This is a genomic window from Duganella fentianensis (assembly GCF_009857835.1).
Classification (GTDB): domain Bacteria; phylum Pseudomonadota; class Gammaproteobacteria; order Burkholderiales; family Burkholderiaceae_D; genus Rugamonas; species Rugamonas fentianensis.
Genome location: NZ_WWCL01000002.1, coordinates 170,388 through 399,444, shown reverse-complemented (window position 1 = coordinate 399,444; position 229,057 = coordinate 170,388). Strand labels below are relative to the sequence as shown.

General features: G+C 61.2%; 209 protein-coding genes, 11 tRNA genes and 1 riboswitch (2 of these 221 only partly in view). Of the genes, 89 read left to right on the top strand and 131 right to left on the bottom strand.

Going from position 1 to position 229,057, the window contains the following annotated elements; all coding sequences use genetic code 11:
- From GTP23_RS09690 to GTP23_RS09670, 5 genes are all read left to right on the top strand, one after another.
- On the top strand, window positions 1-528 hold the 3' portion of the coding sequence (locus GTP23_RS09690; RefSeq protein ID WP_161034970.1) for a putative metalloprotease CJM1_0395 family protein. Its footprint begins 63 nt before the window's first position; the window shows 528 of its 591 coding nt (coding positions 64-591); its start codon lies beyond the left edge, outside the window; its stop codon occupies window positions 526-528.
- 40 nt (window positions 529-568) lie between these two features.
- Window positions 569-778 (top strand): hypothetical protein, encoded by a 210-nt coding sequence (locus tag GTP23_RS09685; protein WP_161034969.1) that lies wholly within the window; start codon window positions 569-571, stop codon window positions 776-778.
- Window positions 779-854: 76 nt separating this feature from the next.
- A complete protein-coding gene (locus GTP23_RS09680; protein WP_202412114.1) occupies window positions 855-1,880 on the top strand; it encodes a hypothetical protein in 1,026 nt (341 codons plus the stop codon).
- 108 nt (window positions 1,881-1,988) lie between these two features.
- Window positions 1,989-3,158, top strand: a complete 1,170-nt coding sequence (locus GTP23_RS09675) for a methyltransferase (RefSeq protein ID WP_161034968.1) — start codon at window positions 1,989-1,991, stop codon at window positions 3,156-3,158.
- A gap of 126 nt (window positions 3,159-3,284) precedes the next feature.
- Window positions 3,285-3,361 (top strand) — tRNA-Met (locus tag GTP23_RS09670).
- A gap of 102 nt (window positions 3,362-3,463) precedes the next feature.
- On the opposite strand, the gene GTP23_RS09665 is transcribed toward GTP23_RS09670, so the two are convergent.
- Window positions 3,464-3,913: a hypothetical protein gene (locus GTP23_RS09665; protein WP_161034967.1), complete on the bottom strand. Its 450-nt coding sequence runs from the start codon at window positions 3,911-3,913 to the stop codon at window positions 3,464-3,466.
- A 159-nt stretch (window positions 3,914-4,072) separates the two neighbouring features.
- Here GTP23_RS09665 and GTP23_RS09660 point away from each other — a divergent pair, with 159 nt between their 5' ends.
- The 4 genes from GTP23_RS09660 (at window position 4,073) to dbpA (ending at window position 8,151) form a co-directional block, all read left to right on the top strand.
- Window positions 4,073-4,540 (top strand): VOC family protein, encoded by a 468-nt coding sequence (locus GTP23_RS09660; protein WP_161034966.1) that lies wholly within the window; start codon window positions 4,073-4,075, stop codon window positions 4,538-4,540.
- Between the two features lie 146 nt (window positions 4,541-4,686).
- Window positions 4,687-6,315, top strand: coding sequence for an acid phosphatase (locus GTP23_RS09655; protein WP_161035568.1), 1,629 nt, complete (start codon window positions 4,687-4,689; stop codon window positions 6,313-6,315).
- A gap of 124 nt (window positions 6,316-6,439) precedes the next feature.
- Complete coding sequence (locus tag GTP23_RS09650) at window positions 6,440-6,664, top strand: hypothetical protein (protein ID WP_155435090.1); 225 nt, start codon at window positions 6,440-6,442, stop codon at window positions 6,662-6,664.
- Between the two features lie 77 nt (window positions 6,665-6,741).
- Window positions 6,742-8,151, top strand: a complete 1,410-nt coding sequence (gene dbpA, locus GTP23_RS09645; protein WP_155435089.1) for an ATP-dependent RNA helicase DbpA — start codon at window positions 6,742-6,744, stop codon at window positions 8,149-8,151.
- Between the two features lie 12 nt (window positions 8,152-8,163).
- Here the strand turns inward: dbpA and GTP23_RS09640 are convergent, their stop codons facing one another.
- The 3 genes from GTP23_RS09640 to earP form a co-directional block, all read right to left on the bottom strand.
- Window positions 8,164-9,771, bottom strand: coding sequence for an amidase (locus GTP23_RS09640; protein WP_161034965.1), 1,608 nt, complete (start codon window positions 9,769-9,771; stop codon window positions 8,164-8,166).
- Window positions 9,772-9,997: 226 nt separating this feature from the next.
- A complete protein-coding gene (locus GTP23_RS09635) occupies window positions 9,998-10,573 on the bottom strand; it encodes an elongation factor P (protein WP_155435087.1) in 576 nt (191 codons plus the stop codon).
- Window positions 10,574-10,706: 133 nt separating this feature from the next.
- Complete coding sequence (earP, locus tag GTP23_RS09630) at window positions 10,707-11,855, bottom strand: elongation factor P maturation arginine rhamnosyltransferase EarP (protein WP_161034964.1); 1,149 nt, start codon at window positions 11,853-11,855, stop codon at window positions 10,707-10,709.
- Between the two features lie 193 nt (window positions 11,856-12,048).
- Here earP and GTP23_RS09625 point away from each other — a divergent pair, with 193 nt between their 5' ends.
- The 3 genes from GTP23_RS09625 (at window position 12,049) to GTP23_RS09615 (ending at window position 15,284) form a co-directional block, all read left to right on the top strand.
- A complete protein-coding gene (locus tag GTP23_RS09625; protein ID WP_161034963.1) occupies window positions 12,049-12,888 on the top strand; it encodes a hypothetical protein in 840 nt (279 codons plus the stop codon).
- A gap of 63 nt (window positions 12,889-12,951) precedes the next feature.
- Complete coding sequence (locus GTP23_RS09620; RefSeq protein WP_161034962.1) at window positions 12,952-13,227, top strand: hypothetical protein; 276 nt, start codon at window positions 12,952-12,954, stop codon at window positions 13,225-13,227.
- 11 nt (window positions 13,228-13,238) lie between these two features.
- On the top strand, window positions 13,239-15,284 hold the full coding sequence (locus tag GTP23_RS09615) for a S8 family serine peptidase (RefSeq protein WP_161034961.1): 2,046 nt from the start codon (window positions 13,239-13,241) through the stop codon (window positions 15,282-15,284).
- A 49-nt stretch (window positions 15,285-15,333) separates the two neighbouring features.
- On the opposite strand, the gene GTP23_RS09610 is transcribed toward GTP23_RS09615, so the two are convergent.
- The 10 genes from GTP23_RS09610 to GTP23_RS09565 all read right to left on the bottom strand — a co-directional run bounded on the left by GTP23_RS09610 (window position 15,334) and on the right by GTP23_RS09565 (window position 20,361).
- Window positions 15,334-15,409: transfer RNA gene (locus GTP23_RS09610), tRNA-Glu, on the bottom strand.
- A gap of 38 nt (window positions 15,410-15,447) precedes the next feature.
- Window positions 15,448-15,523, bottom strand: a tRNA-Glu gene (locus GTP23_RS09605).
- A 161-nt stretch (window positions 15,524-15,684) separates the two neighbouring features.
- Window positions 15,685-15,760, bottom strand: a tRNA-Glu gene (locus GTP23_RS09600).
- Window positions 15,761-15,785: 25 nt separating this feature from the next.
- A tRNA-Ala gene (locus GTP23_RS09595) sits at window positions 15,786-15,861 on the bottom strand.
- A gap of 58 nt (window positions 15,862-15,919) precedes the next feature.
- Window positions 15,920-15,995 (bottom strand) — tRNA-Glu (locus GTP23_RS09590).
- 52 nt (window positions 15,996-16,047) lie between these two features.
- Window positions 16,048-16,123, bottom strand: a tRNA-Ala gene (locus tag GTP23_RS09585).
- Between the two features lie 118 nt (window positions 16,124-16,241).
- Window positions 16,242-16,317 (bottom strand) — tRNA-Glu (locus GTP23_RS09580).
- Between the two features lie 23 nt (window positions 16,318-16,340).
- Window positions 16,341-16,416 (bottom strand) — tRNA-Ala (locus GTP23_RS09575).
- Window positions 16,417-16,501: 85 nt separating this feature from the next.
- A complete protein-coding gene (gene gltX, locus GTP23_RS09570; protein ID WP_155435082.1) occupies window positions 16,502-17,911 on the bottom strand; it encodes a glutamate--tRNA ligase in 1,410 nt (469 codons plus the stop codon).
- Window positions 17,912-18,000: 89 nt separating this feature from the next.
- Complete coding sequence (locus GTP23_RS09565) at window positions 18,001-20,361, bottom strand: beta-L-arabinofuranosidase domain-containing protein (RefSeq protein WP_161034960.1); 2,361 nt, start codon at window positions 20,359-20,361, stop codon at window positions 18,001-18,003.
- Window positions 20,362-20,610: 249 nt separating this feature from the next.
- Here GTP23_RS09565 and GTP23_RS09560 point away from each other — a divergent pair, with 249 nt between their 5' ends.
- On the top strand, window positions 20,611-21,309 hold the full coding sequence (locus tag GTP23_RS09560; protein ID WP_161034959.1) for a DsbA family protein: 699 nt from the start codon (window positions 20,611-20,613) through the stop codon (window positions 21,307-21,309).
- A gap of 29 nt (window positions 21,310-21,338) precedes the next feature.
- Here GTP23_RS09560 and GTP23_RS09555 read toward each other — a convergent pair whose 3' ends face one another.
- Together GTP23_RS09555 and apbC are read right to left on the bottom strand one after the other, a co-directional pair.
- Window positions 21,339-21,728 (bottom strand): DUF4399 domain-containing protein, encoded by a 390-nt coding sequence (locus GTP23_RS09555; RefSeq protein ID WP_161034958.1) that lies wholly within the window; start codon window positions 21,726-21,728, stop codon window positions 21,339-21,341.
- A 12-nt stretch (window positions 21,729-21,740) separates the two neighbouring features.
- Complete coding sequence (apbC, locus tag GTP23_RS09550) at window positions 21,741-22,841, bottom strand: iron-sulfur cluster carrier protein ApbC (protein ID WP_155435080.1); 1,101 nt, start codon at window positions 22,839-22,841, stop codon at window positions 21,741-21,743.
- A 132-nt stretch (window positions 22,842-22,973) separates the two neighbouring features.
- Between apbC and metG the strand changes: the two genes are divergently transcribed.
- Complete coding sequence (metG, locus tag GTP23_RS09545) at window positions 22,974-25,139, top strand: methionine--tRNA ligase (RefSeq protein ID WP_229256030.1); 2,166 nt, start codon at window positions 22,974-22,976, stop codon at window positions 25,137-25,139.
- Window positions 25,140-25,160: 21 nt separating this feature from the next.
- Window positions 25,161-25,640 (top strand): GNAT family N-acetyltransferase, encoded by a 480-nt coding sequence (locus GTP23_RS09540; protein ID WP_161034956.1) that lies wholly within the window; start codon window positions 25,161-25,163, stop codon window positions 25,638-25,640.
- Here GTP23_RS09540 and GTP23_RS09535 read toward each other — a convergent pair.
- Entirely contained in the window at window positions 25,637-26,575 is a 939-nt protein-coding gene (locus GTP23_RS09535) for a pyridoxamine 5'-phosphate oxidase family protein (RefSeq protein ID WP_161034955.1), read from the bottom strand. The genes GTP23_RS09540 and GTP23_RS09535 overlap by 4 nt on opposite strands.
- Before the next feature lie 2 nt (window positions 26,576-26,577).
- On the bottom strand, window positions 26,578-27,201 hold the full coding sequence (locus GTP23_RS09530) for a glutathione S-transferase family protein (protein ID WP_161034954.1): 624 nt from the start codon (window positions 27,199-27,201) through the stop codon (window positions 26,578-26,580).
- 121 nt (window positions 27,202-27,322) lie between these two features.
- On the opposite strand from GTP23_RS09530, the gene GTP23_RS09525 reads away from it, so the two are divergent.
- Window positions 27,323-28,225 carry a LysR family transcriptional regulator gene (locus GTP23_RS09525; protein WP_161034953.1) on the top strand — a complete coding sequence of 301 codons (903 nt, stop codon included), beginning with the start codon at window positions 27,323-27,325 and terminating at the stop codon, window positions 28,223-28,225.
- Between the two features lie 15 nt (window positions 28,226-28,240).
- Here the strand turns inward: GTP23_RS09525 and GTP23_RS09520 are convergent, their stop codons facing one another.
- Window positions 28,241-29,140, bottom strand: coding sequence for a DMT family transporter (locus tag GTP23_RS09520; RefSeq protein WP_161034952.1), 900 nt, complete (start codon window positions 29,138-29,140; stop codon window positions 28,241-28,243).
- A gap of 145 nt (window positions 29,141-29,285) precedes the next feature.
- Here GTP23_RS09520 and GTP23_RS09515 point away from each other — a divergent pair, with 145 nt between their 5' ends.
- From GTP23_RS09515 to GTP23_RS09470, 10 genes are all read left to right on the top strand, one after another.
- Window positions 29,286-29,495 carry a DUF3460 family protein gene (locus tag GTP23_RS09515; RefSeq protein ID WP_155435074.1) on the top strand — a complete coding sequence of 70 codons (210 nt, stop codon included), beginning with the start codon at window positions 29,286-29,288 and terminating at the stop codon, window positions 29,493-29,495.
- Between the two features lie 40 nt (window positions 29,496-29,535).
- Window positions 29,536-30,450, top strand: coding sequence for a segregation and condensation protein A (locus GTP23_RS09510; RefSeq protein ID WP_161034951.1), 915 nt, complete (start codon window positions 29,536-29,538; stop codon window positions 30,448-30,450).
- 42 nt (window positions 30,451-30,492) lie between these two features.
- Window positions 30,493-31,332 (top strand): pantoate--beta-alanine ligase, encoded by an 840-nt coding sequence (gene panC / locus GTP23_RS09505; protein ID WP_161034950.1) that lies wholly within the window; start codon window positions 30,493-30,495, stop codon window positions 31,330-31,332.
- 351 nt (window positions 31,333-31,683) lie between these two features.
- Entirely contained in the window at window positions 31,684-32,007 is a 324-nt protein-coding gene (locus tag GTP23_RS09500) for a MafI2 family immunity protein (RefSeq protein ID WP_503826612.1), read from the top strand.
- A gap of 47 nt (window positions 32,008-32,054) precedes the next feature.
- Window positions 32,055-32,420 carry a DUF5071 domain-containing protein gene (locus GTP23_RS09495; RefSeq protein ID WP_161034948.1) on the top strand — a complete coding sequence of 122 codons (366 nt, stop codon included), beginning with the start codon at window positions 32,055-32,057 and terminating at the stop codon, window positions 32,418-32,420.
- Between the two features lie 55 nt (window positions 32,421-32,475).
- Window positions 32,476-33,015: a hypothetical protein gene (locus GTP23_RS09490; protein ID WP_161034947.1), complete on the top strand. Its 540-nt coding sequence runs from the start codon at window positions 32,476-32,478 to the stop codon at window positions 33,013-33,015.
- 93 nt (window positions 33,016-33,108) lie between these two features.
- Complete coding sequence (locus GTP23_RS09485; RefSeq protein WP_161034946.1) at window positions 33,109-33,450, top strand: hypothetical protein; 342 nt, start codon at window positions 33,109-33,111, stop codon at window positions 33,448-33,450.
- Window positions 33,422-34,273 carry a DUF4262 domain-containing protein gene (locus tag GTP23_RS09480; protein WP_202412112.1) on the top strand — a complete coding sequence of 284 codons (852 nt, stop codon included), beginning with the start codon at window positions 33,422-33,424 and terminating at the stop codon, window positions 34,271-34,273. The genes GTP23_RS09485 and GTP23_RS09480 overlap by 29 nt, the downstream gene beginning before the upstream one ends.
- Window positions 34,274-34,616: 343 nt before the next feature.
- Window positions 34,617-35,420: a hypothetical protein gene (locus tag GTP23_RS09475; protein ID WP_161034945.1), complete on the top strand. Its 804-nt coding sequence runs from the start codon at window positions 34,617-34,619 to the stop codon at window positions 35,418-35,420.
- Between the two features lie 2 nt (window positions 35,421-35,422).
- Window positions 35,423-35,848: a hypothetical protein gene (locus GTP23_RS09470; protein WP_161034944.1), complete on the top strand. Its 426-nt coding sequence runs from the start codon at window positions 35,423-35,425 to the stop codon at window positions 35,846-35,848.
- A gap of 417 nt (window positions 35,849-36,265) precedes the next feature.
- Here the strand turns inward: GTP23_RS09470 and GTP23_RS09465 are convergent, their stop codons facing one another.
- From GTP23_RS09465 to flhD, 16 genes are all read right to left on the bottom strand, one after another.
- Window positions 36,266-37,465: an EAL and HDOD domain-containing protein gene (locus GTP23_RS09465; RefSeq protein WP_161034943.1), complete on the bottom strand. Its 1,200-nt coding sequence runs from the start codon at window positions 37,463-37,465 to the stop codon at window positions 36,266-36,268.
- Window positions 37,466-37,513: 48 nt separating this feature from the next.
- Window positions 37,514-38,158, bottom strand: coding sequence for a protein phosphatase CheZ (cheZ, locus tag GTP23_RS09460; RefSeq protein WP_161034942.1), 645 nt, complete (start codon window positions 38,156-38,158; stop codon window positions 37,514-37,516).
- A 2-nt stretch (window positions 38,159-38,160) separates the two neighbouring features.
- A complete protein-coding gene (cheY, locus tag GTP23_RS09455; protein ID WP_008450066.1) occupies window positions 38,161-38,550 on the bottom strand; it encodes a chemotaxis response regulator CheY in 390 nt (129 codons plus the stop codon).
- A gap of 123 nt (window positions 38,551-38,673) precedes the next feature.
- A complete protein-coding gene (locus GTP23_RS09450) occupies window positions 38,674-39,744 on the bottom strand; it encodes a protein-glutamate methylesterase/protein-glutamine glutaminase (RefSeq protein WP_161034941.1) in 1,071 nt (356 codons plus the stop codon).
- A 41-nt stretch (window positions 39,745-39,785) separates the two neighbouring features.
- Window positions 39,786-40,382: a chemoreceptor glutamine deamidase CheD gene (gene cheD / locus GTP23_RS09445; protein WP_161034940.1), complete on the bottom strand. Its 597-nt coding sequence runs from the start codon at window positions 40,380-40,382 to the stop codon at window positions 39,786-39,788.
- Between the two features lie 9 nt (window positions 40,383-40,391).
- Window positions 40,392-41,261, bottom strand: coding sequence for a CheR family methyltransferase (locus tag GTP23_RS09440; RefSeq protein ID WP_161034939.1), 870 nt, complete (start codon window positions 41,259-41,261; stop codon window positions 40,392-40,394).
- Between the two features lie 72 nt (window positions 41,262-41,333).
- The gene (locus tag GTP23_RS09435; protein ID WP_161034938.1) at window positions 41,334-43,070 is read right to left on the bottom strand and encodes a methyl-accepting chemotaxis protein; all 1,737 of its coding nucleotides are present in this window, start codon (window positions 43,068-43,070) and stop codon (window positions 41,334-41,336) included.
- 130 nt (window positions 43,071-43,200) lie between these two features.
- Window positions 43,201-43,689: a chemotaxis protein CheW gene (locus tag GTP23_RS09430; RefSeq protein ID WP_161034937.1), complete on the bottom strand. Its 489-nt coding sequence runs from the start codon at window positions 43,687-43,689 to the stop codon at window positions 43,201-43,203.
- A 20-nt stretch (window positions 43,690-43,709) separates the two neighbouring features.
- Window positions 43,710-45,929: a chemotaxis protein CheA gene (gene cheA, locus GTP23_RS09425; RefSeq protein ID WP_161034936.1), complete on the bottom strand. Its 2,220-nt coding sequence runs from the start codon at window positions 45,927-45,929 to the stop codon at window positions 43,710-43,712.
- Between the two features lie 45 nt (window positions 45,930-45,974).
- Window positions 45,975-46,340, bottom strand: a complete 366-nt coding sequence (locus GTP23_RS09420; RefSeq protein ID WP_161034935.1) for a response regulator — start codon at window positions 46,338-46,340, stop codon at window positions 45,975-45,977.
- 63 nt (window positions 46,341-46,403) lie between these two features.
- Window positions 46,404-46,952: a chemotaxis protein gene (locus GTP23_RS09415; RefSeq protein WP_202412111.1), complete on the bottom strand. Its 549-nt coding sequence runs from the start codon at window positions 46,950-46,952 to the stop codon at window positions 46,404-46,406.
- 33 nt (window positions 46,953-46,985) lie between these two features.
- A complete protein-coding gene (gene motB / locus GTP23_RS09410) occupies window positions 46,986-47,930 on the bottom strand; it encodes a flagellar motor protein MotB (RefSeq protein ID WP_161034934.1) in 945 nt (314 codons plus the stop codon).
- A gap of 69 nt (window positions 47,931-47,999) precedes the next feature.
- Window positions 48,000-48,860 (bottom strand): flagellar motor stator protein MotA, encoded by an 861-nt coding sequence (gene motA / locus GTP23_RS09405; RefSeq protein WP_155435054.1) that lies wholly within the window; start codon window positions 48,858-48,860, stop codon window positions 48,000-48,002.
- A 132-nt stretch (window positions 48,861-48,992) separates the two neighbouring features.
- Window positions 48,993-49,694, bottom strand: a complete 702-nt coding sequence (locus tag GTP23_RS09400) for a class I SAM-dependent methyltransferase (protein ID WP_229256029.1) — start codon at window positions 49,692-49,694, stop codon at window positions 48,993-48,995.
- Window positions 49,695-49,777: 83 nt separating this feature from the next.
- Entirely contained in the window at window positions 49,778-50,323 is a 546-nt protein-coding gene (gene flhC, locus GTP23_RS09395) for a flagellar transcriptional regulator FlhC (protein WP_155435053.1), read from the bottom strand.
- A 30-nt stretch (window positions 50,324-50,353) separates the two neighbouring features.
- Window positions 50,354-50,671, bottom strand: coding sequence for a flagellar transcriptional regulator FlhD (flhD, locus tag GTP23_RS09390; protein ID WP_155435052.1), 318 nt, complete (start codon window positions 50,669-50,671; stop codon window positions 50,354-50,356).
- A gap of 622 nt (window positions 50,672-51,293) precedes the next feature.
- Between flhD and kynU the strand changes: the two genes are divergently transcribed.
- The 3 genes from kynU (at window position 51,294) to GTP23_RS09375 (ending at window position 54,153) form a co-directional block, all read left to right on the top strand.
- Window positions 51,294-52,535 carry a kynureninase gene (gene kynU / locus GTP23_RS09385; RefSeq protein WP_161034933.1) on the top strand — a complete coding sequence of 414 codons (1,242 nt, stop codon included), beginning with the start codon at window positions 51,294-51,296 and terminating at the stop codon, window positions 52,533-52,535.
- Between the two features lie 12 nt (window positions 52,536-52,547).
- Window positions 52,548-53,438 carry a tryptophan 2,3-dioxygenase gene (gene kynA, locus GTP23_RS09380; protein ID WP_161034932.1) on the top strand — a complete coding sequence of 297 codons (891 nt, stop codon included), beginning with the start codon at window positions 52,548-52,550 and terminating at the stop codon, window positions 53,436-53,438.
- Window positions 53,439-53,523: 85 nt separating this feature from the next.
- Entirely contained in the window at window positions 53,524-54,153 is a 630-nt protein-coding gene (locus GTP23_RS09375; protein ID WP_229256028.1) for a CHRD domain-containing protein, read from the top strand.
- A 37-nt stretch (window positions 54,154-54,190) separates the two neighbouring features.
- Here the strand turns inward: GTP23_RS09375 and GTP23_RS09370 are convergent, their stop codons facing one another.
- From GTP23_RS09370 to GTP23_RS09360, 3 genes are all read right to left on the bottom strand, one after another.
- Window positions 54,191-56,173 (bottom strand): CocE/NonD family hydrolase, encoded by a 1,983-nt coding sequence (locus GTP23_RS09370; protein WP_161034931.1) that lies wholly within the window; start codon window positions 56,171-56,173, stop codon window positions 54,191-54,193.
- A 68-nt stretch (window positions 56,174-56,241) separates the two neighbouring features.
- Window positions 56,242-58,161 carry a molecular chaperone HtpG gene (gene htpG, locus GTP23_RS09365; protein WP_161034930.1) on the bottom strand — a complete coding sequence of 640 codons (1,920 nt, stop codon included), beginning with the start codon at window positions 58,159-58,161 and terminating at the stop codon, window positions 56,242-56,244.
- Window positions 58,162-58,262: 101 nt separating this feature from the next.
- Window positions 58,263-59,954 (bottom strand): aminotransferase-like domain-containing protein, encoded by a 1,692-nt coding sequence (locus tag GTP23_RS09360; protein ID WP_229256027.1) that lies wholly within the window; start codon window positions 59,952-59,954, stop codon window positions 58,263-58,265.
- Between the two features lie 305 nt (window positions 59,955-60,259).
- On the opposite strand from GTP23_RS09360, the gene GTP23_RS09355 reads away from it, so the two are divergent.
- From GTP23_RS09355 to GTP23_RS09345, 3 genes are all read left to right on the top strand, one after another.
- On the top strand, window positions 60,260-60,721 hold the full coding sequence (locus GTP23_RS09355) for a RidA family protein (RefSeq protein WP_155435048.1): 462 nt from the start codon (window positions 60,260-60,262) through the stop codon (window positions 60,719-60,721).
- 102 nt (window positions 60,722-60,823) lie between these two features.
- The gene (locus tag GTP23_RS09350; protein WP_161034929.1) at window positions 60,824-62,017 is read left to right on the top strand and encodes an aminotransferase-like domain-containing protein; all 1,194 of its coding nucleotides are present in this window, start codon (window positions 60,824-60,826) and stop codon (window positions 62,015-62,017) included.
- A 192-nt stretch (window positions 62,018-62,209) separates the two neighbouring features.
- Window positions 62,210-63,577, top strand: a complete 1,368-nt coding sequence (locus GTP23_RS09345) for a diguanylate cyclase (protein WP_229256026.1) — start codon at window positions 62,210-62,212, stop codon at window positions 63,575-63,577.
- Between the two features lie 3 nt (window positions 63,578-63,580).
- On the opposite strand, the gene GTP23_RS09340 is transcribed toward GTP23_RS09345, so the two are convergent.
- The 3 genes from GTP23_RS09340 to GTP23_RS09330 form a co-directional block, all read right to left on the bottom strand.
- Complete coding sequence (locus tag GTP23_RS09340; RefSeq protein WP_161034928.1) at window positions 63,581-65,143, bottom strand: FGGY-family carbohydrate kinase; 1,563 nt, start codon at window positions 65,141-65,143, stop codon at window positions 63,581-63,583.
- A 65-nt stretch (window positions 65,144-65,208) separates the two neighbouring features.
- Window positions 65,209-66,921 (bottom strand): glycerol-3-phosphate dehydrogenase/oxidase, encoded by a 1,713-nt coding sequence (locus tag GTP23_RS09335; RefSeq protein WP_161034927.1) that lies wholly within the window; start codon window positions 66,919-66,921, stop codon window positions 65,209-65,211.
- Window positions 66,918-68,522, bottom strand: coding sequence for an FAD-binding oxidoreductase (locus tag GTP23_RS09330; RefSeq protein WP_161034926.1), 1,605 nt, complete (start codon window positions 68,520-68,522; stop codon window positions 66,918-66,920). The genes GTP23_RS09335 and GTP23_RS09330 overlap by 4 nt, the downstream gene beginning before the upstream one ends.
- Window positions 68,523-68,644: 122 nt before the next feature.
- Here GTP23_RS09330 and GTP23_RS09325 point away from each other — a divergent pair, with 122 nt between their 5' ends.
- Window positions 68,645-69,673: an AraC family transcriptional regulator gene (locus GTP23_RS09325; protein ID WP_161034925.1), complete on the top strand. Its 1,029-nt coding sequence runs from the start codon at window positions 68,645-68,647 to the stop codon at window positions 69,671-69,673.
- Window positions 69,674-69,676: 3 nt separating this feature from the next.
- Here GTP23_RS09325 and GTP23_RS09320 read toward each other — a convergent pair whose 3' ends face one another.
- From GTP23_RS09320 to GTP23_RS09310, 3 genes are all read right to left on the bottom strand, one after another.
- Window positions 69,677-70,204, bottom strand: coding sequence for an SRPBCC family protein (locus tag GTP23_RS09320; RefSeq protein ID WP_161034924.1), 528 nt, complete (start codon window positions 70,202-70,204; stop codon window positions 69,677-69,679).
- 47 nt (window positions 70,205-70,251) lie between these two features.
- A complete protein-coding gene (locus GTP23_RS09315; RefSeq protein ID WP_161034923.1) occupies window positions 70,252-70,452 on the bottom strand; it encodes a hypothetical protein in 201 nt (66 codons plus the stop codon).
- A 70-nt stretch (window positions 70,453-70,522) separates the two neighbouring features.
- On the bottom strand, window positions 70,523-73,375 hold the full coding sequence (locus GTP23_RS09310; RefSeq protein ID WP_161034922.1) for a M16 family metallopeptidase: 2,853 nt from the start codon (window positions 73,373-73,375) through the stop codon (window positions 70,523-70,525).
- A 129-nt stretch (window positions 73,376-73,504) separates the two neighbouring features.
- Here GTP23_RS09310 and GTP23_RS09305 point away from each other — a divergent pair, with 129 nt between their 5' ends.
- Window positions 73,505-73,858 carry a translation initiation factor Sui1 gene (locus tag GTP23_RS09305; protein WP_161034921.1) on the top strand — a complete coding sequence of 118 codons (354 nt, stop codon included), beginning with the start codon at window positions 73,505-73,507 and terminating at the stop codon, window positions 73,856-73,858.
- 34 nt (window positions 73,859-73,892) lie between these two features.
- On the opposite strand, the gene GTP23_RS09300 is transcribed toward GTP23_RS09305, so the two are convergent.
- The gene (locus GTP23_RS09300) at window positions 73,893-75,155 is read right to left on the bottom strand and encodes a DEAD/DEAH box helicase (RefSeq protein WP_161034920.1); all 1,263 of its coding nucleotides are present in this window, start codon (window positions 75,153-75,155) and stop codon (window positions 73,893-73,895) included.
- A gap of 152 nt (window positions 75,156-75,307) precedes the next feature.
- Here GTP23_RS09300 and GTP23_RS09295 point away from each other — a divergent pair, with 152 nt between their 5' ends.
- Entirely contained in the window at window positions 75,308-76,279 is a 972-nt protein-coding gene (locus GTP23_RS09295) for a dipeptidase (RefSeq protein WP_161034919.1), read from the top strand.
- On the opposite strand, the gene GTP23_RS09290 is transcribed toward GTP23_RS09295, so the two are convergent.
- Window positions 76,276-78,135: a DUF4153 domain-containing protein gene (locus GTP23_RS09290; protein ID WP_161034918.1), complete on the bottom strand. Its 1,860-nt coding sequence runs from the start codon at window positions 78,133-78,135 to the stop codon at window positions 76,276-76,278. The two genes, GTP23_RS09295 and GTP23_RS09290, sit on opposite strands and share 4 nt — an antisense overlap.
- Before the next feature lie 184 nt (window positions 78,136-78,319).
- Between GTP23_RS09290 and dapC the strand changes: the two genes are divergently transcribed.
- Genes dapC through GTP23_RS09275 form a run of 3 tightly spaced genes read left to right on the top strand, consistent with a single transcriptional unit; the run spans window position 78,320 to window position 81,566 of the window.
- Window positions 78,320-79,534, top strand: a complete 1,215-nt coding sequence (gene dapC, locus GTP23_RS09285) for a succinyldiaminopimelate transaminase (RefSeq protein WP_161034917.1) — start codon at window positions 78,320-78,322, stop codon at window positions 79,532-79,534.
- A gap of 11 nt (window positions 79,535-79,545) precedes the next feature.
- Complete coding sequence (gene dapD, locus GTP23_RS09280; RefSeq protein WP_161034916.1) at window positions 79,546-80,373, top strand: 2,3,4,5-tetrahydropyridine-2,6-dicarboxylate N-succinyltransferase; 828 nt, start codon at window positions 79,546-79,548, stop codon at window positions 80,371-80,373.
- A 56-nt stretch (window positions 80,374-80,429) separates the two neighbouring features.
- On the top strand, window positions 80,430-81,566 hold the full coding sequence (locus GTP23_RS09275) for a PilT/PilU family type 4a pilus ATPase (protein ID WP_161034915.1): 1,137 nt from the start codon (window positions 80,430-80,432) through the stop codon (window positions 81,564-81,566).
- 5 nt (window positions 81,567-81,571) lie between these two features.
- Here the strand turns inward: GTP23_RS09275 and GTP23_RS09270 are convergent, their stop codons facing one another.
- The 4 genes from GTP23_RS09270 to GTP23_RS09255 all read right to left on the bottom strand — a co-directional run bounded on the left by GTP23_RS09270 (window position 81,572) and on the right by GTP23_RS09255 (window position 87,132).
- Window positions 81,572-82,087 (bottom strand): YfiR family protein, encoded by a 516-nt coding sequence (locus GTP23_RS09270; RefSeq protein ID WP_229256025.1) that lies wholly within the window; start codon window positions 82,085-82,087, stop codon window positions 81,572-81,574.
- A complete protein-coding gene (locus GTP23_RS22955; protein WP_161034914.1) occupies window positions 82,084-84,057 on the bottom strand; it encodes a TonB-dependent receptor plug domain-containing protein in 1,974 nt (657 codons plus the stop codon). Before GTP23_RS22955 ends, GTP23_RS09270 begins: the two co-directional genes overlap by 4 nt.
- The gene (locus GTP23_RS09260; RefSeq protein WP_161034913.1) at window positions 84,044-85,342 is read right to left on the bottom strand and encodes a sensor domain-containing diguanylate cyclase; all 1,299 of its coding nucleotides are present in this window, start codon (window positions 85,340-85,342) and stop codon (window positions 84,044-84,046) included. The genes GTP23_RS22955 and GTP23_RS09260 overlap by 14 nt, the downstream gene beginning before the upstream one ends.
- Before the next feature lie 149 nt (window positions 85,343-85,491).
- Window positions 85,492-87,132, bottom strand: coding sequence for a methyl-accepting chemotaxis protein (locus GTP23_RS09255; protein WP_161034912.1), 1,641 nt, complete (start codon window positions 87,130-87,132; stop codon window positions 85,492-85,494).
- Window positions 87,133-87,493: 361 nt separating this feature from the next.
- Here GTP23_RS09255 and GTP23_RS09250 point away from each other — a divergent pair, with 361 nt between their 5' ends.
- Genes GTP23_RS09250 through GTP23_RS09235 form a run of 4 tightly spaced genes read left to right on the top strand, consistent with a single transcriptional unit; the run spans window position 87,494 to window position 92,028 of the window.
- Window positions 87,494-87,847 carry an ArsC family reductase gene (locus GTP23_RS09250; RefSeq protein WP_161034911.1) on the top strand — a complete coding sequence of 118 codons (354 nt, stop codon included), beginning with the start codon at window positions 87,494-87,496 and terminating at the stop codon, window positions 87,845-87,847.
- A gap of 9 nt (window positions 87,848-87,856) precedes the next feature.
- Window positions 87,857-88,990 carry a succinyl-diaminopimelate desuccinylase gene (gene dapE, locus GTP23_RS09245; RefSeq protein ID WP_161034910.1) on the top strand — a complete coding sequence of 378 codons (1,134 nt, stop codon included), beginning with the start codon at window positions 87,857-87,859 and terminating at the stop codon, window positions 88,988-88,990.
- A gap of 51 nt (window positions 88,991-89,041) precedes the next feature.
- Window positions 89,042-89,929, top strand: a complete 888-nt coding sequence (gene prmB, locus GTP23_RS09240; RefSeq protein WP_161034909.1) for a 50S ribosomal protein L3 N(5)-glutamine methyltransferase — start codon at window positions 89,042-89,044, stop codon at window positions 89,927-89,929.
- Between the two features lie 59 nt (window positions 89,930-89,988).
- The gene (locus GTP23_RS09235) at window positions 89,989-92,028 is read left to right on the top strand and encodes an ATP-binding cassette domain-containing protein (RefSeq protein WP_161034908.1); all 2,040 of its coding nucleotides are present in this window, start codon (window positions 89,989-89,991) and stop codon (window positions 92,026-92,028) included.
- A 37-nt stretch (window positions 92,029-92,065) separates the two neighbouring features.
- Here the strand turns inward: GTP23_RS09235 and GTP23_RS09230 are convergent, their stop codons facing one another.
- Entirely contained in the window at window positions 92,066-92,548 is a 483-nt protein-coding gene (locus tag GTP23_RS09230; protein ID WP_229256024.1) for a chemotaxis protein CheW, read from the bottom strand.
- 125 nt (window positions 92,549-92,673) lie between these two features.
- Between GTP23_RS09230 and GTP23_RS09225 the strand changes: the two genes are divergently transcribed.
- Window positions 92,674-93,768 carry a CaiB/BaiF CoA transferase family protein gene (locus tag GTP23_RS09225; RefSeq protein ID WP_229256023.1) on the top strand — a complete coding sequence of 365 codons (1,095 nt, stop codon included), beginning with the start codon at window positions 92,674-92,676 and terminating at the stop codon, window positions 93,766-93,768.
- A 29-nt stretch (window positions 93,769-93,797) separates the two neighbouring features.
- Here the strand turns inward: GTP23_RS09225 and GTP23_RS09220 are convergent, their stop codons facing one another.
- The 3 genes from GTP23_RS09220 to GTP23_RS23080 all read right to left on the bottom strand — a co-directional run bounded on the left by GTP23_RS09220 (window position 93,798) and on the right by GTP23_RS23080 (window position 98,238).
- On the bottom strand, window positions 93,798-95,672 hold the full coding sequence (locus tag GTP23_RS09220) for a flagellar assembly protein A (RefSeq protein WP_161034907.1): 1,875 nt from the start codon (window positions 95,670-95,672) through the stop codon (window positions 93,798-93,800).
- Between the two features lie 72 nt (window positions 95,673-95,744).
- A complete protein-coding gene (locus GTP23_RS09215) occupies window positions 95,745-97,625 on the bottom strand; it encodes a flagellar assembly protein A (protein ID WP_371866872.1) in 1,881 nt (626 codons plus the stop codon).
- A 214-nt stretch (window positions 97,626-97,839) separates the two neighbouring features.
- Window positions 97,840-98,238, bottom strand: coding sequence for a hypothetical protein (locus tag GTP23_RS23080; protein ID WP_161034906.1), 399 nt, complete (start codon window positions 98,236-98,238; stop codon window positions 97,840-97,842).
- A gap of 172 nt (window positions 98,239-98,410) precedes the next feature.
- On the opposite strand from GTP23_RS23080, the gene ompR reads away from it, so the two are divergent.
- From ompR to GTP23_RS09195, 3 genes are read left to right on the top strand one after another with little or no spacing between them, the layout of a single operon-like run.
- On the top strand, window positions 98,411-99,178 hold the full coding sequence (ompR, locus tag GTP23_RS09205; protein ID WP_155435023.1) for an osmolarity response regulator transcription factor OmpR: 768 nt from the start codon (window positions 98,411-98,413) through the stop codon (window positions 99,176-99,178).
- A 17-nt stretch (window positions 99,179-99,195) separates the two neighbouring features.
- A complete protein-coding gene (locus GTP23_RS09200; RefSeq protein WP_371866911.1) occupies window positions 99,196-100,548 on the top strand; it encodes an ATP-binding protein in 1,353 nt (450 codons plus the stop codon).
- Window positions 100,545-101,279: a hypothetical protein gene (locus GTP23_RS09195; protein ID WP_229256022.1), complete on the top strand. Its 735-nt coding sequence runs from the start codon at window positions 100,545-100,547 to the stop codon at window positions 101,277-101,279. Before GTP23_RS09200 ends, GTP23_RS09195 begins: the two co-directional genes overlap by 4 nt.
- A gap of 8 nt (window positions 101,280-101,287) precedes the next feature.
- Here GTP23_RS09195 and GTP23_RS09190 read toward each other — a convergent pair whose 3' ends face one another.
- Window positions 101,288-101,782: an Imm26 family immunity protein gene (locus GTP23_RS09190; protein WP_161034904.1), complete on the bottom strand. Its 495-nt coding sequence runs from the start codon at window positions 101,780-101,782 to the stop codon at window positions 101,288-101,290.
- A gap of 249 nt (window positions 101,783-102,031) precedes the next feature.
- On the opposite strand from GTP23_RS09190, the gene GTP23_RS09185 reads away from it, so the two are divergent.
- The 3 genes from GTP23_RS09185 to GTP23_RS09175 all read left to right on the top strand — a co-directional run bounded on the left by GTP23_RS09185 (window position 102,032) and on the right by GTP23_RS09175 (window position 109,415).
- Window positions 102,032-102,598 (top strand): DUF642 domain-containing protein, encoded by a 567-nt coding sequence (locus GTP23_RS09185; RefSeq protein ID WP_161035556.1) that lies wholly within the window; start codon window positions 102,032-102,034, stop codon window positions 102,596-102,598.
- 17 nt (window positions 102,599-102,615) lie between these two features.
- A complete protein-coding gene (locus GTP23_RS09180; protein ID WP_161034903.1) occupies window positions 102,616-107,049 on the top strand; it encodes a cadherin-like domain-containing protein in 4,434 nt (1,477 codons plus the stop codon).
- Between the two features lie 64 nt (window positions 107,050-107,113).
- A riboswitch (TPP riboswitch) is annotated at window positions 107,114-107,212 on the top strand.
- Between the two features lie 55 nt (window positions 107,213-107,267).
- The gene (locus GTP23_RS09175; protein ID WP_161034902.1) at window positions 107,268-109,415 is read left to right on the top strand and encodes a TonB-dependent siderophore receptor; all 2,148 of its coding nucleotides are present in this window, start codon (window positions 107,268-107,270) and stop codon (window positions 109,413-109,415) included.
- Here the strand turns inward: GTP23_RS09175 and GTP23_RS09170 are convergent.
- The 8 genes from GTP23_RS09170 to GTP23_RS09135 all read right to left on the bottom strand — a co-directional run bounded on the left by GTP23_RS09170 (window position 109,412) and on the right by GTP23_RS09135 (window position 122,782).
- Complete coding sequence (locus GTP23_RS09170) at window positions 109,412-110,125, bottom strand: hypothetical protein (protein WP_229256021.1); 714 nt, start codon at window positions 110,123-110,125, stop codon at window positions 109,412-109,414. The genes GTP23_RS09175 and GTP23_RS09170 overlap by 4 nt on opposite strands.
- 20 nt (window positions 110,126-110,145) lie before the next feature.
- Complete coding sequence (locus GTP23_RS09165) at window positions 110,146-110,667, bottom strand: AAA family ATPase (protein ID WP_161034900.1); 522 nt, start codon at window positions 110,665-110,667, stop codon at window positions 110,146-110,148.
- On the bottom strand, window positions 110,664-111,299 hold the full coding sequence (pnuC, locus tag GTP23_RS09160) for a nicotinamide riboside transporter PnuC (RefSeq protein WP_229256020.1): 636 nt from the start codon (window positions 111,297-111,299) through the stop codon (window positions 110,664-110,666). Before pnuC ends, GTP23_RS09165 begins: the two co-directional genes overlap by 4 nt.
- Before the next feature lie 5 nt (window positions 111,300-111,304).
- On the bottom strand, window positions 111,305-113,443 hold the full coding sequence (locus tag GTP23_RS09155) for a S46 family peptidase (RefSeq protein WP_202412107.1): 2,139 nt from the start codon (window positions 113,441-113,443) through the stop codon (window positions 111,305-111,307).
- Window positions 113,444-113,566: 123 nt separating this feature from the next.
- A complete protein-coding gene (locus GTP23_RS09150) occupies window positions 113,567-115,003 on the bottom strand; it encodes an efflux transporter outer membrane subunit (protein ID WP_161034899.1) in 1,437 nt (478 codons plus the stop codon).
- Complete coding sequence (locus GTP23_RS09145; RefSeq protein WP_161034898.1) at window positions 115,000-118,284, bottom strand: efflux RND transporter permease subunit; 3,285 nt, start codon at window positions 118,282-118,284, stop codon at window positions 115,000-115,002. The genes GTP23_RS09150 and GTP23_RS09145 overlap by 4 nt, the downstream gene beginning before the upstream one ends.
- Entirely contained in the window at window positions 118,281-121,391 is a 3,111-nt protein-coding gene (locus GTP23_RS09140) for an efflux RND transporter permease subunit (RefSeq protein WP_161034897.1), read from the bottom strand. Before GTP23_RS09140 ends, GTP23_RS09145 begins: the two co-directional genes overlap by 4 nt.
- A complete protein-coding gene (locus GTP23_RS09135; protein ID WP_161034896.1) occupies window positions 121,391-122,782 on the bottom strand; it encodes an efflux RND transporter periplasmic adaptor subunit in 1,392 nt (463 codons plus the stop codon). The genes GTP23_RS09140 and GTP23_RS09135 overlap by 1 nt, the downstream gene beginning before the upstream one ends.
- Before the next feature lie 248 nt (window positions 122,783-123,030).
- Here GTP23_RS09135 and GTP23_RS09130 point away from each other — a divergent pair, with 248 nt between their 5' ends.
- The 3 genes from GTP23_RS09130 to GTP23_RS09120 all read left to right on the top strand — a co-directional run bounded on the left by GTP23_RS09130 (window position 123,031) and on the right by GTP23_RS09120 (window position 125,586).
- A complete protein-coding gene (locus tag GTP23_RS09130) occupies window positions 123,031-123,501 on the top strand; it encodes a Spy/CpxP family protein refolding chaperone (protein WP_161034895.1) in 471 nt (156 codons plus the stop codon).
- A gap of 88 nt (window positions 123,502-123,589) precedes the next feature.
- The gene (locus GTP23_RS09125) at window positions 123,590-124,309 is read left to right on the top strand and encodes a response regulator (protein ID WP_161035553.1); all 720 of its coding nucleotides are present in this window, start codon (window positions 123,590-123,592) and stop codon (window positions 124,307-124,309) included.
- Window positions 124,309-125,586, top strand: a complete 1,278-nt coding sequence (locus tag GTP23_RS09120) for an ATP-binding protein (protein WP_161034894.1) — start codon at window positions 124,309-124,311, stop codon at window positions 125,584-125,586. The genes GTP23_RS09125 and GTP23_RS09120 overlap by 1 nt, the downstream gene beginning before the upstream one ends.
- Before the next feature lie 52 nt (window positions 125,587-125,638).
- On the opposite strand, the gene sppA is transcribed toward GTP23_RS09120, so the two are convergent.
- Together sppA and GTP23_RS09110 are read right to left on the bottom strand one after the other, a co-directional pair.
- On the bottom strand, window positions 125,639-127,522 hold the full coding sequence (gene sppA / locus GTP23_RS09115) for a signal peptide peptidase SppA (RefSeq protein ID WP_161034893.1): 1,884 nt from the start codon (window positions 127,520-127,522) through the stop codon (window positions 125,639-125,641).
- A 51-nt stretch (window positions 127,523-127,573) separates the two neighbouring features.
- Entirely contained in the window at window positions 127,574-129,028 is a 1,455-nt protein-coding gene (locus GTP23_RS09110; protein WP_161034892.1) for a sodium:solute symporter, read from the bottom strand.
- Between the two features lie 107 nt (window positions 129,029-129,135).
- Between GTP23_RS09110 and GTP23_RS09105 the strand changes: the two genes are divergently transcribed.
- From GTP23_RS09105 to GTP23_RS09095, 3 genes are all read left to right on the top strand, one after another.
- Window positions 129,136-129,342 (top strand): DUF3820 family protein, encoded by a 207-nt coding sequence (locus tag GTP23_RS09105; protein WP_155435008.1) that lies wholly within the window; start codon window positions 129,136-129,138, stop codon window positions 129,340-129,342.
- A 163-nt stretch (window positions 129,343-129,505) separates the two neighbouring features.
- On the top strand, window positions 129,506-130,543 hold the full coding sequence (locus GTP23_RS09100) for a M4 family metallopeptidase (protein WP_161034891.1): 1,038 nt from the start codon (window positions 129,506-129,508) through the stop codon (window positions 130,541-130,543).
- A gap of 63 nt (window positions 130,544-130,606) precedes the next feature.
- Window positions 130,607-130,912: a protealysin inhibitor emfourin gene (locus GTP23_RS09095; protein ID WP_161034890.1), complete on the top strand. Its 306-nt coding sequence runs from the start codon at window positions 130,607-130,609 to the stop codon at window positions 130,910-130,912.
- A gap of 23 nt (window positions 130,913-130,935) precedes the next feature.
- On the opposite strand, the gene GTP23_RS09090 is transcribed toward GTP23_RS09095, so the two are convergent.
- The 4 genes from GTP23_RS09090 to GTP23_RS09075 form a co-directional block, all read right to left on the bottom strand.
- Window positions 130,936-131,301 (bottom strand): glutaredoxin, encoded by a 366-nt coding sequence (locus GTP23_RS09090; RefSeq protein WP_161034889.1) that lies wholly within the window; start codon window positions 131,299-131,301, stop codon window positions 130,936-130,938.
- A gap of 58 nt (window positions 131,302-131,359) precedes the next feature.
- Entirely contained in the window at window positions 131,360-133,531 is a 2,172-nt protein-coding gene (locus GTP23_RS09085; RefSeq protein ID WP_161034888.1) for a putative bifunctional diguanylate cyclase/phosphodiesterase, read from the bottom strand.
- Complete coding sequence (locus GTP23_RS09080; RefSeq protein WP_161034887.1) at window positions 133,524-134,525, bottom strand: EAL and HDOD domain-containing protein; 1,002 nt, start codon at window positions 134,523-134,525, stop codon at window positions 133,524-133,526. Before GTP23_RS09080 ends, GTP23_RS09085 begins: the two co-directional genes overlap by 8 nt.
- 102 nt (window positions 134,526-134,627) lie before the next feature.
- Entirely contained in the window at window positions 134,628-135,557 is a 930-nt protein-coding gene (locus GTP23_RS09075) for a LysR substrate-binding domain-containing protein (RefSeq protein WP_161034886.1), read from the bottom strand.
- Between the two features lie 141 nt (window positions 135,558-135,698).
- On the opposite strand from GTP23_RS09075, the gene GTP23_RS09070 reads away from it, so the two are divergent.
- From GTP23_RS09070 to GTP23_RS09055, 4 genes are all read left to right on the top strand, one after another.
- The gene (locus tag GTP23_RS09070) at window positions 135,699-136,400 is read left to right on the top strand and encodes a pirin family protein (protein ID WP_161034885.1); all 702 of its coding nucleotides are present in this window, start codon (window positions 135,699-135,701) and stop codon (window positions 136,398-136,400) included.
- Window positions 136,401-136,558: 158 nt separating this feature from the next.
- The gene (gene ribA / locus GTP23_RS09065; RefSeq protein ID WP_155434999.1) at window positions 136,559-137,212 is read left to right on the top strand and encodes a GTP cyclohydrolase II; all 654 of its coding nucleotides are present in this window, start codon (window positions 136,559-136,561) and stop codon (window positions 137,210-137,212) included.
- Between the two features lie 25 nt (window positions 137,213-137,237).
- Window positions 137,238-138,746: a S1 family peptidase gene (locus GTP23_RS09060; RefSeq protein WP_229256019.1), complete on the top strand. Its 1,509-nt coding sequence runs from the start codon at window positions 137,238-137,240 to the stop codon at window positions 138,744-138,746.
- The gene (locus GTP23_RS09055; protein ID WP_161034884.1) at window positions 138,743-139,723 is read left to right on the top strand and encodes an FHA domain-containing protein; all 981 of its coding nucleotides are present in this window, start codon (window positions 138,743-138,745) and stop codon (window positions 139,721-139,723) included. Before GTP23_RS09060 ends, GTP23_RS09055 begins: the two co-directional genes overlap by 4 nt.
- 38 nt (window positions 139,724-139,761) lie before the next feature.
- On the opposite strand, the gene GTP23_RS09050 is transcribed toward GTP23_RS09055, so the two are convergent.
- The 25 genes from GTP23_RS09050 to GTP23_RS08930 all read right to left on the bottom strand — a co-directional run bounded on the left by GTP23_RS09050 (window position 139,762) and on the right by GTP23_RS08930 (window position 161,066).
- A complete protein-coding gene (locus GTP23_RS09050) occupies window positions 139,762-140,064 on the bottom strand; it encodes a hypothetical protein (protein ID WP_161034883.1) in 303 nt (100 codons plus the stop codon).
- Window positions 140,065-140,113: 49 nt separating this feature from the next.
- Window positions 140,114-140,647, bottom strand: coding sequence for an NMCC_0638 family (lipo)protein (locus GTP23_RS09045; protein ID WP_161034882.1), 534 nt, complete (start codon window positions 140,645-140,647; stop codon window positions 140,114-140,116).
- A 64-nt stretch (window positions 140,648-140,711) separates the two neighbouring features.
- Entirely contained in the window at window positions 140,712-141,203 is a 492-nt protein-coding gene (gene ispF / locus GTP23_RS09040) for a 2-C-methyl-D-erythritol 2,4-cyclodiphosphate synthase (RefSeq protein WP_161034881.1), read from the bottom strand.
- Window positions 141,204-141,216: 13 nt separating this feature from the next.
- Entirely contained in the window at window positions 141,217-141,936 is a 720-nt protein-coding gene (ispD, locus tag GTP23_RS09035) for a 2-C-methyl-D-erythritol 4-phosphate cytidylyltransferase (RefSeq protein WP_161034880.1), read from the bottom strand.
- A 64-nt stretch (window positions 141,937-142,000) separates the two neighbouring features.
- Window positions 142,001-142,765, bottom strand: a complete 765-nt coding sequence (locus GTP23_RS09030) for a hypothetical protein (RefSeq protein WP_229256018.1) — start codon at window positions 142,763-142,765, stop codon at window positions 142,001-142,003.
- On the bottom strand, window positions 142,765-143,319 hold the full coding sequence (locus GTP23_RS09025; protein WP_161034879.1) for an NUDIX domain-containing protein: 555 nt from the start codon (window positions 143,317-143,319) through the stop codon (window positions 142,765-142,767). The genes GTP23_RS09030 and GTP23_RS09025 overlap by 1 nt, the downstream gene beginning before the upstream one ends.
- Window positions 143,320-143,352: 33 nt before the next feature.
- A complete protein-coding gene (locus GTP23_RS09020; protein ID WP_161034878.1) occupies window positions 143,353-143,658 on the bottom strand; it encodes a DUF2818 family protein in 306 nt (101 codons plus the stop codon).
- Window positions 143,658-145,163 carry an NADH-quinone oxidoreductase subunit NuoN gene (gene nuoN / locus GTP23_RS09015; protein ID WP_155434992.1) on the bottom strand — a complete coding sequence of 502 codons (1,506 nt, stop codon included), beginning with the start codon at window positions 145,161-145,163 and terminating at the stop codon, window positions 143,658-143,660. Before nuoN ends, GTP23_RS09020 begins: the two co-directional genes overlap by 1 nt.
- Window positions 145,164-145,179: 16 nt before the next feature.
- A complete protein-coding gene (locus GTP23_RS09010) occupies window positions 145,180-146,685 on the bottom strand; it encodes an NADH-quinone oxidoreductase subunit M (RefSeq protein WP_161034877.1) in 1,506 nt (501 codons plus the stop codon).
- Between the two features lie 31 nt (window positions 146,686-146,716).
- Window positions 146,717-148,810, bottom strand: a complete 2,094-nt coding sequence (gene nuoL, locus GTP23_RS09005) for an NADH-quinone oxidoreductase subunit L (RefSeq protein ID WP_161034876.1) — start codon at window positions 148,808-148,810, stop codon at window positions 146,717-146,719.
- Window positions 148,811-148,858: 48 nt separating this feature from the next.
- The gene (gene nuoK / locus GTP23_RS09000; protein WP_008450334.1) at window positions 148,859-149,167 is read right to left on the bottom strand and encodes an NADH-quinone oxidoreductase subunit NuoK; all 309 of its coding nucleotides are present in this window, start codon (window positions 149,165-149,167) and stop codon (window positions 148,859-148,861) included.
- Window positions 149,164-149,793, bottom strand: coding sequence for an NADH-quinone oxidoreductase subunit J (locus tag GTP23_RS08995; RefSeq protein WP_161034875.1), 630 nt, complete (start codon window positions 149,791-149,793; stop codon window positions 149,164-149,166). Before GTP23_RS08995 ends, nuoK begins: the two co-directional genes overlap by 4 nt.
- A 79-nt stretch (window positions 149,794-149,872) precedes the next feature.
- Window positions 149,873-150,361, bottom strand: a complete 489-nt coding sequence (gene nuoI, locus GTP23_RS08990) for an NADH-quinone oxidoreductase subunit NuoI (RefSeq protein ID WP_155434988.1) — start codon at window positions 150,359-150,361, stop codon at window positions 149,873-149,875.
- 12 nt (window positions 150,362-150,373) lie between these two features.
- The gene (nuoH, locus tag GTP23_RS08985; RefSeq protein ID WP_161034874.1) at window positions 150,374-151,459 is read right to left on the bottom strand and encodes an NADH-quinone oxidoreductase subunit NuoH; all 1,086 of its coding nucleotides are present in this window, start codon (window positions 151,457-151,459) and stop codon (window positions 150,374-150,376) included.
- On the bottom strand, window positions 151,459-153,789 hold the full coding sequence (nuoG, locus tag GTP23_RS08980; protein WP_161034873.1) for an NADH-quinone oxidoreductase subunit NuoG: 2,331 nt from the start codon (window positions 153,787-153,789) through the stop codon (window positions 151,459-151,461). Before nuoG ends, nuoH begins: the two co-directional genes overlap by 1 nt.
- 22 nt (window positions 153,790-153,811) lie before the next feature.
- Window positions 153,812-155,107 carry an NADH-quinone oxidoreductase subunit NuoF gene (gene nuoF, locus GTP23_RS08975; protein ID WP_161034872.1) on the bottom strand — a complete coding sequence of 432 codons (1,296 nt, stop codon included), beginning with the start codon at window positions 155,105-155,107 and terminating at the stop codon, window positions 153,812-153,814.
- Window positions 155,104-155,583 (bottom strand): NADH-quinone oxidoreductase subunit NuoE, encoded by a 480-nt coding sequence (gene nuoE, locus GTP23_RS08970; protein WP_155434984.1) that lies wholly within the window; start codon window positions 155,581-155,583, stop codon window positions 155,104-155,106. The genes nuoF and nuoE overlap by 4 nt, the downstream gene beginning before the upstream one ends.
- Window positions 155,584-155,602: 19 nt before the next feature.
- Window positions 155,603-156,856: an NADH-quinone oxidoreductase subunit D gene (locus GTP23_RS08965; protein WP_155434983.1), complete on the bottom strand. Its 1,254-nt coding sequence runs from the start codon at window positions 156,854-156,856 to the stop codon at window positions 155,603-155,605.
- Window positions 156,857-156,859: 3 nt separating this feature from the next.
- Complete coding sequence (locus GTP23_RS08960) at window positions 156,860-157,450, bottom strand: NADH-quinone oxidoreductase subunit C (protein WP_161034871.1); 591 nt, start codon at window positions 157,448-157,450, stop codon at window positions 156,860-156,862.
- Between the two features lies 1 nt (window position 157,451).
- Window positions 157,452-157,928: a NuoB/complex I 20 kDa subunit family protein gene (locus GTP23_RS08955; protein WP_008450353.1), complete on the bottom strand. Its 477-nt coding sequence runs from the start codon at window positions 157,926-157,928 to the stop codon at window positions 157,452-157,454.
- A gap of 3 nt (window positions 157,929-157,931) precedes the next feature.
- On the bottom strand, window positions 157,932-158,291 hold the full coding sequence (locus GTP23_RS08950; protein ID WP_161034870.1) for an NADH-quinone oxidoreductase subunit A: 360 nt from the start codon (window positions 158,289-158,291) through the stop codon (window positions 157,932-157,934).
- Window positions 158,292-158,464: 173 nt separating this feature from the next.
- Window positions 158,465-158,549, bottom strand: a tRNA-Leu gene (locus GTP23_RS08945).
- 194 nt (window positions 158,550-158,743) lie between these two features.
- Window positions 158,744-159,151: a preprotein translocase subunit SecG gene (secG, locus tag GTP23_RS08940; RefSeq protein WP_161034869.1), complete on the bottom strand. Its 408-nt coding sequence runs from the start codon at window positions 159,149-159,151 to the stop codon at window positions 158,744-158,746.
- Between the two features lie 88 nt (window positions 159,152-159,239).
- Window positions 159,240-159,986, bottom strand: coding sequence for a triose-phosphate isomerase (gene tpiA / locus GTP23_RS08935; RefSeq protein ID WP_161034868.1), 747 nt, complete (start codon window positions 159,984-159,986; stop codon window positions 159,240-159,242).
- Window positions 159,987-160,085: 99 nt separating this feature from the next.
- Window positions 160,086-161,066, bottom strand: coding sequence for an NAD(P)H-quinone oxidoreductase (locus GTP23_RS08930; RefSeq protein ID WP_161034867.1), 981 nt, complete (start codon window positions 161,064-161,066; stop codon window positions 160,086-160,088).
- A gap of 193 nt (window positions 161,067-161,259) precedes the next feature.
- On the opposite strand from GTP23_RS08930, the gene GTP23_RS08925 reads away from it, so the two are divergent.
- The 5 genes from GTP23_RS08925 to GTP23_RS08905 all read left to right on the top strand — a co-directional run bounded on the left by GTP23_RS08925 (window position 161,260) and on the right by GTP23_RS08905 (window position 166,415).
- Window positions 161,260-163,629, top strand: a complete 2,370-nt coding sequence (locus GTP23_RS08925) for a TonB-dependent receptor (protein WP_229256017.1) — start codon at window positions 161,260-161,262, stop codon at window positions 163,627-163,629.
- A gap of 157 nt (window positions 163,630-163,786) precedes the next feature.
- On the top strand, window positions 163,787-164,914 hold the full coding sequence (locus GTP23_RS08920; RefSeq protein WP_161034866.1) for an alpha-hydroxy acid oxidase: 1,128 nt from the start codon (window positions 163,787-163,789) through the stop codon (window positions 164,912-164,914).
- Entirely contained in the window at window positions 164,898-165,581 is a 684-nt protein-coding gene (locus GTP23_RS08915) for a Fe2+-dependent dioxygenase (protein WP_161034865.1), read from the top strand. The genes GTP23_RS08920 and GTP23_RS08915 overlap by 17 nt, the downstream gene beginning before the upstream one ends.
- Window positions 165,582-165,604: 23 nt before the next feature.
- Window positions 165,605-165,889, top strand: a complete 285-nt coding sequence (locus GTP23_RS08910; RefSeq protein ID WP_229256016.1) for a PepSY domain-containing protein — start codon at window positions 165,605-165,607, stop codon at window positions 165,887-165,889.
- On the top strand, window positions 165,876-166,415 hold the full coding sequence (locus tag GTP23_RS08905) for a cytochrome b/b6 domain-containing protein (RefSeq protein WP_371866869.1): 540 nt from the start codon (window positions 165,876-165,878) through the stop codon (window positions 166,413-166,415). Before GTP23_RS08910 ends, GTP23_RS08905 begins: the two co-directional genes overlap by 14 nt.
- Before the next feature lie 35 nt (window positions 166,416-166,450).
- On the opposite strand, the gene GTP23_RS08900 is transcribed toward GTP23_RS08905, so the two are convergent.
- From GTP23_RS08900 to GTP23_RS08850, 11 genes are all read right to left on the bottom strand, one after another.
- Window positions 166,451-167,059 (bottom strand): tetratricopeptide repeat protein, encoded by a 609-nt coding sequence (locus GTP23_RS08900; RefSeq protein WP_161034864.1) that lies wholly within the window; start codon window positions 167,057-167,059, stop codon window positions 166,451-166,453.
- 20 nt (window positions 167,060-167,079) lie between these two features.
- The gene (locus GTP23_RS08895) at window positions 167,080-167,847 is read right to left on the bottom strand and encodes a GIN domain-containing protein (protein ID WP_161034863.1); all 768 of its coding nucleotides are present in this window, start codon (window positions 167,845-167,847) and stop codon (window positions 167,080-167,082) included.
- 90 nt (window positions 167,848-167,937) lie between these two features.
- Entirely contained in the window at window positions 167,938-168,117 is a 180-nt protein-coding gene (locus GTP23_RS08890; RefSeq protein WP_161034862.1) for a hypothetical protein, read from the bottom strand.
- A gap of 114 nt (window positions 168,118-168,231) precedes the next feature.
- Complete coding sequence (locus tag GTP23_RS08885) at window positions 168,232-169,683, bottom strand: sensor histidine kinase (protein ID WP_229256015.1); 1,452 nt, start codon at window positions 169,681-169,683, stop codon at window positions 168,232-168,234.
- Window positions 169,676-170,383: a response regulator gene (locus GTP23_RS08880; protein ID WP_161034860.1), complete on the bottom strand. Its 708-nt coding sequence runs from the start codon at window positions 170,381-170,383 to the stop codon at window positions 169,676-169,678. Before GTP23_RS08880 ends, GTP23_RS08885 begins: the two co-directional genes overlap by 8 nt.
- Entirely contained in the window at window positions 170,355-171,707 is a 1,353-nt protein-coding gene (locus GTP23_RS08875; RefSeq protein WP_161034859.1) for an ABC transporter substrate-binding protein, read from the bottom strand. Before GTP23_RS08875 ends, GTP23_RS08880 begins: the two co-directional genes overlap by 29 nt.
- Before the next feature lie 167 nt (window positions 171,708-171,874).
- Complete coding sequence (locus GTP23_RS08870; protein ID WP_161034858.1) at window positions 171,875-174,502, bottom strand: TonB-dependent receptor; 2,628 nt, start codon at window positions 174,500-174,502, stop codon at window positions 171,875-171,877.
- A 38-nt stretch (window positions 174,503-174,540) separates the two neighbouring features.
- On the bottom strand, window positions 174,541-175,680 hold the full coding sequence (locus GTP23_RS08865; protein ID WP_161034857.1) for an ABC transporter ATP-binding protein: 1,140 nt from the start codon (window positions 175,678-175,680) through the stop codon (window positions 174,541-174,543).
- Window positions 175,681-175,695: 15 nt separating this feature from the next.
- On the bottom strand, window positions 175,696-176,499 hold the full coding sequence (locus GTP23_RS08860; RefSeq protein WP_202412173.1) for a carbohydrate ABC transporter permease: 804 nt from the start codon (window positions 176,497-176,499) through the stop codon (window positions 175,696-175,698).
- 100 nt (window positions 176,500-176,599) lie between these two features.
- Window positions 176,600-177,526, bottom strand: a complete 927-nt coding sequence (locus GTP23_RS08855; RefSeq protein WP_161034855.1) for a carbohydrate ABC transporter permease — start codon at window positions 177,524-177,526, stop codon at window positions 176,600-176,602.
- A gap of 104 nt (window positions 177,527-177,630) precedes the next feature.
- On the bottom strand, window positions 177,631-178,881 hold the full coding sequence (locus GTP23_RS08850) for an ABC transporter substrate-binding protein (RefSeq protein WP_161034854.1): 1,251 nt from the start codon (window positions 178,879-178,881) through the stop codon (window positions 177,631-177,633).
- Window positions 178,882-179,251: 370 nt separating this feature from the next.
- Between GTP23_RS08850 and GTP23_RS08845 the strand changes: the two genes are divergently transcribed.
- From GTP23_RS08845 to GTP23_RS08805, 9 genes are all read left to right on the top strand, one after another.
- The gene (locus GTP23_RS08845) at window positions 179,252-181,363 is read left to right on the top strand and encodes a TonB-dependent siderophore receptor (protein ID WP_161034853.1); all 2,112 of its coding nucleotides are present in this window, start codon (window positions 179,252-179,254) and stop codon (window positions 181,361-181,363) included.
- Between the two features lie 2 nt (window positions 181,364-181,365).
- Window positions 181,366-182,952 carry a histidine phosphatase family protein gene (locus GTP23_RS08840; protein ID WP_161034852.1) on the top strand — a complete coding sequence of 529 codons (1,587 nt, stop codon included), beginning with the start codon at window positions 181,366-181,368 and terminating at the stop codon, window positions 182,950-182,952.
- A 145-nt stretch (window positions 182,953-183,097) separates the two neighbouring features.
- On the top strand, window positions 183,098-186,169 hold the full coding sequence (fdnG, locus tag GTP23_RS08835) for a formate dehydrogenase-N subunit alpha (protein ID WP_161034851.1): 3,072 nt from the start codon (window positions 183,098-183,100) through the stop codon (window positions 186,167-186,169).
- Window positions 186,170-186,188: 19 nt separating this feature from the next.
- Window positions 186,189-187,100: a formate dehydrogenase subunit beta gene (fdxH, locus tag GTP23_RS08830; RefSeq protein ID WP_161034850.1), complete on the top strand. Its 912-nt coding sequence runs from the start codon at window positions 186,189-186,191 to the stop codon at window positions 187,098-187,100.
- On the top strand, window positions 187,100-187,753 hold the full coding sequence (locus tag GTP23_RS08825) for a formate dehydrogenase subunit gamma (protein WP_161034849.1): 654 nt from the start codon (window positions 187,100-187,102) through the stop codon (window positions 187,751-187,753). Before fdxH ends, GTP23_RS08825 begins: the two co-directional genes overlap by 1 nt.
- An 83-nt stretch (window positions 187,754-187,836) precedes the next feature.
- Window positions 187,837-188,844, top strand: a complete 1,008-nt coding sequence (fdhE, locus tag GTP23_RS08820) for a formate dehydrogenase accessory protein FdhE (protein ID WP_161034848.1) — start codon at window positions 187,837-187,839, stop codon at window positions 188,842-188,844.
- A complete protein-coding gene (gene selA / locus GTP23_RS08815; RefSeq protein WP_161034847.1) occupies window positions 188,841-190,325 on the top strand; it encodes an L-seryl-tRNA(Sec) selenium transferase in 1,485 nt (494 codons plus the stop codon). The genes fdhE and selA overlap by 4 nt, the downstream gene beginning before the upstream one ends.
- Complete coding sequence (gene selB / locus GTP23_RS08810) at window positions 190,322-192,220, top strand: selenocysteine-specific translation elongation factor (protein WP_161034846.1); 1,899 nt, start codon at window positions 190,322-190,324, stop codon at window positions 192,218-192,220. The genes selA and selB overlap by 4 nt, the downstream gene beginning before the upstream one ends.
- Window positions 192,221-192,282: 62 nt before the next feature.
- Window positions 192,283-192,378, top strand: a tRNA-Sec gene (locus GTP23_RS08805).
- A 6-nt stretch (window positions 192,379-192,384) separates the two neighbouring features.
- Here GTP23_RS08805 and GTP23_RS08800 read toward each other — a convergent pair.
- Both GTP23_RS08800 and bla read right to left on the bottom strand, forming a co-directional pair.
- Entirely contained in the window at window positions 192,385-193,080 is a 696-nt protein-coding gene (locus GTP23_RS08800) for an alpha/beta fold hydrolase (protein WP_161034845.1), read from the bottom strand.
- On the bottom strand, window positions 193,077-193,922 hold the full coding sequence (gene bla / locus GTP23_RS08795) for a subclass B3 metallo-beta-lactamase (RefSeq protein ID WP_161034844.1): 846 nt from the start codon (window positions 193,920-193,922) through the stop codon (window positions 193,077-193,079). The genes GTP23_RS08800 and bla overlap by 4 nt, the downstream gene beginning before the upstream one ends.
- Window positions 193,923-194,035: 113 nt before the next feature.
- On the opposite strand from bla, the gene GTP23_RS08790 reads away from it, so the two are divergent.
- Window positions 194,036-195,472: a PQQ-dependent sugar dehydrogenase gene (locus GTP23_RS08790; protein WP_161034843.1), complete on the top strand. Its 1,437-nt coding sequence runs from the start codon at window positions 194,036-194,038 to the stop codon at window positions 195,470-195,472.
- A gap of 60 nt (window positions 195,473-195,532) precedes the next feature.
- On the opposite strand, the gene GTP23_RS08785 is transcribed toward GTP23_RS08790, so the two are convergent.
- Window positions 195,533-196,132, bottom strand: a complete 600-nt coding sequence (locus GTP23_RS08785; RefSeq protein ID WP_371866867.1) for a TetR/AcrR family transcriptional regulator — start codon at window positions 196,130-196,132, stop codon at window positions 195,533-195,535.
- Window positions 196,133-196,271: 139 nt separating this feature from the next.
- Here GTP23_RS08785 and GTP23_RS08780 point away from each other — a divergent pair, with 139 nt between their 5' ends.
- Both GTP23_RS08780 and GTP23_RS08775 read left to right on the top strand, forming a co-directional pair.
- On the top strand, window positions 196,272-196,688 hold the full coding sequence (locus GTP23_RS08780) for a 4-oxalocrotonate tautomerase (protein ID WP_161034841.1): 417 nt from the start codon (window positions 196,272-196,274) through the stop codon (window positions 196,686-196,688).
- A complete protein-coding gene (locus GTP23_RS08775) occupies window positions 196,609-197,097 on the top strand; it encodes a VOC family protein (protein ID WP_308494797.1) in 489 nt (162 codons plus the stop codon). The genes GTP23_RS08780 and GTP23_RS08775 overlap by 80 nt, the downstream gene beginning before the upstream one ends.
- 95 nt (window positions 197,098-197,192) lie before the next feature.
- Here GTP23_RS08775 and pnp read toward each other — a convergent pair whose 3' ends face one another.
- Together pnp and rpsO are read right to left on the bottom strand one after the other, a co-directional pair.
- A complete protein-coding gene (gene pnp / locus GTP23_RS08770) occupies window positions 197,193-199,310 on the bottom strand; it encodes a polyribonucleotide nucleotidyltransferase (RefSeq protein WP_161034839.1) in 2,118 nt (705 codons plus the stop codon).
- Window positions 199,311-199,535: 225 nt separating this feature from the next.
- Window positions 199,536-199,805, bottom strand: a complete 270-nt coding sequence (gene rpsO / locus GTP23_RS08765) for a 30S ribosomal protein S15 (RefSeq protein WP_155434961.1) — start codon at window positions 199,803-199,805, stop codon at window positions 199,536-199,538.
- Window positions 199,806-199,972: 167 nt separating this feature from the next.
- On the opposite strand from rpsO, the gene GTP23_RS08760 reads away from it, so the two are divergent.
- Window positions 199,973-200,455, top strand: a complete 483-nt coding sequence (locus GTP23_RS08760; protein ID WP_161034838.1) for a hypothetical protein — start codon at window positions 199,973-199,975, stop codon at window positions 200,453-200,455.
- 25 nt (window positions 200,456-200,480) lie between these two features.
- Here GTP23_RS08760 and GTP23_RS08755 read toward each other — a convergent pair whose 3' ends face one another.
- The 3 genes from GTP23_RS08755 to GTP23_RS08745 all read right to left on the bottom strand — a co-directional run bounded on the left by GTP23_RS08755 (window position 200,481) and on the right by GTP23_RS08745 (window position 203,925).
- Window positions 200,481-202,028, bottom strand: a complete 1,548-nt coding sequence (locus GTP23_RS08755; RefSeq protein WP_161034837.1) for a 2-isopropylmalate synthase — start codon at window positions 202,026-202,028, stop codon at window positions 200,481-200,483.
- A gap of 73 nt (window positions 202,029-202,101) precedes the next feature.
- A complete protein-coding gene (gene pssA, locus GTP23_RS08750; protein WP_155434958.1) occupies window positions 202,102-202,974 on the bottom strand; it encodes a CDP-diacylglycerol--serine O-phosphatidyltransferase in 873 nt (290 codons plus the stop codon).
- A 171-nt stretch (window positions 202,975-203,145) separates the two neighbouring features.
- A complete protein-coding gene (locus GTP23_RS08745; RefSeq protein ID WP_161034836.1) occupies window positions 203,146-203,925 on the bottom strand; it encodes an SIMPL domain-containing protein in 780 nt (259 codons plus the stop codon).
- Window positions 203,926-204,097: 172 nt separating this feature from the next.
- On the opposite strand from GTP23_RS08745, the gene GTP23_RS08740 reads away from it, so the two are divergent.
- From GTP23_RS08740 to GTP23_RS22590, 3 genes are all read left to right on the top strand, one after another.
- Window positions 204,098-204,961 (top strand): prolipoprotein diacylglyceryl transferase, encoded by an 864-nt coding sequence (locus tag GTP23_RS08740; RefSeq protein WP_161034835.1) that lies wholly within the window; start codon window positions 204,098-204,100, stop codon window positions 204,959-204,961.
- Window positions 204,962-205,040: 79 nt separating this feature from the next.
- Entirely contained in the window at window positions 205,041-205,220 is a 180-nt protein-coding gene (locus GTP23_RS08735; protein ID WP_161034834.1) for a type II toxin-antitoxin system HicA family toxin, read from the top strand.
- A 9-nt stretch (window positions 205,221-205,229) separates the two neighbouring features.
- The gene (locus GTP23_RS22590; protein WP_202412104.1) at window positions 205,230-205,508 is read left to right on the top strand and encodes a type II toxin-antitoxin system HicB family antitoxin; all 279 of its coding nucleotides are present in this window, start codon (window positions 205,230-205,232) and stop codon (window positions 205,506-205,508) included.
- A gap of 74 nt (window positions 205,509-205,582) precedes the next feature.
- Here GTP23_RS22590 and ilvC read toward each other — a convergent pair whose 3' ends face one another.
- From ilvC to GTP23_RS08715, 3 genes are read right to left on the bottom strand one after another with little or no spacing between them, the layout of a single operon-like run.
- Entirely contained in the window at window positions 205,583-206,599 is a 1,017-nt protein-coding gene (ilvC, locus tag GTP23_RS08725; protein ID WP_155434954.1) for a ketol-acid reductoisomerase, read from the bottom strand.
- Window positions 206,600-206,623: 24 nt separating this feature from the next.
- Window positions 206,624-207,115, bottom strand: coding sequence for an acetolactate synthase small subunit (gene ilvN, locus GTP23_RS08720; protein ID WP_155434953.1), 492 nt, complete (start codon window positions 207,113-207,115; stop codon window positions 206,624-206,626).
- A gap of 1 nt (window position 207,116) precedes the next feature.
- Complete coding sequence (locus GTP23_RS08715) at window positions 207,117-208,853, bottom strand: acetolactate synthase 3 catalytic subunit (protein WP_161034833.1); 1,737 nt, start codon at window positions 208,851-208,853, stop codon at window positions 207,117-207,119.
- Window positions 208,854-209,356: 503 nt separating this feature from the next.
- Between GTP23_RS08715 and GTP23_RS08710 the strand changes: the two genes are divergently transcribed.
- From GTP23_RS08710 to GTP23_RS08695, 4 genes are read left to right on the top strand one after another with little or no spacing between them, the layout of a single operon-like run.
- The gene (locus tag GTP23_RS08710; RefSeq protein ID WP_161034832.1) at window positions 209,357-209,926 is read left to right on the top strand and encodes an RNA polymerase sigma factor; all 570 of its coding nucleotides are present in this window, start codon (window positions 209,357-209,359) and stop codon (window positions 209,924-209,926) included.
- Entirely contained in the window at window positions 209,923-210,327 is a 405-nt protein-coding gene (locus GTP23_RS08705) for a DUF3619 family protein (RefSeq protein WP_155434950.1), read from the top strand. Before GTP23_RS08710 ends, GTP23_RS08705 begins: the two co-directional genes overlap by 4 nt.
- Before the next feature lie 2 nt (window positions 210,328-210,329).
- Window positions 210,330-211,184: a DUF3106 domain-containing protein gene (locus GTP23_RS08700; protein ID WP_161034831.1), complete on the top strand. Its 855-nt coding sequence runs from the start codon at window positions 210,330-210,332 to the stop codon at window positions 211,182-211,184.
- Window positions 211,174-211,728, top strand: a complete 555-nt coding sequence (locus GTP23_RS08695) for an RDD family protein (RefSeq protein ID WP_229256014.1) — start codon at window positions 211,174-211,176, stop codon at window positions 211,726-211,728. The genes GTP23_RS08700 and GTP23_RS08695 overlap by 11 nt, the downstream gene beginning before the upstream one ends.
- A gap of 54 nt (window positions 211,729-211,782) precedes the next feature.
- Here GTP23_RS08695 and GTP23_RS08690 read toward each other — a convergent pair whose 3' ends face one another.
- The 12 genes from GTP23_RS08690 to GTP23_RS08635 all read right to left on the bottom strand — a co-directional run bounded on the left by GTP23_RS08690 (window position 211,783) and on the right by GTP23_RS08635 (window position 221,053).
- On the bottom strand, window positions 211,783-212,526 hold the full coding sequence (locus tag GTP23_RS08690) for an rRNA pseudouridine synthase (RefSeq protein WP_161034830.1): 744 nt from the start codon (window positions 212,524-212,526) through the stop codon (window positions 211,783-211,785).
- Window positions 212,523-213,545, bottom strand: a complete 1,023-nt coding sequence (gene ltaE / locus GTP23_RS08685) for a low-specificity L-threonine aldolase (protein ID WP_161034829.1) — start codon at window positions 213,543-213,545, stop codon at window positions 212,523-212,525. Before ltaE ends, GTP23_RS08690 begins: the two co-directional genes overlap by 4 nt.
- 16 nt (window positions 213,546-213,561) lie before the next feature.
- Window positions 213,562-214,488, bottom strand: a complete 927-nt coding sequence (locus tag GTP23_RS08680) for a class I SAM-dependent methyltransferase (protein WP_161034828.1) — start codon at window positions 214,486-214,488, stop codon at window positions 213,562-213,564.
- Entirely contained in the window at window positions 214,475-214,669 is a 195-nt protein-coding gene (gene iscX / locus GTP23_RS08675) for a Fe-S cluster assembly protein IscX (protein ID WP_161034827.1), read from the bottom strand. Before iscX ends, GTP23_RS08680 begins: the two co-directional genes overlap by 14 nt.
- Before the next feature lies 1 nt (window position 214,670).
- Window positions 214,671-215,012: an ISC system 2Fe-2S type ferredoxin gene (gene fdx, locus GTP23_RS08670; protein WP_161034826.1), complete on the bottom strand. Its 342-nt coding sequence runs from the start codon at window positions 215,010-215,012 to the stop codon at window positions 214,671-214,673.
- A 19-nt stretch (window positions 215,013-215,031) separates the two neighbouring features.
- Window positions 215,032-216,912, bottom strand: coding sequence for a Fe-S protein assembly chaperone HscA (hscA, locus tag GTP23_RS08665; protein WP_161034825.1), 1,881 nt, complete (start codon window positions 216,910-216,912; stop codon window positions 215,032-215,034).
- A gap of 133 nt (window positions 216,913-217,045) precedes the next feature.
- Window positions 217,046-217,564 carry a Fe-S protein assembly co-chaperone HscB gene (gene hscB / locus GTP23_RS08660; protein ID WP_161034824.1) on the bottom strand — a complete coding sequence of 173 codons (519 nt, stop codon included), beginning with the start codon at window positions 217,562-217,564 and terminating at the stop codon, window positions 217,046-217,048.
- Window positions 217,565-217,570: 6 nt separating this feature from the next.
- Window positions 217,571-217,894 carry an iron-sulfur cluster assembly protein IscA gene (gene iscA / locus GTP23_RS08655; RefSeq protein ID WP_155434941.1) on the bottom strand — a complete coding sequence of 108 codons (324 nt, stop codon included), beginning with the start codon at window positions 217,892-217,894 and terminating at the stop codon, window positions 217,571-217,573.
- Window positions 217,895-217,964: 70 nt separating this feature from the next.
- On the bottom strand, window positions 217,965-218,354 hold the full coding sequence (iscU, locus tag GTP23_RS08650; protein WP_155434940.1) for a Fe-S cluster assembly scaffold IscU: 390 nt from the start codon (window positions 218,352-218,354) through the stop codon (window positions 217,965-217,967).
- A gap of 33 nt (window positions 218,355-218,387) precedes the next feature.
- A complete protein-coding gene (locus GTP23_RS08645) occupies window positions 218,388-219,644 on the bottom strand; it encodes an IscS subfamily cysteine desulfurase (protein WP_161034823.1) in 1,257 nt (418 codons plus the stop codon).
- A gap of 25 nt (window positions 219,645-219,669) precedes the next feature.
- The gene (gene iscR, locus GTP23_RS08640; protein WP_155434938.1) at window positions 219,670-220,146 is read right to left on the bottom strand and encodes a Fe-S cluster assembly transcriptional regulator IscR; all 477 of its coding nucleotides are present in this window, start codon (window positions 220,144-220,146) and stop codon (window positions 219,670-219,672) included.
- A gap of 67 nt (window positions 220,147-220,213) precedes the next feature.
- Entirely contained in the window at window positions 220,214-221,053 is an 840-nt protein-coding gene (locus GTP23_RS08635; RefSeq protein ID WP_161034822.1) for a uracil-DNA glycosylase family protein, read from the bottom strand.
- 228 nt (window positions 221,054-221,281) lie between these two features.
- Here GTP23_RS08635 and GTP23_RS08630 point away from each other — a divergent pair, with 228 nt between their 5' ends.
- The 5 genes from GTP23_RS08630 (at window position 221,282) to GTP23_RS08610 (ending at window position 226,689) form a co-directional block, all read left to right on the top strand.
- Window positions 221,282-222,496, top strand: a complete 1,215-nt coding sequence (locus GTP23_RS08630) for an efflux RND transporter periplasmic adaptor subunit (RefSeq protein ID WP_161034821.1) — start codon at window positions 221,282-221,284, stop codon at window positions 222,494-222,496.
- Window positions 222,497-222,502: 6 nt separating this feature from the next.
- Window positions 222,503-223,192: an ABC transporter ATP-binding protein gene (locus GTP23_RS08625; RefSeq protein ID WP_161034820.1), complete on the top strand. Its 690-nt coding sequence runs from the start codon at window positions 222,503-222,505 to the stop codon at window positions 223,190-223,192.
- A gap of 4 nt (window positions 223,193-223,196) precedes the next feature.
- Window positions 223,197-224,354 carry an ABC transporter permease gene (locus GTP23_RS08620; RefSeq protein WP_161034819.1) on the top strand — a complete coding sequence of 386 codons (1,158 nt, stop codon included), beginning with the start codon at window positions 223,197-223,199 and terminating at the stop codon, window positions 224,352-224,354.
- Complete coding sequence (locus tag GTP23_RS08615; RefSeq protein WP_161034818.1) at window positions 224,351-225,517, top strand: ABC transporter permease; 1,167 nt, start codon at window positions 224,351-224,353, stop codon at window positions 225,515-225,517. The genes GTP23_RS08620 and GTP23_RS08615 overlap by 4 nt, the downstream gene beginning before the upstream one ends.
- 131 nt (window positions 225,518-225,648) lie before the next feature.
- On the top strand, window positions 225,649-226,689 hold the full coding sequence (locus GTP23_RS08610) for a GGDEF domain-containing protein (RefSeq protein ID WP_161034817.1): 1,041 nt from the start codon (window positions 225,649-225,651) through the stop codon (window positions 226,687-226,689).
- A 12-nt stretch (window positions 226,690-226,701) separates the two neighbouring features.
- Here GTP23_RS08610 and maiA read toward each other — a convergent pair whose 3' ends face one another.
- The 3 genes in view from maiA to GTP23_RS08595 are tightly spaced (at most 51 nt apart) and all read right to left on the bottom strand, a layout consistent with a single transcriptional unit that may run on beyond the window.
- A complete protein-coding gene (gene maiA / locus GTP23_RS08605) occupies window positions 226,702-227,346 on the bottom strand; it encodes a maleylacetoacetate isomerase (protein ID WP_161034816.1) in 645 nt (214 codons plus the stop codon).
- 29 nt (window positions 227,347-227,375) lie between these two features.
- Window positions 227,376-228,695: an MFS transporter gene (locus tag GTP23_RS08600; RefSeq protein ID WP_161034815.1), complete on the bottom strand. Its 1,320-nt coding sequence runs from the start codon at window positions 228,693-228,695 to the stop codon at window positions 227,376-227,378.
- A gap of 51 nt (window positions 228,696-228,746) precedes the next feature.
- Window positions 228,747-229,057, bottom strand: the final stretch of a protein-coding gene (locus GTP23_RS08595) for a fumarylacetoacetate hydrolase family protein (RefSeq protein ID WP_161034814.1). The gene runs 709 nt beyond the window's last position; only the last 311 of its 1,020 coding nucleotides appear in the window; its start codon lies off the right edge, out of view — the gene reads right to left on this strand; its stop codon occupies window positions 228,747-228,749.

Here is a 229,057-nt window from a genome sequence, read left to right as displayed (position 1 = left end):
CGGGTGGCTGCGTCCGCGCTGCCGGCCGGACCGGCTTCCGCCTCCACCAGCGCGGCGCCAGACACCAGCTTTACCGGCAGCGCCGCTACCACCAATCTGACCCCGGAAGCACTGGAACTGGTGGCCCAGCTCAAAGCGCGCGACACGGAAGTGCGCCAGCACGAGCAGGCCCACATGGCCACGGCCGGCGGTCTGGCTACCTCGGGCGCCTCCTACACCTACCAGCGCGGTCCCAACGGCGTCGATTACGCCATCGGCGGCGAAGTCCATATCGATACCTCGCCCGGCCGCACTGCGCAGGAAACCATAGAGCGGGCCCGCACCATTCAGGCAGCGGCGCTGGCGCCCGCCAGCCCGTCCGGCGCCGATCAGGCCGTGGCGGCCCAGGCCCAGCAGATGGAATTGCAGGCGCGCTCGGAGCTGGCCGTGCAGCAGGCGCAGGAGCTGGTAGCCAGCAACGGCAATAAAGTCAGCCAGACCTACCAGCAGCTGCCGCTGGTGCCGCCCAAACTCGATATCTATGCCTGAATGCTAGAATGCCGCCTTTGTCCGTCATTCAGAGCACAACATGTTAAAAGCACCACGCACCCTGACCTTCAAATGCGCCAAATGCGCCAAAGCCGTACAGGTACGCCTGCAGAAAGTCTCGGCCTGCTCGCACATCCAGCCGTATTTCGGCGTGTGCGCCTGCGGCGAACCGAAACACCACGCCATCGGCCAGAAAGACGCCGTGGCATCCTATCTGGCCGCACCGGAAGGCTGGACCCACCACCACTAAGCTGCTCCCGGCTCAAGATTCCGGCCTGATTACCGTTAAAAGAAACATCATCCATCGGAATCTGCTGGAATCTGCCATGTCCACCATATCTGCCCTCACATCGCGCAACCTGCCCGCCTCGCTATACGCCGGCAGCTCGCAAAATGACAGCAAAACCGGCGCGAGCCGGCAGGTCAAGGCGAGCGACACGATACCGGCCAGCGCCAACCCGGTCAGCTCGGTTGGCTCCAGCTCGGCCAGCAATGCGCTCGACCAGCATCTGGCCGCCGTCAGCAACGACACCATAGACTACGCCCAGAGCTTCCTCAGCAGCTTTGCCCAGAGCCTGTTCGGCAGCAGCGGCAAGGATGCCCAGATCAGCTTCGACAGCGCCAGTCTGGATACTTCCAGCACGGTAGCTGCCGGCGTGCGCCAGAGCAGCGGCAGTTTCGGCAGCAGCTCGGCCGCAGCCTTCCAGCTGACCGATAGCTCGCACTTCATCGGCAAGGGCACCATCACCACGGCCGACGGCCGCAAATTCGATTTCGAAGTGGAAGTCCAGTACGACGCCCAGCTCAGCGCCGCCGCCAGCCGTAGCAGCAGCGCACAGGATGACAGCGCCAAAGCCGCCGCCAGTGGCAGCACTGCCCAGCAGCTGGCCAGTCAGCCGCAGCCGCAGCAGTCAACGGCCCAAAACAACCGCAGCCTGACCACCAGCGCCAGTGACCTGCCCAAGGTACAGGTGCCGAATATCGATTTCCCTGGCACCCTGTCCGATCTGTTCAAGCTGATAGGGCTGGACCTGCAGACGGCGCTATCGACCGGCGACAATACGCCGGACCGCAGCAGCGACGGTATCGACCGCAACACCCTGCGCAGCCTGTCGCTACGCCTGCTCAATCTGGTCAACAGCAAGGACACCAATACCTACAGCGCCCCTAGCGCCGCCGACAAGGCCAAAGCCACCGCCGGCGAAGCCGAGGCAAACAAGGCACAGGCTACGCCAGCCAGCAGCGCCGACGCCAGCACTAGCGCCGCTGCGGCCAGCAATACCGTGGCCAGCGACCCCGATCAGGATGGCGACAGCGACAGCCGCAAGACAGTTGCCGACCTCGGTGCCTGAGCGCCCAGTATAATAGGCGCCGCAAGCGCATGAACCGCCAGAGATGCCTGCCATCTCCGGCGGTTTTTGTCTTGTCCCTACGCTCACACCACCTATCGATAGCCCGCCATGTCCGCACAAACTGCCTCTCCTGCCGCACCTCAACTGATCCACTGGGAGGAAAACGGCGTGCCATGCAGCGCCGTCTGGCATTCCGAGGCCGGCATGCCGCCACCCAGGCGGGTGGTGATCGCCGATGACCGCACCAATGCCGACCTGGCCTACCGCATGGCCTGCGAAGGCACGGCCATGCTGTGGCGCGGCGACTTCCAGAACGCACGCCAGCTGCTGCAGGCACTGGCACGCCGGGCCGACCACAAGGGGCGCGGCGGCAAAAAAGCCAGGCCCGCCAAACTGCCGGCCACGCCGACCGAAGCCTTCCACCTGCACCGGCAGGCCCAGTCGCAGCGCGCCCGCACGCTGGCCATGCTGCTGATACCGTTCGAAGCGGGCTACAGCATACCGCTGCGCCGCGCGCCCGACGTGCAGCTGGCCTGCAATGAAGCCTATGGCCGCTTCGATGCCCCCTTCGTCGCTTCGCTGCGCGAGCTGCTTGGTCTGATCGGCGCCCACGAATGGCGCCGCACCGGCGTGGAAATCCCGGCCCTGCAGGCACGCATCCATCCCCATTACGGCGTGTTCTCGCCCGTGCGCGGCGAGTATGTGCAGCTGGTTGCCACCGCCCCGCTGCCGAAAGACAGCTCGCTGGCGTTCGACATCGGCGCCGGTACGGGCGTGCTGTCGGCCGTGCTGGCGCAGCGCGGCATACGCAAGGTCGTGGCCACCGATATGGACCAGCGCGCGCTCAGCTGCGCGCGCGAAAATCTGGCCCGCCTCGAGCTGGACCAGCAGGTAGAACTGCAGCAGGCCGACCTGTTCCCTGCCGGACGGGCGCCGCTGGTGGTCTGCAATCCGCCATGGGTGCCGGCCCGCCCCAGCTCCTCGATCGAATATGCCGTGTACGATCCCGATAGCCGCATGCTGCGCGGCTTCCTGGCCGGGCTGGCGGCCCATCTGACGCCGGGCGGCGAAGGCTGGCTGATTCTGTCCGATCTGGCCGAGCATCTGGGCTTGCGCCCGCGCGAGCAGCTGCTGGGCTGGATCGCCGACGCCGGCCTGAAAGTGCTGGACCGGCACGACGTACGCCCGGTCCACCCCCGCGCCAGCGATGCCAGCGATCCGCTGCATGCGGCCCGTGCCGCCGAGGTGACTTCGCTGTGGCGGCTGGGCGCAGCCTGATGCCGTAACGTCGCGCTTTATGTACGAAACGCCGCAGCGGCCAACAGAAATAGGCCGCAAACCTCTGCCGGATTATCCGGCCTCTTGCATTTCAGCGGATAGCTGTATATAATACGTGCCTTCAGACGCGGGGTGGAGCAGTCTGGCAGCTCGTCGGGCTCATAACCCGAAGGTCACAGGTTCAAATCCTGTCCCCGCAACCAGATTCAAAAAACCGCTGATTTCTTATGAAGTCAGCGGTTTTTTTCATTGCCCTTCCCCAGTTCAGCGGAAGGCAGCTGGCCAGTTCCGGCCAGCTTGCAGCATCAATCGATGTAGCGGTCGAACACCAGCGACTCAAGGTTGTCGCCACCTATCAGGTCGATGCTGGCAATGTCGCAGGCCAGCTGCGCGGGCAGACTCTGGCCGGCCGGTATGCCCAGTTGCTTGCGGATGGAGGCGGGAGTGAGCTTGCGGCGCTTCAGATAGTCGCCATCGATGTAGGCCTGCGCAATCACCACGCGGTTATGCTCGCCGAGCACCACGTTCAGGTAGATCGCCGGATCGGGCGCCAGCTCGTACACCACCGTATGGTCGCGCCGCTCGATCACCTTGGCCTGCGAGCGCTTGAATTTGCGCTTGGCCATGTTATCGATGGGCCGCATCAGCCCCTGTATGAAACGGCACTGCTGGCGATCCGTTATGGGCTCCTGCGCCCACACGGTTGCGCTCAACACCAGCAACACCAGACCAGAGACTAAACGGGCTTGTTTCAATTTTTTTTCCTCAGTGTTCTAAGCACGTTCGCTGCCCTCAACACTATAAACCATCAGACACGGCAAAGTGGTGAGTTTCTACGCAATTTGGACTATCGACAAGATGATATTCTTGTCAAACTTGGCAAAGCGCCACCATCACCCACCCCACAACTCGCCATGACCACACCACCTACCCCTGCCGCCCTGCCACCCAGCCAGCGCCTGCACCTGATACTACTGGGCGTGGCCGATGTGGCCGCGTCCGTGCGCTTCTATCAGGCGCTGGGCTGGCAGCAAGCCGCCACCAGCAATGACGGCTTCGCCAAATTCGATCTGGGCGGCTACGCCTTATGCCTGCTATCGCGCGCGGCTTTCGCCGCTGATGCCCGGTCGCCCACCGCCAGCGGCAGCGGCTTTGCCGGCATAGGACTGGTCTACCTTGCCAGAACGCCGGATGAAGTAGCGCAGGTACTGGCGCGTGCCGTTGCGGCCGGCGGCACTCTGGTCAAACCGGCCACCCGCACCGACTGGGGCGTGGCCGGCTATTTCAAGGATCCGGATGGCCACCTGTTCGAAGTCGATTACGAAGACGGCTGGGTACTGGACCATGACCACCGGCTGCACGTGGACGGTATCCGCCCCTAGGCCAGTGCGCCCAGCTATAGCCAGCGGCTGATACTTCAATTTACTTATCCGGCATACCCATCCGTTCACAAAACTGTCACAATTGCCTCTTTTGTACAGCCTAGGAGTCCAGTGTGAAAGATACCGATCAGGATAAAGCGCCCGTCATGCAGGATGCGCCAGCGAACCCTTCGCGCCGGCGGATTTTTCAGGCAGCCGCCGCCACCGGCATAGCCGCCACCCTGCCCGTCGTGAGCGAAACCGCCAGCGCCAAACCGGTCAGCCATAGCTCGCTGGACGCCAAACTTAAAGCCCACGTGAAAAACGTGGTGGTGATCTATCTGGAGAACCGCAGCTTCAACAACCTGTTCGCCAACTTCCCCGGCACGGCAGCGCCGCTGTCGGGCGTCACGCCAGCCGCCTGCCTGCAGCGCGATCGCGACGGCTCGGTGCTGCCAGCCCTGCCGAAAATCTGGGGCGGCATGGTGCCGAATACGCAGGACATCGGCGGCAAGAAGTACGCCATCAAGGAAGACGATATCAAGGGTCTGCCGAACGCGCCCTTCAAACTGGTCGATACAGCGGGCCAGCCGCTGCCGGAAGCCGTCATCACGCGCGACCTGTGGCATCTGTTCTACCAGAACCAGATGCAGATTAACGGCGGCACGAACGACGGCTTTGCCGCCTGGGGCAATACGGGTGGCATGGTGATGGGCTACTACGGCGAGACCAGCAAGAATCTGGGCCTGTGGAAGATCGCCGAACAGTACACCCTGTGCGATAACTTCTTCATGGCGGCCTTCGGCGGCTCCTACCTGAACCACCAGTTCCTGATTACCGGCCGCACGCCGGAATACTTCAACGCGCCGCAGACGGCGGCACGCAAGAAGATCGCCGTGCTGGACGACGGCCCTACCGGCTTCCGCCTCAGCGTCACCAAGACCAGCCCGGCTTCGGCCATGGACGGCCATCCGGACTTCGTCAACAACGGCGCCATCACACCGGACGGCTATGCCGTCAACACCATGGCACCGCCCTACCAGCCTAGCTACATCCGTCCCGCACCGGGCGGCGATACCATGCTGGCCAATCCGGACGACGCCAGCACCCTGCCACCGCAGACCTACGATACCATCGGCGATCTGCTGTCGGCCAAGAAGGTCAGCTGGGCGTGGTATGGCGGCGCATGGCAGGCCGCGCTCGATGCACGCGGCGGCGGCGAGAAGCCCAACTTCCAGTACCACCATCAGCCATTCAACTACTTCAGGCAGTTTGCCCCGGGTACCGCCGCACGCGCCGAACACCTGCGCGACGGCGGTCTGGGTGACAGCCCGATCTCGAACAAATTCCTCGCCGACGCCATTGCCGGCAAACTGCCGGCCGTGACCTTCTACAAGCCGCAAGGCAATCTGAATCTGCACGCCGGCTATTCGGACATCGAATCGGGCGATGCCCACATCACCAACGTGATCGAGCACCTGAAGAAATCGCCGCAGTGGAAAGACATGGTCATCGTCGTCACCTTCGACGAAAACGGCGGCTGGTGGGATCACGTGGCGCCACCGAAAGGCGACCGCTGGGGTCCCGGCTCGCGCATACCGGCCATGGTGATTTCGCCGTACGCCAAGAAGGGTCAGGTCGATCACAGCTTCTACGACACCACCTCCATCCTGCGCTTCATCACCCGCCTGCACGGCCTGCCGCTGCTGGAAGGCCTGAAGACCCGCAACGAAGCCTTCGCGGCGCGCAAAGCCCTGCCGCCGGGCGATCTCACCGGCGCCCTCAGCTTCCGCTGAGGTTAGGCGACGCAGTGGCTTTGTGATACACTGCGTCCCTGTATTTCACTGAGCCCGACTGCTGCAGCCGGGCTTTTGTTTTGAGCGGCGCATTTTTTCTCGCGCCGTGGGCAAGAGATGGATCATGAGAGATAAAAAAGATAACGCCACGTTCGACCTGCCCGGTTTCAGCCCGGCCGCGCCGCTCGAACCCGAAGCCAAGCGTCCGCCGCCACCGCGCGCCAAACGCAGCACACAGAAACAGGTGCAGCTGGAGCTGCTGGAGCCGACCGATACCACCGGTCTGCCGCTCTGGGTGCGCGACGACAAGCTAGACCTCACCGGCCTGCCGGTGTGGGCACCAAACTAAGTATTTTTTCCACAGCATCGGGCTGTCTCAGAGCCTGTTAGACTGTGCTGACGTCCTTTTTATACAGGTCTGACACCATGACATCCACCGCTTTCAACAGCCTGCCGCTGGCGCCTGCCCTGCTGGCCAATCTCGACACTCTGGGCTACAAGGAAATGACCGCCATACAGGCACAAAGTCTGCCTTCCGTGCTGGAGGGGCGCGATCTGATCGCCCAGGCCAAGACGGGCAGCGGCAAGACCGCAGCTTTCGGCATCGGCATACTGGCCAAACTGAATCCGGCCTGGTTTGCCGTGCAGGCACTGGTGCTGTGCCCGACGCGCGAACTGGCCGACCAGGTGGCCAACGAGTTGCGCCGTCTGGCACGCGCCACCGGCAACGTGAAAGTGCTGGTGCTGACCGGTGGTTCGCCCATGCGTCCGCAGATCGCCTCGCTCGAACATGGCGCCCACATCATCGTCGGCACGCCGGGCCGCGTACGCGACCATCTGGGCCGCCAGACGCTGGACCTGTCGAAAGTGGAAACGCTGGTGCTCGACGAAGCAGACCGCATGACGGACATGGGCTTCTACGACGAAATCGCCAACATCGTCAGCGCCTGCCCGAAACGTCGCCAGACCCTGCTGTTCTCGGCCACCTACCCTGACGATATCCGCCGCGCCACCGATTCCTTCCTGGCCGATCCCGTCGAAGTGACGGTGGAAGCGCAGCACGACAACAGCCAGATCGAACAGCTGTTCTTCGAGATCGGTTTCGACCAGCGCAACAGCGCCGTGGCGCGTTTGCTGGCACACTACAAACCCGTATCGGCCATCGCCTTCTGCAATACCAAAGTGCAGTGCCGCGAACTGGTGGACGAACTGCGCGCCAAAGGCTTCTCGGCTCTGGCCCTGTACGGCGAACTGGAACAGCGCGAGCGCGATGAAATCCTCGTGCTGTTCGCCAACCGCAGCTGCTCCGTGCTGGTGGCCACCGACGTCGCTGCGCGCGGTCTGGACATCCAGAATCTGGAAGCCGTGATCAACGTCGACGTATCCAAGGATACGGAAGTACACATCCACCGCATCGGCCGCACGGGCCGTGGCGGCGAACAGGGTCTGGCCCTGTCGCTGTGCGCACCGAACGAAAAGAAATGGGTCAAGCTGATCGAAGAATACCAGCAGGCACCCGTCGCATGGTATGACCTCGACAGTCTGGACGAAGGCGAATACGGCGTCGATGCGGCACCGATGATGACGCTGGTGATCGCGGGCGGCAAGAAGGACAAGCTGCGTCCAGGTGATGTGCTGGGTGCACTGACGGGTGATGCCGGTCTGGCCAAGGAACAGGTAGGCAAGATCAACGTCACCGAGTTCCAGACCTATGTGGCGATCGACCGCCGCGTGGCCTACGATGCCTACGAACGTCTGAGCCGCGGCAACCCGCTGGGCGGCGACTTCGGCGCCTTCAAAGGCCGCAACTTCAAGATGCGGTTTATCGAAATCTAAAAAGGATTACGCTCAGCGCACGCTGAGCGACACGCTGGCGGGGAATTGCGGCGCACGCCGGTGGCGCGTAGCCTGTTCGTAGGAGTAGGCCATGCGGATCAGCAGCGCTTCGCTATAGGCCGCGCCGACAAACGACAGCCCCACCGGCAAGCCCTGTACCTGCCCGGCCGGCACCGTAATGTGCGGATAGCCGGCCACTGCGGCCGGCGACGAGAAGCTGCCACCATAATGGTCGCCGTTGATGAAGTCCGTCAGCCATGCAGGGCCACCGGTAGGTGCCACCAGCGCATCGAGCTGGTGCTGCTGCATCACCTGATCGATGCCTTCGGCGCGCGCATAGCGGCGGTTGTTCAATAGCGCATCGCGATAGGCCGGGGTTTCCAGATCGCCCTTGTTCTGGGCCTGTTCCAGATATTCCTGCCCAAAGTATTTGAGTTCGCGCTCGTGGTTTTTCTTGTTGAAGGCAATCACGTCGGCCATATTGGCTACCGGTGCATGGGGCGCGTACTTTTTCAGGTAGGCTTCCAGATCGGCCTTGAATTCGTACAGCAGCACTTCCGTTTCCGTCTCGCCGTACTTGGCAGAGTTGGGCACTTCCGTATCGACCAGGGTAGCGCCCTGCGCCACCAGATCCTGCAGCGCGCGCTCGATCACCATATCCACTTCCGGATTACTGCCGAAGAAATTGCGCGCCACGCCTATGCGTTTGCCCTGCAAACCGCCCTTCTCCAGCGCGGCGCTGTAGTCGGCCATTTTGCCGCGGCTTTCTGCCGTGGCTTCATCGTCCGCATCCACGCCCACCATGGCCGTCAGCATCAACGCTGCATCGGCCACGCTGCGCGCCATCGGCCCTGCCGTGTCCTGCGAATGGGCGATAGGAATTATGCCGCTGCGGCTCACCAGCCCCAGCGTGGGCTTAATGCCGACCAGACCGCAAATGGATGCCGGCGAAACGATGGAACCATCCGTCTCCGTACCCACGGCCAGCGTGGCCAGATTGGCGGCGATAGCTGCGCCCGAGCCGGAGCTGGAGCCGCTGCAGTTGCGGTCCAGCGAATACGGGTTCAGGGTCAGGCCGCCGCGCGCACTCCAGCCGCTGACGGAATGGGTGGAGCGCATATTGGCCCACTCGCTCAGATTGGTCTTGCCAATGATGACGGCACCGGCAGCACGCAACTGCGCCACCACATGGGCGTCACGCGCAGCGCGCACGCCGTTCAGCGCCAGCGAACCAGCCGTGGTGCTCATGCGGTCGCCCGTAGCGATATTGTCCTTGAGTAGAACGGGGATGCCGTGCAGCGGGCCGCGCAGACGCTTGAGCATGCGCTCGCGATCCATTTCCAGCGCAATCTTCAGGGCTTCGGGATTGATCTCGATGATCGAATTCAGGCGCGGGCCGGATTTATCGATGTTGCGGATGCGGGCCAGATACTGCGAGGTCAGCGAATGGGAAGTCAGCTTGCCCGCCTCCATCATCTGCTGCTGCTCGCGCACGCCCGCTTCGAGTATGCCGCCCGCACCGAACTTGAAGGCCGCTGCCGACGGTGCAGCAAGCACCCGGCTGCTGCCCGCGGCAGCACCTGCCGTCAAGCCGATCCGTACGAATTCCCTGCGATCCATGCCATCCCCACCGATAAAAGAAACAGAATTAACGCCCGCGCAACTTGTTGCATCCTATAAATATAGCAGCGTGTTGCCAGCAATACCATAAAAATCATTACGGTCCGGCAAATAATTTCTGATTTTCAATGAAAAAAGCACGCTAGCGGGATGCTAGCGTGCTTTTTAGGGGCAAAAAGGCCGAATTTACGGCCTTTTTGACGCAGTCTTACAACAGACTGACAGATTAGTCGCGAACGATACGCTTGTATTCGTTGGTGCGGGTATCGATTTCGATCACGTCGTCCTGGCTCACGAACAGTGGAACCTGTACGGTGAAGCAGTGAGCTTCGATGGCGTTTTCGATTTTGGCTTCTTTCAGAACGTTGCCCGAAGTATTGCCCTTGACTGCAGGTTCCGAGTACACCACTTTACGTGCGATGGTGGTTGGCAGTTCGACCGAGATCGCTTTGCCATCGTAGAACACGGCTTCGCATTCCATACCGTCTTTCAGGTAGTTCAGTGCTTCGCCCAGGTTTTCTTCTTCGATTTCGTACTGTTCGTAGTCAGCGTCCATGAACACGTACAGCGGGTCAGCGAAGTACGAGTAGGTCACTGGCTTCTTGTCCAGAACAACTACGTCGAATTTGTCGTCGCCACGGAATACGTTTTCCATCGGAGCGTTGGTCAGAAGATTTTTCATCTTCCATTTGTAGGTGAAGCCCGTGCGGCTCGAACCGTTGACGTCGGAACGCAGAACGATCATAGGCTTGCTGTCAACCATGATGATGTTGCCAACACGAATTTCTTTTGCAGGTTTCATAGTAAATATTCGATTCTAAGTAGGTTGCGTAAAAATCATCTGTTGCTCGGCATAGCGCCTGAAGCTCACGGTTGATCAGGTAAAAATGTGCAATAGATTAACCCAGCATTATACCCTGCTTTTACCGTCTCGCCTATCTCGGCGTGGCGGCGAAACGCAGCAGATTGCTGGCCAGATCGCCCAGTGCCAGCATTTGCTGCTGCCATGCTTCGGCACGCTGCTGCATGGCTGGCATCTGCGTGCGGAACCCGGCCCATAATGCCGGCCAGTCGGCTGCGCTGCTGCCCGCGCCATTCCATTGCAGGCTCAGTGCACTCAGGTCCGGTAGCCCGGCGGCGTAGCGCTGCAGGAAGGCGCGCAGCTTCTTGTGATGCAGCTGCTCGTCCTGCGGGTAGATGTGCCAGACGAAGGGGCGGCCAGCCCATTGCGCGCGCACGAAGGAATCCTCGCCGCGCACGAAGTTCAGGTCGCAGGACCACAGCAGGCGGTCGTAATCCTCCTGCGGCACAAACGGCAGCACGCGCAGCGTCAGCGCGCCGCGCGTGGCGCAGGCGCCGGCCACGGCAGGCGTGCCGAGGAAGGCTTGCACGGCATCGGCCGCCACGCCTTCCGGCACCAGACAGGTAGTCGGCGTGGTATCGAGCTGCCATGCGGCCAGCAGCTCGGCCACAGGCGCATGGGGATAGCAGAACAGGCTGACCAGACGGGCCGCCATTTGTTCGGGCCCCAGTCCCAGTTGTGCGAGGAAGGCCGTACGCGCCGCCGCATCGGACTGGAAGGCGCGGCGCTGTTCGGCCAGTCCGGCTTCCACCAGCAGGCCACCGGTCTTTTCCGTGAAGCCGGGGAAGAAGAAGTGCTTGATCAGGCCCAGTTGCGGATGGGTGGAACTCAGGCCGTGGCAGCCTTCTACCCACTCTTCCGCTGTCAGCCCTTCCAGATTGAACCACACGGGGCGCGGCTGGCACTGCGCCATCGCGGCGATGTAGCCGGGCGGGATGTCGACGGCAAAAAATTCGATGACGATGTCGGCCACATCGTCGACGCTGAACACGCCGTCCATGCTGCACCAGTGGCGCACCGTGACACCAGCCTGCATCTGCGTATCGGCCTGCACGTCGATGCCGGGACAGATACGGCGGAAGCTGGCCAGATCATCCACCCACAGCGTGACAGCGATGGCGTGCTCGCGCTGCAGCTGGCGCGCCAGCCGCCAGCAGATACCGATATCGCCGTAGTTATCGACTACGCGGCAGAACAGATCGAGGCGGGTCAGGCTAGTCATGGCAGAACAGAAAATGAACGAGGCTGGATGATACCTGATCCGCTGGCAGCGCCGCAGAAAACACCAGTGCACGCAGCTTGAACTTCCGCGCCGGCGCGCAGTCAAAACTGCTCCGGTGCGCAGCGCCCCATGCCGCATGAGCGCCCACACCGGCCTGCATTGCGATCACATCCCCACCATGAAAGGAAGAGCCATGAATGAGCTTCAACAGTACTACGCAAACGCGATGCTGCCGCAGCCGGGCGGCCTCGCACCACAAGGTTTTCTCGGCGGCCTGATAGGCGCACCGCTGGGCGGCCTGATAGGCCGCGGAATCGGTGGCCTGTTCGGTAATTCCCAGCTCGGCCATCAGATCGGACAGGCGGCCGGCGGCATCGGCGGCGCCTTCCTGCCGCTAGCGGTCGATCCCGTTACGGCGGCCTATGCCCAACAGGCGCAGCAACAGCAACTGCTGCAACAGGCCCAGCTCGCGCCGCAGGGCTGGTTCGGCAATATCGTGAAAAGCGTGGCGCAGCCGCTGGGCCAGACCATAGGCAATGTGTTCGGCCACGGCCAGCTCGGTAGCACCATAGGCGGCTATGCCGCGCAGCTGGGCGGCATGCTGCCGTTTGCCGTCGATCCCGTGCAGCAGGCTTACGCCCAGCAGGCCGCACAGCAGCAACAGCTGCAGCAGCTCCAGCAGCTCCAGCAGCTGCAACAGCTACAGCAATTGCAGCAGATACAGCAGATGCAGCAGATGCAGCAGGCACAGGGCATCGCACCGCAAGGCTGGTTCGGCAACATCATCAAATCCGTCGGCCAGCCACTGGGGCAAGCCATAGGCAATGTGTTCGGCCACGGCCAGCTGGGCGGCACCATAGGCGGCTATGCCGGTCAGCTAGGCGGCATGCTGCCGTTTGCAGTCGATCCCGTGACGGCAGCCTATGCCCAGCAACAGCAGCAACAGGCCCAGCTGGCGCAACTGGCACAGCAGGCGCAATTGGCCAACGTGGGCAATAGCGCCCTGTATGGCGGCCAGCAAACCCTGCACTGATCGCGCACCTGTTCCCTCCCCTCCGCCAGTTGGCGGAGGGACCGCACCGCAAAGGAGGCATCCATGTTAGACACGCAAACAGCGCCAGCACACTACCTGATCCACGCCAGCGCGCATGCGGCCATGCAGGACTTTCTTAGCCACGCAGAACTGGACCCGGAAATCCGCATCCTCGATCGCATCGGCCCGCCCGACGCACCCCATACGCTGGTGGTCGAAATCAGCAGCGCCAAGGCCCGCGCACTGTCCCAGCAGTTCCGCAACACCACCCCTCAACTGACGATAGAACCGGATCAGCCCCTGACCATGTTCGACATGCTCTCGGCGGGTCCGCTGTGAAAGGAAGATTCATGGCCAAGTCCAATCCCAATGACGGCGCCAGTGTCGCGCCGGAATCCCGCGCCGGCACGGAAGGCGAAAGCCCGACGATGGCCAGCGACAGCAGCCCGCGCAGCGGCCGTAGCAGCAGCACTGGCAGTGCGGCCAGCGGCAGCGAGGACAGCGGCGGCGGCACGCACGCTAGCGACATAAGCGGTACGCGTAGCAGCCCGTCCGGCAGTGCAGCACGCAGCACCATAGGCGCCCGCAAGAAGCAGTATGTGATCGCACCGCGCCAGAGCGACGGCCTGCAGACGCTGGGCCTGCAGGCACTGCAGTTCTCGGCGCTGGAACAGGCACTGCGCAATAGCGCCGATATCGAAGTGGTCGACAAGGTCGGCCCCAAATCCGTGCTGGGCGCACTGGCCGACGGCATGGGCGGCGCACAGGGCGTGCTGGTGGCACGCATGACGGAGCAGAAAGCCAGCATCCTGCATCAGCAGGGACAGGGCCGCCTGCTGGTCGAACCGGACCAGCACCTGAATCTGCTCGATACCCAGCCGCGCCAGCCGGCCATGGTCACCGGCGTCCTGCCTGCGGGTGCCGGCCCCGTGTTCAATGTAGCGCTGCGGGTAACGGGAGCGGATGGCGCGCCCGTTGCGGAAGCGGAGGTTACACTGTTCGGCAGCATGCTGCCCGCCACCGGCGTGAGCGATGCAAACGGCGAAGTAAGCCTTTCCCTGTATGGCGAAACGGCGCAATCGGTGCGCGGCCTGTACGTCAAGCCGCGCGCCGACTACTGGAGTTTCTACCAGCGCGATCCCGACATCCAGAGCGAACAGGTGAACGAAGTGGCGCTCAAGACCATCGCCGACTGGCCGGCACTGAGCGGCTTCCCGCGCCAGCGCTGCTACTGCTGGGGACAGAAAGCCATGCGGCTGGATCAGCTGCCCGGCAATTATCGCGGCCAGGGCATCAAGATCGCCATCATCGATTCCGGCGCCGCTACCACCCACGACAATCTGCACGGCATAAAGGCCGGTTTCGATGTGCTCAACAAGAAGACCAATCCCGATGGCTGGGAGCAGGATACGCTGGGCCATGGCACCCACTGCGCCGGCATCATCGCAGCGGCCGATATCGCCTCCGGCATACGGGGCTTTGCGCCCGATGCGGAAGTCCATGCCTGCAAGCTGTTCCCCGGCGGCCAGATCAGCCAGCTGATCGATGCGCTCGAATACTGCATCGACAAACAGATCGACGTGGTCAATCTGAGCCTGGGCGGCACGGAAGTGTCGGAAGCGCTGGAGCAGCAGATCATCCGCGCCAAGCGGGCCGGCATCGCCTGCATCGTCGCTGCCGGCAATTCGGGCGGCCCCGTGCAGTATCCGGCTTCCTCGCCAAATGTGCTGGCCGTGGCTGCCGTCGGCAAGCTCGATGAATTCCCCGCCGATAGCTACCACGCCCAGACCCTGTCGCAGAACGTCGATGCCTACGGCTATTTCACGGCCAGCTTCAGCTGCTTCGGTCCGCAGGTCAGCGTGTGTGCGCCCGGTGTCGCCATCCTGTCCTGCGTACCGCCGAACAATTTCGCTGTGTGGGATGGCACCTCCATGGCCACGCCCCATGTGACGGGGCTGGCCGCGCTGACACTGGCCCATCACCCCGATTTCCAGACGGCGCCCTATCTGGGCCGCGGTGCCGAACGAGTGGAGCGGCTGTTCCAGCTGATCCGCGCCAGCGCACGGCGCGTCAGCCAGGCCGACCAGAGCCACACCGGCTATGGCATGCCCGATGTGCTGCTGGCCGTGGGCCTGCAGACGCCGGCACTGGCGCAGGCTGTGGCGCCGCAGCAGGCGGGCGTGATCACGCCGCTGGTCAGCAATGCCGGGGGACTGATGGGCAATCCGGCGGCCGCGCTAGCCTATCTGAGTAGCAATCCGGTACTGGGGAGCGGCATGAATACGGGCTTGTACGATCCGCTGGCGCGCGAAGCGGCGCGTGCAGCACTGGCGGCCTACCACGGCAGCTGGTTCCACCCGCCGGGCACTCCGCCCTACAACCCCATCATGTGGTGAAGGCGGGCCGAAAAGCAAAAAGCCGCACTAGGCGGCTTTTTGCTTGATCTGGCGTCCCCAGGGGGATTCGAACCCCCGTACTCACCGTGAAAGGGTGATGTCCTAGGCCTCTAGACGATGGGGACAGAAAACTGTCCGTACTGCTGACCTGTTAGAAAAATCCTGGCGTCCCCAGGGGGATTCGAACCCCCGTACTCACCGTGAAAGGGTGATGTCCTAGGCCTCTAGACGATGGGGACTTTTCTAAGGCGCGAATCATATCAGCGTTCGCCCTGCCACGCAAGAGAATCCCGCTCACCGGCACAAAAAACCGCTAAAACACGCTGCAATATTGGCGGCTTCACCACAAACGGGCGCCGGACGTAAAAAAAGCCGCTCCAGGCGGCTTTTCTACATATCTTGGCGTCCCCAGGGGGATTCGAACCCCCGTACTCACCGTGAAAGGGTGATGTCCTAGGCCTCTAGACGATGGGGACATGTCGGTGCTTCCCGCGCATTTAGTGGTGGAGGTAAGCGGGATCGAACCGCTGACCTCTTGCATGCCATGCAAGCGCTCTCCCAGCTGAGCTATACCCCCCGGGCGCAGAAAGTCTTCTGTGTACTACGGTTTTACTACTCATCAGCTCTGGCAAAGCTGGCGTCCCCAGGGGGATTCGAACCCCCGTACTCACCGTGAAAGGGTGATGTCCTAGGCCTCTAGACGATGGGGACCTTGGAACTACGGCACTTCTACTACTTTGCTACGTTATCACTTCTACGCTGTTGGTGGAGGTAAGCGGGATCGAACCGCTGACCTCTTGCATGCCATGCAAGCGCTCTCCCAGCTGAGCTATACCCCCCGGGCGCAGAAATAATAAAAGCCGCTTGCGCGACTTTTGTTTTCACTACTTGTATCTCTATCGGGCCTAAGCCTAATGTCAAACAATCAGTACAAACAACGTCAACTACAAAACTACTTGGCGTCCCCAGGGGGATTCGAACCCCCGTACTCACCGTGAAAGGGTGATGTCCTAGGCCTCTAGACGATGGGGACTGCGAACAACCAATTCTGCAACGTGGTGGAGGTAAGCGGGATCGAACCGCTGACCTCTTGCATGCCATGCAAGCGCTCTCCCAGCTGAGCTATACCCCCGTTTGCTGCAGAAACAAGAGTATAGCAAAGAAGCTGCGCTCTGCAAATACCCTTTTGCAACTTTGCACTGAATTCAATCCGGAAATCAGCCCAGTGCCGCCAGACGGGCCAGCACGGTGTCGCGACCGAAGATCTGCAGCACGGCATCGATGGCTGGCGTCTGCAACTGGCCCGTGATCAGCAAACGCAGTGGCATGGCCATCTGCGGCATTTTCAGGCCATTCGCCGCCAGCACTTCCTTCATCATGGCGGACAGCGCTTCCTTGCTCCACTCTACCGTTTTGCAGCGCTCGGCAAATTGCGTCAGTGCCGGTTTGACGGCATCCGTCAGGTGCTGGGCCAGCAATGCAGCATCCGGCTGCGGCGTACGGAAGAACAGCATGGCCGCATCAGCCAGCTCGTTGACGGTGTTGACGCGCTCCTTCATCAGCGCCAGCACGGCCGGCAGTGCCGGTGCGCCTTCCAATACAGCGCCGTTAGCCTGCATACGCGGCAGCGCCAGCGCAGCCAGACGTTCATTGTCGGCCTGCTTGATATAGTGGTTATTCAGCCAGTTGAGTTTTTCGATGTTGAACTGGGCGGCCGAATTCGACAGGTGGGTACCGTCGAACCATGCGCACACCTGCTCCATAGTGAACACTTCGTCGTCGCCATGGCTCCAGCCCAGACGGGCCAGATAGTTGAGGATGGCTTCCGGCAGATAGCCCTCGGCCGGATACTGCATCACGTTCACGGCATCCTTACGCTTGGACATTTTCTGGCCATCGGAACCGAGGATCATCGGCAGGTGGCCGTATTCCGGCAGCGGCGCACCGATGGCGCGCAGGATGTTGATCTGGCGTGGCGTGTTGTTCACGTGGTCGTCGCCGCGCAGTACGTGGCTGATTTCCATATCCAGATCGTCGATCGCCACGCAGAAGTTATAGGTCGGCGTGCCGTCCGGACGGGCGATCACCAGATCGTCCAGTTCTTTATTGCCGATGGTGATGGTGCCTTTGACGAAATCGTTCCAGCTCACTTCACCGTCCAGCGGGTTCTTGAAGCGCACCACCGGCTTGCGGCCCTCCGGAATGGCTGGCAGCACTTTACCTTCTTCCGGACGCCAGGTACCGTCGTAACGTGGTTTCTCGCCGGCGGCGGTTGCACGGTCGCGCATGGCCTGCACTTCTTCCGGCGACGAATAGCAGTGGTAGGCCGTGCCGGCTTCCAGCATCTGCGCGATCACTTCGCGATAGCGGTCCATGCGCTTCATCTGGTAGAACGGGCCTTCGTCATGGGTCAGACCCAGCCATGCCATGCCGTCGATAATCGCCTGCACGGCTTCCGGGGTGGAACGCTCCAGATCAGTGTCTTCAATCCGCAGCACGAAGGTGCCGCCGAAGTGACGGGCGAAAGCCCACGAATACAGCGCGGTACGGGCGCCGCCCAGATGGAGGTAGCCGGTCGGGCTAGGGGCAAAACGGGTGCGGACTGGCTTGGCTGGTGCGTTGGTCATCGGAATAATAAAGCTGAGATATAAAGACCGCTATTTTACCGCGTCAGCGCAGCCATGGCGCATATCGAGTCGGCTCCCCGCCAGGATAGTCAGGACGCGACGGCCGCGCGCTGGGTGAACAGCCGCACACCGAACACCGGTCCCGCCGTGTGACCCGGCTCAGGATCGAAACGTACCACCACGCTGGACTTGCCACGGGTGAGATGCTCGGGCACCGGATACTCCTGCTCGATAAACACGCCGGGATGGCTGCCATCGAGCACCACGTGGGCAATGCGCTGGCCGTCGACGCTGATGTAGAAATCGCGGTTGCGCTCCTCACCCCAGTAACTCGCCTGCAACAGCAAGGGGCCATCCGCGCACTTCATACTGAAGCTGAAGTAGCCGCCCGTGCGCGCATCGCGGCCGTTACGGCCACGGTAGGCCACGGGATAGGAGATCTCCGCTTGCAGAGCGTGATCACGCTCGGGCTGCATCTCGCCCAGATGCATGACATCGACCGAACGCTCGGCCAGATCCTTGAGACGGGCTTCCTGCTGGCGGAAGGTAACTTCCGCCGCCGCCCACTCGCTGTCCGTATAGAGGTTGAAATATACTGCCGAGCGCCTGTCGTACTGCGCAAAGAACGGAGTGAACTTCATGTCCGCCGGACGCCCCGTGCCGACGCTGCGATACACCGCCTGCGCCTTATCGGTCGGCGCAAACGCGGCTAGTACATTGGCGCCCACCAGTGCTGGCGCCAGGCCGCTGTATGGCCGGTCGGCCGCGCCCAGATCGGCCGCCAGCACCATCGGGCCGCGCAGCAGTGCCACCACGTGTTCGTTGCCGGGCGCCCGTTCCAGCCGCAAGGCTAGGGGCAATGACAGGCGCACAGTGTCGCCAGCGCGCCAGCGCCGGCGTATCAGCAGATAACCCTTCTGCTGACTGGCGGCGTGCGCCTTGCCATTGACCAGCACCGTGTGGCTGCTGGCCCATGCAGGCAAACGCAGCGCCAGCGTGAACTGGCGCGGGCCCGGCAAACGGCGCACAGTCAGGTCGATATCCTCTTCAAACGGATAGCGCGTATTCAGTTCCAGTCTGGCGTTGTGCCAGTCCACCGTCGACGGGATGTACAGATTGACGAACAGCGTGTCGCCCTGCTCCCAGTAGATCGAATCGCCATGTTTGGCGTGGCTCTCCATGCCGGACAGGACGCAGCACCAGAAGTCGTTATCCTCGCTCGAATATTCACGCGCCGTTCCCGACATCAGCGGCGTCATGTAGGTGAACATGCCGGTACGGGGGTTCTGGTGGGCCAGAATATGATTCAGGTGGGTGCGTTCGTAGTAGTCGAAGTAAGCGGCATCCGGCGCCCAGCTATACAGATGGCGGGTCAGCTTGAGCATGTTGTAGCTGGCGCAGGCTTCGCAGGTCTGCTCGGTGATGTGGTCGGCGATGCTGTCGGGAGCAAAGAAATATTCGCGATCGCCATTCCCGCCGATGACGTAACTATGGTGCTGGGTGACGCGGCGCCAGAAAAACTCCGCCGCTTCACCATCGCTACGGCGACCGTCCAGTTCGCGCAGACGTGCAAGGCCTATCAGTTTGGGAATCTGGGTGTTGGAATGCAGATTGGCCAGTTCATCGCGGCCCTGCGCGAGCGGCAGCATAACCTTATCGTGATGCAGGCGCCGCGCCAGCGCCAGCCAGCGCTGATCGTGGCTACGGGCATAGAGTTCGGCAAAACTCTCGTTGATGCCGCCATGCTCGCAGGCCAGCACCTGCTGCACCTGATCATCGCTGAGGGCGGCGAACACCCGCTCGATATAGCCCGCCAGCCCCAGAGCGACGGACAGGGACTGGGTATTGCCCGCATGCGTCTGCGCGTCGAACAGTCCGGCGAACAGCTTATGCCAGTTATACAGGGGCACCCAGCAACCATTCAGATCGAAGCCGGCCGACTTGATCTCGCCGCGCATAATTTCAGGGAAGATCTCGCGGCCATCGACCAGCGAGCCATCTGCGCGCTTGCGCATGAAGCCAGCAACATAGCCATCGCCATGCGCCTGCTGCACCCGTGCCAGTTCGGCCACGATGTAATCTATGCGTGGCTTGAGCGCCGCATTGCCGGTCTGCGCATACATCAGCGACAGCGCGGACAGATAGTGGCCCAGCCCTTCGCCAGCGATGGTGTCAGACTCCCAGCCGCCGTAGATGGCGCCTTTGGTCGGCAAGCCGGCGAAACGGTGATAGTTGTGCAGGAAACGGTCGGCGTTCAGACGCAGCAGATACGCCTGATTGGCCTGCAAAGCCTGCGCGTAGATCGACGGCGTCAAGCGGACCGCCGACAGCGGCAGCGCCCGGGCGGCAGATGGAAAATCCGTGCCAGCCGGGCGCGCATGGGCTGCGCCATGCCAGCCCGCCATCAGCCCCAGACCGGCGGCGCCCTGCAGTAGCTGTCGACGTTGCATACTGACTCCATCAGAGATATCGAGCCTCTAATGTACGTGCAGGCGCCCGGGGCGTCTTGTTGGGACTGCGCTAAAAAGATGACGAAATGTGCACAATCAGCGGAGCTTAGACCTAGTCGCGCCAGCCAATTGCATCGATTTATGCAATTAGCCATTTCAAAATAGGCGGTTTATTTACTCAAATGATGAGAATAAAGTAGCGTCCATCAGCGGGCCTTCACCGCACCCCATCTACAGAGAACCCACACTATGGACACCAGCAAACTACACTATATTTACGATCCCCTTTGCGGGTGGTGCTACGGCGCCGCCGAACTAGTCAAGGCTGCGCGTGACGTGCTGCCAGTACAGGCGCACGGCGGCGGGATGATGACGGGCGCACGACGCCAGCCTGTCAGCGCACAATTACGCGACTATGTGATGCCGCATGACCACCGCATTGCGCAACTGACTGGCCAGCCATTCGGCACTGCTTACTTCGAGGGACTATTACGGGACAATACAGCGGTGTTTGATTCCGCCCCACCAACGGCAGCGATACTGGCAACGGAAACGCTGGCCCAGCGCGGTCTGGACATGCTGGCCCTGCTGCAGACAGCACACTATGTAGAGGGGCAGCGCATTGCCGACCACGCCGTGCTGCTCAAGCTGGCCGGCACGCTAGGGCTGGATACTGCGGCCTTCGCTCAGGCACTGGAACAAGCCGAAGGAGCCGCGCTGGATGCCCACATCGCCGATACGCGCCGCCTGATGGCAAGCCTCGGTGCGCAAGGTTTCCCCAGCTTCGCGCTGGAGCACAAGGGGCAGTTCACCGTGCTCGACGTCAGCAGGTTTCTGGGGGAGCCGCAAAAATTGCGCAGCTGGCTGATATCGCAGCTGCCCGCCCCAGAGGCAGCATCCGCCAGTGGGGCACAGTTCGGCTGCGGGCCGGACAGCTGCGCAATTTAGGCACCAGCCCTCGCTATGGAGGGCGCAGCCTATTTGACGGTAATGGTGATGTCCTTGCTCATGCCGGGGCCATAGGACTGGTGCATGCCGTTGGCAAACTGCAAGGACAGTTTGTAGGTACCCGGTGCCAGTTTGACTTCCGTTTCTGTCTGGCCCTTGCCGAAGTGGATATGGGTTTCATCGGTAGGCACTACCTCGCCCGCTTTCACGGGCGCTGCGTTGATCAGCAGATGGTGGTGGCCGGTATTGGCCGTCATATCCCCTGCCGGCTTGATGTCCATGCCGGAAACTGCAAATTTCACTTTGACCGGGCTGCTGACGGTGGCGCCATCAGCCGGTTCCACAAACGCTACGGATTGCTGGGCAAATGCAGTGCTACCTACCAGCATCAGGCTGGCGGCAAGGATTAGACGTTTCATGAGGTTCTCCGGTTAGTCGTTTTTGATCACAATACTAGGGAACTTACTGGTCATATCTTTGGCCTTCTCCGAGACCTGTACTGCAATTTTGCGTGCGATATCCTTGTAGATGCCGGCCACCTTGCCATCCGGCTCGGCCACCACGGTAGGCTTGCCGGAATCGGCCTGCTGGCGGATCGCCATGGTCAGCGGCAGCGAGCCGAGGAAGTCTACCTTGAAGTCGGCGCACATTTTGGCACCGCCGCCCTCGCCGAAGATGTGTTCCACGTGGCCGCAATTCGAGCACACGTGGGTGCTCATGTTTTCCACGATGCCCAAAATCGGAATGCCGACCTTCTCGAACATCTTCAGGCCTTTGCGTGCGTCCAGCAGCGCGATATCCTGCGGCGTGGTGACGATCACAGCGCCCGTGACGGGCACTTTCTGCGACAGCGTCAGCTGGATGTCGCCCGTACCCGGCGGCATATCCACCACCAGATAGTCGAGATCGCGCCAGTTGGTCTGCTCCAGCAGCTGCTGCAGCGCCTGCGTAACCATAGGACCGCGCCACACCATAGGCTCGTCCGGATCGATCAGGAAGCCGATCGACGATACCTGCACGCCGTAGTTCTCCAGCGGCTCCATGGATTTGCCGTCCAGCGTTTCGGGGCGGCCGGATACGCCCAGCATCATCGGCTGCGACGGGCCGTAGATATCGGCATCCAGCAGTCCGACAGACGCACCTTCGGCGGCCAGCGCCAGCGCCAGATTGACGGCCGTGGTGGATTTACCCACGCCGCCCTTGCCGGATGCCACGGCGATGATATTTTTCACATTCGGCATCAATTTGAGACCACGCTGCACCGTGTGGGCGATGATCTTGCTGCTGACCTGTACCGTCACGCTATTCACACCGGGCACGCCGCGTACGCCGTCCGTCACCAGTGCGCGAATCGCGTCAAACTGGCTGCGCGCCGGATAACCAAGCTCGATATCGAAGCTGACGTTGCCGCCATCGGCTTTCAGATTCTTCACGGCCTTGCCGCTGACAAAATCCTTCCCCGTGTTCGGATCGATAATGCGGGCCAGTGCGGCCTTTACCTGGTCAATAAGCTGCTCAACTGTGTTGCTCATGTAAATCTCCGTGAAATGTGCCCACATTCTAGCGCATCGTGGCGGAAATCCGCTGGCAGCGGCCGCGGAAGATGACCTGCGGCCGCTTCCGCTGTTAAAATGCTCCTTTTCCACCCACAAAGTGCAACAACCATGACTCGCAAGCTGTTCGTCACCACTGCCCTGCCCTACGCTAACGCCGCTTTCCACATTGGCCACATGATGGAGTACATCCAGGCCGACATCTGGGTCCGGTTCCAGCGAATGCAGCGCGACGGCGACGCCCAGCGCGTGGTGCACTTTGTCGGCGCCGACGATACCCACGGCACGCCGATTATGATTGCCGCAGAGAAAGAAGGCATCACGCCTCAGGAATTCGTGGCCAAGATCGCTGCGGGCCGCGCCCAGTATCTGGACGGCTTCCATATCGCTTTTGACAACTGGTACTCGACCGATTCGCCGGAAAACGTGGAACTGTCGCAAGGCATCTACCGCAAGCTGCGCGATGCGGGCCTGATCCAGACCAAGACGGTGGACCGCTTCTTCGACCCCGTCAAAGGCATGTTCCTGGCCGACCGTAACATCAAGGGCGAATGCCCGAAATGCGGCGCCAAGGATCAATACGGCGACAACTGCGAAGTGTGCGGCGCAGCCTACCAGCCTACCGATCTGGTCAACCCGTTCTCAGTGTTCACCAACGCCACGCCCGTGCTCAAGCCTTCGGAGCAGTATTTCTTCAAACTGTCCGACAAGCGCTGCTACGAATTCCTGCGCGACTGGCTCAACACGCCGGGCCGTTTGCAACCAGAGATGGTCAACAAGGTGTCGGAATGGCTGGGCGAAGCCGGTGAAAAACTGGCCGACTGGGATATCTCGCGCGACGCGCCTTACTTCGGCATCCCGATTCCTGACGCACCGGGCAAATACTTCTACGTCTGGCTGGACGCGCCAGTGGGCTATCTGGCTTCGCTGAAAAACTACTGCGCCAAACAGAACATCGACTTTGATGCCCTGCTGGCCGATCCGCAGACGGAACAGATCCACTTCATCGGCAAGGACATCGTCTCCTTCCACCTGCTGTTCTGGCCAGCCATGCTGAAGTTCGCCGACCATCCGACGATCGAGCGTATGCGCGTGGCCGTGCACGGCCACCTGACCGTCAACAACGAAAAAATGTCCAAATCGCGCGGCACCGGCATTTCGCCGCTGCGCTACCTGAATCTGGGCATGAATCCGGAATGGCTGCGCTACTACATCGCCTTCAAGCTGAACTCCAAAGTAGAAGATCTGGACTTCACGGGTGAAGACTTCGTGGCCCGCGTGAACTCGGACCTGATCGGTAAATACGTCAACATCGCTTCGCGCTGCGCCGGCTTCATCGCCAAGAAATTCGACGGCAAGCTGGCTAGCAGCCTGTCCGACAATGCACAGGCATGGATCAAGCGTGCACTGGTCACGGCCGACGGCGTGGAGCGTCAGGCCAACATCGCCGCCAACTTCGAAACCCGCGAGTTCGGCAAAGCCCTGCGCGAAATCATGGAGATCGCCGACTTCGCCAACCAGTACGTGGACGAAAACAAGCCGTGGATACTCGCCAAAGACGAGAGCAAACTGGCCGAGCTGCACGACGTCTGCACCACCGCGCTGATTCTGTTCCGCCAGCTGTCGATCCTGCTGTCGCCAGTGCTGCCGGGCGTGGCTGCCAACGTAGCCAAGTTCCTCAACGACGAGAAATTCGACTGGGCCCAGACCGACGTGGCCAGCGGCGTGGTTGCCAGCGCCATGCTGGGCCGCACCATCGGCGCCTACGCCCACCTGATGACGCGCGTGGATCCGAAGATGATCGAAGACCTGTTCGACGCACCGCAGGCAGCTGCCGCCCCTGCAGCTGCGCCGGCAGCCAAAGCCGAGAAGCCAGCCAAAGCCAAGGCTGCGCCAGCCGTGCAGGTGACGGAAACGGGCATCGAAGTGATCGCGCCGGAAATCTCGGTGGACGACTTCTTCAAGGTCGATCTGCGTATCGCCAAGATCGTCAACTGCGAACACGTGGAAGGCTCGGACAAGCTGCTGCGCCTGACGCTGGACGCAGGCGAAGGCCGTCTGCGTAACGTCTTCTCGGGCATCAAATCGATGTACCAGCCCGAAGACCTGATCGGCAAGCTCACCGTGCTGGTGGCCAATCTGGCGCCGCGCAAGATGAAGTTCGGCGTATCCGAAGGCATGGTGATGGCTGCTTCGGCCGTCGATGAAAAAGCCAAGCCGGGCATCTACATCCTCAACCCGTGGCCGGGCGCCGAGCCGGGCATGCGCATCAGCTAAGGCAGCGACCGGGGATAGCGCATGAACATCGTGGTACGCGAAGCGACACTGGACGATGCCTCTCTGATTGCCGAGCTCACGCGCGCCGCGTGGGCCGGCAAAGTGAATGTCACTTCCAGCGGCCACCGCGAAACCGCCGTACTGGTCGCGGAACATCTGCGCTCAGGCGGCGGTTTTGTTTTACTGGTCGATGAAACACCCGTAGGTTCGGTGCGCTGGCTGCCGCTCGATGATGATGCGGACGTGTGGGAAATCTGCCGCATGGGCGTGCTGCCCGATTATCGCGGCCAGAATATCTCCCAGCACTTGCTGGAAGCCGTGATCCACCACGGGCTGGCCGTGGGCATAGAAGAAATGCGGCTAGCCGTGCGCAGCGATCAGCCGCAGCTGATCGACTTCTACACGGCTTTCGAATTCGAACTGGCGGAAGAACTCGAATACTCCCATGCCAATCCGCTGGAGCCGCCACCGCTGGTGATGCGGCGCCTGCTGGACAATTAGGCTACTGGCCAGCTGCCGGTGCGCTCCAGCTGGCGTGCCTGCTCGGGCGCGCTCCAGCGTAAAGGCAGAGCACCGACATTGCGCACCACTTCGCGCACATGGAAGCGCAACAGGCGCTCGGCCCCGACGAACGCCTGCAGCTGCGGGCCTTCCCAGATAATCTCTGCCTCGACAGCCAGATGCAGCAGATCGCCGCTGGCGAAATCGATGAACAGCAAGCCCGCTCTGGCATCCTTGGCCAGATTGCCCAGCGTGTTGAAGAAGAAGTTCCCCACAAACTCGGGCGCCAGCAGCGTGCGCTCATCTTCTACCAGCACAAAGCCGGGCCGCCCGCCTCGGTGCGACATATCGACGCCGCGCCCTTGCCCCGCATCGTCCGCCATATGGGCGCTGGCGATGAAATAAGTATCGGCAGCGGCAATCAGCGAACGATCGGCCGCGCTCAGCGCCGTGGCACGCAGCACCTGCGCTGCCGCAGCGCCCCGCTGTGCCGGATAGTGCTGCCGGCTCTGGATATACTTGGGGCAGTTGCCGAAACTCTGGCTTACGGCGATCTGCAGGCTGGCCTGATCGCGCTGCACGATCTCGCCATTGAGGCGATTGCGCCGCCGCGTGGTCGGCTCCAGTCCCAGCCCGCCCACATGGGCGCCCACCTGTAACAGACCTTCCAGCGGATCACCGGCCAGCAGGCCACCATCGATCTGCAGTGTCGCTTCATCGGGCGTACTGATGAAGCCCGCCTGCGCGGCCAGCAGCGTCGCCCAAGGCTGGCCGCCAGCATCGAGCGCTGCCAGATAGAAGAACGGCAGACCGGCGAAGAAATCGCGGTGCTGCTGCGGCATGAAGGGGCGGATGAACTCCGCTGCACCAGCGATGCGCTCGCGCATACCCACGCGCTCCTGCATGGCCAGCTCACCCGCATGGAAGGTCGTCATGATTACATCTCCTCGGTAGCAAGGCCTACTGGTGTCACCGGCATAGGCACAAAGCCGGGCAAGGCACGGATGGCGGCCAGCCATGCGCACAGTTTAGGATAAGGCTTGAGCGAAATGCCGCCTTCCGGCGCATGGGCGATATAGCTGTAGCAGGCTATGTCGGCAATGGTGGGGTGCTCGCCGGCCAGCCAGCTGCGCTGCTGCAGTTCCTGTTCCATCACGGTGAACAGCTGGGCCCCCATGGTCTGGGCTGCGGCCAGATTGCGCTGGGCGCCAAACACATTGACCAGACGCGCCGTAGCCGGCCCGCCAGCGATCTTGCCGGCAGCGATAGACAGCCAGCGCTGCACCTGCGCCGCCGCCACGGCATCACGCGGCAGCCACAGGCCGCTCACATCGTAGCGCGTAGCCAGATAGACGAGAATGGCATTGGAATCGGCCAGCGTTACGTCGCCATCTTCCAGCACGGGGATTTCACCGAAGGCGTTCTTGGCCAGAAAGGCGGCCTGTTTGTGTTCGCCGTTCGCCAGATCCACCTGCACGTATTCGTGCGGCAGTTGCAGCAACTGAAGGAACAGCTCGACACGGTGGGTGTGGCCGGAAAGGGGAATGCCGTACAACTTCATAAAAACTCCTGATTCAAAGAGGGTGTACCGCGAGTATAGGCAGGCTGGGTCGTCGCGATAAGCCGTACAAAGCAGGAATCAGAGTCCACTTAAAGTGGACAATGGAGGGTACAATGGCTGCATGATAGACCTGCACAACATCAATCTGAACCGCCTCACCACCTTTGTCTCCGTAGTCGAAGCGGGATCGCTGACGGCCGCAGCGCAGCGGCTGGGGCTGGCCAAATCCATGGTCAGCAAGCATATGCAGTTGCTGGAAGCAGAGATAGGCGTGGGTTTGATCATCCGTTCCACCCGCAAGCTGAGCCTGACGGAAGCGGGCCGCAGTTTCTACGAAGCCAGCCGCCAGCTGCTGCGCGCAGCCGAGACGGCCATCGAACAGGCACGCAGCGGCCGATTGACGCCGCAAGGCACGCTGCGCGTCGCCTCGCCCATCGATTACGGCGTGATGGTGCTCTCGCCCGTGCTGACGCAGCTCCGGGCCGACTATCCGGCCCTGAAGATCGAACTGGTGTGCGGCGACCACCGCATCGACCTGATCGCCGAAGGCATCGACGTCACAGTCAGGCTGGGCAAGCTCGATGATTCCGGCCACATGGCCACCCGCATAGCCCCGCTGCGCCGCTGGCTAGTGGCCAGCCCCGCTTTCCTCGCGCGGCACGGCACGCCACGCACACCGGCCGATCTGCCTGCCCTGCCCCATATCGCACTGACAGTGATCGCCCAGCCTACCCAGTTCACCCTGCATGCGGCCGATGGCAGCAGCAGTGCCGTGCACATGCAGAACACGGTGTTTTCCTCGAATACGGCGTATGCCACCCGCGCAGCCGCGCTGGCAGGCGACGGCATCCTGCGCGCCACAGAGTTCTCTGTGAAGGACGATGTCGCGGCCGGACGGCTGATCCGCATGCTGCCCGACTGGACGCTGCCCGTCAGTGAAATCCACGCTGTCTATCCGGCCACGCCCCATCTGCCGCAGAAAGTGCGCGTGCTGATCGACGCCCTGAAAGCGGCCAGCCGCTGATCCAGGTTGCAAGCGCTAGCGGCGCGCCGAAATCACGATGCCGCCCACGATCAAGGCAAAGGCTGCGGCATGGTAGGTATGCGGGGTTTCGCCGAGGATGGCGGACGACAGCACGGCCGTGAACAGCGGCGTGAGGTTGACAAAGAACGAGCCTATCGCAGGACCGGCCGCGCGCACACCGGCGCCCCAGCAGCCAAACGCAACGATGGCCGGCCCGGTCGCCACATACAGCAGGCCCGCCGCCAGCGCCCAGCTCCAGTGCACGGGCATGGCGCCTACCGCCTGCTCTGCCAGCGCGAAGCCGCCCGACCACAGCACGCCGAACGCTACCTGCGCCAGCATGAAGCTGGCCCAGTTCGCACGAATGGCGGCCGGTTCTTTCACCCGCAGCAGCAGCCAGCTATACAGCGACCAGGCGATGGTAGCCAGTATCATGAACAAGTCGCCCGCCACCAGCCGCAGTTCCAGCACATGGCGCCACTCGCCGCGCGCCAGCACCAGCACCACGCCAGCGATCGACAGCACGGCGCCTGCCACCTGCTTGCGGCTGACAGGCACGCCGAAGAACAACCAGCCCGTCAGCATCATCCACACCGGCATGCCGGAAGCCACCAGCGTCACGTTGATGGGCGTCGAGCTTTGCAGTGCCATGTATTGCAGGGCGTTATACATGCCGATACCGAGCAGGCCCAGCGCCGCATACTGGCGCCAGTAGCGCCATAACCCCGTTTCACGGCGGAACACGGAACCGGCCAGCGGCAGCAGGAAGCAGAAGGCCAGGGCCCAGCGCAGAAAATTCAGCAACACGGGCGGCAGCATATCGTGCAACAGGCGCCCGACGACGGCATTTCCTGCCCACAGCAGCGGTGGCAGGGTCAACAGCAGGATGGTGCGGGGAGTAAGGCGCTCGGTCATCAGGGAGTTTCGTGAAAATCATGCAACAATCAGCCATGAAGCATACCTGATTCATGCATTTCGCGCTGTCAGGCCCTCATCAAATTCGCCCGCTGACGCTGCGGCGCGGTAAAATACGTCTTGCTGATCCAACCACAGAGACTATATGAAACTGTCCAAACAACATTCGATGTACGAATCCGAGCACACCCTGTTCATCAAGGCCCTGAAAGAAAAGAATCCGGGCATGGATGAGCGCCAGCAGCAAGGCCGCGCCCTGCTGTGGGACCGTCCGCCGATCTCCCTCGATGAACAGCAACGCCAGCTGGCTTCGGCCGTCAAGCAACAGGCTTACGTTTATCAGAACAAAGTCTAAGTCTTACCCCACCCTAGCGACTGCCGCTACCTGAGCAGCAATGACGTTGCCAGACCAAACGCTGGAGCAGCAAGTGCCTGCGGCCGACCTCGATGCGGCGGCAGGCCTGGCTGCATCCGGCGAGCTTGCCGTCAGCCCTGAAGCGGTGGCCGAAGCGGCCGCCGTTACGAATGAAGTGGCCGCCCTCGCCCGCCTGTATGGCGAACCGCTGCTCAAGCTGCCCAACGATCTCTACATTCCGCCGGACGCGCTGGAAATCTTCCTCGATGCTTTCGAGGGTCCGCTGGACTTGCTGCTCTACCTGATCCGCAAACAGAATTTCAATATTCTCGATATTCCGATGGCGCAGCTAACGCTGCAATATCTGAAATACGTGGACCAGATCCGCCTGTCCAATCTGGAACTGGCGGCAGAATATCTGCTGATGGCGGCCATGCTGATCGAAATTAAGTCACGCATGCTGCTGCCCCAGCGCCAGACGGAACTCGATGCCGAGATGGACGACCCGCGTGCCGAACTGGTACGCCGTCTGCTCGAATACGAACAGATCAAGCTGGCCGCCTATGATCTCAACGCCGTGCCGCAAGTGGGACGCGATTTCATCCGCACCCAGATCTTCATCGAGCAGAGCCTGGTCACCAGCTGGCCGGACGTTACGCCCGTCGATCTGCAGCAGGCCTGGCTGGATGTGATGAAGCGGGCCAAGCTGGTCCAGCATCACAAGATCAGCCGCGAAGAACTGTCCGTGCGCGAGCACATGACGGGCATCTTGCGGCGCCTGCAAAGCAGCCGCTTCGTCGAGTTCGCCGACCTGTTCGACATCGCCGGCGGCGTGCCCGTGGTGGTAGTCAACTTCGTGGCCCTGCTGGAGCTGGCCAAGGAAACGCTGGTGGAAATTACCCAGGCCGAGCCGTTTGCACCGATCTATGTGCGGCTGGCCTATTCGCCCGCCTGACCGGCGCGGCCTTACCGACTTTTTTTACGTTAGAACTACGTTATGAAAATCATTACCTCGATTGAAGAACTGCGCGACCAGCTGAGCGGCCAGTTGCGTACGGCATTCGTTCCCACCATGGGCAATCTGCATGAAGGCCATCTGTCGCTGATGCGTCTGGCGCGCAAGCATGGCGACCCGGTGGTGGCCTCGATCTTCGTCAACCGCCTGCAGTTCGGCCCGAACGAGGACTTCGACAAATACCCGCGCACCTTCCAGGCTGACGTGGAAAAGCTGGAAAAAGAAGGCGTCTACGTGCTGTTCGCACCGACCGAGAAAGACCTGTATCCGGAGCCGCAGGAATACCGCGTACAGCCGCCCGATGGTCTGGGCAACACGCTGGAAGGCGAGTTCCGTCCGGGCTTCTTCAACGGCGTCTGCACCGTCGTCACCAAGCTGTTCTCGTGCGTACAGCCGCGCGTGGCCGTGTTCGGCAAGAAGGATTACCAGCAGCTCATGATCATCCGTAACATGGCGCGCCAGTTCGCCATGCCGACCGAAATCGTGGCAGCCGAGACCTACCGTGCCGACGATGGCCTGGCCCTGTCCTCGCGCAATATGTACCTGTCGGAAGCGGAACGGGCAGAAGCTCCGGCCCTGTTCCAGAGCCTCAACTTCGTCGCCGAAGAAATGCGCAACGGCCATCTGGACGTATTCCAGCTCGAACACCGCGCCATGGACGATCTGGCCAAGCGCGGCTGGAAGCCGGACTACATCTCCATCCGCAAGCGCAACGATCTGCAACCGCCTAATGCTGGCGATCTGGCACAGGGGGCGCCGCTGGTGGTGCTGGCCGCTGCCAAGCTGGGCTCCACCCGCCTGATCGACAATCTGGAAATCTAAGGCCATTGGCGGCGCGCAATGCGCCGCGCAGCCTCTACACCTGGGGTACAGCCGGCGCGTTCATGCGACCGCACAGTTCTGCCGGCTGTACTCATTCAAAACTTCCCCCTTCCCCGCTCCCCAAGCGGCACATCGGTAATCGCGATTCAGTCTGTTAGCTGAGTAGTCTCTACCTATACGCTCGCGAGCACAACCTCTCCAAGCTTTGGAACAAGCCGCCTAGCGATGGCGAAAATTCGCGCCTGCCGTGGGAATTCGTGAACTTTACCAATTGGCAAGCTGCTATCCTTTATGCCATCGGCAGAATTCGGCCAATAGCAGCCGGACGTCAATTATGAAATTTCCGAAATTATGAGCACCGAAATACTTCAATTACGGGCGATTGCGCAAATGGCGCTTACGACTCACATAACACCTCGCGTCAGAAGTATTTCGATGAGCCTGGATGCTTCAGGTCGTGAAATTGGATTTCGTGTTTACACCGATGGCACATTGCCAGAATCTGCAGCAGAAGCGCTAAACTGTGCTTTGACGGAGATCCATGCCGAATATCCTTTAGGGCAGATTGTACGCATTAACGAAGAATTTATTGTTGCGCCTGAACCGGAGCCGATGCACCATCTTCCAATAGTTGTCTATGTTCGTTGCGAAGACCCATGGGTTGACCGAACCTGACCGTGTTCGGCCAGAAGCGGAAGTTCCTGATTTAGCCCAATACTGTTATGCCAAATTCTACGAAGTTAACTGATAAATCCGATACCCGCGCCGCCGAAGCTATCGTCGCTGCGGGGGGCGCTGCGGCCCCTGAGTTACTTGAATGGGTGCAGGACATTAATTGGCCGGTCGCAAAAATATTGGCTCCGTTTCTTGCAAGTGCAGGGAGCAACGTCGTTCCTGAGATTCGTCAGATATTCGCCTCGAACGATGACACCTGGAAATGGAGTGTAGTTGTCGGCGTGGTCGCAAAGTCGTCAGAATTGATTGCACTTCTTCGCCCAGAACTCGAGCGTATCGTACATGCGCCAACGGTAGGCGAGCGCTCGGAGGGGCTAGAGCAATTTGTGGCGAAACTCTTGGAATCAGCATGACCGCATCGCGTATCGGCCACTAGCAGCTACCAACAACACTCGAAAAGGAAGTGCCATGTCTCTGCGATTTCATTATGTCGCTCCAGGCGACATGCTTAAAAAATTGGAGCGTGAGGCGGCAAGACTTTTTGATGCCGCGACCAGTTCGCAAAAAGAGTCAATGTGCGACCACTTTTTCAATTTTTGCGTCACCGCCCACTCTATTCGCGATTGGGTTATTAAATCGGAAGGATTAACGAACAAGCAGAATTTTCACGACCGATGCAATGAATTCCAAGAACTGGCTGCTTGTCGAGATATTGCCAACGCAAATAAGCACTTTGAGTTGGAAGAAAAACGTAACTTGGTAGCCAAAGGGGCAGTAGTATCGAGGTCATCCGTGCTTGATGTATTCGAGGATGCTAATGGTCGATTGTTTACTTCCGAACCACGCGAAACGATTGAACTCTCAGTGGTCATCGATGGTCGTCCGCCGCAAGAATCAAGCCAATTTTCCCGATTGGTTATCGATGCGTGGGAGGAAATTTTCAAGGAGTACGACATTTCTTTCCAATCGATTTATCAGTCCATTCACGATACACCATCAAATATTTAGGCTACTCTGGACTAAATAAAATCGTGTGAAGGTTCGCAACGGGGAGAATTGAGCTCGTGACAATTAGAGAGCATTGCGCTCCTTCGAGTCGCTATGATGACGGCAGTATTGCTGCCCGCGTTCGGCCAGGAGCCGCCGGTCAGCATCAGGGGTGAAGAAAACATGAAACAGGTTTTGCCCTATATCCAAATTGGGATGCACAATGATGAGCATGTCGTCGTCGTTGTGGACGATTATGAGTTGGCTGACTTCATTGAGGACTATCTCGGAGATGACTGCAACTTGCCTTTCGATTACCGGACTAGAGTCGAACGACAAGGCGGTGAAGTAATCACCTTACACTTCCCTACATCTTCTAGATTGCAAGAAATAGAGGATAGCCTTAAAAAGCTATCTTCGGGCGAGGTTGAAGACATCTATCGCCTCAACAATTAATTTACGCCGACGCGTATCGGCCATCAACGGCCATTCAGGGATTCTTCCTTTTAAAAATTTAAGAAATATTCTGATGCCCAATCATACTCATGACTTTAAGGTCTGGCCCTTTTCGGATGCAGTGAATACGGCTACATACTGCACCTCGAAAGTCGCGCACCTTAGATTTCCTGTTCTCCAAGTTTCGCACGATTGTGATGGTGATTGGCAGTTTTTGGATGCAACGACTGAAACTCCGTCTGAATGTGTTCTTCTCTGCTTAGGTTGTATTTACGAGCGTGACGCCACCTTGGCGGAAATCAGTGACCTCCCACGTGGTTGGGGGGCATATCGAAGTGCCGTGGGGGCTCCATGGGAACGATGGGAAGATTTGCCGGAAGAGGACGAACAGGAGCAAAAAGCACTTTCTGATATCGAGAGCTACGGGCTTCACGTTATAAGCGTAAGCGAGTCTGACGAACTACCGCCTTTCTCCTATTCCATCGGCATCGGTAGGTCGCTTGGCTTGCCGGAACTAATTGTCATTGGACTGAAATATGAAGTAGCCCAGGCTGCTATTAACGAGTGCTACAGCCAAATGAAGTCTGGCATTCAGGTTACACCGGGAACGAGTGTCGCAGGACTCCTCGGTGGTGACTTTGAGTGCCTGATAGGCGAGGTTTCATCTGCAAATTTACGAGAATACATGGGCTGGGCTACATGGTTATATGGGAAGGATGGCTTCAAGGCATATCAGATAATTTTTCCTAGCACTACAGGGGCATTCCCATGGGAGTCAGAAGCAAGTGAATGGTTCAAGAAGTGGCAGCCTCTACTCGCATAATGTGTGCCCCGACGATTGGCGCTAATAAGGTCTGAGATGGCGGCCGGATTCGGCCAAAAGCTGCCGATGACTATAGGAATTTATTGAAAAGATTTATGCTGATTTTTGTAACATTTGCGCTTTCTGCGTTAATAGTCTACTTAATGACTAACTTTGTTGGTTCTAACCTTCCTTTTTGCTCAGTAGGTTGTTGCTTATGCCAATAACATTTGTATTTGACACAAATTATCTTCGTGGCCTCGGTTGCTCAGAATTTCTTTCCGGAAAATTGCCTGCTCGATTGCAGGGCCAGGTTAATTCTTCCTTCGACAGGGGTGATCTTTTTCTTTTCCCAAAAACAGTCATGATTGAAATGAACGCATGGCTCGAAGATGAGGCAAAGAAACGCCACTCTTCACTAGTTAATGCAGCGCAGTTATTGCAAGACTCGGGTTACACGATCTCTGCTGAATTGCCACAGTTACCTGCGAAGGTAGATATTTGTGATGTATTGAAGGCATCAATAAAAAACTACGATGTTCTTGAGCCTGAGATTGAAGATTATTGTGAGGCTGAGCGTAGAACCTCCTATCGCCTTCCACCACATCCGAAAAATCCAGAGCATGAGGAAATGAGGGATAGGCTAATATGGTGTCGAATTTTAAGATATTCGGTAACAACGAAAAATAGTATCGTGATTGTTTCGCATGATCAAATTTTTAAGAATGGCGCCGCTTCAGACGAAGGACGAAATGCAAGAATTAGTATTGCATCTTCCCCAGAGGACCTTGATCAGCGGCTTGGAGAGCGCCCTGCGCATATTCAAACATTAATCAATGAATTGCTTACGTTTTCCAAACAATTTAAGGCCAACAACTTGAGTATCTCAGATAGTGATATTTCAAGTATCGATAATGTTAAAAATAGAAGAAATGTTGATGGAGTAGTAGATAAAAGCTTCGACATTTTTATAACTGGAAATGATAAACCGATCCAGGGAGTTATGTCTCTGTTGGGAGGCAAACCCTTGGTATTGTCCTTAAATAATAAAAAACACGTTTTTTATGCAGAAGAAAATGAGCGCGGCGCAGAGGCAATTTTGCAAAATCTAATGAGTGAGCGCCCTGATGTCGCGCTTTCTGAGCTACGCCATCTTATTGGAGATTGAAGATGAATGTGTCATTCGGAGGTCAAATTTTTAGACAAGTCCAAGTTCCCCTGTTATGGGGAAGTCGTGCAGTAATCGGCCACCCGGGTGGTGAATTTTCCGTGATAGACTTGTCCGGTGTTGTTGCACGAATTGAAATTGTTAAAAACATTCCTGCGCCAAATATTGACTATACTGAGCGAGAGGATGGTGTCGTTATTTTCAAAGACTTAGCTGAATCTTTTTTCTTTTCGGCTCCAAGAGGTGTTTTTAAGGATATTTCAGGAGTTTTGCCTGATTGTGAAGTTTACGGGGACCACATTCGTGTGGGAAATAGCAACATTCGTTCTGCTATGATTTCCGGTTTTCCAGTGGGAATAGGTGTAACCGAAAGTGGATTGTTTCTGGGCGGCCCTTTGCCACAAAATTTAGCTGCGCTAACAGTATAAGTTAGGTTCAGTCTAGCTTGCGGTTATCTTATCTTGGGTCAATGAATGCTCATGTTTAGCTCCAGCATTCAATCAATGTTCTAATCGAAAAAGCTGAGTATTGAAGCTGACCACATAGTGTTCATTTTTAATCTTCTGGTTAAGTAAGAGTTTCAAGCAGAAACGGAGTGTGCTCCTCCGGCTAACATGCAATGTTAAGAGAAGGTCCGCAACGGGGTGGAAGCCGACGCTCATTTACGCGGCACCATTCCCAATTCACTTGATAACTTCTGATATCTGCATTGAGGCAGAATGGATGCTCCGGTCCGGAGTAGAATCACTGGCTAGTGTCTCGCAAGGATACGTAACTGGCGTTGAGCTACGGAGACTATTCAGTTTTCCCCAGAAAAGGCAGCCGATACAGCACGCGCACCTTCTTTAGGCCGCCACATTCTGTGCCCAGGCCAGCGCAGCCAGATGGGCCGTGTTCACGTCGAGCGGCGTCAGCCTGAGCGCTGCCGCCATCGAGGACACCAGATTCGAATTGAGTTCGCAGGCTTCGGCCAGTGCCAGATACGGGCCGTACTTGCCGTCGCGGTTGCGCAAGGCCGTGACCACGTCTTCCGGCAGCTGGATATTCGCCAGCACCTCGTCCATGCTGATGCCCAGCAGCCGGTCCAGCAGCGAGAACATGCCCGCCACAAACACCTGCTCCGCTTCGCTCTTGCCCAGCGCCTGCTGGGCCAGCAGTTCGGCCAGCCGGCCACGCACCACGGCCGTTTCCAGCAGCACGGGCGAATAGCCGGTGGTGCTGGCCGTGGCCAGCAGCAGCGTCAGCCAGCGGTACAGCGGCGCATAGCCGAGCAGCGCCAGTGCCTGCCGCAGCGACTGGATTTCGCGGCCTGCACCGAAGCCGGCCGAATTGATGAAGCGCAGCAGCTTGTAGGACAAGGTGGCATCGCGCTTGAGCAGCGCTTCGATCTGGCCCACATCGGCATTCTGGCGCACCATCTGCATCAGCTGCATGATGATGGTCTGGGCCGGATTCAGGCCCTTCTGGTCATTGCTGGGGCGCGGTGTCAGGTGCAGCTTGCCGACAAAGGCACTCAGCCCCAGCAGCGCACACGCATCGAAATCGGCCCAGCTGGAAACCGGACGCGCCACCATGCCCACGGCAGCATGCCGCAACGCCGCGTAATTACGCGCCTGATCGGCTACGTCGGCGCCGGAAAAACGCACTTCCACATAGCTGGCAATGGTAGGCAGGCGATTGCCGATGCGCAGCAGGTCGGCATCGCGCAGCAGGATGCCCACGCCGCCCGCGCGCAGGGCCTGCACGGCCGCCATGGTATCGGGATGGGATAGCGTGGGCGCTTTCAGGGCCAGCACCGTATGCTGCGGCGGCAGCTGGTGCAAGGCATCGGCCGACAGCATGGACGGCACGGCTTCAAGGAACAGCGCCTTGTCGCGCAGCAGCCAGTCGCCGTCAGGACTGACCAACTGCTCGGCCACAAAAGCCAGCAGCAGCTCCTGCTCGGCTGGCGTGGCCGCAGCGGCCGACCAGCACAGCTCGTAACCGAGCACGCGCTGTTGCGCATCGAGCAGCGGTTCACGCACTAGGAAATCAGTCTGATGCATGCTGTAGGGCCCAATGAGAGAGGCCCGCACTGGGCGGGCCGGAACTGGTCAGAAACCGAGACTGTCGAGCAGGTCATCCACCTGCCCTTGATCGGCCACCACATTTTCGCGCGTCGGGTCGATCTGCGGTCCGTTGAGCAAACCGTTATCGAGCTCCTTTTTCATCTGGTCCGGCGCAAAATCCACCAGCATCTGTACCAGCTGCTGCTCCAGATTCTGGGCGATGGCCGTGACCTTTTTGATCACCTGCCCCGTCAGATCCTGAAAATCCTGCGCCATCATGATATCCATCAGATGGGCTTTGGTCTGGCTGGTACCCGTTGCGGCCTGATCCAGTGCCGCTATCGTCTGTTCCGCCAGCGCCCGCCATGCCGCGTTATCGGCCTGCTCGCCGGCAGCCAGCAAACCATGCCATTCTGCCTTCAGCGTACGGGCGTCGCCGCCTATCTGGTCCTGCAAAGGGCTGGCCGCATCCGTCGCGTTCAACACCTTCTGTGCTGCATTTTCACTCAGTCGCGCCACATAATCGAGCCGGTCACGTGCATCCGGTATGTCGGAAGCGGCCTTCTCGATCAGTTTATCCAGCCCCAGACCACGCAAACTATCATGCAGTGTGCGGGTCATGTGGCCTATACGCGACAGAAACTCCTCATTCGGCACCATTGCACCGGCGCCGCTGTGCTGCTCCACCATCCTCAAGCTCCGAGTTTCTCGAAGATCTTGTTCAGTTTTTCATCCAGCGTAGCTGCCGTGAACGGCTTCACTACGTAGCCATTGGCGCCAGCTTGTGCGGCGGCAATGATGTTTTCCTTCTTGGCTTCCGCGGTCACCATCAGCACGGGCAATTTGGCCAGAGCGGGATCGGCACGGATGTTTTGCAGCATGGTCAGACCGTCCATGTTAGGCATGTTCCAGTCCGACACGACGAAATCGAACGATTCAGCGCGCAGTTTGGCCAGCGCCATTACACCATCTTCGGCTTCGTCGACATTGGCATAACCCAGTTCTTTCAACAGATTCCGGACGATGCGGCGCATCGTCGAAAAATCGTCTACGACTAAAAATTTCATCTTTGGATCAGCCATGAATTACTCCGTTGTTTCTCTACGCGGTTGTTAATAGTGTCTGCAATTGCCAGCAAGTTGTAGGATAGCATTTTCGTTGCCTGAAGGCGAACAAAGTCGCACTAAAACGTCACACTTGACATTTTATACGCGCAATGCGCGCATTCCGTGCGCGGCCAGATGGCCCAGCACCATGCCCGGCAGGGCCGACAGCGCCCCTACTTCATGGGCGGCGCCGATGGCGATGGCCTCGCGCGGCATGCCGAATACCACGCAACTTGCTTCATCCTGGGCAAAATTATGCGCCCCGGCCTGCCTCATTTCCAGCATCCCGGCGGCACCATCCTTGCCCATGCCCGTCAGGATCACACCTACGGCATTCTTACCGGCATGCTGGGCCGCCGAGCGGAACAGCACATCCACCGACGGGCGGTGACGGTTGACGGGGTCGGCCTGATCGATGCGGGTCATGTAGTTGGCGCCGCTACGGGCCAGATACAGGTGGGAATGGCCCGGCGCGATATAGGCGTGGCCGGGCAGAATACGTTCGTTACCGGCCGCCTCCTGCACCGAAATCTTGCACAGCGAATCGAGCCGCTGGGCAAACGAGCGGGTAAAGCCTTCCGGCATGTGCTGGGTAATCAGGATGCCGGGGCAGTCCGACGGCATCTGCATGAGGAATTCGCGGATGGCTTCCGTACCGCCCGTGGAAGCGCCGATGATGATCAGCTTTTCCGACGAGGTCAGCGGATTGCGCAGCTGCGGCAGCTGGCCATGGGCTTCACTGCCGGCCGTCGGCAGCGTGCGGGCGCGCACGCGCGCCTTGGCGGCAGCCCGGATCTTGTCGGTAATCAGGTCGGTGTATTCGCGCATGCCGGCCTGGATCGAAATCTTGGGCTTGGTGACGAAATCGACCGCGCCCAGTTCCAGCGCACGCATGGTGATCTCGGAACCGCGCTCGGTCAGCGAGGACACCATCACCACCGGCATGGGGCGCAGACGCATCAGCTTTTCAAGGAAATCCAGCCCATCCATCTTGGGCATTTCCACGTCCAGCGTCAGCACATCGGGATTGGTTTGCTTGATCAGCTCGCGCGCCACCAGCGGGTCCGGCGCCGTGGCCACCACCTGCATATCGGGCTGGCTGTTGATGATCTCGCTCATGACGCTACGGATCAGCGCCGAGTCGTCTACGATTAATACTTTGGTCTTCATTCCATACTACTTTCCGGGCAAAAAGGCCCTTGTTCCACAGATCAGAACAGATCGATCTCACCAGCCACTGGCGCCACTTTGAGGCGGCTAGCGTACTCGATTTCGCGTTTAACCAGCGTATCGTTATGAGTCTGCATCAGTTTCTTGACCAATACCTTACCCGTGCGGGGGAAGAAATACACCTTGCGCGGGTGCACATCGTTGAGGTCTTCCGCCACGACACGGATTTTCTCCACCTTGAGGAAATTCAGCACAAAGGCGGCGTTGCGTTCGCCCACATTGATCGCCGTAAAACCTTTGAGTACGGCGCCGCCACCGAAGCACTTGGCTTCCAGATTTTCGCGCCGGGCGCCGGCTTTCAGCAAATCATTGATCAGCACCTCCATCGCATACGTGCCGTAGCGGGCCGAGGCCGATACTGGGCTGTTCGGCTCACCGCCATCGGGCAGCATGAAGTGGTTCATGCCACCCAGCCCCGTCACGCGGTCGCGGATGCAGGCCGAAACGCAGGAACCCAGCACCGTCACAATCAGCATATCCTTGTTGGTGTAATAATACTCGCCCGGCAGGATTTTGGCGGCCTGACAGTCGAAAGTGCGATCGTAATAAACGTTGGTGGCAAATTGTTCGAGGTCCATGATTTCCTCTCACAGCCGGGCAGCGGTTTTTTGCGCCGCGCCACGATGCTGATCATCCAGTTCATACACGGTCTTGCCGCGCAGCTTGAGCGCATCGGACACGTACAGGAAATTCTCCGAATGGCCGGCAAATAGCAGCGCATCCGGTTTCATCAGCGGTACAAAGCGGGACAGGATCTTGCGCTGGGTCGCCTTGTCAAAATAAATCATCACGTTACGGCAGAAAATCACATCGAACTGGCCGCTGATGGGCCAGCTTTCAGCCAGCAGGTTGAGCTGCTTGAAGGTGATCAGATTACGCAGTTCCGGCCGCACGCGGGCATAGCCGGCCTTGTCGCCCTTGCCACGCAAGAAGAAACGGCGCGCCCGTTCCGGCGCCATCTTGTCCAGCCTGTCCATGGTATAGACGCCGTTGGCGGCATGGGCCAGCACATTGGTGTCGATATCGGTGGCGATGATGTTGCAATTGGGCGTGAGCGTATTGAATGCCTCGCACACGGTCATGGCGATCGAATACGGCTCTTCGCCGGTGGAACTGGCCGAGCACCAGATATTGATGGTCTCGCGCTTGTTGCGCACATGTTCTGCCAGCAGGGGGAAGTGATGCGCTTCGCGGAAGAACGAAGTCAGGTTGGTGGTCAGCGCATTGGTGAAGGCTTCCCATTCGTCCTCCCCCAGCCGCCCTGCTTCCAGATCGTCGAGGTATTTGCCGAACGATTCGATGCCGGTCGCGCGCAGGCGGCGCGCCAGCCGGCTGTACACCATTTCCTGCTTGCTGTCGGCCAGCGAGATGCCGGCGCGCTTGTAGATCAGCCCGCGTACACGCTCGAAGTCCTTGGCGTGAAATTCAAATTCTTTGCTGCCTTTGGTATGCGGCATATTCTTAAATCCTTAACTCTGTCGCGAAGATGCCGTGCCAGCCGCACGCCGGTGGGCGTGCGGCCTTAGTGCTTAAAACTCTTCCCACTCGTCGCTCGAGGTTGCAGCCGGGGTGCTGAGTTTCTTCGGTGCGGCGGCGCGCGCAGGCGCGGCAGCAGGACGTGGTGCTGCGACGGCAGGCGCAGGAGCCGGGGCCGGTGCGGGTGCAGGTGCAGCGGCCGGACGTGGCAGCACGCGGGCGGCCGGACGACGCGCGTCCTGGTCGTACGACAGCTTGAAGATGCTGACCGCCTGGGCCAGCATCTGGGCCTGTTCTTCCATGCTTTCGGCAGCGGCAGCAGCCTCTTCCACCAGCGCAGCATTTTGCTGGGTCATTTCGTCCATCTGGGTGATGGCCTGGTTGACTTCTTCGATGCCGTTGCTCTGTTCCTGGGTTGCGGCCGTGATTTCGCCCATGATGTCGGCCACCTGACGGATCGAGGTCACCACCAGATCCATGGTCTGGCCAGCTTCGTCCACCAGCTTGCTGCCGGCATCGACTTTCTCTACCGAGTCGCTGATCAGTTCCTTGATTTCCTTGGCAGCGCCAGCGGAACGCTGGGCCAGATTACGCACTTCCGAGGCTACCACGGCGAAGCCGCGGCCCTGTTCACCGGCACGCGCTGCTTCCACCGCGGCATTCAGCGCCAGAATATTGGTCTGAAAAGCGATGCCGTCGATCACGCCGATAATGTCCACGATCTTACTCGAGGATGCCTTGATGGAACCCATGGTATCCACCACCTGCGACACCACCTGACCGCCTTTTTCCGCAACCGAGGAAGCGGTCACGGCCAGCTGGTTGGCCTGACGGGCATTGTCGGCATTCTGTTTCACGGTGCTGGTCAGCTCTTCCATCGAGGAAGCGGTTTCTTCCAGCGAGCTGGCCTGGGCTTCGGTACGGGCCGACAGGTCGGCATTACCGGAAGCGATTTCCTGCGAAGCCGTCGAGATCAGCTCGGTACCGGTACGCACATCGCCCACCGTCTTGGCCAGGCTTTCGTTCATGTCTTTCAGAGCCTGCAGCAGTTCGCTGGTTTCGTCATGGCCTTCGACATGTACGTGCGAGGTCAGCTCACCGGCTGCCACCTTCTGTGCTACGGCTACGGCACCAGCCAGCGGCACGGTAATCGAACGGGTGGTGATGGCAGCACAGAACACCCCCAGGGCCACGGCCGCACCGCCGATCACGAACAGCAGTATCATCAGGCCACGGTCGGCCGTCACGGAACCGGCCATCACTTCAGCCGCATTGGCCTGCTGCATCTCCACCAGTTTATTGATCTGGCTCAGAGTCTGCTGGTTGAGCGGATCGATACGGCCCGAAATCACTTTGGCCGCGCCTTCGCTGTTAAAGGCCAGCACCTGGCCGATGGCTTCCTTGAACGCCTTGTCCACGTCGGCGTCGAGCGCAGCAATTTCGGACAGGGTTTTCTTTTCCGCGTCATTCAGACCCAGGGCTTTCAGATCGCTCACCGCTTTTTCGTAGCGGGCGCGCTGGTCTTTCACCTTCTGTTCTTCTTTCTGCATCAGGCTGACGTCCGATTGCAGACCGATATTACGCATGGCAATCCCGGTTTCCAGCATCGCACTTTTCATCGCGCCGGCCAGCAGGTTCTTGCTGGTGCTCAGTTCCAGCCCCTTGGTCAGCTTGCTCTTATTACTGTAGTTCAGGTAGTTGGTCATCAGGACCATGGCTACCAGTATCAGCAATATGGCACCGAAGCCCAGACGCAGCCGTGCACCTATCTTGAAATCGCGTAAATTCATCTTGTTTCTCCCCTAGCTATCTATGCAGGCAGGCCGCAGTGCATGACCGGTGCCTCCCCTAATTATGAAACCTTTGCGGCGCACTCTTTTGGGCGCTTGGTGTACTCACGAACAGCAGTGACGGCGCGGTTTAGGCCGCCAGCTGTTCCATTAATCCCATTTCTTCACTAGCCATTAACTTGTCGATGTTTACCAATATCAGCATACGCTCATCAATGGTGCCCAGTCCAACCATATACTCGCTGCTGAAGGCTGTGCCCATCTCTGGCGCCGGCTTGACCTGCTCGGGCGTGAGCGTGGTAACGTCGGAGACCGAGTCCACCACCATGCCCACTACCCGTCCACTGATGTTGAGGATAATTACCACAGTGAACTGGTCATACACGGGTTCGCCAAGTTGAAACTTGATCCGCATGTCAACCACAGGGATGATGATGCCGCGCAGATTGATCACGCCCTTGATGAATTCCGGCGCGTTGGCGATCCGCGTGACCGCTTCATAGCCACGGATTTCCTGCACCTTCAGAATATCGATGCCGTATTCTTCTTTCCCCAGCGTGAAGGCCAGATACTCGTGTCCGGCGATCTCCTCTGCTGCATTGCTCAGTATGTCTGCCATGTCGAAGTCCTTGACGAGAGTTAGCTAAAAATCTGTTCATCGGCCAGCTGGCGCGACGAGCGGATCAGCGCTGCCACATCGAGAATCAGTGCCACACCGCCATCGCCGAGGATGGTGGCGCCCGATATGCCCGCGACCTTGCGATAATTCGATTCCAGATTCTTCACCACTACCTGCTGCTGGCCTACCAGCTCATCGATGAACAGACAGGCTTTGCGGCCTTCCGTTTCGATGATGACGACGATGCCCTGGCAAGGATCGGTAAACCGCGGCGTGATGTCGAACATCTGGTACAGCGGCACCAGCGGCAGGTACTCGCCGCGCACCTTGATGACACGGCCCTTGCCACTGATTTCCTTGACGTCTTCCGGCACCGGCTGCAGCGATTCCACCACGAAGCCCAGCGGCAGGATATAGACTTCCTCGCCCACCCGGATCGACATGCCGTCCAGTATCGCCAGCGTCAGCGGCAGCGAAATCGAGATGGTGGTGCCGAAACCGCGGGCCGAACGGATGTCCACCACCCCGCCCATGGCGCTGATATTACGTTTCACCACGTCCATGCCCACGCCGCGGCCCGATACGTCGGTAACCTGCTCGGCAGTGGAGAAGCCGGGCGCGAAGATCAGCTGCCAGACATCGGCATCGCTCATGTTCTCGCTCAGCGGCACACCGTTCTGCTCGGCCTTGGCCAGAATCTTCTCGCGGTTCAAACCGCCACCGTCATCCGATACTTCGATGATGATGTTGCCGCCCTGATGGGCTGCGGACAGGAACAGCCGGCCCGCATCGCTCTTGCCGGCAGCGCGCCGCACGGCCGGCATTTCGATGCCGTGGTCGATCGAGTTACGTACCAGGTGAGTCAGCGGATCGACGATGCGTTCGATCAGGCCTTTATCGAGTTCCGTGGCCGCACCGTTGGTGATGAAGTCGACTTTCTTGCCCAGCTTGGCCGCGAGATCGCGCACCATGCGCGGGAAGCGCGAGAACACGAAGTCCATCGGCATCATGCGGATCGACATCACGGCTTCCTGCAGATCGCGCGTGTTGCGCGTCAGCTGGCTCACGCCATTGAGCAGGCGCTCGTGCTTCATCGGGTCGAGGATGCCGACGCGCTGCTCTATCATGGCCTGGGTGATCACCAGTTCGCCCACCAGATTGATCAGCTGGTCGACTTTTTCGATCGACACGCGGATCGAGGACGATTCGGCGCCCGCACCATGGGGCACGGGATGGGCTTTCTCGTCCTTCTTGGCAGCGGCTTTCTTTTCTTCTTCGGCGATCTGCTGCGGCGTCGGGCCGCTATCGACGATGCCGGCATTGGCGCGGATCTGTTCGACGGGCTGGAAGAAACCGTAGCCACGCGCATCTTCGCTGCTGGCTTCCGCATTTGCGCGGATTTCGTCCAGCGGCTGGAAGAAGCCATAGCCTTCGCCATCCTTGGCGGCGGCGCCGGCAGCGCCCTGCGGCTGCAGTTCCGTGCTATCGAAGAAACCATAGCCCAGTGCATTTTCCACCTTGGCGCGTTCAGCCCCTTCCAGTCTGGACTGGGCCTCGTCGAGCGGCGGCAGCTCCGTCACCTTCATGTCGTCGGGATTGAGCACGAAGGAGCAGATGGCGATCAGGTCGTCCAGGCTTTCATGGGTGGTGACCAGCATGGCGTTGCGGTCTTTATCGAGCGGCGTGATCGACACATGGCCCATCAGGCCCAGCTCGGCACCGAGTGCCTGCACTTCGCGGTGCGCCATGGCGGGCAGCTCCAGCCGGTAGCGTTTGCCGCCGCTGTGGTCCACTGCATGCGTTTCCGCCGTATGGAAGGACGGCGCGATGGGCGCCATGGCCGTCACCGGCACATCCTGCGCCAGCGACTGCAGCATCATGCGCACATTGCCCACGGCATCCTGATCCACGCTGCTGCCATGGCGGTGGCCATCGAGCTGCATCTTCAGAATATCCTTGGCCGCCAGGAAGGCATCCACATGTTCGGCCGTCAGCGGCATTTCGCCCTTGCGCACACGGTCCAGCAGGGTTTCCAGAATATGGGTCACTTCGGTCATGTCGGTGATGCCGAAGGTCGACGCGCCACCCTTGACGGAGTGGGCGGTCCGGAACACCGCATTCAGGTCTTCCGGGTCCGGATGGTCGACATCGACGGCCAGCAACAGCCGTTCCATTTCAGCCAGCAATTCTTCGGCTTCATCGAAGAAGACCTGGAAGAACTGGCTAATATCGATGGTCATGGTGATACTCCCTTGGTTACACTCAGCATGATTGCCTGCGCGGGATCAGCCTATGACCTTCTTCACTACCTCGATCAGCCGTTGCGGGTCGAACGGCTTGACCAGCCAGCCGTTGGCACCGGCCGCACGGCCTTTGGATTTCATTTCATCCGACGATTCCGTGGTCAGCATCAGAATCGGGGTTTTCTGGTAAGCAGGCAGCTCGCGCAGCAGCTTGATCAGCTGCAGGCCGTCCATGCGCGGCATGTTCTGGTCAGTCAGCACCAGATCCACGGTTTGCTGCTTGGCCTTGTCCAGTCCGTCCTGGCCGTCCACGGCTTCCACCACCTGATAGCCAGCCGCCTTCAGGCTGAAGGCCACCATCTGGCGCAGGGAACTGGAATCATCAACTGCAAGTATCGTCTTGGCCATTTCTCTTCTCACTCATTAAGGTTCGGACCCGTAGTCCGGTTGATTCATATTCAGGGGCGGCGTTCAGAACAGTTCGATGTCGCCGCTCTCCAGATGCTGCTGGCTGACCGCCTTGCGCAGCACGCTGCGCAGTTCCAGACTCTGGACGGCCAGCGCCATGCTGACTTTGCCGAGCAGGTCGACGATCTCTTCGTTATCGCTATCGGGCAGCATTTCGGCACCGTGCGCACTCATGGTACTCAGGAATTCGCGCAAGCCCGTAACACGTTTGAGGGTACGGTCTAGCAGCTGGCTGGTCATATCCTGGAACTGCAAGCTGGTAATGGCGGCATTCACATAGCCGCCTACCTGTCCCTGCAACGCCGCCAGCTGGGTGCGTTGCTCTGCGCTGATCTCGCCGCCCGCCAGCAGCTGGGCGATGGTGGCCTGTTCCGCTTCGACCGCTTTGTGGATGGCCATGAAATTGAAGGACAATTTTTCGATGGCTTCTTCCAGCAGCAGGCCGGTCTGGATCAGATCCGTCTCCACTTCCGTCAAATGCTGGCGCCCATGGTCAGCAACGCCCGACATGAGGCGTTTGACATGCGAACCCAGTATCTTTTTTCTCGTCATAACTGTCTCTTTGATGCGCTATCCCGGCGGCGCCTATTTGCGTACCGGGGGAACACCGCGCGCTGGTGGCGCTGCAGCGGCCGCTTCTTCCTCCGCCCCGACTTCGATCTGGCGCACGCCATCGCGTAGCACGCTTTCCTCGGTACGTTTATTCATCACCAGTATGCTGATCCGGCGGTTGATCGGATTGAACGGATCAGCTTTATCGAGATTGTTGGCTGAAGCCAGTCCGACGACGCGCAACACCTTGCTATCGGCCATGCCACCGGCGATCAGCTCGCGACGCGAGGCATTCGCCCGGTCAGAGGAGAGTTCCCAGTTACTATAACCGTTGACACTCAGAAATGGTGTCGAATCCGTATGACCGGACAGGCCAATCTTGTTCGGAACATCATTGAGTACGAAGCCAATTTCGTGCAGGATCTCGCGCGTGTACGGCTGCAGATCGGCCTTGGCCGAGGCAAACATGGGCCGGTTCTGCTCGTCGACGATCTGGATGCGCAAACCTTCGCTGGTAATATCGAGCAGCAGCTGATCCTTGTACTTCTTCAGCAGCGGATTGGCTTCGATCTTGTTCTCGATCTTTTCCTTCAGCGACTGCAACCGGGTGCTCTCTTCCGCTTCCAGCGCCGCCTTGGCCTGCTGCAGGCTAACCTTCTTGGTCGCGTCCTGATCGTTGCTGGCTTTTACCTGACCATCCTGCCGCGTAATATCCTTGCCGCCGCCCTTGATGACGGAAGAACTGTCACCGGCCGCGCTACCGCCCGACATCGCCACCTTCAATGGCTGCTTGAAATACTCGGAAATCCCGGCCAGATCGCCCTTGGCAGTCGAGCCAAGCAGCCACATCAGCAGGAAGAAGGCCATCATCGCCGTCACGAAGTCGGCATAGGCAATCTTCCAGGCGCCGCCATGGTGGCCGCCCGCATGCTTCTTGATACGCTTGATAACAATGGGCCGTAAGCCTTCTTCAGCCATGACAGCTCCTCACCCCGTAAGCACCCATTACATCCAGTACGCCAGTCCCAGCCATGCTCAAGCCGCCACTCACTTGGATTTCGATTTCTTGATGTGATCCTCCAGCTCGGCGAAGGTCGGACGCTCGGTCGAATACAGCACTTTACGGCCGAATTCCACTGCCAGCGCAGGCGCATAGCCATTCAGGCTGGCCAGCAGCGTCACTTTGACGCACTGGAACATCTTGCTCGATTCGTCCAGCTTCTGCTCCAGCAGGCCGGACAGCGGACCGACGAAACCGTAAGCCAGCAGAATACCGAGGAAGGTACCGACCAGCGCGTGGGCAATCAGAATACCCAGTTCGGCCGGCGGCATACCCACCGATTCCATGGTGTGCACCACCCCCATCACCGCCGCCACGATACCGAACGCCGGCATACCGTCGCCCAGTTTGGCAATCGCATGGGCCGGCACCGCACCTTCGTGGTGGTGGGTTTCCAGTTCCATGTCCATCAGATTTTCGATCTGCATGGCGTCCATATTGCCCGACACCATAAGGCGCAGGTAGTCCGTCATGAATTCGACGATGTGGTGATCCGCCAGCACGCTGGGGTATTTGCTGAAGACCGGGCTCTGCTCGGGATTTTCGATATCGCCCTCGATCGACATCAGGCCTTCTTTACGAACTTTGGACAGGACGTCGAACAGCAGCGACATCAGCTCCATATACAGGTCTTTAGTATAAGGCGAGCCTTTGAGGACGGTCGGCAGTGCTGCCACCGTGGCTTTCAGAGCCTTGGGCGTGTTACCGACCATGAATGCACCGACGGCACCGCCGCCGATCATGACCAGTTCCAGTGGCTGGAACAGCGCAGCAAGGTGACCGCCGGACATGGCATAGCCACCGAACACGCCCACGCATACCACTACATAACCAATAATGACTAACAAGTGCCCCGCCTCCCTAGAGTGAAACCGGCAGTGTGCGCAGCAATGTGGCGGCCGATTTCAGAAAAATTTACATATAGAACTACAATAACTCGTCTCTAGGGGCGCGGGCAAGAGAATAACGCTAAATGATGCTTAAAAGTACCATATGTAAAGTGGCTTGCCGGTCTCTGTGGCGTAGATGGTCTGATCGGCTGGCTGACCGTCGATAGCAAATTCGTAGCTAAGCAGCATACTGCCCGGCTGCATCTCAGCCGAGCACTTGCGCCACAGGGCCGTCATGGCGGCCGGCGACAGATAGGCGAATACCAGCTGAAATTGTGCAAAATCAAGTTTCTCGTAATCGCCTAATATAAAGCGTGCGCGACTGCCGCTCAGCAAGGCGCGCAGCCGGCTGTACAGCCATGGCAGCGGTGCCAGCTCTATGCCCACGCACTCGACTTGCGGACGCTGGCGGGCCAGATACATGACCAGCCCGCCCAGGCCGCTACCTATGTCTATCATGCGCAAAGGCTGATCGGCCGGTAAAACTTGACGTACAGCATCCCAGATTTCAGGCGTGGAAGGATAGTAAGGCACTTGCGTGCGAAAGGTGGACCAGTACCAGCCCAGCGACAGCAGAAATGCCAGCAAGAATAGCCAGGATGGCAACTGCAGGGCCAGCGCCAGCATCAGCGCGGCAGGAAACAGTAGCTGTATCCAGCGCCACCAGCGCGCCAGGCCCAGCCGCCAGGTCAGCAGACCGGCCCAGCCGCCCTGCAGCAGGACGGCACTGTATTCGTTCAGGGGAAAATGCAGGCGTGCCAATAAATAGATGGTCAGCAGAGTCAGCGGCATGCTGACGCACTGAATAAGCAAAGCGCGTATGGCGGGAGCCCGCCCTACGCGCTGCAGATAGGAAGTCGGAGGTGTGGCGGGCGTCACGCGGCCAGCTGGTCGGCGTCGCGGGCTTTCTTGGTCTTGCCGGCACGCGAAGGCATGTGGCACAGGCCGCAGACATAGCTGCCGTGCAGATCCATGCTGTTGACCACGAATTTACCCTGGCATTTGCCACAAGGGGCCAGTTCCAGCATTTTGCTGCTGAAGAAACGGACCAGCGTCCAGGCGCGCGTCAGCGACAGCAGCGGCTCTTCGCCCGGTTCCGGCGGCATCTGTTCCAGATACAGCTTGTAGGCTTTCATCACGGCTTCGATGCCGGTGGCGCCTGCATGTTCGGTCAGGAACTTGTGGATGTTCATGAACAGCGAGGAATGGATATTCGGCTGCCAGGTCAGGAACCAGTCCGTCGAGAAAGGCAGCATGCCTTTCGGTGGCGATACACCACGCAGTTCTTTATACAGCTTGAGCAGGCGTTCGCGCGACAGCGACACTTCCGACTCCAGCAATTGCAGACGTGCACCCAGTTGGATCAGTTCGATGGCCAGCTGAATTTCCTGGGCTTCCGATACGACGCTTTTCTTGCTCATGATCTGGGCTCCGCTGCAAAAAGTCTGTAATTACGCGATTTCTTCAACTGGCTGGCCGGCCATCAGGATGGCGGCGTGCGACTGGGCCAGTACGCGGTCTTTATTGTAATTGGTCAGCATCGACAGGATGGCGCTGTCATCGAAGCGGAAGCGGGCCAGCATCATGTTGCCGCCTGCCAGTTTCAGAATCTGTGCGTTGCTCATGCCTTCGATCAGGTCGGCGATCTCGGCAGCGATACCCAGGCGGAAGATTGCGGTGACTTTATCAGCGCGGATCATTTGCTGGGCCAGCATCAGGTAGCTCAGGTTGGCGTCGCGAATTTCAGCCATCATATCGTTAGCGGTCATTTCCTTCTCCTCGTCCGTTATCTGCACTGCGGAAACACATTTGCGTTTCCAGTGAGATACATTCTGCGTGAGCAACAAAAAACGGAGTAGTGGACAAACTCCGTATTTTTTTCCAGGAAATGACGAACGCGACCAGTCGGTGTTTGTCTTACAAACACTCGCCGATCACTCATCTACGCCCTTGCAGCGTAGGAAAATTGCGGTTTTCGATCTTCAAAAAAAGTCCTGCCCTGAAATAAAAACTACGTTTCTAGCGACTCTTTTTTGCTACATCTAACCCTGTTACGGCAGCTTTTTTGGGAACTTTAGGGTTTTCGCGAAAAATTTTTAAATTTTTTTCGTTTCTTTTTACCTACTCGCTCCAGCTGCCTGATGACCCATTTCTGCTCATCATGAAAAGGGTAACGGCAGGGTTTGGGGGAACTTTAGGGTTTTTTTGAAAAAAATCGAAAAATTTTTAAAAAAATTTTCGAAGCTAGGAAACATGCGGGTTCCAGCCCGTTTCTGGCCTCGATCCAGCCTATGCGGAGGGCATAAAAAAGCACTTTTAACCTGTTACACTGGCATCCTTGGCAATTTATTGAAGCCTAAAGTATCGTCCTCATCGCAAGAAAGTTACAAAATGACAACTCGCAATGCTTGCCTCGAACGCGACGCGCAGGATCCGCTCGCGCCATTACGGGCCCAGTTCGATCTGCCTGAAGGAGTAATTTATCTGGATGGCAACTCTCTCGGCGCCCGCCCGCGCGCTGCCCTGCCCCGTGCCCAGCAGGTGATCGCCCGGGAATGGGGCCATGATCTGATCCGCAGCTGGAATACGGCAGGCTGGTTCGACCTGCCCAAGCGGCTGGGCAACCGGCTGGCCCCCCTGATCGGCGCGCGCGACGGCGAAGTGGTGGTGACCGATACCACCTCCGTCAATCTGTTCAAGGCGCTGGCCGCCGCCGTGCAGATGCAGGCAGGCCAGCCGCAGCGCCGCGTGATTATCACGGAACGCTCCAACTTCCCTACCGACATCTATATGGCCGAAGGGCTGAGCCGCTGGCTGGAGCGGGGCTACCGCCTGCACCTGATCGACGATGTGGCCGAGCTGGCTGGCGCCATCAATCAGGAAACCGCCGTCGTCATGCTGACCCATGTGAACTACCGCACGGGCTACCAGCACGATATGCGTGCCACCAGCGCCCTCGCCCATGCAGCTGGCGCCCTGATCATCTGGGATCTGGCCCACTCGGCCGGCGCCGTACCCGTTGATCTGCATGCCGATGGCGCCGATCTGGCCGTCGGCTGCACCTATAAGTATCTGAATGGCGGCCCCGGTGCGCCCGCCTTCATCTGGGTGCCCGAGCGCCATCAGGCCCAGTTCCAGCAGCCGCTGTCGGGCTGGTGGGGCCATGCGGCACCGTTCGCCATGGCGCCCGCCTTTGCGCCGGCCGAGGGCATCGCCCGTGCCCTGTGCGGCACCCAGCCCATCGTCTCGCTGGCACTGGTGGAATGCGGGCTGGATATCTATGACCAGACCAGCATGGCCGCCCTGCGCGCCAAATCGCTGGCCCTGACCGACCTGTTCATCGCGCTGGTGGAGCAGCGCTGCGCCGCCCATCCGCTGGGGCTGGTCACGCCGCGCGAGCATGCGCGCCGCGGCAGCCAGGTCAGCTTCACCCACCCGCACGGTTATGCCGTGATGGCAGCCCTGATCGCCCGTGGCGTGATCGGCGACTACCGCGAACCGGCCATCATGCGTTTCGGCTTTACGCCGCTGTACACCAGCTTTACCGATGTCTGGGATGCGGTCGACATCCTGTGCGACATTCTGGATAAACAGGCCTACGATATCCATGCCCGACGCGACGCCGTCACCTGAAACGAGAACACTATGACCGACAATAAAGCAGCAGCCAGCGGCTGCCCTATGCATGCAGCGCCTGCCGCTGCACCGGCTGGCGACGCCCAGTGGCACGGCGCCCAGATGGATTTCAGCAAGGATATGAGCTACGGCGACTATCTGGGCCTGAACCAGATTCTCACGGCCCAGCACCCGCTTTCGCCCAACCATAACGAAATGCTGTTCATCGTGCAGCACCAGACCAGCGAACTGTGGATGAAGCTGATGCTGCACGAAATGCATGCCGTGCGCACCCACCTGCAAGCCGACGATCTGCCGCCGGCCTTCAAGATGCTGGCCCGCGTGGCCCGCATAATGGACCAGCTGGTGCATGCCTGGGATGTGCTGGCCACCATGACGCCGCCTGAATACACGGCCATCCGTCCATATCTGGGCGCCTCCTCGGGCTTCCAGTCCTACCAGTACCGCGAGATCGAGTTCATCCTGGGGAACAAGAACCCTGCCCTGCTCAGCGTCCACGCCAGCCACAGCGACACCTACGCCGTGCTGGAACAGGCATTGCACGCACCTTCCGTGTACGACGAAGCCATCAAACTGCTGGCACGTAACGGCCTGCCTATCGCGCCGGAACGCCTGAACGGCGACTGGACCCAGCCTACCCGTGCCGACGAGTCGGTCAAACAGGCCTGGCTGACCGTGTACGGCGACACCCAGCGCTACTGGGCGCTGTACGAACTGGCCGAGAAGCTGGTGGATCTGGAAACGGCGTTCCGTTTCTGGCGCTTCCGCCACCTCAATACGGTGGAACGCATCATCGGCTTCAAGACGGGCACGGGCGGCACGGCCGGCGCCAGCTATCTGCGCAAGATGCTCGATGTGGTGCTGTTCCCCGAACTGTTCGCCCTGCGCACGGAGCTGTAAGTCTTCATTTCGGCTGCAGCGGGAACTCGCCCGCTGTGCCCTACTCTAAGCTAGACCTTTAACCCGTCACGCGAGGAGGAACAAGATGAAGCCTATATTGCACTACCGCTGGGCCCAGCTGGCGGCAGCTGCCGGCCTGCTCATCGGACTGGCTGCCGCCATGCCGGCAGCGCAGGCCGCTGCCAGCAACTACACAGCCATCCTGACGGGAGCGCAGGAAGCGCCGCCCAATGCCTCCACCGCCATAGGCGCTACCGTGGTGCGCTTCGATGCCTCTACCCATATGCTGGAAATCGATACGGCTTTCGGCGGCCTGCTGGGCGACAGCACTGCGGCCCACATCCATTGCTGCACCAGCATGGCCGGCAGCGGTACCGCACCCGTGATGACGGAACTGCCTACACTACCCGGCTTCCCGCTCGGTGAACATTCGGGCGCCTACAGCCATGTGTTCGACACCTCGCTCAGCAGCACATGGAATCCCGCCTTCATTGCCAGCCACGGCGGCACCACTGCCGGCGCGGAATCGGCCTTCGCCATGGGGCTCGATAGCGGTACGGCCTATTTCAATATCCATAGCACGCTCTATCCGCAAGGGGAAATCCGCGGCTTCCTGCAGCAGGCGCCAGCCGTGCCGGAGCCTGCCAGCATTGCCATGCTGGGGCTGGGCCTACCGGCCGTCTTGCTGGTGGCACGCCGGCGCCGGCGCGCCTGAGCCGAGTGCCGCCAGTGACGGGCAGCGGGCGGCCAGCCTAGCGCTTGCTGGTAATTAGCGGCAGCTCGATATAGCTGTCGTGGTAGATGCGCTGGGTGGCTTTACGATAATCCGCAGGCTGGGCGAAGAAGATATTCGGCACAAACGTTTGCGGATTACGGTCGTACAGGGGGAACCAGCTGGACTGGATCTGCACCATGATGCGGTGCCCCGGCAGGAACACGTGGTTAGCTGCAGGCAGCGCAAAGCGGTAGGCCAGCGGCGTATCGGGCAGCAGCGCTCTGGCCTGCGCCAGCGATTCGCGGTAGCGGCCACGGAAGATGTCGGCGGCAACCATCAGCTGGTAGCCGCCCATCTCCGGCTGCGCCGCCACCTGATCAGGATAGACGTCGATCAGCTTCACCACCCAGTCCGCATCCGTGCCGCTAGTCGCAGCCAGCAGATGGGCGATCGGTTCGCCGCTGATCTTGACGGGTGCCGTCAGCACTTCGCTGGTGTAGCTGAGCACATCGGGCCTACCCGATGCTTCGCGCTGGTCGTCCACCAGCCAGCGCGGCCACGTCTGCCCTTTCGCTTCATCGTAGCCCACCGCCATGATGGGACGGGCGCGGTATGGCACGGGCTTGGCAGGGTCGGACACATATTCGTCGTAGGCTGAGGACGCAGCCGGCGTAGTGGGCACTACGCCGGCTGCGCGGCTCAGGGTCAGCTTGCTGCCGGCCCCCAGCCTGAGCGCGCCCGGCGTGCTGCTGCAGCCGCTATTGCAGCCGCTGGGCCAGCGGTTCAGTGCGCGCCACTTGTTACTGCCAGTCTCGAACGCCGAGACGGCAGCGATAGTCAGCGCGGGCGCTTCGTCCTTGAGGTAATGATCGAGGAAGGGCCGCAATATCTCCTGCCGGAAGTGCAGTGCCGTGTCGCTGCCGAAGTGCAGCGCACCGAGCTTGCTGCCGTCATCGATGGCGCCGCCATGGTTCCACGGTCCCATCACCAGATACACCTGATTATCGCGGTCCAGCGGCTTGACGGCTTTGTACACGGCCAGCGCGCCATAGATATCTTCCGCATCCCACCAGCTATGCACCAGCATGGTCGGCACTTTCACGGGCTGGCGCGCCAGTAGCTGGTCCATCGCCTGCCCGCTCCAGAAATTATCGTAGGCCGGATGGCTGCTCAGCTTGCGCCAGAAGCCCACCTGCTCCATGCCGCGCTGGCGCGCCAGCTCACCCGCCGAGCCGGCGCGCAGAAAAGTATCGTAATCGTCGTAATGGCTGCTATACCACTTGGCCTCGCTGCGGCGCGTGGCCACCTGTTCGAGGATGTAGGCCAGATTCACCTGACGGAAGGCGCCGTTGTGGAACCAGTCATCGCCGCGCCAGCCATCCACCATGGGATTCATGGGCACGGCCGCCTTCAGCGCCGGATGGGGTTGGACCAGCGCCATCAGCGGCAGATAGCCATCGTAGGAAATGCCGATGATGCCTACCTTGCCGTTACTTTCCGGGACGTTTTGCGTGAGCCACTCTATGGTGTCCCAGGTATCGGTGGAATGATCGACCGGGGTCGGGTTGAAGGTCGAACCAGCCAGCGGCCGGTTCATCACATAATCGCCTTCCGAGCCATGCTTGCCGCGCACATCCTGCATCACGCGGATATAGCCGCCCTGCACCACCACATCGGCTGCATTGTCATAGCCCTGCAGGATGTTTTCCAGTTGCGAGCTTTCCGCATGGGCGGTCAGTTCGGCAGCGTTATACGGCGTGCGGGTCAGCAGCATGGGCGCACGGCTGGCGCCACGGGGCACGATGATGACGGTATGGAGTTTGACGCCATCGCGCATGGGGATCATCACGGCGCGTTTGACGTAGTCGAAACCGTCAACAGGCGCGTGGAATTCTTCCGGCGTTTCGCTAGGCAGTGCGGGATACAGGGGGGCTGTGGCAGCAGCCGGTGCGAGCTGCGCCTGTACCACAGGCGCAAGCAGTATCAGGGCGCTGGCCAGCGCCACTGTGTATCGAGACATGGTTCCCCCGGAGGTATGCTTGCAGATGCGCAAACATAGCACACTCCGGCAGGAACCAATGCATGCTGTTACTTGGCAGCGCCGTTCAGCAGCATTTCATTGAGGCGCTTGACGAAGGTGGCCGGATCGCTGAGCGAACCGCCTTCGGCCAGCAAGGCCTGATCGAACAGGATGTTGGCCCAGTCGTTAAAGGCCGTACCGGCATCCTGATACTTCAGACGCGTCACCAGCGGGTGGTTAGGGTTGATTTCCAGAATAGGCTTGGACTCCGGTGCATTCTGGCCCGCTGCTTTCAGCATGCGCAGCAGGTTGCCCGACAGTTCATGCTCGTCCGCCACCAGACAGGCTGGCGAATCGGTCAGACGGAAAGTCACGCGCACGTCTTTGGCCTTGTCGCTCAGAGCTTCTTTCATCTTGCCGACCAGATCCTTGTACGAGCTTTCCGTTTCCTCGTGTTCCTTCTTCTCCGCCTCGTCTTCCAGCGCGCCCAGATCCAGACCGCCCTTGGCCACGGAAACCAGTTCCTTGCCTTCGAACTCGGTCAGGAAGGACAGCATCCATTCATCCACGCGGTCGGTCAGCAGCAGCACTTCCACGCCTTTCTTGCGGAAGATTTCCAGATGCGGGCTGTTTTTCGCCGCCACATAGTTATCGGCCGTGACGTAGTAGATCTTGTCCTGACCTTCTTTGGCGCGGGCGAGGTACTGCTCGAACGAGACATTCTGTTCGTCGCCCTCATTGGCGGTCGAAGCAAAGCGCAGCAGCTTGGCCAGACGGTCCTTGTTGGTGGCGTCTTCGCCGATACCTTCTTTCAGCACCTGACCGAACTCGGTCCAGAAGGTGGTGTATTTGTCCTTCTTCTCCTGCTCGTCGGCATTGGCCAGTTCTTCCAGCATGCCGATCACGCGCTTGGTCGAGCCATCGCGGATCACTTTCACGTCGCGCGATTCCTGCAGAATTTCACGCGATACGTTGAGCGGCAGGTCGGCCGAGTCGATCACGCCTTTGACCATGCGCAGATAGGTCGGCATCAGCTGTTCGGCATCGTCCATGATGAACACGCGCTTGACATACAGCTTGATGCCGCCACGCTTGTTGCGGTCCCACAGGTCGAACGGAGCCTTGGCCGGAATGTACAGCAGCTGGGTGTATTCGCTGCGGCCTTCCACGCGGTTGTGGGTATGGGTCAGCGGGGCCTGGAAGTCGTGCGAAACGTGCTTGTAGAACTCGTCGTACTGTTCCGGCGTGATGTCGGACTTGCTGCGGGCCCACAGGGCGCTGGCCTGATTGACGGTTTCCAGTTCGTCCTTGAGAACGGTTTCTTTCTTCTCTTCGTCCCACTCTTCCTTCTGCATCACGATAGGCAGGGAGATGTGGTCGGAGTATTTACGGATGATGGATTTGAGCTTCCACGACGACAGCAGCTCGTCCTCGCCTTCGCGCAGGTGCAGGATGATGTCGGTGCCACGGCCGGTCTTCTCGATCTGCTCGACCGAGTAGTCGCCCTGACCTTCCGATTCCCAGCGCACGCCTTCGCTGGCAGCCGCGCCGGCACGGCGGGTTTCCACGGTGATCTTGTCGGCCACGATGAAGCCCGAGTAGAAGCCCACGCCGAACTGGCCGATCAGGGCCGCGTCCTGCTGCTGGTCGCCGGACAGCTTGCCGAAGAATTCCTTGGTGCCCGATTTGGCGATGGTGCCCAGATGGGAGATCGCTTCGTCACGGCTCATGCCGATGCCGTTATCGGAAATGGTAATGGTACGTGCCGCCTTGTCAAAAGCGACCTTGATTTTCAGTTCGTGGTCATTGCCGTACAGCGCATCATTGTTGATCGCTTCGAAGCGCAGTTTGTCCGATGCGTCGGAAGCGTTGGAAATCAGCTCGCGCAGGAAAATCTCTTTGTTCGAGTACAGCGAGTGGATCATCAGCTGCAGCAGCTGCTTTACTTCTGCCTGAAAACCTAGGGTCTGCTTTTCGGTATCTGCCATTTTTGTAAGCCTCTAATAGTCTTGTGAATAGTCTTATGTCGGAGTGTATTGCATTGCGTTTAATGCACCGTTGCCCCTAAATGGGGGTGCTCTGCGCCTTTTCAAGAGCGTGCCAGCTCGCTTTCGAGGAAGCGCCACACTTGCGGGTCCTGCATGGCGGCCACGTTCAGGCGCATGCGGGTAGACGGCAGCTGGGCCGGCGAAAACAGGCTGCCCGGTGCCAGCAAGAGGTTCTGCGCCATGGCCCGCTCGGCCAGCACATTGGTGTCGCGCCCCGCATCGACCCAGACGAACATGCCGGCCGGCGCCGCCACATCCACCTTCAGCCCTACCCTTTCCATCTGGCGGATAGTCTTGGCGCGCAGGCCGTCGAGGCGGGCACGCATGCGGTCGGTGTGCTTGCGGAAGGTGCCATCCGACAGCACCTTGTACACCACCCGCTCGCCGATATCGCTGGTAGTCAGCATGGTCAGCATCTTGCGGTCGGCCAGCCTTTCGGCCCGCTCGGGCGACGCGGCAATAAAGCCCACACGCAGATTGGCGGCCATGGTCTTGGAGAAGCCGCCCAGATAGATCACGCGCTGCAGCTGGTCCAGCGCGGCCAGCCGCGTGGCCGGCTGCACTGCGCTGCCCGGGTGCAGATCGCAGTAGATATCGTCTTCCACGATGACGAAATCATGCTCTTCCGCCAGCCGCAGTACCTGAAACGCCTTGGCCGCCGACAGCGAAGTGGAACTGGGGTTGTGCAGCACCGAGTTGATGATGAAGAGCTTGGGCTTGTGCAGCGCCGCCAGTTCGGCCAGTTTGGCAATGTCCGGGCCATCGGCAAGGCGCGGAATACCCACCACCTTGGCGCCCAGCGCGGCAAACGAGCCAAACATCAGGAACCATGCAGGATCGTCGACAAAAATCGTATCGCCGGGCTGGGCGAATTCACGTGCTACCAGATCCAGCGCCTGCGTCACACCGGCCGTAGTCACCAGCTGTTCCGGTGCGGCGGCAATTTCCAGCTCGGCCAGCTTGTGCTGCAGCTGCTGGCGCAGCGGCAGAAAGCCTTGCGGCACGCCGTAGCTGAGCAGCACACCGGCATTCTGCCGGCTTACTGCCTTGAGCGCATTCGAGATGGCTGCCCCATCGAGCCAGTCGGACGGCAGCACGCCGCTGCCCGGCATCTGCGCATGGGGCATCTGGCGGAACATATTCCGCACCAGCCAGACCACATCGATAGGCTTGACTTCAAAGCCGCCACCGCTGTGACGCGACGGGCTGGCTGCCGTGCCATGGCGGGCCATGCCGCCCCGCTCGCGCACGAAGAAACCGGCGCCACGGCGCGATTCCAGATAGCCGGTCGCCACCAGCCGGTCATAACTGGCCACCACCGTGAACGGCGACACCCCATGGGCTGCAGCAAAGGCGCGGATCGAAGGCATGCGCGCGCCGCCGCGCAGCAGCCGGTCATCGATACGGGCCGCGACAGAGCGCACGATCTGGTCGATCAGGGTTTCGCCCGACTCGCGCGACAGCAAGCCCAGCAAAGCACCGGCCGGTGCCGCGCGGCGCGCGCGCAACACGCTGGCAGGTACGGCCACGCTGGCCGTAGCGGCCGCCGTGTGGCTGGCCGCCGCCATCGCCGCCCGCCCTGCGCCAGCTTCAGCGCCGGACAGCTTGTGCGTGGGGGCACTGGCCGCTTGTGCCGCACGGGCTTCGGCGGCCGCCAGCGCTTCCGCCACGGCAGCGGCAGCATTGGCAGCGGCATCGCCCAGCAGCGAGCGGCGGCTACGTGTATTGGTCATTTTGCCATCACAGTACAGAAATTAACTATGCAAGTGTACTTGTACTGTACTGGTTTTGTCACGTAGCATAAAGACCATGGAAAGCCGTCCATATGGCGTGGCGCGCTGCTGTCGGCAGGAGCGGGAGACGGAATTCTGCAACTGGCAGCGCCACCAGTGGCAGCTCGGGGCGAGAAATGCAGGTAAAACCGCAGGAAAACCGTAGACTATCTTGATTTTGCCTCAATTGTGGGCAGCGCCTGCTACAACACGTACAATAACGGTCTTGAATCTGTCCCACCCACTTTAATTGATCTGGAACTCACATGTCTGTCTACGAAAAACTGAAAGCACTCGACATCACCCTGGCTGCCCCTGCTACCCCGGCTGCGGCCTATGTTATGTATGCTCAAACGGGCAATCTGGTGTTCCTGTCCGGTCACATCGCCAAGCGCGCTGACGGCAGCGTGTGGGTAGGCCAGCTCGGCAAGAACATCGACACGGCCGAAGGCAAGGCTGCAGCGCGCGCCATCGCCATCGACCTGATCGGCACGCTGCAGGCTGCCGTCGGCGGCGACCTGACCCGCGTCAAGCGCATCGTTAAAGTTATGAGTCTGGTGAACTCCACGGCGGATTTCACCGAACAGCATCTGGTCACCAACGGCGCCTCCGAGCTGCTGGGCGAAGTGTTCGGCGATGCCGGCAAACACGCCCGTTCGGCCTTCGGCGTTGCACAAATCCCGCTGGGCGCCTGCGTCGAAATCGAATTGATCGCGGAAGTCGCGTAAGCGGGCGGCTGCTTACCCGCAGCTGTTCCTATTAAAGAAAGCACGCCACAAGCGCGCTGATGGCATCACCGGCCCTGCCGGTTTTACTCTAGTGAGACAAGTATGAAAATCGAAAACCCTGCACCGATCCAGTGGCGCTTCTCGGAACGCGCCGAACAGCTGCAATCGTCCTTCATTCGCGAAATCCTGAAGATCACCCAGCAGCCGGAGATCATTTCCTTCGCTGGCGGCCTGCCTTCGCCACAGACCTTCCCGGTCGAGACCATGAAAGCGGCCTTCGACAAGGTGCTGAGCGAAAACGGTAAAGTGGCCCTGCAATACGGCCCGACCGACGGCTACCTGCCGCTGCGCCAGTGGATCGCCGATTCGCTGTCCGCCAATGGCGCGAAAATCGTGCCGGAACAGGTGCTGATGACCTCCGGCTCGCAACAGGCGCTGGACCTGCTGGGCAAAGTGCTGATCGACGAAGGCAGCCGCGTGCTGGTGGAAACCCCGTCCTATCTGGGCGCCCTGCAGGCCTTCTCGGTCTACCGTCCTGAATTCAAATCGGTGGAAACCGACGAACACGGTCTGGTACCGGCCTCGCTCGACAAAGTGGCGGCCGGCGCGCGCCTGCTGTACGCCCTGCCTAACTTCCAGAACCCGACCGGCCGCTCGCTGTCGGTGGAACGCCGCGTGGAACTGGTAGAAACCTGCGCCCGTCTGGGCCTGCCGCTGATCGAGGACGATCCTTACGGTGCTCTGAGCTACAAGGGCGCACCGGCACCGAAGATGGTGGCGATGAATCCCGATGGCGTGATCTACATGGGCTCCTTCTCCAAGGTACTGACTCCCGGCATCCGTCTGGGCTACGTGGTGGCACCGCTGCCGCTGGTCCGCCGTCTGGAACTGGCCAAACAGGCCGCCGACCTGCACACCTCGCAGCTGACCCAGATGGTGGTCTACGACGTGATCAAGGACGGCTTCCTCGACCAGCACATCCCGAAAATCCGTACCCTGTATGGCGATCAGTGCCAGGTCATGCTGGACGCCATGGCGCAGCACTTCCCGTCCGCCGTGCAGTGGACCAAGCCGGAAGGCGGCATGTTCATCTGGGTCACCCTGCCTAAGCATATCGACGCGATGAAACTGCTGGACGAAGCCATCGCCCAGAAAGTGGCCTTCGTACCGGGTTCGCCGTTCTACGCCAACGAACCGGAAACCAATACCCTGCGCCTGTCCTTCGTGACGGTGCCGCCAGAGCGTATCCGGGCCGGTATCGAGATCCTCGGCAAGCTGATTGCCGCCAAGCTGTAATCCAGCCAGCCATCGGCCAGCAAACGAAAGAGCGACTCCGGTCGCTCTTTTTTTTAAAAAAACAACAGCTTGAAAACGTCTTCAGAGTGACAGAAGTTTATTTCCCCAAAAAAACTTAATTATTTGTCCCATAAGCGCTGGGCTAGGCGTTATGATTTTGCACGTATCCCCTATTCGATAGCAGGACAGCCCTTGGTCACCCCAGTCACCCCACTGCAGCACGCTAGCCGACGTGACGCCGCGATCCTCATCGTGGACGACGCGCCGGAGAATCTGAGCGCCTTGCGGAGCATGATGGTGCAACAGGGATATCAGACATTTGTGGCCAACAACGGCGAACGTGCACTCAAAATTGCCCGCCGCGTCCACCCCGACCTGATCCTGCTCGATGTGCTGATGCCCGGCATGGATGGTCTGGAAACCTGCCGCCAGCTGAAAAGCCATGCGTCCACCCAGCGCATCCCCGTGATCTTCATGAGCGCCAAAACGGAGACGGAAGATGTGGTGGCCGGCTTCGATATCGGCGCAGTGGACTACATCCGCAAACCGCTGCGCATGGCCGAAGTATGCGCCCGCGTGCGCACCCAGCTGCAGATCCGCAGCCGCAGCGAAACCCAGGAAGAACAGGCCGAGCGCCTGCGCGCCATCGTCAACAGCATGGCCGAAGGTCTCTTGATCATCGAAGCCGATGGCCGCATCCAGTTCGCCAATCCGGCCTGCGTCAATTATCTGGGCTATACGGAACAGGAACTGGCGGGACGGAATATCTCGGAACTGCTCAACCCCATGGTGGCGCAGGAATACCTCGATTACTTCAAACGCTACTCGGCCGAGCCGGAAGCAGCGCACAGCCATGGCACGCGCGAAGTGATCATCCGCCACCGCAACGGCAGCTCGGTCTGCATGGACCTGACGCTCACTCCCATGGTGCTGCGCCAGCCCCTGTTTGTCGGCCTGCTGCACGACATCACCCACCACAAGCAGTCGGAAGACGCGCTGCAGCGGGCCGCCATGATAGACCCGCTGACCAAGATCGCCAACCGGCGCCACTTCGACGGCTTCATCGAGAAGGAATGGCAGCGCGCCATGCGCAGCGGCCTGCCGCTCTCGCTGGTGGTGCTCGATGTGGACCACTTCAAACTGTATAACGACACGCTGGGCCATCCGGCCGGCGACGCCTGTTTGCAGCAGGTGGCGCAGGCAATTGCTGCGCACGCGCTGCGCCAGACCGATCTGGCGGCCCGCTACGGCGGCGAGGAATTCGTGCTGCTGTTTGCGGAAACGGACGGCAGCACTGCCCTGCAGATGGCCGAGGCCATACGCTCACGCATCGAAGGCCTGCAGATTCCGCACCCGCGCTCCGCCACCTCGCCATGGCTGACGGTGAGCATAGGCGTGGCCACCACCCACCCGCGCCATCTGGACAGCATAGAATCGCTATTCGTTGCGGCCGACCGTGCCATGTACGTGGCCAAGGAGCACGGCCGCAATCAGGTGCAGGCCACCCAGTGCGGCAACAGCAGCGCCATGGATGCCATCAAAGCGCTGGCGCTGCGCTAATCCTCACACCTGCTCCGGGTAGCCGGTGATATCGGCGATCTGCTGGTACATGGGCTGCAGCCGCTGGTACATATGCAGGTAGACGCGCTTGTACAGCCGGTCGTAGATCTGCCGGTTGGCGGCAATCGGCTGAAACACGCGACCGGGACGGGTCATGGCCCGCGTGGCCGTATCGAAGTCCTTGTGCAGTCCCAGCCCCGCCGCGATGGCGATCGCTGCCCCCAGCCCAGAAGTCTCATAGATGTGCGCCCGCGCCGCCGGCAGGCCGAAGATATCGGCCGTCAGCTGCATCGCTGCATCGCTCTGCGAGCCGCCGCCCGCCACGCGCAGCTCCGTCACGGGCACGCCGCTGCGCTTCTCGATGCGCTCCTTGCCTTCGCGCAGAGCATAGGCCAGCCCTTCCAGTATGGCGCGGTACATGTGCGCGCGCGTATGCACATCGCCGAAACCTATCATCGCGCCCTTGGCTTCCGGCCCCGGGGTCTTGATGCCGGGGCTCCAGTAAGGCTGCAGCATCAGGCCCATGGAACCGGGCGGCACTTCGTTCACCAGCTGGTCGAACATGAATTCCGGCGCCAGCCCCTGCTCGGCCCCCGTCAGCTGTTCCAGATGGCCGAACTGCTCCTTGAACCAGTTCACCATCCAGTAGCCGCGGAAGATCTGCACTTCCGTGCTGTAGGCGCCGGGGATGGCGGCCGGATACGGCGGAATCAGCGGCGTCACTTCCACATACTTGCGGCTGGTGGTGTTGATGGTGGCCGTAGTGCCGTAACTGAGGCAGGCAACGTGCGGCTCGAGCGCACCCGCACCTATCACTTCGCAGGCCTTGTCGGCCGCTGCCGCCACCAGCGGCGTGCCTTCGGGGATGCCGGTAAAAGCGGCGGCATCGGCCGTGATGGCGCCGATGATGGTGCCCGGCGCGACCAGTTCCGGCAGCATGTCGGGACGGATTTTCAGCGCCTCCCATTTCCAGTCGCGCGCACCGGCCCACTTGTGTCCCTTGTAGTCGAACGGCAGATAGGCCACCTGCGAACCGATGGAATCGACATGGCGGCCGCACAGGCGGAGGTTCAGAAAGCCCGACAGCAGCAGGTATTTATAGGTCTGCTGCCAGACCTCGGGCTGGTACTGGGCGATCCAGTTGATCTCCGCTTCGCGGCGGAAGTATTCGATGGTGCCGGACAGGCCAGTGAGCTTGAAGGCCGTGCGCCACAGCAGGCTTAATGGCGGCTGAAGGCCCACGCGGCGCTGGTCCAGCCACGTAATGGCGGGCCGCAGTACCTTGCCGTCGCGGTCCACATTCACCACCGTGCCGCGCTGGGTAGTCACCGCCACGCCTTTGATGGCAGTGCGCGGCACGCTGCAGTTCTGCCACAGCTGCTGGCAGGCCTGCCCTACGGCGCGCCAGTAGCCGTCGGCGTCATGCTCGGCCCAGCCCGGGTGCTCCGAATAATAGGCCTGCAAATGCACTTGCGCCTTCGCCACCAGCTTGCCCTGCAGATCGAACAGCAAGGCGCGCACGCTCTGCGTGCCATTGTCGATAGAAAGTAGGTATTGCTCTGCCATGGTGCTCTGTCTCGCTCTTCCCGTTTTTATTGTCGTTCTTCTGCTTTTTTTTGACCGGCCCGTGCTTATGCGGGCAGGCTGTAGTGCTTGTTCCATAATGCCACATAGGCGGCCTGTTCGGCATCCCAGCGCTGGTCGCTCCAGCCCAGTTCCGGCTGGCAGATGGCGCGGATGCGCGCCATGATGGCCAGCCCGCCCTGACGCAACTGCAGGCCGATGCGGCTACGGCGCAACAGCAGGTCTTCCAGCCGCTGCACCGCTTCGCAACGCGCGGCCCAGCGCAGCTGCACCCAGCAGGTTTCCGTGCCGCCTATCAGTTCCAGTTCACCTTCCTGCGCGGCCGCCAGCACCTGCGCCGTCAGCGCGCCATAACGCCCCTGCAGCTTGTGCGCCATCCCGGCCGGCAGTTGCGGCGCATGCGCTAGCGGAGCCGGCGCGGCATCAAACACGGGGCGCGGCGCGAGATCGGCCTGCCAGTCCGGCAGCAGGCTGGCAGCGCGGCGCAAGGCATCGAGCGCGATCACGCGGAAAGTAGTCAGCTTGCCGCCCGTGACCGTCAGCAGGCCATGCTCCAGCCACAGCGCGTGGTCGCGGCCTTCCTTGGACGGATCGGCCTTGCCCGTATCGATCACGGGCCGCACGCCCGCATAGGTCGCGATCACATCGCGTTCGCTCAGCGCCAGCTGGGGGAACTGGTCGTGCAGCACGGCCATCAGATAGGCCACTTCGTCACGCGTGATGCTGGCGTCGTGCGCCATGTCGTCCTTGTGATCGACGTCGGTGGTGCCCACCAGCGTTACGCCTTCCCATGGAAAGGCAAACACGGGGCGACCATCATACGGGTGCATCAGGCTGATGGCCTGTGCCAGCGGCAGCCGCCATGCCGGCAGCACCAGATGGCTGCCACGCAAGGGCCGCAGTCTGGGCTTGAGCGGTGCCAGCCCCGCCATTGCGGCAGTACCAGCCTGCGGCCCCGCCGCGACGGGATGTGCGGCCGCCTTGCCGGCCTGCAGACGCAGGCCATCCGCCCAGGCACCCGTTGCGCTGATGACCACACGGGCGCGCACAGCATACGGCGCCGCCTGCGGCACATCGCTCTGCATATCGCACACCTGCACGCCGCCTATTTTTCCGCCTATTTGTCCATTGCTCTGCCCTTCACCGTGCCCGCTGCCTGACTCGCCATCGCGCAGCAGCCCCTGCACCGCCATGTAATTGAGCGCCACCCCGCCATGCGCCTGCGCTTCCTGCAGCACGCGCAGCACCAGCCGTGCATCGTCCGTCTTGGCATCGGTGTAGACCATGCCGCCCAGCAGTCCCTGGGTCGAAACATTGGGTGCCAGCGCGGAAAACTCCGCACGGCTGTAGTAGTGGCGGCTACGCTGGCCAGCCAGCCGGTCATACATGGCCAGCCCTAGCAGGAACATCAGCTTGCCCGGCTTGCGCCCCGCATAATGGCCGAAGGCGAAGCTCTGCGGCTCCACCAGCCCCGCAGCCTGCTGCAGCAGATGTTCGCGTTCATGCACGGATTCGCGCGTCAGGCCTAACTGGCCTTCCTTCAGATAGCGCAGGCCACCGTGCACCAGCTTGGAGGAGCGGCTGGAAGTGCCCCAGGCGAAATCGCGCTGCTCCAGCAGCAGTGCCTTGAGTCCGCGCCGCGCCGCCTCCAGCAGAATGCCGGCGCCGGTAATGCCGCCGCCAATCACGATCACATCCCATGGCTGCGCCAGCAAGGCAGGCACTGCTGCCCGTCCGTCCCGGCTCCAGACGGCGCTCATGGCAGCAGCTTCCCGGGATTCATGATCTGCTGCGGATCGAAGTGACTGAACAGCGCCTGCATGGCCGACAATCCCAGCTCGCCCTTCTCGGCTGCCAGATAAGGCGCATGGTCGGTGCCCACGCCATGCTGGTGACTAATGGTGCCGCCTTGCGACACGATGGCAGTGCTGACGGCATGCTTGAGCGTGCGCCAGCGTGCCAGATCCTGCTCATAGTTGCCCGCCAGCCGGAACACGAAGGTGGTGTACACGCTGGCGCCCTGCGCATACAGATGCGACAGATGGGTGTAGGTATGTACCCGTTCGCCATACTGGGCCAGTGCCGCCGTCGCTGCCGCCTCCACTGTCCGCATCATGCTGCCCACGCGCGTCCAGTCCACCGCCGTTTCCACCGTATCGATGGCATAGCCGTGCTGCCACGCAGCGTTGCGCAGATAAACGTTGCGGAAGCGGTTCTGCTTCCATTTCTCGCCCATGTAACGGCCGATATGCACGCCGCCCAGCGGCGCGGTGATTTCCAGCGCTGCCCGCAAAGCCGTTTTGGCAGTCCGCTTCTGTCCGCTCACGCCCAGCATCAGCATGCACTTCTGCTGCTTGCAGCCGCGCAGGGCCAGATAGTTCTCCAGCATGCCGATCAGGCGCTTGTGGCCCGCCAGCGCCAGCATGGTGGTAGTCTCCAGCGGGTTGGACAGGCGCAGCATGGAGAGGCTCAGCCCCGCCTGTGCCAGCAAGCGCACGGCCGTTTCGGCTGCCTGCCAGTCGGGGAAGAACACGGCATGGAAGGCTTCGTATTCAGGCAGCGCCGTCACCCGCACGGTGGCTTCCGTCAGCACGCCCATGCGTCCTTCCGAACCGAGTACCAGTTCACGCAGGTCGGTGCCGGCGGCCGATGCAGGGAAAGTCTGTACCCGCAGCGTGCCGGCCGGCGTCTCCACCACGCCACCACGGAACAGCTGCTCGATACGGCCATAGCGCAGCGATTGCTGGCCGGACGAACGCGTCACCACCCAGCCGCCCAGCGAGGAGTATTCGAACGACTGGGGGAAGTGGCCCAGCGTGTAGCCGCGCGCACGCAACTGCGCTTCCAGATCGGGCCCCAGCACGCCGGCGCCGAAGGTGGCCAGCTGGGCTTCCGTGTCGAGATAGTGTAGCTGGCGCAAGCGGCTCAGGTTCACCGTCAGCACGGGCTGGGCTCCGGCCTGCGCCGTCAGATGACCGACCACGCTGGTACCGCCGCCCTGTGGTATCAGCGCCACGTTGTGGCGCTGCGCGTAGGCCAGCAAGGTGCGCACCTCGTCGCCGCTTTCGGGATAGGCCACGCCATCAGGCGCCGTCTCGATCACGCCATAGCGCAGGCGCAGCCAGTCCGGCAGGCTCTGGCCCAGCGCATTGCGCAGGCGGACTTCCGCCTCCGTCTGTATCAGGCCAGCGACACTGGCGTCAGGCGGCAGGCGGCTGGGCGCGATGCGGGCGCAGGCCTGCTCCAGCGTGGCATCCTGTACCGGCGTTCCGGCACCGATGCGCTGCGCCAGAAATGCCAGCGCCTCATCATTCAGCGCAAACTCTACTGCCTCGTCTCCCCATCCGTTCCAGCGTCTCATTGTTTTCCTGTCAGCGTAGCGGCGCGCTTGCTATACTGGGGCGCGCCTAGTTTGAATGACACGAGAATAAAAGAAGCCGGAATACCGGTATTGCGCTTTCATGACAACCACCTTGTTCGATTATGCCAAGCCCGCACCCTGAGCACGCCCGGCGCGTGGCAGGCTCCTATCTGCAACCCCTGCTCGATGCCGCCGCAACCCGTGGCGTGACGCCGGCCGCGCTGGAACAGGCCGCCGGTCTGGATGCGGGCAGTCTGGCGCCGCTGCCGGACAGCCTGCCCGCCGACCTGTATGTGCGGCTGCTGGAGCTGGGCGCACAATTGGCGCAGGATCCGCACTTCGGCCTGCATGTGGGTGAATGCGTCAAGCTGGGAACGTATAGCGTGTACGGGCTGATTCTGCTCAGCTGCCGCGATTTCGGCATGGCGCTGGAACAGACCATGCGCTACGAACAGCTAGCCCACGATCTGGGTCGCTCGGCCATTACCGTGCAGGATGGTGTGGCCAGCTACCACTGGCATAGCAACTATGCGGCCACGCAGCGCCATCTGGCCGATAGCGTGTTCGCCGGCATACGGGTGTTCGGCAACTGGCTGGCTGGCAGTGCGCTGCCAGCGGCGCAGCTCAGCCTGACCCATGATGGCGGGCCGCCGGAACTACGCGAGGAATACGTGCGGGTATTGGGTGCCATGCCCAGTTTTAATGCGGGCGCCAACTGCGCCAGCTTCGATGCGGCCATGCTGGACTGGCCCGTGCCGAATGCCGATGTGAGCCTCTACCCCGTGCTAGAGCAGCACGCGGAACAGCTGCTGCGCCAGCGTGCCGCACAGACGCCGGCCATCAGCCAGCAGGTGCATGCGGCCATCGTGCGCAGTCTGGCGCACGGACAGGTCAGGCTGGCGACCATCGCCGAGGAACTGGCGCTATCGCCGCGTACCCTGCAGCGCAAACTGAGCGAAGCGGGATCGTCGTTCCAGCAGGTGCTGGATCAGGCCCGCTTTGCACTGGCGCGCGATTATCTGCGCCGGCCGGAACTGAGTCTGGTCGATATCGCCTTCCTGCTCGGTTATCAGGAGCAGAGCGCCTTCAACCACGCCTTCCGCGAATGGGCCGGCGTGAATCCGGGCGCCTACCGGCTGGAGCAGCCGTAGCGCCTATTTCTCCGCCACTTCCTTGAGATTGGCGAGACCGGCCTCGAAGTCCTTGCCTATCATCTTGTCCATGCTGACGAATAGGCCCATCAGGCGGGTAGTGAAATCAGCCGGCCCTGTCATGGTCCACACCACGCTGGTCATCTCGCCTTTGCTGGCCAGCGTAAATTCCGTCTGGCAGGCCGAGGCAAACGGCTTGATGAAATCGAGTTTGATCTGCACCAGTTCGGGCGCTTTCAGCCCCGTGATCTCCATGCGGCCAGCGCCCACCTTGTCGTCGCCTTCCCACGCATACACGGCGCCCAGATCTTCGGTGGCACCGCTGTAGGTACGCTTCATGGCAGGATCGAGCTTTTCCCACGGCGACCACTGAGTCCAGTGGTGGAAGTCGCTAATCAGCGGCTGGATACGCTCGGCCGGCGCCTTGATATCGATCTGGCGCTGCACGCGGAATGTGGTCGGTTGTACGGTCGCCATGCCCAGTATGATGGCGATCAGCAGCAGCACACCCAGCCCTATCTTCTTCAGCATAAGTCCTCCCTCCCATGGATATCAGGGCGCGACCGCGCCCGGCTCACTCAGGCCAGTGCTTCCTTGGCCGCTTCTTCGGGCGACAGGCCATCGTAGAACAGATCAGTGAACCACTCCACCTGCTCTTCGATATGCTCCTGTGCCTGCGCCTGCGTAGCGCCGCCCTGCACCAGAAAACCTTCCACCTCGATACACCATTGAATCAGTTCCAGCGTTTCCGGATCCAGTTCTTCCTTCTTCTTTGCCATGCTCATCCTCCGTTACGCTGTGGGTAATGCCTAAATAAAGTGCCAGTGTAACAGGCCACCGGCCGCCCCCCTACTTCTGCGGATACAGCACCACCTGCACATAGTTCTGCGGGTTCAGATAGCTGCGCGCACTGTCCTTCAGTTCGGCCGCCGTCAAAGCCTCCACCCGCTGCGGATAGGTCAGCACATCGGCCGGATCGCCCTGATTGAAATAGGCGTTCATCAGCACGGCCATCCAGTAGCCGTTCTCGCGCAGGCCTTTGCGGTAGTTCTTCATCCACGCTGCTTTGACCTTCTGCAGGTCGGCTTCTTCTACGCCCTTATCCGCGATGGTGGCAATTTCCGCAAACACGGCCGCCAGCACCTTGTCGACATTTTCCGGCGCACAGGGCAGCGTCGCCGTCACCGTGAAATGGGGATAAGGCAGCCGTTCCATATTGCCGCGCAAGCCGCCGCTATACATCACGCCCATTTTTTCGCGCAGCACTTCGATCAGCTTGATATTCATGACTTCGATCAGCGCCTGCAGCCGCATGCGCTCGCGCAGCGAAAACTGCGCCTCGCCCGTAAAGGTCAGCGAGATCGTGCTTTTCGGTTCGCTACCGGCATACACCTCCCGCTTGACCACGCCCCGCACGGGCCGCACGCCATCGTCGCGGAACGCCACCGCTATCTCGTCCACCGGCAGGCTGGCCAGATAGGTCGCCAGCAGCGGCCTGACCTGCTCGACAGTGAAACTGCCCGTCATGAAAAAGGTGAAATCGCGTGCGCTCGACATGCGGCTGTGGTACAGGCCCAGCACCTTATCGAGCTGCAGCTGATCGAAGTCGGCCGGCTTGGGCGCACGCGGCACACGCGGCTGCTGCGGATACAAGGTAGCCGTCACGGCATCTTCCAGCACGGCTTCCGGCCGCGCCAGATTATTGCGCGCCAGTTCGCGCTGTCTGGCCACAAAGGACTCGAAGATGGTCGCATCCTTGCGTGGTGCCGTCAGATTCAGGTGCACCAGCTGCAGCATGCTTTCGATATCGGCGCTGCCGGAACCACCGTTTACGCTTTCATTGACACCGCCTATGCTGGCGCCCGCGCCTGCCGTTTTACCGGCCAGTACTTTCACGATATCGGCCGGGGTGAATTCCTGCACGCCCATCTGGCTGACGATGCTGCTGGCATAGCGAGCGCTGAACAGATCGTCGTCCGCAAACAGCGACCAGCCGCCAAAGCGCAGCCCCGTCAGGATCACCTGATCGTTATTGAAGTCGGTCGGTTTGAGCACCACCTTGACGCCATTACTCAGCTCCAGCCGCGTCAGACCCAGCACGTCGTCGCGGCTTTCACTGACGATGCTGCCCGCCTTGGGCGGCTGCGCCATCAGCTGGCGCGCCAGCGGCTTTTCCTCCTGTGCTGCCACGTCACGCTTTTCGGCCGCCGCGGCCAGCGCCAGCAGCTCGCCCGCCTTGGGCGCCGTGCTGCCGCTACCTGCGCTGCCCGTGTACACCATCAGTTTGCTGCCACCATCAGGCAGCTGGGTGCGCGCTACGGCGTTCAGGTCGGCCAGCGTGATTTCGGGTATCAGGGCCTGGGCGTAACGGTATTCGGCGGCGATGCCAGGTATGGTTTCCTGTTCGAGGAAATTGCGGATCAGCTCAGCCGCGTACACGGCGGAATCGGATTTATCACGCTCGTTATACAGGCGCTCGTAATTACGCAGCATGCCTTTCTTGACGCGTTCCAGCTCCGCTTCGCTAAAGCCGAACTGGCGCGCGCGCCGGCTTTCCTGCAGCATGGCCTGAATGGCCGGCTGCACGCCGTCCTTGCCCAGCAAGGCACCGGCGCTGAACGAGCGGTAGCCATGCACGATACCGTTCATGCCCGCCCCCGCCTGCAGATACGGCGGATTGGCCTGCTGGGTCAGCTCGTACAGACGCATATTCAGCAGCGTCGTCACCATATTCTCCAGCAGTTTCTGGCGGTAGTCGCCCACCGTACGGCCTTGCGGCGCCGGCACCACGGGATAGCGGATCAGCACCGAGTTGTTGGCAATCTCCTTATCCGTGTACACCACTTCTTCCGGCTTCACGCGGGCCGCAATCTTGGCGTACTGGTGCGGCCGTGCATGGGGCGGATTTTTGAGCATGCCGAAATGCTGCTCTATCAGTGCCCGTGCGCGCGCCGGTTCGATATCGCCCACCACCACCACGGCCATCAGGTCGGGCCGGTACCAGTCGCGGTAGAAGCGGCGGATCGCTTCGTACTTGAAGTTCTTCAGCACCGCCTCCTGACCTATGGGCAGGCGCTGGGCATACAAGGAGCCGTTGAACAGCTTGGGCAGCAGCACCTTGTTCACGCGGTCATCCACACCTTTGCCCATGCGTAGCTCTTCCAGCACGATGCCGCGTTCGCTGTCGATATCGGCATCATTGAGCGACAGGCCGTGGGCCCAGTCTTCCAGCACCTGAAAGCCCTGCTGCACCACTTCCGGCTTATCGCTGGGCAGCGGCAGGATGTAGATGGTTTCGTTGAAACTGGTCGAGGCGTTCAGATCGGCACCGAACTTCACGCCCACCGACTGCAGATAGGACACCAGCTCGTTGCGCTTGAAATGGGTGGAGCCGTTAAACGCCATGTGTTCGAGGAAGTGGGCCAGCCCCTGCTGGTCTTCGTCTTCCTGCATCGAACCGGCTTTCACGATCAGCCGCAATTCCAGCCGGTTTTCCGGTCTGGCGTTTTTCTGCACATAATAAGTCAGGCCATTCGGCAGTTTGCCCAGCATGACTTGCGGGCCAACGGGGATGGGATCGGACAGCTTGAACGCAGCAGTAGCAGGAACGGCAGCAGTGGCGGCAAGCGCCAGCGAACTGGCAGTAAACAGCGCGGCCAGCACCGCGCGACGGAACAGAGCTACTGACAGACCTGACTTCATACCTGACGCATCCGGAAAAAGCGAAAGACTTACCTTACACCGAAACGTCGCGCTTGGGAGGAAATCGTCATTGCAGGTAAGGGAAAACCTTACACCGGATCACAACAGGGCTTCTGCTAGAATGCGGCGATGAATAGTTCCCGCCTTGTCTACTCCACCGAAACCGGCCGTATCTGTCCCGCTTGCGGCCAGCCTGTCGCGCATTGCCGCTGCAAGGCCGCCGCCCAGGCCCGCCCTCAGGGCGATGGCAATATCAAAGTATCACGCGAGAGCAAAGGCCGTGGCGGCAAGACCGTCACACTGGTCAGAGGCATGGCGCTTGATGCAGATGCCCTGAGCGCGCTGGGCAAGCAGTTACGCAGCGCCTGCGGCTCGGGCGGCACGGTCAAGGATGGCGTAATCGAAATTCAGGGCGACCACTGCGAACGGGTGATGGAGGCGCTGCAGAAACAGGGCTACCAGCCCAAGCGTGTAGGCGGCTAGGCCCTACACCACTGGCCGCGCGGGTGCCGCAGTTTCAGCTCTGCTGGCTGGCCGCCAGCGCAGCTGCCTCGCGCAGCTTGTCCTTCTTGCTCTTGCGCTTGCCCTTGATACCGCCGTTCACCGTATCCGTCACCGAATTTGCCGCTGGCGGCGGCACGGTTTCCACTGGCTCGAAGCCGCGCACCTGCTCGCGTTCTAGCCGCACTTCCTGACGCTTTTCGATCAGCCGCATATGCTGCTCCGTCTCTGCGCTGACGAAACTGATCGCCACGCCGCTCTCGCCGGCACGTCCCGTGCGGCCGATGCGGTGGGTGTAGTCGACGGCGGAACGGGGCAGATCGTAATTCACCACGGCCGGCAGGCGGGCGATATCGATACCGCGCGCCGCCACATCGGTCGCCACCATCACCTGCAGGCGGCAGGCCTTGAAGTCGGCCAGCACTTCGCTGCGCGCGCCCTGACTGAATTCGCCATGGAAGGCGGCAGCACGGATGCCGTTGCGGTTGAGCTTATCCGCCACATGCTCGGCCGCATATTTGGTGGCGACAAAGACCAGTACGCGGCTCCACTGGTTTTCCTTGATCAGATGCTTGAGCAGCATGGTACGGCGCGGCACATCGACCATGATGGCGCGCTGCACGATATCGGGCTTGCTGACCGGTTCGGACAGCACTTCCACCCGCTGCGGCTGGTGCAGCATGCGCTCGGCCAGCGCCTGCACCAGCGGCGGGAAGGTGGCCGAGAAGAACAGGTTCTGCCGCTGCGGCGGCAACAGCGACAGGATGCGGTTCAGCTCTTCGCTAAAGCCCAGGTCCAGCAGGCGGTCCGCCTCGTCCAGCACGAACATGGCGGTGCGGCCGATTTTCAGGGCATTGTGATCGATCAGATCAAGCAGGCGCCCGGGCGTGGCCACCACGATGTCGGCACCGCCGCGCAAGGCCATCATCTGCGGATTGATCGACACCCCGCCAAACACGATGGCCACCTTGATCTGCATGGGCAGATGGGCCACCAGTTTGCGGATCGATTCGCCCACCTGCACCGCCAGCTCGCGCGTCGGCACCAGCACCAGCCCGTGCAGCTGGCGCGGGCCGCTGCGGTTGTCCAGCAGCGACTGCAGCAGCGGCAGCGCAAACGCTGCGGTCTTGCCGGAGCCGGTCTGCGCTGCGCCCAGCACATCGCCGCCACGCAGGATTACGGGGATGGCAGCGCGCTGAATCGCGGTGGGGTGCTGATAGCCGATTTCGGTTACGGCGTTGACGAGCGGGGGAACCAGGCCCAGTGAAGAGAAAGACATGTCGGCCTTAGGGTGTACGGTAAGTAAGCAAAAAAATGAAGATTCCGGTGAATACTGCGCAAGTATAAAGCATGTGGCCAGCTCCGCTGCAGCCCGATTTGCCCTGGCCCCGCATTCGTGGGAACATAAGGTTTTCGACTAAGCGGACGAATATGATCAACTGGGATGCCCACGCCTGCCTGCCACAGCACCCGCAGGCTGATTTTACGCCGGTACAGCGGCTGCATGCCGCAGGCGTCAATTATGTATCGCTCAACGTGGGTGCCGACATGAACCCGCTCACGCAGATCATGTCCGTCATTGCCGGCTATCGCGCCACCATCGCCGCCAACCCGGACCGCTATGCGCTGGTGGCTAGCGTGGACGACATCATCCAGGCCGCTGCCGACGGCAGGATCGCCATCAGCTTCGATCTGGAAGGCGCGCTGCCGCTGCTGGAGCAGCCGGAAATGATACCGCTCTACGCCCAGCTGGGCGTGCGCCAGATCCACTTCGCCTACAACCGCAACAACAGCGTGGCCGATGGCTGCCACGACCTGCCGCGCGGCCTCACCCCGCTCGGTCACAGCATGGTGGCCGCGGTCAACGATGCCGGCATCCTGATGGACTGTTCGCACACGGGCCGGCTGTGCAGCCTCGACATCATGTCGGCCTCGGCGCAGCCTGTCATCTTCAGCCACGCCAATCCCTACACGCTGGTGCCGCATGGCCGCAACATCACCGATGAACAGATCCGCGCCTGCGCGGCAACGGGCGGTGTGGTCTGCGTGTCCGGTCTGTCGTGGTTCCTCGGTCAGGAACACCCCACGGCCGACGACGTGGCGCGCCATGTGGCCTATGTGGCCGATCTGGTGGGCGTCTCGCACGCCGGCATCGGTCTGGACATCTGCTTTACCCAGCCGGAACTGGACGATACGCCGCCCGGCGACTTCGACCCGACCTACTGGTGGCCGGCTTCTGCCGGCTACAGCGCCGAGCGCGCCCCCACCTTCACCCCGCCCGAAGTGTGGCGCCAGCTACCGGCCGCCTTGCGCAAAGTGGGTCTGAGCGAAAGCGAAGCGGAACTGGTATTGGGCCGCAACATGATGCGCGTGGCCCAGCAGGTCTGGAGCGCTGTCCCCTAAGGCGATGACGCGGCCGGCGCTGCAGCGGGCGCCGGCACCATAGCACTGGCCGGCGTCAGCGCCTTGCAATCATCCTGATCGAAGGCGCTCTGGAACTGCAGCACCTGCGCGCCCAGCTGCAGCGCCCTGATGGGCGGTGCCACCAGCTGGAACTGGCCCAGTTTCAGCCTTTCCACCAGTGCCGGACAAGCACTGCCCTGCAAGGCCAGCCGCCCATGCAGGCTCCACTCGCCGTCGCTGTCGCGCCGGTACAGGGCCGGCCCCGGATAACCTGCGCCGCTAAACAGCAGCACTTCCGGCTGGCCATCGCCATCCATATCGAGTATCAGCGCATCGCATTTCATCCCCGCCATGGTCAGGCAGCCGGGCACCGAACCATCGCGTCCCTGCCAGCGCTGGGCGGCAAAACTGTCCGGCAGGCGTGCACCCTGCGGCCACAGGGTCAGATTGTCGCGCACGGAGACCAGCGTGCCCGGCCTGGCCGGCGCCCAGGGCTGCACTTCCTTCAGCGCCTTGCTGGCCTGCTCGCGTATCCACGCTGCCTCTGGCCCGCTGCTCTGCTGCGCCAGCTGTTCCAGCGCCTGCTGGCCATAGCGCTGTCCTTCGAAGCGCAGATAATGGAAATCGAACAGGGCCGGCTTGGTCTTGCCCTTGGCCAGCCGCGCCATCTGGTTGTTGACCGACAGCCGGGCCGGATCAGCTATCGGCGTCAGCAGCGCCATCAGCACGGCCAGCACCACCATCGATGTCGCCACGTTGACGATGGCGATCGGCACCAGCCAGCTTTCATAGCGCTGCGCCGCCCACGCATAGCCGAAGGCATAGCAGCTGGCCACGACCAGCGCCGCGGCCGCAATCACCCGGTCCGAAGTCCAGCCGTAATCATGCACACGCAGGCCCAGCGCATACACGGCGATGGCGGTCAGCGGCAGGACCAGCAGCGCCGCTACGCGCGCACTCACGCGCACGGCCAGCGCTGCCTTGACATGGCCGTTCTGGAAAGCTGCATTAATCAGCACGATCAGCACGGCATCGGCCGCCAGCAGCAAAGCCGTTGCATGGCCCGTGCTCCACAGCGCGGCCAGCCCCGTGAACGGCAAGGTACACAGAAAGCCCGTGATGATCACGGCGGCCACCAGCAGCAGCCATGACAGCAGCACCAGCAGCAGGCTGCGGATACCGCGCACAATGGCTGGCCGCACGTCGGTGATATGCATGGCGCAGGACCAGGCAAAACAGATCACCGGCACATTGAACCAGGCTTCCGTCAGCATCTTCTTGAAGAAGTCCAGCTTGACCATGGCGAACAGGCCGCTGCCCATCAGCAGCACCAGCCACAGCGCCCCGACAAATACGGCCGAGAACAGCAGCTGCACTACCAGCTTCCACGACAGGTCGAAATAGCGGTCGTAGCTGGCGATGCGGCGCTGGTCCAGCGCACCGGCCAGCACCAGCGTATGGGCAATGAACAGGAATACGGCGCCGCAAGGCAGCACGGGGCCGGCCAGCACGCGCCAGGCCGGATTGCCGCCCGCCCCGGACGCCAGCAGCAGGCCCACATCGCGCTGTACGGCATGCAGGGCGATGGCCAGCACCGCACCTGCCGCCAGCAGCATCCATAGCGCCAGCTTCTTCGGCGCCATATAGCCCATGGCCGAAATCAGCATGGCCGGCAGCAGCAGCCCTGCCATCAGCAGCGGCGCCATCACGGCCGGCGTGCTGGCCAGCCAGCCGCCCTGCTGGGCCGAACGGTAAATCCAGTACAGCAAAGCGCCCTGCACCAGCCCTGTCAGCAGGCGCAAGCCCATCACCCGGGTGCTCACCTGCACCGACGGCAGCAATTCATCCTGCTCCATGCTCATCCTTCCTGATCGCGATAGCCCGCAGTATGGCATAGCTGCCTGACCGACTGGCGCCCGATGTTTATTATTTGGCATGACAGACACAGCATGCGATGTGCCGGCGCCATAGACGCTATAATGCCTGTCCTGCTGTTATGCATTCTGCTCTTTTTACAACGATCCGCCTCTGGTCCGTCACGTGAACCCACATCTCGACAAGCTGCAATCCTATCCGTTCGAAAAGCTGCGCCAGTTATTCTCGCAGGTCAGCCCCAATCCGCACTATAGCGCCATCAGTCTGGGCATGGGCGAACCCAAGCACCCCACGCCGAAATTCATCCAGCAGGCCCTGATCGACCATATCGACGGTCTGGCCAACTACCCCACCACGGTAGGTTCGGACGCCCTGCGCGGCGCCATCGCCGGCTGGCTGGAGCGCCGCTACGGCATCCCCAAACTGAATCCGGCCACCCAGGTCCTGCCCGTCAACGGCTCACGCGAAGCGCTGTTTGCCCTGACCCAGACGGTGGTCGATCCGGCCGCCAAGTCGCTGGTGGTGAGCCCGAATCCGTTCTACCAGATCTACGAAGGCGCGGCCTATCTGGCCGGTGCCGAGCCGTACTTCGTGAATTCCGACCCCAGCCGCAACTTCGGCTGCGATTACGACAGCATTCCGGCCGAAGTCTGGCAGCGCGTGGCGCTGCTGTTCCTGTGCTCGCCCGGCAATCCGACCGGCGCGGTGCTCAGCCTGACGGACTGGGAAAACCTGTTCGCCCTGTCCGAGCGCTACAACTTCATCATCGCCGCCGACGAGTGCTATTCCGAGATCTATCACGGCAGCGAGGCGCCGCTGGGCGCCATGCAGGCGGCCCACATGCTGGGTCTGTCCACGGTGGAGCGTCCGTACGCGCGGCTGGTGGTGTTCTCCAGCCTGTCCAAGCGCTCGAATGTGCCGGGCATGCGCTCGGGCTTCGTGGCGGGCGACGCCGAAGTGCTGAAAAAATTCCTGTTGTACCGCACCTATCACGGCGGCGCCATGAGCCCTGCCGTGCAAGCTGCGTCTGTCGCGGCCTGGAACGACGAAACCCACGTCGAGCAGAACCGCGAAAAATACCGGGCGAAGTTCGCCGCCATCACCCCGCTGCTGCAGCCGCACCTGCAGGTGGAACTGCCGGACGCCGGCTTCTACCTGTGGGCCGATGTCAGCCAGACGGGCCTGAGCGACACCGAATTCGCCCAGCGTCTGTACGCCGAATATAATGTCACGGTTCTGCCGGGCAGCTATCTGGCGCGCGACGCCCACGGCATCAATCCGGGCCGTAACCGCATCCGCATGGCGCTGGTCGCCGAAACGGAAGAAGGCCTGGAAGCTGCCCAGCGCATCGTTCAATTCTGTAAATCCCTCACTCAATAAGACCGCACATCATGAGCCAACAACTCCAGCAAATCATCGACCAGGCATGGGAAGACCGCGCCAACATCAACCCGGCCAATGGCAGCGCCGAGCTGCGTGACGCCGTGTCGCACGTGATCGCCGGTCTGGACGCCGGCACCATCCGCGTCGCCGAAAAAACCGGCGCTGACTGGGTGGTCAACCAGTGGGTCAAGAAAGCCGTGCTGCTGTCGTTCCGCCTCGAGAACAACGTGGCCATGCCATCGGACGGCACCATGCAGTTCTACGACAAGGTACCGACCAAGTTCGCCAACTACACGCCGGAAGATTTCGCCAAAGGCGGTTTCCGCGTGGTGCCGCCTGCCGTGGCACGCCGTGGCTCCTTCATCGCCAAGAACGTGGTGCTGATGCCTTCCTACGTCAACATCGGCGCCTACGTCGATGAAGGCGCCATGATCGACACCTGGGCCACCGTGGGCTCCTGCGCCCAGATCGGCAAGAACGTGCACCTGTCCGGCGGCGTCGGCATCGGCGGCGTGCTGGAACCGATGCAGGCCAATCCGACCATCATCGAAGACAACTGCTTCATCGGCGCCCGTTCGGAAATCGTCGAAGGCGTGATCGTGGAAGAGAACTCGGTGATCTCGATGGGCGTGTACATCGGCCAGTCGACCAAGATCTACGACCGTGCTACCGGCGAAGTGACCTACGGCCGCGTACCGGCCGGCTCGGTGGTGGTATCGGGCAGCCTGCCTTCGGACGACGGCAAGTACTCGCTGTACTGCGCCGTGATCGTCAAGCGCGTGGATGCCAAAACCCGCGCCAAAACCGGCATCAACGAACTGCTGCGCGGTATCTAAGCCAGCGTACTATGGCGGGGATCTGATCCCCGCCTTTTTTTTGCAGGGAGACGGTAATGGCCATGCAGCGCTTGTTCCAGCTGATGCAGGAGCAGAATGCTTCGGATATGTTTTTCGCCGTGCAGACGCCGGTGCACCTGAAGATCAATGGCGAGCTGGTTCCCGTCAACCAGCAGCCCCTCAGCGCCGACAACATCCACGCCCTGCTGGCCGAAATCGCCACGCCGGAGCAGTTGGCCGAACTGGCGCGCAGCAATGAGCTTAACATCGGTGTCAGTGCGCCCGGCCTGGGCCGCTTCCGCCTCTCGGCCTTCCGCCAGCGCGGCCAGATTTCCGCCGTGTTCCGCTATGTCCCGGCCAGCATCCCCGGCCTCGCCGAGCTCAGACTGCCGCCCGTTCTGGCCCAGCTGATCATGGAAAAGCGCGGCCTGCTGCTGATGGTGGGCGCTACCGGCTCCGGCAAATCCACCACCATTGCCGCCATGCTGGACCAGCGCAATGCGGAGCGTAGCGGCCATATCCTGACGCTGGAAGACCCGATCGAATACCTGTTCCAGAACCGTAAGTCCATCGTCAACCAGCGCGAAATCGGCAGCGATGCCAGCGACTTTGCCACCGCCCTGCGCAACGCCATGCGGCAGGCGCCCGACTGCATCGTGATCGGCGAAATCCGCGACCGCGAGGCGATGGCGGCGGCACTGGCGTATGCCCAGTCCGGCCATCTGGTGATCGCCACGCTGCATGCCAACAATGCCTACAATGCGCTGCACCGCATCCTCAGCTTCTACCCCATCGAGAACCGCCCGGCCCTGCTGCAGGATCTGGCCTCGACCCTGAAGGCCATCGTCAGCCAGCGCCTGCTGCAATCGGCCAGCGGCGGCCAGCGCACGGCCGCGGTGGAAGTGATGCTGAATACCCGCCACATTTCGGAACTGATAGAACAGGGCGAAATCGTACAAATCCGCGATGCCATGGAACAGAGCCTGTCGCCCGGTTCGCAGACTTTCGAACAGGCTTTGCTCAAGCTGCTGCAGCAAGGCCTGATCAGCCGCGACGAAGCACTGGCCCATGCGGATTCCGCCACCAATCTGCTGTGGCTACTGAATAATGGCCCCGATAGCCGCACCGCCGCCAGCCCGGCGCAGGCGGAGCCGCCAGCCGCCTCCTTTAGCGGCTTCCAGCTGAACGGCTAGGGCGGCTATTTGACTTCGCGCGCCAGTTTCAGCATCTGGTAGCTGATGGCCAGACCGCGCCGGCGCGATTCGGTCTGGTTGATGCGGAAGGCCAGCCCGTTGGGTTCCATCACCAGCCCGATCACGGCGCCGTTACGGAAAGACTCGGGATTTTCCCCCACCACCAGCACTGGCTCGTCGCCGAGTACCTCGAGCCAGCGGCGCAGATCGCCGCGTACGCCATTGCCCAGCACCAGTAGCTGGCACTGGCTGGCCCGCGATGGCTCGCTGAGGGCGACGATGCGGGTGCCGCCCGCCAGATTCTGGGTCAGCGCCCGCAAGGCTTCCTGCAGTTCGGCGTCGCCCGCCACGCAATAGGTGAATTCCCGTGCCGGTGGCGGCGGCCACTGGGTCAGCTGGGCAAAGCGGTAGATAAAGGCTGCCTTGAGCTGCAGCAGGTCGGCCGCCGGCGCCGCAGCGGCGCCCAGCATCAGTGCCAGCGCCATACTGCAGCGTATCAGGCCGGCCCTGAGCGTATTCATAGACCGAAACGGCGGCTAATGGACAGGCGCACGGTACGCCCTTCCTGCAGTAGTGGGACGCCCAGGCCGAGCGGGCGCGCAAAATAGCGCACATCGGTCAGATTGTAGGCCGACAGCGCCAGCTCGAAGTCCGCCGGCCGCCACAGCAGCGTGGTGTTCAGCAGCGCATAGCCGGGCAGCTGCAGGCCGCGGCTGCTGGTGCGGCTTTCGCTTTGCAGCTGCCATGACCAGCGCAGCCGCTCGCCTGCCAGCGGCTGGCTGTAGGAAGTTTTCACCATCACATGCGGCGAGTTATCCAGCGAGGCGCCGGCCGTATCGGTAGTACGCTGCAGCGACACGCCCAGCTGCAGCTGCTGGCCGCCAGCCCAGCGCCGCTCCAGTCCCAGTTCGGCGCCAACGTTGTGTATCGCGCCGCTGTTTTCGAACACATCGAGTTCGTGGTTGATGCTGATCAGGTCACGCATGCGCGAGCCATACAAGGATGCACGGTATTGCAGCTGCGGCGTCAGGCGCTGCTCCCATGCCAGTTCCAGCGTACGGATCCGCTCCGGCGTGGGTATCGGTGCTTCCATCGGCGCATTCACATGGTACTCGTACAGATTGGCGGCGCGGAAGGCGCTACCGTACATCAGCTTGAGCGTGGCATCGGGCCGGCCATTCCAGGTCCAGGCCAGGCGCGGATTGGTACTGGCGCCACCGGCGCGCGCTTCGTCATAGCGCAAACCCAGCGTCAGCTGCTGGCTCTCGCTCAGGGTCCAGGCATCCTGTACGAACAGGCCGTGGCGCCGGTTGACGCCATAGAAATAGTCGAACAGTGTGCCATCGCTGAGACCATAGGTGATGGACTGCTTGCGGTCGTACTGATATTCGAAACCCGCCATCAGATTATGGTCGCGCCAGCGCTGGGTACTCAGGCGCAGATCGGCATTCCACCAGCTGCCCAGCGCACGGCTGCTGTATTCATTCCAGCGCTGCTCGGGATCGATGAAGGGATACAGCGAGCGGTAATCCGTGTGCTTGGCCGAGATGGCAGCGTACAGCTGCCAGTCCTGCCCTAGCTGGTGCTGGTATTCCAGCACCGCAAAATGATTATCCGAGATGCGCCGGTCCTGCATCACGGCCACGGGCGAATCCGGCCCCTTGTATTCCGGTATGGCGTGTTCGCGCTGGCTGACACCACTACGCAGCGTCCAGTCGCCGAATTTGAACATCCCCAGCGCACGCTGGCCGCGCTCCCAGCTGAACTGGTTAAAGGCCTGCTGCAGGTCCGGCTGCACCATGAACGGCATGCCGATGGCATCCTGCTGGTAAGCGCTCAGGGCCAGCCAGCTTTCCCAGCCCTGTTCGGCACGGTGGCCCACGCTGACGCGCGCTTCATGCCGGTGCTGGCTATCGGTATTGACCCGCAGCTGCAGGCCATGCAGCTTGTCGACGCCCTTGGTGATGATATTGACCACTCCGAAAAAGGCATTATTGCCATACAGGGCGGAGCCGGGACCGGGTGCATATTCGACCCGGTCTATCAGATCCACGTCAACGAAAAACTCCGGCCCCAGCAGCCCGGCATCATAGATGTTCTCGTTGACGCGCATGCCGTCGACCAGAAACAGCAGGCGTGCGTTGAAGTCGCCCGGGCGGCCCAGCCCGCGCGCACCGACGTAGAAGAACTCGCCGTCATCGGCCACATACAGGCCGGGCATGGTACGCAGGATGTCGGCCATATTGCGCAAACCCTGGCGGGCAATTTCCACATCCGTCACCACATAGGTTACCGACGGTGCCTGCGCTGCGCTGCGGGCGAAGCGCGAGGAAGTCGATTCTTCGATATCGCGCGTCACTTCGCTAGGCGCCTGCCGCAGCAGTTCCTCCAGCGAGGGCGGATCCTGCGCCGTCTGCTGCGCCTGCGCCGGCAGCAGTGCCAGTGCCGGCAGCAAGCCGGCCGCCAGCGCGCGGAGCTTAGGCCATGCCATGCTGCGCTCTCCGGTAGGTATTCTTGCCAGCCCGCTTGGCCGCATACATGGCATGGTCGGAAGCGTTCAGCAGCGCGGTGGCCTCGCTCGCATCGAGCGGCGCAAAGGCCAGTCCCACAGTGGCGCCGATAGGCATCACGGCGCCGCTGATGGTCATGGTGACGCGCACCGCATCGATCAGGCGCTGGGCCAGCTGTTCCGCCACGGCTTCGTCGGGCAGTTCCGGCAGGATCAGGGCGAACTCGTCGCCCCCGAGGCGGCACAGCACATCGCGCGAACGCACAGCGGCCGACATGCGGCGCGAGACTTCGCACAGCACTTCGTCGCCGACTTCGTGGCCATACTGGTCGTTGACCTTCTTGAAGTTATCGAGATCGATGAACATCAGCGCCATCAGCTCGCCATGGTCGACGCACAAAGCCAGATGGCGCTGCAGTTCGCCCTGAAAGTACAGGCGGTTGGGCAAGCCCGTCAGGGCATCTTTGTGCGCCAGACGCTGGAATTTCTGACCCGCCTCGTGTTCCTGCTCCAGCTGGTGGCGCAGGTCGGCCTGCCAGATTTCTATCCGCTTGAGCATTTCGTTAAAGCGTTCGCTCAAGCGCCCTACTTCGTCGCGCCGGTAGATGGTGGCACGTTTGCTGTAGTCACGCTCCTGGGCGATATGTTCGGCCAGATGCGACAGCTCCACCAGCGGACGCAAGGCACTGCGCTGCACCAGCACCAGCCCGCGCCAGGCCACCAGTATCATCAGCACCATCAGCGCTATCGCCACCGTACTTAACAGCAGCACTGACAGGTGCAGGCTGGCCAGGCTTTCGCGCAGCACCAGCACACCGACCAGTTCATCCTTGAGGCGCACGGGCGCCCACACTTCCAGCGCACTCCAGCCCACCGAACTCCGGATGCCCGTACGCGCCAGCCCGGCCGGCGCCAGCGCGTGCAAGGGCGCAGCCTGACCCTCGGCCTGCCAGTGGGCGAACACCGTACCATCAGGCAGCTGCACCTGCACCTGCAGCAGATCGCTACGACGCGAGAATGCCTCCAGCTCGACCTGGGCAGCAATCCGGTCGGCAAATACCAGCATGGGAGAAACGCTATTGGCCAGCAGGCGCGCACTGAGTTCGGCACTATGCAGCTGGCGCTCGCGCGCCACATACCACGTCACCGTGGCCAGCAGCAGAAAGGTCAGCAGCATGGTCATGCTGAGCAGACGCAGATTCAACCGGGTCAGACGCTTGACCAGTGAATCGGCAGGTGGCAGCACGGCGGCATTAACTAGGTTCATGGGCGCTTGCAACGGACTAGGCGCGCAACTGTGGCGCAGCCGGGGAAATCGTTTTTTCCGTGAGGAATCTTCTTTCCGGAATTGTAAGCGCAATACGGGGAAAAGTCGCGGTTAAGCGGCGCCAGCGTGGCGGCGCCGCCACCCCGCTATCAGGAGGCCAGTTGCAGCGTGCGACGGGCAGCCTGGCGCTGCAGAACCTTAGGCTGGCGTTCGACTACCGCGCTACGCTGGGTCGAGATATTCACCAGCTTGAACTGGTTGACCAGCTGGCCCAGATGCAGCGCATGGTCGCGCATATCGCTGGCCACGGCGGCAGCCTGCTCCGTCACGGCGGCATTCTGCTGGGTGATTTCATCGAGGTGCATCACGGCTTCATTGACCTGCTCGATACCGCCGTGCTGGTCATTGCTGGCCTGGCTGATATCGGCCACGTGGGTATGCACTTCCGCTACCGAGCTGACGATGGTCTGCATGATGCGGCCGGCATCGGCCACCGACTGGCTGCCGCTGGCCACAGCCTGCGACGATGCTTCGATCACGCCCTTGATTTCCTTGGCGGCAGCGGCCGAACGCTGGGCCAGCGTACGCACTTCGGAAGCCACCACGGCAAAGCCGCGTCCCTGCTCGCCAGCACGGGCGGCTTCGACGGCAGCATTGAGTGCCAGAATATTGGTCTGGAAGGCGATGCCGTCGATCACGCTGATGATTTCCGTGATGCGGCGCGAACCGGCCGTAATCTCTTCCATATTGGCCACCACCTTGCGCACCACTTCGCCGCCTTTGGCAGCGACATCGGCCGCCGTATCGACCAGCACATTGGCCTTGTTGGCGTGTTCGGCGTTGTCGCGTACCGCCTGGGTCAGCTCTTCCATCGAGGCGGCCGTCTGTTCCAGCGAACTGGCCTGGGCTTCCGTGCGAGCCGACAGTTCCTGATTACCTTCTGCCATTTCCACCGCGCCGCGGCTGACCACGTCGCTCGACTCCTTGATCTGGCCGATCAGCAGTTTCACATTGATCTGCAGGATGCGCAGGGCCTGCAGGGCATCTTTGGCTTCCTTGCAGCCGCGCGCCTCGATATGGTGCGTCAGATCGCCATCACTCATCTGTTCGATATCGTGGCGGATCTGGTTCAGCGGCTCGACTGCGCTGTTATACGCCACCCCCCACAGCAGGCCGATCAGCAGTACCGACAGTACAGCGCCGCAACTAGCCCACAGCAGCATGCCCTGGGAGATGAACAGCGCCGTCGCCAGTGCGGCCAGGATCGCCACGCCACCCGCAGCGGCCAGACGGCTGCGCAGGCTGCTGATACGGCGCAGGCTGAATTTGCTCTTGTGGCGGGCCGGCACGACCTGGCCGTGGCGCACATGGATATGGGTAGCGCCTTCGCGCAGCAGTTTGTAGGCCGCTTCTGCCGCCTTGACTTTTTCACGGCTAGGTTTGATCCGGATCGAGGCATAGCCTATGATGCGGCCATGTTCTACCACCGGAGCGGCATTCGCCTCTACCCAGTAGTGATCGCCGTTCTTGCTGCGATTTTTGACCACGCCGTTCCAGGCTTTGCCGCCCTGCAGGCAGTGCCACATATCGGCAAAGGCGGCTGCCGGCATATCGGGGTGGCGCAGGATGTTCTGCGGCGCGCCCATCAGTTCCTGTTCGGAGTAGCCGCTGATTCTGACGAAGTCCTGATTGACGTAGGTGATATTCCCTTTCAAATCAGTCTTGGAGACGATGGTTTCTTCGTCCTTGAGCACGTATTCGACGTTGGTAACTGGTCCGTTGTTGCGCATGGCATTCCCCGAAAATCAAACGCGGCATGTCTCGTGAACATTCCGCAATATTTGTAAAGTGCAAATATTCTGGCGCGTTAAATCGGGCAGACCTAGCCAAGGGAACAGCACAAGCGGGTGTAGGGCTTGCATTTATGGCAGGCAACTAATTGTTGCTGAATGGAACTTTAACACCTCAAATTTGATGAAGCAACTCAAAAATTAATAAATTTGATTAATTAGAGAAAACTTGATCAAGGGGGTTCTCAAACCGGCAGAAGTCATGTAGGAAACGTCCAACAACTGCCGCATGCTGGCCGCGCGTGCTATCCTAGCGCCGCCTCGCCCCTTATCCAACCTATATTAAAGCCTTTGTTCGCCCATGCATATCACCCTCTACGGCATTCCGAACTGCGACACTGTCAAGAAAGCCCGCGTCTGGCTTGCAGAACGCCACCCTGAAACCGTGTTCCATGACTTTAAAAAACACGGTCTGAACGCCGAAACTGTTGCTACGTGGCTACAACAGCTCCCCCGCGATGTATTGATAAACAAGAAAGGTTTGACCTGGCGCAACTTATCCGAGCAGCGCAAAGCGGCCATCGTCGATGATGCCAGCGCCATCGCGCTGATGCTCGAGCAGCCGTCCGTGATCAAACGCCCCGTGCTGGACAAGGATGGCCAGATCTCCGTGGGCTACTCCGCCGACCAGTACCAACAAATCTTTTCCGCCTGAACCATGACCATGACTCCCTCCCGCACCCTGGCCCTGACTGAAAAACTGATATCGCTGTCCTCCGTAACGCCCGACGATCAGGGTTGCCAGAAACATCTGATCAGCCTGCTCGAGCCACTGGGCTTCGTCTGCGAAACCATAGAATCCAACGGCGTCACCAATCTGTGGGCACGCAAGGGCACGACGGCGCCGCTGCTGGTGTTTGCCGGCCATACCGACGTAGTGCCTACCGGCCCGGTGGAACAATGGCGCTCCGAACCGTTCAGCCCTACCCACCGCGATGGCAAGCTGTATGGCCGCGGCGCGGCCGACATGAAAACCTCCATCGCCGGCATGGTGGTGGCCTGCGAAGAATTCATCGCCGCCCATCCCGAGCACCGCGGTTCGATCGGCTTCCTGATCACCAGCGATGAAGAAGGTCCGGCCACGGATGGCACGGTAGTGGTGTGCAATATGCTCAAGGAACGGGGCGAAGTGCTGGATTACTGCATCGTCGGCGAACCGACCTCGGACGAGACGCTGGGCGACATGATCAAGAATGGCCGCCGCGGCTCGCTCTCGGGCAAACTCACCATCAAGGGTGTGCAGGGCCACATCGCCTACCCCCAGCTGGCGCGCAACCCTATCCATCTGGCGGCACCGGCCCTGGCCGAACTGGTGGCCGAACGCTGGGACGAAGGCAATGAATACTACCTGCCTACCTCGTGGCAGATGTCCAACATCAATGCCGGCACGGGCGCCAACAACGTGATTCCGGGCCAGATGGTGATCGACTTTAACTTCCGCTTCTCCACCGCCAGCACGCACGAAGAGCTGAAACGCCGCGTCCACGCCATCCTCGACAAACACGGCCTGCACTACGACCTGAAATGGGCTTTGAGCGGCCTGCCTTTCCTGACGCCGCGCGGCACCCTGAGCGATGCCCTGTCCGCCGCCATCCGCAGCGAGACGGGTGTCGAGACGGAACTGTCGACCACGGGAGGCACCTCGGATGGCCGCTTTATCGCGCAGATCTGCCCTCAGGTGATAGAATTCGGGCCTCCCAATGCCAGCATCCACAAGATCGACGAACATATCGAACTGCGTTTTGTCGATCCGCTGAAGAATATCTACCGCCGCACGCTGGAAAACCTGCTGGCCTGATCTGCCGCTGCGCGGCGTGCGCGACCTGTTGACCGTTATACCGAGAGAGCTATGAACACCACTCCATTCACCACGCCGCGCGACCTGCTGCGCTATGCCGTCACCCGCTTCAATGCTGCCGGCCTGTTTTTCGGCCATGGCAGCACGGAGGCTTTCGATGAAGCGGCCTACCTGATCCTGCATACCCTCAAGCTGCCGCTGGACCGGCTCGAGCCCTTCCTCGATGCCAAGCTGCTGGCCGAAGAAATCGCTGCCGTGCTGGCCGTGATCGGCCGCCGCACCAACGAGCGTGTGCCGGCTGCCTACATCACCAACGAAGCATGGCTGGGCAGCTACCGCTTCTACGTGGACGAGCGCACCATCGTGCCGCGCTCCTTCATCGCCGAGCTGATTCCGCAATACTTCGCCCCGTGGGTGACGGAACCGGAAAACGTGCGCAACGTGCTGGAACTGTGCACCGGCTCCGGCTGTCTGGCCATCATGCTGGCCGACGCCTTCCCTGATGCTGAAGTGGATGCCGTGGACATCTCGGCCGATGCGCTGGAAGTGGCGAAGAAAAACGTCGCCACCTACGAACTGCAGGACCGCCTGACGCTGATCCAGTCCGACCTGTACACCAATGTACCGGACAAGAAATACGACCTGATCATCACCAATCCGCCGTATGTGAATTCGGCCTCGATGAGCAAGCTGCCGATGGAATACCGCGCCGAGCCGGAACTGGCGCTCGATGGCGGCAAGGACGGCATGGATCTGGTGCGCAAGATCGTTGCCGGTGCAGCCGAACGCCTGACCGACGATGGCCTGTTGATCGTCGAAATCGGCAACGAGCGCGATTTCGCCGAAGCCGCTTTCGGTGAACTGGGTCTGACCTGGCTCACCACCAGCAATGGCGACGACATGGTGTTCCTGCTCACCGCCGACCAGCTCAAGCTGTAACCCGTCGCGACGCCACACGCTACCCGCTGCCACCCTAGCCCCGATAAGAAGAACCACCGATGATCCGTTTTATCCAAGTAAGCCTGATGCGCGGCGTGAAGCCGCTGCTGGAACAGGTCGATGTCACTCTCAACCCCGGCGACAAGATAGGCCTGATCGGCGCTAACGGCGCCGGCAAATCCAGCCTGTTCGCCATGATGCGCAACGAGCTGCATCCGGATCAGGGCGAGATCGACTTCCCGGCCAAATGGCGCGTCGCTTACGTGGCACAGGAAACCCCGCCGCTGGAACGGGCGGCACTCGATTACGCCATCGATGGCGACGTCAATCTGCGCAAGCTGGAAGCGGAACTGGCGCGGCTGGAAGCGGAACCGGAATCGACCGAGAACGGCCTCGCCATCGGCGAAGTGTATAGCGCGCTGGCCGATGCCGACGCCTACACCGTGCAGTCGCGCGGCGAACAGCTGCTGCTGGGTCTGGGCTTCACGCTGGAGCAGATGAAGCAGCCCGTCTCGAGTTTCTCGGGCGGCTGGCGTATGCGTCTGAATCTGGCGCAGGCGCTGATGTGCCCTTCCGACCTGCTGCTGCTCGATGAACCGACCAACCACCTGGATCTGGACGCCATCATCTGGCTGGAAGACTGGCTGAAACGCTACACCGGCACGCTCTTGATCATCTCGCACGATCGCGACTTCCTCGACGAAATCGTCAACGTCATCGTGCACATCGACGAGCGCAAGCTCAAGCGCTACTCGGGCAATTACTCCTCGTTCGAACGCCAGCGCGCCGCGCAGATGATACTGGCCGCCGGTGCCATGGAAAAGCAGCAGCGCAAGCGTGCCCACCTCGAATCCTTCATCAACCGCTTCAAGGCCAAGGCTTCCAAAGCGCGTCAGGCCCAGAGCCGTATGAAGGCGCTGGCCAAGATGGAAGAACTGGCGCCGCTGCGCGCCGCCGCCGAATTCTCCTTCGAATTCCGCGAGCCGCTCAACGCACCGAACCCGCTGCTGGTGATGGAGGACGTGGATGCCGGCTACCGCAGCGAAAACGAGAAGACGGGCGAGATCACCAGCAAGACCATCGTCAACCACATCAACTTCTCGCTGCAGATCGGCCAGCGTATCGGCCTGCTCGGTGTGAACGGTGCCGGTAAATCGACCCTGATCAAGACCATCGCCGGCGAACTGGCACCGCTGACCGGTACTGCCACTGTGGGCAAAGGCCTCAACATCGGCTACTTCGCCCAGCATCAGGTGGAAATGCTGCGTCACGACGAATCGCCGCTGTGGCATCTGGCCAAGATCGCGCCTACCGTGCGCGAACAGGAACTGCGCAACTTCCTCGGCGGCTTCAACTTCCCCGGCACCATGGTGACCAGCCCGATCGCACCATTCTCGGGCGGCGAGAAAGCCCGTCTGGCGCTGGCCCTGATCGTCTGGCAGCGCCCTAACCTGCTGCTGCTCGATGAACCGACCAACCACCTGGATCTGGAAACCCGCGAAGCGCTGACGGAAGCGCTGGCCCAGTTCGAAGGCACGCTGGTAGTGGTCTCGCACGATAGACACCTGCTGCGCGCCACCACCGACCAGTTCATCATCGTTGCCGACGGCAAGCTGCAACCGTTCGACGGCGACCTCGATGACTACAAGGACTGGATGATGCAGACCAAGCTGGGTAAAGGCACGGATGTGCTGCCCGCTGCGGGCAAAGCCAACCAGACCGATTACCCGGTGACGTCGCCCGTCGCTGCTGCGCCCGCGCCTGCGCCGGCAGCCCCGGCAGCCAGCACTGCTGCCGCGCCAGCCGCTACCTTCCAGACCAAGGAACAGAAGCGGCAGGCAGCGGAAGACCGTCAGCGCCTGTCGGCCCAGCGCAAGCCGCTGGAGCAGAAGCTGAAAAAGGTCGACGAACAGATGGCCAAACGCAGCACCCAGAAAAGCCAGATCGAAGCACAGCTGGCCGAGCCGGACATCTACGACGCCGCCAACAAGCCGCGCCTGATCAAGCTGCTGGCCGAGCAGACCGACGTCACGCGCGAACTGGGCGAGCTGGAATCCGAATGGCTGTCGCTGCACGAACAGCTGGAAGCGCTGGCCTAGAGTAACAGCTACTGCGGCCGGCAGCGCCGGCCGGCACTCACGCTGCCTGCCGCACGCCGACCGGCGCTTTGCGCACCGACATCAGCTTCTCGATATCGACCACAATCAGGCGGCGGCCATCGACCTCGCCCCGCCCCAGCAGGTAATCGACACTGGCGGCACCGGCGATGGGCTGCACCTGCTCCAGCGACAGCGTCACCACATCGGTAATGCCATCCACCACGATGCCCACCACGGCATCGGACAGCTGCAGAATGATCACGTCCGTGCGCGGATCATGCTGCGGCGGACGGGGACCGAACGCCACGCGCATATCCACAATGGGCATGATGACTCCGTGCGATACCGCCACACCAGCCACGATTTCGCCGGCCGAAGCAAAGCGCTCCAGTGCCTGCAAGGGGCGCAGCTCCCTGACCTTGGCAAAATCGAGCGCGTAATCAAGCCCGCCTAGGCGGAATACCAGATACTGGCCAGCGCCGGCGGCAGCGTCCTGAGTGTGCATAGTCAAACCAGACATGATCATCCTTTCGTCCACGAAGCGGGATAACAAGCATGTCTCATCCTAGCCTCGGCAGGCCCGCAAAGCGTTGAGCAGCGTCAACTTTTGCCGGTCCCCGCCCTGTGCGCTGCTACAATCCTTGCATGAAACCCGACCAGCCAGTCATGCCGCCCGAGCAGCCACTACGTGGCATACGGGTGCTCGATCTGACCCGTCTGCTGCCCGGCCCCGTCGCCACCATGCATCTGGCCGACATGGGCGCCGAAGTCATCAAGATCGAAGACCCCGGTCCCGGCGACTATGCACGCAGCATGGGGCCCGTGCGCAATCAGGTGTCGCAGTTCTTCGTGGCCGTCAACCGCGGCAAGCAGCTGCAGCGGCTGGACCTGAAAGATGCAGCCCAGCGTGAGCAGCTGCTGGCCATGGTGGAACAGGCGGATGTGCTGGTGGAGAGCTTCCGGCCCGGCGTGATGGACAAGCTGGGGCTGGGCTGGAGCGTGCTGAAACAGCGCAATCCGCGCCTCGTCATGTGCGCCATTTCCGGCTACGGCCAGCAAGGCCCGCTGGCACAGCAGGCCGGCCACGATATCAACTACATCGGCTATGCCGGCATGCTGGCGCAGAACTGCGCCAGCGATGGTGTGCCGGTGCTGCCCAATCTGCAGATCGGCGATCTGCTGGGCGGAGCGCAGGCAGCGCTGCAAGGCATACTGGCGGCACTGGTCGCCGTCAAGATGGGCGGCGCCGGAAGGCTGGTGGATATTTCGATGACGGCCACGGTCATGGCACATAACATCATGCCGCTGGTGGCCGTGAACAATGGTGCGCCAGCCGTCGCCGGCGCCGATCTGCTGACCGGCGGTGTGCCCTGCTACAGCGTGTACCGCACGGCCGACGGACGCTACATGGCCGTGGGCGCACTGGAACTGAAATTCTGGCAGACCTGCTGCGAAGTGCTGCAGCGGCCGGACCTCAAGCAGCACCACTGGCAACTGGGCCAGCAGGTAGGCGGTGCCGATGCCATGGCCGTCAAGGCGGAACTGGCCGAACTGTTCGCCCGCCGTACGCTGGCCGAGTGGAGCGCCCGCTTTGCTGCCGCCGATTGCTGTGTCACGCCCGTGCTCACCACGGAAGAAGCCTTGCAGCACCCGCTATTCGCCACGCTGGTCAGCCAGCGCGAGCATCCCAGCGAAGGCCTGTACTGGAGCGTAGGCCAGCCCGTGCAATTCCACTACTAGCCGGCAGATCCGGCGACCGGCGCTAGCGCTCAGGCGTCCGGTTCCAGCGGCGGAGTCCAGTCCAGCGGGCCGTGGCTGCCGGAGAACACCACATGCATGCCGGGCACGGTGGTGCGCACCTTGGCCTTCAGGTCTTTGGCAGGCCTGTCATACGGCGGATTGCCGTCGGGCGCGAAACTCATGGTCCGCAGCAGCACATCGCCCGTCAGCTGCTCCACCTTGCAGTGGGAACCGCGCATGATAGTCAGCTTCTGCCGCTCGATCAGATTGACTTCTTCCTGCGCCTGCTCGTGCTGCACTTCGGCTGCCTTCAGCAGCAGCGACAACTTGGAGATGGCTCGCAGCGAAGGCCCCACATTGGCAGCCATCTTGTGGAACAGCTGTTCCTGATCGGGTGTCAGCACCACCTCGCGCTTGCGCACGCGCGTGGCCAGCGACAGATAGGTGCGCACTTCCGTCTGTCCGGACAGCGCTTCGATTTCATTGCGCCGTATGCGCGCTTCGTGCGCCGTCTGCTGCACGCGCGGCTGCAGCTCCATGATCTTCTTGTTGAACTTGGACAGATCGGGCACCAGCGTGTACAGCAGCATTTCGTGCTGGCGGCGCGGGCCCGCGCTCTGGATTTCGATCTTGCGGGCACCGATGGCGCAGCCCTCGGCCACCTTGATGTGCACTTCCTCGGCCAGAATTTCGCAGTTGCTGGCTTCGTCGATATACACCCTGGAGCCGGAAATGATGCAGCTTTCGGCCCGCGTCAGATGCACCTCGCCCTTGCGGGTCTGCAGCACGGCACCAGAAGCCACGCCCCGTACCAGAATATCGCCTTCCTGATTGGTAGTGGTGCCGCCCATCAGATTGCGGCTCAGCGTAATGGTGCCGCCGCGCGAACTGATGTTGCCGAATACATCACCATGGATGGTGATATTGCCGCCATCGACTACGCGCTGTTCCTGCACGTCGCCGAATTCCTCGTACTCGCCTGTCAGTTGCAGATTGCCCGTAGTGCGCGCACTCACGCCTTCGCGGCTGATAATCTTGGGGCCGATCGACAAACGCTTGGTAGTTGCGTCGATGCTGAGGAAGCCTTCCACCGCGGACACCAGAAACTCGCCATCGGGGCTGTTCTCGATCACCGTGCCTTCGCCCGCCATATCGCTCAGTTCCAGATCGCGTGGCACAGGCGGCTCCAGCACGATGCCGGACAATTCATAGCCGCGCGCACCCATCACGCGCGGCACTTTGCGCAGCAGGCGGACATTGGCCTTGACCTGCGGGAAGCGGTTCTGGAAAGCCTGCAGATCGAGCTTGCCATCTTTTTTCTCGCGCGGCGCATCGCTGCGGTGGATATCCTGCGACACTTCCTCGATAGTAGCGTCACGTCCCGGCGCTGCGGCCAGCCGGCGCGCCGCCACAATGCGCGCTACGCGGCCGTAGGAAATCACATCGCGTATGGCTGGCGCATCGATGCCGAAGCGTACGCCCTTGACCCACATATCGGAAACGAACTCGTCGAAATTCAGCCGCGCCGGCTGGGCGGGCATATCGGGGATCTCGAAAAATACCGGCTCGAAGAAGTACTCGGCTTCGCCGTTAATCAGTTTGACGGCCTTGTACAGCGTGCGGCGGGTGGGGTGAAACGGTTCTATGCTGGCCGCAAAGCGGATCATGGGCTGGCTGGCCAGATTGGGCGGCAGATCCGGCCCGCAATTGTATAAAAGCTTGATCAGAATCGCGTAATCGAGACCAGCAAAATAGGAGCTGCTGAGGAAAACCTGACTTACCGCAGAAAGGCAGGAACGTGGCGAGGCCTCCCGCGCAAAGAAGATACCGTCGGGACGCTTGATGATTGCTGCAGGCAGATCACCCTCTACCGCCTGTCCTGGCGCCTGAGCCTCATCCGACACAATGTTCCTCACAAAACGGGGCAATTCCCGAAACTAGATTAGCATGAACGCTAGAAATTTGGCAGTGCATGGCTAGCTGGCGATCGAAGGTGCGCGCGGGTCCAGATGCCAGTCCAGCGCACCGGCACTGTCGCAGAACAGCATGCGGCCCGCGCCGCCGTTGCGCAGGCGCTGCTTGAGGTCCTTGGCCGGCTGCTGGATCAGCGCCGTGCTGGTGCTCTGGAACGGCATGGTACGCACCATGGTTTCGCCGCACACCATGCGCAGGCAGCAGCGTGCATGGCCGGTGGCAGCGAGCTTCTGCTCGATCACGCGCTGCAGCTTCTCCTGCGTCATCTTGAGCTGGGCATGGCCGGGGCGCAGTTCATCGCGCAGCGTGGAGATGGCTTGCAATTCGGTTGCCACTGCGCCGGCTATCTTGCGCAGCAGATGGCCCTGCTCGGGCGACAGCTGCAGTTCCTGATTGCGCAGCTTCTGCGCCAGCGCCAGATAGCGGCGCACATCGGGAATGGCGGCGATCGCATCGATCTTCTGCTGGACTTCGGCATTCGCCTGCTGCAGCACCGTTTCGCGCTGACCCAGCTCGCTGATCTCCTGATCGAACTGGCTGACATCGCGCACCAGCACATGCACCAGCATTTCCGTGCGCCGGCGCGGACCGGCACTGTCGATCTCCACATCGCCGCCCGCAACGGCGCAGCCTTCGGCCAGCTCGATGCGCACATGGTCGGCGATGATTTCGCAATTGGAGGCATCGGTAATCGTTACGCTGGTGCCGGAAATGACGCAGTTCTCGGCCCGGCCTATGACGATCTGGCCGCTATCCGTATGGATCACCGAACCGGAGGCCACCCCGCTGATGGTGATATTGCCGGCCGCATTGTGTACTGCGCCGCTGACCAGATTCTGCCCCAGCACCACGGTGCCGCCGCGCGAAGTGATATTGCCGTAGACATTGCCGTGCACGGTGATATCGCTACCCGTCACTTCGCGCTGTTCCTGGATATCACCGAATTCCTCGTAGGCGCCGGCCAGCTCCAGATTGCCCGTGGTCTTGCCGCTGACGCCATCGAGGCTGATGATCTTGTCGGTGATGGAGATGCGCTTGGACTTGGCATCCACATTCAGGAAGCCCTTGCGGGTCGACACCACATATTCGCCATCTTCGAACATGCGCACTTCCGTGCCCTCGCCGGCGAAGAAGCTCAGCGTCAGGTCCTGCGGTGCATCGGGCGCCGTGCGGCGTCCGCCCGTGTCGTAGCCGGGCAGGCCCGGCACGGCCGGTATCTTCTTGAGCAGTTTGACATTGGCTTCGATCTGCGGGAAGCGGTTCTGGAAGCTGCCCAGATCGACCCGGCCATCAGCCCGCTCCTTGGGCGCGTCGCTGCGGTGCAGATCGGACGAGACTTCTTCCACCCGGGCATTCTGGCCCGGCTGCGGATCCAGATCGATGGCCACAGTGATGCGGTCCGACTTGGTGGAAGCAATCGCGGCCGCCACGGCTGCCACTTCGATGCCGAACAATATGCCCTTGTTCCACATCTCGGTGACGAATTCATCTACGTTCAGGCGGGTGGGACGCTCGGGTATGATGGTGCCGTCGGACAGCTCCTGGGCTTCCAGATACAGCGTTTCGAAATAGTATTCGGCATAGCCGCGCCCCAGTTTAGGCGGCTTGTACAGGGCCACCCGCTCGGGCGCGATTTCACCGAGATCAGTGGCGATGCGTACCAGATCCTTGCTGGGCATTTCCGGCCCCACGCCATACAGGGCCTTGATCAGCACCTTGTAGTCGAGACCGGCAAAATAGCGGTGCGAGTGGAACACCTCGTTGATCGCGGCCACCAGCGTCAGTTGCGACATCGACATGTCGATGAAGATACCATCACCCTGACGCACCAGACCGACAGGCAAGCCGACGCCCGGAGCGCCAACTTCCTCCTCTGATGTCACTAGAGCAACGTCTTGAACCACTATCTCCCTCCGAACGGCATGCACGCGTTCAGACATTGCGTGCAATTAATTAATCTTACACGCTGCCTAAAAGGAAGGTTGAGTAATTCACATTGTGGGAAGCATAATTGTGAACTAATTGCTACATATCAATAATACATTGATAAGTATGCAGCAATAATGGGGAGCAAATCGAGGCGCGAATGAAGGCAAACTAGCGCCGCGGCGGATTGGCGTAAATGTCCTGCCCCGCTTCATTGATCTGGCGACGCAGATCACGCCGCTCGTCGGGCGTCAGGCGACCGGCCCGGCGATTCATTTCGGCATTGCGGCCAGCTTCCTGCATGGCGCGGCGCTGCTCTTCGGCGCGTGCTTCGTAGCTGCGCGGATCGATCTGGCGCAGATCGCTGCTCCGGCCATCCTGCCCCCGGCCCGCCGACATATCGCGTCCCGGACCACTACGGCCTTCATCACGGTGCTGGCCTTCACCCATATCGGCCGCCTGGGCCAGACCGGCACATACCACGCCGCACGCCAGCAAGGCGCTGACGGACGACCGCACGCAAAAATATGCGCTGGCTGCCGCGTTCATTTTTTTGTGAGTGATGCCCATCTTGGCGTTCCTAATGACTGAATCTATGTCCCGAGTGTATGCTGGATTACCGGACGCCGTAAGAGCAATTGGGTAAAGTTTGTAACACTTTGTAATGCCTTTAATCAGGCATTTTCGTGGAACGATTATGACGTTACCATAGCAACATGAATATGACAAATCTGGCAGGGACATGACTAGTTTATCGACTGAATCCAGCAACAGCGCCGCCAACCTGAATGGCCATCAGGCCAAAATCATGGTAGTGGACGACGACGTGCGCCTGCGCGATCTGCTGCGCCGCTATCTGACCGAACAGGGTTTCAACGTCTTCACGGCAGAAAATGCCACCGCCATGAACAAGCTCTGGCTGCGCGAGCGCTATGACCTGCTGGTGCTGGACCTGATGCTGCCCGGCGAAGACGGCCTGTCGATCTGCCGCCGCCTGCGCGGTGCGGGTGACCAGACCCCCATCATCATGCTGACCGCCAAAGGTGAAGACGTGGACCGCATCGTCGGGCTGGAAATGGGCGCCGACGACTACCTGCCCAAGCCCTTCAACCCGCGCGAACTGGTGGCCCGCATTGGCGCCGTGCTGCGCCGCCGTGGTCCGGACGAGATTCCGGGCGCACCATCGGAAACCCCGCAATCGTTCGAGTTCGGCCAGTTCGTGCTCGATCTGGGCACCCGCACGCTGAAGAAAAACGGCGAGACAGTGCCGCTGACCACGGGCGAATTCTCCGTACTCAAGGTATTTGCCCGCCACGCACGCCAGCCGCTGTCGCGCGAGAAGCTGATGGAACTGGCACGCGGCCGCGAATACGAAGTGTTCGACCGCAGTCTGGACGTGCAGATTTCGCGTCTGCGCAAGCTGATCGAACCTGATCCATCGAGCCCGCTGTACATCCAGACCGTCTGGGGTCTGGGCTATGTCTTCATACCGGAGGGTCAGCCGCGCTAAGGCGCGCCCGCGTAATGATGTCCCGTTTCTCGCTCCGGCTGGCTAGCCTGAAAAGTGGCCTGTTCTGGCGCACCTTCTTCCTGCTGGGCGCCCTCACCACGCTGAGCATGACGGCCTGGGTCGGCATGATCAGCGTGGTGCAGCACGAACCGCAAGTCCAGCAGATTTCCTCGCAGGTGATCTCGGTGGTCACCATCACCCATGCCGCCCTGACCCACTCGGCGCCCGAACTGCGGCGCGAGCTACTGTTCGATCTGGTGGCCAACGAAGGCATACGCGTGTTCGCGCTGGAGGATGACGACAAGGTCGAGCCGCCGCCCGCCAATGCCCTCATGCCCGACATCGAAAAACTGGTGCGTGCCAAACTGGGGCCGGACACCCGCTTCTCGTCCAAGGTGAATGGCACGCCGGGCTTCTGGGTCAGCTTCAAGATCGACGACGATGCCTACTGGCTGATGCTGGAACGCGAGCGCATACGCGGCCTGACAGGCATACAGTGGCTGGGCTGGGCCAGCGTGGTATCGGTAGTGTCTCTGATCGGTGCGGCCTTCATATCCAGCCTGATCAACCTGCCGCTGCGCCGCCTGACGCAGGCCACGCGGGCGTTTGCGCAAGGCCGGCGGCCGGCGCCGCTGCCGGAAAAAGGGCCGGCCGAAATCATGGAAGCCAACCGCAGCTTCAACCAGATGGTGGTACAGCTGCAGCAGGTGGAATCGGACCGCGCCGTGATTCTGGCCGGGATATCGCACGACCTGCGCACCCCGCTGGCACGCATGCAGCTGGAAGTGGAGATGGCCGACCTGTCGAAAGAAGCGCGCGAAGGCATGCAGTCCGACATCGGCCAGATGGACGACATCATCGGCCAGTTCCTCGATTACGCCAAACCGACGGAAGCTTCCAGCTTCACCAGCATCGACCTGTCGGCCCTGCTGGAAGAAACCGCGCATGAAGCGGAGCGCCTGCCCGATGTGCGCATCTGCACCGAAATCACGGCAGATGCCCACGCCATGGGCAATGCCACCGATCTGAAACGCGTCATCAACAACCTGATCGAAAACGCGCGCCGCTACGGCAAGACGCCGGGCAGCGATGTCACCGAGATCGATATCCGCTGCAGCTTCAAAGGTAGCCATGCAGCGCGCCGCATCCTGATCGAAGTGCAGGACCACGGCACGGGTGTGCCGGACGAGCAGATCGAGCAATTGCTGAAACCCTTCACCCGCCTCGACACGGCACGCGGACAGGCCAACGGCGCCGGCCTCGGTCTGGCCATCGTCGAACGGGTGATCCAGCGCCATGGCGCCGAACTGCAGGTGCGCAACCGCGAAGGCGGCGGCCTGCAGATCCAGATCAGCATGAAAGCAGTATGAGGCAGGCTATCCTTAACCAGTACGCCAGGCCCCGCCGCGTCCTGACGCTATGCCTGTCCGCCCTGCTGCTGGCAGGCGCCAGCGCCCACGGCAAAGGCGCCGCCAGCTCCTCGCAGCAGCGCGAGCCGACCGAAGCAGAGCGCAGCAGCTTCGATGACTACTACCGCCAGCTGGCACTGAGCGAGGCAGCTGGTGCGCGCCCCGTCGCGCCGCTGTTCGCACCGGCGTTCGAGATTGCGCGCCGCCGTGGCCAGCCATGGCAGGTCATCGCCCGCGTCGACAGCGCACCGCGCCATTCGGCCGTAGACCTGTGCCGCCAGATCCGTTCCAGCTACATCTACGACGCCGGCGCCAAAGCGGGCACGCGCTGGCAACCGGCCGCCCAGCCGCCCACATGGCATGTCTGGCTGGCCCGTCCCAACACCATCTGCACGGCAGTGGCGCACACGGTACTGATGGACCCCGGCGTACCACCCGACGATGTAGTGGCCCTGCTGCGCCAGCACGGCGAACTGTTGCAGCGTGCCCGTCTGCTACTGGCCGGGAACTCGCAATGCATACGCCAGCGCGCCCTGCCCTTTACGCTGAGCGCCATCGAACCGGCAGCCGCCGCGGATGGCGCCGCCAAAATGTACGCGCTGGTCTTCGATAGCGACCGCGACACGCGCGTGCGGGTGGCAGTGCGCAAGCACCGCGGCGAATACGCGGCGTGGAATGTCAGCTGCCCCTAGCATCCGAATCAGCTTCCGCCAGCAGCGCCATGCTGCGGCACGCTGTCTGCCAGCAGCCGGGTCAGCAGCAATTCCACCGAACCATAGCCGAACAGTGAATCCGTTTCCAGCCCCGGCGTGTCATATGGCACGGCCTCTTCCCGCTCGGTGCGGGCAGGATCAGCGTCGGCATAGGTCACGCGCCACGCACGCTGCAGGCCATGGGCGCGGCGCAGGAATTGCGGCATCGGCCAGTCTGCCGCCTGCCAGTGCTGGCTCTGCCCCAGCACCGGCCAGTGGCCGCTAGCGAGTGCCATATCGCCCACCCGCAGCACCCGCAGCGCTTGCTGCGGCGCGAATAGGTCGAGCTGTTCAACCGTCAGTAGCTGCGGCAGGCGCGGCCCGAACAGATAGGCCAGCATGATCTTACTGGCCGGTGCCAGCCGCGCCACCATGCCCCAGCAATAAGCACCATCGAGTAGTGGTACAGCAAACCAGCTGCCTTCACGATAGGATGGCTTCATCCCGCCCCTTTCTTTACACCCGTTCCGGGGCTGCTGCCCCACCTGCATCGAGTGTAATCACACCGGCCCATATAAGGCGCACGCCAGTTCGCGCAGCGCAGAAATTACCCCTTGGAATTACCCCGGAGAATTACGTGGCATTTCTTCAACATTTGGCTACTGGCGTCAAAAATCTGCTGAAAAAGCGGGCAGATCGGCGCAGAATACCAGCGCTTAGTGCAATTTTTACAACTATATAGGGGTAGTAGCATGAAGACTTTTCTGCAATCTCTCTCGGGTGCTGCGCTCGTACTGGCCATGGCCAGCGTGCAGGCCACCCCCTCCGTCAGCAACGCCGGGTTCGAGACAGGCGATTTTAGTGACTGGACGCTGAGTGGCGATGCGGACCACAATCTGGTGTCCGGCGATCTGCCCTATGATGGCAGTTATAGCGCCGTGTTCGGCCAGAGCGGTAGCGCCGCCACACTGAGCCAGACACTAGCCACCGATGCCGGCCACAACTACATCGTCAGCTTCTGGCTGGCCAATCTCGGCGGCAGCGTGAACAACGACAGCACCATCAATTCCGTCGAAGTGCTGACCAACGACCACAGCATCTGGCTCTACCAGGACAAAACAGCCAGCGACTACACCAAATACTCCCTGCAGTTCACTGCGGACAGCGCCAATACCGTGCTGGCATTCAAGCTGCGGCATGACGAAACGTTCTGGCTGCTCGACAACGTCACCGTGATCCCCTCCATCCCCGAACCCGCCAGCTGGCTCATGCTGGGCGCCGGTCTGGGCCTGCTAGCCTTGCAACGCCGCCGCAGCTAACCGCACAGGAGTTCGCCATGTCCGTATCCGTCACCGTGGGCGGCACGCCGCTCGACCGTATCATCAGCCTGGGCAACGCCCCTGTCAGCCAGACCGGTGCTGGCGGCCAGTGGGTCAACGCCTGGTCCTACAGCGGCGTCACTGCCCTGCATAAAGCCGATGCAGGCAATGCAACCGAAGCCTGGAGCGTGCTCAAATATACCGACCTGCTGGCTTCCACGCTGGCCGGCGGCGACATCTACCGTGGCGATCTGGGCGTCAGCGGCGTGTCCTCGGCCACCAGCAGCATCAAGCAGGAAGTCGATGGCCGCGAAGCGCTGCGCTTCAATCTGGCCGAGGCAGCCAAAGCCGTAACACTCAACCTCGCCAGTTTCTTCGCCAACGATGAAGCGACCGGCTACGCGGAAGCGCTGCGTCTGCGCCTGTTTGATGCGCAAGGCAATCTGGTGGACGAACGCTTCATCACGGCCGACAGCCTGAGCGGCAACCAGCTGGTGCAAGTGAACAGCGAACAGAATTTCCGCAGCCTAGAACTGAGTGCCGGCGCCCAGCGTGCCGATGGCAGCTTTGCCTTTGGTGCCTATAACAATGCCGATGGCAGTTTCGGCACCAGCAGCTTCAACAAACATGGCAGCGATTTCCTGCTGCATGCTATCAGCTTCACGCTGGCCCGCCCCCATGCCGATGCCGATAGCTACACGCTGGACGAAGATGCGCCGCAGCAGAGCTATGCCAGCGTGCTGGCCAATGATCAGGATCCGAATGGCCAGTCGCTCACGGCCGTGCTGGAGCAAGGCCCCAGCCATGGCACCCTGAGCCTGAACGCGGACGGCAGCTTTGTCTACCGGCCCGATGCCGATTACAACGGCAGCGACAGCTTCAGCTACCACGCCAGCAATGGCAAAGACAATTCCGATAGCACCAGCGTCAGCCTGACCATCAAACCCGTCAACGACGCCCCCGTGGCGCTCGGCGATACGGCCAGCACCAATGAAAACACTGTCGTCAGCGGCAATGTCCTCGATGGCAGCAATGGCGGCAAGGATAGCGACAAAGATGGCGATACACTGGTGGTGAGCAATCCCGGCAGCTATACCACCACGCTGGGCGCCACAGTCACGCTCGGCAGCAATGGCGCGTTCAGCTATGATCCGCGCGCGTCGCAAGCTTTGCAGGCCCTGAACAGCGGCGAGCAGCGCACCGACGGCTTTGATTACATGGTCAGTGACGGCCATGGTGGCAGCAGCACTGCCCATGTGGCGGTGGTGGTCAATGGCGTGACCGATACCCCGCCTACCGGCAACCTGAAGGGCATCATGCCCAACGTCCAGCCGGGCACGGAGCTCACCTACTATATGCGCTATACCGATGGCAGCAACAACACCGGCTGGATGAAACTCGATGGTTTCTCTTTCGGTGCCAGTGCCGAAACAAGCTGGATAAAAGGCAGCGGTGCCGCCGTCGGCAAGCCGCAACCGGAGGCTTTCGAACTCTCGCTGGGTAGCGCTGCGGCGCAAGCGGCGTTCACCTCGGCGATCATGCGGGGCGGCCACCTGGAGCGAGTAGAAATCGAAGCCTATGCAGGCGATCCGGCACTCAGAGCGGTGGTACAGGAATTCAATTTCAGCACCGTGTATGCCACGGGCGTCCAGACCAGCGCTGGCGCCGACGGCAGCACCAGCAATCACCTCAGCTTTGTCTACCAGGCGGTCGATGAAGCACTGACACCGCTGACCAAGGATGGCGCGCCGAGTAGGACAGCCGCTGACTTTGCCTGGAACGTCGCCACCATGAACAGCGACCTGCCGGCAGGCGGTAGCGTCCATGACGGTGCCGACGCCATTCAGCGCAGCCTAGACCCGCAAATCACCAGCAGCACACCGCTGGAATATTTTATCCATGTCGATGGTGTCGATGGCTGGGTGCCGCTGAGTGGTTTCAGCTTCGGCTTCACGGCCGAGACCTCCTTCCTCAAAGGCAGTGGCGCTTCCGTAGGCAAAGCCCAGCCGGACAGCGTCAAGCTCGATCTGGGGCAAAGCGCCGCACTGGTCAAACTGATGAACGATCTGCGCAGCGGCACCAGCACCAATGTGCAGATCGAGGCCTATGCCGATGACGTGCGTGACGGTTCACCGGCCCTGGTCGATGAGTATTTCTTCAATTCGGCCTTTACCACCGCCATCGAGAACGGCGATGCAGCAAGCAATAGTGTCGATCTGGTCTACAAGTCGTTCACCCACGCCCAGCGCGGCTTCGACAAAACCGGCCAGTTGACGACGCCCACCCTGACCGGCTTTGACCTCGCCAAGCAACAGGCCGAGACGCCCCCCACCATGGCGGCGGAAGCGCTGAGCAAACCAGCTGCCCCCAGCGTCGAACCGGGCAGCGACCTCACCTACTATATGCGCTATACCGATGGCAGCAACAACACCGGCTGGATGAAAATCGATGGTTTCTCTTTCGGTGCCAGTGCCGAATCGAGCTGGCTAAAAGGCAGCGGTGCCGCCGTCGGCAAGCCGCAACCGGAGGCTTTCGAACTCTCGCTGGGTAGCGGTGCAGCACAAGCGGCATTCACCTCGGCGATCATGCGGGGTACCCACCTGGAGCGAGTAGAAATCGAAGCCTATGCCGGCGATCCGGCACGCAGGGCGGTGGTTCAGGAGTTTAATTTCAGCACCGTGTATGCCACGGCAGTCCAGACCAGCGCTGGCGCCGACGGTAGCACCAGCAATCACCTGAGCTTTGTCTACAAGGCGGTCGATGAAGCACTGACACCGCTGACCAGGGATGGCACGCCGAGTAGGACAGCCGCTGAGTTTGCCTGGAACGTCACCACCATGAACAGCGACCTGCCGGCAGGCGGCAGCGTCCATGACGGTGCCGACGCGATTCTGCGCAGCCTAGACCCGCAAATCACCAGCAGCACACCGCTCGAATATTTTATCCATGTCGATGGTGTCGATGGCTGGGTGCCGCTGAGTGGTTTCAGCTTCGGCTTCACGGCCGAGACCTCCTTCCTCAAAGGCAGTGGCGCTTCCGTAGGCAAAGCCCAACCGGACAGCGTCAAGCTCGATCTGGGACAAAGCGCCGCACTGGTCAAACTGATGAACGATCTGCGCAGCGGCGCCAGCACCAATGTGCAAATCGAGGCCTACGCCCATGACGTGCGTGACGGAACACCGGCTCTGGTTGACGAGTATTTCTTCAATTCGGCCTTTACCAGCGCCATCGAAAACGGCGAGGCAGCAAACAATAGTGTCAATCTGGTCTACAAGTCGTTCACCCACGCCCAGCGCGGCTTCGACAAAAACGGCCAGTTGACCACGCCCACCCTGACCGGCTTTGACCTCACCAAGCAACAGGCCGAGACGCCCCCCACCATGGTGGCGGAAGCGCTGAGCAAACCAGCTGCCCCCAGCGTCGAACCGGGCAGCGATCTCACCTACTATATGCGCTATACCGATGGTAGCAACAACACCGGCTGGGTGAAACTCGATGGTTTCTCTTTTGGTGCCAGTGCCGAAACAAGCTGGATAAAAGGCAGTGGCGCCGCCGTCGGCAAGCCGCAACCCGAAGCTTTCGAACTCTCGCTAGGTAGCGGTGCGGCGCAAGCGGCATTCACCAAGGCGATCATGCAGGGTACCCACCTGCAGCGAGTAGAAATCGAAGCCTATGCCGGCGATCCGGCACGCAAGGCGGTGGTTCAGGAATTCAATTTCAGCACCGTGTTTGCCACGGGCGTCCAGACCAGCGCTGGCGCCGACGGTAGCACCAGCAATCACCTGAGCTTTGTCTACCAGGCGGTCGATGAAGTACTGACACCGCTGACCAGGGATGGCTCGCCAAGTAGGACATCATTCGACTTTTCCTGGAATGTCTCCACCATGAACGACATCCTGCCGGCAGGCGGCAGCGTCCATGACGGTGCCGACGCGATTCTGCGCAGCCTCGACCCGCAAATCCCCAGCAGCACACCACTGGCATATTTTATCCATGTCGATGGTGTCGATGGCTGGGTGCCTCTGAGCGGATTCAGCTTCGGCTTCACGGCCGAGGCTTCCTTCCTCAAAGGCAGTGGCGCCTCCGTAGGCAAAGCCCAGCCGGACAGCGTCAAGCTCGATCTGGGGCAAAGCGCTGCACTGGTCAAACTGATGAACGATCTGCGCAGCGGCACCAGCACCAATGTGCAGATCGAGGCCTATGCCCATGGCGGGCGTGACGGAGCACCGGCTCTGGTCGATGAGTATTTCTTCAACTCGGCCTTTACCAGCGCCATCGAAAACGGCGAGGCAGCAAATAACAGCATCGATCTGGTGTACCGCTCCTTCACCCATGCCCACCGCGGCATCGACAGCCATGGCGGGCTAACCCCGTTCAGCTTGCTAGGCTTTGACTTATCCGCCATGAAAACGGTAGGGGTTCCCGATCCCGTGCCCGACGTGTTCGGATAAGGCCTGGCACGGGCGTCCACGCAACAGCCAGAATGTGGGCGCCCGGCCTTCTGTGTTACACTCTCGCTTTCGCTAGGGGTCCTGGGCCATTGTGTCCGGGTGAGAGATACCCTTCGTACCTGATCTGGATAATGCCAGCGAAGGAAAGCGCAAAGTAGTTCTCCCCTCCTTTGATGACTCTCCCGCACGGCATCCAGCCGAACAAGTAGAGAGTCCATATGACCACCACCAAATTTGCCGCCAGCCCGCTCGCCCTCGCGATCGCCCTTGCTTTCCCTGTCAGCGCCTACGCCGACAGCCCCGAACAGAGCATGCCTGAAGTGCTGGTTACGGCCAGCAAGGCCCAGCTCAACCGCGCCAGCGTGGCCGGCTTCAGCGACACGCCGCTGCTGGAAACTCCGGCCAGCGTCAACGTCATCAGCGCCCAGCAGATGCAGGACCTGCAGATCCACTCCACCACCGACGCCGCGCGCTACGACGCCAGCCTGAGCGACGCCTACAACGCGGTCGGCTACTCCGAACAGTTTTCCATCCGCGGCTTCAAGCTCGATAACGCCACCAGCTACCGCAAGAACGGCATGGCGATACCGGGCGATACCCAGATCCCGCTGGAAAACAAGGAACGCATCGAAGTGCTGAAAGGCCTGTCCGGCCTGCAGGCCGGCGTGTCCGCACCGGGCGGCATGATCAACTACGTCACCAAGCGCCCGACCGAACAGACGCTGCGCACTGTGATACTGGAAGAGCGCGAGCGCGGCAACCTGTATGGCAGCGTCGATCTGGGTGGCCGCTTCGAGGATGCCCGCTTCGGCTATCGCGTCAATCTGGCGGCCGAACGCCTGCGCTCCTACATCAAGGGCGCCGACGGCAACCGCAAGTTCGCCAGTGCAGCCTTCGACTGGAAAATCTCGTCGCAAGCCCTGCTGCAGATCGATGGCGACATCCAGAAGAAGGCCCAGATCACGGCTCCGGGCTTCCAGCTGCTCAACAACACCACCCTGCCCGTGGTCGCGGCCGACACCATGCTGAACAACCAGCCATGGAGCCGTCCGGTGGAAACCACCAGCAGCAATCTGGGCGCGCGCTTTGCCTACAGCTTCTCGCCAGAGTGGAATGCCAGCATCAGCGCCAACCAGCACCAGTTCAAGCGTGACGACTACACCGCCTTCCCTTACGGCTGCGGCGCACAAGGCCTGTATCCGGGCTACTGCGGCAATGGCGATTTCGACGTGTACGACTACAAGAGCCTGGGCGAGAAGAAATCGCCGTTTGCCGTACAGGCACTGCTGCAGGGCCGCTTTGTCAGCGCCGGCATCCACCATGCTGTGACGTTCGGCGCTTCGCTGGCACGTAACAGCGAAAAATGGGGCGACTACCTGTACACCCAGGCCGGCAAGGACGGCACCGGCTACAGCAATATCTACCACCCTATCGTGGTGGCACCGGCGCAAGGCAGCAGCGGCCCCGTATCGGAACGCCGCCATACGCTGGACCGCGCCGTGTTCGCACAGGATGTGGCGAGCCTGACCGAGCAGCTGAAACTGCACGCCGGCGCACGCTATGTGCAGATCAAGCGTGACGAATACGTGGGTGCTGACGACAACGGCGTGGCACTGCAGTATGCCCATACCGACACCGGCTACTGGCTGCCCAACGTGGCGCTGGTGTACGCACTGCGCAGCAATGTGTCGGTGTATAGCTCGCTGGCACAGGGTCTGGAATACGGTGGCGTAGCGCCGCTGGGCACCAGCAATCAGGGCCGCGCACTGGCGCCGAACAAATCCAGGCAGGTGGAAGTGGGCGTGAAAGCCGACGTGCATCCTGACCTGAACGCCACGCTGGCACTGTTCCAGATCCGCAAAGGTCTGGAATACACCTCGGCACAGAGCGAGTACGTGCGCAATGGCGAAGCGCAGAACCGTGGTCTGGAAATGGCGCTGCATGGCCGCGTCAGCCGCGCGCTGAGCGTGGGCGCCAGCGCCACTGCCCTCAACACCCAGCAGCACGATACGGGTCTGGCCAGCCTTGATGGCAAGCGCGTCACCAACGTGGCCGCCTTCAAATCCAGCGTGTTTGCCGACTACGCCGTGCCGCAACTGGCCGGCCTGTCGCTCAGCGCCAACTGGCAGTACTCGGGCAAGAAAGCCTTCGATAGCGAGAACAAGGTGTTCGTGCCGTCCTACCACGTGCTCAATCTGGGCGGCGCTTATGCCACCCGCGTGGGCAACACGCCAGTCACGCTGCGCGCCAGTGTCGACAACGCGCTGGACAAGTTCTACTGGCGCGATGTGACGCCGGATCTGGGCGGCTACCTGATGCCGGGCGCCAGCCGCACGCTGCGCGTGTCGGCCCAGTTCGACCTCTAAAACAGCACCTGCACGCGCAGCGTTACACTCTTCGCTGCGCGTGCCGAATTGCGTCCTATCAGATAGGCAAATTCGTATTTCACTTCCTGCTGGCCGATATCGCGGTGTCCGTACACCATAGGCCCGGCACGGTGTGACTGCTGCCGGTACGGCAGCCAGTCATTCCATTTCCCCACTTCACCGAACGCCTGCACGCCCGGCTGCAGCCATGGCAGCCAGTTGTGCCTGACCTGTAGCTGGTAAGTCAGCGCCGTTGTGGTCGGACCTGTGCCTGCCGCCGTGGCAGGCTGGCTCACGCGCACATCGCGCTGGAAAAACAGATTGGCGTTGAACTGGGTGCGGCCATATTCCGTCTGCAGCACCGGCCCCCATTCGAGGGTATAGCCATCGTCGCTGTTACGGGCACGCGCCACGCGCGTGTGCAGCGCCAGATCGACATCGTACTGCCCCTGGGTCAGCAGAAAATCGTTCTGCCAGTCGGTCTGCACCCACTGTCCGGCGCCGCCATTGAGCTTGATCCACTTGCCGTACACCTCGGTGTACCAGCGCGACGTGACGCCGTAGCCTATGCCGATTTCCGGCGCGGCCACGGTGCGGCCCCTGTAGTGGGCATTCCAGTATTTGAAATCAACCGAGAGCTGATGCTCGACGTCGTAGGTAGAAACGAGGTAGTAGCCGGTATCCGCCAGCGCCAGCGGCGATATGAACATCGATATCACCGCCAGCCGCTTCATAGATGCCGCTCCACCTGAGATAGTCGTTCGCCGGGATCGCCCGACACCAGTAGGTAGGGTATCGCACGGGCCGCCAGTTCGTCCAGCAGCATGCGGTTGATGGTCACGCTGACGTCGGGGCATTCGCGCATCAGCCCATCGGCCACCCATGGAATATCGGCCGCCGTGACCAGCGTCAGATCGTAATCCTGCTGGTGGCTGGCCGCCAGCGCAGCCAGCGGCGCATCTTCGCCGCCGAAATAGTAGCGGCTGTAGATCAGCGTCATCAGCGGCGTGGTGTCGCAAAAAAGATACTTGTGGGCGCGGCCAGCGGCCAGCTCCTCGCGTGCACGCTGGGTGCTGGCGATGTGGAACTGGTCTTCCGAGCGCGGCACCCTGCCCTGCACTTCGACGAACTCACGCAGGTATTCCGGCACCCACACGGTCTGGTAACGCCGGGCCAGCGCTGCCGACAGCGTGGACTTGCCGGAGGATGCTGCGCCCATGATGGCAATACGCAGCGGTGTGGCCGCCCTCATTCCAGCGCCATGCGGCCATCGGCCGGCACGTCGCCGCGCCATGCGCGCAGACCCAGCACCGCCATGCCGACAAACACGGCATACAGTATCGCCGTCAGCACCAGATGCTTGTGCAGATACAGCGCCACATACAGCACATCGACGATGATCCACACATGCCAGTTCTCGATCTTCTTGCGCGACAGCAGCAGCTGGCCCACCAGACTGCCGGCCGTGAGGAAGCCGTCGGAATTCGGTACATCGGTATCCGTGTACGATTTGAGGAACCACGCCAGCACGGCAAAGCCGCCCAGCCACGCTGCCGCAGCAATGTAGCGGCCACGCGTGCTCAGTTCCGTCACGGGCAGGCGTTCATGGCTATCGTCGCCATGCAGCCACTGGTACCAGCCGTAGATCGAGACGCTGATGAACACCAGCTGCAGCCCCATGTCGCCATACAGGCGCGAACCGAAGAACACCAGCCCGTAGGTGGCCGAGGAGATGATGGCAAACAGCCAGCCCCAGTGGGACTGGCGGATGTTGAACCACACCGTGGCCACGGACAGCAGGAAGGACAGCAGCTCCAGCGGGGTCGTCGCCAGCCCTGCCAGTTTCCATGGCATGTAGGCGAAACCCAGTAGAGCAGCCAGCATTTCCATCACTTCTTGACCGGATATTTGATGGTCAATTCCTTGAGCACGTTGTCAGCGTGATCGACTTCGCTCATCACCCACAGCATATAGCGGATATCCATGTGGATGGCGCGCGTAATGGCCGTGTCGAAGTACCAGTCCTTGGTAATCGATTCATAGGTCGAATCGAAGTTCAGGCCCACCAGTTCGCCCTTGCGGTTCATCACCGCCGAACCGGAATTTCCGCCCGTGGTATCGGCACTGGTCAGGAAATCGACCGGCACGGTGCCCAGCACAGCATCCTTGAACTGGCCGTAGCGCTTGGCCTTGATGGCATCGAGCAGCTTCTGTGGCGCGTTGAACGGATCTTTACCCGTGTGCTTCTCGACGATGCCTTCCACCGTAGTGAACGGGCCTTTGGTAATGCCGTCTTTCGGCGAGTATGGCGATACCGTGCCATAGGTCACGCGCAGGGTGGAATTCGCGTCTGGGTAGACCGGCTTGCCCTGCGATTTCTTCCATGCGATCACGGCCTGCATGTATTGCGGGATCACGCGTTCCAGATTGCCATCGAGTTCCTTGCGGCGCTCTTTCAGCGACTGGGTTACGCCATCAAGCTTGATCGCCAGTTGAACGAAAGCGTCATCCGCAGCGCTGATGGCGGCAGCATCCTTGCCCACCCAGGCCAGACGCTTGGCGGTATCGCCCAGTTCCGTGCGGGTGTACAGAGCCGGCACTGCATCGACCGCCGGCAGCAGGCTGTCCAGATCCGTCACGTGCATGGATTTCGGCAGCCTGGCATAGCGCTGCAGGGCCGCCGTAAAGCGGGCCTGATCCACACTGGCGACAAACGACTGTTCCAGACGGTTCAGACGGGCCTTGATGAAGCTCAGGTCACGCTGCTGGTAGCCCGATTCGCGCTCGGCATCCGGCCTGGCGCTTTCGCGTGCCAGACGGTTGAGCGTGATGGCGCTCTTCAGCAGGTCCGAAGTGGTGGCCACGCTGTAGCCGAATTCTTCATCGCTCAGGGCCAGATCGGCCGCAATCACGCTATCGAGTTCGGCCAGCAGGGTCTTCGAGACGTTAGGCTGTTTGCCATACCATGCGCGGAACTCGGCATCCTGCACGTCCTTGATGGCAGCGATGTCCTTGCGTGCGAAGCCGTCCAGCAGACCCTGGGTCTTCTTCATCACATTGTTCATGCTCTTGTCGACGCTGGCGTAGCGTACGGCAGCGGCAGGATTGCCCTTGGTGGCGGCAGCAATCACGTCCAGATCGGCCTGTATCTCGGCCACGCGGGCCGGATAGGCCGCGTCACGGGCTGCACGGATTTCCGATGGCAGCTTGTAGCGGCTGGTGCGGCCCGGATAACCGGCCAGCAGCACCGGATCACCATTCTTCAGGCCTTCCGCCGACACCACCAGAAAATCTTTCGAGTGATACGGCACGTTGTCCGGCGACGGATCAGCCGGACGGCCATCCTTGCCGACATAGGCGCGCAGGAAGGAGTAATCGCCGCCCTGACGTGGCCATTCGTAGTTGTCGATATCACCACCGAAATTACCGATCATGTCAGCCGGTGCGTACACCAGACGCACGTCGCGGATCATCATCTGGCGGATGCGGTAGTACTCGAGGCCACGGTGGAATGCCGGCACCGAGCAGCGATAGAACTTGTCGCTTTCGCATTCGGCGATCAGAGCCTTGATGGCTTTATCCACGGCTTCGTGGCGCTGCTTGCCCGACATGCCGGACTTGACGTCCTTCAGCACGCGGTCGGTCACGTTTTCTACTTTATCGGTCACGTACACCAGCGTGTTCGGACCGCCCGGCAGTTCTTCTGCACGGGTTTTGGCTAAAAAGCCATCAACGATGTAATTATGTTCAGGCGTCGCATTGCGCTGGATAGCGCCATAGGCGCAATGGTGGTTGGTCACTACCAGACCGGCGTCGGACACGAACGAGGCCGAGCAGCCGCCCAGCGAAACGATGGCGCTCATCGGGTGCCTGGACAGATCGGCCAGTTTTTCGGCTGGAATCGTGATGCCGACGCGCTTCAATTCGGATTTCAACTGTGGCAGTTGGTAGGGTTGCCACTGGCCTTCGTCGGCCTGTGCCGCAAATGCGCTTAGCAGTGCAGCGGGGAGAATGAGATGTTTTAACAAGTTTTATACCCCAGTTTGAGTTCTGGCGGGAGTATATTCCTTCTTGCGCCGAATGAGTGGTCTTTTTATGCCCGCGAAGCCTGATTTCTAGCCGCTTTGCGGCCAGAAATCCCCAGCCTGAGCCTATTGTGCCGGCACGTGCCAGCCGCCGCCAAGCGACTGGATCAGGGCGATGGCGGTCGTCTGGCGGTCGGCCTGCGCCTGTACCAGCGCACGGCGCGCCGTCAGCGCCGTATTCTGCGCCGTCACCACCTCGCTGTAGCTGACCTGCCCCGCGCGGTAGCGGTTCAGCATCTGCGCTTCCACCTGATCTGCCGCAGCCGATGCCGCCTTGCGCAAATCCTGCTGCTGCGCCAGCACACGGGTGGCGGCCAGCTGGTTCTCGACATCGGCAAACGCCGCCAGCACGCTCTGGCGATACTGGGCAATGGCGGCATCACGCTGGGCTTCGGCACCGGCCACCCGTGCCTTGGTCGCACCGGCATCGAACAGCGTCTGCGCCGCCGACAGGCCCAGCGACCACAGATTGTTGGACGCATTGAACAGCCCCGCCGAACTGGCCGCCGCATAGCCATAGCTGCCGGTCAGATTGAGCGACGGGAAATAGGCACTGCGGGCGATGCCGATCTGCGCATTGGCCGCCGCCACGCGCCGCTCGGCAGCGGCGATATCAGGGCGGCGCTGCAGCAGTGTGGATGGCACGCCGGCCGGCACATCGGGCACTACCACTTTCCATTCGGCCGCTGGCAGGCTGAAATCGCTGGCGGCCTTGCCCAGTAAAACGGCGATGGCATGTTCCAGTGTGGCGCGCTGGCGCGTCAGCGTCAGCTGGTCTATGCGGGCATTGGCCAGCTGGGTCTCTGCCTGCAGCAGATCGGAACGTGCGGCCAGCCCTGCGTCGAAGCGGTTTTTGGTAATCTGCAGAACGCGCGCATAGCCTTCCACGGTGGCGTCCAGCAGCGCTTTCTGGGCATCGGTCTGGCGCAGCGAGAAGTAGTTGGTGGCCAGTTCGCCTTGCGACGACAATCGCGCAGCCGCCAGTTCGGCGGCGCTGATCTGCAAACTGGCCTGCGCATTATCTACGCCGGCACCGAGCTTGCCCCAGATATCGGGCTCCCAGCTGGCGCCTATGCTGGCGCGGTACTGATTGGCCGTCGGGGTCTTGTCGCCACCGCCCGAGCGGGTATCGCTGGCCGTCAGGCTCACGCTGGGGAACAGGCTGGCGCGCTGCTGCTGTACCAGCGCCCTCGCCTGCGCATAGTTGGCCGCCGCTGCGGCCACGTTCTGGTTGGATACCTCGATGCTGGCAGCCAGCTGGTCCAGCACGGGATCAGCAAAGAGCTGCCACCATGGGCCGCGTTCCAGCATATCGGCCGGTGCCGCTTCGGTCCAGCCGGCAGCAGTCTTTTCCGTCGTACTGGCGGCTTCCTTGTAGGCTGCCGGTTGCGGCGTACTGGACGTGTGGTAGGCAGGTGTTACAGCGCAGCCGCTGGCCAGCAAGGCTGCCAGCACGGCCAGCGCCATCGAAGTTAAACGGAGAGTAGTAGTGTGTAGGCTCATGGTGTGCTCGGCGCCGCATCATGCACGCGGCTCAGGTGTTGTTCGGATGGGCTGCGGCGACGCAGCTTGTCCATCAGCAGATAGACCACAGGTGTGGTCAGCAGCGTCAGGATCTGGCTGGCAATCAGGCCGCCGATAATCGCCACGCCCAGCGGCTGGCGCAGTTCGGAACCTTCGCCAAAGCCGATCGCCAGCGGCAGCGCGCCCAGTGCGGCCGCCAGTGTGGTCATCAGGATAGGACGGAAGCGCAGCAGACAGGCTTCCCGTACAGCTTCCCGCGGCGTCAGTCCGCGCGAGCGCTCGGCTTCCAGTGCAAAATCGATAATCAGAATGGCGTTCTTCTTGACGATGCCGATCAGGAGGAAAATGCCGATCAGCGAAATCGTCGAGAACTCCATCTTGAAGATCAGCAGCGCCAGCACGGCCCCCACGCCGGCCGAGGGCAAGGTAGTCAGCACGGTGACCGGGTGCACCAGACTTTCGTACAGTATGCCCAGCACGATGTAGATCACCAGCACGGCGGCAAGAATCAGCAGCGGCAGCGACTTGTTGCTGTCCTGCGCCGCCTTGGCCGAGCCCTGGAAGCTGCCACGCACATTGGTCGGCATGCCGATTTCCGCTTCCGCATCCTTGATCTGCGCGGCCGCATCGGACAGGCTCTTGCCCGCCTGCAGATTGAAGGCTATCGTGGTCGCCAGTTCGCCATCCTGATGGTTGATGGCCGTCGCCGTCGAACCTTCGGCAAATGTGGCGACAGCTGACAGCGGCACCATGGTGGTCGCCTTGGTGCTCAGCGCAGAACCGGACGAAGCATCCTTGACGGCCGGTGCCGCCACATTGGCCGGCGTAGTGCTGGCGGTGGTGGTAGTCTTGCCGCCGGCACTGGTGGTCACCGTCTGTGCCACCGGTGCACCGCTAGGATTGCTGGCACTTGGTGCAGGCAGCCCTTTGGAAGGCACATATACATCCTTCAGCGCTTCCGGGCTACGGGCATATTCGCGCGGCACTTCCATGATGACGTGATACTGGTTCAGTTCACTGTAAATGGTAGCCACCTGCCGCTGGCCGAAGCTGTTGTACAGGGCATTATCGATATCCCTGGCCGACAGGCCCAGACGCGAAGCACTAGCCTTGTCGATGGTGACGAAAGTCTCCACCCCGTTTTCCGCCTGATCGGTATCCACATCCGTCAGTGCCGGCTGGGTTTTCATGGCCTCGGCCAGACGGCTAGCCCACTTCTTCAGGTCAGCCTGATTATCGCTCTTCAGCGTGTACTGGAAGTTGGCATTGGCCTGCCGTCCGCCAGCGCGCAAATCCTGCACGGGACTGAGGAACAGGCTCACACCCGTCACCTTGGCCAGCTTGGGCCGCAGGCGGGCAATCACGGCCTGCCCTGCCACAGTGCGCTGGCTGGCCGGTTTCAGGTTGATGAACATGAAGCCGCCGCCGGCGCGGCGGCCGCCCGTAAAGCCCACCACCGTGGCCACGTCGGGATCATCCTTGATGATGTTGACCAGCTGCTTGAGCTTACCCTGCATGGCCTGGAACGAGATGCTCTGGTCGGCGCGGATGCCGCCGCTGATCTGTCCCGTATCCTGCTGCGGGAAACCACCTTTGGGGATGGCAGCGAACAGGTAGAAATTCAGCCCGATCACGAACACCAGACTAAGCATCACCAGCCAGACGCTGGACAGGGCCCAGTCCAGACTGTGCTCGTAACCCTTCAGGATGGCGTTAAAACCCCGCTCGAAGAAGCGCGCTATTGGTCCCGGCGGCGCAGCATGGGCCTGGCCCGGCTTGAGCAGCCACGCGCACATCATCGGCGTGGTGGTCAGCGACACTACCAGCGAAATCATCACGGCGGCCGACAGGGTGATGGCAAACTCCTTGAACAGCGCACCGAACTGGCCGCCCATGAACAGCAGCGGAATGAACACGGCGATCAGCGACAGGCTGATGGACAGCACCGTAAAGCCCACTTCGCGTGCGCCCAGCAGCGCAGCCTTGAAGCGGTCCATGCCGGCTTCGATATGGCGGGTGGTATTTTCCAGCACCACGATTGCATCATCAACCACAAAACCGGTCGCCACGGTCAGCGCCATCAGCGACAGATTATTCAGGCTGAAGCCCAGCAGATACATCACGCCGAAAGTGCCGAGCAGGGACACCACGGTGGCGACGGCCGGCACGATGGTGGCACGCAGGCTGCGCAGGAACACGCTCACCACGAACACCACCAGCAGCACCGAGATTACCAGCGTGATTTCGATCTCATGCAGCGAGGAGCGGATCGAATTGGTGCTGTCCGATGCCACTTCGATTTTCACATCCGATGGCAGTTGCGCCTGCAGCAGCGGCAGTTGCGCACGCACGCTATCGACGGTTTCGATCACATTCGCCCCCGCCTGCGAACGCAAAATCACCACGATCGCCGGCTGGCCGTTGAACAGGCCCAGATTGTTCTGGTCCTCCACCCCATCCACCACCTGCGCCACATCCTGCAGGCGGATCGCCGTGTCATTGCGCCAGCCCACTACCAGATTGCGGTAGTCGGCCGCACTGCGCCCGCCCGTGGCATGGGCCGATTCCGTATAAATCTGCAAACGGCGGCCATTGCCCTGCAGCGCGCCACGGGGACGATTGGCGTTGGTAGCCTGTATCGCCGCCCGCACGTCTTCCATAGCCAGACCGTAACGGTTGAGCGCATACGGATTGAGTTCCACCCGCACGGCAGGCAGCGAACTGCCGCCCAGTTCCACGTCGCCTACGCCCGTTACCTGCGACAGGCGCTGCAACACCGTATTCGACACGGCGTCGAATATCTGCCCCGGCGTCTTGGTCTTGGAAGTTAGCGCCAGTATCATCACCGGCATGCCGGAGGTATTCGCCTTGCGGTAAGTAGGATTGCTGCGCAAGGTGGCTGGCAGATCGACGCGGCTGGCGTTGATCGCCGCCTGCACTTCACGCGCCACCGCATCCACGTTGCGGTTCAGATCGAACTGCAGCGTCACGCTGGACGAACCCGTATTCGATTGCGAAGTCATTTCGTTGACGCCGGCAATCACGCCCAGATGGCGCTCGAGCGGGGTCGATACGCTCGATGCCATGGTGGCCGGACTGGCGCCGGGCAGATTGGCATTCACCGAAATCACGGGGAAGTCCACCTGCGGCAGCGGCGCCACCGGCAGCACGAAGAACGCGCCTATGCCCGCCAGCGCCAGCCCGCAGGTCAGCAGGACGGTGGCGATGGGCCGTTTGACGAAGGGCGACGACAGGTTCACGAGGCACCGCCTTCAGGCAAGGCCGCCTTGCCCCGGCCGAAGCGGCGCGCCAGGCTGTCGAAGCCCAGATAGATCACCGGCGTGGTGAACAGCGTGAGCAGCTGGCTGACAATCAGGCCACCGAAGATGGCCAGGCCCAGTGGGCGGCGCAGTTCGGCGCCCTCGCCCCAGCCCAGCATCAGCGGCACGGCCGCGAACAACGCGGCCAGCGTGGTCATCAGAATCGGCCGGAAGCGCAGCAGCGCCGCCTGATGGATGGCTGCGCGCGGCGCCTTGCCTTCTTCGCGCTCGGCCTCGATGGCGAAGTCGATCATCATGATGGCGTTCTTCTTGACGATACCGATCAGCAGGATGATGCCGATGATGCCGATCACTCCCAGATCCTGACCGCTGACCAGCAGCGCCAGCAAGGCACCTACACCGGCCGAAGGCAGGGTCGAAAGTATGGTCAGCGGATGGATATAGCTTTCGTACAGCACGCCCAGCACGATGTACACGCACACCACTGCTGCCAGTATCAGCCATAGCTGGTTGGACAGCGATGCCTGATAGGCACCGGACGCACCGAGGAAGGTCAGCGTCACGGACGGCGGGAAGCCGATTTCCCGCGCCGCCTGACGGATGCTGTCGACTGCCGTGCCGAGCGAAACGCCGGCTGCCGTATCGAAGCCCAGCGTGGTGGCCGGATACTGCGCCACGTGGGTGACCTGCAGCGGCGCAGCACGTTCGCTGATGCTGGCCACGGCCGATAGCGGCGTGGCCTTGCCGGAACCCGTGCGGACCTGCAGATTGCCCAGATCGGACGGCGTGGCGATATCATCGCGCCGTGCTTCAAGAATCACGCGGTACTGGTTGGTTTCCGTGAAAATGGTGGAAACGATGCGCTGGCCGAAGGCGCTGTACAGCGCATCATCGATGGAGGCTGCCGTGATCGACATGCGCGAAGCACTGTCGCGGTCCACCGTCACATAGGCCGCATTGGCGCTGGCACCGACGTCGGACACCACATTGCGCAGCTCCGCCTTGGTGCGCATCTGCTCCGCCAGTCTGGTCGCCCACTCGTTCACAGTGGCATTGTCGGCCCCTTCCACCGATACCCGGAACTGGGTCGGCCCCGTTTCCGCATCGATGGTCAGATCCTGCGTCGGCTGCAGATACAGCGTCAGGCCCGGTATCTGCGCCACCCGCTGGCGCAGCCTGTCCATGGTCTGCTGCTGGCTGCCGCTGCGTTCATGCTTCAGGTTGATCAGCATGCTCCCCGTATGCAGCATGGTGTTATTCGCCGCATCCACACCGACCACGGAGCTGAGCGTCCCCACGTCCGGATCTTCCAGTATCAGTTTCGCAGCCTGCTGCTGCAACTCGGCCATGCGGGCATAGGAAACCGCCTTGCCCGTTTCCAGCCGTGCCTGCAACTGGCCCGTGTCCTGCGTGGGGAACAGCCCTTTCGGGATCAGCACATACAGCAGTACTGTCAGCATCAGCGTGCCCAGTGCCACCAGCAGGGTCAGGCCGCTGTGGTCCAGCACCCACACCAGCGCGCGGTCGTAATGGGCGATCACATCGTCGAAGAACTGCTGGAAACGCAGCGCAAAGCGGTTGGGCTTTTCTTCGGCATGGCTTTTCAGCCAGCGTGCCGACATCATCGGCACCAGCGTCAGCGACACCACGGCCGAGATCAGGATGGTGATGGCCAGCGAAATGGCGAACTCGCGGAACAAGCGCCCCACCACATCACCCATGAACAGCAGCGGTATCAGCACGGCGATCAGCGACACCGTCAGCGAAATGATGGTGAAGCCTATCTGCGCAGCGCCCTTGAGCGCCGCCGCCATCGGTTTCTCGCCTTCTTCGATGTAGCGCGAGATATTCTCGATCATCACGATGGCGTCATCCACCACAAAGCCGGTGGCGATGGTGAGCGCCATCAGCGACAGATTGTTCAGGCTATACCCGAGCAGATACATGATGCCGCAGGTACCGATCAGCGAAATCGGCACGGACAGACTGGCAATCACGGTGGCGCGCAGGCTGTGCAGGAAGGCGAAAATCACCAGCACCACCAGCACTACGGCCAGCAGCAGTTCCTGTTCCACATGCTCGACCGAGGCGCGGATGCCGGTGGTACGGTCGCTCAGCACTTCCACCTTCATGGCCGCTGGCAGGCCGGCCTGCAGTTCCGGCAGGCGCGCCTTGATGGCATCCACCGTCGCGATCACATTGGCGCCGGGCTGGCGCTGCACATTCAGAATAATGGCCTGTTGCAGACCGTGAGCATTACCGGACCACGCCCCCAGTTCCACGTTCTCCGCGCTGTCCTTCACCGTCGCCACGTCGGTCAGGCGCACGGGCGCACCGTTCTTGTAGGCGAGGATCAGTTCCTTGTAATCCCTGGCCGTCACTAGCTGGTCGTTGGCATTGATGCTGTAGGCACGGGTGGGGCCATCGAAGCTGCCTTTGGCACCGTTGGCATTGGCTGCCGTGATTGCCGTGCGCAGGGTATCCAGACCCAGGCCATACGATGCCAGCGCATTGGTATCGGCCTGTATGCGCACGGCCGGACGCTGGCCGCCGCTCAGCGTCACCAGCCCCACGCCCGACACCTGCGAAATTTTCAGCGCCAGACGGGTATTCACCACGTTCTGCACTTCCGTCAGCGGCATGGTGTCCGACGTAATCGCCAGCGTCAGCACAGGTGCATCGGCCGGATTGACCTTGGCATATACGGGCGGCGCCGGCAGATCGGTCGGCAGCAGCGAGGCCGCCGCATTGATGGCGGCCTGCACTTCCTGCTCGGCCACGTCCAGCGTCTGGCCCAGACCGAACTGCAGGGTGACGATGGAGACGCCGGCAGCACTGGTAGAACTCATGCGCTGCAGGCCCGCCATCTGGCCGAACTGGCGTTCCAGCGGCGCCGTGACAGTCTGGCCCATCACCTCAGGGCTACCGCCCGGATACAGGGTCTGTACCTGTATGGTGGGGAAGTCCACCTGCGGCAGCGCCGACAGAGGCAGGAATTTGAAGCCGACAAAGCCGGCCAGCACGATGGCCAGCATCAGTAGCGATGTCGCTACCGGCCGTTTGATAAAGGGGGCGGACGGGCTCATTATTGTGCTGCGCCCTGATCTTTGCGGTGACGGCGTTCACCCTGCCCCGAAGCCGCGTCGGCACCTGCCGCCGGATGGCCCGAAGCGGCTGCGGAGGCAGCAGCACTACCAGCAGCAGATGCGTGACCACCGGCGCCGCCGCGCTGGCCGCCACCTGCACCGGGCAGCGTCACTTTGGCGCCTTCCTTGAGACGGTCCGCACCTTCCGTAATCACCTGTTCGCCCACCTGCAGGCCGCTGGCGATCTGCACCTTCTCGGCGGTAGCATGGCCACGCGTAATCGGCCGCACGGTCACGGTCTTGTCAGCCTTGAGCACATACACGAAATCGCCATTCGTACCATGGCGCACAGCCGTCACCGGCACCATCACGGCCCCCTTGATGGTGCGCATTTCCAGCCGCAGGTTGACGAACTGGCTAGGGAACAGCGCCGACCTGGTATTGGCAAAGCGCGCCTTGGCTTTGACGGTACCCGTCTGCACATCCACCTGATTATCCATGGCCGAGAACTTGCCGCTTTCAAGCACGTTGGTACGGGTACGGTCGAGCGCCACGGCCGTCAGGCTGGCACCGCCATTCACCTGCTGCATCAGCGTCGGCACGCTGTCCTGCGGCACCGAGAATTCCACATCGATGGGCGACAACTGGGTAATCACGGCTATGCCGCCCGCGTCGCTCGCGCCTACCAGATTGCCCACATCGACCACACGCAGGCCCACCCGCCCCGTAATCGGCGCGACCACCTTGGTGTAGCCCAGATTCAGCTTTGCCGTGCCTTCCTGTGCGCGGTCCGTCATCACCGTGCCTTCCAGTTGCTTGACCAGCGCTGCCTGCGTATCCACGTCCTGCCGCGCGATCGAATCCTGTCCCAGCAGGGTGCGGTAGCGCTCCAGCGTCAGCCTGGCATTCTCCAGTTGCGCCTCATCGCGCTGCCGCTGGCCGGAAGCCTGCAGCAAAGCCATCTCGAACTGGCGCGGATCGATCTGCGCCAGCACCTGCCCTGCTTTCACCATCTGGCCTTCCTTGAACAGCACCTGCTGCAAGATGCCGGACACCTGCGGCCGCACGGTGGTGGTAGCCGCTGCGGTGACGGTGCCGAGTGCTTCCAGCGTCACGGGCAGATCGGCCTTTTCCGCCGTGGCTACGCCTACCGTGGTGACGGAACCACGCCGCCCGCCGGGGCCACTGGGCCCGCCCGCAGCGGCAGGACCGGCTGGCACCGCCGCTCCTGTAGCCCCCGGGGCGCCAGCAGGACTGGCGGCCGGCTGATGCGTCAGATACCACGCCAGCCCGCCCAGCCCTGCCATCGCAGCAACGGCAATAACGCTGCCCAGCAGGCGCGAACGGCGCGCTGGGGTTTCCTGAATCACGGTCTTGTTCTGGGTATCCATTGATGTCCTTAATTGACGTGCATAGCCATGGCAAAGCCGCCATGACCATCGATGCGAGGACTCTAGCACAGCAAAAATCGGCTGTGTGCCAGCAAGGCCCTGCCGATACAAACTCGCTACAAATCAAGGACTTTGCTCACAATTTACTACGTGTGCTTTACATATCTTTACCATTGCGACATGCCCGCTACACATAGCAGGCGCACACTGATCTCGTCGTTTCCCGATTATCCGAATGAGGAGAGAACATGAGTATTTTTAACCGCCAGACGCTAGCTGCCTTCCTGCTGGGGACTACCCTGACCGTCGGCCTGGGTGCTTACGCTGTCGAGCGCCACATGGGTGGCCACGGACCGGCCATGGCTGCCGGCGACCACATGGAGCGCATGCTCAAGCACCTGTATGTAGAAGTCGATGCCACCGATGCGCAGAAAGCCAAGATCGAGCCGCTGGTGAAAGCCGCCATGGATGATCTCAAGCCTATGCACGAGCAGCTGTTCCAGATCCACAAACAGGTCACCAGCCTGCTGGCTGCACCGACCATCAATCGCGCGGAGCTGGAGAAGACCCGCGCCAGTGGCATCGCCCTGGCCGACCAGGCATCGATCCGTGTAGTCAAGCTGCTGGCCGACATAGGCGACAATCTGACGCCTGCACAGCGCCAGAAACTGGCCGAACGCCTCAACCACATGCACGAGCGCCGTCACAACGGCGGCTAAGCTCTGCCGGCCTTGCGCCCCTACTGCCCCCGGACTGTTCCCGGCCGGAGGCTTGTACGGGGCGCAAGGCAAACGTAGAATGAAACGCATGAATACTGCCGACCATATCCTGCTGGTTGAAGACGATCCCCGCCTCGCCGAGATGCTCACCGAGTATCTGGCGCAGGCGGCGTTTCGCGTCACCCATGCCGCCAGCGGACGGACAGCCCTGAATGCCATGCTGGCCGGCGACGTGGATGCCGTGATACTGGACCTGATGCTGCCCGATATGGACGGGCTGGAAGTGTGCCGCCAGCTACGCACCAGTTCCGACGTGCCTGTGCTGATGCTGACCGCGCGCGGCGATGCCATCGACCGCATTATCGGGCTGGAACTGGGCGCCGACGACTACCTGCCCAAACCGTTCGAACCGCGCGAGCTGCTGGCGCGTCTGCGTGCCATCCTGCGCCGCCGCAACGAACACCGCCACCAGCCCGGCCTGCCGCCGCCCGGCAACGCCGAGCTGCTGCGCTTTGGCCGGCTCGAAATCGATCCTGCCGCCCATGCAGCCCGCATAGCCGGCCAGCCGTGCGAGCTGACGGCCTATCAGTTCGATCTGCTGCTGGTGCTGGCCCGGCACGCGGGCCGCGTGCTGTCGCGCGACAGCCTGATGGAACTGCTCAAGGGCGAGCCGCTGGAAGCCTTCGACCGTTCTATCGATGTCCACATGTCGCGCATCCGCGCGGCCGTCGAGGATGACCCGAAAAAGCCGCGCCGCATCATCACCGTGCGCGGTGCCGGCTATCTGTTCGCCAAGGTGCAGGACTGATGGCCACGCCCCGCATCACAGCACGCTGGCACTGGGGCCTGCCACGCCTGTACATCCGCTTCTATGTCGCCCTGCTGGTGACACTGATAGTTTTCGCGCTGGCCGTAATGCTGGTCTGGCACCGCAGCGGCGGCCCGCTGGAACGCTCCAACAGCACGCTGGCGCAGGTCATGCAGAATGCGCTGGCCAGCGCCGAGGCGCCGCCCGCGCAGCAGCAGGCTGCACTCGAGCACATGGCGGCCGGCCTGCATGCCAGCCTGACGCTCTACGGGCGCGACTGGCAGCTGCTGGCCGCCGTGGGCGAACCGATACCGCCGCACCGCTGGCGCCAGCGCGACCTGAGTGGCCCGCCACCGGAATCGTTTGTGCGTCTGCCGGACGGGCGGCGCCTGCTATCGAGTGTGCCGCTAGGTTTTACCCGCCCCAAAGCCATGCTGCACAACGCCCTGCTGCTGGTGGCGCTGGGCATAGGCGTCGCTGCTTTCCCGCTGGTGCGCCACCTGACCAAACGGCTGGAGCGCCTGCAGCAAGGCGTGGACTCGCTCGGTGCGGGCAATCTGACGGCGCGGGTAGCGGTGGAAGGCAAGGATGAAGTGGCCCAGCTGGCGCGCAGTTTCAACCGTGCAGCCGACCAGATCGAACAGCTGGTGGGTGCCCATAAAACCCTGCTGGCGAATGCCTCGCACGAACTGCGCACGCCACTGGCACGCATCCGGCTGGCACTGGAACTGTTGCAGGACGACGTCGACCCGAAACGACGGGCCGGGCTGGAACAGGATATCCGCGAACTCAACGCCCTGCTGGACGAAATCCTGCTGGCCAGCCGGCTCGATGCCGTCAATGCGGAAGTGAGCATGGAAGAAGTCGATCTGCTGGCACTGGCAGCGGAAGAATGCGCCCACTACGATGAAGCAGAGCTGGACGGCGTAAGTGCCGTGATGAATGGCGATGCGCGCCTGCTGCGCCGCCTGCTGCGCAATCTGCTGGAAAACGCGCGCCGCCATGGCGCAGCCCCTACCCGGCTACAGCTGCGCTGCGCCGACGGACTAGCCCTGCTGACGGTTTCCGATGGTGGCGCCGGTGTGCCCGTCTCCGAAGCGGAACGGGTATTCGAGCCTTTCTACCGCCGCCATGGCACGCGCGATAACCAGGGAGCCGGTCTGGGCCTGGCGCTGGTACGGCAGATCGCCCGCCGCCATGGTGGCGAGGCGCGCTGCACCCGTCTCGACGATGGCCGCAGCGGCTTCCTGATTACGTTGCCGTTAAAGACGGCCTGACGCCCCGCTTGGCGGCACAGCGCACTGCAGCGCCGCACCGGCCTTCACCACATCAAGGCGATTCGCACAGGCAGTGCGTCACCGCCGTGAACGGCTTATGCGCTGCCGTCAGTTCGGCCAGCCAGCCCAGATCCTGCGCTATCCCGCTGGCAGCCGTCACCGGCAGGCCGGTGCTCAGGGCTACGCTCTGCTTCCACTGCACACCCAGCGTCTGGGCGACCGATTGCGCCACCGCCTGCGCCGCCGAGCCACCCAGCAGGCCGATAATCCGGTCCACCTTGCTCACGTCGGGTTCCATATACACCACCCGGTAGTCTTCCAGCTTGGCGCGGCTGGCAGCCGCCTTGAGCGCGTCGCCATAAGTGCCGAGGCGATCCACCAGACCACGCTCCCTGGCCTGCTCACCCGTCCACACGCGGCCCTGCGCCACGGCGTCGATTTTTTCCAGCGTAGTCTTGCGGGCTTTGGCGGCGCGGCCGATAAAGTCCACATAAATGTGGCTGATCATGCCCTGGATGACCTGACCAAAACGCGGATCGAGCGGGCGCAGCGGGTTGGTGGCGTCGCCCAGCCAGGTGGTCGGTTTGCCCGCCGTGTGGATGCCCACTTTATCGATCACCTTTTCCGCCGTCGGCAGGATGGCGAACACGCCGATCGAGCCGGTAATCGTGGTCGGTGCCGCGATTACTTCGTCGGCGGCCATGGATATCCAGTAACCGCCGGAAGCGGCCACGTTGCCCATCGAGACTACCACCGGCTTGCCGGCTGCGCGCGTCAGTTCCAGTTCGCGCCGTATCACTTCCGAAGCAAACGCACTGCCACCGGGCGAATCGACGCGCAGCACCACGGCCTTGATGCTGTCGTCCTCGCGCGCGGCGCGTATCAGCTTGGAGGTCGAATCGCCGCCGATGGAACCGGCGCTGGCCGTGCCATCGCTGATTTCGCCCTGCGCCACCACTACGCCGACGGCGTCGCCCGTCAGTTTGGGATGGATGCGGGCCAGATATTCGTCGTAGCCGATCTGGCGGAAAGTCTTGCCCTTGGCATCAGGCGCGCCGCGCTTGACCATCATCTCGCGCACTTCATCCTTGGTTTTCAGACCGTCCACCAGTTTGGCGGCCAGTGTCACCTTGGCCAGATCGCCCTTCTGCTGTTCGACCAGCGCAGGCAGATCATTGATGGTCTTCATCACGCTGCCCTGCGCCAGCTTGCGGGCCTTCTCCACATCCGTGGTGTAGGCATTCCACAGGCCGTTATTCAGATAGGCATCCGCTTCGGCGGCCGCTTCCGACGGGCCATTGGCGATGAATGGCTCGGCAAAGCTCTTGTAGGTGCCGACCCGCATCAGGTTGACCGTCACGCCCAGCTTATCGAGTGCGTCGCGGTAGTAATTGCGGTAGCGGCCGAAGCCTTCCAGCATCACCATGCCCATAGGGTGCAGATACACTTCCGACGCATGCGCGGCCAGCAGATACTGGCGCTGGTCGTAGCTGGAACCCCAGGCCACCACCGGCTTGCCGCTGGCTTTGAAGCGATCCAGCGCAGCGGCTACTTCGCGCAGGATGACCTGACCACCACCATCGAGTTCATCGGTCAGCAGCACGGCGCCCGTGATATCGGGGTCCTTGGCTGCCGCTTCCAGCACGCTCAGCACATCGCGCAGCTGCAGGGTCTTGCGGCTATCGGCGCCGCTTACGCTGTTCATCAGCGCATCGCGCGCATTGCCGCTGCTCTGTTCCGCCAGATGGCCTTTCAGGTTCAGCACCAGCGTGGTCTTGGGCCCCGGCGATTTGGGGCCGCCGCCGAACAGGGCGATGGCCAGCGCAACCAGCACCAGCAAAAATAGCAGATTGAGCACGGTGCGGCGGCCCGTATCGAGCGCATTCCAGAACCATACAAAGCCACTACGCAGCCATGAAAATGGGGACTTACTCATTCAAGCTCCAGTCGATTGCGAAATTAACAAGTACATCATTGTATGCTGTCCTCAGCGCGCCGGGCGAGAAATTAGCCACAGTCCTGCAAATACCAGCAAACCGTTGACGATCAGAAGTTCCAGCCCCATGCGGTAGCTGCCGAACAGCACTGCCTGATTCAGTTCCAGCAGGTAGCACAGCACCGGTCCCGCCAGCGCTACCAGCGGCACGGCATAGCGCGCGCCATGGCGCACGTTGCGTGCCGTCAGCAGACCAAAGGCAAACAGGCCGAGAATAGGGCCATAGGTATAGCCGGTCAGCTTAAGTATCAAGCCTATCATGCTGGCGTTATCGAGCCAGCGGAACAGCAGCACCAGCGCCAGAAACAGCGCACAGAAACCCAGATGCACCCAGTGGCGCTGGCGCCGTTGCAGCGCCTCGCTCAGATCGCTGCGCCGCTGCCAGCCCAGTATGTCGAGGCAGAAGCTGGCCGTCAGTGCGGTCATGGCGCCGTCGGCGCTGGGGAACAGGGCCGACACCAGACCAAGGAAGAACAGCAGTTGCAGCGCGGCCGGCATGTGCTGCATCACCACGGCCGGGAACAGCTTGTCGCCCGTGGCGGCCAGACCGACGCCGGACGCATACAGGCTCAGCAGGCCACCCAGGAACATGAACAGCAGCAGCACCCCCGTCAGCACCACGGTCAGCACCAGCATATTCTTTTGCGCGTCGCGCAGCGTCGGCACGGAGATATTCTTCTGCATAATTTCCTGATCCATGCCCGTCATGGCCAGCACGATGAATATCCCGGCACAGAACTGTTTCCAGAAGTAGCCGGGGCTATCGCTATGCTGATTCAGCACGCGCGTATAGCCGCCCGCCTCCAGCGCCTGCCAGCCGGAGACCAGATCGAAGCCCAGCTGGGCCAGCAGCCACCACACGCAGCCGGCCAGCGCCAGCAGCATGCCCGCCGTCTGCAGGGTATCGGTCCAGACGATGGTCTTGACCCCGCCCTCGTAGGTGTACAGCAATATCATGCCGAGGATGACCAGTGTGCTGAGCCAGAAAGGTACGCCCAGACTGTCCAGCACCGTCAGTTGCAGGATATTCACCACCAGATACAGCCGCGCCGAAGCACTGAGGGTGCGCGACAGCAGGAAGAAGCTGGCCCCGCTCAGGTAGGCCTGATGCCCCAGCCGGACATCGAGATAGTGGTAGATCGAGGTGAGCTTCATGCGGTAGTACAGCGGCAGCAGCACATAGGCGACCAGCACATAGCCCACCACATAGCCCAGCATCACCTGCAGATAGGCGAAACCATCGCGCCCCACCGCGCCCGGCACGCTGATGAACGTCACCCCGCTCAGGGTAGTACCGACCATGCCGAAAGCGACCAGCAGCCAGTGGCTACGTTTGTTCCCGATAAAGAAGCTTTGATTGGTGGCATCGCGGGCCGTGCGGCGCGCCACCAGCAACAGCAACAGGAAATAGGCAGCCAGCAGGCCGAACAGGGAAACCTCAGACATGGAGCAGACTTTCACAACGACAAGTGGGCGACAATATACACCGCAATGCTATCCAGCCGCAGTGCAGGCCGCTAAAATGCCGAGGTCTATCCCAGCCCCAGCCGACCATGCAAGCCGAGAAACTAGCCCTGCTGCTGACCCGAGAAATGCCGTATGGCAAATACAAAGGAAGGGTGCTGGCCGATCTGCCCGGCCACTATCTGGGCTGGTTCGCCCGCGAAGGTTTTCCCAAAGGCGAACTGGGCGGCCTGCTGGCCCTGATGTACGAGCTGGACCACAACAATCTGCGCAGCCTGCTCGATCCGCTGCGCTAGCTGGCGCTCCACCACTTTTCGCCGGGGGCGAACATGTGCGTCGAAGATCCCGCAATGTGATCTGGGCTGGGCCTAGGTGGTCGTTTTGAGGCAAATCAAACGTGGCGCACCGGAAATGAAAACCCGTGTATAAAGCTTGCATCGCCATGCGTAGGAGCCTGTCATGTCTTCCCTGCCCTATCACTGCGTCTGCTGCATTATTCCATCGCGTATGTTGCGCCAGCTGGCCGAGGCAGCACATCTGAGCGAAGAAGAACGCGCCTGCCTGCTCGACCAGTGCGAACTCTCCGCCCACTTGCGCGGCCAGCGCTCCGTCATGCCGACGCTGGCAGCCACCCAGCGCACAGGCGAGCAGCGCCGCACCATCTACGATGCGCGCCACAAGACTACCCTGCCGGGCCGCGTGGTGCGCACGGAAGGCGCTGCCGCCGCCAAAGATGCCGCCGTGAATCAGGCTTACGACAATGCCGGTGTCACCTACGATTTTTTCCACACCGTGTTCCAGCGCAACTCGGTCGATAACAAGGGTCTGCGCCTCGATGCCAGCGTGCACTACCAGCGTAACTTCAACAACGCTTTCTGGAATGGCCAGCAGATGGTGTATGGCGACGGCGATGGCAGACTTTTCCACGGCTTTACCGCAGCCATCGATGTGGTGGCGCATGAGCTTAGCCATGGCGTGACCCAGTACGCCGTGCCGGGCGGCCTGGTGTACGAGGGCCAGAGCGGCGCCCTCAACGAATCGATTTCCGATGTGATGGGTTCGCTGGTCAAGCAATGGCGGCTACAGCAGAAGGCAGCCGATGCCGACTGGCTGATAGGCGCCGGCATCATGGCACCCAGCGTGGGCAAGGCGCTACGCTCGCTAGCCGATCCCGGCAACCGCACGCTGACGTGGTCGGGCGACGATCAACCAAAAAACATGGCAGACTATATTCAGGACGGCGATGTGCACAGTAATTCCGGCATCCCCAACCACGCCTTTTATGCCACGGCACTGGCGCTGCAAGGCCACGCATGGGAGAAGGCCGGGCCTATCTGGTACAAGGCTCTGGGTTTGCTGACACCTAACGCCAGCTTTGCCGATATGGCACGCGCCACCGCGCAGGCGGCCGTGCTACTGTATGGCAGCGACACGGCCGAACAGTATGCCGTACAGCGCGCCTGGCAGCTGGTGGGCGTGCAGCTGGAGTCGTCCTAGAGCGGGACGTGAACCCGCCCGGAGTTTTTGCATAGGCAAGCAATCGCGATCGGAGTCCGCAACATGACACGGCTGATCTTACGCTGTACTGGCGGTTTCACCGGCCCGGCCGGTGCGCAGACGCGCAGCGTGGATCTGACGCTGCTGGCGCCCGCTCAGGCACACCGGCTAGCCCAGCTGCTCGACGCCTGCCAGTTCTTCAATCTGCCCGAACAGCTGCGCAAGATCGCGCCCCAGTCGGGCGACTTCCTCTACGATCTGCACGTGGACAAAGATGGCTGGCAGCATGATGTGCACTACCATCTGGACGCCGCCCCCATCGCACTGCGCCAGCTGACGGAACAGCTCAACCACTACCCGCCCGACTAGCGGGCCCTAGGCAGCGCGCCGGTTCAGGCCAGCATGCGCGCCAGTTCGCCCTGTTCGATCAGCTTCTGCAGATCGTTGGCACCGCCTACCAGCACGCCGTTGACAAACACCATGGGGAAAGTCGACCAGCCTGTCCACATTTTCAGGGCGATACGGGGGCGCCAGGTATTGAAGTAATTGCCGTAAGACAGATAGGTGTAGGCGATGCCCTGGGCATCGAGCAGCTTACGCGCCTTGCGCGGAAAAGGATTGAGCCCCATGCCGACCACCACCACCTTGTTGCTGGCCACAGCCGCCTGCACTTCCTCCACCAGCGTGCGGTGGTAGCCGCTCACCTGGGCGCGCACGGCGGGATGAATCTGTTCTTCAGCGAGGATGTGACGGCTCATGGGTGCTTCCTTACTCTGCGGTTAAAGATGCCAGCATAACCGCAAACCGGCCGGCCTGTCAGGCTGGCGGCAGGCGCGCACCCAGGGTCAGACGCTTGCCGTCGCGCAGCATGCTGGCAAAATCCGCGGCCGGCACGGGCTGGCTGAACAGATAGCCCTGCAGCTGGTCGCAACCTAGCTCGCGCAGGAAATTCATCTGCTCCGCCGTTTCCACCCCTTCCGCCACGATTTCCTGCCGCAGTTGCTGGGCCATGGTGACGATGGCGCGCGCGATGGCGCAATCATTCTCTTCGTGCGGCAGACCGATCACGAAGGAGCGGTCGATTTTCAGCGTACTGATGGGGAATTTCTTCAGATAGGCCAGACTGGAATAGCCGGTGCCGAAGTCATCCAGCGCCAGCCCCATGCCCATGGCGCGCAGCTCGTTCATGATGGCGATCACCGCATCGGCGCCGCGCACCAGCAGGCTTTCCGTGATTTCCAGATTGATCTGCTCGGGCTGTACGCTGTAGCGCTCCAGCACGGCGGCAATGCGCTGCGGCAGCTTGCTGTCGAACTGGCGCGCCGACAGGTTGACGGCGATAGGCGGCATGATCAGATTGGCATCCTGCCATTCGCGGATCTGGCGGCAGGCTTCTTCCAGCACCCAGCTGCCCAGATCGAGGATCAGGCCGGTCTCTTCCGCCACCGGAATGAACACGCCGGGCGACACCAGCCCGCGCACGGGATGGCGCCAGCGCAGCAGCGCTTCGGCGCCGACGATGCGGCCGCTGCGCAAACTGACTTTCGGCTGGTAGTACAGCAACAGCTCCCCGTTCAGCAAAGCCTGGCGCAGCTCGCCCTCTATGCGCATATGTTCCTTGGCGCGCTGGTTCATTTCCTCGCTGTAGAACAGCAGGCCCGCTTCGATGCTGCGGGTGGCCTTGTTGAGCGCCACCTCGGCGTGGCGGATCAGGGTCGAGACATCGCTGCCATCTTCCGGATAGACGGTAATGCCGGCATGGCCACTCACCTGTAACTGATGGTGCGCGACCACAAACGGCTCGGCCAGCGTGGCCAGCAGCTTCTGCGCCACGATGCCCGCGTGCTCGCGCTTTTCGATGTGCAGCAGTGCCACGGCAAACTTGTGCCCGTCCAGCCGCGCCAGCACGTCGGCTTCGCGCAGCGCATGACGCAATCGCCGGCCGATTTCGCACAGCACTTCATTGCTCACTTCATGGCCCAAGGTGTCGCTGATGGTGCCTAGCCGGCTGATCTCAATCATCACCAGCGCGCCGTGCTCCTGCGAACGTCTGGCCTCCGTCAGTGCCTGCCCCAGCAACTGGGTCAGCAAACACAGATTGGGCAAGCCCGTCAGCGCATCGTAGTTGGCCATGCGCTGCATGCGCGCTTCCGCATCCTTGTGCACGCTGATGTCGGAAAACAGCGAGAAGGTATGACTGATGCGGCCCTGCACATCGCGCACGGCGCTGATGGTGACGGACTGGGGAAACAGCTCGCCATTCTTGCGCCGGCCGATGATTTCGCCGCGCCACGCACCGGCGCCGTGCATGGCCGCACGCACGCGGGCGCGGAATTCGGCATCGTGCACACCGGAGCGCAGCAGATCCGGCGTCTTGCCCAGCGCTTCGGCCGGCTGGTAGCCGGTGATGCGGGTGAAGGCGGAATTAATCGAAACGATGCGTTCGCGCGCATCGGTAATCAGCACGCCCTGATCGGAGTCTTCGATGATGCGCGCGTGCAGGGTCAGCTTGTCGGCCGGCGACAGCACATCGGCCAGCTTGCGCGCCCGCACTTCCATGCCCACCGCTTCGCCGCTATCATCGAGCCGCAGACGCAGATCGAGCTGCACCCAGATCAGCTCGCCGGACTTGGTACGGCGCTGCACTTCGGCCGTCGTGCTGTAGCCGCCATCGGCCTGCGCCACCAGTTCATCGAGCGCACCATCGCCATCGTCATCGGGATACAGCAGCAGCACATGCTGGCCCCGCATCTCGGCGGCGCTATAGCCGAATAACTGCTGCGCACCTTCATTCCACTCCGTCACATAGCCCACCAGATCGAGCTGCATGAGGGCGGCATCACTGGAACTGTCTGGCGCGGCCGGCATGGCATCGCGCGTGGCCCCCAGCAGGGACGCCAGCTGCTCCAGCGTGGCGCTCTGCGCCGCGCCGGATTGCTGCGCCGCCCGCTGGCTCAGGGCCAGACAGCGTTCCAGAATTTCACGCATCGTCGTTTCCTGCGTCGTTTCCTGATTTGCCGGCAGCGATAGCCTGCATCCACAGATAGGCATCGGCCTGGATCTGGTTGTAGGCCGCCACGTCGATCTGCATGGCGTGCAGGCCGCGCGTAAGCGCCATCAGGTCCGCATGTTCGGCCGCCTCCACCAGCGCCAGCAGCTGGCCCAGCGCACCGGCACGCTGCAGCAGCGCCTGCGACAATTCTTCACTGATGGTCAGCGGCTGCAGCACTTCGGCCAGCGACATGCCGAACAGCACACCCAGCAGCGAGAACATCCCGGCCATAAAAGCCTGCTCCTGCTGGGCCTTGTCGTAGCCGGCTTCGCGCGCCAGCAGCTCCATCGAACGGGCCCGCACCGCCACGCGTGCCAGCAGCATGGCCGAGCGCTGGTCCGATTCGCGCGCCGAGAACAGCATCAGATTAAGCCAGCGGCGCAACTGGGCGCGGCCCAGTATCAAAATGGCCTGGGAAAAACTGCTGACCTTGCGCGTCGTGCCCATGCCCAGTGAATTCACCAGCCGCAGCAGGTGATAGGACAGGGTCGGGTCCTGGCGCAGCAGCGCTTCGATTTCATGGGTATCGGCATCGGCCGACACCAGTTGCACCAGCTTCAGGGCCAGCGCACGCGATGCGGCCTGGCTGCCCACCGGCTTGGGTGGCGGCGCCAGAAACCACTCGCCTTCTATCCAGCTGGCCGTGCCCGGCACTTGCTTGAATTCCCGGTCGAGTGCCGTGTCGCTGTGATGGATTTCATCAGCCGGCGCGGCCAGCCAGCCGGCGTCCAGCAGCAACTGCTGGCTGGCATGGCTCAGGCCGTCGCGGAAATAGCAGGCCATGCTGCCATCCGCCAGCTGCTGCAGCAGTTCCAGCGGTGCCGTTTCAGGCTGCATGCCGCGCGCATCGAGCAACAGGGCCGACGGCACCCCGTGGCGGTCTGCCAGCGGATGGATGAAGACAGGCGGCGTAACAGGCGTAGCAGTCATGGAATTCCGGCAGAGGCAGTCAGTGATCCTGTTATGTTACTCTGAATCTATTGGCAACTGCCAACATTTAACCGTTGCTGCAACAGCTGGACAACGCCTGCTTTATATCAAGGCGGGCCGTGGCAAATGCCCTAGCAAACGGGCAAATCGTTGCGGCTGCTGCCAGCGCTCCAGCCACCACGCCAGCGCCGCCCCCATTTCCCCCGTGCGCCAGGCCAGATAAAAGGTCTCGGGCGGCTTGGGCTCGGCCACGGCTTTTTCCACCAGCAGGCCGGCCGCTATTGCCGCGCGTGCACAGGGCGCAGGCAGAAAGCCGAATCCCGTGCCGGCCAGCTGGTAGCGCAGCTTGCTCTGCATGTCGGGCACGCTCAGGCTGTCCTGCCCCAGCAGCAGGCCCACCGTGCGGGGCGGCAGCTTGCGCGCCGAATCGGCCACGCTGATGGCGCGGTAAGGCTGCAGATGGCCCCGTTCCAGCACGGCCGTCTCGGCTGCCAGCGGGTGGCTGGGTGCCACGCAGAACACAAACTCCATCTGCCCCAGCGCATGGCTGACATAGCCGCCACCGGCCGGCCCCTCGCCAGCCGCACCGATCAGCAGGTCGGCGCGCCGGTCCAGCAGCGCTTCCCAGGTGCCGGACAGGGCTTCCTGCATCAGGCGCAAGCGGGTCTGCTGGCCCAGCCCGTAGAACGCGCTGATATCGTCCTGCAGGGCGCAGGCGGCGAACATGCTGTCCATGCCCACGGTCAGCTCGGTTTCCCAGCCGGAGGCCACGCGCCGCACCCGGTGTTCCAGATCCTGCGCCGCGCGCAGCAGGTAGCGCCCTTCCTTGAGCAGCTCGGCGCCGGCTGCCGTCAGCACCACGCGCGGGCCATGGCGCTCGAACACTTGCACGCCGAGGTCATCCTCGAGCTTGTTGACAGTATAGGAAATCGTCGACGGCACGCGGTGCAATTCCTTGCCGGCAGCGGAAAACGAACCGCGCCGGTCGATGGCGTCCACAATCTGCAAGGCTTCCAGGCTTAGTCTTAACATTCGATTTTTTCGATGATTGAATTGTAAATTTTCCGTTTTTTAATCCGGAACGGGCGCTCTATACTGTCGCTCATGGATGCAGCGGTAAGAACGATGTTCAAAATTATCGCACATTAACCCGAAAAGAAATGGAGCCTTATCATGTTGCAAATTCGTCCTAGTGCAGCCCGCGGCCACGCCCAGCACGGCTGGCTCGATTCCCACCACAGCTTCTCCTTCGCCCACTACCATGACCCGCTGCACATGGGTTTCGGCCCGCTGCGCGTGATCAATGAAGACCGCGTGATGGGCGGCCAGGGTTTCGGCACCCACGGCCACCGCGACATGGAAATCATTTCCTACGTGCTCAGCGGCGCACTCGAACACAAGGACAGCATGGGCACGGGCTCGGTGCTGCACTATGGCGATGTGCAGCGCATGAGCGCCGGCACGGGGGTACGCCACAGCGAATTCAACCATTCGCGCAGCGAACAGGTGCATTTCCTGCAGATCTGGATCGAGCCGGACCGCACCGGCACGGCGCCCGGCTACGAGGAAAAGCACATCCCGCTGGAAAGCAAACAGGGCCAGTTGCGCCTGATCGCCTCGCCCGATGGCCGTGACGACTCGCTGCGCATCCAGCAGGACGCCTATCTGTACGCCACCATCATGGCCGCAGGCGACCAGCTCGAACACCCGCTGGCAGCAGGCCGGCTGGCCTATGTGCACGTGATCCGCGGCACGGTCACGGTGAACGGGGTAGCGCTGAAAGGCGGCGATGCCCTCAAGCTCAGCGATGAGAATGCCGTCACGCTGGCCGGTGCCGAGGACGCCGAAATCCTCGTATTCGACCTGCCCCGCTAAGGCCACAGACAGGCCGGCCGCTGGCAACTCCTGAAAGCTAGAGGCCGGCCTAAAAAAACTTTCCGCCAGTTTTGGTATCATGAGGGGCGCGCCGGGTCTGTTCGAACAGCCCGGCGCGCGTTTTTTACCTTGTAGATCACTATTTGAAGAGCAGAATTATGTCGCAGAGTGCAACAACCCCGGCTAACGTGGACCTGGAATACACGACTTCGTGCGCCCTGCCTACACCCTGGGCCCAGTTCACCCTGCACGCTTTCGTCGAAAAGAGCACGGGCAAAGAGCATCTGGCCATGGTGCTGGGCGATGTCGGCAACGGCGAGCCCGTGCTGGGACGCGTGCATTCCGAATGCCTGACGGGCGACGTGCTGTTCTCGCAGCGCTGCGACTGCGGCGCCCAGCTCGAAGGCGCACTGCGCAAGATCGCCGATGAAGGCCGCGGCATCCTGCTCTACCTGCGTCAGGAAGGCCGCGGCATCGGCCTGGTCAACAAGATCCGCGCCTACCGCCTGCAGGAAGCCGGCGCCGACACGGTGCAGGCCAATGTGCAGCTGGGCTTCCAGCCCGATCAGCGCAACTACAGCATGGTACAACCCATGCTGGCGCAATTCGGCGTGAAATCACTGCGCCTGATGACCAATAATCCGCGTAAGATTGATGCTGTCGGCAAGCTCGGTGTGGAAGTGGTGGAACGGGTTCCGCTGCTGGTCAACCGCAATGCCTTCAACCAGCACTATCTGGACACCAAGGCAGCCAAGCTGGGTCACATGATGACGCCACTGACCCCTGCCCCCGTGGAGGATGGCGCGCTGTAATCACCGGCCCCAGTAAAAGGAAGGCATGAATTTTCAGCGACTGATCGTTACATTGCTCCTTAGCTGCAGCGCTGGCGCTGTCTGGGCCGCATCCGGCGCTGCCGTCGGTTCCGGCACGGCAGCCAGCACGCCGGCCACCGGCCCGGCAACCGCGCCAGCCGCCAGTCCTGCCAGCGGCAAGGCCGCGCGCAAACCTGCCACGCCAGCCCCTACCGCCACACTGCCGTCCGCCCGCGTCGCCGATCCCGCTGCACAGGCGGCAGGCGAAGAAGACGAGGATGCCGACAGCACCCCGCTGCCCCCGCCTTCCAGCGCGGCCCAGCATCTGTATGGCGCCGCCCGCAACGACCTGCTGCAGGTGCGCACCCTGCTCAAAAGCGGCCGCACCCAGTCCTCGGTGGGTTCCGGCTTTTTGATTGGCACCAGCAATCTGGTCATCACCAACTACCACGTGGTTTCCCAGTTCGCGCTCGATCCCGACACCTATGTGGGCGAATGGGTCGATACCAGCGGCCAGCGCGGCAATGTGGAACTGCTGGCCGTCGATGTGCTGCACGATCTGGCCGTGCTGCGCGTGAGCCGCAACGGCACGGGCTTTTTCAAGATGCCGGAAAAGCTGGCACGCCTGTCGCAGGGCCAGTATCTGTACGCACTCGGGAATCCGCTCGATCTGGGCTTCGCCATTTCCGAAGGCGCCTACAACGGCGTGATCGCGCGCAGCTTCTACGACCAGCTGATGTTCACCGGCCCGATCAACTCCGGCATGAGTGGTGGCCCCAGCGTCACCGTCGATGGCGCCGTGGCCGGCATCAACGTCTCCAAGCGGCTCGATGGTGAACTGGTCAGCTTCCTCGTGCCGGCCCGCTATGCGCAGGACCTGCTGCGTCAGGTGGGCGAACAGGCCAAACCGCCGGCCAGCTTTACCAGCATCGTTGCGTCCCAGTTGCTACGCCACCAGAGTGCCATGATCGACCAGCTGCTGGCCACGCCCCTGAGCCTGAAGACCATGGGCCCTTATCAGGTGCCTGTGCGCGAATCGGAACAGATGCGCTGCTGGGGGCGTTCCAACGTCAAGGCCGACAAACCGTTCACGGTCGATGATGCCAGCTGCGCCATGGAGTCCGCCATCTTCGTCAGTGGCAGCCTGCAGACGGGCCAGATCGCCATCCGCCACCAGTTCCTGCGCAGCGCGGGGCTGGACCAGTACCGCTTCGCCCAGCTGGCCAGTGCCTCGTTCAAGAACGAAAACTTCGGCAACAACAAGGATAGCCGGCTGACAGCGCCCCAGTGCACGGAAGATTTCGTCAACAACAGCAAGCTGCCCTTGCGCGCCGTGCTGTGCGTGCGCGCCTACCGCAAGTTCGCCGGTCTGTACGATTTCGCCCTGCTGACGGCCAGCACCGACCATGGCCTGATGAGCTTACAGAGCCGCATCGATGCGCGCGGCGTTTCGTATGAAAATGGCTTGCGTCTGACCCGTGCCTTCCTGAGCGCACTGACGCGTGCACCGGCGCCGAAAGGGGCGGCACGATGAACGCGCCCTACTTCGTCGAAATCCTCGCCCGCAATGGCGACGTGCTGCACCGCCACCGCCTGCAGCAACTACCTATCCGCATCGGCCGCGGCTACGACAACGACGTCATCCTCGACGACGCCCACAGCGCCGCCAGCCACGCCAGCATAGACCTCGACGAGCATGGTCAGCTGCTGCTGCGCGATCTGGGCAGCGCCAATGGTAGCTACTACGGCGGCAAGCGCTGCGAGGCGATTGCGCTCGATGGTCATCGCGTGATCCGGCTTGGCCACACCCGGCTGCGCGTGCGCAGTGCCGATTTTGTGGTAGCGCCCGAACTGGCCGATACCACCATGCATAGCTGGGAAGGTGCCGCACCGGCGATCAGCGGCCTGCTGCTGGCCAGCCTGTTTGCGCTGGTCGAAACGTGGTTCAACGACATCGAGAATTTCGCGCTGGTGCGCTATGTACTGGCGCTGGCCTCCTGCCTCGGTGCCGGCCTGCTATGGAGCGGCGCATGGGCACTGGCCAACCGCCTGTTCGGCAGCCATGCACGCTTCGGCCGCCACATCTTCATCCTCGGCAGCGGCCTGTGTGTGATGGGCGTGTGGCGTCTGGTCAGCACGGCCATGGCCTATGCGTGGGATGCCACCGTACTCACCCGCTATGGCAATCTGGTGATACTGGCGATCGCCTGCAGCATGCTGTATTTCCACCTGCGCACCATCAAGCCGCACCACCCGCGCCGCTACGCCATCGGCAGCGGCATCACCTATGCGGCCAGCGCCATGCTGCTATTGCTGCTCAACCTGCAAAGTACTGGCCGTGCCGGCGACGAGCTGTATATGTCGGCCCTGCTGCCACCGCAGTGGCATCAGAGCGCTGACCGCAGCGTCGACCAGTTCGTGGCCGATGCGGCCGCACTGCGCAACGCGGCCGATGCGGCCCGCACCCGCGGTAGCAGCACCAATGACGACGAAGACGAAGACAGCGAGTGAATCTGGCTAGCCAGCCTGGGCCGGCTGGCGATGGCGCACTAGATCCGGCCGCGTTTGAATTCGGCCAGAAACGCCCGGGTCTGGGCAGGCGTCATGACCTTCACGGCATCGCCGTGCCAGGCATATAGATAAGGCGTACCGCCCTGCCGGTCGGTCAGTTTGGCATCGAGCAGGAAGCAGGTGCCCAGCGGATAAACGGCCGTATCGCACAGAGCGCGCGCGCACTGCACGCGCAGGCTGGGCGCAAACGCCTGCCCCGGCACCGGCTGTATCCACACATGGCGCCCATCCGACACCGACTGCACTGCCACCTGCCGGTAAGCATAAATATCTCGCGCCAAGCTACCCTCCCATACAGCGTCTTATTCCCGATGCAGGACTACATCCCGCTCATTGCCCCATACTGGCTGTGGCCATCGCCTGCAGATTGGCGGCCTCGCCTGTCGCCGTGGTCAGCGTGAAGATCATCTTCCGTTTAGCCTGCGGTAAGCTCCATGCATAAACAACGGTCCTGGTCCTGCCATTACGGGCACTTTGCGTAACGCCATTTTCGATCAGCTGCGACGTCAGCGGCGCCGGCGCGGTTTGTACCAGCCGCAGGAAATCCGCCTCGACTGCCTGCGCATCGGCACGGTGGGCAAAGACACTGCAAACGTCCTTGCCGTCCTGCAGTGCCAGCACAAACACCCCATGCTTGTCCGGTACCGGCCAGGCCTTGCCGGGTCGCCCCTGCAGAAATCCTTCTGCCTTTTCGGCGGGAAGGCTGGGCATGTCCTTCAGCTTAAGGCGCAACTCGTCCACCTTGGCCAGATGCTTGAGGCATAGCGAGGAATAGATCTGTGCAAACGCCGCCGACTGCGGGTCAGCTTGCGCCGGTGCGCCAATGGCCGCAGCCAGCAGGACTAACAGGGCAGGATAACGCATGACAGGCTCCTTAAAAAATCCGGGCATAGATCAGCCAGGCCAGCAAGCGGTGATGCAACCCGACTTAGTCGACTGCGAGCAGCAAGGCCACGGCTTCGGCGTTGATGCCTTCCTCGCGGCCCAGGTAGCCCATCTTCTCGTTGGTCTTGGCCTTGATGTTGACTTGACTGATATCGAGCCCCAGATCCTGCGCCAGATTGGCACACATGGCGCCGATGTGCGGCGCCATCTTGGGCCGCTGGGCGATGATGGTGGCGTCGATATTGCCGATGCGGTAACCGGTAGCCACCACGCGGCGCGCCGCTTCCTTCAGCAGCGTACGCGAATCGGCGCCCTTGAACTGCGGGTCGGTGTCAGGAAAGTGTTTGCCGATATCGCCCAGCGCCGCGGCGCCTAGCAGTGCATCGGTGATCGCGTGCAGCAGCACGTCGGCATCGGAGTGGCCCAGCAGACCCAGATGGTGGGGAATCTCGACCCCGCCGATGATCAGTTTGCGGCCTTCGACCAGTTTGTGGCAGTCGTAACCCTGGCCAATGCGGAATGGAAGTTTGAGCATAGTCTGTCCTGTGTTATTCGCCGGCAGCCAGATACATTTCCGCGATGCGGATGTCGGCTGGCAGCGTGACTTTGAGATTGCGCGGATGGCCTTCGATCAGGCGCGGCGTGAGGCCCAGCAGTTCCACCGCGCTGGCATCATCGGTAATCGCATCCGGATCGGTGGCGCGGCCCAGCGCGCGCAGCAGCAGCTGGTAGCTGAACATCTGCGGCGTCTGCGCCAGCCACATGCCGTTACGCGGTATGGTCGCGGCGGAGCACACGCCTTGCGCCGACGGCGCACTGCGCTTGACGGTATCGACCACAGGCAGCGCCAGCAGGCCGCCAGCCGCATCGTCGCCCACGCCGTCGATCAGACGTGCGATCAGCGTCGGCGTCAGGCCGGGCCGGGCGGCATCGTGCACCAGCACCATATCGCTCTCGGCCATCTCGCGCTGGATCGCGCGCAGGCCATTGAGCACACTGTCCATGCGGGTGGCACCGCCACAGCGCAGCACCGTGACACCGGCCAGTCCGGCCGGCAGCACTTCGTCGATATAGCCGTCGGCGGCGCTCACCACCACATAGGTGTGGCTGATCAGCGCACTGGCGCGGAAAGCTTCGACGGCATGGCGCAGCATGGGCTGTCCTGCCACTGTCAGGTACTGTTTGGGGCAGCCGGCCGCCATGCGCGCGCCCACACCAGCGGCAGGCAAGAGAGCGACATAGCGTCGCGTCGGATTCGTATCAGTCATGTTCTTATTGCTTGTTATTGCTTGTTATTGCTTGTTATTGCTTGTTATTGCTTGTTATTGCTTATTATTGTTTATGTAAGCGCTTCAAAATGGTGGCGGCGACTTCGCCATTGCACACCTTGCCCATGCGGGCATATTCTTCCGGCGTATCGATCTGCGCCTGTTTATCTTTGCCCTTGTCGAATTCATCGCGGATAAACGGGAACCACTTGCTGCTGATTTCGTGCTCCAGCGCCGACATGGCCGTACCCGATGGCGCATACAGCGGTCTGGCGTCGAAGCGCTTGTTCAGCGCATCGCGCACCACTTTTTCCACGCGCGCCAGATTATCCATATATGCCTGCAGGTGCCGCTGCTCATGCTCGAGTATCACCTGATAGCCGCAGGAACCGGGGGCGAACTCGTTGCTAACGTAAATCAGCACGGGCGAGTAGTTGAGTGACAGCTCCACCCGTGGCGCGATGCACTCGTAGCCGCTGGTCGCATCCTGCAAAATGGTGCCGCCCAGTTTGACCGCGTACTGGCCATTCGTTACCGTCAGGCCCAGCGTGGCCATGCCATTGGCGGCACTGCCGCTACGCGCGGTGAGCTGATTGAAGGGCAGCTGGTTGTTGATGGTATAGCCATTGCTGCGCGAGGACAGCACGGACACAGTCTTGGCGATAGTATCTTCGCAGCGTACCTGAAACGGCGTGCGGCCGGCAGCGCTATCCGTAGCCATTGCAGCCATGGCCGTCGCCGGCACACAGACGGCCATGGCAGCAGATAGTGCAGCCGCCGCAGCGCTGGCTGCCAGCTTGCTCCATGCCCGCAGCACGCGCAGTTTCATCAGAGTTTCCAGTCGCCCGCGCGCAGCTTGTCGAGCCAGAAGATGCCGATCACCGTCTTCACGTCGGTGATCGAACCATCACGCACGCCTTGCAGCAGTTCGTCGATGGTGGCCGTATAGGTTTCGAGGAATTCGCCTTCGTCCAGCTTCTGCTGGCCGGCTTTCAGGCCGCGCGCCAGATACAGGTCCAGATGCTCATCCGAATAGGCGATGGCATTATGGATGCGCGTGACGTACTGCCACTCGCTGGCCGTGTAGCCGGTTTCTTCTTCGAGTTCGCGCTTGGCGCTGGCCAGCGGGTCTTCGTTATGGTCGATTTTACCGGCGGGGAATTCGATGAATACCTGATGCAGCGGATAGCGGAACTGGCGCTCCATCAGCACCGTGCCATCATCGAGCAGCGGCAGGATCACCACCGCGCCCGGATGCAGCACGTATTCGCGCCTGGTATGCTGGCCGTCCGGCAGTTCGATAGTATCGCGCTGGATTTTGAGGAAATGGCCGTCGTAGACCAGTTCACCGTCGATACGGGTTTCTACCAGATGTTTGTCCATGCCTGCTCCACGTCGTTGAAGAACGATAGTGTATCAGTCGTGGCGCTTGCGCAGGTAACGCAGAATGAATCCGGGGAAAGCCAGCACGATGAACAGGCAGGCGGAGATGGCATAGAACTCCCACGTTTGCGGGAAGCGGTTGCCGAGGCGGCCTTCGAGAGCGAAGCCGATGACACCCACCGCAAAGAAGAGCACGACCATTTCGAACAGCCGCACGAACAGCGGCTTGCTCTCCCAGCGGCTGGGCACGAGCGCGAAGAGGCGCTCGTTGAAGAATGGCAGGTTGGCCGCCGCAATCGCGATGACGATGACCAACCAGCTTGCTACGGAAATGTCCATCAGGTGTTCAGGGTGATGGTCATGGCTTTCAGGCAGGCTGCCAGCAGCGGGCCTGGCAGTACACCCAGCAGCACGATAGCGATCGCGTTCAGGCTCAGAGCCACGCTCATGTCGGCCTTGACGACGATAGGCGACTCGTCGGCAGCTTCATCGAACCACATCACTTTCACTACGCGCAGGTAGTAGAACGCGCCGATCAGCGAGAACATCACAGCCAGTACGGTCAGCCAGATCTGGCCGGTGCCCAGCACGGCGGTCAGTACCGAGAACTTGGCAGCGAAGCCCATCATCGGTGGCACACCGGCCAGCGAGAACATCAGCGCCGACATGACGACAGCGAACCAGCCGTTACGCTTGCTCAGACCTTTCAGGTCGGCCAGATTTTCAGCTTCGAAACCGGAACGCGACAGCAGCATCAGCATGCCGAAGCTGCCGATGGTGGTCAGCACGTACGTGATCACGTAGTACATGGCAGCGCTGTAGGCAGCCGATGCACCGGTGCGGTCGGTGGTACCGGCTACGCCAGCCAGCAGACCCAGCAGAACGAAGCCCATCTGCGCAATGGTCGAGTAAGCCAGCATACGCTTCAGATTAGTCTGGGCGATCGCAGTGATGTTACCGATCGCCAGCGACAGCACGGCCAGGATCATCAGCATCTGCTGCCAGTCGAATGCCAGCGGCATCAGACCTTCCACCAGCAGGCGGATGCAGATCGCGAAGGTAGCGATTTTCGGTGCGCCGCCCAGCAGCAGGGTCACTGCCGTTGGCGAACCTTCGTACACGTCCGGTACCCACATATGGAATGGTACGGCGCCCAGTTTGAAGGCCAGACCAGCGACGAGGAATACCACGCCGAAGATCAGTACAGTCTTGTTCACGGTACCGCCAGCGACCATGGCCGAAACGCCACGGATGTCCAGCGTGCCGGTGGCGCCGTACAGCATCGAGATACCGTACAGCAGGAAGCCGGAAGCCAGCGCGCCCAGTACGAAGTACTTCATCGCAGCTTCAGTAGCTTTGTGGTTGTCACGGCGCAGAGCGACCAGTGCGTACAGCGACAGCGACATCAGCTCCACGCCCAGATATACGGACAGGAAGTTGGAACCGGAGATCATCACCATCTGGCCCAGCACGGTGAACAGGGCAAGCACGTAGAACTCGCCGCCCAGATTACCGCTCAGCATACCGCGGTCATCAGCGTACTGGCGCGAATACACGAGCGTCAGGCCTGCCGTCAGGTAGGTGAAGACCTTGAGCAGGTTAGCCATAGGGTCGGATACGAACATACCGTTGAAGGTGTAGACCGTGTGGCCGGTAACGAAGTCGTTGTAGCTCAGGACGCCGGCAACCAGCAGCGTCGCCAGCGACAGCAGATAGGTCAGCGAACGCTGTCCCTCTTTGAGGAACATGTCGATCAACAGGATCGCCGAGGCACCGATCAGCAACACCATTTCTGGGTACACCGGCACCATGTCGATAACAGCTTGTGGAATTGGAGTAGTCATTGTTTTGTTTCCGCTATCAGAACGGCAGCTTGCTCTTGGCGACGTGCGCCAGCAGGTCTGCAACCGAGGTTTGCATGGTGTCAGTGAATGGGGCTGGGTACAGGCCCATCGCCAGCACTGCAACAGCCAGGATGCCCAGCATGAAGAATTCACGACCGTTCACATCAACCAGTTCTGCTACGTGGTGGTTGGCTACTTTGCCGAAGATCACGCGCTTGGCCATCCACAGCGAGTAGGCAGCGCCGAAGATCAGCGCAGTTGCAGCCAGCAGACCGATAACGAAGTTGTACTGGGTAGCGCCGAGGATCACCATGAACTCGCCGACGAAGCCGGAAGTCGCTGGCAGGCCGCAGTTAGCCATCGAGAAGAAGATGAACAGGGCTGCGAACTTCGGCATCTTGTTGACCACACCACCGTAGTCGGCGATCTGGCGCGAGTGAGCCTGATCGTACAGCACACCGATACACAGGAACATGGCGCCCGAGATGAAGCCGTGCGAGATCATCTGCACGATAGCGCCCTGCACTGCCATTTCATTGAAGATGAAGAAGCCCAGCGTGACGAAGCCCATGTGGGCGATCGACGAGTAGGCCACCAGCTTTTTCATGTCTTTCTGTACCAGCGCCACCAGACCGATGTAGATCACGGCGATCAGCGACAGGGTGATGACGAAACCGGCCAGATATTTCGATGCGTCCGGGGTGATAGGCAGCGAGAAACGCAGGAAGCCGTAAGCACCGAGTTTCAGCATGATGGCAGCCAGCACGGCGGAACCGCCGGTAGGCGCTTCCACGTGCACGTCTGGCAGCCAGGTGTGCACCGGGAACATTGGTACTTTCACGGCGAAGGCCATGAAGAAGGCCAGGAAGATGAAGATCTGCTCTTTCATCGTCAGGGCAATCTTGTGCCACATCAGGATGTCGAAGCTACCGCCCGACACTTTGTACAGGTAGATGATGGCGACCAGCGTCAGCAGCGAACCGAAGAAGGTGTACAGGAAGAACTTGAACGAAGCGTACACGCGGTTTTCACCACCCCACACACCGATGATGATGTACATCGGGATCAGGGTCGCTTCGAAGAAGAAGTAGAACAGCAGGCCGTCCATGGCGGCGAACACGCCGATCATCAGACCCGACAGGATCAGGAAGGCGCCCATGTACTGGGCCACGCGCTTCTGGATCACCTGCCATGCCGAGATCACCACGATCACGGTGATGAAGGCGGTCAGCGGTACGAACCACAGCGACAGGCCGTCGATACCGAGCGAGTAGAAGATGTTGAAGCGTTCGATCCACGGCGAGCGCTCGACGAACTGCATGCCGTGCGCGGCGTTGTCAAAGTTGGTAATCAGCGGAATGGTGGCCGCGAAGCTCACCAGAGCGCCGATCAGCGAACCAACGCGCACCAGCGCGGCGTTGGTATCGCGACCGATGGCCAGCACGATCAGGCCGAAGATAATCGGGAGCCAGATCGCGAGGCTCAGGTACGGAGGTAAGGTAGATATAGTTGACTGCATCATGGTTATCTTTATCTCTTTGCGTATCAGCTAATTAAGCGTGCCAAAACGGCAGGAAGTAGATCAGGAACCCCAGAATGCCGAGGATCATGACAAACGCGTAGTGGTAGATATAACCAGTCTGCGCCAAACGGGTCAGCGTCGAGAACCAGCCCACCACTTTGGCGCTGCCGTTGACCAGCAGGCCGTCGATCAGGGTGCGGTCGCCCACAGTCCACAGACCATTGCCCAGCAGGCGTGCGCCGCCGGCGAACACGGTCTCGTTGAACTTGTCCATGTAGTACTTGTTCTCCAGCAGGGTGTGCAGGAACTTGAACTTCTCGTAGAACCAGGCAGGAACGCGCGGGTTGATCATGTAGCAGTAGTACGAGGTAGCCACACCGGAGATCGCCAGCCACAGAGGCAGCGAGGTCAGTGCGTGCATCGCCATGGCCACTGGGCCGTGGAACTCGTGTGCCAGTTCTTCCATCACAGGGTGGTTGGCACCGAAGGTGATCACGCCTTTGAAGAAATCGCCGTACAGCATAGGGCCGATGGCCAGATAGCCGATGATGACCGAAGGGATGGCCAGCATCGCCAGCGGGAACCACACAACGAATGGCGACTCGTGCGGTTTCTGGCCCGGAGCCAGACCGTGGTGCGCGTGGTCGTCGTGGTCATCGTGACCATGATCGTCATGGCCGTGGCCATCGTCATGTGCAGCGGCAGCAGCCGGAGCATGGGCGTGGTGGTCGTCGTGGTGAGCTTTGCCGAAGCGCTCTTCACCGTGGAACACCAGGAAGTACATACGGAACGAGTAGAACGCGGTCACGAACACGCCAGCCAGCACGGCGAAGTTAGCGAAGCCGGCGCCCCACAGGTGGCTCTCCCCTACTGCTTCGATGATCGAATCTTTCGAGTAGAAGCCGGAGAAGAACGGGGTACCGATCAGAGCCAGCGAACCCAGCAGCGAAGTGATCCAGGTGATAGGCATGTATTTACGCAGACCACCCATGTTGCGGATGTCCTGATCGTGGTGCATACCGATGATCACCGAACCGGCGCCGAGGAACAGCAGCGCTTTGAAGAAGGCGTGGGTCATCAGGTGGAACACGGCCACCGAGTAAGCCGATGCGCCCAGTGCCACGGTCATGTAGCCGAGCTGCGACAGGGTCGAGTAAGCGACCACGCGCTTGATGTCGTTCTGGATGATGCCGAGGAAGCCCATGAACAGCGCGGTAATCGAGCCGATCACGAGGATGAAGGACAGTGCCGTATCCGACAGTTCGAACAGTGGCGACATACGGGTCACCATGAAGATACCGGCGGTAACCATGGTCGCCGCGTGGATCAGTGCCGAAATCGGGGTCGGACCTTCCATCGAGTCTGGCAGCCAGACGTGCAGCGGGAACTGGGCCGATTTACCCATCGCGCCGATGAACAGGCAGATACAGGCCACGGTCAGCAGTGCCCAGTCGGTGCCCGGCAGGGTCAGCGCCGCCAGCTGCTGCTTCTTGTCAAACACTTCTTTGTAATCCATCGAACCGGCGTAAGCCAGCAGCAGACCGATACCGAGGATGAAGCCGAAGTCACCCACACGGTTGACCAGGAAGGCTTTCATGTTGGCCACGATGGCGGTCGGGCGGGTATACCAGAAGCCGATCAGCAGATACGACACCAGACCCACAGCTTCCCAGCCGAAGAACAGCTGCAGGAAGTTGTTGGACATAACCAGCATCAGCATCGAGAAGGTGAACAGCGAGATGTAGGCGAAGAAGCGGTTGTAGCCTTCATCTTCTGCCATGTAGCCGATGGTGTAGATGTGCACCATCAGCGACACGAAGGTCACTACGCACATCATCATCGCCGACAGCGCGTCGATCTGGAAGCCGACCACCAGTTTGATGGTGCCGACCGTCATCCAGTTGTACACGGTGCCGTTGTAGCTGGCACCGCCGATCACGTCGTTCAACGTCATCGCCGACAGGATGAATGCTACCAGCACGCCCAGAATGGTCGCCGTGTGCGAGACCTTGCGCCCCACCACGTTGCCGAAAAATTGTGTTCCTAACAGGCCGGCAATCGCGGAGCCGGCCAGCGGCGCCAGTGGTACGGCCAGTAGGAGATTAGGGTTAAGAGTAACCGCCATGATGAACCTTAATCGTTATTATTCGAAATTGAACTTAGCCACGAAGGATTAACCCTTCAAGCTATCCAGGTCTTCTACATTGATGGTGTCCAGATTACGGAACATCACCACCAGAATCGCGAGGCCGATTGCCGATTCGGCAGCGGCGACGGTCAGAATGAAGAACACGAAGATCTGCCCGGCCGCGTCACCCAGATAATGGGAGAACGCGATAAAGTTCATGTTCACTGCCAGCAGCATCAGTTCGATGGCCATCAGCAGGACGATGATATTTTTGCGATTGAGGAAAATACCGACGATCGAGATCGCGAACAGTATCGCGCCAAGAACGAGGTAGTGAGCCAGCGATAAAGTCATGGTGCCTCCTTAACTTCTGCTTCGGCCGCGCCGCGCGTGCTGACGGCATCGACTTTGACGATGCGCAGACGGTCGTTACGCTTGACGCGTACCGCTTCCGACGGGTCGAGATATTTGATGTCCTTGCGCTTGCGCAGGGTCAGCGCCACGGCAGCGATGATAGCCACCAGCAGCACTGCTGCAGCGACTTCGAAGCCGTAGATGTATTTGGTGTAGATCAGCAGGCCCAGTTCTTTGGTGCCGCCGATATTGCCGGCGTTAACCGGTTGCTGTTCCATCGCGTAGAACGAGCGCCACAGCACGGCAGCCATTTCCAGCACGATCAGCGCGCCGATGGCCGAGGCCAGCGGCAGATAGCTCCAGAAGCCCTGGCGCATCTTGTCGGTATCCAGATCGAGCATCATCACCACGAACAGGAACAGCACCATCACGGCGCCCACGTAGACGAGTACCAGCACGATGGCGAGGAACTCCGCTTCCAGCAGCATCCAGATGCCGGCTGCCGAGAAGAACGCCAGCACCAGGAACAGTGCTGCGTGCACCGGGTTGCGGGCCGTGATAACGCGCGTCGCAGCCAGAATCATGATGGCTGAGAAGGCGTAGAACAAAGCAGTTTTAAATTCCATAACTAACCCAAGAGACGTACATAATTGAGAATCACAGTCAAACAGCGACACTGAGATGCCGGCACAGGGCCGGCAACGATCAGCGGTAAGGAGCGTCGGCTGCGCGTGCTTCGGCGATCTCTGATTCGTAGCGATCACCAACTGCCAGCAGCATCTCTTTCGTGTAGTACAGATCGCCGCGTTTTTCGCCGTGGTATTCCAGTACATGCGTTTCAACGATGGAATCGACCGGGCAGGATTCTTCGCAGAAGCCGCAGAAGATGCACTTGGTCAGATCGATGTCGTAACGGGTGGTACGGCGCGAACCGTCAGCACGCTGTTCCGACTCGATGCTGATCGCCATCGCCGGGCACACTGCTTCGCACAGTTTGCAGGCGATGCAGCGCTCTTCACCGTTAGGATAACGACGCAGTGCATGCAGGCCACGGAAACGTGGCGACATCGGCGTCTTCTCTTCCGGGTACTGCACGGTGATTTTGCGCGAGAACATATACTTGCCCGTCAGCGCCATCCCTTTGATCAGTTCGGTCAGCATGAAGCTGCCGATGAAATCTTTTAAACGTTCCATATTCTCTAATCCTTACTTCCAGATATTCCAGGAGGTCTGCATCACGCCTGCCACCAGTACCAGATACACCAGCGTCAGAGGGATGAACACTTTCCAGCCCAGACGCATGATCTGGTCATAGCGGTAGCGTGGGAAGGTACCGCGCACCCAGATGAACACCGAGACCAGGAAGAAGACCTTAGCGAACAGCCAGAAGAAGCCACCGAAACCGCCCCAGAATTCGAGTGCAGCCAGCGGTGCCGACCAGCCACCGAGGAACATGATCGAAGCCAGCGTGGCGATCAGGATCATGTTGGCGTATTCGGCCAGCATGAACATGGCGTAGGCCATACCCGAGTATTCCACCATGTGACCTGCAACGATCTCCGACTCGCCTTCCACCACGTCGAACGGGTGACGGTTACATTCGGCCAGACCGGAAGTCAGGTACACCACGAACAGTGGCAGCAGTGGCAGCCAGTTCCACGACAGCAGATTCAGGCCTTGCGCCGCCATCATGCCGCGCTGCTGGCTGGCGACGATTTCGCCGAAGTTCAGCGAACCGGACACCATCAGAATCACTACCAGTACGAAGCCCATCGGGATTTCGTAGGAAATCATCTGTGCCGAAGCACGCATCGCGCCGAGGAAGGAGTACTTCGAGTTCGAAGCCCAGCCGGCGATGATGATGCCGTACACTTCCATCGAGGTGATCGCCATCAGCAGCAGCAGACCGGCGTTCACATTGGCCAGTACCGCTTCAGGACCGAAAGGCACCACCGACCATGCGGCCAGTGCCGGCATGATGGTCATGATAGGACCGATCACGAACAGACCAGGGTTAGCCTTGGCCGGGGTGATGATCTCTTTGAACAGCAGTTTCAGCGCGTCGGCGATAGGCTGCAGCAGACCGGCAGGACCGACACGGTTAGGACCCACACGGATCTGGATCCAGCCGATAAACTTACGTTCCCACAGGGTCAGGTAAGCCACCAGACCCATCAGCGGCAGCAGTACCACCACGATACGGATCATGGCCCAGATCAGCGGCCATGCCGGGGCCAGCACACTGTTGGCGCCCATGGCATTAATAGTCGTTACGAATTCAGGCAGAGCCATTATTTACCCTCTCCTGCTTTTTCAACAGTGATAGAACCGAACATGCTACCCAGCGCAGCGGTCGATGCATGGGCTGCAGCGACGCGCACGGTGCGGGCTGGCAGCGCTGCGTCGATGGCAGCAAGCAGCGTGGCGTTACCGGCACCCTGGGTCACTTTCACCAGATCGCCAGCAGCCACACCCAGTTGCTGGGCCAGCGCTGCCGACAGATGCGCTTTCGGCGCAGCCGCGTCGGCGGTCTGTTGCAGCGACTCGGCACGGCGCACGATGGCGTCGGCGAAGTAGATCGGTACATCGGCGATACGCTCGGTGCCACCGTTGCCGATTTGCGCGGCCACTGGAGCAGCGGCGCTGCGGTTGTTCAGCTTGGACGTTACGTCGGTCACACCGGCGCCCAGCACTTCGTCGCGGATGGCTTCCGAAGTTTCATACTCGAAGCCCGACAGGCCGAGGATGTTACCCAGAACGCGCAGCACTTTCCATGCAGGGCGGGTTTCCAGCAGCGGCTTGACGGTGCCGTTGAAGCTCTGTGCACGGCCTTCGCAGTTGACGAAGGTGCCCGAAGTTTCACTGAATGGCGACACTGGCAGCAGCACGTCGGCGTATTCCATGCCGTGCTTGTACGGCGACATGACCACCACCATGTCGGCGTTCTGCAGTGCGCTGGCAGCCACTTGCGGGTTGTGCGCGTCGAACGCTGGTTCGGCGTTGAGCAGCAGGTAAGCTTTTTTCTGTTCGCTGAATGCGGGTGCCGAGGCGCTGTTGGCGTTAGCGATGTAAGCGCCAACAGTATTAGCAGCTTCGGTCAGGTAGCCGAACTTGGCGCCGGTCTGCTCAGCGATCCACTGGGCGGCAGCGTGCAGCGCGCCGGCCTGTGGGTGCTGGGCAGCAGCGTTACCGAGGAATACACCACGGCTCAGTGCAGCGTCGCCCGACAGCAGCGAAGCAGCGATGGCCGTCGCAGCGGCATCAGCCTGTACGCCTTCGAAGCCTGCCGGAGCGGCCACGCCTTTGGCGGCAGCCACAGCGACTACGACTTGCGACAGTGCTGCCAGCCAGTCCGACGGTGCAGCGATCATCTTGTTAGCGACGTTCATCAGCAGGTCGTCGTCGGTTGCGTGCAGGATGGACAGCTTGGCGCCGCCCTTCACTGCCAGACGCAGACGCGTAGCCAGTTGCGGATGATCTTTACGCAGGAAGGAACCGATCACGAAAGCGCGGTTCAGCTGGCCGAAGTCGGCAATCGACATACCGAGCCAAGGTGCAACGCCCTGCAGCGACACGTCCGCGTTACGCAGACGGGTGTCAACACTGTCCGAACCCATGGCGCGGGTCAGTTTCTGCAGCAGGTGCAGTTCTTCCAGCGTCGAGTGCGGCGTAGCCAGCGAAGCCAGCGACTGTGCGCCGTGTTCGTGACGGATGTTTTTCAGGCCGTGCGCCACGTATTCGAGCGCGGTCTGCCAGTCGACTTCTTTCCACTCGTTGCCCTGCTTGAGCATAGGCTGGGTCAGACGGTCGGCGCTGTCCAGACCTTCGTAGGAGAAGCGGTCTTTATCGGAGATCCAGCATTCGTTGACGGCGTCGTTTTCCAGCGGCAGCACGCGCTTGACCTTGCCGGCTTTCACCTGAACGATCAGGTTGGCGCCGAGGCCGTCGTGTGGCGATACCGATTTACGACGCGACAGTTCCCACGAACGGGCACTGTAACGGAATGGCTTGGAGGTCAGTGCGCCTACCGGGCACAGGTCGATCATATTGCCCGACATTTCCGAGGTCACGGTCTGACCGACGAAAGCGGTAATTTCGGAATGTTCGCCGCGGCCGATCATGCCCAGTTCCATCACGCCGGCCACTTCCTGACCGAAACGTACGCAACGGGTGCACTGGATGCAGCGCGACATCTCCTGCATGGACACCAGCGGGCCGCCGTCTTTCGGCGCCACCACGCGCTTGTCTTCTTCGTAGCGCGAAGTGGTCTTGCCGTAACCTACGGCCAGATCCTGCAGCTGGCATTCGCCGCCCTGATCGCAGATCGGGCAGTCCAGCGGGTGGTTAATCAGCAGGAACTCCATCACCGACTTCTGAGCCTGTACGGCCTTGTCGGAAGCAGAGCGCACAATCATGCCGGCCGCAACGGGCGTAGCGCATGCTGGCAAAGGCTTAGGCGCCTTCTCTACTTCGACGAGGCACATACGGCAGTTCGCAGCGATCGACAATTTCTTGTGATAGCAGAAGTGCGGAATGTAGGTTCCCAGTTTGTTGGCGGCGTCCATCACCATGCTACCAGCAGGGACTTCGACTTTTTTGCCGTCTATTTCGATTTCAACCATGGTGATCGTTACCTGACGCAGCTTAAATGTAAGCGGGCACTAAGCAGTGCTTGTGCTCGACGTGATATTCAAATTCTTCGCGGAATTGCTTGATGAACGCGCGCATAGGCATTGCTGCCGCATCACCCAGAGCGCAGATAGTGCGGCCCTGAATGTTGTCGCAGATCGAGTTCAGCACATCCAGATCCGAAGGACGACCCTGACCGTTTTCGATCCGGTGGATCATACGGTACATCCAGCCCGTACCTTCACGGCATGGGGTGCACTGACCGCACGATTCTTCGAAGTAGAAATAAGCCAGACGTTCCATCGCCTTGACCATGCAACGCGTTTCGTCCATGACGATGACAGCGCCCGAACCCAGCATCGAACCCGCTTTGGAGATCGAATCGTAATCGAGGTCGGTGTTCATCATCACTTCGCCGCGGATCACCGGAGCGGACGAACCACCCGGGATAACGGCTTTGATCTTTTTACCGCCGCGCATACCGCCTGCCAGTTCCAGCAGTTTGGCAAACGGCGTACCCAGTGGTACTTCGTAGTTGCCCGGCAGCTCAACGTCGCCCGAGATCGAGAAGATCTTGGAACCGCCGTTGTTAGGGCGACCCATGCCCAGATATTTTTCCGGCCCCATATTCAGGATGAACGGAACGGCAGCAAAGGTCTCGGTGTTGTTAATCGTGGTTGGCTTGCCATACAGGCCGAACGACGCAGGGAAAGGCGGCTTGAAGCGCGGCTGGCCTTTTTTGCCTTCCAGCGATTCCAGCAGCGCGGTTTCTTCGCCGCAGATGTAAGCGCCATAACCATGGTGTGCGTGCAGCTGGAAGCTGAAATCGCTGCCCATGATCTTGTCACCCAGGAAGCCGGCCGCGCGGGCTTCTTCCAGCGCATCTTCGAACAGGCTGTACACCTCGAAGATTTCACCGTGGATGTAGTTGTAGCCGACCGTGATGCCCATCGCGTAAGCGCCGATGGCCATGCCTTCGATCAGTGCATGGGGGTTGTAGCGCAGAATGTCGCGGTCTTTGAACGTACCCGGTTCGCCTTCGTCCGAGTTGCAGACGAGGTATTTCTGGCCAGGGAACTGGCGTGGCATGAAGCTCCACTTCAGGCCGGTCGGGAAGCCTGCACCACCACGGCCGCGCAGCGACGACGCTTTCAGGTCGGCGATGATCTGCTCGGGGGTGATTTTCTCTTCCAGAATGCGGCGCAGCGCGCTGTAACCACCGCGCTTGACGTAGTCTTCCAGATGCCAGTTCTTGCCGTCCAGACCGGCGAGAATGACAGGGTCGATGTGACGGTTATGCAGGGAGGTCATTTCTTCAGCTCCTCCACCAGTGCGTCGATTTTCTCATTGCTCATTTTGCTGCACATGCGGTGATTGTTCACCAGCAGCACCGGTGCGTCGCCGCAGGCGCCCATGCACTCGCCCTCGATCAGGGTGAACTCGCCATCTTCCGTGGTACCACGGTAGTCGATGCCCAGCTTGTCCTTGAGGTGCTCGCCGGCGCGTACACCGCCCGACAGTGCGCAAGGCAGGTTGGTGCACACGGTGATCTTGTGCTTGCCGACCGGCTTGAGGTTGTACATATTGTAGAAAGTGGCCACTTCCTGCACGGCGATGGCCGGCATGCGGATGTAGTCAGCCAGTTCCTGCATGACTTCCGGCGAAACCCAGCCCAGTTCCACTTGCGCGTGGGCCAGCGCAGCCATCACGGCCGATTGACGCTGGTCGTCTGGATATTTAGCCAGTTCGCGGTCGATTTTTTTATAACACTGCTCAGATAACAACATACTTTTCTGCCTCTCGGACTTAGCGGTCAATACTGCCGAACACGATATCTTGCGTACCAATGATGGTCACGGCGTCGGCGATCATGTGGCCACGCGCCATTTCATCGAGCGACTGCAAGTGCGCGTAGTCAGGTGCGCGCAGCTTCATGCGGTACGGCTTGTTGGCGCCATCGGAAACCAGATAGATGCCGAATTCGCCCTTCGGATGTTCCACCGCGCTGTACACCTCGCCCGGCGGGACGTGGAAGCCTTCGGTAAACAGCTTGAAGTGGTGAATCAGCGATTCCATATTGGTCTTCATGTCGACGCGGCCCGGAGGCGCAACCTTGCGGTTGTCAGTCATGACAGGACCCGGATTATTACGCAGCCACTCCACGCACTGTTTGATGATGCGGTTGGACTGACGCAGTTCTTCCACGCGCACCAGATAGCGGTCGTAGCAATCGCCGTTGGTGCCGACTGGAATATCGAAGTCCATCAGATCGTAGACTTCGTAAGGCTGGTGCTTGCGCAAGTCCCAGGCCACGCCCGAACCGCGCAGCATGGCGCCCGTGAAGCCCATGGCTTTCGCATCTTCCGGCGAGACCACGCCGATGCCGACGGTACGCTGTTTCCAGATACGGTTGTCGGTCAGCAGGGTTTCGTATTCGTCCACATAGGTCGGGAAACGACGGGTGAAGTCTTCGATGAAGTCCAGCAGCGAACCCTGACGGTTTTCGTTGAGCTTGCTGATCGCCTTGGCCGAACGGATGATCGACGGACGGTGCTGTGGCATCGCATCGGGCAGGTCGCGGTACACGCCACCGGGACGATAGTAGGCTGCGTGCATACGCGCGCCGGACACGGCTTCGTAGCAGTCGAACAGATCTTCACGGTCGCGGAAGCAGTACAGGAACGGACCCATCGCACCGACGTCGAGCGCGTGCGCGCCCAGCCACATCAGGTGGTTCAGGATACGGGTGATTTCGTCGAACATCACGCGGATGTACTGTGCGCGCAGTGGCACTTCCACGCCCAGCAGTTTTTCGATGGCCATTACATAGGCGTGCTCGTTGCACATCATCGAAACGTAGTCCAGACGGTCCATATAAGGCACGGACTGCAGGAAGGTCTTCTGCTCGGCCAGCTTCTCGGTGCCGCGGTGCAGCAGGCCGATGTGCGGGTCGGCGCGCTGGATCACTTCGCCGTCCAGTTCCAGCACCAGACGCAGCACGCCGTGCGCTGCCGGGTGCTGCGGACCAAAGTTCAGGGTGTAATTTTTAATCTCTGCCATGTGTCACTTCCCGTAATTTTCTTCGCGGATCACGCGTGGCACGTTTTCACGTGGCTCGATGGTGACCGGCTGGTAGATCACGCGCTTCTGTTCCGGGTCGTAGCGCATTTCGACATAGCCCGATACGGGGAAGTCTTTGCGGAACGGGTGGCCGATGAAGCCGTAGTCGGTCAGGATGCGGCGCAGGTCGTTGTGGCCTTCGAACAGGATGCCCATGACGTCGAACGCTTCGCGCTCGTACCAGTTGGCAGCGCGCCACAGCGGCACGATGGAAGCCAGCACTGGCATATCGTCGTCCGGTGCGAACACGCGCACGCGCACGCGCCAGTTGTGCTTGACGGACAGCAGATGGGTCACGGCGGCGAAACGCAGACCGTCCCAGGCGCCGTCGCCGTAGGTCGAGTAGTCCACGCCGCACAGGTCGATCATGGTGTCGAAGCCCAGCGTCGCATCGTCGCGCAGGGTCTGCATCACGCCATAGTAGTCGGCCGCAGCCACTACCAGCGTAATCTCACCCAGTGCAACGGTGGTAGTAACGCGATCGCCCAGGGCAGTGCCGAGGGCGTTTTGCAGTTGTTCTAAATGTGTAGTCATATTAGCGTGCGATCGTGTTGGTACGCTTGATCTTGTTTTGCAGCTGCATGATGCCATACAGCAGCGCCTCAGCCGTAGGCGGGCAGCCCGGCACGTAGACGTCTACCGGCACGATGCGGTCGCAACCGCGCACCACAGAGTAGGAGTAGTGATAGTAGCCGCCGCCGTTTGCGCAGGAGCCCATCGAGATCACCCAGCGCGGCTCTGGCATCTGGTCGTAGACCTTGCGCAGTGCGGGGGCCATCTTGTTGCACAGCGTGCCGGCCACGATCATCACGTCGGACTGACGTGGCGAAGGACGGAACACAACGCCGAAGCGGTCCATATCGTAACGGGCCGCGCCCACATGCATCATTTCAACCGCGCAGCAGGCCAGACCGAACGTCATCGGGAACATGGAACCCGTACGCGCCCAGTTGATCAGCTTGTCGGCCGAGGTGGTGATGAAACCTTCGTTTAATACGCCTTCAATAGCCATGGCTTATTCCCAATCAAGGGCACCTTTCTTCCAGATATACCAAAAACCGACAACGAATTCAGCAATGAACACCATCATCGTGACGAAGCCGCCCCAGCCCAGTTCGCGCATGGATACGCCCCATGGGAAGAAGAATGCCGTTTCCAGGTCGAACAAAATAAACAGAATTGCGATCAGGTAGTAGCGCACGTCGAACTTCATGCGCGCATCTTCGAATGCTTCGAAACCGCACTCGTAAGGAGAAAGTTTAGCCGCATCTGGGCGTTTAGGGCCGAGCAGATGGCCGAGAACTTGCGGGAGTATGCCTACGCCGAGACCGACGAGGATGAACAGCAGGACGGGGAGATAATTTTCGAGGTTCACGATTGATGAGCTTATGTTGAACGGTCAGTTAAAAGGGCCCACTGCGATGTTTTGCGGTGCGCTTAACGTTCGCCCCAATCGTATAACTACTTAGACCAGGATCGAACGACACATCCTCGTAAAAAAGCCAGCCTAGGGTCACTTCGGTGCTCCTTATGCTGGCCTTGAATTTCTGGTGCCGACGACGAGACTCGAACTCGTACAGCTTTCGCCACTACCCCCTCAAGATAGCGTGTCTACCAATTTCACCACGTCGGCGTTAGGCCATTATTCTAACGCTTTTTCACAATCTTGTTAATGCGAATTGCGTTAAAACAAGACGAAAAACGATAAATATTTGCTGAGATACCTATTGAATTGTTTTTTTCGAGCAGAGAAACCCGCAACTGCCAAAATATTCAGCAGCCGGCTTATCAGGCCGGCAATGTCACAACTTATAACTTACGTCAGGCTTACTTCGGAATCGAAGCAGCCGGGCCGCTGGCGGCCGGTGCAGCAGGTGCCGTTGCAGGCGCAGCTGCTGGCGCGGTCGGAATTGCTGCCGTGCCGGTGACTGGTGCAGCCGGTGCCGGTGCTGCAGGCGCTGCCTTGTCCATCACACCGCCGCTGACGGTATCGCCGCGCTGGGTCGAGATATACGACAGCGCGAGGGTGGCGCTGAAGAAGATCGCGGCCGCGATGCCGGTCGATTTGGACATGAAGTTCGACGAGCCGGTGGCACCGAACAGGCTGCCCGAAGCGCCCGAACCGAAGGCGGCGCCCATGTCGGCACCCTTACCATGCTGCAGCAGCACCAGACCGATGATGGCGATGGCCGACAGAACCTGAACTACGATAACCAGATTGAACAAAGTGTTCATGCTATTCCATTCAAAAATAAAAATGTTTTTACTGCTATTTACTGCCTTACTGCTAATTCGTCGCAGCTAATACCTTGCATACGGCGGTTTAAACGGCCTGGATAATGCCGAGGAAATCCGCTGCTTTCAAAGCTGCACCGCCTATCAGGCCACCATCAATATCGGGCTGGGCCATCAGCTCCTTGGCGTTTTCCGGCTTCATGCTGCCGCCATACAGTATCTGCATGCTGGCCGCCGCTACTGCATCCCTGGCTGCCAGTTGTGCACGCAGCAGCGCATGCGCTTCCTGCGCAATCTGCGGTGTTGCAGTTTTGCCCGTGCCGATGGCCCAGACTGGCTCATAAGCCACCACAATCTTGATCAGCTCGCTGTTTTCCAGCACATCCAGCACGGCTTGCAGCTGGGCGCCGATCACGGCGGCCGTTTGCCCCGCTTCGCGCTGCTCCAGCGTTTCACCCACACACACCACCGGCGTCAGACCGGCGGCCAGTGCGGCACGGGCCTTCTGCGCCACCAGCTCATTGCTTTCATGGTGGTAGGCACGACGCTCCGAGTGACCGCACAGCACATAGCGGCAACCGAAGTCCACCAGCATGGCCGCGGCCACTTCGCCCGTGTAGGCGCCGCTGGCGTGCACGGAGAGGTCTTGCGCACCCCACGCTACCGCACTGCCCTGCAGCTGGGTTTCACATTGGGCCAGATAGGGTGCTGGTACGCATACTGCGCAGTCAGCACCGAAATCGTTCAGACCGGCCAGAATACCGGACAGCAGTGTGGAGTTGGCGGCACGGTTGCCGTTCATCTTCCAGTTGCCAATGACAAGTTTGCGTCGCATAGTAGCCTAAAATTCAATAACCCGTTATTTTAACGCGTTGCCGGAATACCGGTCAAACCACGGGCTGGCAGCGTGCCGCGATTGCCACACCGAGATTGCCTAGATTACCTGCAGCATGATCTTGCCCACATGCTGGCTGCTCTCCATCAAAGCGTGCGCTGCAGCGGCCTGCTCCAGCGGGAAAACTTCGTAGATTACCGGTTGCAGCTTACGTGTAGCCAACAGCGGCCAGACCTTTTCCAGCAGCTGGCGCGCAATCGCGCCCTTGAAAGCTGGCGAACGGGGGCGCAGGGTCGAACCGCTGATAGTCAGACGACGACGCAGCACCTGCCCCAGATCCACCGTGGCCTTGGCACCGCCCAGCGTGGCGATCAGACCGATACGGCCATCGTCGGCCAGACAGTCGATTTCGCGCGGCAGGTAGTCGCCGCCTACCATGTCGAGGATCACGTCCACACCACGGCCATCGGTGAGCGTCTTGACCACCGCAGCAAAGTCTTCGCTGCGGTAGTTGATGCCGCGCTCGGCGCCCAGTTTTACGCAGGCGGCCACCTTGTCGTCGCTGCCGGCAGTGGCAAACACGCGATGACCAAGCGCACTGGCCAACTGGATGGCCGTCACGCCGATGCCGGAACTGCCACCCTGCACCAGCAGGGTTTCACCTTGCGCCAGCCGCGCGCGGTCCCACACATTGCTCCATACCGTGAAATAGTTCTCGGGGATGGTGGCCGCTTCCAGCATGCTCCAGCCCTTGGGCACGGGCAGCACCTGCTCGATGGGCGCCACTACGTACTCGGCATAGCCGCCGCCCTGCACCAGCGCGCACACAGCATCGCCTAGATCAAATGTGGTGTAGTCCAGATCGCCATCGACGATCTCGCCCGCCACTTCCAGCCCCGGCAGATCGGAGGCGCCAGCCGGCGGGTTGTACAAGCCTTTACGCTGCAGCACGTCGGGCCGGTTGATGCCTGCCGCATGCACTTTGATCAGCACTTCGCCGGCACCGGCCACGGGCATAGGCCGCTCGCACAGCTGCAGCACCTCGGCCGCACCGGGCTGAACTATCTGTATCGCGCGCATCGCACCCTCTCCTATCAAGCTTGGTCAAACGGCAATTGTACGCCAGCGTCGCTCTGGACGCAGTGCGCACCACAAACAGAAATGAGAGCCAAGATGCTAATGAGATCAATTCCTATTTACATTCGCATTAAGTCTGCTTATACTCTTCGCCAACCTTTATTTCCGTCCCACCTACTTTTTCGAGACGACTATTTTGAACAAGCCGAAAGCCCAACACCCGCACAGCATCCGCATGGAACAGGATAGCGCCCTGCGCAGCATGCAGAAAACCAGCCTGGCCATGGGCCTATCCACCGCCATGCTGCTGCCGCTGGCCGCTGTGGCGCAGACCGCCAACACCGACAAGACCGTCGACATGCGCGAAGTGCTGGTACTGGGCAAGCGCCTCGACCCGAATCCCAATGCCGAAGCAGGCACGCCTTACAAGGCCAAGACTTCGGCCGACAGCCGCCATACCCGTCCGCTGGCCGAAACCCCGCAGACCATTTCCGTGGTCACCAAGGCCGCCATCGACGACTCCGGCCTGACCGACCTGAAACAGATCCTGGCCGCCCAGCCGGGCATCACGCTGGGTACGGGCGAAAACGGTAATGCCTTTGGCGACCGCTACATCATCCGCGGTCAGGAAGCCCGCAGCGACGTGTTTGTCGACGGTCTGCGCGACCCCGGCATGAGCACGCGCGAAAGCTTCGCCGTCGAACAGATCGAAATTTCCAAAGGCCCGAATTCGAGCTTTGCCGGTCGCGGCACGGCTGGCGGCGCAGTCAACGCCATCACCAAACAGGCCACGCTGGATCACGACTTCACCCGCTTCTCGGCTGGCGTGGGCAGCGATTCGCAGCGCCGCATCACCTCGGACGTGAACCGTGGCTACGGCGAGAACTTCGCCGTGCGCGCCAACATCCTGTGGGGGGAAGAAGACGTGCCGGGTCGCGCGCCATCGAGCCGCAGCCGCAGCGGTCTGGCCCTGTCCGGCCTGTGGGAAGCAACCGACAACTTCAGCCTGACCACCGACTACTACGGCCTGCGCACCAAGGACCACATGCCCGATCTGGGCGGCTATCTGGTCGGCACCGTGCCTAACCGCGTACCGGCCAACAATGTTCCGGTGTACGCCCAGACCAGCGACTTCCTGCAATCCGATGTCGATACCCTGACCGCGCGCATCAACTGGAAAATCGCACCGCAACTCAAGCTGACCAGCCTGACCCGCTACGGCAAGTCCAGCAACGCCTATGTCACCACGGGCGCCAATGCCGGCACCCGCTACAACGGCAGCACCAGCGTGCCCTTCACCGCAGCGGCGCTGGATGGCGGCCACACGGGCTGGCAGGAAGTCGATTACTTCGCACACCAGAGCAATCTGCGCTGGGACAAGGAACTGGCCGGCCTGAAACACGAATTCATCTTCGGCGCCGAATACACCGACCACAAAGTCCTGTCCGGCACCTACCAGATCACCAACACGGGCGCCTACAACTGCCGCACCGCCAGCAATGGCGCTGCGCCAGTCGGCCCGCTGAATGCCTATTGCCTCAGCGACGCCTACGGCCAGAACTACGCCAGCCTGAACACGCTGGCCGGCCGCAGCGCCACCCGTCTGGGCTGGAATCAGGACTGGCATGTCAAGACCGTGGCGCTGACGGCCATGGACACGGTAGACCTGACGGACAAACTGAGCGCCTTCGGCGGTATCCGCGCCGACTACTTCGACCTGAATCTGGTCCGCCGCAACAACACCACCGGCGTGATCACGGGCGACTATGCCTACAACGATACGCTGGTCAACGGCCACTTCGGCCTGAGCTACAAAGTGGCCAAGGATGCCATCATCTACGCTAGCGTAGCCAGTGCGCAGGACATCAACGGCGGCGAAGCCGATTCGGGCACCAGCAGCGGCTACGGCGGCGCCGTGCTGTACGACGGCAAGATCGCTGGCGCCAAGCCGGAAACCTCGATCAACTACGAACTGGGTACCAAATGGGATCTGTTCGACCACAAGCTGCTGGCCACCGCCGCCCTGTTCCAGACCACCAAGAAGGACGTGATGGAAGGCGCCAACTACGACACGGTAGGCACCTTCAACACGGGTAAAAACCGTGTGCGCGGTCTGGAAGTCGGCCTCGCCGGTAACTTCACCGAGCGCCTGTCGGGCCAGATCGGCGGCAGCATCATGCAGTCGGAAGTACTGGGTTCGGCCACGGCCACGAATATCGGCAAGCCGCTGTCCAACTTCGCCAAGAAGTCCTTCTCGGCCCAGCTGAAATTCCAGCAGACCGATGCCCTCAGCTATGGCGCCGTAGCGCGCCACGAGAGCGACCGTTGCGGCGGCCAGCCTGATACGGCAGCCGGCTACACCAACGGCGTATGCGCCCAGCCAGTACCGGCCTTCACCGTGTACGACGTGTTTGCCGCCTACCGCTTCAGCCGCCGCTTCGACCTGCGCCTGAATGTGCTCAACGTCGGCAACAAGGACTACTACACGGCCGTGTACCGCTCCGGCGCCTTCCTGTACAAGGGTGACGCCCGCGCCGTACGCCTGACCGTGAACTACGAACTGTAATCGAGGTCAAGTCGCTGTAAAGCTTACCCCATGCCGGATACCCCATCCGGCATTTTTTTTACTGCTAGCGCTTTGCGGCCACAAGCTTTTCACGGCAAACCCACGTAAGATGAATACTCTGCCTGAGCTGCCTTCCCTGCCCTAGCCTGAATCCGCCATGCCTGCATCCATGCCACTGAACCACATTCCGCCGGAAATCCGCTGCGCGCTCGACTACGAAACACTGGCGCCGCAATTCATCGCCGCGCCCACGCTGGCGTATATCGCCGGCGGCAGCGGCCATGACCAGACGGTAGCGGCCAACCGCGCCGCCTATGCACGCTGGGCCATCACGCCGCGCCTGCTGCGCGACGTCAGCGCAGGCCACACGGCCATCACGCTGGCTGGCATAGCCATGGCCCATCCGCTGATGCTGGGGCCTGTGGCCTTCCATAATCTGGTGCACCCCGGTGGCGAACATGAAACCGTACGCGGTGCAGCGGCGCTGGACTGCCCCATCATCGCCAGCACCCAGTCCTCCTGCACACTCGAACAGCTGGCCCGGAGCGCCGGCCCGCAGCGCTGGTTCCAGATGTATCTGCAGCCGCAGCGTGCCGATACGCTGGACCTGCTGCGCCGTGCCGAAGCCGCCGGTTACAGCGCCATCGTGCTGACGCTGGACGCACCGATACAGGTCGCCAGCCTGCGCACGCTGGCGGCGCAATTCCAGCTGCCGGCACACTGCGTTCCCGTCAATCTGGCAGGCTATACGCCGGCGCAGGAAAGCGCCGTGGCACCAGGCGCCAGCCGCATCCTGCAAGGGGTAATGGCGGCAGCACCGAACTGGGACGAATTGCGCTGGCTGCTCACGCAAACCCGCTTGCCCGTCTGGGCCAAGGGCGTGATGCATGGCGACGATGCGCTGGCATTGCAAGCTGCCGGCGTGGCCGGCATCATCGTTTCCAACCACGGCGGCCGCAGCCTCGATGGCGCGCCTGCCACGCTGGACGTACTGCCTGCCATCCGCGCTGCCGTGGGCAAGGACCTGCCCATCGTCTTCGACGGCGGCGTGCGCTCGGGCGCCGATGTCTTCAAAGCGCTGGCACTGGGCGCGAATGCCGTGGCCATAGGCCGCTTGCAGCTGTATGCGCTGGCCGTGGCCGGTGCACTGGGCGTGGCCCACATGCTCAAGCTGCTGCGCGAAGAGCTGGAAATCTGCATGGCCCTCGCCGGCTGTGCCCATATCGATCACATCCGGGCTACGGCCCTGTTCCATCAGCGAGAGCACCATGTTAATCACGATTGAAAATGTACTGAGCAAAGACGAAGTCCGCCAGTTCCGCGGCTGGCTGGCACAGGCCAGCTGGCAGGATGGCACCCTGACAGGCGGCACTCTGGCGCGCCACGTCAAACAGAATCTGCAACTGCAGGACAACGCCGAACCGGCCCAGAGTCTGGGCCAGCACATCCTGCGTGCCCTGGCAGGCCAGCCGCTGTTCGTTTCCGCCGCCCTGCCGCGCAAGATCTTTCCGCCCAAATTCAACTGCTATCAGGATGGCGGCACCTACGGCACCCATGTCGATAGCGCCGTGATGCAACTGCCCGGCAATCAGGGCAGCGTGCGCAGCGACCTGTCGGCCACGCTGTTCCTGTCCGAGCCCCATGAGTACGAAGGCGGCGTGCTGGAAGTGGAAAGTGAATTCGGCGTGCAGTCGGTTAAACTGGCAGCGGGCGATATGGTGCTCTACCCTTCGTCCAGCCTGCACCGCGTCACCCCTGTCACGGCGGGCGCCCGGCTGGCCTCGTTCTTCTGGATCGAGAGCATGGTGGCCGATGAAGGCGAACGTAGCCTGCTGTTCGATCTGGACCGCACCGTGCAGAATCTGTCGCAATCCCTGCCGCCTGACCATCATGAACTGGTCAGGCTGACGGGCATCTATCATAATCTGCTGCGGCGCTGGGCTCAGACCTGAACCGCCTTATTTTGAAAGGAATCATGATGAAACGTTCTTACTCCCGTCTGGCGCAATTTGCGCTGCCTGTGCTGCTGGCCGTATGCGCCGCCAGCGCCAGCGCGCACGGCAATGTGGTGTGCACCAAAGCGCCCAAATCGGAATGGAAATCGCACGAAGAACTGCAGAAGAAACTGGTAGCCGAAGGCTGGGTGATCCGCCGCATGGAAGCCACCAACTCCTGCTACGAAGTCTACGCCAAGGACCCGAAAGGCAAGCGCGTGGAAGCCTTCTTCGATCCCGTGACTTTCGCCCGTGTCGAAGAATAAGCCACTGACGATCTGGGATCTGCCACTGCGGCTGCTGCACTGGTCACTGGTGCTATGCGTGGCCGCCGCCTGGCTGACCAGCAGCGATACCGGCCCCCAGCATGAATACTGGGGCTATGGTGCGGCCGCCATCGTGGCCTGCCGCTTCCTGTGGGGCTATACGGGCAATTACTACGCCCGCTTCAGCCAGTTTGTGCGCAATGGCGGCGATACCCTGCACTACCTGCGTCAGGTCATCGGCGGCACGGCGCCGCGCTACCTCGGCCATAATCCGCTGGGCGGCTGGATGGTGCTGGCCCTGCTACTGTGCGTAGCCCTGCTGGGCATCACGGGCTGGGCCCTGAATACGGATCTGCTGTGGGGGTATGCCTGGCCGGTGCGCGTGCATCAGGCGCTGGGCTGGACGCTGCTAGGGCTGATCGCCCTGCATCTGGGCGGCGTGCTGTTCACCAGCTGGCAGCACCGCGAGAATCTGGTAGCCGCCATGCTCAGCGGCCGCAAGGACGCTGACGACCACCCTGGCTGAATCGGTAGCGGCGCACACGCCGCCACCCGCCCGCACTAGCTACCGCCAGTCCGGGAACGCTGCGGCAGCGGCGTATTCGGCTTCCATGCCGCCGATAATGCCTGCCCTTCTTCCAGCTGCTCCGCCGTCATGTTCTTGACCACGGCCGAACGCTGCTCGGCCGCATTGACCGAGCCATAGGCTGCTGCCAGATTCCACAGCATGTAGGCGATCACATTATCCTGCGGCAGTCCGGCCGTGTGATAGCGGTACATCAGGCCCAGCGCCTGCAGCGCTTCCGCGTGGCCCTGCTCGGCCGCCTTGCGGAACCAGGCCACGGCCTGCTTGTGATCCTGTATCACGGCATTACCCGTGTAGTACATGGCGCCCACCACATATTGCGCATCGGCCTTGCCCTGCAGGGCTGCCTTGCGGTGCCAATCGAGCGCCTGCTTGTAATCCTGTGTGACGCCGCGGCCCATGTAATACATCAGGCCCAGCAAATGCTGGGCATCGGCATTGCCGGCCTTGGCCAGTGGCGTGACTTCTTTCAGCGCCACAGTATAATTTTTAGCGTTGTAGGCAGTCGCGCCTTCTGCGAAGCCGGCTTGCGCCAGCTGCGGCAGACTGAAGGCCAGGCCTAGTGCCAGTATGATTTTTTTCATATCCCCGGTGGTCCTGTCGATTACTTCCAGCTGACTTTACCCAAACCATCCACACTCACATTACGGTTCATCGGTTTGCCGTACACCGTGACCGAACCCAGCCCGCTCAGGCTCAGGGTAGCGTTGTTGCGCGCGTTGACGGTGGCATTCCCGAGACCACTGAGGTCTACATTCACATTTTCAGCCTGCAGCTGCTGGGCATTCAGTCCACCCAGCCCGCCCAGCGAAGCTTTCAGCATCTTGCTGCGCCCACCCAGCGTGATATAGCCGGCGCCGCGCAGATCGAGATCGACGTTCTCGTTCTCGCTCACCCACAGATTCATGCTGCCCACGCCACCCAGATCAGCCTTCAGATTCTTGTAGTCGCAATTGACTTTCATGCTGCCGGCGCCATCGAGCGTCAGTTCCAGTTCCTCGCCGCTAAAGCCGCTGATATCGGTAGTGCCTACGCCTTCGGACACCACTTCGCGCAGCATGGGCAGGGTCAGTTCGGCGCGCACCATATTGCGGCCTATCTTGATGCCGCGCCCTTCCGTTTCCAGATGCAGGGTATCGCCCGTGGTGGAAGAGGTAGTCTTATCGAGGTAGCGCTTCTCGCCGATGATGATCAGCCCCGGTGCCGCACCCTGACGCACCTTGAGGTCGATCACGCCATCAAGCTTGACGCGCACCACGCGGGCATCGATGGCCACCACGCGCTTCTCGACGGGGTCTTCGGCGGCAAAGGCCGAGTTCCACAGTGCGCTACAGGTGGCCAGCAGCAGGCCGAACTGGAAAAACTTATTCATAACGATATCCTCACTGGTGTATCCCATCCGCACTGGGGGCGGCGTCGCACAATTCTAGCAGCCCTGCCGATGGCGGCGGGCGTCATGCAATCAGGCGTTGGCACTCAGGCGATGGCCTTTCACCACAACCACCTGCATGCTAGCCTGGCTCACCTGGGCGACCGGTGCCAGTTCGGCGGCTTTCTGGGCAGCGCTGCTGGTGTAAGCGAAGGTACCCAGTACCATGGTGGCAGCGAGGAAGATCACTTCCATGTTTTTTGCGATGTTCATTTTGCTCTCCTTAAAATCGTTGCGGTATGTGAGCACTATAGACATAGGCCCCGCAAGCGTCGTGCGGATTGCGACGAAACGCAAAAAACGGGTGCTGAACGACATTTAGGCGCGTCAGGCGGGCAAACGGATCACGGCATATAGCCCGCCCTGAGGGTGGTTGGAGAGCTGCAGCTGGCCGCCATGCGCTTCGATTACGCTGCGGGCGATGCCCAGCCCCAGCCCCATGCCGCCGTCATTCTGTTCGCGCCCGTGGGCCAGACGCACATAGGGATCGAACAGGCTGGCCAGCGCATCTTCCGGCACGCCTGGGCCGTGATCGCGCACGGCGATGGCCACCATGCCGTCCGCACTGGTGACGCTGATCTCGGCCCGCTTGCCGTAATACAGCGCATTATCAAGCAGATTGCCTATGGCCCGCTTCAGCGCCAGCGGCTTGGCCCGCACACTCAGGCCGGTGTCCTGATAAGCCACTTCGTGACCGGCCAGCCGCGCACTGCGCACCAGCCGCCCCAGCATGGCATCGAGCTTCACTTCGGCGGGGTTCTCGTGGATGTCGCTATCCTTCACGCACTGCAGTGCGCCTTTCACCATCATATCCAGCTCGTCCAGATCTTCTTCGAACTCGTTGCGCAAGGCCTCGTCGTCGAGTAATTCCGAGCGCAGTTTCAGCCGCGTGATGGGGGTACGCAGGTCATGGGAAATCGAAATGAACAGCCGCTCGCGGTCTTCGATATAGCGCTGGATGCGTTCGCGCATGGCGCTGAAGGCCCGTGCCGTGTTGATGAATTCGCGGCTGCCCGTTTCCGGCAAAGGCAGGGTCTTGTCGTCCTGCCCCTGCCCGAAGGCTGCCGCCGCCTCCGACAGTGCGGCCAGCGGGCGGGTAATCCAGCGCACCACCAGCAGGCACAAAAGCAGCACCACGGCCAGCGACAGGCCCTGCAGGGCCAGCCGGTCCCACGCCAGCGGATCGTTACTGCTCAGGAAGTAGGGATTCGGCATCAGCGCCGCCATGTACAGCCAGTTGCCCGGCTCGATCTCGGTCTGGATCACCAGTATCGGCGCAGGATCGGGCTTGAGTAGCAGGATGTGCTGCACCCATGCGTCGGGCAGATCATTGAGGCGCACGCCATCTTCCGACACCACCAGCTGATCGGGCCACGCAAACGCCAGATGCGACGGCGGCGAATGGGGCAGATCGCTTTTCAGCGTCGCCGCCACGCTCTGCAAAGCGCTATCGGCCAGCGGCGTCGCCTCGATGCTGTGCACCGGCACATAAGCGTGGTTGAAATTGACGAAGAAGCGCGTGCCGCCCATTTCGCGCAGCTGCTGGATCAGCAGCTGGCGGTAATTGGCCGGCAGGCTGCGGAAGAAACGGATGGCGCCGGACGCGCCGTGCGCCACATACTGCGAGGCTGACTGCACTTCCACCTGCGCCTTGGCACGCAGCTGGCTGGCCCAGATATAGCTGGCCACCAGTTGTGTCAGCAGCAGCCCAGCCACCATCACCAGACTCAGACGCCCCAGCAGCGAGGCAGGCCACAGCCGCTGCCGGAAACTAGGCATGGGAGACCACCACATCGGCCGAGAACACATAGCCGGCGCCGCGCACCGTCTTGATCAGGGCAGGCTGCTTGCCGTCGTCATTGAGGCGCAGGCGCAAACGGCTGATCTGCACATCGAGCGAGCGATCGAACGGCCCGGCATCGCGCCCGCGGGTTTCCTCGCACAGCGCGCTGCGGTCCAGCACCACACCGGGATGCTCGACAAAATATTTGAGCAGCTGGAAGTCCAGCCCCGTCAGCGCCACCAGCTGGCCATCCTGCGCGATCACCTTGCGCTCCATCAGATCCAGCGTAAAGCCGACAAAGCGGTAGTAGCGCACCGCGGGCTGTTCCTGCGCCGTGCGGCGCAGTATCGCCTTGATGCGGGCCAGCAGTTCGCGCGGGCTATACGGCTTGGCAATGTAGTCGTCGGCGCCCAGTTCCAGCCCGACGATGCGGTCGGTCTCGTCGGAGCTGGCCGTCAGCATGATGATGGGCACGTTGGAGCGCTGACGCACCTGCTTGCACAGTGCGAAGCCGTCCGTATCGGGCAGCATCACGTCCAGTATCACCAGCGAGAGCTGGTCCACATGCTGCTGCAGTTCGGCCAGAAAGCTTTCGCCGTTATGCGACAGGATTACTTCATACTGGTTCTTCTCCAGATAGGTCTTGAGCAGAACCCGGGTCTTCTGGTCATCGTCTACGATCAGGATTTTGCGCACCGACAGCTCCTTGGCTTCTCAGATTAAACAGGCGGAATAGCGCACCTAGCCGGCGCTGGGCGTCGGCCGGAGTGGCTTTATCATCCAGAAAATAGCGGTGTATCTCGGCGATGATGGCATCGCGGCTGGCTTCATCAGTCGCCATGCGGTGCACCATGCTGGGCGCCTGCACGGCAGCACCCTGGGCGAAACTGCTCCACGACGCACGTGCGCAGCTATCCATGCGGCTGGCATCGGCATCGCGCCGCACGGGCACCGAACCTTTCAGCTGGTTGTACTCGCTCTGCGCGGCCGGCGTCACCAGCAGGCGTGCCATGCGTTCCTGTGCCGGCATGTGACGGTAGTCGCCGGCAAACATGGTGAAGGTGTCGACGCTGTACAGATGGTATCGGGCCGTACCCGGCGCCGTGCCGCAGGCAAAATCTTCATCGAGCAGCATGCCCCGTTCTATCAGTTCCGGCCTGGCCCAGTCGCCCATGATCATCATGGCCGCTTCCTTGCGGGCGAACTGGCGCACCACATCGGGCCACGGTTTTTCATCGAGCTGGTTGCTGATCCAGCCCTTGATGGTACGCAGCCGCTCCAGCGCTTCCGCCGTGCGCCGGTCTGCAGCAGCGGCCGGATCACGCCGCACGAACAGATCGCGATAGAACTCGGGGCCGCTCTCGGCCAGCAGCAGGTTTTCGAACAGCGCAGCCACCTGCCACGCTTCGCTGCTTTGCGCCAGCGGCTGCACACCGGCCGCCTTGAGGCGCAGCGCCACGTTCTGGAATTCGGCCCAGCTCTGCGGCGGCGCCAGCTTGTGCTGTGCCAGCAAGGCGCGGTTGTAATACAGGGTATTGATGCGATGGATGCCTAGCGGCGCTGCCACCACATGTTTGCGGTGGCGGATCAGGTTCTGTATGGTGGGGAACAGCACGCCATTCCAGTTGGCGGCCGTGGCGACGTTATCGATTTCCAGCAGCAGCCCTAGTTCGGCCCATTCGGCGATCGAGACACCGATAATCTGCGTCACTTCCGGCGCATCGCCGGCCAGCACGCGGCTCTTGAGCACCTTGCCGGCGCCCAGCCCTGCCCCACCCGGTATCGCCGCATCGCGCCATTCCAGCCCTTCTTCGGCCATGCGCGCAGCCAGCGCATTGGCGGCCCTGCGTTCGGTACTGGAAGTCCACCAGTGCAGCACCTGCAAGGTGGCTGGCGCAGCGCCAGAGGCAGCCGATGCGGTGGCGGAACTCTGGCTGGCGGCATGGGCGTTGCCGGGACCGGAGAGCGCCAGCAGCAAGCTGGCAAATACGCCATAACGTAACCGGCAAAGCCCAGGCACGGCTACATGTTTTCTTGACGCAGTCACTCGTTATCCCGAATAAAACAGTGTCTGGATTATAACGGAGTCGGACGCTGGCGGAACCTCCGCGCAGCGTCCGTTACACCACTAAGCCGGTGGCGACGCATGGATACAACACTGCGGTATCCAATGCGCCGCCGCGCAGCTTAGAACTTGGCTTTGATACCCAGACTGTAACGTGCACCGTTTTCATACACGCCCACCGGCAGGCCATTGGTCGTGTTGGTACGAATCACTGCGTTACCGATATTTACCGCCGTCAGATACAGACTGACCTTAGGCGTAATATCCCAGCTGGCCGAAGCATCCCACTGGCCGTAGGCGCTGGTGACATCCTGACCGCCTTCGTCGAGCGCACCATAGGCTTTGGAACGGTAGTTGTAGGACAGACGGACGCTGTAGCCATCTTTTTCATAGAAGCCCGTCACGTTGGCCTGATTGCGCGAGTTACCCACCACGTTGAGTTTCTGGCCGCCTTCGTTGGCACCCGTCTTGGCATCGGTGAAGGTGTAGTTGACGATGGCGCCGAAGCCGTTGCTGAAGGCTTGCTGCCATTGCAGTTCCAGACCGTTGACGGTTTCGCCGTTGTTGGCGTTATACGGACGGGTCACCGTACGGGTCACGCCTGCCACATTCTCCTGCGCCGATTTGGTGTAGATGAAGGTGTCCAGCTTTTTGGCGAACAGCGTGGCCGACAGCAGCGAGGCATCGGCGTAATACCACTCGGCGCCTATCTCGGCCTGATTCGCATGGTAGGGCTTGAGCAGCGGATTGCCGGCCGTAGCAGCGTTGGTGGTGCCACTGACTTCGGTGCTGGCGCTCAGATCCGAATAGGTGTTGCGCGCCATCACACGCGACACGGCACCGCGCACCAGCAGGTCTTTATTCACCGAATACACGGCGTTCAGGTTGGGCAGCACGTCGGTATAGCTGCGCGTGACGCTGCCCAGCGTGTAGTTACCGTCACCCTTGAGCGCCTGATAGGCTTCCGAAGTCTGGTCGGTCTTGACGATACGGGCGCCGAAGTCGCCGCGCCACTGGCCTACGGAAAAATCGGCACGGGCATAGGTCGCGTAGATTTTTTCCTTGATGCGGTAGTACTCGTTCTTGGCTTCCGCATACACCATGCCCTTGTCGTACATGGCAAAGCCTTTGGAATAGGCCAGACCGTCATCCACCCATGCATACTGGGTCAGCGAGCCGGCATTCGCGGCTTTCTGGCTCAGTAGCGGCGAAGCGCCGGTGGACAGATCGGCCAGCGTGAACGACTGCCAGCCCGGATTGTTCGGACCATCGGTACCGATGATGCGGCGGTTCTGCACCGTGGTATCGCGGAACTTGGCGCCGAATTTCAGCGATTTCAGGAAGTCGCCATTCAGCTCCAGCGTCAGATCGGCCTGCGCATAGTTTTCCTTGGTCTCCATGCGGCGTATCCAGTCGCGCGAATTCTGCAGCACCAGCTTGGTCGGATCGAGCGGATTGATATCGAGGTATTTCACCTCGTAGGTGTCGGGCGCGATATTGAAGGTGGTGCGGGTATTCCCCACGAACCAGAAGTTGCGGTCATGATCGCTGCCGCCCGAGCCCTTGGTGGTGCCGGCCTGCCCATGCAGCTTCCAGTTGTCGCCATCGTAGGTGCCATCCAGATCGAGCACCTGCGATTTCACATACGACTGGCGGAAGATAGGTTCGAACGAAACGCCGCCGGTAGGGCCTACCGTGCCGCCCACCAGCGCCTTGGTGCCGTCGGACGTGGTGATGAATTTCGGATCGATGACTTTCAGATTATTCTTGCCATCGGCCAGACCACCGGCTTCCCACAGGTAGTTCTGGTTGCTGTTATCCATGCTCATATCCGAGTTCATGTAATTCAGCGTCAGATCTGTATTCGCATTCGGCCGCGCCTGCAGCGTGATATCGCCCGTGGTGCGCTTGCGGTCCTGACGGAAGATGGCCGAGCCGCCACCCCACGAGGCATAGGCACCGGGCGTCACGACGCCGTTCTGGTCGGTGATGTTGTACTTGGTGGTGTCGGTGAAGTTTTCCAGACCGTCGCGGCGCATGGTGCGCTGCTGGCTGCTCAGCGCTACCAGTGCACCGAAAGTCTTCTGGTCATTGGTCCAGCTCAGCAGACCCGATACTTGCGGATCGGTTTTCTTCGGCAGCTTGCTGTAGGTGGCTTCGGCCGAGACTTGCGCCACCAATGGTTTCAGCTGGAACGGCTTGCGCGTCTTGACGATCACCAGACCGCCTATGCTGCCTTCGTCCAGATCGGCCGAAGGGCTCTTGTAGACGTCGATGCTGCCGACCAGTTCGGAGGCCAGAATATCGTAGTTGAAACCGCGGCTTTGCGAGTCGTTCTTCCACCAGTAGCCGGAAGCCACGGCCTGACCATTGAGCTGGGTCAGGTTCAGATTCTTGTCGGTGCCGCGCACGAAGATGTCGCGCCCTTCGCCCCAGGTACGGTCCACCGAAATGCCGGGCACGCGCTGCAGCGAGTCGGCCACGTTCTTGTCGGGGAACTTGCCCACATCTTCTGCCGTTACGGTGTCGACCACGTTGCCGGCATCACGTTTCTCGGCCAGATTGCGTTTCAGCCGCTCGCGGATACCGCGCACTTCCACTTTCTGCTCTTCACTGCCACTTTGTGCTACCTCCGCTGCAGCCACCGCATCGGCATCTGCCGTCGCAAACACCTGCGGTGCCACCGCACTGCCCAGCGCCAGCGCGATCAGGTGAGGTAATATTTTTTTCTTGAGTACCGGCTTAGTCATTCAATTCTCCTTGTTGAAAACAGTGAACCGCGTCGATATCAGGCACTGCGCATCATACTGCGCGCCGCCGACACCATATTTCCGGGCTGCAGACGGCGTAGCGCCTGCCCCCGCTCGTCAAACACGTGGAAGGCCGTGCTATCTGCTGAAAAGACGATGCTCTGTCCTATCGCGACGTGTCTTTCTCCGTCCCCACGTATCACCACGTCTTCTCCACCTTCACGACTGACGTAGATGTAATTGGCTTCGCCCAGGTGTTCGACCACACTGACCTCGCCTTTGAATAGCTCCGAACCGGCATCCGATTCGCTGATATGTTCCGCCCGCAGCCCCAGCGTGACGGCCGCACCGGGCGCCAGCGCACTGCCATCGACGGCGGCGCGTACCGTTTCGCCGCTGGCCAGCTGCACCAGCACCCCGCCCGCGTGGGCCGTGAGCACCGTGCCGGCCAGCAGATTCATTTTGGGCGAGCCGATGAAGCCCGCCACGAACAGGTTGCGCGGCTGCTGATACAGGTCCAGCGGCGTGCCGGCCTGCTGGATATGCCCTTCGTGCATCACTACGATCTTGTCGCCCAGCGTCATGGCTTCCACCTGATCGTGCGTGACATAGACGATGGTGGCGTCGAGCTGGCGGTGCAGCTTGGCGATTTCGAGCCGGGTCTGTACCCGCAGCGCGGCATCCAGATTCGAGAGCGGCTCGTCAAACAGGAACAGACGCGGTTCGCGCACTATGGCGCGACCGATAGCCACGCGCTGGCGCTGACCGCCCGACAGCTCGCGCGGCAGACGCTCCAGCAGATGGCCGATTTTCAGCGTGGCCGCAGCGCGTTCGATACGTTCGCGGATCTGCGCCTTGTCCTTGCCCGCCACATTCAGGCCGAAGGCCATGTTCTGGTACACCGTCATGTGCGGATACAGTGCATAGCTCTGGAACACCATGGCGATGCCGCGCTCCGCCGGCGGCAGATGGTTGACCACCTGATCGCCGATCAGCATGCTGCCGCCGCTGATCTCTTCCAGGCCGCACAGCATGCGCAGCAGCGTCGATTTGCCGCAGCCGGAAGGCCCGACCAGCACGACGAATTCACCATGGGCGATGTCCAGATCGATACCGGCCAGAATATCGGTCTTGCCATCGTAGGACTTGCGTAATGCTTGAAGGCTGACACTAGCCATGTAATTCCTCTTTGATTATTTGACCGCGCCAGCCGTCAGGCCGCGGATCAGTTGACGCGAAAACAGTGCATACAGGATCAGCATGGGAATCACGGCCAGCGACAGCGCCGCCAGTACCGAGTTCCAGTCCGTGACGTACTGGCCGATGAATTGCTGCACCCCGAGCGTGACGGTGCGGGTAGGTTCCGATGGCGCCAGAATCAGCGGGAACCACAGGTCGTTCCAGGCCGGGATCATGGTGAACACGGCCACGGTGGCAATGGCTGGACGGATCAGCGGCAGGATCACCTGAAAGAAAATCCTCACTTCGCCCACGCCATCGCAGCGCGCCGCATCCTTGAGTTCCGCCGGCACCTGGCGCATGAATTCGGACAGGATCATCACAGCCAGCGGCAGGCCCTGCGCCGTGTACACCAGCACCAGCGCCGTCAGCGTGTTGACCAGCTCCAGCCTGACCATCAGCTCCAGTATCGACACCGTGCCGAGACGGATGGGAATCATGATGCCCAGCGCAAGGAATAGCGCGAGCAGCCGGCTGCCCATGAAGCGGTACTCCGACAGCGCCCACGAGGCCATGGCGCCGAACAGCACGATGCAGCCCAGCGACAGCAGTGTGACGATCAGGCTATTCCCGAAATACTGCAGGAAGTTGGTGCTCTCGATGACCTTGACGAAGCCGCTGAAGGTCAGGGTTTCCATAGTCGGCAGGGCCAGCGGATCATCGAAAATGGCAGCCCGCGTCTTGACCGAGTTAATCAGGATCAGCGCGATCGGGAACAGCGCCAGCACCGTGTAGGCCAGCAGTGCGGCATGCACCATCAGGCGGCCGGCGTCGATGCGTGCTTTGCCCGCCGTAGCAGGCAGTTGGGGCGTTACAGTATATTCAGGTTTCATGGCAATCACAGTCATGGCGCATCCTTCACAGGGCGTAGCGGGTCAGCCGGCGCTGCACGGCCACGAAGTACACGCCTACACCAGCCAGTATCACGAGGAACATCAGCGTGGCCACGGCAGAGCCCAGATAGGCATTGCCCACCTGCGCCTGATAGCCGAAGAAGGTGCGGTAGAACAGCGTGCCGAGGATGTCGGTCGAGTAGTTCGGCCCCGCCAGCGCCCCTTTGACGGAATAGATCAGATCAAAGGCATTGAAGTTGGCGACAAAGGTCAGGATGGTGACCAGGCCCAGCGTCGGGTAGATCAGCGGCAGCTTGATCTGCCAGAAGATGCGCAGCGCGCTGGCGCCTTCCACGTGGGCTGCCTCGACGATTTCATCCGGCACAGCCAGCAGTGCGGCATAGATCAGCATCATCGGCATGCCGATGTACTGCCAGACCGAGACGATGGACAGCGCGGTCAGCGCCGTCTCCTCCTGCCCCAGCCATGGTGCAAACAGCTCGGCCAGTCCGGCAAAGCCCAGCAGCTTCTCGCCCACACCCCACAGCGGCGACAGGATCAGCTGCCAGATAAAGCCGATGATCACCACCGACAGCAGCGTAGGCAGGAAGATCAGCGTGCGATAGGTACGGGCTCCGCGCAGGCCTTTGAGGCTGAACAGCGTGGCCAGCGCCAGCCCGACAGGATTCTGCAGCAGCATGTGGATGGCGAAAAAACGCGCGTTATTCACCATGGCGTTCCAGAAGCCGGCCGACCAGTCGGGATCAAGCAGGATGGTGCGGAAATTTTCCAGCCCGGCGAATACGGCCTTGCCATTCTCGTCGGCGCTGAAGAAGCCTTGCGCCAGCGTCTGCGCCAGCGGCATGGCGCTGAACAGCGTGTAGACCAGCAGGGCCGGTGCAAGAAACAGCACCAGCTGCCACGGCCTGACTGTGTGAACTGCATGTTTCAAGGAGGACTCCAGTATTCGTGTCTGTGCGGGAGAAAAAAGGGACCGGCACCGCGCCCGGCGCCGGTCTAAGAATCACACCATCATCGGGGGAGACGTATGTGATGCTACTTCTGCTGTGGTTTGTACCACTTGGCAAAACCGCTTTGCAGCTTGGCCGCAGCATCTTTCGGTGCCAGCTTGCCGTTCAAAACCTGTGCGTTGACGTTCCACAGTTCGCTCTCCATGCTGGGCTGGCCGCGGTTCAGCACCTGCGCGTTGAAGCGTATGGTGGAAGCGCAGCTATTGCGCCACTCCGCCACCTGTTTGGCGACGGGATCGCGCACGGCGATCAGGTGGTTGGATAGCGAAAAGAAGCCCGTCACGCGATTGGTGTACAGATCGGCAAACTCCTGCGAGCCCACCCAGGCGAGGAATTTGTAGGCATCGTCCTTGTTGCGCGATTTGCGGTTGATGCCTATGCCGATATCCATGTGGTCGGAGATGAAGCAGGGATCGCCGAGCTTGCGCACCGGCGGCGGGAAAGCGCCCAGTTCCAGCCCTTGCACCTGACCGAAATACGAGATGTCCCACGAACCGGCCGGATAGATGGCGGCCCGGCCCAGCGAAAACAGGTTCTGGCTATCGCCATAGGTCTGGGCGCTGGCACCCTTGGGCAGATAGCTGCCCATGCGCTGCTCGAACTGCAGCGCTTCAACAAACGGCGCATCCGTCAGACGGGCTTTGCCGGCGATCAGCGCCTTGCGGCCTTCCTCGCCACGCCAGAAATTCGGGCCGATATTGGTATAAACCATTTGGCTCGATTCCCACTGGTCGGCTGTACCCAGCGCCAGCGGCATCACGCCACCCTTCTTCAGGCCATCGAGCACAGCGAAGAACTCGTCGACCGTGCGCGGCGGCTGCAGATTGAGCTTCTTGAAGATCTTTTTGTTGTACAGGAAACCGTGGATCACGGATGCGATGGGCATGCAGAAGGTGTCTTTGCCATCGTCGGTCTGCCAGGCCACCATGGCCGAGGCAGGGAAATTCTGCATGCCGGCCTTGCCATCGAGCTTCTCCAGCTGGCCCTTTTTGTACAGCGACAGCGATACATCGAAGGGGCGGCAGGCAATCAGGTCGCCCGCTGTGCCGCCAGCCAGCCGCGCAGCGAGGCTGGAGTCGTATTCGGTGGGGGCAGTCGGCGCGAACTTCACTTCTATGCCCGGATGGTTTTTCTCGAAGGCGGGCAGCAGCACTTTCTCCCACAGGGCTTTGTCATCCACGCGCCAGCTTTCGATAATCAGCGTGCCGGCCTGCGCCGCAGGAGCCAGTATGGCAGCGGCGAGCATGGCGTTACGGAGCAAGGTGCGTACAGTCATGTATATCCTTATCTATGGCTATCTTTACAACGATGAGGCCATACTAGCACCGCTATTTATGTGACAAAACCGTCCGTGGTCTGCGACAACATAATCACTAAGTCATTGATTTCATTGGCCATTTAAAATTATGAAACCGCACTGGACTTACACTTCGTAACGCACACTGGCATAGACAAGCGAAAAACCGCGAAATCTGGCGACGTTATGCAATGCAAGGTAAGAAAACCTTACAAAACTTAACAAAACTCTTGCGCCACTGTTGTCAGTTCGCCGCATCCGCCTTTCCCGCTTACCGCAACTCGTCACACGCCGGTAACACACGGTCGCTAAGCTCTCGCGTTTTCTACTAACGCACGATCGGTCTTTTATGTACATCGCTACCCCTTACGCAAAAACCCGTTTGCATCTGGCGCTGGCCGCCGCTGGCCTGTGCGCCCTGCACGCCCCTGTTATGGCAACCGAAGATGGCAGCGAAGGTGCGCTGTCCAAAGTATTTGTCAAAGCCACGGTGGAAAAGAAGAAGCTGGGCGATAGCGTCAGCGGCGGTGCGCTGGGCCGCAAATCCGAACTTGATACGCCGTTCTCCACCAAGGCTGTCAGCAGCGACGAAATCGAAGACCGTCTGGCCACCAGTATTTCGGAAGTGCTCAAATACGATGCTTCCGTCACGGCTATCAGCCCGCCCATCAGCACCCACCCGGCCACCATACAGATGCGCGGCCTGCGCCTCGATGACCTGAACGGTTACAAGATCAACGGCCTGGCTGCCGTCAACCGCGGTACCGAAATGCCGCTGGAAATGTTCGAAAGCGTGGAAGTGCTGAAAGGCCTGAGCGGCTTTATGTACGGCTTCGGTTCGCCGGGCGGCATCGTCAATTACGTCAGCAAGCGCCCTACTACGGACAAGAGCTTTAGCGCAGCGCTGGGCTATCAGGAAGGTGGCGCGCTCAAGGAACACTTCGATATCGGCGGCCGTCTGGGCGAAGAAGGCGGCTTCGGCTACCGCCTCAACCTGCTGCATGAAGATGGCGGCGTACAGGAAGAAAGCGGCACCATCCACCGTAACGCTGCTGGCCTGAATCTGGAATGGCGCATCAGCGATGATGTCGCGCTGACCTACGAATCGCTCTACCAGCGCCGCAAGAGCGTAGGCGGCACCGACGTGGTGCTCTCCACTTCCTACGCGGTGCCACGCCCGATCGCCGGCAACAGCAAGCTCAATAGCATAGGCGCCGGCAGCGACGTGGAATTCGTCATGTACACCATGGGTATGGACGCACGCGTAGCACCGGACTGGATGATGAACCTGTCCTATCGCACTTCCGACTCCACCCGCGTCTACAAGAAGGACCAGTACTACATCACCAGTGACAAGGGCGACTATAAGGATCGCGTCACTTCGGAGCTGCACGGCTACCACTTCGACCAGATACAGGCTAGCTGGGAAGGCAAGCTGCAGAAATGGGGCGTGGCGCACGATATCGTGACCGGCTTCACGTCGCAGAACCTGACGTCCACCTCCTCGGCCGTCACGCCCAAGACCTATCTGGGCACGGGCAATCTGTACGCGCCTACCATCATCAACGTCAACAGCATCAACTGGAGCGGCGGCACCTATCAGGATGAGGCTACCCGTCAGGAAGCCGTGTTCTTCAGCGACACCGTCAAATTCAACGACAACTGGTCGGTGCTGGCCGGTGCGCGCTACAACCGCTTTAACGAAAACGCCTACAACACCAAGAACGTGGTGACGGCCAGCTATCCGGCCAACCGCACCACGCCTACCGTGGCGCTGATGTTCAAGCCGGCGGCGGACACCACTCTGTACGCCAGCTATGTGGAAGCGATGGAGATGGCCTCGAATGCGCCCGCCTCCGCCGTCAACGCCAACCAGACCTTCGCACCGATCAAGAGCAAGCAGGCGGAAGCGGGCATCAAGACGGAGCGCAGCTTCTGGAATGCCAGCGCGGCGCTGTTCCAGATCAAGCGCGGCGCGCAGTACACCAATGCGGCCAATGTCTTCGTGGCCGATGGCGAGACCAAGTATCAGGGTCTGGAAGTGAATAGCGTGGTTCAGGCCAGCAAAAACCTGTCCGTCGAAGGCGGCATCATGCTGCTCGACGCCACGCTGGAAAATGCGGCGCCCGGCTACAGCGGCAAGCGTGCTGTCGGTGCACCGCGCCGTCAGGCTTCGATACAGGCCACCTGGCGCGAAGTGCTGCCGGGCCTCGCCCTGCACGCCGGCTCGCAATATCTGGGCGAGCTGCCGCTCGATGCGGCCAATGTCCATACGCTGTCCGGCACCACGCTGTTCGATGCGGGCTTCAACTACCGTCAGCGCTACTTCGGTAAGATGGTCAGCGTGCGCGCCAACATCTCCAACATCGCCAACCGCAAGTACTGGACCTACTATCAGGAGAACTACCTGAACGTAGGCTCGCCACGCACGGTCAGCGTCAACCTGCGGGTGGACTTCTAAGCATGCCGGCCCCACGCCTTGCCCGCACTGGCACTGCCGCTGCCGCGCTGTCCCTGCTGCTGTCGTCGGCCTACGGTCAGCATTACCAGACCAAGACGCCGTATCAACCGCAGCTGGCCAGCGCCCGCAGCGAAGCTGTGCCGCAAGGCTACCGGCCTATCCATACCCAGCTGCTGGCACGCCATGGTTCGCGCGGGCTGACCAGCATGAAGTCCGATCTGGCGCTCTACAATCTGGTACAACTGGCAAAGCAGCAGCACGCGCTCACCCCGCTGGGCGCGCAGCTGGAACCGGCCATCTTCCAGATGATGGAGGCCAACGCCTTGCTGGGCTATGGCGTGGCAGGCATACGCAAACCCGGCTACGGCAACGAAACCATGCAGGGCATACGCGAACACCAGCAACTGGCACAGCGAATGTATCAACGCATGGCACCACTCTTCCAGCCAGCGGATGCCGGCAGCGGCGCAGCACCGCGCCAGATATTGCTACTCAGTTCGGGCAAAGACCGTGCGGTCGATAGCGGCGAGTACTTTGCGCAGGCACTGTTCGCTTTGCAGCCGGCGCTACAGGCACAACTGGTGCGTCCGGCCCCGCTGGCACCCCGCAGCAGCGGTAGCAGCGCAAGCATTGGTGGCGCTGGCAGCGGCAGCAGCGCTGCCGGCACCGACCGCTTCCTGCTCTACTTCCACAAACTCAATCCCAAAACGGATCTGGTCAGCGACAGCAGCGATCCGCTGTATGCCGCTTATCAGGCCAGCCTCGCCTATCAGGCATGGCTGCGCAGCGAGGCCCTGAGCCAGCGACTCGCTGCGCTGGAAGCCCGGCCAGAACTGGCACAGGCAGCGCACGCCGTACTGGCGCGCCTGTTCCGGCCGGCCTTCCTGCGTGCGCTAGGCGCCGGCCAGCATACGGCAGCCAATACCGGCAGCATGCAGTTCAGCAGCAAAGATGGCCAGTACACCAGCCGCCTGACGGGCGATGGAGAAACGGTACTGCGTACGCCGGTCGATGCCGCACTGGCTTTGTATGAGCTGTACGCTGCCGCCGCCGACATGCAGGACGAACTTCGCACCGACTTCCACCGCTTCCTGCCACAAACGCAAGCCGCCGTATTCGCCGCCCACGAAGATGCGGTGAGCTTCTACAGCAAAGGCCCCGGCCTGCAGGAAAACGGCAGCGTCAACTACGCCATGGCCCAGCCCCTGCTCGATGACTTCTTTGCAGAAGTCGAAACCGTGGCAGCGGGCGACCTGCGCCACGTCGCCAAGCTGCGCTTCGCCCATGCGGAAATCGTCATCCCCATGGCGGCCCTGCTCGGCCTGCAGGGCATGTCCGAACAGCTGACAGCGTCGACGCCTTATAGTTACAAATCCAGCCCATGGCGCGGCGAACGGGTGGCGCCCATGGCGGCCAACATCCAGTGGGATGCTTATCAAAACGATCAAGGTCAAATCGCCGTGCGCATGCTGTACAACGAACAGCCCGTCGATTTCAAAACCAGCTGTGCTTACGCAAAACTTACGGCCGCAAGCCAGTTCTACGACTTTGCCCGCCTGCGCCGCTGCTATCAACGCCCGGGCGAATGACGCGGGGTTAATTTCTTAAACGTTCTGACAAGATTGCCCGTGCTGCAGTGCATCAAAAGCAACATTTATTGCAATCGATTTCGAAACTAGCCTTTCCCTGGTGATAAACTTGGTAGGTCTTTGCCACCTATGAAAGGCTTATCCCATGAACCAGATGAACCGCCGCCAGTTCCTTCGGGTAACTGGCGCTGCCATCGCGGGTTCAAGTATCGCGTTACTCGGCTTTACCCCGGGCACGGCCTTGGCCGAAGTCCGGCAATACAAGCTAGCGCGCAGTACTGAAACCCGCAACACCTGCCCCTACTGCTCCGTCGGTTGCGGCATTCTGATGTACGGTCTGGGCGACGGCGCGAAAAACGCCAAGTCCACCATCATCCACATCGAAGGCGATGCCGACCACCCTGTCAATCGCGGCACGCTGTGCCCGAAAGGCGCCAGTCTGGTCGATTTCATCCACTCCGAAAACCGTCTGCTGGCACCGGAATACCGTGCCCCGGGCGCCACGGAATGGAGCCCCATTTCGTGGGATGACGCGCTGACCCGCATCGCCAAGCTGATGAAGGCTGACCGCGACGCGAACTTTATCGAGAAAACCCCCGAAGGCAAAACCGTCAACCGCTGGACCACCACCGGTATGCTGTGCGCCTCCGCTGCCACCAACGAGGTAGGCTACTTAACCCATAAAACCATGCGCAGTCTCGGCATGCTGGCATTCGACAATCAAGCACGTGTTTGACACGGTCCAACGGTGGCAGGTCTTGCCTCGACATTTGGACGTGGTGCGATGACGAATCACTGGGTAGACATCAAAAATGCTGATGTCATCCTGGTCATGGGCGGTAACGCAGCAGAAGCACACCCTTGCGGCTTTAAATGGGTCACGGAAGCGAAAGCGCATCGCGGCGCCAAGCTGATCGTGGTCGATCCGCGCTTTACCCGAACCGCTTCGGTGGCGGACTATTACGTCCCTACCCGTACCGGTGCGGACATCGTTTTCCTCGGCGGTATCATCAACTACCTGCTGACCAACGATAAGATCCAGCACGAGTACGTGCGCAACTACACCGACATGCCGTTCATCGTGCGCGAGGACTTCTCGTTCAAGGATGGTCTGTATTCGGGCTACGACGAAAAAGCCGGCAAGTACACCGACAAGAGCAGCTGGAACTACGAGCTGGGCGAAGATGGCTATGCCAAAGTCGATCCGACGCTGGAACACCCGCGCTGCGTGTACCAGCTGATGAAGGCGCATTATTCGCGCTACACCCCGGCCATGGTGGAGAAAGTCTGCGGCGTACCGCCGGAGAAATTCAACAAGGTCGCGGAAATGCTGGCATCGACGGCCGTACCGGGTCGTGCTGCCACCATCCTGTATGCACTGGGCTGGACCCAGCACTCGACGGGCGCGGAAACCCTGCGCACGGGCGCGATGGTGCAGCTGCTGCTGGGGAATATGGGTATCGCTGGCGGCGGCATGAATGCGCTGCGCGGTCACTCGAATATTCAGGGCCTGACTGACCTTGGTCTGCTGACCAATATGCTGCCCGGTTATCTCACCCTGCCCGGCGAAGCCGAACAGGAATGGGATGCCTATGTAGCCAAGCGGGCACTCAAGCCACTGCGTCCGAATCAGCTCAGCTACTACAGCAACTCCAAGAAATTCCTCGTCAGCTTCATGAAGTGCTGGTGGGGTGATGCAGCCACGGAGGAGAACAACTACGCCTTCGACTATCTGCCTAAACTGGATAAGCCTTACGACATGATGCAGGTGTTCGAGCTTATGCACCAGGGGAAGATGAACGGCTACATCTGCCAGGGCTTCAACATTCTGGCCTCGGCACCGGACAAGCAGAAGATTACCGAAGCACTGTCCAAGCTGAAGTATCTGGTGGTGATGGACCCGCTGGCCGTGGAAACGGCGGAATTCTGGCGTCCGTTCGGCGAGTTCCATCAGGTCGATCCGACCAAGATCATGACCGAAGTATTCCGCCTGCCGACCACCTGCTTCGCCGAAGAACGCGGCTCGCTGGTGAGTTCCTCGCGCGTGCTGCAGTGGCACTGGCAGGGCGCCGATGGTCCGGGCCAGACCCGCAGCGATCTGGAAATCATGTCCGGCCTGTTCCTGCGCATCAAAGCGATGTACAAGAAGGATGGCGGCAAATTCCCTGATCCTATCCTCAACCTGACCTGGCCTTATGCCCAGCCGTATAGCCCGCAGCCGGAAGAACTGGCGATGGAATACAACGGCAAAGCACTCAAGGAGCTGACCGATCCGAAGGACCCGACTAAAGTCATCCTGAAGAAAAACGAGCAGCTGGCCGGCTTCGCGCAACTGCGTGACGATGGCAGCACCGCCTGCGGTTGCTGGATCTTCGCCGGTAGCTGGACCGCCGCAGGCAACCAGATGGGACGGCGCGACAACAGCGATCCGAGCGGCATAGGCCAGACCCTGAACTGGGCCTGGGCATGGCCGGCCAATCGCCGCGTGCTGTACAACCGTGCTTCCTGCGACACCAAGGGCAAGCCATGGGATGCGACCCGCAAGCTGATCGCGTGGAACGGCACCAACTGGGCCGGACCGGACATCCCCGACTTCAAGGCCGACGAGCCGCCGGAAAACGGTATGGGCCCGTTCATCATGCTGGCAGAAGGTGTAGCACGCTTCTTCTCGCGCGAGGCCATGGCCGAGGGACCGTTCCCCGAGCACTACGAGCCGTTCGAAACGCCGGTGGGCCACAACCCGCTGCACCCGAACAATGCGCGCGCCACCAGCAATCCGGCTGCGCGCATGTTTGCCAACGACCGCGCCAAGCTGGGCAAAGCGGCGGAGTTCCCGCACGTGGCCACCAGCTACCGTCTGACGGAGCACTTCCACTACTGGACCAAGCATGCCAAGCTGAATGCCATCATCCAGCCGGAGCAGTTTGTGGAAATCGGCGAGGAACTGGGCAACGAGATCGGCGTGAAGCACGGCGACCGCGTCAAGGTCAGCTCCAAGCGTGGCCACATCATTGCCAAGGCAGTGGTGACCAAGCGTATCAAGGCGCTGACCATAGACGGCAAAAAGACCCATCAGGTGGGTCTGCCTATCCACTTCGGTTTCAAGGGGGTTACCAAACCTGGGTACTTAATCAACACGCTGACACCGACCGTTGGTGACGGCAATTCGCAGACACCGGAATTCAAGTCCTTCCTGGTGAAAGTGGAAAAAGCATGATGACCCAAGGAGAATAACCATGCCTTTACAATCCCTTGATATCAAGCGCAAATCCGCTACCACCGTGCAGGAGCCGATGGCTCGCACGCCCGTCATCGGTCAGGTAGCTAAACTGATCGATGTGAGCAAGTGCATAGGCTGCAAGGCCTGCCAGACCGCCTGCATGGAGTGGAACGATCTGCGTGACGAAGTCGGTGAGACCACCGGCGTGTACGACAACCCGACCGACCTGTCACCACAATCGTGGACGGTGATGCGTTTCACCGAACACGAGAAAAACGACGGCAACCTCGAATGGCTGATCCGCAAGGACGGCTGTATGCACTGCGAGGACCCGGGCTGTCTGAAAGCCTGCCCGGCACCGGGCGCCATCGTGCAGTACACCAACGGCATTGTGGATTTCCATCAGGAGAACTGCATAGGCTGCGGCTACTGCGTGGCGGGCTGCCCGTTCGACGTTCCGCGCATTTCGAAGAAGGACGACCGCGCTTACAAATGCACCCTGTGCTCGGACCGCGTGGCGGTAGGACAGGAGCCTGCCTGCGTCAAGACCTGCCCTACCGGCGCCATCGTATTCGGCTCCAAGGAGGACATGAAAGACCATGCAGCAGAGCGCATCGAAGATCTGAAGTCGCGCGGCTACGCCAATGCCGGTCTGTATGATCCGGCCGGTGTGGGCGGCACGCACGTGATGTATGTGCTGCACCATGCGGACCAGCCTGGCCTGTACCACGGTCTGAAAGCCAATCCGTCCATCAGCCCGATGGTGGGTATGTGGAAGGGTCTGACCAAGCCGCTGGCACTGGCCGGTATTGCTGCGACGGCGCTGGCGGGCTGGTTCCACTTCACGCGCGTCGGTCCTAACGAAATCAGCAAGGACGAAGAAGCCGCAGCACTCAATGAAGCCAACCGCATCCGGGAGGGCGAATAATGGAAAATCTGCACCGCGATAAAGACGGCAATCCGCTGATCGACCGTTATTCGCCGGATGAGCGCAATCACCACTGGCTCACGGCTGGCTGCTTCATTCTGCTGGCACTGTCAGGTCTGGCCATGTTCCACCCGGCCACGGCCTGGCTGGCCATGCTGTTCGGTGGCGGCCAGTGGACGCGTATCCTGCATCCCTTCATCGGGCTGGTGATGTTCGGTTCCTTCGCCATGCTAGTGAAGCGCTTCTGGCATCACAACCAGTTCGAACCGGGTGATAAGGAGTGGCTGGCCCAGATCGGTGACGTGATCAACAACCACGAAGAAAAACTGCCCAAGTCCGGCCGCTACAACGGCGGGCAGAAAATGCTGTTCTTCGTGCTGATCATCTGCATGACAGGCCTGCTGATTTCGGGTCTGCTGATCTGGCGCGCCTACTTCTCGGCCTACTTCCCTATCGATCTGGTACGGCTGGGCGCCCTGCTGCACGCCACCTTTGGCTTCATCATCATCTGCGCCATCATTGTTCACATCTACGCGGGTATCTGGGTACGGGGTTCCATCCGTGCCATGGTGCGCGGCACGGTCACCTACGGGTGGGCGCGCAAGCACCACCCGCGCTGGTTTGAAGAAGAGGCGCGTAAATCGCGTAAATAGTCAGGCTGTCTAATCCCCTAGTTTGGGATTAGAATAGTCCGGAGTCGGCGGCGCAGTCGCCGCCGGCAATCTGGGAGAGATTTTTGGTACAACGCCTGCTTGCCCCCGGCGAGATCGAGGCACTCGATCACACCGCCATTCCACGTCTGCTGCTGCCGCAGCCGAAAGCCCTGTTCACTGCCCGTGCTGCGCGTCTGCGCCAGCTGGCCAATAACGAAATCAAAGGAATCCCCGTCGGCGAAACGCTGCGCGGCTATCTACTGCTGATGGCAGCACTGGTCGATGCGCAGGCCGCCGTGGCGGACTCGCTGCCGGCCGAGGTGTTTGCCTTGCCGCCGGCCGCCGCCATCGACCTGGCTATCGAACATCATATGCCGCCGCTGCCCGTCAACGGTGAGCGCCCTGCTTCATGGCGCCTCGTATTCGACGCCCTGCTCGACCATCTGGCACCGCTGGCCGCCGGTCAGCCGCAGATGGCGACGGTGCTTAGCGAGCTGCGCGCACTCGATAACGGTCAGCTGGAAGGCTGCGCCGATGCCGTGCTGGCAGAGCTGACCGATGGTGTACACCCGCTGCATGCACCGTTTGTCGCCGCTGCGCTGCAACTGATGTGGACCATGCGCTCTGCGCAACTGGACTCACGCCGCGTACAACCGCTCATCACCAACACCCTGTGCCCCGTCTGCGGTGCCCATCCTGTGGCCAGCGTAATCCGCATCGGCGGCCAGTCGCAAGGCTACCGCTACCTGCATTGCAGCTGCTGCTCGAGCGAGTGGCATATGGTACGGGTCAAATGCTCGTGCTGCGAAGGAACGGCCAAGGTAGCCTACCAGAGTCTGGAAGCGGCCGATGCGCCCACGCCGGACGATGCGCCGGTCGCCACCGGCAAGGCCAACGATCCTAGCAAAGTGGCACGCGCCGAAACCTGCGACGAGTGCCATACCTACCGCAAGATCTTCAATCAGGAGCACGATTACAACGTCGATCCGCTGGCCGACGATCTGGCCAGTCTGGCCATCGATGTGCTGGTTGGCGAAGCGGGCTATGCGCGCGCCAGCGGTAACCCGCTGTTATGGTTCAGTGCCGAATGAGTAACGGCACTGAAAATACCGGCGCCGAAGCCGGCAACGTAGAGGCAGGCGCTATCCGCCTGCCTGCCGTCCACCTGCTGCTGTCCGATCCGGCCTGTGCCGAACTGATAGCCGAATATGGCCGGGTGCAGACGCTGGAAACGGCGCGCCTGCTGCTGGCCGAGCTGCGCAGCCTGATGCTGGCCAGCCGTCGCGATGGCGCTGCCATGCAGGCCGCACCCGATATTCCCGCCGTGCTGACACAACTCCGCGAACGCCTGCGTGCCAACAACCGTTCGCCGCTACGCCCTGTGTTCAATCTGACGGGCACCGTGCTGCACACCAATCTGGGCCGCGCCCTGCTGCCCGATGCCGCCGTGCAGGCAGTGACGGAAGCGCTACGCTGGCCCATGAATCTGGAATGGGATATCGAGACAGGCAAACGGGGCGACCGCGATAACCTGATCGAAGAACTGCTGCTGGAACTGACGGGCGCCGAAGCGGCCACCATCGTCAACAACAATGCCGCTGCCGTGCTGCTGATGCTGAACACCATCGCACAGGGCAAGGAAGTCATTGTCTCGCGCGGTGAACTGGTGGAGATCGGCGGTGCTTTCCGCATCCCCGACATCATGACGCGCGCCGGTGCCGTGCTGCGCGAAGTGGGCAGCACCAACCGCACCCACCTCAAGGATTACGCCGAAGCCGCCGGCCCGCAGACAGCGCTGATGATGAAAGTCCATTGCAGCAATTACGCGATCACGGGCTTCACCAAAAGCGTAGAACTGCCGGAACTGGCACCGCTGGCGAAGAAGGCCGGTGTGCCACTGGCCGTCGATCTGGGCAGCGGCACGCTGGTCGATCTGGAACAGTATGGCCTGCCGCACGAAACCACGGTACGCGAGACTATCGCCGGTGGCGCCGATCTGGTCACTTTCAGCGGCGACAAGCTGCTCGGCGGCCCGCAGTGCGGCATCATCGTTGGCCGTGCCGATCTGATTGCGCAGATCAAAAAGAATCCCCTCAAACGCGCCCTGCGCGTGGGCAAACTGACGCTGGCGGCATTGGAGCCTGTGCTGGCTTTGTACCGCGCACCGGATCTGCTGCCGGAACGTCTGACCACGCTGCGCCTGCTGACCCGCCCTGCCAGTGCCATGCATGCGCTGGCACAGGAGATTGCACCGCTGATGCAGGCCGCACTTGGGGCACAGTATCAGGTGCAGAGCGAAGCGATGATGAGCCAGATCGGCAGCGGCGCACTGCCGGTGGATCAATTGCCTAGCTATGGTCTGGTAATCCGCGCCAACGTAGACAAGGCAGCCGGTAAAAATGCCGGCCAGCGCACCAGCAACCCGCTGGGCGCACTGGAGCAGCGTTTGCGCGCCCTGCCCGTGCCTGTCATCGGCCGCGTGGCACAGGATGCGCTGTGGCTGGATCTGCGCTGCCTCGACGAGCACCAGCGCCAGCGCTTCATCGATCAACTGGCACTGCTGCGCGCATGATCATAGGCACGGCAGGTCACATCGACCACGGCAAGACCACGCTCACCCGCGCCCTCACGGGCGTGGACACCGACCGTCTCAAGGAAGAAAAGGCGCGCGGCATCTCCATCGAACTCGGTTATGCCTACACGCCGCTCGATGATGGCGACATCCTCGGCGTAATCGATGTACCCGGCCACGAAAAATTCATTCGCACCATGGCCGCCGGCGTCACGGGCATCGATGCCGCACTGCTGGTAATTGCTGCCGATGATGGCATCATGCCGCAGACGCTGGAACACCTGTCCATCCTGCGCATGCTGGGCGTGCGGCGCGGCGCTGTAGCCCTCGCCAAAGCCGACCGCGTCGACGCAGCGCGACTGGAACAGGTTGAGCAGGAAATCCGCAATCTGCTCGCTCCCACCGATTTTGCCGATGCCGCCATCTTCCGCACCAACGCCAGCGCTGCCGGTGACGCTGGCGTGCAGGCGCTACGCCAGCATCTGGCGCAGATGGCCAGGACTTTGCCAGCCAGCGATGAACGCCGATTGTTCCGTCTCGGCGTAGACCGCGTATTCACCCTGCAGGGACAAGGCACCGTCATCACCGGTACTGCACTGGCGGGCCGTGTGCAGATAGGTGATGTGCTGCAGCTGGCACCTAGCGGCTTGCAGGCACGCGTGCGCAGTATTCACGCTCAGAACCGCAGTGCCGAAGCTGGCCATAGCGGCCAGCGGCTCGCGTTGTGCCTGAGTGGTGTGAGCAAGGACGATATCGCCCGTGGTAGCTGGGTGGTGGCACCGGCACTGGCCGAGTGTTCCGAGCGCTTCGATGCCACCCTGACGCTGACACCCGATTGCGCCCAGCCACTCAAGCCCTGGTCGCCCGTACACGTGCATCTGGGTGCCGCCCACCACACCGCCAACGTAGTGCTGCTGGAAGGCGAATATCTGGCGCCGGGCCAGACGGCACGCGTGCAACTGGTGCTCGACGCTCCCGTCCATGCCGTCGCCGGCGATCGCTTCGTGATCCGCAATGCACAAGCCACGGCCACCATAGGCGGCGGCATGGTGCTCGATCCTTTCGGCCCTGCGCGCAAACGGCGCAACAGCGCGCGGCTGGCATGGTTGCAGGCCATGGCGGAATTCATCGACAGCGGCGACACCAGCGCTCTGCTGGCGCGCTCGCCGCTCGGTCTGCGCGCATCGGCGCTGGTGCGCTTGTCGCAACTACCCGCAGCGCAACTGGACATCCCCGCCGACACGCTGCGCCTGTCTTTGCAGGGCGGCGACGAACTGCTGCTGGCCGCGGCCGAATCCGACCGTCTGCAACAGCAGATACTCGCTGCGCTGGCAGCCTTCCACGAAAAGGCACCGGACGATGCCGGCCCCGAACTGTGGCGTCTGAAACGCATCGTCTCGCCGGAGATGGAAGAACGCCTGTGGAGCCGCCTGATCGACAATCTGCTGGCGTCAGGTCAAATCTGCCAGCGCGGCCGCAGCCTGCACCTGCCCGATCATAGTGTGGAACTGAGTGCGGAAGAACAGGCCATTGCGGCGCCCCTGCTGGCGGCGCTGCAGGCAGGCCGCTACGATCCGCCATGGGTGCGTGATCTGGCACGCGATCACGCCATCGCCGAAGCAGAAGTACGGCGTTTGCTGCGCAAACTGGCCAAGAGCGGGGATATCAGCCAGCTGGTGCCGGACCTGTTCTATCACCCGCAGCCGCTGGCCGAACTGGCAGAACTGGTGACCACGCTGCCGGAAGTACAGGCAGCCTCGTTCCGCGACGCCACAGGACTAGGGCGCAAGCGCGCCATCCAGATCTTGGAATTCTTCGATAGGGTCGGCTATACTCGACGCGTAGGCAATGTGCACATGGTGCGTCCGAACGCAGTCTGGGTCTACCGCGCTTAAGGACCGCACTCAAACACAGCGCATCAGCATCGCACTAGTCGTAGCAGCAATCACACCAGCACGGAAGGCATACTTATCCGGTGATGGGGCCGGGCTTCAAACCCGGTGGGGGGCGTCAGCCGCTCTCCTGTAAGTTCGACTCTTACTGCCTTCCGCCATTCCCTTTACTTCAGCGCTGCGCACACCATGTCGATGGCCGCATCCAGCTTCGCAGGCTGCTCGGCCAGCAAGGCCCACAGATAGTTATGCTGCGCGCCTTCGACCACATGCAGCTGCGCTGACTGTGCCCGTGTTGCGGCTGCCACCAGCCGTTCCGGTATCTCCAGCGGAATGGTGGCATCGTGCTCGGCGGCGATTACCAGCAAGCGCCCTTCAAACTGCCCCAGTATGTCCCACGCGTCGCTGTCGGCCCAGCTACGCGGCTGGCGTATCACGGCAGAAAAATCAGGACCGAACGGCACTTCGTAGGCGCTGGGCGTGTACACCCCGGGCACGATCAGCACCAGCGCATCGACCGCGTGGCTTTGCGTCATGCGGATAGCGTTGTAGGCACCCATGCTGGCCCCAACTACGGCCAGCGGCTGCGGCAAAGCGCGCGCTTCGGCCACAGCCTGTGCCTGCCGCGTGCGGCTCGCCACCGAGGACTGCGCCAGCGCGCCGCCCGTGTCTCCGTGGCCTATGCAATCAAAGCAGGTACTGCCAATGCCGCGCTGCTGCAAAGCCCCGCGCAGCAGACGGTGGCCATGGCGGCTACTATTGCCGGCGCCATGCAGGTACAGCACGCGGTTGCTATCAGCGCCCACATACTGGTCACCCTGCAGCAGCGCATCGCCGAACGGCACCGCGAAGTCGACGATCATTTGGCGGCTTCCTCGGCCAGCCGCTGCTTCAACTCGGGCTGCATGGTCGCTACCAGCTGCTGGCAGGCGGTAGGCTGGCCTGCCGCGACCATGGCAACGGGCTGGCCGGACGACAGTTGCGGCCACTGCTCCGAGAACGAAGGATGCGCCGTCACCAGTATGTCGCATGGCGCCGCATTCAACGCCGCATAGCTGCGCTCGAACTGCGCTACCACTTCAGGATGATCAGTAAATCGGTAGCCCTCGCCCCGCACCGGATAGATGCTGTCGGCGTACACCAGATTGCGGCAGCTCTCCTTCTCGCATGCCTGCCAGCGCCAGCTGGTACCGCCCGCCGTATGGCCGGGCGTCGCCATGGCCGTCAGCACCAGTGGACCAAGGCGCACCACTTCGCCATCCGCCACCGTGCGCACGCGCTTGACGGGGGCATATGGCGTATTGCCGATGAACTGGGGATCGTCCTTGTCCATGCGGCCGCGCTTGAGCGATGCTGCAGCGGAGGCGCTGGCCACCACCGTCGCCCCCGTCATGCGCTGCAGTTCGGCGATACCGCCAGCGTGGTCGACGTGATCGTGCGAGCTCAGAATCAGCTTCACATCGCGCAGCTTGAATCCCAGCTTGCGGATACTGGCTGCAATCAGCTTGGGCGAATCCGGCAAGGCGCCATCGAGCAGAATATGGCCTTGCGGCGAAGTCACCAGCACCGAACTCAGACCGGCCACACCGACGTAATAGGTATTGCCGTAGATGCGGAACGGGTCACGCGGCTGGTTCCAGTCATCGGCTGCGTGGGCGGTGTGGGAAGCAAAGGCAAGCAAAGCAGCAATCAGGATTTTTTTCATAGTGCAGTCGGGTTAAGGAATTTTCAACATTGTAATGCCAGCGTTCCACAACGCACAGGTAGAAATTCAGCGCACATGGCACAATACCGCCTTCACTATGAAGGAACCCTGCCATGAAATCACCCGCACTGCGTAGCGCTACATGGGTCGGCCTGAGCACCCTGCTGCCCGCCCTGTTTGCCGCCCTCGCACCAGCCCACGCCGCCGGAACCGTCAGCAGTGCCGAGCAGCTGTACCAGACCCATTGTGCGGCCTGCCACGGCAGCGCCATGCAGGGCGCCATCGGCCCGACGCTGGGTGCGCACAAATGGTTGCACGGTGCACCGACCAAGGCCAATCTGGTCAAGGTGATTACGCGCGGCGTGCCGGAAAAGGATATGCCATCGTGGGGCAAAACGCTGAGCGCAGCGCAGATCGGGCAACTTGCCGGCTACATCGCGGCCAATGCGAATAAGCCTGCCGTAGCTCCGCCAACGGCCGCCGCCATTGCGGCTGCCAAGGCCCAGCAGAACATCCCGGACCTGAACGGCTTCAAGCTGCCGAAAGGCTTCCATATCAGCGTCTATGCCGATCAGGTAGCAGCAGCGCGCAGCATGGTGGTGTCGGACAGCGGCATCGTCTACGTCGGTTCGCGCAAGGCTGGTAAAGTCTATGCACTGGTGCCGCGCGCCGATAAGCAGCAGGCTGACGTCATCACGGTAGCGGAAGGACTCGAGCACCCTATCGGCGTGACCCTGCTCAACGGCGCTCTGTACGTGGGCGAAATCAGCCGCGTGATCCGTTTCGACCAGATCGATAAGCACTACGCCAACAAACCTGCCTACACCGTCCTCAAAGTGAAACTGCCGAACGATAAATGGCATGGCGAGAAGGTTCTCAAGGCGGGGCCGGACGGCAAGCTGTATATCCCTGTGGGCGCACCGTGCAATGTATGCGAAACGGAAGACAGCATGCACGCCAAGATCTACCGCATGAATGCCGACGGCAGCGGTCTGGAAGAATATGCGCGCGGCGTGCGCAACACTGTGGGTTTTGACTTCCACCCGACCACGAAAGCCCTGTGGTTCACCGATAACGGCCGCGACGAAATGGGCGATAACACGCCGTCGTGCGAACTGAACATCGCGCCCAAGCCCGGCCTGCACTTCGGCTTCCCTTATTGCCACGGCGGTGTAGTGCCGGACCCGGACTTCGCCCATGGCCGTAGCTGCGAAGAGTTCGAAGCGCCCGTCGCCAAACTGGGGCCGCACGTTGCGCCGCTGGGCATGACCTTCTACACGGGTAGCCAGTTCCCTGCCGCCTACCGCAATCAGGCTTACATCGCCGAACACGGCTCGTGGAACCGCAGCACGAAGAGCGGCTACAGCGTACGCCTGATCACGCTCTACAACAGCAAGGTGGTTACCGACACGGCCTTTGTCGATGGTTTCCTGCGTGGTGAGGAAGTGGTGGGCCGCCCTGTCGATCTGGTCACGCTGGCCGATGGCTCCATGCTGATCTCCGACGACTACGGTGGTCGCATCTACCGCGTCACCTACGACGGTAAATAAGCCGTACAGCATGCCGGGCCGGCATCCGCCTAGCCCTGCAGCACCGGACGGTGCGGCGGGCTAGGGCCCGTCCTCATTTGCATCCGACGGCCAATGGCTGCCTAGCAGTGCCCGCCCGGTCGCGTCGGCAATCTGGCCGGAAAGCGCCTCGCTGCCAACTGCGCGGGCGAGCGTGACGGCACCGATCAGCGACGCCAGCGCCACGAGGGTGGCATCCAGATCGCGCGGCAGCTTGGGCGAATGCGGTCCTGCCAGAATGGCCTCGGCCACATGGCGCAAGCCTGTTTCGAACTCCGCACGTGCCTCGCCATCCAGCCGGCCGATTTCAGGCGCGAGACTCTGCAAGGCACAGCTCTCGGTGAGGTCGCAAGTTCGCTTGAACCCGAGGTAAAACTGCACGAACTCCGGCCACCATGCCGCCCCATGCCGGGACTGGAAGTACAGCACGCCCTGCTGGAGTTCATGCATGCCCTGCTGGACGGATTCCCGGAATGCCGCCGATTTCGAATCGAAGTGCACATAAAAAGCGCCCGACGTGACACCGGCATTCCTGGCCAGACCATCGACCCCGATGCCGCCAAACCCCGCTTTACGAAAACTGCGACCGGCCGCATCCAGTATGCGCTGACGCGTCTGAACCTTCTTTTCAACTCTGGACACGCAACTCCTCCTCTGTTGGAACTTATTGCACATTGTACTTTACAACATCACGATCGTTATCTAAACTCGCATCACGGTCGTTATCTTAATTCCCTGGATCGACGCTAGTGCCAACCTCAACCCACCACTGGAGCCAGCTATGCCGCTTACTCTCATCATTTCTGAAGGCGTAATCCCCCAAGATAGTGCAGCCGACACCATGTCGCGTCTGACCGCAGCTTTTCTGGAATTGCACGGACTAGCCGGCAACCAGGCCATGACACCCAATGTGATAGGCCATATCCAGCTTGTTGCCGAGGGCCATAGCTACTCCGGCCTCGAACCGGCAAGGATTGCGATAGTGGAATGGAAAGTCCCCTCCTTCGCGTTCGCCGAGCGCAACGTTCAAACCGCCTACGTTGCCCGGGCGACCGAGATCATCCATCAGGCATCGGGCCGCACCCATCCGAAGGAGCAAATCTGGGTCAACGTGGTTCATGCGGTTGACGGTGCATGGGGTATTGCCGGCAAGGCCTATACGAATGCGGAGCTGGCTGACGCAGCAAGTCACGCTTGAGAGGTCGGCGATGCAACTGTCAAACTATCTATTCTTCACGAACAACTGTGCAGCGGCACTCGCCTTCTACACCCGATGCGGGCTGGGCCGTGTGGTAGAAGTCCTCCTCTATGGTGAGAACGGCATGCCAGCGGGCAGTAACGGCATGCATGGACATATCATGCACGCCAGCTTCAAGGGGCCGGGCGTGAGCTTCTATGCGTCGGATAACCACGATGCCGAACCTATGCGAGGTTCGGCGCATCATCTGCTAATGGATAACCGGGCTCAGACGGAACAGCTGTTCAGACAGCTGGCAGAAGGTGGCACTATCACCACACCTCTGGGCATGCAGCCCTGGGGCGATTACTACGGCAAGCTGACCGACCAGTTCGGCGTGCAGTGGATGCTGGATTGCCCAGTTTCCTAGGCCTGCCCCCGCCCTCGCGACCGTGTGGGCGGGGCAAAAAAAAAACCGCCGGGTTTGCACACCGGCGGTTTTGCTTACGGCCTGAGCCGGAAGGATTACTGTGCTGCGGCAGCTGCTTCTTCAGCAGCAGCTTTCATCGACAGTTTCAGACGGCCGCGGTCGTCGGTTTCCAGAACCTTGACGCGTACAGCCTGACCTTCTTTCAGGTAGTCAGCCACGGCGTTCACACGCTCGTTGGCGATCTGCGAGATGTGCAGCAGACCGTCTTTACCTGGCATCACTTGCACGATCGCGCCGAAGTCCAGCAGCTTCAGAACCACGCCGTCGTAGCTCTTGCCTACTTCTACCGAAGCAGTCAGTTCTTCGATACGGCGCTTGGCTTCCTGACCTGCAGCAGCGTCGACGGAAGCGATGGTGACCACGCCTTCGTCGCTGATGTCGATCTGGGTACCGGTTTCTTCGGTCAGCGCGCGAATCACGGCGCCGCCTTTACCGATCACGTCACGGATCTTCTCCGGGTTGATCTTGATGGTGATCAGACGTGGGGCGAAGTCCGACAGTTCGGTCTTCACGTTAGGCATGGCTTTCTGCATTTCGCCCAGGATGTGCTCGCGGCCTTCTTTGGCTTGCGCCAGTGCCACTTGCATGATTTCCTTGGTGATGCCCATGATCTTGATGTCCATCTGCAGTGCCGTGATACCGTTGCGGGTACCGGCCACTTTGAAGTCCATGTCGCCCAGGTGATCTTCGTCACCCAGAATGTCGGACAGCACAGCGAACTTGCCGCCTTCCTTGATCAGACCCATGGCGATACCGGCCACGTGTTCTTTCATCGGCACGCCAGCATCCATCAGTGCCAGGCAGCCGCCGCAGACGGAAGCCATCGACGAGGAACCGTTCGATTCGGTGATTTCCGACACCAGACGCACGGCGTAGCTGAACTCTTCCTGCGAAGGCAGAGCAGCGATCAGTGCACGCTTGGCCAGACGGCCGTGACCGATTTCGCGGCGCTTAGGCGTACCCACGCGGCCCGTTTCGCCGGTGGCGAACGGTGGCATGTTGTAGTGCAGCATGAACGGGTCGGTGAATTCGCCCATCAGTGCATCGATCTTCTGGCTGTCGCGGGCGGTGCCCAGCGTGGCAACAACCAGCGCCTGGGTTTCACCACGGGTGAACAGGGCCGAACCGTGGGTACGTGGCAGTACCGAAGTACGGATCGAGATCGGACGTACGGTGCGGGTGTCGCGGCCGTCGATACGTGGCTCGCCGTCCAGAATCTGCGAACGTACGATCTTGGCTTCCATTTCGAACAGGATGTTGCCAACTTCGGCAGCGTCCACGCTGGTGCCAGCGGCAGCAGCTTCGGCGTTCAGGTCAGCCATGATTTCAGCCGAAGCGGTTTTCAGCTTGGCGGTACGTTCCTGCTTGTCTTTCACCTGATAGGCAGCCGACAGTTTGTCACCAGCGAAGTGCGCCACGCGGGCGATCAGTGCTTCGTTCTTGGCAGGTGGCGCCCATTCGACTTCCGGCTTGCCGCCGTCGCGTACCAGATCATGGATCGCGTCGATCACCGCTTTCATCTGCTCGTGGCCATACACCACGGCGCCCAGCATGATTTCTTCCGACAGTTGTTGCGCTTCCGATTCCACCATCAGCACGGCGGTTTCGGTACCGGCAACCACCAGATCCATCTGCGAGGTTTTCAGTTGTTCTACGGTCGGGTTCAGGATGTACTGGCCGTTGGCGTAACCCACGCGGGCCGCGCCGATAGGACCATTGAATGGCACGCCAGCCACGCACAGGGCGGCCGAAGCACCGATCATCGAAGGGATGTCCGGATCGATTTCAGGGTTGACCGACAGCACGTGAATAATCACTTGCACTTCGTTCAGGTAACCTTCTGGGAACAGCGGACGGATAGGACGGTCGATCAGACGCGAGGTCAGCGTTTCCTTTTCCGATGGACGACCTTCACGTTTGAAGAAACCGCCCGGGATCTTACCGGCTGCATAGGTTTTTTCAACGTAGTCGACGGTCAGTGGGAAGAAATCCTGACCTGGCTTGGCGTCTTTACGCGCTACCACGGTGGCCAGAATCACGGTATCTTCAACCGATACCATCACTGCGCCGGAGGCCTGACGAGCGATCTCGCCAGTTTCCAGCGTGACGGTGTGTTGACCGTACTGGAAGGTTTTCGTAACTTTATTAAACATGGGTAATCCCTTTCTATTTGCCGACAGATTTTCAGGGGCTGTCGTTCACCTCACCACAGGCAGCCTCGCGGCCACCTCTACTACTTACTGCAAACTACAAAATCGGAATTCCATGCTGCCTTGCCAAGAGCCTATGCTGCCTAGCAATTTTTGCCCGGCTTGAAAGACAAAATGCCCGCGTCAGAAAACTGGCGCAGGCATTTCGTTAAGCCGGATGATGCAATATTACTTACGCAGACCCAGTTTAGCGATCAGATCGCGGTAACGGGTAGCATCTTTGCCCTTCAGGTAGGACAGCAGCGATTTACGACGGTTAACCATCATAATCAGACCACGACGCGAGTGGTGATCTTTGGTGTGTGCTTTGAAGTGGGCGTTCAGTTCGTTGATGCGTGCGGTCAGCAGTGCAACTTGAACTTCTGGCGAACCGGTGTCTTTTTGACCACGGGCGTTGTCCGCAATGATAGCGGCTTTGTTGATGTTTTCTACGGTCATGATATTACCTTTCACATGCGGTGCGCGGAGTCTGAACCCTGCCCACCGTGAGCTTCAAAAAAAATCTGATCGGAAGACCAGACCCGCGATTATAACGGAAATTCGCGCCCCTGTATCCTGATTTGACTACAATCGTTTCATCTTCTGCATGGCACGTGGGGTTTTCCATGAAAAACGTTGTAGTTGCAACAATATTCACACTAGCCTTGTGTGCCTGCGCCGGTCTGCAGGCGCCGCCCGCCGGTTCCAGCGAAGCGGCCGTGCTGGCCAGTCTGGGTCAGCCCACGGGGCGCTACACGCAGGATGGCAACACCCTGCTGGAATATGCGCAGGGGCCGCTAGGCCAGAGCACTTATATGGCAACGCTGGGGCCAGACGGCCGTCTGATCTCGTTCGAGCAGGTGCTGACCAGCGAGAAGTTTGCCAGCGTCGCACTTAAACGCGACACCAAGCAGAACATCCTGGCCCGCTTCGGTCGGCCCAACGATGTGGTGCACTACGCCAGTGTGGAGGGCGACGTCTGGCTGTATCGCTACAAGGAACAGCGTGCGTGGGATTCGATGATGCACGTCGAGTTCGACCGCAACGGCGTAGTGCAGGCCATGGTCAACGGCCCCGACCCCGACCGGCAGGGGCGCCAGCTGCGCTAGGCAACCGCTCGCCCCGCCCTGCGCATCACACTTGCGGGTTGACCCGTTCGACCTTCGAGTGCAGCTTGTTCAGCGCCGACAGATAGGCCTTGGCCGAGGCCACAATGATATCCGGATGGGCACCCACGCCATTGACGATACGGCCATCCCTGGACAGACGCATGGTCACCTCGCCCTGCGACTGGGTGCCGGTGCTGATCGCATTCACGGAGAACAGCACCAGTTCGGCGCCACTGCCCACTTCCGACTCGATCGCATTCACCGTCGCATCGACCGGACCATCGCCGCGGCCTTCCGAAGTGTGTTCTTCGCCATCGATAGTGAACACCACTTTCGCGTTAGGCGTGGTGCCCGTATCGGACTGCTGCGCCAGACTGATGAAGCGGTAGTACTCGCTATCCTGCGATTGCTGCTCGTCCGATACCAGCGCCAGAATATCTTCGTCGAAGATGTCGGCCTTACGGTCGGCCAGCTCCTTGAAGCGCACGAAGGCGGCATTGATTTCCGCTTCCGATTCCAGCTCGATGCCCAGTTCCGTCAGGCGCTGCTTGAAGGCGTTACGGCCCGACAGTTTGCCCAGCACGATCTTGGTGGCAGTCCAGCCCACGTCTTCGGCGCGCATGATCTCGTAGGTCTCGCGCGATTTCAGCATACCGTCCTGATGGATGCCCGAGGCATGCGCGAAGGCGTTGGCGCCCACCACGGCCTTGTTAGGCTGCACGGCGAAGCCGGTAATCTGCGAGACCATCTTCGAGGCGGCCACGATCTGGGTGGTATCGATGCCGACGTCGAGGTTGTAGTAGGCGCGGCGCGTGCGCAGTGCCATCACCACTTCTTCCAGCGCCGTGTTACCGGCACGTTCGCCCAGACCGTTGATGGTGCACTCGATCTGACGGGCGCCGCCTATCATCACACCGGCCAGCGAATTGGCCACGGCCAGACCCAGATCGTTGTGGCAGTGCACCGACCAGATGGCCTTGTCCGAATTCGGAATCCGTTCGCGCAGGCGGCGGATGGTTTCACCGAAAATCTCCGGCACGGCATAACCTACCGTGTCAGGGAAGTTAATCGTGGTAGCCCCCTCGTCGATCACGCCTTCCAGCACGCGGCACAGGAAGTCTTCATCCGAGCGGCTGCCGTCTTCCGGGCTGAATTCGATGTCGTCGGTATGCTGGCGCGCGAAACGCACGGCGTTACGGGCCTGCAGCAGCACCTGTTCCGGCAGCATGCGCAGCTTCATCTCCATGTGCAGCTTGGAAGTGGCGATGAAGGTGTGGATACGCTTGCGCTCGGCCGGTGCCAGTGCTTCGGCAGCACGGGCGATATCGCGGTCATTGGCGCGCGACAGCGAGCAGATGGTCGATTCGCGTACGGCAGTAGCAATCGCGCGGATGGATTCGAAGTCGCCCTGCGAGGCGGCAGCGAAACCGGCTTCGATCACATCCACGCGCAGCCGTTCCAGCTGTTTGGCGATGCGGACTTTTTCGTCCTTGGTCATGGAAGCGCCCGGCGATTGCTCGCCATCGCGCAGGGTGGTGTCAAAGATAATCAGGCGGTTGGATGAGTTGCTCATAATAGCTCCGTGGCTTGTGCTTCGTTGCTTGAATTCTCAGGGCCTGCCGCCCTCAGGTCTTTGTAGTCTGGGCTTAGCGGCGTTCGCTGGGGTCGCTGGTTTCCTGCTCGGTCTGGATCAGGCTGACTTTCTTTCCTTTGGCCAGACGCCACGCAGAGACGACATAACCGGACAGGCCGTAAGCGATAAAGATAGGGAACAGCACCTTGGGCGGATCGATCGACACCAGTGCGAACACCAGCGCAATCAGGAACACCGCAATGAACGGCACCGACTTGCGGAAATTGATGTCCTTGAAGCTGTAGAAAGGCACATTGGTCACCATGGTCAGACCGGCGAACATGGCAATACTCCACGACACCCAGCGCAGCTCGATGCCGGATACTTCCTGATCCACCATCAGCAGCACGAAACCGGCTACCAGCGCAGCAGCGGAAGGCGAAGGCAGGCCCTGGAAGAAGCGCTTGTCCACCACCTGAATATTGGTATTGAAACGGGCCAGACGCAGCGCAGCGCCGGCGCAGTAGACAAACGCGGCGATCCAGCCCAGTTTGCCCAGACCGCGCAGCGACCATTCGTAGATCACCAGTGCCGGTGCGGCGCCGAAGGACACCATATCGGACAGGCTGTCGTACTGGGCGCCGAACTCGCTCTGGGTATTGGTCAGGCGGGCCACACGGCCATCGAGACCGTCCAGTATCATGGCGATGAAAATCGCCCATGCCGCGTGTTCGAATTTCAGGTTCATGGCCATCACGATGGCGTAGAAGCCGCAGAACAGCGCTGCCGTGGTGAAGGCATTCGGCAGCAGATAGATGCCGCGATGGCGTGGCCGGTCCAGATCCTCCCCGCGGGCACGACGGGCAAAGCGGGCAAAGCGCGACATCTGCGGCGTCTTTGCCAGATTGACGCCAGCCTTGGCGCGGCGGCGGGGGAATTTAGCCATAGTGTTCCGTTTCCTGAAAGCTGAAGTTAATGCGCCACCATTATAGTGGAGCCGACCATAAAAAAGGGGGATAGTCGCACCATCCCCCTTGATTCTGACGTGATCGGCCGACTAAATCGGCCTACCTGACTAATTCTGCGCCGCTCGCCTCCGGCCGGCGCTGGCTGCGGCTTATTTGAAGCGCACTTTGGCCACCAGGCCCACCTGCACGGTGGTTTCGCCCGGCTCGAAACTAGGCTCGGCGACGCTGACGTCATCGGCCATTTTGGCAGTACGCATCATCACAGCCGGTGCCGCTGCATACTGGCGCTCCTGCAGGAAGTTGCCAGTGCCTTCGAAGTCCACGGCCTCCAGCACGGCTTCGCTGGCATTGCGCCCCATCGCCCTGGCCATGTAGGACACGCGGTCATTCAGGTTGCGGTAGGCGGCCGCAATTCGCGCTTCATCGAGCTTGCGGGTGGTTTCCGGCGTCAGGCCGAACTGCAGATTATTCAGTGCCAGCACTTTCTGGGCGGCGGCTACAGTCTTCGGCAGCTTGTCCAGACTGGTGGTGGTCATCTGCACATACTGGCCCACACGCCAGCCCGTAATGGCGCGCTGGCGCGCCGGCTGACCGTTCGGCAGCGGGCGCTCTTCCGCATACACGGGATAGGTGTAATAGCCCTGCGTCTTCAGCATGGCGACCGGGTCTTCCTTCTTCAGTATTTCCAGCCCCTGACGCATCTTGGTATTCACCCGCGAGGCAGCCACGGCTTTGTCCTTGTCCTGCTCTTCGATGGCCAGCGTAGCGACTACCTGATCATTGGCATGCTGCACTTCGCCCGAAGCCGGAACGACGACCAGCGTGCCCGTGGTCTGTACGGCATCTGCGCCGGCGGCGTATGCAGAAAATGCCAGCGTTGCGGCAGTTGCGGTAACGAGTGATTTAAGTGCGGTCTTAGCAGCGGTCATAACAGACTCCATAGCAAGTTTAACAACGAGGCCAACTTTACCCGATTTCCACACGCCAACCCGTAACACATGGTGAGCGTTTGTAACAATTCGCGTGCAAGAAATCTGCCACAAAAGTTGCACTCGCGTCTGCCTATGGTACATTCGCCCCACTTCGACTGCGAAAGTGCCCATGTCGTACCCCTATCTGAGCGACGTCATACAGGCAGCCACTGGCTATGCCCTCCCCCTGCCGCTGGCCACTTTCGGCCTGTTTGTGGCACTGGGCGCACTGGCCGCAGGGGCCAGCTTTCGCGCCGAACTCAAACGCTTCTACGAGGCAGGCCGCATCGGCCCCGCCTATGTGCATGGATTATCCCGTCCGCCGCAGGAAGTGGTCAGCGACTTTATCATCATCGTACTGATCGCCGGCGTACTGGGCGCACGCCTGTTCCACATCCTCGACCATCTCGACCAGTTCTTTGCCGATCCGCTGGGCATGCTGCTCACCCGTTCCGGCCTGAGCATCTTCGGCGGGCTAATCTTCGGCACCTTTGCCGGCATGCTTTGCGCGCGCCGCTGGCGTTTGCCTGTCACACCGCTGCTCGATGCCGCCGCCCCCGCGCTGATGCTGGGCTACGGCATCGGCCGTATCGGTTGCCAGATTTCCGGTGATGGCGACTGGGGCATCGCCGCCAACATGGCACTCAAACCGGCCTGGCTGCCCAGCTGGCTGTGGGCCCAGACCTATGACAACAACATCTACGGCGAACTGATCGCCGCGCCGGGTGTCTACCCGACGCCCATGTACGAAACCGCGATGGCGTTGCTGTGCTTCGCCCTGCTGTGGGCCGTGCGGCGCCATCCATTCCGCATCGGCTGGCTGTTCTCGCTGTATCTGCTGCTGGCCGGCGCCGAGCGCCTGCTGATCGAACAGATCCGCGTCAATCCCGTCATCAACCTGGGCAGCCTGCACGCCACGCAGGCCGAGCTGATCGCCAGCGCCCTGATCGTGCTGGGCCTGACCGGCCTACTGCTCAAGCGCCAGCGCCGCTAATTTCCGACTACCAGACAAGCATCAACAATGCTGGTGCATCTGGCTTCCGGGATGCCACATATCTGCTAAGCTTTTCTGCATGAATGCCAAGCAGATGAAGAAGTGGCTGGAGCGACAGGGAGCAACTTTTCAACTCGGCAAAGGCTCGCATCTGAAAGTCTTTCTCAATGGCAGGCAATCTACCCTGCCCATGCACGGCAACGCTGAACTGGGCAAAGGACTGGAAGCAGCCATCAAGCGCCAGCTTGGATTGAAGTAAGGAAAAGAAATGTTTGACTATCCCGTCACACTAACGCCGGATGATGGCAGCGTACTGGTGACTTTCGCCGACGTACCTGAAGCCATCACCTTTGGCATCAATGAAGAAGACGCACTAAGCAAAGCCGTCGATGCACTGGAAACAGGGCTGTCGTTTTACGTCGATGCTGGCAAGCCACTACCGCTAGCCAGCCAAGCGGCAACGGGTCAGAAAACCGTTCGTCCATCCGCACTGGAATTGCCCAGACTCAACGCCTATCAAGCCCTGACAGAGCAAGGTGTCAAATAGTCTAAAACTGGATCGCAAATAAAAACGGGGCAGACCCTGCGGCCTGCCCCGTTTTAAGTTAGCGCAAAGCTAGCTTAGTTCTTCGACTGGTCTACCATTTTGTTTTTGGCGATCCAAGGCATCATGGCACGCAGTTTTGCACCCACTTCTTCGATCTGGTGCTCGGCGGTCAGACGACGACGCGAGATCAGGGTCGGTGCGCCTGCCTTGTTTTCCAGGATGAAGGACTTGGCGTATTCACCGGTCTGGATGTCTTTCAGGCACTGACGCATTGCATCTTTGGTCGCTGCGGTCACAACACGTGGACCCGTCACGTACTCGCCGTATTCGGCGTTGTTCGAGATCGAGTAGTTCATGTTGGCGATACCGCCTTCGTAGATCAGGTCCACGATCAGTTTCAGTTCGTGCAGGCACTCGAAGTAAGCCATCTCTGGAGCGTAGCCAGCTTCTACCAGCGTTTCGAAACCGGCTTTGATCAGTTCAACCGCACCACCGCACAGAACAGCCTGTTCGCCGAACAGGTCGGTTTCGGTTTCTTCACGGAAGTTGGTTTCGATAATACCGGCACGGCCGCCGCCGTTGGCCGAAGCGTAGGACAGAGCGATGTCACGGGCGATGCCGGACTTGTCCTGATACACGGCGATCAGGTGTGGCACACCGCCACCCTGGGTGTAGGTAGCGCGCACGGTGTGGCCTGGTGCTTTTGGAGCAACCATGATCACGTCCAGATCGGCACGTGGCACAACCTGGCCGTAGTGCACGTTGAAGCCGTGGGCGAAGGCCAGTACCGCGCCTTGCTTGGCGTGTGGTGCAACGTTTTCGTTGTACACCTGAGCGATGTTTTCATCTGGCAGCAGGATCATGATGACGTCAGCGGCTTTCACTGCGTCGTTCACTTCCGCCACTTTCAGACCGGCTTTCTCTACTTTGCTCCACGAGGAACCGCCTTTGCGCAGACCAACGGTCACGTTGACGCCCGAGTCGCTCAGGTTCTGTGCGTGGGCGTGGCCTTGCGAGCCGTAGCCGATGATGGCAACGTTTTTGCCTTTGATCAGGGAGAGGTCAGCGTCTTTGTCGTAGAAAACTTTCATGGTCATTCCTTTGGATAAATTTGTTTACACTTTGAGGATGCGTTCGCCGCGGCCGATACCGGAACCGCCGGTACGTACCGTTTCGAGGATGGCAGTACGGTCGATCGAGTCGATGAAGGCGTCCAGCTTGGACTTGGCCCCCGTCAGTTCTATCGTGTAGGTCTTTTCCGTGACGTCGATGATGCGGCCGCGGAAGATGTCCGCCGTACGCTTCATTTCTTCACGCTCCTTACCTACGGCGCGCACCTTGATCAGCATCAGTTCACGTTCGATGTGCTGGCCTTCCGTCAGATCCACCACCTTCACCACCTCGATCAGGCGGTTCAGGTGCTTGGTGATCTGTTCGATGATGTCGTCCGAGCCGGTGGTGACGATCGTCATCCGCGACAGGGTGGCATCTTCGGTTGGCGCAACCGTCAGTGTTTCGATGTTGTAGCCGCGGGCCGAGAACAGGCCCACCACGCGCGACAGCGCGCCGGCTTCGTTTTCCAGCAAGACAGAGATAATGTGTCGCATGTTATAAGTCCTCCGAACCCAACAGCATTTCAGAGAGCCCTTTGCCCGCTTTCACCATCGGCCAGACGTTTTCCGATTGATCCGTGATGAAGTTCATGAAGACCAGCTTGTCTTTCATGGCGAAGGCGTCACGCAGTGCGCCGTCCACATCACCGGGTTTTTCGATACGCATACCGACGTGGCCATAGGCCTCGGCCAGCTTCTCGAAGTTAGGCAGCGAATCCATATACGATTCCGAGTAACGCGAACCGTAATCGATCTGTTGCCACTGACGTACCATGCCGAGGAAGCGGTTGTTCAGCATGATGATCTTCGGCGTCAGGTGATACTGTTTGCAGGTCGCCAGTTCCTGGATACACATCTGGATCGAACCTTCGCCCGTGATACAGGCTACGGTGGCATCCGGATTGGCCATCTGCACGCCCATGGCGTATGGCAGACCCACGCCCATGGTGCCCAGACCACCGGAGTTGACCCAGCGCTTAGGCTTATCGAACGGGTAGTACTGCGCAGCCCACATCTGGTGCTGGCCCACGTCGGAAGTGATGAAGGCATCGCCCTTGGTCACTTCCCACAGTTTCTGCACCACCGATTGCGGCTTGATCACCAGATCGGACGGAGCGAATTTCAGGCACTCGCGGCCACGCCATTCGTTGATCTGCTTCCACCAGTTCTTCAGCGCAGGCGCATTCGGCTTGGCATCGGCAGCGTCGAGCTGGGACAGGAACTCGATCAGCACGTCTTTGACGTTACCGACGATAGGAATGTCCACTTTCACGCGTTTCGAGATCGACGACGGGTCGATATCGACGTGAATGATCTTGCGCGGGTTGGTAGCAAAGTGTTTCGGATTACCGATCACGCGGTCGTCGAAACGGGCGCCGATGGCGATCAGGACGTCGCAATGCTGCATCGCCATATTCGCTTCATAGGTCCCGTGCATACCCGGCATACCGACGAATTTGTCGTCGCTGGCGCGGTAGGCGCCCAGACCCATCAGGGTGTTGGTGACGGGGAAGCCGAGTTTATCGACCAGCTTGTTCAGTTCCGGCGACGCATGCGCCAGGATCACGCCACCACCCGTGTAGATCATCGGGCGTTCGGCCTGCAGCAGCAGTTGCACAGCTTTGCGGATCTGACCGGCGTGACCTTTGTCGACCGGTTTGTACGAACGCATTTCTACCTCTTTCGGGTAGGAATACGTCGTTTTATGCATCGAGATATCCTTCGGAATATCCACCAGCACGGGGCCTGGACGGCCGGTACGGGCGATGTAGAAGGCTTTCTTGACGGTTTCCGCCAAATCCTTGACGTCTTTGACGAGGAAATTGTGCTTGACCACGGGGCGGGTAATACCGACCGTGTCGCATTCCTGGAAGGCATCCTGACCGATAGCGTGACTAGGCACCTGGCCCGAAATCACCACCATAGGGATGGAATCCATGTAAGCGGTAGAAAGACCTGTAACGGCATTCGTCACGCCCGGACCGGACGTTACCAGCGCTACACCAACTTTATCGGAACTGCGCGAATAGGCGTCGGCAGCGTGTATCGCAGCCTGCTCGTGTCGCACCAGTACGTGTTGGAATTTGTCTTGTTTGAAGATGGCGTCGTAAATGTACAGTACCGCACCACCTGGATAGCCAAAGACGTGTTCTACGCCTTCGTCAGCCAAGCAGCGGACAAGTATTTCCGCGCCAGTGAGCAGATTTGCTCCCTGCGTTGCTTCGGTATTCATGAAACATTCCTTTCAAGGTCCATTGGAGATTGATCGGATGTTCTTTCCTGGCGAAGTATGGATACCGCTACAGCTTGGACCTGCACCCCTGTCTTTGATGCGAATACACCAGCCTCTTCCGTCAACCGTAGTGACGTGCAAAGCGGTGCTCAACGCAAACTCGTTGGCGAGATCTGTCTGTAGTGGTTGTACATACCTCTCGCGCTTGTGGCGCGGGTTAGAACAAACTGCCTACATATGAAAGCGCGTCGGATCGATTGCGGCGTTGTGTGCCAGCGGCGATCTGACCTTTAGCTTCGGGGTGTTCAAAGCGTCCCATACGGTACACCGCCGTGCGCGTTTGAGCAAGGGATAATTGGAAAAATACGCGGCATCGCAGCATTTTCTTGCGAGGCTGCGGCGAAAAGTCTGCAGAAAGGACTATTTTTTGCTAGCATGCGCTCAGTTCCAGAGCCGCCTAAGCGGCCCAGCGCCGGCTTTCCGGCGAGCTTATCCCACTACGCATGGCCACAGACAAAGAATTATCCGACTTCCTCGAAAGCGTCGAACGCCGGGCCTATAAACAAGCCGTGTATGCCGTCCGCAAGGATGAATCGGCGCTTGATATCGTGCAGGACGCGATGATCAAGCTTGCCGAAAAGTACGGCGACAAACCGGCAGCCGAACTGCCCATGCTGTTCCAGCGCATACTCCAGACCACCATCCTCGATTATTTCCGCAGGGAAAAAGTGCGCAATACCTGGGTCAGCCTGTTTTCCGGCATGGGTCCCAGCGGCGACGACCACGAAGATTTTGATCTACTTGAGTCCTATGCGGCCGAACAGGGCAGCGCTGCGGCCGAGTCCAGCGCAGACCAGTTAGAACGCGGTCAGGTGCTGGCAATCATCGATGCAGAAGTGCAAAAACTGCCTGCGCGTCAACGCGAAGCCTTCCTCATGCGTTATTGGCAGGATATGGACGTGGCCGAAACGGCCCTCGCTATGGGTTGTTCGGAAGGCAGTGTGAAGACACATTGCTCCCGAGCAACGCATGCGCTCGCCGAAACGCTGAAAGCCAAGGGGATAACACTATGAACACCGAAGAGCTGAATTTCGCTTACAAAGTGCGCCATGCACTGAACGAACAACTGGACGATCTGCCACCTGCCACCACTGACCGGCTGGCCAAGGCACGCCAGATGGCGCTGGCACGCAAGAAACCGGATGGCGCGGCGCGCCGTACGGCCCCCGTCGTGCGCAGCGAACTGGCCGGTGTTCAGGGTGGTAACTGGTCGTTCTCGTGGTTCAACCGCATGGGCGTGGCCCTGCCCCTGCTGGTGCTGGTGGCTGGCCTGATCGGCATCTACCAGTACGAGCAGCAGGAACATATCGCCGAAATCGCCGAACTGGACGCCGCCGTGCTGTCCGATGAACTGCCGCTGTCCGCCTATCTGGATCACGGTTTTAACGCTTACCTGAATCAAAGCGAGCAATAAGTATGGCCTTAAGTCGTCAGGCAAAGTGGAGTTCTGTAGCACTGGTGCTGATCCTTGGTTCCGCCGCCGGCCTGCTATGGTTCGGCAGCCAGCCCGACGCGCCGCCCGGCATCGCCCAGCCGCTGGCCAAGGCCGGTAGCGCCCTCGGTGTAGCCGGCAAAGGCAGCACCGCCGACAAGACCCGCTGGAAGGATCTGACGGCTGAGCAGCAACAGACGCTGGCGCCACTGGCTGGCGAATGGGACCAGATGGAGCCGCTGCGCCGGCAGAAATGGCTGGGCATCATCAAGCGCTACGCCTCGATGAAGCCGGACGAACAGGCCCGCGTGCAGGAACGCATGCGCGAGTGGGTGCGTATGACGCCGGAAGAACGCCGTCAGGTACGCCAGAACTTTGCCCGCGCCAAGAAGATCGACCCATCGCAGAAGAACACGCAATGGGAATCCTACCAGCAGCTGTCGGACGATGAAAAGAAACAGCTGGCGGCCAAGGCGACAGTGAAACCACAGGTGGCCAATCTGCCGACTGCAGCCCAGAGCAAGATCAAGACGGTAGCGCCGATCAAGCCGCTGGTGGTCACGGAAAACGGTTCGGCCAGTGCCCCGGCACTAGTACCGCCAGCGCCGCTTCCTGCTCCGCTGCTGCCTCCCGCCAGCAATGTAGCACCGGCCGGCAGCGCCACTGGTTCCAGCGGCGCGAATAGCGCCAGCAGTTCGGGCGGCGGCAGCGCTGCCGTCAACGCCGCTGGCACCGCAAGCCCTGCGACTGGCGACAGCGCCACGGTTCCGAATGCCTCCAACATAACGCCGGCACCTGCGCCGGCCGCAGCACAGCCTACGAGCAGCAATGTCAAATAAACCCGCCACCACTCCGCCTGTTACCGAAACTGTAATGACCAACCCCGGCGTGGGCCGCCGCCTGATCTCCATGGTGTACGAAACCCTGCTGGCTTTCGCCGTGCTGTTTCTGCCCTTCCTGATTTTCGAATTCATCGTGCAGGCCCGTCATACGCCTGCGCTCGAGCATACGCGTCAGGCCCTGCTGTTCCTCGTGCTGGGTGCCTACTTCATCCACCAGTGGAGCCGTGAAGGCCAGACGCTGGCTATGCGCACCTGGCGGCTCAAAGTAATCCGCCCCGGCCACGCCCATCTTTCGCTGCAGACGGCTGCCGTACGCTATCTGCTAAGCTGGATGTGGGTACTGCCTGCGCTGATCGTCAGCGCCGTGCTGCATCTGGAAAAATGGCAGGCGCTGGGCGCCATCGGCGTCGGCGTGCTGGCATGGGCCATGACAGCCTTCCTCGACGCCGACCGCCAGTTCCTGCACGATAAGCTGACGGGTACCCGTCTGGTGCAACTGCCGCCGCTGCAAAAGAAAAAGAAACAGGCCAGCGCCGCCTGAGCGACACTGGCCTGCTTGAGCCCTTGATCTGTGGCCGCGCTCTCGCGGCTGCGCCTAGAAGCGTTCGTGTGGCTGCAGATAGCGCCACTCGCCTTGCGGCAGGCTGGACATGGCAATCCGGCCAATCCGGATGCGCTTCATAGCCACCACGCTCAGGCCCACCATCTTGCACATATGTTCGATCTGGCCCGGCTTCGGGCCCTTCACGGCAAAGCGCAGACGGCGCTCGTTCTGCCAGCTCACTTTGATGGGCGGCAGCGGCTTGCCGTTGAATGGCAAGCCGTGATTGAGTAGCGCCAGCCCGTTCTCGGCGATCTCGCCGCCGACTTCCACGATAATCTCCTGCTCCATGCGTGCCGCTTCTTCCGTCAGCTTGCGGTTGACGCGGAAGTCCTGCGTCAGCACCAGCAGACCGCTGGCCTGCGTTTCCAGCGGCAGCGTCAGGGCCAGATTGGCCAGATGGCGTTTGAGGAAGCGCTGCGACGGCGCCGTGCGCGTCAGCGTGTCAGGCTTGATCTGGTGCAGCGCCGGCAAGCCGTCCTTGCCTATGCCGCCATTCACGCCGACCGCCTTATGCAGCAGCAGCGTGACGGGCACGGCTTCCAGCAGCGTCGCATCGGCTGCAATCGTAATCTCCTGCTCGGGCGTGATGCGTGCGCCCGCCTCCTCTACCACCACACCATCCACGCTGACGTAGCCGCCCTCGATATACAGTTCGGCTTCGCGGCGCGAGCAGGGACGCATCTCGGCCACGCGCTTGGCGAGGCGGACGCTTTGATCAGTGGTGGATTCGGTCATCCGAAGAAATCTCCAAAAACAGTAATGGCGCGTTCGATATCGTCGCGCGAAGTATCCATGTGGGTGACGATGCGCAAACGGGGCGCCATCGAAACGCGGATACGGGTCAGTTGCAGTACGTCGTTGAGGCCACGGCAGGCGTCGGCCGGAATATCGACGTAGAAAATATTGGTCTGCGGCGTGGACACGGTAATGCCCTTGACCTTGGCCAGTTCGCTGGCGAAGTAGGCAGCATTCTCGTGATCCTCGGCCAGTCGCGCGTACTGGTGCTGCAAGGCGTACAAGCCGCCGGCGGCCAGTATGCCCGCCTGCCGCATGCCACCGCCCAGCATCTTGCGCCAGCGCTTGGCCTCGGCGATCAGTGGCTTGCTCCCGCACAGCACCGAACCGACCGGCGCGCCCAGCCCTTTGGACAGGCATACAGATACGGAATCGAAACCGGCTACCGCCGCGCGCGGGCTCACACCCAGCTTGACGGCAGCATTGCAGATGCGCGCGCCATCGAGGTGGGTGGCGAGGCCACGCTCATGCGCGAGTGCCGTTGCCTGCTGCAGATATTCAAGCCCCAGTACCTTGCCGCCTATGGTGTTTTCCAGCGCCAGCAAGCGGGTGCGCGCAAAGTGGATGTCGTCCGGCTTGATCTGCGCCGCGATATCGGTCAGCGCTAGGCTGCCGTCGGGCTGATTGCTGATGGGCTGCGGCTGTATGCTACCCAGCACCGCCGCACCGCCGCCTTCGTAGCGGTAGGTGTGGGCGTCCTGCCCCACCAGATATTCGTCGCCACGGCCGCAATGCGCCAGCAGGGCTAGCAGATTACTCTGCGTGCCCGATGGTGCGAACAGTGCCGCTTCGTAGCCGAACAGGTCAGCCGTATAGTCCTGTAACTGGTTGACGCTAGGGTCATCGCCATACACGTCGTCGCCAACGTCGGCCGCGTGCATGGCAGCGCGCATCGCCGCGCTGGGGCGGGTGACGGTGTCGCTGCGTAAATCCAGCCATTGTTCATTCAGCCCGCTCATCTTCTACCCTACCCTTTTACGTTGACTGCGCGGCCACTTGCTGCGTATAGAAGCGCTGGCCCATTTCTTCCAGCCCCAGCGTCTCCAGCACTTCCTGCAGTCGCTGCGAAGGCCGCTGGCGCGGCAGGTCTTTATAGGTGGCGATGATCAGCTCATTCTTCATCGAATGCTCCCAGCCCACCAGTTCCGTCACGTTGACCTGATAGCCATGCGCTTCCAGTTGCAGACAGCGCAGCACATTGGTGATCTGGCTGCCGAATTCGCGCGTGTGGATAGGGTGACGCCAGATTTCCGTCAGCGCCGATTTAGCCAGCGACTTGCCCTTGTTCTTCTTCAGCACGGACGCCACTTCGGCCTGACAGCAAGGCACCAGCACCATGTAGCGCGCCTTCTTCTTCAGCGCAAAGTCGATGGCGTCATCGGTCGCCGTGTTACAGGCGTGCAGCGCGGTGACGATGTCAATTTGCTCGGGCAGCAGCTTCGATTCGGTGGACTCGGCCACCGACAGCGGCAGGAAGGACATGCCGGGGAAGTTGAATTGCTGCGCCAGTTCCTGCGAGCGTTTGACCAGTTCTTCGCGCGTTTCGATGCCGTAGATGTGCGAGCCATCCGAGCCAACATTAAGCGCCTTGAAGAACAGATCGTAGATGATGAAGCCCAGATAGGACTTGCCTGCACCGTGATCGACCAGCGAAATGCTGCCCTTGGTTTCCAGCAGATCCTTGAGCAGCGGCTCGATGAACTGGTACAGGTGATACACCTGTTTGAGCTTGCGGCGGCTGTCCTGATTCATCTTGCCGTCGCGCGTCAGGATGTGTAGTTCCTGCAGCAGCGCGACCGTCTGGCCTTCACGGATTTCCGGCATATTGTCGACGCCCGTGACGGTCGCGCCGATCTTGGCAGCACCGGCTGCCTTGCTACTATTCTTATTATTTGGCTTCATCGATCCACGCCTGTTGGATTGCTTCGAGTACCTTCTCGCCACCGCGCGTGTGGTCATCGTCGAACTCTTCCAGTTCGACGATCCAGTTATGCAGATCGGTAAAGCGTATTGTCAGCGGATCGATCTCCGGAAACTTATCGTAGAGCGCTTCCGCAATCGCGCTGATGTCCGTCCACTTCATTTCAGTGACCGCCTTCGCTAGCGTGGTTGATGGTGTACTTCGGAATTTCGATGACCAGATCTTCATCGGCTACCACGGCCTGACAGGACAGGCGCGATACGGCTTCCAGCCCCCATGCCTTGTCCAGCTGGTCTTCTTCGTTCTCGCTCGCTTCGCTCAGCGAATCGAAGCCTTCACGCACCAGCACGTGGCAGGTGGTGCAGGCACAGGACTTCTCGCAAGCGTGTTCGATGTGGATATCATTTTCCAGCATGATGTCGCACAGCGTCTTGCCAGCGTCAGCTTCGATGACGGCGCCGTCCGGGCACAGTTTGGCGTGGGGCAGGAATACGATTTGTGGCACTTGTAACCTCTGTAAATGTTTAAACGACCTGATCCAGCTTCTTGCCGGCCAGTGCGCTGCGCACGCTGCGATCCATGCGGCGCGATGCAAATTCTTCCGTACCCTGCGCCAGCGATTCCACTGCCGCTTTCACGGCACTGTGATCGACAGCGCCGGCCTGCGACTGCGCGACCACGCCGCGCACGCTGGCGATCAGCGCATCGAGTGCTGCGCGCTCTTCAGCCGACAGCAGCGCGCCATCTTCTGCCAGCGCCGATTCGGTCGCCAGGATGATGCGCTCGGCCTCCACCTGCTCTTCGCGCAGGGCGCGCGCCTTCATGTCCACGTCGGCCGCCTGATAGGAATCCTGCAGCATGCGTGCCACGTCGTCATCGCCCAGACCGTAGGACGGCTTGACGCTGATCGATGCTTCCACGCCCGAGCGCAGTTCGCGTGCCGAGACCGACAGCAGACCATCGGCATCGACCTGATAGGTGATGCGGATACGCGCCGCACCAGCAGCCATAGGCGGAATGCCGCGCAGCTCGAAGCGCGCCAGCGAACGGCAGTCCGTCACCAGTTCACGCTCGCCCTGCAGCACATGCACGGCCAGCGCCGTCTGGCCATCCTTGAAGGTGGTGAACTCCTGCGCACGCGCGCAAGGAATGGTGGAGTTGCGAGGAATGATCTTCTCGACCAGACCACCCATGGTTTCGATACCCAGCGACAGCGGCGTCACATCCAGCAGCAGCCAGTCGTCGCCGGCAGCGCGGTTACCGGCCAGCAGATTGGCCTGAATCGCAGCGCCGAGCGCCACTACTTTGTCCGGATCGATATTCGCATGCGGGATGGTGTGGAAGAAGTCGCTCACGGCACGCTGCACATGCGGCATGCGGGTCGCGCCACCCACCATCACCACGCCATCCACATCGTCCGCATCGACATTAGCGTCGCGCAGCGCTTTCTTGATGGCGTTCATGGTCTTGGTAATCAGGTGCTTGGTGATCTCGTGGAAGGTCTCCGCCGTGATCTTCAGATGCACTTCCTCGCCCGAACTGAGCACCGCGTCCACCGACACTTCATCTTTACTGGACAGCAGTTCCTTGGCTTCGCGCGCTTTCACCATCAGCACGGCCGTATCTTCTTCCGACAGCGGTGCCAGCTTTTCTTCCTGATGGATGTAGCAGAACAGACGGTGGTCGAAGTCGTCGCCACCAAGCGCCGAATCGCCGCCCGTAGACAGCACTTCGAACACGCCCTTGCTCAGCTTGAGGATGGAGATATCGAAGGTGCCGCCGCCCAGATCGTACACGGCGTACAGGCCTTCCGAGCCATTATCGAGACCGTAGGCAATCGCGGCAGCGGTCGGCTCGCTGAGCAGGCGCAGCACGTTCAGACCGGCCAGCTGGGCCGCATCCTTGGTGGCCTGACGCTGGGCGTCGTCGAAATAGGCCGGCACGGTAATCACGGCACCAACCAGATCATCACCTAGCGTATCTTCGGCGCGCTGGCGCAGCGTAGCGAGAATCTGCGCCGACACTTCCACCGGACTTTTCACGCCAGCGATGGTCTTCAGCTGCACCATGCCGGGCGTATCGAGGAAATCGTAAGGCAGGTTTTCCGCGTAGGCGATATCGGCCAGACCACGGCCCATGAAGCGCTTGACGGAGACGATGGTGTTCTTCGGATCGGTGGTCTGCGCAGCCTGCGCCTTGTAACCGATGTTGGCATGGCCGTTAGGCAGATAGCGCACCACGGAAGGCAGCAGCGGGCGGCCATCCTCGTCGCTCAGCACTTCGGGGATGCTGCTGCGGACAGTCGCAACCAGCGAATTGGTGGTGCCCAGATCTATCCCTACCGCCAGCCGGTGCTGGTGCGGTGCAGTGGACATGCCGGGTTCGGAAATTTGCAGAAGGGCCATGTAGTGTATGCCGTGCGGCTCTGATTAAATGATGATGCCGGGACATGCCCGGCCTGAGTCTCTCTGTACTGCCAGTATCTAGGCTGGCCTTGCTGTGGCGGGCGCTATCTCTGCCGCCCTGCCGCGCGCCCGTTCAGGCGTCTTCCAGCAGGCTCAGTGCACTGTCTATCTCTTGCTTCAGCTTTTCGATGAACATCAGCGCGCGCACACCCTGTGCTGCCTGCGCATAATCGTTGCTGCCTATTTGCTGTTCGATGGCCGCCAGCTGCGTCTTGCGCTCGCGCCGCAGTTGCTGATCCAGTCCTTCCAGCGCTTCCACGTCTTTCGCCGCACGCGCATCGCCCAGCTCTTCGCGCCACTCCATCTGCTGCATCAGGAAAGCCATAGGCATGGCCGTATTCGATTCCGTCTGCAGATCCACGCCAGCCAGTTCGCACATATACTGCGCGCGCTTCTGGGGATGCTTCAGCGTCTGGTAGGCTTCGTTGGCACGGGTGGCCCACTGCATGGCGACGCGCTTCTCGGCGTCGGTGGCATTGACGTATTTATCGGGATGGACACGGTTCTGCACGTCGCGGTAGGCGCTATCGAGCGCTTGCACGTCAACGGCAAATTGCAGGGGCAGATTGAACAGCTCGAAGTGGTTTTGCATGGCTGGTCAGATGCGGAAGCTTTCGCCGCAACCGCAAGCGTCTTTCTGGTTCGGGTTGTTGAACTTAAAGCCTTCGTTCAGACCTTCGCGGGCGAAATCGAGTTCCGTGCCGTCGATGTAAGGCAGGCTTTTCGGGTCCACGAACACTTTGACGCCGTGCGATTCGAACACATTGTCCTCATCGGCCACTTCGTCCACATATTCGAGCTTGTAGGCCAGTCCGGAGCAGCCCGTCGTGCGCACGCCAAAACGCAGGCCTATGCCTTTGCCGCGGCGTTCGATGTAACGATTGATGTGTTTCGCTGCTTTTTCGGTCAGGGTGATAGCCATTTGATTCTCCCGCGCCGCGCCACGAGGGTGGCGGCGGCGTGATTGTATAACGAGCCGGAGCTCAGCAAACTTAGGCGCTAGCCGGGTGTTTGTTCTGGTAGTCCAGAACTGCTGCCTTGATGGCGTCTTCGGCCAGAATCGAACAGTGGATTTTCACCGGTGGCAGGGCCAGTTCTTCGGCGATTTCCGTATTCTTGATGGCCAGTGCCTGATCCAGCGTTTTGCCCTTGACCCATTCCGTTACCAGCGAGCTGGAAGCGATGGCCGAACCGCAGCCATAGGTCTTGAATTTCGCGTCTTCGATCTTGCCGTCGGCGCCCACTTTGATCTGCAGCTTCATCACGTCGCCGCAGGCAGGTGCGCCCACCATGCCGGTGCCAACGCTGTCATCGCCTTTTTCGAAGGCGCCCACGTTGCGCGGGTTTTCGTAGTGATCGAGTACTTTTTCCGAGTAAGCCATGATAGTGCTCCTGTGTTCTGTATATCTTAAAAATTAGTGCGCTGCCCACTGGATCGAATTGATGTCGATCCCCTCTTTGAACATATCCCACAGCGGCGACAGTTCGCGCAGCTTGCCCACTTTGGATTTCATCAGTTCGACGGCGAAATCGATGTCGGCTTCGGTAGTGAAGCGGCCGATGGTGAAACGAATCGAGCTGTGTGCCAGTTCATCGCTGCGGCCCAGTGCGCGCAGCACGTAGGATGGCTCCAGACTGGCCGAGGTGCAGGCCGAACCGGACGACACGGCCAGATCTTTCACTGCCATGATCAGCGATTCGCCTTCCACATAGTTGAAGCTGACATTCAGGTTATGCGGCACGCGGTGATCCATATCGCCATTGATATAGGTTTCCTCGATTTCCTGCAGGCCCTTGGCCAGACGGTCGCGCAGCGCCTTGATGCGCACGATCTCTTCGTCCATCTCGACCTTGGCCAGACGGAAGGCTTCGCCCATGCCCACGATCTGGTGGGTCGGCAGCGTGCCCGAACGCAGGCCGCGCTCATGGCCACCACCGTGCATCTGCGCTTCGATACGCACGCGCGGCTTGCGGCACACATACAAGGCACCGATACCTTTAGGGCCGTAGGTTTTGTGCGCGGTGAAGGTCATCAGATCGACCTTGGTCTTCTGCAGATCGATCGCCACTTTGCCCGTTGCCTGGGCAGCGTCACAGTGGAAGATGATGCCTTTCGAGCGGCACAGTGCGCCGATTTCGGCTATCGGCTGGATCACGCCAATCTCGTTATTCACCAGCATCACGGAAACCAGAATGGTATCCGGACGGATGGCAGCGGTCAGCTGCTCGATGGTGATCAGGCCGTTGTCCTGCGGTTCCAGATAGGTGGCTTCGAAGCCGATGCGCTCCAGTTCACGCACCGTGTCCAGCACCGACTTGTGCTCGGTTTTCACGGTGATGATGTGCTTGCCCTTGGTCTTGTAGAACTGCGCAGCGCCCTTGATCGCCAGATTGTTCGATTCGGTAGCGCCCGAGGTCCAGATGATTTCGCGTGCATCGGCATTCACCAGCGCAGCCACGTGGCCGCGTGCCTCTTCCACGGCTTTCTCTGCCGTCCAGCCATACATATGGCTGCGCGAAGCAGGATTACCGAACTGTTCGCGCAGGTAAGGAATCATCTGGTCGGCCACACGTGGATCGATCGGCGTAGTGGCCGAGTAATCCATGTAGATAGGGAAATGCGGGGCCGTCTGGAACTGTACAGGCGCGATATTTTTTTCAGGGGCGTTCATCTGGTAACTCCGGGTTAGGGGTCGCTCAACCGTGAGCGGCGTGATTGCGGTGCAGCACCACGACGTTCTGTTCAGCGTTCTTCAACTTCTGCTGATCGACCAGATCCTGCAAGGACACGGAATCGAGGTAATCAACCATTTTTTCATTCAAAGTGGCCCACAGTTCGTGGGTCATGCAGCGGGCGCCGCTGGCGATGTCGGCGCCGTGGCAGTTTTCCTTGCCGCCACACTGGGTGGCGTCCAGCGGCTCGTCCACGGCGATGATGATGTCGGCCACGGTGACCTTGTCGGCGCGGCGCGCCAGACTGTAGCCGCCGCCCGGGCCACGGATGGATTCGACGATCTCGTGGCGGCGCAGCTTGCCGAATAATTGCTCAAGATAGGACAGGGAAATGTCCTGACGCTGGCTGATGCCGGATAGCGTGACGGGACCTTTGCCCTGGCGTAAAGCCAGATCGATCATCGCAGTCACAGCAAAACGGCCTTTGGTGGTCAGACGCATCACTACCTCGGTTGGGTTAAAATATCGACCCTTCAGCATCCCCGAATAAGCGGATTAGTTGATCGAATTAGTCAAGTATATCAAACTTTAAAGAAGTCTGCCCGCCAGCCCCTGGCGCCGGTTGACCTGCCCGCCCCTGTAGCAGCTTCATGGGTCCGAACAATGCGTGCATGTCGGCATTGCCGATAAAACTAAGGTTGTAGGGATGTTCGGCACGTATCTGGGGGAATTTCTGCATCAAGGGCAGTTTGCTGAGGGTTTCCGCAATTTTCCCCCACAGTATCAGTGTCGGCACCACGCTAGCCTGTTCGGCCAGCCCGGCCATCACCGTCTCGAAGAATGGCAGCCAGGCTCTGGCATCTTTGACCGGCGCAACGTGATGGCGGAACACCAGCGCTGCATTCAGCAGCAGAAAGCCCTGCTCCGTTAATTTATCCTGCAGCTCGGCCAGCGTGCGGATATGGCTACCCTTCCCCTCCTGGGCACGCAGGGCGATACTGGCCATCGCCTCGGAACCGGTGTCATCCAGATCAAGTTGGCCATCTGCCACCAGCAGCATTTTCATGAAATTGCGTAGCGAAGTAGCTTTGTTGACGGGCTTGGACAGGCCGCCACCCAGCTGGTCCGACCACAGGCTGCCCACCGCCCCATCCATGAAGCTGACGCCGGTGGCGCTGGCGGCACGCGGATAAGGTCCCTCCCCCACCAGTACATAACGTACCCGGTCCAGCGGCAGGGCAAACGCCGCAAACAGGCGCTGCCCGGTAGGCAGGTAATCATCCTGGGCCAGTTGCGGCAGATAGTCGGGCGTGGCCGCCATGATGGCTTCCAGCCCCTGCACGAGTAGCGGGCGCCATGAGACGTCAGCACAGTTTAATGCAGCAAGAAAATGGGCAGGAATGGTCATAGGAGCCGCAAGCCTTCAGGCAAAAGACGAAATTGTAGCCCAGAGCCCCCGAGTCCCTCGCCCTAACCGTCGCGCAGCAGTGGCAACACCGCCGTGCCGGTGATGAAAATCTGTATGGCGGCGGTAATCTTGTCCACATTGGACGCCGCTCCAATGCGACGGGCTTGATGTTTGCATAATTTTTCAGCAATAATTGGGGTACCCTTCGACCCTAATGCAGAGGCAGGCGTGACCGCTCCCGATATTTCCAAACTCAAGATCGAACGCAATCCCGCCACAGCCAGTGCGCGTCCCGCACGCCGGCGCTGGGTCAGGCCCGTCCTTGCTGGTGCCGTGCTGCTGGCCGTGGCCGCCATTGCCAGCAAACAGATCAACGGCAGCGCCAACGTGGAAACCGTGACCGTTGCCCAGTCCTATCCGTCCCAGAGCTACACCCTGCTCAACGCTACCGGCTATGTGGTGGCCCAGCGCAAGGCCTCGCTGTCCTCGAAAGCCACCGGCCGGCTGGAATGGCTGGGGGTACTGGAAGGCAGCGCAGTCAAGAAAGACGAGATCATCGCCCGGCTGGAAAACCGCGACGTCTCGGCCACGCTGGGTCAGGCGCAGGCGAATATCAAGGTGGCGCAGGCCAATCTGGAACAGGGCCAGGCCGAGCTGGCCGATGCGCAGGCCAATTTCAAGCGCACGGGCGAACTGCTGGCCCAGAAATTCATCACAGCCTCGGCCTACGATGCGGCGCAGGCCCGCCTGAGCAAGGCCAGAGCCAATATCGCCGGTTATCAGGCGGCCATCGCAGCGGCCAAGGCCAGTGCGCAGGTAGCACAGGTGGCGCTAGACCAGACCCTGATCCGCGCCCCCTTCGATGGCGTGGTGCTGACCAAGAACGCCAATGTGGGCGACAACATCACGCCGTTCTCGTCCGCTGCCGACAGCAAGGGCGCCGTCGTCACCATCGCCGACATGAGCACGCTGGAAGTGGAAGCGGACGTGTCCGAATCGAATCTGAGCAAGATCCGCGTCGACCAGCCGGCCGACATCACGCTCGATGCCTTCCCCGAACTGCATCTGGCCGGCACCGTCTCGCGCATGGTGCCTACCATAGACCGTAGCAAAGCCACCCTGCTGGTAAAGGTGCGCTTTAGCGAGCACGACGCGCGCGTGCTGCCCGATATGAGCGCCAAAGTGGCCTTCCTCTCCAAGGCCGTGCCGCCGGAAGACCGGCAGGCCGTGACCAGCGTGCAGGCAGCCGCCATTGCCACCCGCGACGGCAAACCCGTACTGTTCGTGCTGGACGGCGAAAAGGTCAGACAGGTGGCCGTCACCCAGGGTCGCAAGCTGGGCGAACTGGTGGAAATCCGGGGCGTGAAGGCGGGCGACAAGGTGGTGCTGACACCGGACGCCAAGCTGCATGACGGCGCCACCGTTAGCCTGAACAAGAAATAGGCGGCCATGAGCGAACCACTGGTATTGATAGAACATCTGGTCAAGTCCTACCGCCGTGGCGATCAGGTGGTGGAAGTGCTGCGCGATATCAGCCTGAATATTCCGGCCGGCGAATTTGCCGCGCTGATGGGGCCTTCCGGCTCGGGCAAGAGCACCCTGCTCAATCTGATCGCCGGTATCGACAAACCCGATAGCGGAGTACTGCGCATCAACGGACTCGATATCGCCGGCATGGGCGAATCCGACCTCGCGCACTGGCGCGCCCAGAACGTGGGCTTCATATTCCAGTTCTACAATCTGATGCCGGTGATGACGGCCTATGAAAACGTGGAACTGCCGCTGCTGCTCACGCCCCTGTCACGGCGCGAACGGCGCGAGCGGGTGGAACTGACGCTGGCCATGGTCAATCTGGCCGACCGCATGGACCACACGCCCAACGAACTGTCCGGCGGCCAGCAGCAGCGCGTGGCCATTGCCCGCGCCATCGTCACCGATCCCACCCTGATCGTGGCGGACGAACCGACGGGCGATCTGGACCGCGCCTCGGCCAGCGAGATTCTGGCCCTGCTGCAGCAGCTCAACCAGCAACTGGGCAAGACCATCATCATGGTGACCCACGATGCAGCAGCGGCAGCGCAGGCGCGTACGCTGATCCATCTGGAAAAGGGCGAACTGATCGCCGGACAGGCAGCCTGACACCATGTATTCGCTGCGGCTGATCATCAAGAACGCCATGCGCCACAAGCTGCGCACCGGTTTGACGGTGCTCGGTCTGGTAGTGGCGATCTTTTCCTTCGGCCTGCTGCAGACGGTGGTCGATGCATGGTATGCCGGTTCCGAAGGTGCTTCGAATACCACCCTGGTCACCCGCAACAAGACCTCGCTGGTGTTCCCCCTGCCGCTGTCCTACCAGGCGCGCATCCGCGCCGTGCCCGGCGTGACGGGCGTGGGCTACGCCAACTGGTTCCAGGGCATCTACAAAGATCCCAAGAATTTTTTCGCCCAGTTCGCCGTCTCGGGCGAGAGCTACCTGAATATCTACCCCGACTATCTGCTGCCCGCCGAGCAGCGCGCCGCCTTCCTGCATGACCGCAAAGGCTGCATAGTCGGGCGCAAGCTGGCCGACCAGTATGGCTTCAAGGTGGGCGACACCATTCCGCTCAAAGGCACCATCTATCCCGGCAACTGGGAGCTGGTGGTACGCGGCATTTACGATGGCCGCCAGAGCAGCACCAACACGGCCACCCTGTTCTTCCACTGGGACTACGTCAACGAAACCATCAAGAAGATCATACCGCGCCGTGCCAACCAGATCGGCGTGTATGTGGTGCAGATCAACCAGCCGGAAAATGCCGCCGCGATTTCCGCCGCCGTGGACCGGGAATTCGCCAACTCGCTGGCCGAAACGCTGACCGAAACGGAAAAAGCCTTCCAGCTCAGCTTCGTCTCCATGTCGGAAGCCATCGTCGTGGCCATCCGTGTGGTGTCCTTCGTGGTGATCATCATCATTGCAGCCGTAATGGCCAACACCATGGCCATGAGCGCACGCGAACGTCTGGGCGAATATGCCACGCTCAAGGCACTCGGCTTTGGCCCCGGCTTCCTCTCGCTGATGATCTTCGGCGAATCCATGCTGCTGGCACTGGTGGGGGCGGCCATAGGCATCGCCCTGCTGTTCCCCTTCGCCGTCTTCCTCGGCAAAGTCATGGGCACCATGTTCCCCGTGTTTCAGGTGTCGCAGCTGACGGTGCTGCTGCAAATAGCTGCCGCGCTGGTGATAGGCGCTGTCGCCGCCATTGCGCCCACCATACGGGCCGTACGCATCAACATCGTCGACGGCCTGCGGAGCATAGGATGAAAATTCCACTGTCTTATGTGGCACGCAATCTGTGGGCGCGCCGTCTGACCACGGCGCTCACGGCTGCCGGTCTGGCGCTGGTGGTGTTTGTGTTTGCCACCGTGCTGATGCTGGACGAAGGGCTGCGCAACACCATGGTGACCACCGGCGAATACGATAACGTGGTACTGGTGCGGCGCGGGGCCGAAACGGAAGTCCAGAGCTTTATCGACCGGGTGCAGGCCAATATCGCGGCTAGCCACCCCGCCATTGCGCGCGACGCGACGGGGCAGCCATGGCTATCCAGAGAAACCGTGGTGCTGATTTCGCTGATCAAGCGCGACTCGGGCAAGCCGTCCAACGTCATCATCCGCGGCATCGCCCCCAACGCGCTGACGCTGCGCCCGCAAGTGAAACTGACGGCCGGCCGCATGTTCCGTTCCGGCGCTTCGGAAGTCATTGCAGGCGCCAGCATTGCGCGCCGCTTCAGCGGCGCCGGCATAGGCGAAAAGATACGCTTCGGCCAGCGCGAGTGGACGGTGGTAGGCCTTTACGACGCCGGCAACAGCGGCTTCGATTCGGAAATCTGGGGCGATGCCGATCAGCTCATGCCGGCCTTCCGCCGCAATGCCTATTCCGCCATGGTGCTGCGGCTGGCCGATAGCCGCCAGTTCGAGCAGTTCAAGCACGAAATCGAAAACGACCAGCGCCTGACGCTCGATGCCAAACGCGAGCAGACCTTCTACGCCGACCAGTCCAAGGCCCTATCCACCTTCATCAGCGTGCTGGGTCTGATCCTGTCCGTGATTTTCTCCATCGGCGCCATGATAGGCGCCACCATCACCATGTATGCGTCGGTCGCCAACCGGGTAGGCGAAATCGGCACCCTACGCGCACTGGGCTTCCAGCGCCGTAGCATACTCGCTGCCTTCCTCAGCGAATCCATGCTGCTGGCCGTGGTGGGCGGCGCGCTGGGGCTGGTCTGCGCTTCGCTGATGCAGTTCATCTCCTTCTCGACCACCAACTTCCAATCGTTTTCAGAACTGGCCTTCGGCTTCCGCCTGACCGGCGCCATCATCGTGAAAACCTTGCTGTTCTCGCTAGCCATGGGCGGCGTAGGCGGCTTCCTGCCCGCCCTGCGTGCGGCCCGCATGCCCATCGTCGACGCCCTGCGTGCCGCCTGAAGCAGTCTGCCGTGATTTATGCGGCAGCTTTACCACAGCGCTAAAAGCACATCCCCATAAAGCATGCTAGACTCGATTCACTATCAAGAGTCTCGCCACTACTGTCACTACTGCCACTAAAGCAGGCCAGCATGCCACACCAGCGCCGCCCACAAGTCCGTCCCTGCGCCACCTGGCTGTGCGTTACGGTGCTGCTCGGTGTATGCAGCCTTGCCATACCCGCTGGCGCTGGCGAGCTGCTGCCGAAACGTTTGCCCGTACGCGAATATCTGCACGAACTACGCCAGCAACTGACGGAAAAATCAACGCCGCAACGGCGCCAGTGGCGCAATGGCGACAGTCTGCGCCTGCCCATCCCTGCTGCACCGGATAACGCTGCGGGACTGGTGCCGCGCCAGCCCATGCAGCCACGCGCCCATCTGGCCCAGCGTCCCGCCACGGCCACCTGGCCGGACGCTTCGTCCTCCATCTTCGAGCGCTACTGGTGGCAGATCCTGCTCGGGGGCAGTCTGATCATTCTGCAGGGCTTGCTGATCTCCGCGCTGATTCTGGCGCTGCGCTCGCGCCGGCTCACGCTCGACGCCTTGCACGACGAGCGCAACCAGCTGGAAGCGCGGGTGCTGCAGCGTACCCAGGAACTGATGCAGGCCAACGCCAAACTCGAGCAGCTGGCCACCACCGATCCGCTGACCGGCATAGGCAACCGCCGCCGCATGACGGAGCAGATCAACCGCGAGCTCGATCGTGGCCGCCGCTTCGGCCACCCGCTATCGCTGCTGATGGCCGACATCGATCACTTCAAAAACGTCAACGACCAGTACGGCCACGAAGCCGGCGACCGCGTCATCGTGGCCGTTGCCAAGGCACTGGCCGACGGAGTGCGCAATATCGATATGGCGTCGCGTTTCGGCGGCGAGGAATTTGTGCTGCTGATGCCGGAAACTTCCATCGAAGTGGCTACCAGTGCGGCCGAACGGCTGCGTCAGGAAATCGCCGCGCTCGAAGTCAAGGGCGACAAGGGCGAGAGCATCCACTTCACCATCAGCATAGGCGTGGCCATGGCGCCGCCGGACAACACCACGGATACACCGTCGACACTGGTATCGCGTGCCGACAAGGCGCTGTATCAGGCCAAGGACGCGGGCCGCAACCGCGTAGTGAGCAGCGGCTAGACCACCGCTGCCTTATTCCGCATCCGGCTGCTGCGCGGGGTGGGCCTGCTGGAAGGCGGGCAGTTCGGCGCAAGCCGTGTGGATACGCACGATGTTGGGATATGGGCTCAGATCGAGCTGGAAGCGCTGGGCATTGAACACCTGCGGCACCAGACAGCAATCGGCCAGCGTGGGCGTATCGCCATGGCAGTAGCGGCCGGTGCGCGTATCCGTCGCCAGCAGCTGCTCGAAGGACGCCAGCCCCGCGCTCATCCACTGGTGCAGCCAAGCCAGCTTCTGCTCTTCCGTCACATTCAGCACCCCGGTCAGGTACTTGAGCACGCGCAGATTACCCAGCGGGTGAGTATCCGCTGCAATGGTCAGCGCCAGTGCCCGTACGCGCGCACGGCCGGCCGCATCGGCGGGCAGCAGCGGCAAGTCCGGACGGGTCTCGTCCAGATATTCGATGATGGCCAGCGACTGGCCGATGGCAGCACCACCATCGTCCAGCGCCGGCAGCAGGCCGGCAGGATTGACGGCACGGTAGGCCGGCTGCAGCTGTTCGCCGCCATCGCGCAGCAGGTGCACGGGTACGGCGTCGTAGGCCAGCCCTTTCAGATTCAGGGCGATGCGCACGCGGTAGGCAGCGGAACTGCGGAAATAGGTATAGAGCTTCATGATCAGATCCGGAATGGTTCGGTTATGTTTCAGTCCTGCCCGGCCGGCGTTGCCATCATCCACAGCATGAGCGCGGACAGCAGCGCAGGCACGGCGGCAATCAGGAAGATGGTGCTGTTCGGCCAGTTCATGCGCAGCAGTTCACCGCCCAGTAACGGGCCGATGATGGAACCTATGCGCCCCACGCCCAGACTCCAGCCTATGCCGGTGGAACGCAGTGTGGTGGGATAGTAGTTCGCTGCCAGCGCATTCACGGCAGGCTGGCCACCCACGATGCAGAAGCCCGCCACCAGTATGGCGATGCACAGCAGCGCCAGCAGATGCTGCGACTGGCCGATCAGCGCGATGGCCGCAGCCGCCAGCAGAAAGCTGGGGATCAGCACGCGGCGGAAGCTGGAACGGTCGATCAGCTGGCCCATCGCCAGTGTGCCGATGGTGCCACCCACCGGCAGGATGGTACCGGCCAGCACGGCCGCGCTGGTGGACAGTCCGGCATCTTTGAGGATAGTCGGCAGCCAGTTGGACAGGAAGTAGAGGTTGAGCAGATTGAGGAAGTTCACCAGCCAGAGCAGCAGCGTGGTGCGGGCCCGGCCAGCCTTGAACAGGGCCGCAACGGAGCCCCGGCTATCACCCTGTTCCGCTACCAGATAGCCCTGCCCGTGCTGCGGCGTGAAGGCCGGATCAATGCGGCGTAGCCATTCGGCCACCCGTTCGATGCGCTTGCCGCTCAGGATGACGAACTGCATGGACTCCGGCAGCATCCACAGCATCAGCAGGCCTATCGCCAGCGGCAGCGCGCCGCCGATGTAGAACACCGCATGCCAGCCATACACGGGCATCACGGCGGCCGCCACCAGCCCGCCCACGACAGCGCCCACCGTAAAGCCGCAGGACACCAGCATCATCAGCGTGACGCGGCGCCGGCGCGGGCTGTATTCGCCGGCCAGCGCCATCACGTTCGGCATGATGGCACCCAGCCCTACGCCGGTAATGAAGCGCAGCCACTGCAGCTGCTCCAGCGTGGTGCAGGCAGGCGTGAGCAGCATACAGACCGAGAAGAATAGCGTAGCGCCTATCAGTACGGGACGTCGCCCCAGCTGATCGGCCAGTACGCTGAACAGGAGCGAACCGGCCAGCATGCCGAACAGACCGGCGCCGAACACCGGCCCCAGACTGGCTTTGCTGACGTGCCACTCCTGTATGATGGCCGGCGCCACATAGCCCATGGCCTGCACGTCGAAACCATCCATCAGAATGCACAGGCCGCACAGCAGATACACACCGAGCTGGAACCGGCTGATGGGGCTACGCTCGACCAGTGCGGCGATATCGACGGGTGCATGCTGCATCTGCTGCGCTACCTTTCTGCGTGAATTACGCGGAGTAAGCTACCCGGAAAATCAGCGTTCCGAATAGTGGGTGATGGTCTGCTCGATCGCGCCGAAAATGCTGCTGCCCTGACCATCGTGCATCTCGATGCGTACGGTATCGCCGAAGTGCAGATAGCTGGTCTGCGGCTTGCCCGTTTCGATGGTTTCGTACATACGCACTTCGGCCAGACAGCAATAGCCAACACCGCCGTTGGCGATGCTGGAACCGTGCAGACTGCCCTGCTTGTTCGAGACTGTACCGGAACCGATAATGGTACCAGCTACCAGTTCGCGCGTGGTGGCCGCATGCGCTACCAGCTGGGCAAAATTGAAGGTCATGT

What these genes read in the sequence shown, in the direction of transcription:
- GTP23_RS09685 (WP_161034969.1), top strand. Translation starts at nt 569, where the DNA reads ATGTTAAAAGCACCACGCACCCTGACCTTCAAATGCGCCAAATGCGCC.
- GTP23_RS09680 (WP_202412114.1), top strand. Translation starts at nt 855, where the DNA reads ATGTCCACCATATCTGCCCTCACATCGCGCAACCTGCCCGCCTCGCTA.
- GTP23_RS09675 (WP_161034968.1), top strand. Translation starts at nt 1,989, where the DNA reads ATGTCCGCACAAACTGCCTCTCCTGCCGCACCTCAACTGATCCACTGG.
- GTP23_RS09660 (WP_161034966.1), top strand. Translation starts at nt 4,073, where the DNA reads ATGACCACACCACCTACCCCTGCCGCCCTGCCACCCAGCCAGCGCCTG.
- GTP23_RS09655 (WP_161035568.1), top strand. Translation starts at nt 4,687, where the DNA reads ATGCAGGATGCGCCAGCGAACCCTTCGCGCCGGCGGATTTTTCAGGCA.
- GTP23_RS09650 (WP_155435090.1), top strand. Translation starts at nt 6,440, where the DNA reads ATGAGAGATAAAAAAGATAACGCCACGTTCGACCTGCCCGGTTTCAGC.
- dbpA (WP_155435089.1), top strand. Translation starts at nt 6,742, where the DNA reads ATGACATCCACCGCTTTCAACAGCCTGCCGCTGGCGCCTGCCCTGCTG.
- GTP23_RS09640 (WP_161034965.1), bottom strand. Translation starts at nt 9,771, where the DNA reads ATGGATCGCAGGGAATTCGTACGGATCGGCTTGACGGCAGGTGCTGCC.
- GTP23_RS09635 (WP_155435087.1), bottom strand. Translation starts at nt 10,573, where the DNA reads ATGAAACCTGCAAAAGAAATTCGTGTTGGCAACATCATCATGGTTGAC.
- earP (WP_161034964.1), bottom strand. Translation starts at nt 11,855, where the DNA reads ATGACTAGCCTGACCCGCCTCGATCTGTTCTGCCGCGTAGTCGATAAC.
- GTP23_RS09625 (WP_161034963.1), top strand. Translation starts at nt 12,049, where the DNA reads ATGAATGAGCTTCAACAGTACTACGCAAACGCGATGCTGCCGCAGCCG.
- GTP23_RS09620 (WP_161034962.1), top strand. Translation starts at nt 12,952, where the DNA reads ATGTTAGACACGCAAACAGCGCCAGCACACTACCTGATCCACGCCAGC.
- GTP23_RS09615 (WP_161034961.1), top strand. Translation starts at nt 13,239, where the DNA reads ATGGCCAAGTCCAATCCCAATGACGGCGCCAGTGTCGCGCCGGAATCC.
- gltX (WP_155435082.1), bottom strand. Translation starts at nt 17,911, where the DNA reads ATGACCAACGCACCAGCCAAGCCAGTCCGCACCCGTTTTGCCCCTAGC.
- GTP23_RS09565 (WP_161034960.1), bottom strand. Translation starts at nt 20,361, where the DNA reads ATGCAACGTCGACAGCTACTGCAGGGCGCCGCCGGTCTGGGGCTGATG.
- GTP23_RS09560 (WP_161034959.1), top strand. Translation starts at nt 20,611, where the DNA reads ATGGACACCAGCAAACTACACTATATTTACGATCCCCTTTGCGGGTGG.
- GTP23_RS09555 (WP_161034958.1), bottom strand. Translation starts at nt 21,728, where the DNA reads ATGAAACGTCTAATCCTTGCCGCCAGCCTGATGCTGGTAGGTAGCACT.
- apbC (WP_155435080.1), bottom strand. Translation starts at nt 22,841, where the DNA reads ATGAGCAACACAGTTGAGCAGCTTATTGACCAGGTAAAGGCCGCACTG.
- metG (WP_229256030.1), top strand. Translation starts at nt 22,974, where the DNA reads ATGACTCGCAAGCTGTTCGTCACCACTGCCCTGCCCTACGCTAACGCC.
- GTP23_RS09540 (WP_161034956.1), top strand. Translation starts at nt 25,161, where the DNA reads ATGAACATCGTGGTACGCGAAGCGACACTGGACGATGCCTCTCTGATT.
- GTP23_RS09535 (WP_161034955.1), bottom strand. Translation starts at nt 26,575, where the DNA reads ATGACGACCTTCCATGCGGGTGAGCTGGCCATGCAGGAGCGCGTGGGT.
- GTP23_RS09530 (WP_161034954.1), bottom strand. Translation starts at nt 27,201, where the DNA reads ATGAAGTTGTACGGCATTCCCCTTTCCGGCCACACCCACCGTGTCGAG.
- GTP23_RS09525 (WP_161034953.1), top strand. Translation starts at nt 27,323, where the DNA reads ATGATAGACCTGCACAACATCAATCTGAACCGCCTCACCACCTTTGTC.
- GTP23_RS09520 (WP_161034952.1), bottom strand. Translation starts at nt 29,140, where the DNA reads ATGACCGAGCGCCTTACTCCCCGCACCATCCTGCTGTTGACCCTGCCA.
- GTP23_RS09515 (WP_155435074.1), top strand. Translation starts at nt 29,286, where the DNA reads ATGAAACTGTCCAAACAACATTCGATGTACGAATCCGAGCACACCCTG.
- GTP23_RS09510 (WP_161034951.1), top strand. Translation starts at nt 29,536, where the DNA reads ATGACGTTGCCAGACCAAACGCTGGAGCAGCAAGTGCCTGCGGCCGAC.
- panC (WP_161034950.1), top strand. Translation starts at nt 30,493, where the DNA reads ATGAAAATCATTACCTCGATTGAAGAACTGCGCGACCAGCTGAGCGGC.
- GTP23_RS09500 (WP_503826612.1), top strand. Translation starts at nt 31,684, where the DNA reads ATGAGCACCGAAATACTTCAATTACGGGCGATTGCGCAAATGGCGCTT.
- GTP23_RS09495 (WP_161034948.1), top strand. Translation starts at nt 32,055, where the DNA reads ATGCCAAATTCTACGAAGTTAACTGATAAATCCGATACCCGCGCCGCC.
- GTP23_RS09490 (WP_161034947.1), top strand. Translation starts at nt 32,476, where the DNA reads ATGTCTCTGCGATTTCATTATGTCGCTCCAGGCGACATGCTTAAAAAA.
- GTP23_RS09485 (WP_161034946.1), top strand. Translation starts at nt 33,109, where the DNA reads ATGATGACGGCAGTATTGCTGCCCGCGTTCGGCCAGGAGCCGCCGGTC.
- GTP23_RS09475 (WP_161034945.1), top strand. Translation starts at nt 34,617, where the DNA reads ATGATTGAAATGAACGCATGGCTCGAAGATGAGGCAAAGAAACGCCAC.
- GTP23_RS09470 (WP_161034944.1), top strand. Translation starts at nt 35,423, where the DNA reads ATGAATGTGTCATTCGGAGGTCAAATTTTTAGACAAGTCCAAGTTCCC.
- GTP23_RS09465 (WP_161034943.1), bottom strand. Translation starts at nt 37,465, where the DNA reads ATGCATCAGACTGATTTCCTAGTGCGTGAACCGCTGCTCGATGCGCAA.
- cheZ (WP_161034942.1), bottom strand. Translation starts at nt 38,158, where the DNA reads ATGGTGGAGCAGCACAGCGGCGCCGGTGCAATGGTGCCGAATGAGGAG.
- cheY (WP_008450066.1), bottom strand. Translation starts at nt 38,550, where the DNA reads ATGGCTGATCCAAAGATGAAATTTTTAGTCGTAGACGATTTTTCGACG.
- GTP23_RS09450 (WP_161034941.1), bottom strand. Translation starts at nt 39,744, where the DNA reads ATGAAGACCAAAGTATTAATCGTAGACGACTCGGCGCTGATCCGTAGC.
- cheD (WP_161034940.1), bottom strand. Translation starts at nt 40,382, where the DNA reads ATGGACCTCGAACAATTTGCCACCAACGTTTATTACGATCGCACTTTC.
- GTP23_RS09440 (WP_161034939.1), bottom strand. Translation starts at nt 41,261, where the DNA reads ATGCCGCATACCAAAGGCAGCAAAGAATTTGAATTTCACGCCAAGGAC.
- GTP23_RS09435 (WP_161034938.1), bottom strand. Translation starts at nt 43,070, where the DNA reads ATGAATTTACGCGATTTCAAGATAGGTGCACGGCTGCGTCTGGGCTTC.
- GTP23_RS09430 (WP_161034937.1), bottom strand. Translation starts at nt 43,689, where the DNA reads ATGGCAGACATACTGAGCAATGCAGCAGAGGAGATCGCCGGACACGAG.
- cheA (WP_161034936.1), bottom strand. Translation starts at nt 45,929, where the DNA reads ATGACCATCGATATTAGCCAGTTCTTCCAGGTCTTCTTCGATGAAGCC.
- GTP23_RS09420 (WP_161034935.1), bottom strand. Translation starts at nt 46,340, where the DNA reads ATGGCCAAGACGATACTTGCAGTTGATGATTCCAGTTCCCTGCGCCAG.
- GTP23_RS09415 (WP_202412111.1), bottom strand. Translation starts at nt 46,952, where the DNA reads ATGACGAGAAAAAAGATACTGGGTTCGCATGTCAAACGCCTCATGTCG.
- motB (WP_161034934.1), bottom strand. Translation starts at nt 47,930, where the DNA reads ATGGCTGAAGAAGGCTTACGGCCCATTGTTATCAAGCGTATCAAGAAG.
- GTP23_RS09400 (WP_229256029.1), bottom strand. Translation starts at nt 49,694, where the DNA reads ATGCCGCTGACTCTGCTGACCATCTATTTATTGGCACGCCTGCATTTT.
- flhC (WP_155435053.1), bottom strand. Translation starts at nt 50,323, where the DNA reads ATGAGCAAGAAAAGCGTCGTATCGGAAGCCCAGGAAATTCAGCTGGCC.
- flhD (WP_155435052.1), bottom strand. Translation starts at nt 50,671, where the DNA reads ATGACCGCTAACGATATGATGGCTGAAATTCGCGACGCCAACCTGAGC.
- kynU (WP_161034933.1), top strand. Translation starts at nt 51,294, where the DNA reads ATGACAACTCGCAATGCTTGCCTCGAACGCGACGCGCAGGATCCGCTC.
- kynA (WP_161034932.1), top strand. Translation starts at nt 52,548, where the DNA reads ATGACCGACAATAAAGCAGCAGCCAGCGGCTGCCCTATGCATGCAGCG.
- GTP23_RS09375 (WP_229256028.1), top strand. Translation starts at nt 53,524, where the DNA reads ATGAAGCCTATATTGCACTACCGCTGGGCCCAGCTGGCGGCAGCTGCC.
- GTP23_RS09370 (WP_161034931.1), bottom strand. Translation starts at nt 56,173, where the DNA reads ATGTCTCGATACACAGTGGCGCTGGCCAGCGCCCTGATACTGCTTGCG.
- htpG (WP_161034930.1), bottom strand. Translation starts at nt 58,161, where the DNA reads ATGGCAGATACCGAAAAGCAGACCCTAGGTTTTCAGGCAGAAGTAAAG.
- GTP23_RS09360 (WP_229256027.1), bottom strand. Translation starts at nt 59,954, where the DNA reads ATGACCAATACACGTAGCCGCCGCTCGCTGCTGGGCGATGCCGCTGCC.
- GTP23_RS09355 (WP_155435048.1), top strand. Translation starts at nt 60,260, where the DNA reads ATGTCTGTCTACGAAAAACTGAAAGCACTCGACATCACCCTGGCTGCC.
- GTP23_RS09350 (WP_161034929.1), top strand. Translation starts at nt 60,824, where the DNA reads ATGAAAATCGAAAACCCTGCACCGATCCAGTGGCGCTTCTCGGAACGC.
- GTP23_RS09340 (WP_161034928.1), bottom strand. Translation starts at nt 65,143, where the DNA reads ATGGCAGAGCAATACCTACTTTCTATCGACAATGGCACGCAGAGCGTG.
- GTP23_RS09335 (WP_161034927.1), bottom strand. Translation starts at nt 66,921, where the DNA reads ATGAGCGCCGTCTGGAGCCGGGACGGACGGGCAGCAGTGCCTGCCTTG.
- GTP23_RS09330 (WP_161034926.1), bottom strand. Translation starts at nt 68,522, where the DNA reads ATGAGACGCTGGAACGGATGGGGAGACGAGGCAGTAGAGTTTGCGCTG.
- GTP23_RS09325 (WP_161034925.1), top strand. Translation starts at nt 68,645, where the DNA reads ATGCCAAGCCCGCACCCTGAGCACGCCCGGCGCGTGGCAGGCTCCTAT.
- GTP23_RS09320 (WP_161034924.1), bottom strand. Translation starts at nt 70,204, where the DNA reads ATGCTGAAGAAGATAGGGCTGGGTGTGCTGCTGCTGATCGCCATCATA.
- GTP23_RS09315 (WP_161034923.1), bottom strand. Translation starts at nt 70,452, where the DNA reads ATGGCAAAGAAGAAGGAAGAACTGGATCCGGAAACGCTGGAACTGATT.
- GTP23_RS09310 (WP_161034922.1), bottom strand. Translation starts at nt 73,375, where the DNA reads ATGAAGTCAGGTCTGTCAGTAGCTCTGTTCCGTCGCGCGGTGCTGGCC.
- GTP23_RS09305 (WP_161034921.1), top strand. Translation starts at nt 73,505, where the DNA reads ATGAATAGTTCCCGCCTTGTCTACTCCACCGAAACCGGCCGTATCTGT.
- GTP23_RS09300 (WP_161034920.1), bottom strand. Translation starts at nt 75,155, where the DNA reads ATGTCTTTCTCTTCACTGGGCCTGGTTCCCCCGCTCGTCAACGCCGTA.
- GTP23_RS09295 (WP_161034919.1), top strand. Translation starts at nt 75,308, where the DNA reads ATGATCAACTGGGATGCCCACGCCTGCCTGCCACAGCACCCGCAGGCT.
- GTP23_RS09290 (WP_161034918.1), bottom strand. Translation starts at nt 78,135, where the DNA reads ATGGAGCAGGATGAATTGCTGCCGTCGGTGCAGGTGAGCACCCGGGTG.
- dapD (WP_161034916.1), top strand. Translation starts at nt 79,546, where the DNA reads ATGAGCCAACAACTCCAGCAAATCATCGACCAGGCATGGGAAGACCGC.
- GTP23_RS09275 (WP_161034915.1), top strand. Translation starts at nt 80,430, where the DNA reads ATGGCCATGCAGCGCTTGTTCCAGCTGATGCAGGAGCAGAATGCTTCG.
- GTP23_RS09270 (WP_229256025.1), bottom strand. Translation starts at nt 82,087, where the DNA reads ATGAATACGCTCAGGGCCGGCCTGATACGCTGCAGTATGGCGCTGGCA.
- GTP23_RS22955 (WP_161034914.1), bottom strand. Translation starts at nt 84,057, where the DNA reads ATGGCATGGCCTAAGCTCCGCGCGCTGGCGGCCGGCTTGCTGCCGGCA.
- GTP23_RS09260 (WP_161034913.1), bottom strand. Translation starts at nt 85,342, where the DNA reads ATGAACCTAGTTAATGCCGCCGTGCTGCCACCTGCCGATTCACTGGTC.
- GTP23_RS09255 (WP_161034912.1), bottom strand. Translation starts at nt 87,132, where the DNA reads ATGCGCAACAACGGACCAGTTACCAACGTCGAATACGTGCTCAAGGAC.
- GTP23_RS09250 (WP_161034911.1), top strand. Translation starts at nt 87,494, where the DNA reads ATGCATATCACCCTCTACGGCATTCCGAACTGCGACACTGTCAAGAAA.
- dapE (WP_161034910.1), top strand. Translation starts at nt 87,857, where the DNA reads ATGACTCCCTCCCGCACCCTGGCCCTGACTGAAAAACTGATATCGCTG.
- prmB (WP_161034909.1), top strand. Translation starts at nt 89,042, where the DNA reads ATGAACACCACTCCATTCACCACGCCGCGCGACCTGCTGCGCTATGCC.
- GTP23_RS09235 (WP_161034908.1), top strand. Translation starts at nt 89,989, where the DNA reads ATGATCCGTTTTATCCAAGTAAGCCTGATGCGCGGCGTGAAGCCGCTG.
- GTP23_RS09230 (WP_229256024.1), bottom strand. Translation starts at nt 92,548, where the DNA reads ATGTCTGGTTTGACTATGCACACTCAGGACGCTGCCGCCGGCGCTGGC.
- GTP23_RS09225 (WP_229256023.1), top strand. Translation starts at nt 92,674, where the DNA reads ATGAAACCCGACCAGCCAGTCATGCCGCCCGAGCAGCCACTACGTGGC.
- GTP23_RS23080 (WP_161034906.1), bottom strand. Translation starts at nt 98,238, where the DNA reads ATGGGCATCACTCACAAAAAAATGAACGCGGCAGCCAGCGCATATTTT.
- ompR (WP_155435023.1), top strand. Translation starts at nt 98,411, where the DNA reads ATGACTAGTTTATCGACTGAATCCAGCAACAGCGCCGCCAACCTGAAT.
- GTP23_RS09200 (WP_371866911.1), top strand. Translation starts at nt 99,196, where the DNA reads ATGTCCCGTTTCTCGCTCCGGCTGGCTAGCCTGAAAAGTGGCCTGTTC.
- GTP23_RS09195 (WP_229256022.1), top strand. Translation starts at nt 100,545, where the DNA reads ATGAGGCAGGCTATCCTTAACCAGTACGCCAGGCCCCGCCGCGTCCTG.
- GTP23_RS09190 (WP_161034904.1), bottom strand. Translation starts at nt 101,782, where the DNA reads ATGAAGCCATCCTATCGTGAAGGCAGCTGGTTTGCTGTACCACTACTC.
- GTP23_RS09185 (WP_161035556.1), top strand. Translation starts at nt 102,032, where the DNA reads ATGAAGACTTTTCTGCAATCTCTCTCGGGTGCTGCGCTCGTACTGGCC.
- GTP23_RS09180 (WP_161034903.1), top strand. Translation starts at nt 102,616, where the DNA reads ATGTCCGTATCCGTCACCGTGGGCGGCACGCCGCTCGACCGTATCATC.
- GTP23_RS09175 (WP_161034902.1), top strand. Translation starts at nt 107,268, where the DNA reads ATGACCACCACCAAATTTGCCGCCAGCCCGCTCGCCCTCGCGATCGCC.
- GTP23_RS09170 (WP_229256021.1), bottom strand. Translation starts at nt 110,125, where the DNA reads ATGTTCATATCGCCGCTGGCGCTGGCGGATACCGGCTACTACCTCGTT.
- GTP23_RS09165 (WP_161034900.1), bottom strand. Translation starts at nt 110,667, where the DNA reads ATGAGGGCGGCCACACCGCTGCGTATTGCCATCATGGGCGCAGCATCC.
- pnuC (WP_229256020.1), bottom strand. Translation starts at nt 111,299, where the DNA reads ATGCTGGCTGCTCTACTGGGTTTCGCCTACATGCCATGGAAACTGGCA.
- GTP23_RS09150 (WP_161034899.1), bottom strand. Translation starts at nt 115,003, where the DNA reads ATGAGCCTACACACTACTACTCTCCGTTTAACTTCGATGGCGCTGGCC.
- GTP23_RS09140 (WP_161034897.1), bottom strand. Translation starts at nt 121,391, where the DNA reads ATGAGCCCGTCCGCCCCCTTTATCAAACGGCCGGTAGCGACATCGCTA.
- GTP23_RS09135 (WP_161034896.1), bottom strand. Translation starts at nt 122,782, where the DNA reads ATGGATACCCAGAACAAGACCGTGATTCAGGAAACCCCAGCGCGCCGT.
- GTP23_RS09130 (WP_161034895.1), top strand. Translation starts at nt 123,031, where the DNA reads ATGAGTATTTTTAACCGCCAGACGCTAGCTGCCTTCCTGCTGGGGACT.
- GTP23_RS09125 (WP_161035553.1), top strand. Translation starts at nt 123,590, where the DNA reads ATGAATACTGCCGACCATATCCTGCTGGTTGAAGACGATCCCCGCCTC.
- GTP23_RS09120 (WP_161034894.1), top strand. Translation starts at nt 124,309, where the DNA reads ATGGCCACGCCCCGCATCACAGCACGCTGGCACTGGGGCCTGCCACGC.
- sppA (WP_161034893.1), bottom strand. Translation starts at nt 127,522, where the DNA reads ATGAGTAAGTCCCCATTTTCATGGCTGCGTAGTGGCTTTGTATGGTTC.
- GTP23_RS09110 (WP_161034892.1), bottom strand. Translation starts at nt 129,028, where the DNA reads ATGTCTGAGGTTTCCCTGTTCGGCCTGCTGGCTGCCTATTTCCTGTTG.
- GTP23_RS09105 (WP_155435008.1), top strand. Translation starts at nt 129,136, where the DNA reads ATGCAAGCCGAGAAACTAGCCCTGCTGCTGACCCGAGAAATGCCGTAT.
- GTP23_RS09100 (WP_161034891.1), top strand. Translation starts at nt 129,506, where the DNA reads ATGTCTTCCCTGCCCTATCACTGCGTCTGCTGCATTATTCCATCGCGT.
- GTP23_RS09095 (WP_161034890.1), top strand. Translation starts at nt 130,607, where the DNA reads ATGACACGGCTGATCTTACGCTGTACTGGCGGTTTCACCGGCCCGGCC.
- GTP23_RS09090 (WP_161034889.1), bottom strand. Translation starts at nt 131,301, where the DNA reads ATGAGCCGTCACATCCTCGCTGAAGAACAGATTCATCCCGCCGTGCGC.
- GTP23_RS09085 (WP_161034888.1), bottom strand. Translation starts at nt 133,531, where the DNA reads ATGCGTGAAATTCTGGAACGCTGTCTGGCCCTGAGCCAGCGGGCGGCG.
- GTP23_RS09080 (WP_161034887.1), bottom strand. Translation starts at nt 134,525, where the DNA reads ATGACTGCTACGCCTGTTACGCCGCCTGTCTTCATCCATCCGCTGGCA.
- GTP23_RS09075 (WP_161034886.1), bottom strand. Translation starts at nt 135,557, where the DNA reads ATGTTAAGACTAAGCCTGGAAGCCTTGCAGATTGTGGACGCCATCGAC.
- GTP23_RS09070 (WP_161034885.1), top strand. Translation starts at nt 135,699, where the DNA reads ATGTTGCAAATTCGTCCTAGTGCAGCCCGCGGCCACGCCCAGCACGGC.
- ribA (WP_155434999.1), top strand. Translation starts at nt 136,559, where the DNA reads ATGTCGCAGAGTGCAACAACCCCGGCTAACGTGGACCTGGAATACACG.
- GTP23_RS09060 (WP_229256019.1), top strand. Translation starts at nt 137,238, where the DNA reads ATGAATTTTCAGCGACTGATCGTTACATTGCTCCTTAGCTGCAGCGCT.
- GTP23_RS09055 (WP_161034884.1), top strand. Translation starts at nt 138,743, where the DNA reads ATGAACGCGCCCTACTTCGTCGAAATCCTCGCCCGCAATGGCGACGTG.
- GTP23_RS09045 (WP_161034882.1), bottom strand. Translation starts at nt 140,647, where the DNA reads ATGCGTTATCCTGCCCTGTTAGTCCTGCTGGCTGCGGCCATTGGCGCA.
- ispF (WP_161034881.1), bottom strand. Translation starts at nt 141,203, where the DNA reads ATGCTCAAACTTCCATTCCGCATTGGCCAGGGTTACGACTGCCACAAA.
- ispD (WP_161034880.1), bottom strand. Translation starts at nt 141,936, where the DNA reads ATGACTGATACGAATCCGACGCGACGCTATGTCGCTCTCTTGCCTGCC.
- GTP23_RS09030 (WP_229256018.1), bottom strand. Translation starts at nt 142,765, where the DNA reads ATGAAACTGCGCGTGCTGCGGGCATGGAGCAAGCTGGCAGCCAGCGCT.
- GTP23_RS09025 (WP_161034879.1), bottom strand. Translation starts at nt 143,319, where the DNA reads ATGGACAAACATCTGGTAGAAACCCGTATCGACGGTGAACTGGTCTAC.
- GTP23_RS09020 (WP_161034878.1), bottom strand. Translation starts at nt 143,658, where the DNA reads ATGGACATTTCCGTAGCAAGCTGGTTGGTCATCGTCATCGCGATTGCG.
- nuoN (WP_155434992.1), bottom strand. Translation starts at nt 145,163, where the DNA reads ATGACTACTCCAATTCCACAAGCTGTTATCGACATGGTGCCGGTGTAC.
- GTP23_RS09010 (WP_161034877.1), bottom strand. Translation starts at nt 146,685, where the DNA reads ATGATGCAGTCAACTATATCTACCTTACCTCCGTACCTGAGCCTCGCG.
- nuoL (WP_161034876.1), bottom strand. Translation starts at nt 148,810, where the DNA reads ATGGCGGTTACTCTTAACCCTAATCTCCTACTGGCCGTACCACTGGCG.
- nuoK (WP_008450334.1), bottom strand. Translation starts at nt 149,167, where the DNA reads ATGACTTTATCGCTGGCTCACTACCTCGTTCTTGGCGCGATACTGTTC.
- GTP23_RS08995 (WP_161034875.1), bottom strand. Translation starts at nt 149,793, where the DNA reads ATGGAATTTAAAACTGCTTTGTTCTACGCCTTCTCAGCCATCATGATT.
- nuoI (WP_155434988.1), bottom strand. Translation starts at nt 150,361, where the DNA reads ATGGAACGTTTAAAAGATTTCATCGGCAGCTTCATGCTGACCGAACTG.
- nuoH (WP_161034874.1), bottom strand. Translation starts at nt 151,459, where the DNA reads ATGGCTCTGCCTGAATTCGTAACGACTATTAATGCCATGGGCGCCAAC.
- nuoG (WP_161034873.1), bottom strand. Translation starts at nt 153,789, where the DNA reads ATGGTTGAAATCGAAATAGACGGCAAAAAAGTCGAAGTCCCTGCTGGT.
- nuoF (WP_161034872.1), bottom strand. Translation starts at nt 155,107, where the DNA reads ATGACCTCCCTGCATAACCGTCACATCGACCCTGTCATTCTCGCCGGT.
- nuoE (WP_155434984.1), bottom strand. Translation starts at nt 155,583, where the DNA reads ATGTTGTTATCTGAGCAGTGTTATAAAAAAATCGACCGCGAACTGGCT.
- GTP23_RS08965 (WP_155434983.1), bottom strand. Translation starts at nt 156,856, where the DNA reads ATGGCAGAGATTAAAAATTACACCCTGAACTTTGGTCCGCAGCACCCG.
- GTP23_RS08960 (WP_161034871.1), bottom strand. Translation starts at nt 157,450, where the DNA reads ATGACTACACATTTAGAACAACTGCAAAACGCCCTCGGCACTGCCCTG.
- GTP23_RS08955 (WP_008450353.1), bottom strand. Translation starts at nt 157,928, where the DNA reads ATGGCTATTGAAGGCGTATTAAACGAAGGTTTCATCACCACCTCGGCC.
- secG (WP_161034869.1), bottom strand. Translation starts at nt 159,151, where the DNA reads ATGAACACTTTGTTCAATCTGGTTATCGTAGTTCAGGTTCTGTCGGCC.
- tpiA (WP_161034868.1), bottom strand. Translation starts at nt 159,986, where the DNA reads ATGCGACGCAAACTTGTCATTGGCAACTGGAAGATGAACGGCAACCGT.
- GTP23_RS08930 (WP_161034867.1), bottom strand. Translation starts at nt 161,066, where the DNA reads ATGCGCGCGATACAGATAGTTCAGCCCGGTGCGGCCGAGGTGCTGCAG.
- GTP23_RS08920 (WP_161034866.1), top strand. Translation starts at nt 163,787, where the DNA reads ATGCCTGCATCCATGCCACTGAACCACATTCCGCCGGAAATCCGCTGC.
- GTP23_RS08915 (WP_161034865.1), top strand. Translation starts at nt 164,898, where the DNA reads ATGTTAATCACGATTGAAAATGTACTGAGCAAAGACGAAGTCCGCCAG.
- GTP23_RS08910 (WP_229256016.1), top strand. Translation starts at nt 165,605, where the DNA reads ATGATGAAACGTTCTTACTCCCGTCTGGCGCAATTTGCGCTGCCTGTG.
- GTP23_RS08900 (WP_161034864.1), bottom strand. Translation starts at nt 167,059, where the DNA reads ATGAAAAAAATCATACTGGCACTAGGCCTGGCCTTCAGTCTGCCGCAG.
- GTP23_RS08895 (WP_161034863.1), bottom strand. Translation starts at nt 167,847, where the DNA reads ATGAATAAGTTTTTCCAGTTCGGCCTGCTGCTGGCCACCTGTAGCGCA.
- GTP23_RS08890 (WP_161034862.1), bottom strand. Translation starts at nt 168,117, where the DNA reads ATGAACATCGCAAAAAACATGGAAGTGATCTTCCTCGCTGCCACCATG.
- GTP23_RS08885 (WP_229256015.1), bottom strand. Translation starts at nt 169,683, where the DNA reads ATGCCTAGTTTCCGGCAGCGGCTGTGGCCTGCCTCGCTGCTGGGGCGT.
- GTP23_RS08870 (WP_161034858.1), bottom strand. Translation starts at nt 174,502, where the DNA reads ATGACTAAGCCGGTACTCAAGAAAAAAATATTACCTCACCTGATCGCG.
- GTP23_RS08865 (WP_161034857.1), bottom strand. Translation starts at nt 175,680, where the DNA reads ATGGCTAGTGTCAGCCTTCAAGCATTACGCAAGTCCTACGATGGCAAG.
- GTP23_RS08860 (WP_202412173.1), bottom strand. Translation starts at nt 176,499, where the DNA reads ATGGTGCATGCCGCACTGCTGGCCTACACGGTGCTGGCGCTGTTCCCG.
- GTP23_RS08850 (WP_161034854.1), bottom strand. Translation starts at nt 178,881, where the DNA reads ATGACTGTACGCACCTTGCTCCGTAACGCCATGCTCGCCGCTGCCATA.
- GTP23_RS08845 (WP_161034853.1), top strand. Translation starts at nt 179,252, where the DNA reads ATGTACATCGCTACCCCTTACGCAAAAACCCGTTTGCATCTGGCGCTG.
- GTP23_RS08840 (WP_161034852.1), top strand. Translation starts at nt 181,366, where the DNA reads ATGCCGGCCCCACGCCTTGCCCGCACTGGCACTGCCGCTGCCGCGCTG.
- fdxH (WP_161034850.1), top strand. Translation starts at nt 186,189, where the DNA reads ATGCCTTTACAATCCCTTGATATCAAGCGCAAATCCGCTACCACCGTG.
- GTP23_RS08825 (WP_161034849.1), top strand. Translation starts at nt 187,100, where the DNA reads ATGGAAAATCTGCACCGCGATAAAGACGGCAATCCGCTGATCGACCGT.
- selA (WP_161034847.1), top strand. Translation starts at nt 188,841, where the DNA reads ATGAGTAACGGCACTGAAAATACCGGCGCCGAAGCCGGCAACGTAGAG.
- selB (WP_161034846.1), top strand. Translation starts at nt 190,322, where the DNA reads ATGATCATAGGCACGGCAGGTCACATCGACCACGGCAAGACCACGCTC.
- GTP23_RS08800 (WP_161034845.1), bottom strand. Translation starts at nt 193,080, where the DNA reads ATGATCGTCGACTTCGCGGTGCCGTTCGGCGATGCGCTGCTGCAGGGT.
- bla (WP_161034844.1), bottom strand. Translation starts at nt 193,922, where the DNA reads ATGAAAAAAATCCTGATTGCTGCTTTGCTTGCCTTTGCTTCCCACACC.
- GTP23_RS08790 (WP_161034843.1), top strand. Translation starts at nt 194,036, where the DNA reads ATGAAATCACCCGCACTGCGTAGCGCTACATGGGTCGGCCTGAGCACC.
- GTP23_RS08780 (WP_161034841.1), top strand. Translation starts at nt 196,272, where the DNA reads ATGCCGCTTACTCTCATCATTTCTGAAGGCGTAATCCCCCAAGATAGT.
- GTP23_RS08775 (WP_308494797.1), top strand. Translation starts at nt 196,609, where the DNA reads ATGCGGTTGACGGTGCATGGGGTATTGCCGGCAAGGCCTATACGAATG.
- pnp (WP_161034839.1), bottom strand. Translation starts at nt 199,310, where the DNA reads ATGTTTAATAAAGTTACGAAAACCTTCCAGTACGGTCAACACACCGTC.
- rpsO (WP_155434961.1), bottom strand. Translation starts at nt 199,805, where the DNA reads ATGACCGTAGAAAACATCAACAAAGCCGCTATCATTGCGGACAACGCC.
- GTP23_RS08760 (WP_161034838.1), top strand. Translation starts at nt 199,973, where the DNA reads ATGAAAAACGTTGTAGTTGCAACAATATTCACACTAGCCTTGTGTGCC.
- GTP23_RS08755 (WP_161034837.1), bottom strand. Translation starts at nt 202,028, where the DNA reads ATGAGCAACTCATCCAACCGCCTGATTATCTTTGACACCACCCTGCGC.
- pssA (WP_155434958.1), bottom strand. Translation starts at nt 202,974, where the DNA reads ATGGCTAAATTCCCCCGCCGCCGCGCCAAGGCTGGCGTCAATCTGGCA.
- GTP23_RS08745 (WP_161034836.1), bottom strand. Translation starts at nt 203,925, where the DNA reads ATGACCGCTGCTAAGACCGCACTTAAATCACTCGTTACCGCAACTGCC.
- GTP23_RS08740 (WP_161034835.1), top strand. Translation starts at nt 204,098, where the DNA reads ATGTCGTACCCCTATCTGAGCGACGTCATACAGGCAGCCACTGGCTAT.
- GTP23_RS08735 (WP_161034834.1), top strand. Translation starts at nt 205,041, where the DNA reads ATGAATGCCAAGCAGATGAAGAAGTGGCTGGAGCGACAGGGAGCAACT.
- GTP23_RS22590 (WP_202412104.1), top strand. Translation starts at nt 205,230, where the DNA reads ATGTTTGACTATCCCGTCACACTAACGCCGGATGATGGCAGCGTACTG.
- ilvC (WP_155434954.1), bottom strand. Translation starts at nt 206,599, where the DNA reads ATGAAAGTTTTCTACGACAAAGACGCTGACCTCTCCCTGATCAAAGGC.
- ilvN (WP_155434953.1), bottom strand. Translation starts at nt 207,115, where the DNA reads ATGCGACACATTATCTCTGTCTTGCTGGAAAACGAAGCCGGCGCGCTG.
- GTP23_RS08715 (WP_161034833.1), bottom strand. Translation starts at nt 208,853, where the DNA reads ATGAATACCGAAGCAACGCAGGGAGCAAATCTGCTCACTGGCGCGGAA.
- GTP23_RS08710 (WP_161034832.1), top strand. Translation starts at nt 209,357, where the DNA reads ATGGCCACAGACAAAGAATTATCCGACTTCCTCGAAAGCGTCGAACGC.
- GTP23_RS08705 (WP_155434950.1), top strand. Translation starts at nt 209,923, where the DNA reads ATGAACACCGAAGAGCTGAATTTCGCTTACAAAGTGCGCCATGCACTG.
- GTP23_RS08700 (WP_161034831.1), top strand. Translation starts at nt 210,330, where the DNA reads ATGGCCTTAAGTCGTCAGGCAAAGTGGAGTTCTGTAGCACTGGTGCTG.
- GTP23_RS08695 (WP_229256014.1), top strand. Translation starts at nt 211,174, where the DNA reads ATGTCAAATAAACCCGCCACCACTCCGCCTGTTACCGAAACTGTAATG.
- GTP23_RS08690 (WP_161034830.1), bottom strand. Translation starts at nt 212,526, where the DNA reads ATGACCGAATCCACCACTGATCAAAGCGTCCGCCTCGCCAAGCGCGTG.
- ltaE (WP_161034829.1), bottom strand. Translation starts at nt 213,545, where the DNA reads ATGAGCGGGCTGAATGAACAATGGCTGGATTTACGCAGCGACACCGTC.
- GTP23_RS08680 (WP_161034828.1), bottom strand. Translation starts at nt 214,488, where the DNA reads ATGAAGCCAAATAATAAGAATAGTAGCAAGGCAGCCGGTGCTGCCAAG.
- iscX (WP_161034827.1), bottom strand. Translation starts at nt 214,669, where the DNA reads ATGAAGTGGACGGACATCAGCGCGATTGCGGAAGCGCTCTACGATAAG.
- hscA (WP_161034825.1), bottom strand. Translation starts at nt 216,912, where the DNA reads ATGGCCCTTCTGCAAATTTCCGAACCCGGCATGTCCACTGCACCGCAC.
- hscB (WP_161034824.1), bottom strand. Translation starts at nt 217,564, where the DNA reads ATGCAAAACCACTTCGAGCTGTTCAATCTGCCCCTGCAATTTGCCGTT.
- iscA (WP_155434941.1), bottom strand. Translation starts at nt 217,894, where the DNA reads ATGGCTATCACCCTGACCGAAAAAGCAGCGAAACACATCAATCGTTAC.
- iscU (WP_155434940.1), bottom strand. Translation starts at nt 218,354, where the DNA reads ATGGCTTACTCGGAAAAAGTACTCGATCACTACGAAAACCCGCGCAAC.
- GTP23_RS08645 (WP_161034823.1), bottom strand. Translation starts at nt 219,644, where the DNA reads ATGAACGCCCCTGAAAAAAATATCGCGCCTGTACAGTTCCAGACGGCC.
- iscR (WP_155434938.1), bottom strand. Translation starts at nt 220,146, where the DNA reads ATGCGTCTGACCACCAAAGGCCGTTTTGCTGTGACTGCGATGATCGAT.
- GTP23_RS08635 (WP_161034822.1), bottom strand. Translation starts at nt 221,053, where the DNA reads ATGACCATTCCTGCCCATTTTCTTGCTGCATTAAACTGTGCTGACGTC.
- GTP23_RS08625 (WP_161034820.1), top strand. Translation starts at nt 222,503, where the DNA reads ATGAGCGAACCACTGGTATTGATAGAACATCTGGTCAAGTCCTACCGC.
- GTP23_RS08620 (WP_161034819.1), top strand. Translation starts at nt 223,197, where the DNA reads ATGTATTCGCTGCGGCTGATCATCAAGAACGCCATGCGCCACAAGCTG.
- GTP23_RS08615 (WP_161034818.1), top strand. Translation starts at nt 224,351, where the DNA reads ATGAAAATTCCACTGTCTTATGTGGCACGCAATCTGTGGGCGCGCCGT.
- GTP23_RS08610 (WP_161034817.1), top strand. Translation starts at nt 225,649, where the DNA reads ATGCCACACCAGCGCCGCCCACAAGTCCGTCCCTGCGCCACCTGGCTG.
- maiA (WP_161034816.1), bottom strand. Translation starts at nt 227,346, where the DNA reads ATGAAGCTCTATACCTATTTCCGCAGTTCCGCTGCCTACCGCGTGCGC.
- GTP23_RS08600 (WP_161034815.1), bottom strand. Translation starts at nt 228,695, where the DNA reads ATGCAGCATGCACCCGTCGATATCGCCGCACTGGTCGAGCGTAGCCCC.